Source organism: Lacinutrix sp. WUR7 (assembly GCF_016864015.1).
In the GTDB taxonomy this organism is placed as follows: domain Bacteria; phylum Bacteroidota; class Bacteroidia; order Flavobacteriales; family Flavobacteriaceae; genus Oceanihabitans.
In genome coordinates this window covers 1,073,085-1,303,770 of record NZ_CP045067.1, presented here as the reverse complement: position 1 = coordinate 1,303,770, position 230,686 = coordinate 1,073,085, and the positions used below count along the sequence as shown (strand labels likewise).

Here is a 230,686-nt window from a genome sequence, read left to right as displayed (position 1 = left end):
CTAGATATTCATCTCCAGCATCTAAAATACCATTTTCATTTACATCATTAAATAGATTTACAAGAATACCTGGTAAAGGCATTTCTGTTGCATCATGTATACCATCTCTATTGTTGTCATCCCATACGACACCAGAAATAGTATACATTAAAACTTCTTCTTCGTTGATACCAAAATCAACTCCAGATACATCTTCATTAGAATGAATAGCGACAACCTCATCTGTTGTTAATGTATAAGTATTATCTGCTGTATCTTCCGATATTACTACTTCAACTAATACGCTATAATAGCTTACTTCCGTAAAAGAATAATAACCATTTTCATCTGTAGTTGTTTCTTCTAACAATAAGTCATCTGCATCTAAAGCGCCGTTGTTATTACTATCTGCATATAAAATAACAGGAATGTTGTTTAAATACGCCTCTTCCATCTCATAAAGACCATTTTCATTATCATCATCAAATACAACTCCTTCAATAACATAGTTAATTATGTTATTTTCGTTAATTCCGAAATCCACTCCAGAAACATCTTCCGTTGCCGTAATTACTACAACTTCACTGGTTGTTGCTTGGTATGTATTTTCATCTGTATCCTCTGGAACTGTTACAATTACAAGTATATCTTCTTCTGTAATATTTGTAAAATTATAATAGCCATTGGCATCTGATGAAGTAACTCTTAACTCTAGATCACCTGCATCTAAAGCTCCATTATTATTGCTGTCTGCATATAATGTTACACTAACGCTATCTAAATTAGATTCTTCCGTTTCTTGTGTTCCGTTTTCGTTATCGTCATCAAAAATGGTTCCTTCTAAATTATAAGAAACTTCAACATCTACAACTAGGTTTAAATAATCTGCAGCATCCGTTATTTTACCTTGATCTTCCGCAGATAAACCATGAATTTCAATTAAACCTCCTAATTGAATATCATTATACGTTTGTAATTGAGATGGCTCTGTATAGCTTTGCACATAACTTTTTCTAGTACAGCTAGAATAACAAGACCCGTAATGCGAACACGTTTTCTTATTTTTAAGTAAGTGAAAATTACTGTTCTTATCTTTTGCTATTTGCGCATAAACATCTTCGTTATTTGCCCAATTAAAAGTATTGGTATTAAAATCGAAATGTTGAATTTGATAGGTTGTAACCGCATAAATTTCTCCGTCATCACTTACAGCTATATCACCAAGCTCTCCTTTATATCTAAAACTAGAATGCCCATCATTATCATATTTAGGACTAGCATTAGAAATACTAGAAGAATCTCCACTAAAGTCTGAAAGATTACTAAAGCAAACCTCTAGCAAATAAATCTTATTATTATAACTACTATAATTGCTATGTCCACGTTGTGAAACACCTCTATTAGATCCTGTTAAAGATCCAGTTGAAGATCCTGCAGAAGAAACCCTATTGTCCAATAAACTAGATTCAGAAACATAATCACGTAAATTATAGTTGTCTTCCGCTTTTATACTTTTAGTTTGATTAGTATTTGCGGTAGGTAAAGTCTCTGTTGCACCTAATCTTCCTGTATTTATTTCCAAAGAAGTGTTTACAAGAGAACCTTTTTTAATCTTAACACCTTCTAATTCTCTTTGTAATTCGTCCTTTACATTTACAATACCACTTGAAGTTCTATAGTTATAACAACTTGAAGGGTACTCCATAGCAAAGTAAAGTTTACCATTATAAAAAGTAGCACCCCCAGAGCCTAAACCTCTAGAGGAATATGCATGCCCGCTAGAAGTAAAATAAGACCTAATATCACCAAAAGATTTATGCGTATTAGCATATACATTATAACCATACACTGTCCAGTTATATTTAGAAGCCTGGTTACTAACGTAAAAAATCCATCCTGTACTAGCATCTACAGCTAAAGAATTTATCTCGGATACATAAGGAGAGGATGTTAATAAAGTAGCTTGATACGTCTGCATGTTTACGGTGTAAATATGACATCCTGCAGAAACAATTAATGAATTGTCTTCTGTGGTCATCATAACAGTTGCAGCTTCCCCATCAATGCTTAACGGAGCATTAGCTTGAATTGTCTGAAAACCAAAAGAAAAAGCCATAAAGGCTAGAATTGTAGTTTTTAATCTCATGTTAGTTAGTTTTATGTTTAAATTATAGCATACTATAACATAAAACAGGCAAGAAATTTCTGGTAGATTATTCTAAAAGGGGAATCAAATATATTACAAAATTGAACTATTTTTAATATTTTCGAATAATTACATTTTTTTTAGACAAAACTCCTAAAAAATCGGTAAAACTCGCAATCTTACTATTTAATTTATTCTTATTTTTATCCCATGAAAATATTTAATCTAGCAGAAGACAATTCCATATTAAATTCTTTTATTTCGGAAATAAGAGATGTGAAAATCCAAAAAGACAGTATGCGTTTTAGACGAAACATAGAACGCATTGGTGAAATTTTGGGTTATGAAATGAGTAAATCACTACAATACAACACAACGACTATTGAAACTCCATTAGGTAATTGTAAAATGAATTTACTTAATAATGACATTGTTTTATGTTCTATTTTAAGAGCTGGAGTACCATTACATAATGGCTTATTAAATTATTTTGATGATGCAGAAAACGCATTTATTTCGGCATATAGACACCATAAAAAAGATCCGGATAGTTTTGAAATTATAGTAGAATATTTAGCTTGTCCAAGCTTAGAGAACAAAACCCTTATTCTAGCAGATCCCATGTTAGCAACAGGACAATCCATGCTTGCTACTTTTGAAGCTTTAAAACCTTTTGGAAAACCAAAAAACGTACATTTAGTTAGTGTAATTGGTGCACAAGAAGGTGTCGATTTTATAAATGAAAATTTTAGCGAAGACACGCATTTATGGATTGGTACCATTGATCCAGAATTAAGTGACAAAGGATATATCGTTCCTGGTTTAGGTGATGCTGGTGATTTAGCTTTCGGAAAAAAAGTGCAACATTAACAACACAAATGGAGCAATTAATAAAACACCAAAAAATAGCTCTCTAAACCATTTTTCTTTAATCGTTTCAATATAATTAGTAACAACTATTGCTAAAGGTGCAAATAAAAATAAAAGTTCACTTCCGTTCTTATTTGGCGCAATAACAAATAGTATAAAAGCAATTATTAACATTGCCAAAATTGTTTTAAAAGCGGGTCTAATAGTTCTTATTTTCTTTCTAAAGTTTTTTAAATAGTAAAAAACAGACCAAAATCCAAAGGAAAATAGTAACGTTAAAGCAACTAAAAACTGTAAAGTGTTATAGCTGTTAAAGTTCAAACTTGTTTTGTAGTTACTATTAAAAAAGTCTAAATAGGTATTATTAATTAATATCGATGCACTTACGCACAATATAAAAACGGTAGCCATACCAATAACTGGTGTTAACCAATGCCTTATATTATCACTAGAATGAAACAATAATACCAATGGGATTAAAAAAAGAAATAAAATAGCCCAAAAATAGAACAAGGAAGCAACAGCGATACAAAAAGTGGCATCAAACAGTTTGCTTTTTATGTTTTTTTTAGTCCGTAAACTTATTAGTCTTCTTAAGGCAAAAAGAATAAAAAAGTTAGCCCAAATTACTCTAGAACTAATTAATGATTCTGGTATTAGTAATAAGAAAAGGCTAAATAAGATTATTTCTATATTACTTTTTAGTGTTAATTCATTTTTAGTTACAATAAAATTCAATAGTAAAATGGAAAAATAAGAAACCATAAAAGTTACTAGTTGTTGCATAACAAACACGCTAGTAACAGGCCCTTGTGTATACTTTAATTTAACGCTTAAAAACGCCAAAGCAGTAATTACAAAAACGATTAAAAAATTTATTGGCTTAGATTTACTAAAAATACTTGTAATCATTAACTCTTTTTGTACTTTTGTATTGTAAATATACTATTATTACTATTATGAAAGATTTCTTTTACGCAATACAAGACCTATTTGTAAATGTTTTATTTGCACCTTTAGATGCAATTAAAAACTTAGAACTTGAAAACTGGTTTGCAGCAAATACTATTTCTTGGATTTTTATTCTTATTGGATTTGTAGCAATGGTTTACTGGATGCTTCAATTAAGATCATTTGATAAAAACAACGAAGAAAACAAAACTGTTTCTGCACATTCTTTTTTATAGGAATTACAGATCAAAGCCAATGTCTTTACGATAATTCATCTTATCAAAATGTAGTTTTTCTATACTTTGGTAAGATTTTTTTATGGCTTCTTGGTAGGTATTTCCATAACTTGTTATTGCCATAACTCGTCCACCAGAAGTTACAATTTTATCTCCATCTAATTTTGCTCCTGCGTGAAAAACTAAAGATTCTGTTATGTTTTTCACACCAGTGATCTCTTTTCCTTTTTCATACGCTTCTGGGTAACCACCAGAAACCAACATCACAGTTGTTGCTGCACGCTCATCTATTTCAATTTCTATTTGATCTAAAGTCTGATTCGCTATGGCTTGAAAAATTTCTACTAAATCATTTTTAAGTCTTGGTAAAACCACTTCGGTTTCCGGATCTCCCATTCTTACATTATACTCTATAACTTTTGGGTCGTCACCAACTTTAATGATACCAATAAAAACAAAACCTTTATAAGGCAAGTTATCTTTTTGTAAACCAGAAATTGTAGGTTTTACAATGCGTTCTTCAATTTTATTTAAAAATTCTTTGGTAGCAAAAGGTACTGGAGAGATTGCTCCCATTCCACCTGTATTTAATCCTGTATCGCCTTCGCCAATTCTTTTATAATCTTTTGCTGTAGGTAAAATTTTATAGTTTTTTCCATCACTTAAAACAAAACAGCTTAATTCTATTCCGTCTAAAAACTCTTCAATAACTACTTTGTTACTTGCTGCACCAAATTTAGCATCTACTAACATGCTTTTTAATTCGGCTTTCGCTTCGTCTAAATCATTTAAGATTAAAACCCCTTTTCCAGCTGCTAATCCGTCTGCTTTTAGAACATAAGGAGGGTTTAAAGTTTCTAAAAAAGCATACCCTTCTTCTACATTACTTGCATTAAAACTCTGGTAAGCTGCGGTTGGTATATTATGTCTGTATAAAAACTCTTTAGCAAATTCTTTACTTCCTTCTAACTCTGCTGCTGCTTTTTCTGGTCCAATAACTGCGACATGCTTTAAGGCTTCGTCTTGTAAAAAGAAATCATGAATACCCTGTACTAGAGGATCTTCTGGTCCTACAACAACCATATTTACATCTTTTTCTAAAACTAGTGTTTTTATCGATTGAAAATCGGTTACCCCAATATCTATATTGGTAGCAATTTCTGCCGTTCCGGAGTTTCCTGGAGCAACATAAAGGTTTTTACATAAAGGGCTTTGTGATATTTTCCAAGCAAAAGTATGTTCTCTTCCGCCAGAACCAAGAATTAAAATAGTCATGTTGTATTTTGTTTGCTCAAAAATAAAACTAATGCATCGAATACACGAATATTTTTTATTTACTTTACAAAAATATCTTTTCGTTTGCATTTATTCAATCTTTCTTTAAAACTAAACGGCTTTCCTATAAAGAAGGCTTCTCGTGTTTTAGAAAATATTCAGGCTAAAAACGAAGCCGATTTTGAAACTTATCTACTTCAGAAGAAAAAGGATATTTTTAATTATCACATGCAAAACAATTCGTTTTATCAAGAAATTGCTAAAAACGCTACAGTTACAGACTGGAAAAATATCCCTGTAATGACAAAAAGCGATTTACAGCAACCTTTAAACGCTAGACTTTCTAAAGGGTTTACGACTAAAAACGTATATGTGAATAAAACTTCGGGCTCCTCTGGAGATCCTTTTGTTTTTGCTAAAGATAAATTTTGCCATGCATTAACTTGGTCGGTAATAAAAAACAGGTTTGGTTGGTTTGGTATCGATTTTAATACTTCTAAACAAGCTCGATTTTATGGTATTCCGTTAGATAAAAAAGGGTATTATAAAGAACGCTTTAAAGATTTTTTAGGGAAACGTTTTCGGTTTTCGGTTTTCGATTTAAGCGATGCAGCTTTTGAAAAATGTGTAACAACCTTTCAAACAACCCGTTTTGATTACATTAATGGTTACACCAGTGCTATTGTGCAATTTGCTAAATATCTTCAGAAAAAAAATATTGTTCTAAAAACGGTTTGCCCTACATTAAATGCTTGTGTAGTAACTTCTGAAATGCTTTTTGAAGACGACAAAAAACTTCTAGAAAAGCAATTTAATATTCCTATAATTAATGAATATGGAGCCTCTGAATTAGACCTAATTGCATTTCAAAATCCGCAAAATATTTGGCAAGTAAATAGCGAAACCATTTTTGTAGAAATCTTAGACAAGCAAGACAACATTTTACCTTTTGGTGAAGAAGGCAGAATTGTAATTACCTCAATGTATAACAAAGCGCATCCTTTTATACGTTATGATATTGGCGATATTGGCATACTTAGTAAAAGTAGCACATTACAAAAACCTATTCTGGAAAAATTAATAGGAAGAACCAATGATATTGCTATTTTACCTAGCGGAAAAAAGGCAGCTGGCTTAACTTTTTACTACATTACCAAAAGTATTATGGAAGACGATAGTACCATAAAAGAGTTTATTATTGAACAACAGAAAATAGATACTTTTAAAATTATTTATGCTAGTGCGGAAGATATTTCGGAAGCAAAAATAAAAAGCATTAAAACCGAAATGGATAACTACCTTGAAAAAGGTTTAAATATTATCTTTGAAAGACAAGACAAAATAGAACGATCTAAAAGTGGTAAATTAAAACAGTTTAGATCTTTACTTAATTAATATACATGAACATTACCATTATTGCAGGTGCACGACCAAATTTTATGAAAATAGCACCAATTATTGCAGCTATTCAAGAAAAGAAAGCACAAGGTTTTAATATGAATTATAGGTTAGTTCATACCGGACAACACTACGATAAAAACTTAAGCGATACTTTTTTTACCGAGCTAAACATCCCTTTTCCAGATATTAACCTAGAAGTAAAAAGTGGTACGCAAGCAGAACAAACGGCTGCAATTATGATTGGTTTTGAAAAAGAATTACAACAAAACCCTTGTGATTTAGTAATGGTTGTTGGTGACGTAACCTCCACAATGGCTTGTACTATTGTTGCTAAAAAAGCAGGAATAGATGTTGCGCATGTAGAAGCAGGTATTCGATCTGGCGACATGAATATGCCTGAAGAAATTAATAGAATTGTAACCGATAGTTTAACCGATTACTATTTCACCACTTCTAGCTATGCAAATGAAAACTTAGAAAATCTTGGTATTTCTAAAAGCAAAGTTTTCTTTGTTGGAAACGTGATGATTGATACCTTATTGAAAAATTTACCTAGACTTGAAAAACCGCAAATTTGGAACGATTTAAAGTTGGAAGAGAAAAAATATATGGTCATGACTTTACATAGACCAAGTAATGTAGACGAAGAAAAACAGCTTAAAAACCTTATTCAGCAAATTGTAGATCTTGGTAAAGATTATCCTATAATATTTCCGGTACACCCAAGAACTAAAAAGCTTTTAGAAGGTTTAGATTTAAATTTTAAAAACCTGCACTATGTAGAACCTTTAGGGTATTTACACTTTAATTATTTGGTAAAAAATGCTTTTGCAATGCTTACCGATTCTGGTGGAATTACAGAAGAAACCACCGTGATGAATGTGCCATGTATTACGCTTAGAGACTCGACGGAAAGACCAGAAACTTGTGCTATTGGAACTAATGTTTTAGTAGGAAACGATACTGCTAAAATTAAAGCTGCTTTTACAAATTTACTTTCCGGTAATTGGAAACAAGGACAAACTCCAGAGCTTTGGGATGGTAAAGCGGCAAATCGTATTACAGATTGTTTAGTTAAAATTTATTCGCTGTAAATGAAAGAGGTACTAATAATAACGAGTTACTTTCCTCCAGAAATTGGCGCAGCTTCTAATCGCATTTTTCACCTAGCGGAAGGTTTACAAGAAAGAAACTTTAAGGTACAAGTAATCACCCCTTTACCAAACTATCCTACTGGTAAAATATTTGATGATTACAGCGGGAAATTTAAACAAACAACGGTTGAAAAAGGCATCACGATTCACCGATTATGGATCTATGCTACCGTTTCTAAAAACAAGTTTTTGCGTTTAATTGCAATGCTTTCCTATAGTTTCAGCTTGCTTTATTTTTTTGCATTTAATAAACTACCAAAAACAGTAATTGTACAATCTCCACCATTATTGGTTGCTTTTACTGCCATGCTTTTTTTACGTTCTAAAAACAGAAATCTTATTTTAAATGTTAGCGATTTATGGCCAATTGCGGGATTAGAACTTGGTGCTTTTAAAAAGAATTTCAGCTATAAAATGCTAGAGAAAATTGAACGTTTCAATTACAACAAAGCGGATTTGGTTTTGGGACAAAGCGAAGAAATACTAACACATGTTACCTCGTTATTCCCTGAAAAGGAAACCCTTTTATATAGAAACTATCCGGATTTTGATGCTCCTGAAATGGAATCTAGAAATCTTTCCGAAGAAAAAATAAAACTAGTTTATGCTGGTCTTTTAGGAATTGCACAAGGCGTTTACAAGCTTTGTACCGAATTAAATTTCAATAACAACATAGAACTTCATATTTATGGTTCTGGAGCAGAACAGAAGCTAATTGAAACGTTTATAGAGAAGCATCCAGATCTTCCTATATACTTTCATGGCAGAGTTACAAGAGAAGAATTACACAAGGTGTTATTGCAATACGATATTGCTATAATCCCTTTATTGAATCGGATTTATGGTTCTGTACCTTCCAAAATATTTGAATATGCCAAATTAGGCTTACCTATTCTATATTTTGGAGGTGGTGAAGGGGAGGATATTGTAAAAAACAACACACTAGGTTGGATTGCTAATGCAGCAGATTATGAGGATTTAAATCGTGTAATTGCTTCTATTACTATTTCAGAAATAACACTCGATTTTAAACAACAAATAAAAGAAACAGCAACAACAACTTTTAATCTAGAAGGGCAATTAAAAAAGCTTACTAGCTTACTTTAATAGGCTTTATCTTCGCCATTAACGACATTCATAAAGGTTTGCGTAACGATCTTAACATCTAGTAGTAAAGACCAGTTTTCGATGTAAAAAATATCTAATTTTACACGATTAATAATGTCTTTATCTGTTTCAATTTCTCCTCTAAAACCACTTACTTGAGCCAATCCTGTAATTCCTGGTTTAACAAAATGTCTTACCATAAACTTATCAATTCGCTTTGCGTACATATTGGTATGACTTACCATGTGTGGTCTAGGACCTACTACTGACATATCACCAAACAATACATTAAAAAATTGTGGTAACTCATCAATACTCGTTTTACGTATAAACTTACCGATTTTAGTTACACGTTGGTCTCCTCTTGTAGCCTGATTTAAATTAGCATCCTTATTTGGAGTCATAGAACGAAACTTATAGCAATCAAATTCTTTATAATTAAATCCATTTCTAGACTGTTTAAAGAATATTGGACCTCTAGATTCTATGATAATAAGAATGGCAATAATTGGCGTTAACCAAGAAAGAAGTAAAATAATTACAGCAGATGAAAACACAATATCAAATACTCTCTTAAAAAACTGATTTACAGAATCTTCTAAAGGTATATTACGAAAGGATAAAATTGGTGTGTAATTGTAGTATTCGTATTTTAATTTTTTGGAATATATATCTTTATTGTCTGGTAAAAACTTTAAGATTTTAAGATTATTATCTGCAAAATCGATAACCTTACTCAGCTGACTATTAGAAAGCTGTGATAAAGAACAGTAAATCTCGTCTACATTTTCTTCTTGTAAGAACTTAAAACAATCTTGCAGCCCTTCGTCTGTAAGGTTTTTAAAATTAAAAGTTTTGGTGTGTGAATACCCATATTCTGGTTTGTCATTAAAAAACTTTTCTAATGCATGCGTTTGCTTGTTTTTACCTAAAATAGCAGTAACTCTATAATTACCACCAAAAGAAACTCTATATCTCTGTAATAAGTAATACAAGGTGAATTTAAATACAGTTACCAGGACAAATACGCTACCAATATATTTAAAAATAGTTTTTGGCAGTATGTCTAAATCATAATGAAATCCGGAATAAGCAAACACAACTAAGGTGAAAAGTGCCATTTGCCTAAAAATAAGTGTCATGATAACGACTTCTCTTGTATACCTAAAAACACCATAAAATTTAGATAGTGTAGAGATAATAATCCAGGATATTGAAATTATAACAACAAAAGAAACAGGTTCAACACTTTTAAAAAAATAAAGTATTGCTAAACTATTTATAATAATTAAATCAATTATATACGATATAGGTCTTAAATAGACAGAATATCTCCCTTGGTTAAATGTGTTCAATTTATTTTTTTATATGTTTAGAAAAATCTTTATGCTCGCTTTTATATAAGTCTTCATCTGACAAAGACTTAAAGTAATTAAAAGTTTTAAGCATACCTTCTTCGCGTTCCACTTTAGGCTCCCAACCGAGTAACTTTCTTGCTAATGTAATATCTGGTTGTCTCTGCAACGGATCATCTACAGGTAATTCTTTATAAATTACTTTTTGATTGGTATTTGTAAGTTTAATAATCTCTTCGGCAAAATCTCCAATGGTAATTTCGTTTGGATTACCAATATTAACGGGGTTTGCATAGTCACTAAACATTAATTTAAAAATACCATCTACTTGATCATCTACATAGCAAAAAGATCTGGTTTGTTTACCATCACCAAATACCGTTAAATCTTCTCCTCGAAGTGCTTGTCCCATAAATGCAGGAATAACTCTTCCGTCATTTAGTCTCATTCTTGGACCATAGGTGTTAAATATACGAACTATACGTGTTTCTAGACCATGAAACCTATGGTAAGCCATGGTTATAGATTCTTGAAAACGTTTCGCTTCATCATAAACTCCTCTAGGACCAATGGTATTAACATTACCATAGTAATCTTCGGTTTGTGGATGCACTAGTGGATCTCCATAAACTTCAGATGTAGATGCTATTAATAATCTAGCATTTTTAGCCTTAGCCAACCCTAACAAGTTATGTGTACCTAAAGAACCTACTTTTAAGGTTTGAATTGGAATTTTTAAATAGTCTATTGGGCTTGCTGGTGAGGCAAAATGTAAAATATAATGTAAGTCTCCTTCAATTTTAATAAACTCGGTTACATCGTGTTCTATAAACTCAAAATTAGGATTATTAGCTAGGTGACTAATGTTTTTTTTGTCGCCAGTAATAAAGTTATCCATACCAATAACATAAAAACCTTCATGGATAAATTTATCGCATAAATGTGACCCTAAAAATCCTGCTGCTCCTGTTATAAGTACTTTTTTCATTATTTATTATTCTTTATTGACCGGTTCCTATTTTGTAGTAAACAAATCCGATATCTTCTAAAACTTCTTTATCTAAAATACCTCTTCCATCAAAAACGAAAGCTGGTTTCTGCATATTGTTAAAAATTTGCTTCCAATCATAGGTTTTAAATTCATCCCATTCGGTTAAAACGGCAATAGCATGAGCGCTTTTACACGTTTCGTAAGGGTTATTTTCAACTTTAAGAAGACTTCTATTTTCTTCGCTTGATCTTGTATTTAAATAGTCTAAATCGGCATAAATACGTTCTTCCACCACTTTAGGATCAAAAACTGTTATTTCTGCTTGCTCATTTAGTAAATTATCAGCGACTTTGATGGCTGCTGATTCTCTAGTATCATTGGTATCTTTTTTAAATGCCCATCCTAAAAACGCAATCTTTTTACCAGATACTGTGTTGTAAAGTGTACTCACAATATTATCTGAAAAACGTTGTTTTTGGTGTTCATTCATTAGAATTACTTGTTCCCAGTAATCAGCTACTTCATTTAATCCGTAACTTTTAGCAATATAAACAAGATTTAAAATGTCTTTTTGAAAACAAGAACCTCCAAAACCTACAGACGATTTTAAAAACTTAGCGCCTATTCTACTATCCATCCCGATAGCTTTAGAAACTTCATTTACATCTGCTCCAGTTTTCTCACAAATTTCTGACATTGCATTGATTGATGAAACACGTTGTGCTAAAAAGGCATTTGCTGTAAGTTTAGATAACTCTGAAGACCACACATTAGTTCTTAAAATTCTTTCTTGCGGTACCCAATGCGCATATACTGCAGCCAAAGCTTCAATAGCTTTCGTTCCTTCTGGAGTTGTATCACCACCAATAAGTACTCTATCTGGGCTTAAAAGATCCTCAACAGCTGTACCTTCGGCTAAAAATTCTGGATTTGATAATATTTGAAAAGCAACATCATTACCTGTATTGTCTAAAATATCTTTTATGGCAGAAGCAGTTCGAACAGGAAGTGTAGATTTTTCAACAATAATCTTATCTTGTTTAGAAACTCTAGCAATTTGGCGAGCACATAACTCGATATATTTTAAATCTGCAGCCATCCCTTTCCCTTTTCCGTAAGTTTTGGTTGGTGTATTTACAGATATAAATATCATTTCAGCCTCGTCAATAGCTTTATCTACTTCAGTTGAAAAGAATAAGTTTCTTCCTCTTGCTTCTTTAACAATAGCGTCTAAACCTGGTTCAAAAACAGGAAGATTATCTAAATTATTATCATTCCATGCTGCAATTCTAGCTTCATTAATATCTACAACAGTTACTTTTATGTTAGGGCATTGTTTTGCTATTACGGCCATGGTTGGTCCACCAACATAACCAGCTCCAATACAACAGATGTTTTTTATTTTCATTTATTTAAACTTCTTTTATTATTATTACTATTATAAAAATAATACTAATTTAAATTCTAGCAATTTTGTTTTTACACGTAAATTATTTCAAAATAAAGAAATAATTACGTTTTTCAACAATAAAGCTTTATTATTTATTAGTGAAAGTATTATCCTTTATTCTTATTTCTTTTCTTTTAACGCTTTTAGCAAGAGTTTCAGGTATTCATTATTAATTTTATTCCAATTAAAGGTGTCTTCTATTTTCTTAAAATTATTAGTGATTTTATCTTGATACGCTTCTTTATTTATGGTGTCGATATATTTAGCGACTTCATTTTTGTCTGTAAAATAGAAAGCATCTTCATTTAAAATTGCTTTATTAAATACATTATCATTTGCAATAATTAATGTGGTAGATGCCATGGCTTCTAGTAAAGAAGGATTTGTTCCTCCTACCGAGTGCCCGTGAAAATATAAATTAGAAAAATGTCTAAGGTTATTTAAATGCTCTAAATTATAAACTCCTCCAATGAAGCGAATATTTTTATGATCGATATACTTTTTCTTTAAGTACTCACCAAATTCATTGGCATCATGTTTACCTACTACTAAAAAGGTTTCCTTTTTATCTGCAAGGCTTGCGCCATCTAAAATCGTTTCTAGATTATTTTCTGGTTCAAATCTAGCAATTAACATGTTGTATTTATACGGAGTTACATTGTAGGATTCTAAAACCGCGCTATCTTCATTTATAAAGTTATCTGCTCCATACGCAATGTATGTAGAATCTTTATTATAGGTGTTTTGAATATACTCTTGTATACCAATAGAATCTGAGATTAAATAATCACTACTATTTATAGCAAGTTTTTCGGCATATTTTAGAAAGGTTTGTACGGGTTTAGAGTATTTACTTCTTTTCCATTCTAAACCATCCATGTTGGTGATTATTATGGCTTTTTTAGGCAAAAACCGATGCCAAACAGAATTACTTGTATACCCTAGTTGTAGTATGATGTCAAAATCTCTTTTTCTGGCATCTCTTATACAGTTTAAGTCGTATAAAAACTGTCCGGGAGTACCTATTACATTTTCTGGATCTTTACAATGAATAATTTTTACTCCTTTAAACGTACTTTCTTGGTAAGGGTGCGTATGCGAATTATATACATATACGTCGTGCTTATTATCGGCTAAAAAAACCGAAAAGAATTCCGCAAATTGCTCAAATCCTCCGTGATGATTTGGAACCCCTCTAGTTCCTATTATTGCTATCTTCAAAATTTAAATAGTTTTGTAAAAAAAGTGTGTTAAAAAAATAAAAAAATACAATCCCCTTGCTTCTAACGAGCGTGACTTCAAAAAGAAATCCAAAACATACAAGTATAAGGAAAAAAACATGCATTACGTTTTTGTGTTTGATTGCTTTATAAAAACTAAAAAACAAATAACTTAAAAAAAAGATCAATACAAAAACACCATACGTTACTAGCATGTGGGTGTATTGATTGTGTAAATTAAAATCTTCGAACCAATTGGGTCCTAAGTTATAGGAAAAAAAATAATAGTTCAAATAATCTTTAGTGTCCCCTTGTTTGAAACCAAAAAGTAATTTGCCATCTTTTACTAAATGATAAACACCAATACTACTTAAGACATATCTTAACTCTAAATCACTTATTTCTGTCTTTTCTTGATAGGTGAATATTTTTTTTTGGCTAAAATCGTTAGTTGGTTTAAAGTTTAATATTTCTGGACTAAAACGTAATCCGTCAGTAAACCTATCCTTTATAAAATGAATATTAAATACCGATATAGATACTATTCCTAATATTGTAAAATATACTATTTTTTTCTTCAATTGCTTTATTTTCAACGAAAAATAAAAAAGGTAAATAACTCCATTTATAAATAATATAGCTTTTGAAACACAAAGGATTAACCCTAAAAGAAGAAGTATTATAAACCCCGTTTTTACGACTTTGCTCTTTTTGAAAAACCACTTCGTTTTTGTGTGAATAATAAAAAATAAAGCAATGGAAATATTTAAAGAATAATAAATGGGATGATAATCATATAACAATGTGAAATTATGAAATATTAAATCTCCTAGTTCTTTATGTTGAGCAACTTTTATTACATTATGAATCAATAATATGGTAACACTTAATACAGTACCATAAGTAAACCATATTAGTATCTTGGTGATTTTGGCTTTGGTTATTTTGTTGTTTATTAAAATAAAAACGAGTAAAACCAATAAAATTTCTAAGTTTAGGCGCTTTAAGCCTTCCATGTATTTATTACTTAAAAGGCTACTTATTATTACGATTAGAAAGAATGCTATTGGAAAAATAGCACTAAAAGATTTGAGTTTTTTAAGATTTTCTTTTCGAAAAAAAAAGACCGTATATACCGAAGCAATAATAATGGCAAGATTACCAATATTAATCTTAAATGGTATTGTAGCAGCAATTAAACATAGCAAAATTGTTGCTACGTCGTACTTTGAAATGATGTTTTTTATAAACCCCACTAATTAAGTAGTTTGATTAAGTCTGCTACTTTTGTACTCCAAGAATGTGTATTTAAATCTATTAAATTCTTAGAATTTTGGTGGTTTGTAATTTCTGCAGAAAACTCTTCGGCATTATGAATTATATACAAATGTTCTTTTAATTCTTCTAAGCCATTAGAGTCTGTACCAATAACTTTTTTTGTAGTTGCTAAATACTCATAAACTTTAATAGAGTTTGCACCAGATTTCTTGTCTTCATCTACTACATAAGGCACGGTACAAATATCAAAATTTTTCACATAGTTTGGATAGATCTCGTAGTGCTTATCGCCTAAATAATAAAAATTATCTAATTTTAAAATACTATTAAACACTTGTTTATCTAAAATCTGACCTACAAAAACAAAGGAAGCATTTTTAGTTTGCTTCATGGTTTCATTTAACAAATCAACATCCAAAAGGTGTGTTATTTTTCCTCCAAAACCAACAATTGGCCTCGGGATATTTTTCATATCCTCAGGAATTTCTGCTTGTGTATCATTAGCAAATCTAGAAACGTCTACACCGTTTTTAATTAATACAAGTTCTTTAGGTTGGTATGCTTTTGAAAAATCTCTAATATTATCATTGGAGTTTGTAATCCAAAAATCACAAATCTTAGCATATTCTTTATAAGCAGAAAAAATTTCTTCTTTAATTTTTGAATACACATTAAATTTCGCAAAGTTATCCCAAGCATCAAAAACGGATTTTTTAGGCTTTAAGGATTTTGATAATTTACTTGCAAAGATGTTTTGATTAAGTAAAAAGTAATCTTCATGAATACCAAGTTTACTTAAAGACTCGTTAATGAAGTTAATATATTTTGGGTTTTCATATTGTGAAATAAACCACTTATAACCGTTTAATACTTGACCAAAAATATCATTGGAAACAAAATCTATGACATAAAAATTCTTACTTACCTCATAAAGTTTAAAGTTTGATTTGGAATGAATGACTTTCCCTTTTATTAAGTTAGGCTTTCTTTTAAGTAAGATTTCTACTAATGTTGTAGGCCTATTAATAACCACTTTTACATCGGCACTATTTTCATTTAAATGTTCAATAAAATGCGCATCTCTAGTTCTAAAACCTTCTAGGATAATTTTTCTCCAATCGTGAAAAGGTGCTATAAGTATATTCATTCTTGTCTAATCTTTTTATTGTTTTGTAATAAACTAGTTAGGGTTATCATTATTGCTAAATCTGAAAAAATCGTTGTCATAAAAGCATAAATAAGTACAACACCAAATAGAATTATTTTAACACCTTTGTCTAGGTTAAAACTATTTACAAGCAAATATAAAAGTAATATTAATAGAATAAGCCCTATAATACCCAAATCTGCATAAACCCATATTAATTGCGAAAAGTGTTTTGTTGCTGCAAACTTCCCTTTTAATACATCAAAATAAGAATATGGTCCTTCCCCTACTATTCTTAGCGGTAATACTGTTGCATAGGTTATAACAACTTGGGGCCGCTTAGCAATACCCCTTTTATAGTTTGAAAAGGATTTTTTAGAATTATATTCTTGATGAAAAAAGTAAATTTCCCTTTCAAAAGCTTTTATTTTTTTTGCCTGTGAAAATGCTAAAGGCATTAATAATAGAACAACTAAAATGCCAAATACTTTTATTTTTTTTGGAAATGATTTATATATTAAATATCCAAAAAATAAAATCAGCAACAGTTTCGTAATATTAGATTCTGCTATTAATATGGTTAAAGACAAGTAGAAAACAATTAGTTTGGGTCTTTTGGTAATGCTATTGTTAATGTTGTTTTCAAAAATGTTAAAAATATTTAACAACAAAAAGAACCCTAAAGCATGATCGGCTTTTAAAAAAAAGGTACCAAACATAAAATCGAAAGAAGCAATAGCTTGGCTACTATTATTAAACCGTATAAGAAAATCATATCCAAAATTCTGGATTAAAATAGCTGGTAATTGCAAACAAGCAATAAATAAATAGATTTTACTAATTGTTCTAGAGGAAATATATCTTTCTTTTTGATTTATTTTAAAGAACAAATAACTACCTAAAGGAATAAGAATAAAAATAAAGTAAATAATTGTTTTTAATATATTGGTTTGGTTTACTATAGAGCTGAGAATAATGAGCAGAAATAAAACAAAGAAAAGCAAGACTATTTTGTCAAAAATCACTCTTTGTTTTACTATTACATAAACGAAATAAAATAAAAAAAACAAACCCATTACACCGTAAGAAAAAACAGTATTAGGAATACCAATAAAAAACTGAGTAAAACCTCCTATTAGAAAACAAAAAGCTACAATTAATAAAAAAACACCTAAGTATAACTTATTTAATTTTATCATTTGTTTTAAAATGTTTTCTAGAAGATAGTATCGCTCTTAAAATTATAGGAAACTTCCAGAAGTGAGTTGGATTAAAAATCATTGCCAAAAATAAGATAAAAATATAACTTAAGGTATTTATAGAATACACCAACTTACTATTCACAAAGTTTTTCTCAAAAAACACATTGTTACGCACAGAGTAATAAATTGCGTTTTTTGAATCGGTTGAAAAATATCTTGTATGCAGAATTTTTTTAGGTTTTTTTAAATGAAAGGAGGTTTCTAAATCTTCTAATTCGCTATCTAAAACTAAAATTATTTTACCATCATTTTTTGTTATTCTATAAGAGAACTCATGGTCATCTGCATATAGAAAAAAGTGTTCATTAGGAAGTCCTATTTGACTAATAGTATCTTTATGAAAAAACATACCGCCATAAGGAGCAACAGCTACCACACCAGAATCTACTTCTTCTGGTTTTTCAGCTTTAGGCTTCTTTAGTTTATCTAAAATATTAAATCCTAAAAAAGAATTTTCAGTACCTAACATTAAATATGGGTTATGCTGTGAAATAGCATCCTTGTATATCTTTCTTTGTGGTCTGTAGGATAATAATGAAAGTGGTTTAGTAGTATTGTCTTTAAAACTATCCCAAGACTTTAATAACACTTCTAAAGCATTATCTTTAGGTAGGTTATCATCATCTAAAAGCCAAATAAAATCTACCTTTTCTTTTAAAACCTCAACGATTCCATCTTTAAACCCTTTTGCTGAACCGGAGTTATAACCTTCAGAATAAACCTTTAATTTCTTACATTCCTTTTGTAGGATTAAAAGTTCTGTGGTGCTCTCTCCTACTATGCCATTATCTACAAGAACAATTGTTTTTACTGCACTAAAAGTATTTAGCTTCCGTATTACTTGTCCAAAGTATTTAGCTCTATCACTATATGTAACAATTACAACACCAACATCCATATCTTAAAGTATATTATTATATCCCAAAGATTTTAATAAAGGTCTGTTTTTAACTTCTTCGTAAAAACGTATATGTTCATCATTCTTTTTAAAGGCAAATCCTCTATTTGCATCTACTTTTTTTACAACACTCTCTATCAAACTCTCTTTTGGATCAATTTCTAAAAAACTAGAAAGCTCATTTAAAATGGGTTTTGGATTATGTAAGAAATCTTCGTACTTAATATGTATTGTGTCATTAAAGATTTTATCTGAATCTAATGCTTTTTTAGTATAAAACTCCCAAAGTTCAACACCTCGAAGTAAATCTTCAACAACAAAAGAATGATTTAAAATTCTTTCTTTTATAAGTAATTTTACTTTGATTTTTTCTTTTGAAGACAATGTGTTTTTTTCTTTTTTAAGAAACTCTCTAGTTTGTAAACTTACGGCTACATCTATTGGGTTTCTATAAATATGAACAATTTTAGCTTCTGGAAATAGTTCTTTATAGATTGGAAGAAGTAACGTATTTCTAGGGTCTTTCCAGCCCCAAATGGTACTTCTTGTTGAAATCTTTCTGTTTTTTACGAAATTTTTCCAACCTAAATAACTTACATTATTAATAGAATCCATCCTTTCTAAAATAATTTTGGATGAAATATTTCTAAATCTTGCATCTATTAAATCTACGGTTTGAGGTACATCCCAAGATGCGCCAGCTTGAAATAAGATATATCTATTTAAATTTTGAAAAAACTTAGATTCATCATTTTCGCTTTTATCGTTTCCCATAAAAACACCTAAATCACTAATAAATCTAGTGAGCATAGAGGTTCCGGACCTATGCATGCCGACTATAATAATTGGTTGATTCTTCATTTTTAGCTAATAAATGGTAAATATAATGTGTTAATATTTAATTTTTTCTTTGCAATAATAACTAATATAATGTTTTGTAAGCTAAGACAAACTGTTGTTGCAATCGCAGCACCTATAAGCCCATAAATTTGTATTAAAACGATATTTAAAACAATAGCTGTTAAACCTATTATTATTGTTACATGCATTAATGATTTTTGGTTTCCTGTCATATTTAACAAAACACCTACAGAGCCACAGGTGGCATTAATAAATTGTCCTAAAGCTAATACTATCAAAACATATTTTCCTTCTGTAAACTCCTCGCCAAAGAAAGCTAAAAGCTGGTTAGAAAAAAGTACAATCACAAGAAATACAGGGAAAGATAACCAAAAAATAAATTTGGAGTTTGTCAAAATAATATTGGATAACTCTTGTTTCTTATTAGCCCAAAAAAGCTCTGATAATTTTGGTGCTAATACCGTATTAACTCCTATTAGAATAAAACTTATAAAAAAAGAAAGCTTAAGACATAACGAAAAAATACCCACATAAAAAGTGGAGAGTACAATTTGAATAATGTATATACTTAAATTTCCGGTAAAATAAGAACTAATAGTAATAACCATCATAGGTATTGAGGTTTTTACCAATTTAGAAAATTTCAATTCTTTTTGTACCGTTTTTTTTATATGACTCGTTTTGGTTAAAATTATTGTAATAGAAATAAATGCTATTGAAATAATAGTAAAACCAAGGGCGTAAATAGGAATTTTTATATCTGTTGTTTTTGGAAAAACTAACAATATTAAAACACATATTAATGGAATCAATATTGTTCTAAATATTTCAGACAATTTAATTTTTTGTAAACCTCTTAAATATTCAACATTAATTAAATTAATAGTGAAAAAGGGAGCAATAAAGGATACCGATTTAAGGATTTCCTTATATGAAGCATCTTTAAATATATTTAGTGCGATCTCTTCAGCAAAAAAGTAGAGTAAAAAAGAAAGCACAAAACTGGCTGTTAAAATTAATTTTAAGGCATGAAAATACAGGCGCTTTCTTTCATATTCCTTTTCTTTTTTGGCATATTGTCCCATGAACCTAAGGATAGATGTACTTAATCCAAAAGAAGCAAAATGACCAAAAACGATTATTGAGCTATAGGTTATATTATAAATACCATAACCAGTAGCCCCAAATCTTTTTGTTAAAAGTAATGTAAATGTGTAACCTAGAAGAATGCCTATTGCTTTAAGAAACATAACAATAAAGCTCTTTTTAATTATCTCATTTTTGTTAGCTTTAAAAACTATGTTATGAATTTTCTTAAACATTTTATCTATTTCTATATTTTAACTATTATTAAAAAAGGGTACTTGCACAATAGGTTTAAAATATATTTTTTAATACTCTAAAAGCAATATTTATCTTGCTTCTAATTCAAGTCTTTTCTTGAAAATTGGTTTTGAATTAAAATAAGGGTCATACTTTCCATCTACCATTTTACGTTCAATAACACCAGTTTCTTTTGTGTATTTAATGTAATTATTAGGTATGAAAAATGAGTAAAATTCTTGAGGGTTTAATTTTAGTTCGAAATCTTCATAAGTCATTGTAACACCATTAAAAATCACATTTTCTAGGCTATTATTTTTACCAAAATCGAATCTAAGACTAGTAGGGAAAATTTCTTTTGGAAGCAATATCTCTATATCTTGAGATTTAAGATCTCCTTTTACTGTTTTAATAACCCTGGCTTTATTACTATACTTTTGTTTATTATAGTCTAAATAATAAATTTCAATATCATCATCATTAGGAATAACTATATTTAAATTAATTTTAAAAACAGATTCCTGTTTAGGTTCTTCAATAGTTTGGTTTGTATCAGTATTTGCTTTCTTTTCCTTGTCACCACAACTAGTTATGCTAATACTTAAACAAATAACTAATAATAAAACACTTTTTTTCATAATTTTTATTTCTATTTCGTTAAACAATCCTTTTTGTAGCAACAGTTTTGTTAGTTGTATATTCTACAAGAATAATACCTCTAGTAGTTCTGTTTTTTCTATACGTGTATACTTTTTAATGGCTAATAGTACGTATTTAACTTTACAAACATCATTCATACTTGTTTGTCTTGTTCTAAAAATAATACTGCTTGACGTATAGTTTCTGCTTTACCTCCCTTTGATATATGGTTTAAAAACAAAAAACTAGTATTATTCTTATCGCAAAAGGTCTCCAGTATTTTTCTTTACTATCTATACTACCATTATTTACAAAAAATATTTCAACATCCTTATAAGTAATCATATAATGAAATATGACCTACTTTTAAGATTTAGTTTTTTTACTGTTTAATATTAATAATATTTCTTCCACATATTTTTTCTTAATAACTAATCTAGGATCTATTTTATCTTTTATCTTTTTAGGTTTGTAAACCGCATGTTCTTCATCTACGATTTCAACCCATGGACTACTCTCAAAAATCTTTGTTATATCTGTTTGATTTATGTCATAAGATCTATCCTTATACTTTAACGTTATTTTTTTTATGGTTATTTCTTGATTTTCTTTAGAGCCAAAATCAAATCTTAAATATGGATTTAATCCTGGAACAACAAATTTAAGAAATTGAAAATCATTACTAGGTTTAACTTCACTTATAAAAGAACGCTTATTATCGAATTTTTGATCCAAGCTTTCACTATAATAAATTTGAAACTGATCTTTCTCCTTTATTTTAATTTCAAAAATTATCCTTAAATCAAAAATATCACTTGCTTCTTTATTTAATGGATCATTCTTACAGGAAACAAATAAAACTAACGCTATTACAATAAATATTCTATTTTTCATATTTTACTAAAACTAAATTAATTCATAATAGAAAACACATTTTCTTTTCTAAATTTTTCAATTTTTGGCAAAGTCATATCACTTTCAACATCAATAACTAAAGGCTTTCTATTACTATCGTTAATAAATAAGTTTATTCTTGAGGTTTGATGAGGTAAATCTATTCCTATAAGATTTTTGTCCTTATAAAAATCATAATCATCCAATTGTTTCTCTAGATAAGATCCATAAATTGTTTTTTTATTCTGTTCTTTAAGTAGGGTATTATAATAGGCTTCTATTCTGAAATCAAATTGAAAATTATCATCTAGGTTCTTTATAATAAGAACGTTAAATTCCTTAATAAAATAGATGATTAGGTTTTCATTTTTTAGAGAAGGTTTAACCATATCATTTTCAACCAAATATACTCCGTAATTACTGTTTGGAGATAATAATGTTGTGTGTGAAATTACAGGATTATTATTATTAAATGCTTTTTTAAATGAAGGACACATTCTTACATTATTATAAGCTCGATAAGTTGGAAGTGTTTTATATTTTGGAGAATAAACAGGTAAATTAACTGTTTTATTTTCTTCTTTTTTAGCAATTAAATAATATCTTCTTGCTTTTTCTTGAGTATAGAGTTCTTGCAGGTTATTGTTATTTATTGAAGAGATAAAGTCACCTATATTACTTTTGCTATAAAAGGAATATGCATATATTATTAAAGCAATTGAATAAACAAGAGTCGTTATTATAAATAAGTTCTTTATTTTCAATTTTATATTACTTACTAAAACAAGAACTATAACTACGCTTCCTATAACAAAATGTCTTGTTAGCATATTATACGCTTTAGCCATACCTTCTGTACCATTAGAGGCTAGAAAACCAATAATCATAGGTGTAATAATATAAACTAAAGTTACAAGTACAATGTATATCTTTTTGTGGATAGTTAATTCATACTTCTTTTTTGAAGTACTAATAAATATAATAACAACTAATACCAAAGCAGTAATACTATATATATTTATATCACCAGAAATAAAATTCAATGTTTTATCAAAAAATTTATTATAATCTAAATTTAAAATACTGAATCCTTCTCTTTCGGAAACTTCATTTCTTCTATTAATGCTTCCTGGAGATAAGAGTACTATTAAAAACCCTATAAGACTTGTTAAAAACAATATTAAAACCCTGAGGTTTAATTTTTTTTCAAAAATTAATAAATAAAGTAATAAAGCTCCTAGAATAAAAAACATAGGTAAAGAAACAAGTTCTACTAAACCACTTGTTATTATAATTATAAAAAGAGCCAGTAAAAAATAAATATTTTTATTTTCTATTTCCTTGCTTAACATTTTAAATAATAAATAATAACAAATTAATGATAATGAGAAACCGACCGTATAAGAATTAGCTGTTGGTAAATATAATGCGTGATAATAAAATTTATATACTAGTTGAGCTATAGTAATAGTAATTACAATTGATAAAATAATTGCATTTTTATTATTGAAGAAAATTTTCAGAAAAAAATATGTTGCAAACGCAAGTAAAACATTAATAAAAACAATGGTTATTTGTTTGAATTCGTAAAACCTATAATCATTTGATATTCCTTGTCCCCATCTACCATTAAGATGAATAAAATTAATTTCCAATGATTTTAACCAAGTTCTCCCAAGGCCATTATTAAACATATCTGCATGACTTGCAAATGTATATTTCGCTCCAACAAACAAGTAAAAAACAAAAAGCAAAAATAATAATACGTAAAATATTAGATTCACATTTTCTTTAAAAAATTTAATTATATATAATTTCATATACTACAATTTTTACTTTTTTTGATGAAGTATATTATTACAACTAATTTCTTATGCATTACCTAATTTTTTCTTTAATAATAAGAAATAATTATTAGAGATGTAAAAAAATGTATTATCATTAATAAAAAAAACTTCTCTATTTAATTTAGAATACGTTTTAAACAATCATTCCTGCTGCAACAGTTTCGTTGGTAGCATCATCTACAAGGATAATACTTCCGGTAGTTCTGTTTTCTCTATACGTATCCACCATTAGCGGTTTTGTAGTACGTATTTTAACTTTACAAATATCATTCATATTCACTTCTTTATCGTCATTAATACGATCTAGGGTATTGATATTGTATTTGTAAATCACCTCTTTAATCATTGCTTTTTGATCGTTTGAAGTATGTTTTATCGTGTATTTAGTTCTTGGTTTTGCAGCAGAGTTATTTAACCAACATAACATCACTTCAATATCTTGTAAAGCTTCTGGTTTGTTGTTAGAACGTACAATCATATCACCACGGCTAATATCAATATCATCTTCTAGTGTTATAGATACAGACATTGGTGCGTAAGCTTCATCCAACTCTTTATCTAAAGTATCAATGGTTTTAATTTTAGAAGTAAACCCGGAAGGCATCACTGTTATTTCATCTCCTTTTCTAAAAACACCACTTGCTACACGTCCTGCATACCCTCTATAATCAATAAAACCTTCACTTTGTGGTCTTAGTACTGTTTGCACTGGAAAACGAGCGTCTACTTTATTAATATCACTACTAATATGCATAGTCTCTAAAGTATGTAACATTGGAGCTCCTTGGTACCAAGGCATGTTCTCTGATTTGTTTACTACATTATCACCATCTAAGGCGCTCATAGGAATAAAACGCACATCTGTTACTAACATTTTTGAAGAAATATCTTCGAATTGCGTAACAATATCATTATAAACTTTTTCAGAATAGTCCACCAAATCCATTTTGTTTACACAAACAATAATGTGAGGTATTTGTAATAAAGAAGCTATAAATGCGTGTCTTTTTGTTTGCTCAATAACTCCGTGTCTTGCATCTATTAAAATAGTTGCTACGTTTGCTGTTGAAGCTCCCGTAACCATGTTACGCGTATATTGTATATGTCCAGGAGTATCTGCAATAATAAACTTACGTTTAGGTGTTGTAAAATATCTGTAGGCAACATCTATGGTTATACCTTGTTCACGTTCGTCTTTTAAACCATCTGTGAATAAAGCTAAATCTACACCTTTATGACCTTTCTTTTTACTTGTATTTGTGATTGCTTCCAGCTGATCTTCGAATATAGATTTAGAATCATATAATAAACGACCGATCAAAGTACTCTTTCCGTCATCTACACTTCCTGCTGTTGTAAAACGTAATAATTGATTGTTATCTAACATTTTTATTTTTTATAATTTAAAAAGACCTTTCGACTGCGCTTAAGGTGACATTTTCAATATTAATAAATTAATTCTTAAAAGTATCCTTGGCGTTTTCTGTCTTCCATTGCAGATTCAGAACGTTTATCGTCACTTCTGTTTCCTCTTTCTGTATTACGCATTCCTGCAACTTCTGTAGCAATTTTCTCTAATGTATCTGCTTCCGATTCATCTCCTCCGGTAATTGTGATATCCCCTAAAGTTCTAAAACGTATTCTTTTAGTTACTACTTCTTCGTGATCTTCTAATACTAAAAACTCAGAATTTGGAATCCATGTATCTTGTCTCCAAACGACTTCACGTTCATGTGCAAAATATAAAGATGGAATAGCAATATTTTCTCTTTTTATGTAGTTCCAAACATCCATTTCTGTCCAATTACTAATAGGGAAAGCTCTAAAATGTTCGCCTTCAAAATGTTTCCCATTAAATAAGTTCCATAATTCTGGTCTTTGGTTTTTAGGGTCCCATTGTCCAAAATCATCTCTATGTGAAAAGAAACGTTCTTTTGCTCTTGCTTTTTCTTCATCACGTCTTCCGCCACCAATTGCACAATCAATTTTATTTGCCTCTATAGCATCTAAAAGTGTTGTTATTTGAAGTGCATTACGCGTTGCATTTTTACCTTTTTCTTCAGCTACACGACCGTCATCAATAGATTCTTGTACAGAACCAACAATTAGTTTTACACCTAAATCTGCGATAACAGAATCTCTAAAATCAATAGTTTCAGGGAAGTTATGCCCCGTGTCTACGTGCATTAATGGAAATGGTATTTTAGCTGGATAAAAAGCTTTCTTAGCTAAATGTGTTACTAAAATAGAATCTTTTCCTCCAGAAAACATGATTACTGGATTCTCAAATTGTGCCCAAACTTCTCTTAAAATAAAGATTGCTTCACTTTCTAATTCATCTAAATAATTTAAGTAGTATTTACTCATTGCTCCAATTTTAATTTAGGTTTTATATAGTTCTTGATAAACGGAACTGCCTCTTCTACTGTTAATATTGCCATACTTAGGATTTTCTATTTTAAAAAACAGAAATTCTATCTTCGTTTTATAGCACCTTTTTTTCCCTTTTTGTAAAGGTAATTTATACCCCTACGTTCACATTATGATACACTTGTGTCTATAAAAACTTCGACAAAGTTAACATCTTTAGCGATATTTTAAGTGCTTTAACCGTTTTTTTTATTACTTGAAATTAAGAATAAACAAAACGAGAGCATTAATTGCTAATTGTTATAAATATTAGTGATTCCATTATCAGATTCGTTATAAAAACAGAAGATTGTGTACTTATTTTTTTTAAACCATAGTCTTCCTATTTACTATTCCAATTGCTTGGATTAAAACATCAAAATAAATATGTTACATAAACAACTGTTAGATGTATTTAAACAAATTTATTTTACAAGATCTACACAAAAAAGAAGGGATTTAATATTTTTTCCAGATTTTAAGTAATTCTATTGGTGCTTGTAAAAAATCTGTTGGTTTTAATTTACTACCAGCAATCTCATCCCACTGCTGCAGTGGTACTTCTAGGATAACTTGTTTCGCTTGTTTGTAACCTATTAGTTTTTCTAGCCTTGCAAGTAATTCTACATCAAACAACCATTTTGTTATTAAAGGGTCTTTAAACAAACTAAAAACAATATTTTTATGAATTAATTTAGCTCCACATTGCGTATCGTATACAGGTATTTTAAGTATCCAACTTACTAATGTTGCAAAAATTCTACCTATGTAGTGTCTGGATGCTTTTCTGTTAATTTGCGCTCCCATTCTTGCAAAACGAGTTCCCATAATAAACAACATGTCTTTTCGTTTTTCTATCTGTTCTAAAAAGTTGTTTATTTCAAAAAGTGGTGTTGCTAAATCTGCATCAAAATACCCTATAAAATCGTAAGTATTATTCTCTTGCAAAGACAGAACTCCTTCTCTAATTGCACCAGCTTTACCTTGATTTTGATTTAAATCTAAAAAAGAAAAGTTATTATTAGTTGCAGATAATTCTTTTAAAATGTTTGCTGTGTTATCAGAACTACCATCATTTACAAATAAAAAATCTATAAATTGATTGTCATTAGAATATGCTTTAAAAGCATCTTGATTTAATCTTTGCTCCTCATTATAACAAGGTATGATAATAGAAATTTTCATGTGCTATTTATTTAAAATGGTACCCTTAGTTGTTGACTTTAACCGTTTCTTTTAATTGTTTTTTATTAAAAATTGGTAAAAATATAAAGGAGATTATACCAAATACAATAATCATTAAGGTTTGAGAGGTCCATACAATCCATCCAAATGCATAACTAGGTTCTTCTGCTAAACCAAATAAGGTAAGCGCAGATAATACTGCTGCTGGATAAAAGAACACGCCTCCGTTGGTTGCTGCAATTGTAAAACTCGCTGCTATAAAAGCTACTATCATAGATGAAAAAGGTGCACCGTGTAATTCTTGAACAGAGAATGACGTTATATAAAACATTAAAACATACATTACCCAGATAAAAATGGTGTGAAAAATAAACATTCCTTTGTTTTCCATTTTATAAACACTTGTAATACCTTCTAACAAACCATTAACAAAACCTTTTATTTTATTGGCCAATTTGCCTTTAGATTTTTTGATAAATAGAACCATTAAAACAAATACCACGCTTAAGCCTAATAGTAATGTTATTATTTTAGTAGGGTTTAATTTTTCTATTAGAATATTATAAATAAAATCGAATTGAAAAAACAAGGTTATCAAACAGATAAGCAGTATCATTATTAAATCGAAAATACGCTCTGTTACTATGGTTCCAAAACTTTTTTCAAAAGGAATATCTTCATAATTTGTTGCAACTGCTGCGCGTAATACCTCCCCAGATCTAGGGATTCCAAAATTAGCTAAGTATGCAATAAAAATAGACATTACACTATTTTGAATTTTAATAGAGTACCCCATTGGTTTTAACATATAATTCCATCTATATGCCCTTGACAAATGACTAAACATCCCGAAAACAACGCCTAAGGCAATCCACCAATAGTTTGCTGTTTTAAAATAAGGTATAATTTCTGAAATTGGTAATCTAGAAAAAGTTAACCAACCAAAAAATACTGCTAACAGTATTGGAAGTATTAGCTTTAATTTTTTTAAAAATGATTTCTTATTATCACTCATAATAGATAAATATCGTTTAAAATTAATTTATACTTTATTGCCTATTTATTTCTAATTTAGGCTTTATATACGCCATGATATCTTTCACCGCTTCCTCCACCGTTTTTTCTTCGGTTTTAATTTCAATATCCGGATTTTCTGGAGCTTCATAAGGAGCAGAGATTCCTGTCATGTTTTTAATCTCGCCAGCTCTCGCTTTTTTATAAAGTCCTTTTACATCTCTTCGCTCACATTCTTCTACGCTAGTATTAATATAAACTTCAATAAAATTGACATCCTTTACAATACTTTTAATGTTCTCTCTGTCTTTTCTATATGGCGAAACAAAAGCCGCTAAGGTAACTAAACCAGCGTCTACCATTAGATTTGCAATTTCAGCAATTCTTCTTATATTTTCTGTTCTATCTTCTGGAGCAAAGGTTAAATCACTGTTGATACCTTTTCTTATATTATCACCATCCAGCGTATAGGTTTTTACTCCTAATTTATATAATTCTTGCTCTACAACATTAGCTATTGTAGATTTTCCAGAACCTGAAAGCCCTGTAAACCAAATTAAAAAAGAACTATGCTTGTTATTTTCTTGTCTATCTGCTTTGGAAACTTGATAGCTATGTGGAATAATATTTTCTTTCATCTGTATGATTTAATTATTACTATTTGCAGATGCAATTTGTAAATAACTAGGTTTATTTGGTTAAATAATGTTTGTTGCTGTGTATACTAATTATTTTGTACGTTCAACAAGTCCGAAATTTATTTTGTACCAAGCACGTTCATGTAAATAATACAATAACATTTTTGTTACCACTTCTGCAAAGCCTATTTTTAATGCGGCCAATGGGTCTCCCGAAATTAACCAAGCTAATGTCATGGTATCAATAGTTCCTATAAAACGCCAGGTTATTGTTTTTGCTACGTGGCGTTTTCTGCTTTCTAAAATTTCTCCTTCTTTAGATAGGTTTATTTTAAACCAAACACGTTCATGAAGGTAATATAAAGTCATTTTAGTTATCACCTCAGCAAATCCTATTTTAAGACCTGTAAAAGGGTCTCCGGAGATAATCCAAGAGAGAATAATAGTATCTATAGTGCCTATAATCCTCCAAGTAATCGTTTTGGCTATATGTCTTTTGTAAGATATATCGGCCATTACTTACTAACTAAAAACCAAGGATTTAATAGATTTTCTTTGTTATATAAAAGGGATTGGTTTGTTTCTTGTGAAATAACAGCAATTCCAACAGCATTACAAATGGCTTGTCCTGCCGCAGTATCCCACTCCATAGTAGGTGCAAATCTAGGATATACATCTGCGTTTCCTTCTGCTACCAAACAGAATTTTAAAGAACTTCCTTTGGAAACTACTTCCACTTCTTTTCCTTCTTTTTTAATAGACTCTACAAAATCTAATGTTTCTTGACTCATGTGTGAACGACTACCAACAACTTGCACAGGGTTTGATCCTGGTGCTTTTGGTTGTAGTTTTACTGCAGCTTGCATTACTTCTTCTAACGTAGCATCATGAGAGTCTAAGTCTGCTTTAAAAGCATCGTTTTTAGTTACATCTGCAACATAGATAGTTTTTGTTGCTGGTACATAAATAACGCCTAATTCTGGTTTACCGTTTGTTACTAATGCAATGTTAACGGTAAATTCTCCGTTACGTTTTATAAATTCTTTTGTGCCGTCGACAGGATCTACTACCCAGCAAGTAGTCCAATTTTTTCTTGTAGCATAATCTGTTTGTTTATTCTCTTCGCTAATAATTGGAAACTCGGTATTAACTAGATAAGAGTTTATAATATCATTCGCTTTTTTATCTGCTTCAGTTAAAGGAGATTTATCGTCTTTTATTTCTACATCAAAAGGAGTATCATATACTTCCATGATTACTTTTCCTGCCTCTAAACTAGCTTTTATAGCTATTTCTAAATCTTTATTCATAACTATTTGCTAATGCTTTTTTTAAACTGTCTCTCCAATATGGAATTTCAATTTGAAGATTCGTTTTTATTTTCGTTTTATCTAACACGCTAAAATGTGGTCTTTTTGCTGGTGTAGGAAATGCTTTAGAAGGTATTGGTAATACTTTGATTTTAATATTGCTTTCTTCAAAAATAGCTTTCGCAAAATCATACCAACTTGCAACTCCTTCATTACTATAATGGTAAGTACCGTATTGCGTGTTGTTTGTTGTTATAATTTTTATAATGGTTTCTGCTAAATCTGTTGCGTACGTTGGGGTACCTATTTGGTCTGCCACGATAGTTAACAGATCTCTTCCTTCAGACAGTTTTATCATGGTTTTCATGAAGTTATTCCCGTTTTCGGAATACAACCAAGATGTTCTTATAATAAAATGTTGTTCTAGGTTTTTAGCTACTTCTAGTTCGCCTTCTAGTTTTGTTGCTCCATAAACTCCTGTTGGGTTTGTGGTATCTGTTTCTGTATATGCTACAGATTTTTCGCCATTAAATACAAAATCCGTAGACACTTGAATCAAGGTTGCGTTTTTTTCCGCGCAAGCGATAGCAAGATTTTTTGCACCAATAACATTAACTTCCGTTGCTTTTTCTTGGTCACTTTCTGCTTTATCTACAGCAGTATAAGCAGCGCAATTAATGCAATATTGAAAGTTTGTAGTATTAAAAAATTGTTGTACAGCATCAAAATCAGCAATATTTAACTGTGCTGAATTTGCGTATATAAAGTTTAAATTGGAATACGTAGATTCCAAATCTTTTATACAGCTTGCTAATTGTCCGTTTCCTCCTGTCACCAAGATGTTTATCATAGTCTAGCGTTCTCTAAATTTGGTAAAATTACATCTTTTTCTGAAACAAGTAATTCGTCTTCAGGTAATTGCCAGTCTATATTTAGTTTTGGATCGTTGTATATAATTCCTCCTTCGGACTCCTTATTGTACAGGTTATCACATTTATAAGAAAAAATAGCGGTTTCGCTTAACACTATAAAACCATGTGCAAATCCTCTAGGTACAAATAGTTGTTTCTTATTATCTTCAGATAATTCCACAGCTACATGTTGTCCAAAAGTTTTTGAATTAGCTCTAACATCTACTGCTACGTCTAAAACTTTTCCTTTAATTACACGAACTAACTTTGCTTGTGCATGTGCACCTACTTGATAATGCAATCCTCTTAATACTCCTTTAGAAGAAAAGGACTCGTTATCTTGAACGAAATCTACTTTTTTATTAATTAGCGTATTAAATTTTTCTTGGTTAAAACTTTCAAAAAAGTAACCTCTTTTATCTTCAAAAATTGTTGGTTCTAAAACAAAACAGCCTTCTAGCTTGGTTTCTGTTGCCTTCATATTATTTTTCTAAAATGCTTAACAAATGTTTACCGTAACCACTTTTAATTAAGGGTTGTATTAAGGTATTAAATTCTGTTTTATTAATGTAACCCATTCTATACGCTACCTCTTCGATTGCGCCAATTTTTAAACCTTGTCTTTCTTCAATTACTTGAACAAATTGAGATGCTTGCATTAGCGATTTAAAAGTACCTGTATCTAACCAAGCGGTTCCTTTATCTAAGACACTAACTTTTAGTTTACCTTGTTTTAAGTACTCTTTATTAACGTCTGTAATTTCTAATTCCCCTCTATGACTAGGCTTTATGTTTTTTGCGATTTCTACAACAGAGTTATCATAAAAATAAATTCCAGGAACGGCATAGTTTGACTTTGGTTTTTCTGGTTTTTCTTCAATAGAAATAACCTTACCGTCTGCATCAAATTCTGCCACACCATAACGTTCTGGATCATGCACATGATATGCATAAATAATACCTCCATCTGGATCATTATTAGCTTGTAATAACTGTTCTAATCCTGTTCCGTAAAATATATTATCTCCTAAAATAAGTGCTACTTTATCATCACCAATAAAATCTGCTCCAATAACAAAAGCTTCCGCTAATCCGTTTGGTTCTGCTTGTACTGCGTACTCAAAATTACAACCAAACTTTTTTCCGTCTCCTAAAAGTTGTTCGAATAATGGTAAATCATGCGGTGTAGATATAATAAGAATATCTTTAATTCCAGACCACATTAAAGTTGATAATGGATAGTATATCATTGGCTTGTCGTAAATAGGCATTAATTGCTTACTTACTGCAAGTGTTAATGGATGAAGTCTTGTACCAGAACCTCCTGCTAGTATTATTCCTTTCATGTGTCGAGCTTATTTGTTTTTTATTTGTCACTTGTAGCTTCCATAATAGTCATTCTCTTTAGTATCGAACTCTTGTTATGGAAGTTTCATGTTTCTGTTTTTATTATTAGCTGTATTGTTTTTGGTAATATGTTTGGTAAGAACCGCTTGTTACACTGTTTAACCAATCTTCGTTATTTAAATACCAGTCTATCGTTATTTTTAAACCTTGTTCAAAGGTTACCGATGGTTTCCAGCCTAATTCTTTATTTATTTTAGATGCATCAATAGCATAACGTAAATCATGTCCCGGACGATCTTTAACGTATGTTATTAATTCTTCTGAAGAACCTTTATCTCTTCCTAGTGCAGCATCCATTTGCTGACAAAGAAGTTTCACTAAATCAATATTTTTCCATTCGTTAAAGCCACCAATATTATAAGTATCTCCTTGTTTTCCTTCATGAAAAACTAAATCGATAGCAATTGCGTGATCTACAACATACAACCAATCTCTTGTATAGTTACCATCTCCATAAACAGGTAATGGTTTGTGGTTTATAATATTATTTATAAATAATGGAATTAATTTTTCTGGGAATTGATTTTGACCATAATTATTAGAACAGTTTGTTATCACATAAGGCATTCCGTAAGTTTCACCATACGCTCTTACAAAGTGATCTGAACTTGCTTTTGAAGCCGAATATGGTGAGTTTGGATCATAGGATGTTGTTTCTTCAAACAATCCTGTTTCTCCTAATGAACCATAAACCTCATCTGTACTTACATGATAAAATAATTTATCTGCAAAATCATCTTTCCAAAGTGCTTTAAAAGCATTTAGCAATATCATAGTCCCAATCACATTGGTTCTTACAAATGCTAATGGATCTTTTATCGATCTATCTACATGAGACTCTGCTGCTAAATGAATAACACTATCAAACTTATACTCATCAAAAAGGGCGTTTATAAACCCTTCATCTGTAATATCTCCTTTTACAAAAGTATAGTTTGCTGCGTCTTCTATATCTGTTAAATTCTCAAGATTGCCTGCATATGTTAAAGCGTCTAAATTAATTATTTTATAATCTGGATATTTTTCAACAAACAACCTTACAACATGAGATCCTATAAAGCCTGCGCCTCCTGTAATTAATATCGTTTTACTATGCATTCATTCTTTTTTTTAAATTCATTAAATTTTTAAGTAAACTATTCCTCAAACTTATTTGTTTTAAACGTATTAGCCGACAAATGTAGGCCTTTTTGGTTTGTATTACAATTATTAGCTATTAGGTGCCTTAAATAGCCTTTTCTTAATTGTTTGTGCTAAACTTTGCTTTCAAGGACTTTGTTTAGAAAATAGTTATAGCGCTTTTAGTTATCTAAGACACTACAAATAACACCGGCAACGGCCATAATTAAAACATTATTCTTTTCCATAGGAATTTACAAAATGGACTACAGTTACAGATATATAAAAAAGTATCAGTAAAATAATAGCTAATATTGGAAATATTATGCTGTACCTTTCTGAAAGCTTATTCGATTTTGTACCAATTTTTTGGAAACTAGAAATAGTATCAAAGAAAACATCTTCTTCAATTTTCTTTTCTTCAAGTACTCTTAATTCGGTTCTTAATTTTAATTGTTGATTTAACAATTCGTATTCTTTGGTGTTTGATTTTTCCTGTTTCATTGGATATCCACCATCAAAATTTATGTTGCCATTGCCAGATTTAGCCTCTTCATTAAGCACATTAACATATATTTGCTGTAAAGAATCTAAGTCTTGAATGGACGCTAAAATATTCTCTTTTTGAATGATAATTAAAGAATCTCTTTTCTTCATCTTCTTTAAAGAATACTCATTCGTAAAGGATGAGTTTAATCCTTTTTCTAAAGAACTAAAAATATCTTTTTTATAAGACTCCACATTAATTTCATAAAAATCACCAGAAAAGATACTTCTGTTTTCAACAAAATCTTCAAATTCAATTTCAGAAGCTCTTAAGCTATCTATTGATTTAACAAACTTATCATATTGTATAATTCTATCATTCTCGGTTTCTGGACCAGGAGCAATTTCAAACTTTTTAATCTGTTTTACAGACTCTTCATCTAAATGGAAAATAGTGGATAAAGTACCATAATCATTATTCCCTATTAAAGCGTTAAAATAATCTATATTAGTAACTAACTGGAATTTGGAATCAAAATAAGGTTTAACCAACATACTTGAACCGTAAGTTGCTGGTTTAAATTTTTCAACAACATATCCTAATACACCGGAAATAACTACAGCTATTATAATAATTTTAAAATTCTTAATTACTACTCTAAGAATAGAAACGATAAAATCTAATATTCCTCTAAAAATAGATTTTATAAAATTATAAAACCCTTCAAAAAGTTTACCTATTGCATTAATAAGTTGCCCTAAATCAATTTCATCTGAAGCACTTGTTTCTAGTTTTTTATCACTCATAATGGTTAGTTAAATATTTGTTGTAAAATTTTTCTTGTTATTAAATATGTTGGTTTAACGCCAGAAGTTCCTAAACCTCCAGAAGCTAAAGTCCCTCCTGTTTCTAAAGGATTATCACTTGCGTAATAAGCATAACGTACCTTAACATCTTCATTTATACTCCCTCTTACTTTGGATGCTGCTTGAATTGCTTTTTGATAATGCGCTCCTTCCATTTCTAGACCAATTACATTCCATGTAGAACTATGAAAGAATTTTAAAATGTCTTTGTTTTGCAAGGATGTACCTAAAACAGTTATCATAGCACCTTCAAAGATTTTTAATCCTTGACCTTCTAAATCTGCGGTACACAATTCGTTTTTAAAAGGATAATTATCTGCAGTACCTTCAAAAATATGTGCAGAAGGTATCATGATATCTCCTTTTCCTCCTTCTAAAATCCCTGCTTTACCCATAATAGAAATAGAGTCTACATATAAATGTGTTTTCTTTCCGTTAGGTTTATAAGGTTTTAAAAGCTCATCTATAGTTTCGTAAGCTTGTTCACCAAAAGCATAATCCATTACAATAATAATTGGCTTTTCTGCTTTTAATTTTTCTTGATCAACGTCTATATCTACTTTAGAAAAATCAATTTTTTCAGTATCAAATACCTGCACATTAATATTAGTTCCTGAAGTATCTTCAATATAAAGCATTCCTTTTTGCAACGCTTCTTTTGTTACTTTATCACGTAAATCTTTATTGTCTTTATGACTTATTGCTTCATAAACTTCAAAAATATCGTTTTTAGAAGCTAAAGATTTTAATGCATTTGGCGCAAATAGAGTATTCATTACACTATGCATATTTGCACTAATTACATGAATTGGTCTTTCAAGCAATTCGTTTTTATACAAAACATCTTTAATGTTATTAGCCCAAATTTCTCCATGAATATGATGTCCTAAACGTTCTCTTAAAACAGGACTAAAAGTAACGGTTCTTTTATTGTTATTTACAACCTCTTCTAAGGCTAATTTACCTAACCAATAGACAATATGTAATAAACGCTCTGGTTGTGTTGGTATAGCAAAATCATCATAAACTTCTAATAACTCATTAAAAGTTCTGCCTAAAATATTAGCAGTATGTGTTAATGCTATTTCTCTTTCTTTTTGTGTAAGTTTCTTTTTGGTAGTAACTGCTTTTTCAAGCTTAATCCAATCTCTTGTTGTAGCTCCGTTTTCATCAATTAAAACACGTTTGCTAATTTTATGCGACTCCACAAAAAGAAAAGTAAGGTGTGTAAGAATGTCATAAATTTCTGAGCGACCGCGAGTAATCTCGATGTTCATTTGCTCATCATCTATTCTATAACAATTACGTCTTCTTTTGGGTGGAATAATAACTTTGAAATGCGAATTGGCATACCCTTCATCACTCGTCAAGTTTATAAAGGTGCATTCTTCTATTCCTTCTGGCAACCTATCTACTACATAAAGTAGTCCTTCTAGCTCTGCTTTTTCTTCTCCAATAGAACCATAAATTTCTGGTCTTAATAATAATAACGCTTCTCGTAATGTTTCTCCAGAAACTCCCATTGGTTTATAAAAACCGCGATTAAACAGGTGTCTCATGGTAATATACATACGCTCAATAGCATTTGAGCTCTCTTGAGCTCTCGTTCTTGCATGATGTTTCTTGTTACTCATATACTGTATTTAACCTGCAAATATAGTATTATTTCGTGAGATTTAATGTTTCTAAATCATCAACTAATTTTCTGTCGTTAGATAAACGAGGTAATTTGTTTTGTCCTCCAAGTTTACCTATAGATTTCATATAGTCTTGAAAACCACCTTTTTTAACCAATGTAATTTTTAATGGTTGCAATACTTTACCTTCAATTAAATCGAAATAATAACTATTTTGTTTTTGTAACGATGCGTCTATTTTTTGCGCTAAAGCGGAAAGATTTTCTGGTTCTTTTTCAAATTCTATAAACCATTCATGATATGGTAAGCCTTGCTTTGGGGCAATTTGAGGTGCTACCGAAAACTCGGAAACTTCCGAATTTTCATGGACTAAAGCATCTTGAATAGCTTGTTCTACTTCTTTACCAATTACGTGTTCTCCAAAAGCAGAAATAAAATGTTTTATTCTACCAGAAACAATAACTCTATATGGTTTTGTAGAAGTAAACTGTACAGTATCCCCAATATTATACGCCCAAAGTCCGGCGTTTGTAGAAATAAGCATCACGTAGTTTACATCAACTTCTACATCTTTAATGGTAATTCGTTTTGGATTTTCGTTAAAAAAATCGTCCGCCTTAATAAACTCGTAAAAAATTCCAGAATTTAATTGAAGAAGCATTCCTTTTTCGTTTTGCTTGTCTTGGTACGCAAAGAAACCTTCACTTGCTGGATACAATTCTATACTATCTACTTTTCTTCCTATTAAGCTTTCAAATTTTGCTCTGTAAGGCTCGTAATTTACACCTCCAAAAATAAATAAGTTGAAGTTTTTAAAAATATCACCAACCTTTTTTCCGGTTTTTTCCTGAAGCTTTTCAAAATACATTTGTACCCAAGAAGGAATACCCGAAATGATAGTCATATTTTCAGGAAGCGTTTCTTCTACAATAGCATTTACTTTGGTTTCCCAATCTTCAATGCAATTCGTCTCTAGAGAAGGCATTCTATTTTTTTGAAGGTATTTTGGTACATAATGCGCTACAATTCCTGAAAGTCTTCCTAATTGTATGCCATTTTGCGTTTCTAGAATTGGAGAACCTTGAAGAAAAATCATTTTACCATCTACAAACTTAGCATTTCCAGTTTCATGAATATACATTAAGATGGCGTTTCTAGCAGCTTCTACATGTGTTGGCATGCTTTCTTTGGTTATAGGAATGTATTTCGCTCCTGAGGTTGTACCTGATGTTTTTGCAAAATAAAGAGGTTTCCCTTTCCAAAGTATATCTTCTTCTCCTGCAACCACTCGATCTACATAAGGTTTTAAAGCTTCGTAATCTCTAACAGGAACTCGTTTAATAAAGTCTTCATGATTATTAATACTAACAAAATCATGGTCTTTACCAAATTGTGTTGCTGTAGCATCACTAATTAGTTTTTGAAACACTTTACTTTGTGTTTCTACAGGATTATTCGCCCATTTTTGAATAGACTTATATACTCGTTTTGCAAATGGTTTTGCTATGACTGCTTTTAATGATAACATTTATTCAAAATCTATAAAGTTGGTTGGATTAATTGGATAGCCATCGCTCCAAAGTTCAAAATGCAAATGTGGTCCAGTGGTTAATTCTCCAGTATTTCCAGACATTGCAATCACTTCTCCTGCTTTAACTAAATCCCCTTGTTCTTTGTTTAAAGATGCATTGTGTTTGTAAACAGAGATTAGTCCATGACTATGCTCTACAATGATTACAAACCCTGTTTTTGTTGTCCATTCTGCAAAAATAACAATACCATCTGCTGTTGCTTTTATTGGTGTGTTTTTAGCAACCACAATATCGACAGCGAAATGTTTTTCTTTTGCGTTATAATTTTCTGTAATAGTTCCGTTTACCGGAGGAAACAAAACAAAGCTAGCATTAGATGTTGCAGACTCAAAAAGATTGTATTTATCTTCTTTATCTACTTTTTGGCGTAGTAAAGAATCTGCTTTAATTGGAGTAAGATCTATTTCGCTTACATCTAATTTAGCAGCTTCAATAATGGAGTCTCTATTAAAATCTACACTGCTTAATTCGCCATGTAAGACTTTTTTTATAGAAGTAAAATAACGTTCGTTTACAGCAATTACTTTTTCTAATGAATCTGTTTTATGATTTAAAATAGTCGCTTTCTTTTTTAAAGCTGTGGAAGAATAACCAGGAATATATTCCTTTAATGGCGTAAAAGCTATTAAAAAAGTGGTTGCAGTAATTAGTAATATAGTAGAAATTGCAAGCAATACAAAAACGTTAAGCCTTGTAAGTTTAAACGATAAACGCTCTTCAAAAGTATCTTCATTAAGTATAACAAGCCTATACTTATGGAGTAATTTTTTTGCTATTTTCTTTTCTTTTTTCTTTTTTGATTTCATGTTAAAACAAAAGTATATAAAAATTACAAAGCCTTAGTTTAATAATATACTAAAGTTAGCCTTAAAACGATAATATTAAACTTTAATTATTAACTTTGCTTTAAATTTAAAGATTATGATTCTAAATATGATACCTCTTTTTATAGGTTGGCCTCAAGTAGTGTTAATTGCTGTTGTTATTTTACTAATTTTTGGTGGTAAAAAAATACCAGAACTTATGCGTGGTCTTGGTAGTGGAATTAAAGAATTTAAAGACGCTACTAAAGAAGAGGAAGAGGAAAACAAAAAAGAATAGTCACCTTCTTTTTTATACAAAACAAAAAAACCAACGCAATGCGTTGGTTTTTTTGTTTTTATATTTAATTACATCTACTCCATTTTAATAGACTTAACAATAGCTTCTAACTCAAACATGTAATCCCGTTTTGCAACAGAAGGAGCAAAAGCAAAGCCTTCTAAAACCACATAGCGTTGGTTTACTTTATCGTCTATCATATAATTTACAAATGGTCCAGACATAAATGCATTTTCCATATCCCAAATCCCTTTTGTTTCTATAGTTGGTTTGTTATCTATTATTGTTTCTGAAAGAAATGGCGCATACGCATCTTCGGTTACCATATAGGCATCATCTGTTGGTCCAGGAATGTAAATTTTATTAATAGAATCTCTGATTTTAATAATCTGATTTATCAAACTATCATTTTTCTTAATAGCACTATATGGCAATGTGTATAACATTAAATTAGTTGTTCCTGTATTAATATCTTTTCTAATCCAAAACACATTATTTTCTTCTTTTGCTATTCTATATGCGGTAGGAAAATTTATAGAGAACCCTAATTTTTCTTTAATACTATTGTTTTTATTTAAAGATAAATTTATTCTTCGTTGCTTTTCTTTTAATTCTTCTCCTTTAAAAGCAGCAACTATTTTAGCAGCATTATCTTTAATTTGTTTTATAATATCTGCGTTTGTTTTTCCGGTAATTAAAACTACTTTTTGAGGTTTAGCAAACACGTCACTCGCAATTTTAACAGCAGCTTCTTCGGACCCTTTTTCAATTTTTAAAACCGTTCTGTTTTTGGTTACAAAGCCAGAAAATACTTGTGGTGGTATTTGTGCCATTGTAAAAATGGGCTCGTCTTGTGGTAAACCATAAATTGGAGCTGCAAGCACATCTCTAATAGATTCTCCTACTTTACCTTCCCAAAGTTCGTTATCTACAACAACAGAAATATTATTAAGTGTTCCCGAAGATGCTGAAACAATTCTTTTGTTTGATTTTTCGTCATCATTACAAGATGTAAACAATAGCATTACCATTGCAATACAAAGAAAATTACGCATAATTGTTAGTTTTTATAGAAGTATTAGCCTTTAGATACTATAAGCTTCATTCCTGGTTTTAAATTGTTACCACTAATATCGTTCCAATCTCTAATATTTTGAACGGTAATTTCTGGAAATTTTTGAGAAATACTCCAAAGAGAGTCTCCACTTTTAACGGTATATGTTTTAGCGTTAGGAGAAACAACAGTTTTAGACTTCTTTTTAGAAGTGCTTTGTGTTGTTGCTGCCGTATTTCTTGGGTAAATAGTTAAGCGTTGCCCTATTTTAAGATTATTGCTTCGTAAGCCGTTCCATTGTTTTAACTGACTAACACGAACACCAAATTTTCTTGCAATTTTTCCTAGGTAATCCCCACTTCTTACGCTGTACCTTATTTTACTTTCCGAATTAAATAATTGAGGTAATGGTTTTTCTCGTTTATCCATTTCAGCTTTAGCCGAAGCATAGAAAGCTTCTTCATTATTCACAAAGGCACCAACCACATCTCTTGGTAATCTTAACGTATAATTTTTTCCTTTTACAACCGGAATAATATCTAGTTTATACGAAGGATTTAAAAACTGTAATTTCTCAATTTGCACTCCTGTTGCCTCACCAACTTGGTCTAGCGTAATCATGTGTTTCACATGCACCGTATCTGTTTCTATATATTGAAACTCTGGTTTTACAGGTTTAAAACCATGTTCTTCAGCAAATTCAAAAATATACATGGTTGCTAAAAATGCAGGAACATAACCCGCTGTTTCACGTGGAAGATTATGACGAATATTCCAATAATTTTCATAACCACCAGAGCGTCTTATTGCTTTACTTACGTTTCCTGGACCAGAATTATATGCTGCAAGCGCAAGATCCCAATCTCCAAAAATCTCATAAAGTTTAGCTAGATATTTAGAAGCTGCTTCAGTCGATTTTATTGGATCGCTACGTTCATCTACATAAGAACTTACATCTAATCCATATTGTTTTCCTGTTGCAAACATAAATTGCCACAAACCTGTTGCACCAACTCTAGATCGTGCTCTTGGTTTTAATGCCGATTCTACAATGGCTAGATATTTCATTTCTAACGGAATATTGTAATTATCTAATTCGCGCTCAAACATTGGAAAATAATAGTGACCAAGTCCCATTAGTTTTTCAAATGATTTTCTTCTATGCTTTAAAAAAGATTTTATTACACTTTCCAACGAAGTGTTATATTCTACATTAAAAGGTGTTCTTGCGTTTAACTCTGCAAGTCTAGATTTTAATAGTTCTGTAGACAGTTCCGGATAATCAACATCTTTATAATCTAAGGTTTCAACGGTTTTATAAATAGTATCAAACAGCGAATTGCTGTATAATTCTTGAAGCCATTTTTCATCAATTTCGGCAGCGTGAGCATTGTCTAACAACTCTTTTTCAAGATCTAGTTGCTCTACTACTTTAATTTCTTTTTTATATAAAGCTTGCCCATCAATTATAGTGTCTATAATATAATTTTTTCCTGCCTCTAGTTGTTGTTCTGTAAGTGGTGGATTCTCTACGGCAACTTGTAAACTGTCCTGAGCCTGTATGGCAGCAAAACTTAAAAAAGAAATAAAGAAAAATAGTTTTTGTAATTGCATAATAATGTGATTAGCGTCTTCTTTAAACGTATAAGATACTAATTTCGTGTTTTTATTAAAAAAGTTAGGTTGTTATTTGCTTAAACTATTCTAAAATAGCCGCAATTCCTGGAAGTGTTTTACCTTCTAAGCTTTCTAACATTGCTCCTCCACCAGTACTTACGTAGCTCACTTTCTTTTCAAAACCAAACTGTTTTACTGCTGCTACAGAATCTCCACCACCAACTAATGAAAATGCACCATTTTTAGTTGCTTCTGCAATAGAATTTCCTAAAGCAATGGTTCCGCTAGCAAAATTTTCCATTTCAAAAACACCTAAGGGGCCATTCCAAAGTATGGTTTTACATTGTAAAACGACATCATTAAAAATTTCTCTCGATTTTGGTCCGCAATCTAAACCTTGCCAACCATCAGGTATTTTATTGATATCGCAAACTTGCGTATCTGCATCGTTGCTAAAAGCGTTAGCTGCCACCACGTCTACAGGAATATGAATTTGAACCCCTTTTTCTTTTGCTAGTTTTAAAATTTCTAAAGCTAGTGGCATTTTATCGTCTTCACAAATAGAATCTCCTACTTGTCCGCCTTGCGCTTTAACAAAAGTGAAGCTCATTCCTCCACCAATTATTAAATGATCTACTTTATCTAAAATATTTTCTATAATGGTAATTTTTGAAGACACTTTTGCTCCACCTAAAATAGCAAGAACAGGTTTTTCTCCTGTTTCCATCACTTTTTTAATGCTTTCTATTTCTTTTGCTAATAAAAACCCAAAACATTTTCTTCCTGGAAAAAATTGAGCAATAACGGTTGTTGAAGCATGCGCACGATGGGCTGTACCAAAAGCATCATTCACATAAATGTCTCCTAGTCTAGAAAGTTTTTCTGCAAAGTCTTTATCTCCTGCAGTTTCTTCTTCATGAAAACGTAAATTTTCTAATAACAGAATTTCACCTGGTTTTAAGTTTTTTGCTGCCTCTTCTGCCTCTTTACCAACACAATCGGAAACAAATATAGTTTCAACTCCTATTATTTCTTCAATTTTATTTGCAATATGACGTAAAGAAAATTCGTCTTGAACACCTTTTGGCCTTCCCAAATGCGTCATTAAAATACAGCTTCCACCATCTTCTAAAACTTTGATAATTGTTGGTTTTGCAGAACGTATTCTGGTAGCATCTGTTACTTGAAATTTTTCGTTTAATGGTACATTAAAATCTACTCTAATTAATGCTTTTTTGTCTTTAAAATTGAAGTCGTTAAGTGTTTTCATTTCTGTTATATATAAAAATTACGCATATTATTTTAAACGCTAAAGGTCTTCAAAATAAATAATATGCGCAATTTTATTATTGCTATTAGTGTTTTAAGTGGTTTACTCTTCATCTTCCATATTACCAACAACAGGTTTTGCTTCTTTTAAAACATCTACAGCAGCCAATAAGTCATTGTTTTCTAGATAACATGTTTCACTAATATCTGTCTTAAAGGCAGTAAAAAACATATAAAATCGATCTGCTTTTGTAAAGACTTTAAAATCTAATTCGTTCTGATTGTTAGCTAATAAACTATTGTTTGCATTTGGTATGTTTAATGTAACTAAATCAAATCCTAAGGTATTTTCACTTTTTGGAAGCCTCGCTGTTACATATTCTTCATTACTCGTAATTTTACTATTAAAGAAATTGGTTTCTGGTCGTAACTCAGAACTCATCGTAATAAACCGATCCTCTTTCTTGCTAAAAATAGAACATTTATCTGTTTTTAGTTTTGCATCTCCTTCAATTGCAGCCATGGTAATACTAGCATTAATTTCACCAAATGCTGTGGTATTGAAATTATTAAAATGCATATCTAAGGGTTTCTTATTTAATAACGATAAGCCATGATATGTTCTTATGTATTTAGGAGTAACATCTTCTTGTTCATAGACCACATACAAAACCCAACCAGCAGAACTTCCTCCTGTAATTACTCCCTCTGTTGCTCTTACATTTGCAACCGTATAATTACCATTTGTAGTATTATTTTGCAGTATAGAAGTGACATCTGCGTAACAAACATAAGGCGAATTTGCAGCAAAGAATTTTTTATCATGACCATCAAAAACTACTTCTCCTTTTATGCTTTTGTATTCTTGATTTGGAGTTTTAAATTTTATAACATTAAAAGTGGTATCTCTTTCTCCTTTTCCTTTAATCAACATTTTATTGTTCACCACTTTGTATTGCCCTTTTTGAAAACCATAGGTTGCACTCCAATATAAAGCCGCAAATTTTACCTTTTTAGCATTTTGAGGTAATTGTAATGCAGCAGCACTGGAACTAAATGTAGCATTATCCCCATCAATATCTACATATTTCATCTCTACTCGATCATTAATCAAGCCAATTTCATTATAGTCTTTTTGGGCGTGTTCACTCAAAATATTATTACCAATAACAATAGCATCTCCTTGAATATAAAATTCTTTTTGCGTGCTTAAGGGACTTTCTTGAATAGGTTCTAATGTTTCTAACTTTTGTGCATTTGTAGAAAACACAATAAGTACAGCAAGGCTATATTTAAGTAGGTTTTTCATTTTAGGTAGGCATTTGGGATTACAAACATAAGATTTAAAAAGCACTTAATCTATGTTTTATGCTTTTAGTCGTTGTTTTGATCCATTTTCGGAAACGTATTCCATATATAGTGTCACCATTTTCTTTAAAATTCAAGTTTGGTTTTGCGTTTATTTTTACGGATAAAAACTATATTTGCCTTATGCTTTTTAGTGATATTTTAGGACAAGAACATATAAAAAACCATTTAACACAAAGTGTTGATAACGGTAGAATTGCACATGCCCAATTGTTTGTAGGCCCAGAAGGGTCTGGTACTTTACCAATGGCAATTGCTTATGCACAATACGTTTTATGTGGTAATACCAATAAGGAAAACACAGGTGGAAATGCCGCTTGTAACCTTAAATTTAATAACGTTTCGCATCCGGATCTTCATTTTGCTTTTCCTGTTACCACAAGTGATAAAGTAAAAAGCAAACCGGTTTCTAGTTATTACTTAGAAGAATGGAGACAATTATTAAAAGAGCAACCTTATGGTAATCTGTTTGATTGGTACAAACTACTTGGTGTAGATAATAAACAAGGGCAAATTGGTGTAGAAGAGGCACTACAAGTGGTAAAATCTCTTGCATTAAAATCTTATGAAGGTGGTTATAAAATCATGATCATTTGGATGGCAGAAAAAATGAATACTGCTGCTGCCAACAAGCTTTTAAAACTGATTGAAGAACCACCAAGCAAGACTATTTTTATTCTTATAGCTGAAGATGAAGAGCAAATAATTAACACCATTAAATCACGTTGTCAGATTTTACACTTTCCTCCTTTGGCTGAAAATGATGTAAAAAAAGGACTAATACAACAATATAATTTAGAAGATTCTGTAGCCACAAAAATTGCGCATCAAGCAAACGGGAACTATAACAAAGCTTGCGATTTAGTCTATCAAGATAGTGAAGATATACAATTTGAAACTTGGTTTATTTTCTGGATTAGAAGTGCTTTTAAAGCAAAGGGAAACAAAGCAGCCATTCATGATTTAATTTCTTGGAGTGAAGACATAGCCAAAACAGGAAGAGAAACTCAAAAACAATTTCTTCAGTTTTGTATTGACTTTTTCAGACAAGCATTACTATTAAATTATAACGCCAAAGAACTAGTATATTTTGAGCCTAAAACCGAAAAATTCAAACTAGAAAACTTTGCTCCTTTTATACATGGCAACAATATTTTAGAAATATCTAATGAGCTACAAGATGCCATTTACCATATAGAGCGTAACGGGAATTCTAAAATTATCCTTACCGATTTATCTATAAAACTAACCAGGTTATTGCATAAAAAAAGCCAAGCGTAAGCTTGACTTTTAAAACAATAATTAGTGTTATCTTATTTTGTATACGAAGCATTTAATGCTTCCGTTACTACTTTCGTAATATCGTTAGCTTCACTACCATACATTACACTTCCTGCTTCATTTTTCCCTAGAATATATGTGTAACCATTTTTCTTTCCGTAATCTGTTACAAATTCTTGAACTTTAACAAGAGCAGAATCAATTTCTACTTGAAATTCTTGTTGCATGGTTTGTTGTTGCATTTGCACTTGTCTTTGTAAACCTTGTTGCTTTTGCATTAACTGTTGGTATTTTTCTTGCTGCTTACTTTGAGACATTTTTGCTGCTGCAAGTTCAAAAGCTTTTGCTTCTATTTGAAAACCGCTAGCTAAACTATCTGTATTCTTTTTAAAAGCTTCATCTTTAATTTTATATTTTGCTTCAATGTCTTTTTTACCTTGATATTCATTTATCAATTCTCCATTATCTATAAAAGCAATTTTTTGTTGCTCACAAGAAGTAAAAACTAAAACGGTTACAAGTGCTAAAATTATTTTTTTCATTTTTCGATATTTATTTTAAATCTTCGCAAATGTAAAAAAAGGAAAGGAAATTACTTGTATAAAATATTTTTATACAAATTATCAATATAATAATAAAAACTTATCAAAACCAACCTCAAATAAGACGATTTAAGCGGTTTTTGTAAAAAACAGGTGTTTCTTATCGTTTTCAAATCCAAAAATCGATTAACGCTGTTTAAAATGGAAATTAACTGTTTTTAATCACATAAATTAAGGAAGAATACTCTCCGGAACGCTTTCCTTTTATATTAGAAAGAAATCCGAACCAAAAAGCTTTCACCGGATTCATAAATCCAGATTTGTATTTTTCAGAAAGTAAGCTTACATAATACGCATCAAATTTCATAGGAAGCGTTTTTACCACCTTCATGTTTTCTTTAGCAAAAAGTTTAGAAATAGATTCTTGATTAAAATGCCAAAGATGTCTTGGCACATCTAAAGCAGCCCAAAAGTCTTTATAATGGTTTGCATCATAACTTTTATAATTAGGTACCGCAATAATTAAAGTGCCGTTTTCTTTTAATAAGCTTTTAAAAACCGAAACCTGATCTTCTAAGTTTGGCAAATGTTCTAACACATGCCAAAGCGTAATAACATCAAAACTATGCTTTTTAAATTCTTGTAATTGCGCTGTAGTATAAACCGCATTATTCGTTTTTCTATTTGCAATATCTCTTGCTTCTGGGTTTGGTTCTATTCCAGAAACCTGCCAATTATTTTGTTGTGCTACTTGTAAAAAATCTCCTGTACCACAACCAATATCTAAAAGATTTTTTTCTGTAGCGGAAAATGAATTAATAAGTTTTAATTTTCGTTTTAAAGAAATACTTCTAACCACATGATATACTTTTTCAAGTATGTTTCTTTTAGAATCTGTGTGCGAAATATAATCTTCGGTTTTATAATATTCAGAAAGTTTATCTGCTTTTGGCTGCGGAGTCGTTTCTAAAAAACCATACGTTTTGTTTTCTATTAATTCGAATGCTTCACCAGAAACAGAATGATCTTTTACTTTTAAAGGCATGTTATTTTCTTTCATTTGGAATACATACGGAAACAAGTTCCTTCGGAGAAATAAATATATTTTTGTAGATTATTTTAATTTTCAAAAATATCAATACGTGTTAAAACCCATTCGGATATCGTCTAAATATTTTGCAACAATATATCTGTAAAAGGAATCTGTACTTAATGCATCTTCTCCATTTTCATCATTTACTACCATATAAATAAACTCTTTCTTTTTACCTTTCTTTACTAATTCTGGGTCTTTTTTTTCAAAAATAATATCCGTAAAGTCTAAATATTGATTTGTTTCTTGCTTACTTAAAACACGAATTGTAAATGGCACATCTTCTATTTCTACAATAAAATTGGATGGAGAAAATCCAGGAGTATCTTTAAAACGTTCTTCCAAATATCTATCAAAAACACGTTTGTTTTTATAAATTTGAAAACTAAAAACATTTTGTTTTTTAAAATTTTTACCTGCCTTTTTATTTCCTTCTATGATATGATAACCGTTTATATCTTGAACCGATTTAATAGGAATACAAGACACAAACAAAACAATAAATAGAACTACTAATACCTGTAATTTCATCGCTTATTTTTAAAATAATTTACTTCAGAATTTAATCTAAAAACAAAACTGTTCCACGTGGAACAGTTTAAATTTATCTTCCCATATACACTAACAAAACAGAAATATCACTTGGAGATACACCACTTATTCTGGATGCTTGAGATATGGTTACGGGTTGTATTTTCTTTAATTTTTCACGAGCTTCTAAACTCATAGATTGCAATTTAGAATAATCAAAACCACTAGGTATTTTTATATTCTCTAACCTATTTAACTTATCGGCATTCTGTTTTTCCTTCGCTATATAACCAGCATATTTGACTTGAATTTCTGCTTGCTGAATAACCTCTTCATCTAAATTATGCTCTTGAATATATCCTTCTACAGATTCCATTTTACGCATATCATCGATAGTAATATTTGGTCTAGCAAATAACTTATGCATCTTTCCTTGTTGCTTAATTGGAGCAGAATCTTTAGCTTCTAAAACCGGATTTGCCTCACTAGTAGTTACACTGGTATCTTTAAAAAATTGAACAAATTTATCGGAAGCACTAAACTTCTCCTCCATTCTAATCAATCGTTTTTCACTCGCTAAACCTAATGCATGTCCTTTAGGTGTTAAACGAATATCTGCATTATCTTGTCTTAATAGCGTTCTATATTCTGCACGAGAAGTAAACATTCTATATGGTTCTTCTGTACCTTTTGTAATCAAATCATCTATTAAAACGCCGATATACGCTTCATCTCTTTGTAAGGTAAAAGGATCTTTTTCACTCACTTTTAAACTTGCATTTATTCCTGCCATTAAACCTTGAGAAGCCGCTTCTTCATATCCTGTGGTTCCATTAATTTGGCCAGCAAAATACAAACCAGAAACTAACTTAGTTTCTAAAGTATGCTTTAATTGTGTTGGCGGAAAATAATCATATTCGATAGCATAACCTGGTCTAAAAAACTTCACGTTTTCAAAACCAACTACAGAACGTAATGCTTTAAATTGAACATCTTCTGGCAACGAAGTAGAGAATCCATTTATATAATATTCAACCGTATTCCATCCTTCTGGTTCTACAAAAAGTTGGTGTCTATCTTTATCTGCAAAACGATTTATCTTATCTTCAATCGACGGACAATATCTTGGTCCGAGACTTTGAATTCTACCATTAAACATTGGTGAACGATCAAAGCCTTCACGAAGTAAATCATGCACCTTTTCACTTGTGTAAGACATGTGACAAGAACGCTGTTTTGTCAACGGTTTTGTACTATCTAAATACGAGAACTTTTCCGGATTTACATCTCCAGGCTGTTCTACCATTTTAGAAAAATCTAAAGATCGACCATCCACTCTTGGAGGTGTTCCTGTTTTCATTCTTCCCGATTCAAAACCTAAAGTAATAAGCTGTTCTGTAATTCCAGTCGCTGCTCTTTCTCCTGCTCTTCCTCCTCCAAAATTCTTATCTCCAATATGGATTAATCCATTTAAAAAAGTTCCGTTAGTTAAGACCACAGACTTTCCTCTTACTTCTACACCAAGCGAAGTTTTTACACCTACTACTTTATGGTTTTCTACAATTAAACTAGAAACCATTTCTTGATAGAAATCTAAGTTCTTGGTTCCTTCTAACATTAATCGCCAGTCTTCTGCAAAACGCATTCTATCGCTTTGCACTCTAGGACTCCACATTGCAGGTCCTTTAGATTTGTTCAGCATTTTAAACTGGATGGCAGACGTATCACTTACAATACCACTATATCCACCAAGCGCATCTATTTCTCGAACAATTTGTCCTTTAGCAATTCCTCCCATAGCAGGATTACAAGACATCTGCGCAATGTTCTGTAGGTTCATGGTAATAAGCAATGTTTTGCTTCCCATGTTTGCTGCTGCTGCTGCTGCTTCACTTCCTGCGTGACCAGCTCCAACAACGATAACATCATATACTTCGTTAAACATCTAATTATAACTTTAAATATGTTTTTGTTTTGTTTTCTTGATAAGGAAAACAGATTGTTCCACGTGGAACACTTTTAATTTTTAATTCAAAAAACTTGCAAAGATACATCGAAAACCCTAATCTTCTACTAATTGTTTTATGTAGAAATTTTCCTTTTCACGCATTAACTTCGCTTCCGATTCACTCTTATCTTTATAACCACAATAATGTAAAATTCCATGTACCAGTACCCGCTGTAATTCTTCCGTAAAGGTTACCTCAAAATCTTTCGCATTATCTATTACTCTTTCCACAGAAATAAAAATATCACCTTGTAGCGTTTTTCCCATAGAGTAATCGAAACTTAAAATATCGGTTAATGTATCATGATTTAGAAATTCTACATTTAATTTATGTAGATATGCATCATCACAAAACACATAATTTATTTCGTCTTCTGTACAACCTTCAGAAACAATTACACCAGATATCCATTTAGTTAATTGTTCTTCGTTGTCTAATTTAAAATCGTTCTCGTAATTAAAACTAATCATTGCTTTGCTTAAAGTATTCTTGTACTTTCTTTTTATAAATTGGTTGCAAAGGTAAGCTTTGTCTATTTAATATTTCTGTAGTGTTAAAATATTGTTTTACTGTAGGTATTTGGTTGTTCGTTTTATTCTCAAATTGTCTTTGATTGGATTCCGATTCTCTCTTTTCTTCCTCACCTTGTTGAAAAGTAGCTTCTTCCAATTTAAGTAATTGATGTTTTAAATTCATCATTTTCTCCATGGTCTGATTAGTAAAACCTTTATTCAAAAGATCCATTTCAATCTCTTCCATTTGTTTCACCAAATTACTACCAATAGCACTTTTTCCATCCTTAGCTAACCTATCTTGTAATGCTTGTCTTATTTGTTGTTGCTGTTGGTAGATTTTATATAACTCGCCATTTAATTCTTCGCTGTCACCTTCTCCTTCTCCATCACCTTCTCCTTCTCCGGATTTCCCTTCACCTTCTCCGTTTTCACCAGATTTACCTTCACCGTTTTCTTTACCTTTATCTCCCTCTTTACCCTTTCCTTCTTCCCCTTCTTTACCTTTCTCACCTTTACCCATCTTGCCTTCCATTTCTTTAGCAAGTTGTTCTTGACTTTTAATAATATCTGGTAGTCCGCCTTCTCCACCTTCTCCAGCTCCTGGTTTTGGTTTTCCCTTACCACCTTGACCTTGACCACTCATCTGCATCTGCATATTATCTAAAGAATTACTTAGAAAATCGGCTAAATTATTGGCAGAAGTTATGGTGTATTGCTGACTAGAAACCCCTTTATCTATTTGATTTTCAGATAATACCGTTAAAGACTTATCCATATTATAGAAAACATCGACGATTTCTTTATTTACTTTTTCTGAAATTTTTGGTTGACGAAGCGATAACGCAAACAAACTATCATCAATATGCGAAAAATGCTCTCTTAAGTCATGTTGTTTACGCAAATACGAAGCATATTTATTATGATTAATCTCTATGCTTTCAAACTGATTCATTAGCTTTTCTTGGTCGAAAGAAAAAAGCAATAAGTTATCCAAAATCTGACGAAGCATTTCTGCATCTTCTGCCATTTGTTCTCCTCCTGAAGCAGACATTGCAGCTTGCATTTGTTCACTCATTTGTTTCATTTTCTGAGCTGCTTGCTTTTGTTTTTGCTGTGCCTTTTTCTGACTATCTTGTTTTTGACCCTCTTCCTGACTTTGTTCTTTTTCTTCTAATTTATCGGAAGCTTCTTGCTGATCTTCTTTTACATTCTCTTCTTCATTTTTATTTCTATCTATTTCTTCCGGACGTTTTAATTCTTGATTTTCTTTTTCTAAGGCGTCCATTTCTTCTTGAAACTTTTCAAACTCCTTGTTAATTTCGTCTTGTTTTTCTTTGGTATTATTTTCTGGAGTTTCTTCCGATAGCTTTTCTTGCTTCTCTGCAAGTTTTGCTAATTCCTGTTGCAACTCTTCTAACTTTTTACCTATGTAATATTTTTTGGTAAGTTCTAATAATTGTTCTAAACTTCGTTCTTGCTTTTTATTTTGCTTTGCAAGCTTTTCTAATTTATCACTTAACTCCTCTTTATCTAATTTGTCAATTTTTTCTTTCAATTTCTCTAACTCGTCCAGCAGTTTCTCATCTTTTTTAAGCTGCTCTTCATTTTCTTCTAAACGCTTCTTTAAATCGTCTTTAAATGGGTCATCACTCTTTTCTTTCTGAAATTCCTCTAAATTCTCCTTCAGCTTTTTATTAAAGCTTTTCATCATATCTTCTTGTTCCTTTTGGCGCTTTAGGAAATTATTTAATTTTCGTTTATCATTAAAATTTAATTCTCTTTTTTCTTTTTGCGTTTTAGAAAGTTCTTGTAACTCTTTTTCGCGTTCTTCAAATTTTTCTAAAGATTTGTTTAAATCTTGAATCGTTTCCTTTTGATCTTGCAATTGCTTTTCCTCTTCTTCGTCTTTGGTTAATTTTCTATAAAAGAAGATTTCACTTTTGGTACGTTTATATTTATGAATGGCATCATTATCAAAAACCTGAAAATATAACTCATAACTTATACCTTCCGTAATCTCTAAATCATTTGGAAAAGCACTAAAAAAGTCTGCTACATTCGATTTATTAATAGGAATATTAACCACGGTTTGTTCCGTATCTTTTTCCGAAGGATAATACACCAACTGCAATTTATTTAATCCGTAATCATCACTAACTTGTCCGTAGAAATAAAGACTCTGATTATCTAAGCTATCCACTTGCATTTTAATGTTTAACTCTGGATATTCGTCTTTAATTACATCTATGTTAAATTCTAAATTTTCGTAATCCTTAAGCTTCGCATTACTTGTAGTTAGATTGTATTTTAAATCATTATAAACACGTTTAGACGCCTCAAAAATACCAGGTTTACTAGTGTTAAACTCCAAAGTATCTTTCGCATACAAACGTACTTGCTCTGTAGCTTTCGTATTTAATTTCCAGGTAATATTCGTTCCTTGTGGTACTACAGCATTTCCAGTACTTTTAAGGATTTCATCTCGTTTTTTGGTATGACTAGGATAATCTAAAATCATATCAAAACTCAATAAAGTTGGAGCAGCAATAACCTGAAGTGTATACGGTTTTGACGTTACGGAATTTGCCGAAAGTTGAAAAGTAATATTCTCCTTTGGCTTTGGTAAAACGTATTCAAAACTACCAACTGCTTTTTGCTGTAAAAAATAGGTTTCATTATTATAGGTGATTTGTACATTTTCTGGCTGTACCTCTCCTGCTGTTTTTACAAACAGTTTAAAGTCCTTATTTTCTGTGGCTTGTAAATTGTCATTTACAACAAAAAACTGAAAAGGTGCTGGTGGTTCATAGGCAGTTTTGTAATTCACTACACGTTCATAACTATCACTAAACCAGTTTAAATGTCCGGAAACCGAAGCTAAGAGTAAAATTAAAACAGGAATTGCAGCGTATTTTAAATACTTGGTGTTCTTTTTAAAATTTACAGCAAGTTTAAACGGAATGGGTTGCAACGTTTCCGATTTCTGTTCGATGCTTGCAAGAAGTAATTCCGATTGATCTGTAGTTTGTTTTAACTGAAGCACATTAAGTAACTTGTCATTTACTTCCGGAAAATGGGTACCAATAATTTTCGATGCATCTTGATAATCAATCCCTTTTTGAAGCTTTAATAGCTTGGCTAATGGAAGCGCAATAAATTTAGCAAACAAAACACCTTCCACCACAACAAAAAGCCAAAACAAAACCGTTCTACCTATAGAACTTAGCCATAAAAAATGTTCAATAAGTAAGGTTAGTAAGAAATAAAGTAAGCCAATACTAAAAAATAGTATGGTTCCTTTTATAAGTTCATTAGTGTAGTATTTTCTAATAAACGCTTCAAGTTTTGCTTGTATGTTTTTAAAGTTGCTCAATATAATACTATAGATTTCAGCCTTTTTTAGAAGGCTTTTTTACGAATTTATCTTCGTGAAAGCAAAGATAGTCTAGCTTAAAGTACTAAACTACAATTTTATTTTAAAGAGTATTTATAATTATGTGTTAATTGTATCTTTGCACTCGAGTTCCCGAAACTAGTTTGGGATTACCGTTTTAATTGATTTTTATATTCACAATGACCAAAAACGTTAGAGTGCGTTTTGCACCAAGTCCGACAGGACCTTTACATATAGGAGGAGTTCGTACTGCTTTATTCAACTATTTATTTGCTAAAAAACACAACGGAACTTTTGTGTTACGTATTGAAGATACCGACCAAAACCGTTATGTAGAAGGTGCTGAAAAATATATAGTAGACGCCTTAAACTGGTGTAATATTCCTTTTGATGAAGGACCAGGAAAGAATGAAAAATTTGGACCATACAGACAAAGTGAACGTAAGCATTTATACAAACAATATGCAGAACAGTTAATTGCTTCTGGCAATGCCTATTATGCTTTTGATACTGCGGAAGCTTTAGATGCGGCTAGAAAAGAACACGAAGCAAATAAGGAAACCTTTATCTATAATTGGCACAACCGTTTGCAACTAAATAATTCTTTATCGCTTAGCGCGGAAGAAACACAAACCAAGTTAGATGCTGGTGATGCTTATGTAATTCGTTTTAAATCCCCACAAAACGAAACATTACATCTTACCGATATTATTAGAGGAAATGTAACCATTGACACGAACGTATTAGACGATAAGGTTTTGTTTAAAAGTGATGGTATGCCAACCTATCATTTAGCGAATATTGTAGACGACCATTTAATGGAAATCACACATGTTATTCGTGGAGAAGAATGGTTACCAAGTTTAGCATTACACTACCAATTATACAAAGCTTTTGGATGGGAATCTCCAGAATTTGCCCATTTACCGCTTATTTTAAAACCAACAGGAAAAGGAAAATTAAGCAAGCGTGATGGTGATAAATTAGGATTTCCAGTGTTTCCATTAGAATGGAAATCTCCAGAAGGAGAAATTTCTAGAGGATATAAAGAAGATGGTTATTTTGCAAATGCCATGGTTAACTTTCTTGCCTTTTTAGGATGGAATCCAGGAACAGAACAAGAGATTTTTAAGCTAGATGAATTGGTTGCTGCTTTCGATTTAGATCGCGTAAATAAATCTGGAGCACGTTTTGATCCAGACAAAATAAAATGGTTTAATCACCATTATATGCAAGAGCAAGATAACGATGACTTAGCTTTAGCTTTTCAACAAAAACACAAAGAATTAAAAGATATCGATGTTAATTATATTGCTATGGTTGTTGGTTTAATAAAAGAACGAGCAACTTTTGTAAATGACTTTTGGGATTTAAGTGCTTTCTTTTTTGTTAGTCCGAAAACCTACGATGAAAAAGCCTACAAAAAAGCAATGAAAGAAGACACTCGTGAATTAATGAGCGAACTTTCTATGTTAATAAATACGGTGGAAGACTTTGAAGTTGAAAACCTAACCACTACTATTAAAACATGGATTACCAATAAAGAAATTGGTTTTGGTAAAGTAATGATGCCTTTGCGTTTAGCATTGGTTGGTGCATTACAAGGACCTGATGTTTTTGATATTATGTATATGATTGGTAAAAACCAAACGGTAGAAAGAATAGAAAATTTAGCGACTACTATTTAACTATTGACTTACATATAAAATAAAAAAAGCGAGCTTAACGGCTCGCTTTTTTATTTTAAGATTCTGAAACAAATTCAGAATAACAATAAGGTAATTTTATAAGGTAATCATAAGTGTAAAGGCAAGCATAGATTGATTTCCTTTAAACTTACTTTCACTATTTCCTAGCGTATCTAAATCGTTCTTATTTAGTTTTCCTAACATATTAGTAAAGCCATAAATGTATTGTACTTTAATTCTAAAATGGCTAATTCCGGCAGATAAACCAATAGCGCCATCCACGTTAAATTTAGAAATATCACTAATATCTTTTGCTTGTAGATTGGTATAATTACTTATAAAATAATTTTCGTATTTATCATCTTTCAGCTCCAATTCACTATTGTATTGTAACATTGGTCCAACGTCTAGCGTTAAAAAGCTTTCCACAATTTTAATATGTGCTTGTAAAGAAATCTGTGCGGTAAAAAGTTTATAATCGATATATTCTTCCGAAGTAATTAAAGGGATTGGACGTGCAGCAATACCAACAGTGTTTTCAGAAAGTTGAATACTATAACTCATATTATAAAACTTATGTGGTAAATCTACTGTTGCAGATCCTCCTGCAATCCATCCATTACCAGCTTTAGTATCAAAATTATCAGTCATAATATCAAACTGCGTCAGTCCTCCTAGAATTCCTACTCCGTTTTTTATTGGCACTGTTCTATGTTGCGCATAATTAATTGTAACAAAACCTATAGAAAGTGCTACTAATAAGATGTATTGTTTAAATTTCATAATTCTTTGGTGTAGTTTGAACAAATATAGTTTAATTTTAAAGTCATATTATTTTAACCATCAAAAAAACAAATTATGGGAAACTTTCTTTTTATACCAATTCTTTTTTTCGGACTAATCATTTTGATTTCCGCCTTCTTTGTAGTAAAACAACAAACATCCGCAATTATTGAACGCTTTGGTAAATTTCATAAAATAAGTCCGTCTGGATTACACATGAAAATTCCATTAGTAGATAAAATTGCAGGTCGTTTAAGTTTAAAAATTCAACAATTAGATGTTATTGTAGAAACTAAAACGAAAGATGATGTATTTGTTCGTCTAAAAGTATCTGTACAATATCGTGTAATTACTCAAAAAGTATATGATGCTTTTTACAAACTAGATTATCCGCATGATCAAATTACGTCTTATGTATTTGATGTCGTTCGTGCAGAAGTACCAAAAATGATTTTAGATGATGTGTTTTTACGTAAAGATGATGTTGCTATTGCGGTAAAGACAGAACTTAACGATGCGATGCTAGACTATGGTTTTGATATTATTAAAACCTTAGTAACGGATATTGATCCAGATGCGCAAGTAAAAGAAGCAATGAACCGTATTAATGCTGCAGATAGAGAAAAAACTGCTGCACAATATGAAGGAGATGCACAACGTATTTTAATTGTTGAAAAAGCAAAAGCCGAAGCAGAAAGTAAGCGTTTACAAGGACAAGGTATTGCAGACCAACGTCGTGAAATTGCTAGAGGTTTAGAAGAATCTGTAGAAGTGCTTAATAAAGTAGGTATTAACAGTCAAGAAGCATCTGCTTTAATTGTAGTAACACAACATTATGATACGTTACAAGCTATTGGTAGCGAAACAAATAGTAATTTAATTTTATTACCAAATTCGCCACAAGCAGGAAGTAATATGCTAAACGATATGGTTGCTAGTTTTGCAGCAAGTAACGAAATAGGTGAAGCGATGAAAGAAGCGAAACTTAATAAGAAAAACAAGTAAATTAAAATCTTTTACTTTTAATAAAAAACCTCAAGTTAGCTTGAGGTTTTTTTTATGATTTTTATTATATCTTTTTAGAATCTCCTTAAGGCTAATTAAATAATCTTCGAGTGAATTAGCATCCACTTTAGGCTGTTCTAAAGTAGGTATTGTAATAGGGTTTTCATCTAAAAGTACATACAATTCATTATGATTTGCTTTTATATCTAGTAAAATATTTGAAATTTTGACTAATATTTTTTGTGTTTTTTTCATGGCACTTAAATTCTTACAAAAGTTAATGATATATAACTAATAATCAAAGTGTTAATCGTTAAATATTGGTTAAGTTTTTTACTTAAAAGGATGTCGTTCTTGCCATTCTCTAATGGGATTCATATACTTCACAATTAGCTTTAAAACCGTGTTAGCAATAATATTATTGGTATGTTTTAAATACAAATACATCTTGTGTGGTTTTGCACCAATAGAACTTTTAATTTCCATTGCTGTTCTTGCAAACACAATGGTTTCAAAATTGTTTTCAATACCAAAATTAGCCATGTTATATAACATGTTTAAATACATTTGATGTTCGTGTTGCAGCTCTGGCTTATAACCTAAAAAGTAGGTTTCCAACTTCTTGTTATTTAAAATTAAAGAATAAAAACCAACGAGTTCGTTATTTAAAAAATAGCCGAAGATTTTAAAGTCTTCTTTTAAATGTTCCTTTAAACTATAAAAATGATTATTAGCTAGTTTAAAAGAGTTTACTCCTGCATTATCTGATACACACCCATACAGCTCAAAAAGTCTGTTAGCGTGTTTATTTATGTCTTCTAAATCTAATTCTCTTAGTTCTAGAGAAGCACCTTTTTTTCTTGCCCTCTTAAAACGATCTCTATATTTTTTAGTAAATGCAGCAATGTAATCTTCTTTGGTATGCCATTCTTTCGGAATAGCAAATAACATATTGGGTTGTACTTGTACTTTATATAGATTTTCTTTTTTAAAAAAAGCATGGTTTTCATGAATGCTATCGGTTTCAAAATAATCTTTAAAAGCGATGATTCGTATCTTTTTTCGGAATTTCTTTTTTATGATTTTCTGTAATTCTTTAATAGCTTCACTTATCTGATTCAGGTAATCTTCTTCCGAAATTTCTTCCTTTAAAAAAAACAAACCATGTTGTCCGGTATGCATTACGTTTCCAACAATGATTCCATTTCCTCTTACAATTTTTGCAATTGCCTTTTTTGCACAAACTTTAAAAATATTGGTAGATGTTTTCCTAAAGATATCTTCTGCATACATTTCTATACGCTGCAAAATGGCTATTCCAATTAGTTTTTCGGCTTTAAAAATTGCTAAATAATACGAGGTAATGTTACTTGGTGAAGATTGTTCTAATGCTTTTAGAAAAGACGTTTTTAGGAAAATATCTTGTGTTGGTAGGCGGTTCCAGGATTCTGGAAGGTCTTCAATAGTATTAAAAAGTTTAAAGTGTATCAAATAAATAAAATAAAAAAGACTGAAAGTTCTTATTTTCAGTCTTTAAATCTGTTAAATCATTACAAAATTATAATCCACAAATTAATGCTCCCATTACTCCTAGCGTAACAATCCAATACCCTGCGTTTATAAAAATATACTTAGCACTTTTACGCTCAAATAAAGCGATAGTTCCAATTATTGGTAATGCACCAAGAATACCAAACATGGTTCCGTGTAATGCGCCATGTTTAAAGGTTCTAAAAGCGTTTCCGTAGTCGGCCATAAAAGCTTCAAAGGATGGTAAAGCTGTTTCTGGTCTTCCTCCTATCATTCCTATTGCTCCCCATTGATGGTTTGTATAATTCATTAATAATCCAGCCAACATTGCTGCAAAAACTAAAGACAAACCAAATATTTTTAGCATGTTAGCACCTTTCATTTTCTCTTCTGTCATACCAGATTCTCGCATCCAGACGTTACCAAAGACTTTTGGGTTATACCAAATTGCACCAATTACTAAAGCAGCAACAGCGGCTACTGGTATTGACCAAGGGTTAATAAGTTGTTCCATTTTTAATAGTATTAGTTAGTTGTTTTCAATGTACAAAAAAACCTTGGTTATATAACCAAGGTCATTTTATATGTACTTGTTTATTAAAGCTTTGCTGCTTCTGCAACTAACAATTCATTTTTATCTTCTAAAGCTTTTTCAATAAAGTCGTTTATCGCTTCATTTTTCTTTAAACCTTTTTCTAATAAAACACCTAAAGTTAGCATCGCTCCTATTCTAGTACCTGCTTTTTTAACTGCGGTTCCAAAAAGAGGTTCTAATTCTTCATAAGAAACTTCTTTAGCGAGTTCTAGTATTTCTGCTCTAACTTTCGCTTGTTTTTCTTCCGGAAGATTAGTGTATTTTTTTCCAAATTGTTGGATCACACTAATTGCTTTTCGTTGGTTTTGTTGTTGTGGTTTTTGTTGGTTTGGATTGGTGTTTTCTTTTGGCTTTGCTTTTGCCCAAGAATCCCGTAAACCAACCGTTTTATTAAATACTAATTTGCCTTCTGAAGCATCCTCATCTACATTAAAATATCCCAAACGTTGAAACTGAAACTGCTCTCCTACTTTCGCTTCGGCCAAACTTGGTTCTACGAAAGCTTCAATTATTTTTAAAGAATTCGGATTAATAAATTCCATAAAATCTTTACTTTCGTGGCTATCTGGAGCTTCGTCAATAAACAATCTATCGTATTCTCTAACTTCAGCTTGCACCGCATGTTTTACAGAAACCCAATGTAAGGTTCCTTTTACTTTTTTGGTGGTATCTTCCGTATAGGTAGCGTGTATTTCTGTAATGTTTCCATTTCCATCTTTTACAACTTCTTCCGCTTTAATAATGTATGCGTTTTTCAGTCTAACCTCACCTCCTAGTTTTAATCGAAAAAACTTAGTACTAGCTTCTTCTTTAAAGTCTTCTTTTTCAATATAGATTTCATTAGAAAAAGGCACTTTTCGACTTCCTGCAGCAGCATCTTCCGGATTATTTTCTGCTTCCAACCACTCTTCTTTATCTGTTGGATAATTTGTGATTACCACTTTTATAGGATCTAAAACAGCCATAACTCTTGGTGCTGTTTTATTTAAATCTTCACGAATGCAAAATTCTAAAAGCGAAACATCAATAACGTTTTCACGTTTTGCAACGCCTACTTTTTCTATAAACTTACGAATAGAATTTGGTGTATACCCTCTTCTTCGTAAACCAGAAATAGTTGGCATTCTTGGGTCGTTCCAACCAGAAACAACACCTTCTTCTACCAATTTAAGCAGCTTACGCTTACTCATAATGGTATAACTTAAATTTAGGCGTGCAAATTCTCTTTGTTTCGGAATTAAAGGATATTGCTCAGCGCTTAAAGGATATACTTGTTCTTTAAACCAATCGTATAATTTACGGTGTGGTTTAAATTCTAAAGAACATAAGGAATGCGAAACCTGTTCTATATAATCACTTTCCCCATGCGTCCAATCGTACATTGGATAAATACACCAATTGTTTCCTGTTCTGTGGTGATGTGCATGCATAACGCGATACATGATAGGATCACGCATCAACATATTTGGATCTTCCATGTCTATTTTAGCACGAAGAATGTGAGCTCCATTTGGAAATTCACCATCTTTCATACGTTGAAATAAATCTAGATTTTCTGCTACACTTCTATTTCTATACGGACTATTCGTTCCTACTTCTGTTGGTGTTCCTTTTTGAATACGCATTTCTTCAGAAGACTGCGAATCGACATAGGCTTTTCCGTTTTTAATTAACTGCACTGCCCAATCATATAGTTGTTGAAAGTAATCTGACGAATACAATTCATTAGCCCAAGTATAGCCTAACCAAGTAATATCGCGCTTAATAGCATCCACATATTCTTGTTCTTCTTTTGCAGGATTGGTATCATCAAACCTTAGGTTTACAGGTGCATTGTATCTTTCTCCCAAACCAAAACTAATACCAATTGCTTTGGTATGCCCAATGTGCAAATAGCCATTTGGTTCTGGTGGAAAACGAAACCGTAAATCCTCTTTAGACATTCCGTTTTGTAAATCTTCCTCTACAATATGCTCAATAAAATGGAGCGCTTTAGTTTCTTCAGACATAATTATATTACTTTCTAAACTGAAATACAAAACTAGACAAATTTATAGTAACTACATATTTGCACAAGCGTATAAATTTTGTAACTTTTTTAAAGATTATTAGACACATAAATTAAACAATACAAATTATGAAAAACATTAACTATCATTGTCCGAAATGTAATAACGATTCCTATACCGTAGGACAAATGCAAGCTACAGGTGGCACTTTTTCTAAAATTTTTGATGTACAATCGCAAAAATTCACCTCTCTAACTTGTAATAAATGTACGTATACAGAGTTTTACAAAGCAAAAACCAGTGCATTGAGCAATATTTTTGATTTATTTACAAACTAGTTTTTTATATAAAATTCTTTACTAATTTTAGTAGAACTGACTTTGGTTACACTACTTTTGCGCCATGGGAATAATTAAAGTAGAAAACATTCGTGTATTTGCAAATCATGGTTGCTTAACCGAAGAGACAAAAATTGGAAGTGATTATCGCGTAGATATCAAAGTGAAAGCCGATTTACAAAAAAGTGCAAGTACAGATGATTTAAAAGACACTGTAGATTATGTGTTTTTAAATAAAGTAGTTCGTGAAGAAATGGCGATACCTTCGCATTTATTAGAAAGCGTTGCAAAACGTATTTTAAGACGTGTGTTAAAGGAATCTAGATTAGTTAGCATAGCTACAGTTACGGTAAGTAAAATAAACCCTCCAATTGGTGGAGATGTGGAAATGGTAACCATTGAAATTACTGAAAAAAGAAAAAAGTAAAACTAACTAGCGTTAAAAGGGAAATATTTTTATATTTGCCTTCTCGTTAGAAATAATGAGATTCTTATTTAAATAAGAATTTAGGGTGTCGTGGCCGAGCGGCTAGGCAGTGGTCTGCAACACCATCTACAGCGGTTCGAATCCGCTCGACACCTCAAAAGAGTTACTAATTTTAGTAGCTCTTTTTTTGTTTTAAATTTTAGGTAAATTTATAGAAAGATGGTACAGCGGTTCGAATCTTTGATTATAACACCTCAAGAAACCTGGAACATAAATTAGAGTTTTTTTTATTCTTAATTTTTAGGAAAAATTATTTAAAACAGAAACACCATCTACAGCGGTTCGATAGTAGGAATCGGCACCTAAACAAACCTCGAACGTAATTTGTAGGTTTATTTTATTCTAAATTTTTAAGAAAAATTATTTAAAGCAGGAACACCATCTAAAGCTTGTATGATTTTTATCAACACTCCAATAGAATTACTGATTTTAGTAGCTTTTTTATGTTTTAAATTTTACAGAAATTTATAGTAAAATGGTATAGCGGTTCGAAAAAAAGCTGTTTGCATACTACCTTAAAAGAATTATATTTACGGGATAAGAGTAATAATATCAAACGTTAACCACAATTTAAATAAATGAAGATTCGATTTTTAATTGCAATATTTATTTTAGCATTAACATACTCAACGAATGCTCAATCTGATTCTTTAAATAAAAAAGAAACCATAGGCAATTTCACATATTATGAACCAATATTTATACATCATAAGCCAAATAAACCGAATATTATATATCAACGGTTTGAAGAAATTTCTGTAATTGCTCTAGATTCAGTTTTTAAAGGAAAAAAATATAAAATAAATGAAAAATACAATTTGAGTTTAACTAATGAGGTCAAAAATGAACTAATACCATTTTTTAATACAGGTAAAAAAAATAAGGAAATTATTGAATTTACTCCTAATATAAAATTAGTTAGTGAAACTACTAATGACCATTATGGTCTTTTTTTGCTAATTAAAACAAAAAGTAGTCTATCTATAGGAACAGCACCTATTAGTAAAATACAATTAGAAATTATTGTTATGGATTTCTCCCTAAATAAAGTCATATTTCACGAAAAATCTAAAAATTTATCTCCAAGTAACAATGGAGGTTATGCTTTCACTTTAATAAAAAATTTAGATTATATATATAAAGAAATGAGGAAACAGTAATTAACAACGTGTAAAAAACATTGCTTATTTTAATCAAATCAAAGAATTTGAAGGGATTTGGATTTCGGATGAAAATGAAATGATTTTATTTTTATCCGAAATAGATAAAAAAGCCGAATTAATTGAAACTGAAGAAAAATAACTACAGATAGCACAGTGTATTATTAATGGCTATTTCTCGCCTACTGACAAAAATCCTCAACAAAAAAAACCATTACTAATACTAATTTTAAAAAAGAATACTAGTTATCTTTACTACTGAATAATATCAAAATGATTATAGACCAAGAGCAAAAATTTAAAGAAGTACTTTCTAAAATAGAAGGCAAAATTAATGAACAAAGTTTTTTTAGCAAGTTCTTAGAATTGTATCCAGAAGTATGGAAAAAACACAAGAGTACGTTTTCAAAATTTAATAGAAGTAAACAATTCGGACAAACAATTCCGTTACCAAAACCAGAAGTTTCTTTGCGAAAAGAAATTAGAATATGGTTACGTAAACAATAAAAAAATGATTTGAATACATAAATTAAATATTAATTCTGTGTAAAAAATATAACTATTATTTAATTATGAAAATAACATAAATACTATATGAAAAGTAATAAATAGCATTTAAGATTTCTTTCTATTTATTTAGTAATTACGCAACAAAAGAATCTTATAATGGGTTAATTTGTTCTAATTTATCTTTAATCAATTCTTTTTCTTTTGGAAAAAATGCTTGTACTAAAAGTAAAACACCAAAGCCTAAAATAACAAGAGCTACAATCTTTTTAGTTTTAAAAATGCGTCTTGGAGTCAACTTATTTTTAAGTGTTTTTGCTGCTACAATTTTTAATAGATCTACTAAAAAGTAAACCAATAAAATGGTTCCTAAAAAGATATGAAGTTCTTTTGTGCTTTCTGTTAAAGAGCTACCTATTACAATAAAACCAAGCCAACCAAGTAGCACACCAATATTAATAAAGTTTAATAAAAAGCCTTTAATAAATAGTTTACCATAGTTCTTTTTAAATTCTACTTTATGGTATTCTCTAACAATTTCACGAAAGGATTTTGAAGTTTTTATAAAAGAAATTAATCCATAAGCGGTTAATAAAACGCCTCCAAAAATGAGAAAACTAGGATCGTCTTTCATTTTTTCTAAAAGCATACTGGTGCTATAAAAAGCAACAATAATAAATAAGATATCTGCTAGAATTACTCCGAAATCAAAAATTAGTGCACTCTTAAAACCTTTTGTTGCACTAGTTTCTAATAGCACAAAAAAAACAGGTCCAATTGTGAACGATAATATAATACCAAAAGGGATTGCTTTTAAAATAGCATCTAGCATGAGAGATTCTTTCTTACAAATTTAAGAAAAATGCTAGTATTATTCTTTAATAATAATTTTTCCTCCTAAAATAGTATTTTCATCTACTATTTCTGGGTTTCCATAAATATAAATACTTCCTCCTGCTCTCACTTTAGCAATCACTTTTTTGGTAGTATTTGTGAATGCTGTCCCTGCTGCTTTTATAGTAACGGTTGTGTTTTCTGCAACTAAATCTTTTCCTTTATAAGATCCTCCGGTGTTAATATCTATAGTTTGATTTACAGCTGTTCCAGTTATTTTAATACTTGCTCCAGTAATAGCTTTAATATCTAAATAATTAAGTCCTTTTACGTTTAAGCTAACGTTTCCTCCTTCTTGTGCCTTAACCTTTAGGTCAAACTGTTCTATTTCATCATTAGAACCTATAAAAGTGCCTTCATTTGCATCTATAACATCTAATGTGGTATAATAAACTTGTACTGTGGTATCCTCGCCATTAAATGCTTTTTGTAGTGTCATTCTAATTTTAAGAATGTCGCCTTTATGAACAATAACAACATCTTTAGTGTTTTTACCAGAAACTACTACTTTATTTTCATCTGCTTTAATAAGTGCTACTTCTATTCGATCATAGACTTTTATTTCACTGAAAGCACCAATAACATTTTCTTGAGATTCTTGTGCAAAGCTTGTTATAGTAATACATGCAAATAGTACGTATAGTAAATTTTTCATAATATGTTTTATAAAATTATAGAACAAATTTATAAAATTAAGAATGTAATAAATTGATTTTTAGGCAACTTTAACAGCTGTTCCTGTTATAGAAACCATAAGAATTCCTGAAGTTGCAAACGTTTCTACGTCTACGGTGATACCTACAACAGCATTTGCTTTTACTGCAATAGCATTTTGTCTTAGTTTTTGAAATGCTTCTTCTTTTACATCATTAATATTTAGTTCTAAAGAATCATAATACTTTTTCATACTAAAAGACATTCCGGTTTGTTTTCTATTGATAGCTACTCCTGTGATAACGCCTAAATAATCGTGAATTTTATGTCCTTCAATAGTGTTTGTTGTGGTTAAAATCATGGTTTTTGTTTTTAGTATGGTTAATAATTTGTGCTGAATAGCATTCTCTTCCTTCGAAAGTTTCGAAGGAAGAATACTTTTTATTAGTTGTTGATTTTGGTAAAATGTTACTTGTTAAAAATAAAAAATGCTATTCTCGTAAAAAAACAAGAATAGCATTAGTTAAACTATTTTGGTATTCATTTTATCCTTCAGATTTTCCAATTAATTCGAAATCTAAATGACGTTTAATTAAATCTGCTTGTTTTACTTTCACAATAATCTCATCACCAAGTTGGTACATGGTTTTTGTATCGCGACCAACTAGTGCAAATTGTTCTTGATCAAATTCATAGTAATCGCCTTTAATATCGCGAGTTCTAATCATTCCTTCACATTTATTATCGATAATTTCTACATAAATTCCCCAATCGGTAACACCAGAAATAACCCCTTTAAATGGTTCGTCTAAATGATCTTGCATAAAACGAATTTGCATGTATTTAATAGAATCTCTTTCGGCTTTTGTAGCTAAGTATTCCATATTACTACAATGTTTACAGCGTTCTTCGTAAACCTCTGCATTTGCAGATTTTCCACCATCTAAATAGCGTTGTAATAAACGATGTGCCATAACATCTGGATACCTACGAATTGGTGACGTAAAGTGACTGTAATAATCGAATGCTAAACCATAATGTCCAATATTTTTAGTCGTATATTCTGCTTTAGACATGGTTCTAATAGCTAGAGTATCTACCAGGTTTTGTTCTTTTTTACCTTGTACATCGCTTAATAACTTATTTAAAGAAGATGCTATACCTTCTTTACTATTGAAGTTAAGCTTATGTCCGAATTTAGATACAATGCCTTGTAAAGCCATTAATTTCTCTTCATTTGGCTCATCATGCACTCTGTACACAAATGTTTTTTCTGGTTTTTGTTTTCCTACAAACTCTGAAACCTTTCGGTTTGCTAATAACATAAATTCTTCAATTAGTTTATTAGCATCTTTACTAGTTTTAAAGAAAACGCCAACAGGATTTGAATCCTTATCTAATTCGAATTTTACTTCTACTTTATCAAAACTAATTGCTCCAGATCGCATACGTTGTCCGCGCATAATTTTTGCAAGTTCGTCCATTTTTAAAACAGCGTCTGCAATTGCTTGGTCTGTTTTATATTCTTTTCCTGTTAATGAAACTTCCGCTGGAATTACATTTGTTTTACTTTCAATAATAGCTTGTGCTTCTTCATAAGCAAAACGCGCATCAGAATAGGTAACCGTTCTTCCAAACCATTCGTTTTTAATTTCGGCTTTATTATTTAATTCAAATACTGCTGAAAAGGTATATTTTTCTTCATGTGGTCTAAGAGAACATGCGCCATTACTCAATACTTCTGGAAGCATTGGTACTACTCTATCTACTAAATACACAGAGGTTGCACGTTCATAAGCTTCATCGTCTAAAACAGTTCCTTCTTGCAAATAATGCGAAACATCTGCAATATGAATTCCTATTTCGTAATTACCATTTTCTAAAACAGTAAACGATAAGGCATCATCAAAATCTTTTGCATCTTTTGGATCAATGGTAAAGGTTAAATCTTTACGCATGTCACGACGTTTGGCAATTTCTTCTGGCTTAATTTGTAAATCAATATTATTTGCAAAGTCTTCTACTTCATTTGGAAACTCATATGGCAAACCATAATCTGCAAGAATTGCGTGGATTTCGGTATTATGTTCACCAGCTTTACCAAGAACTTTAATGACGCGTCCGTTAGGAGAATCTGCTCTATCTGGCCAATCTTCCATAGTGACTAATACTTTGTCACCATCTTGGGCATTCATTGTTTTATTGATTGGTACAAAAATGTCTGTTTTCATTTTGTTACCATCGACTACTACAAAAGCAAAATTCTTTTTAGCGTGAATTTGAATAATACCAACATAATCCGTTTTTGCACGTTTAATAATATTGGTGATTTCACCTTCAAGTTTACCACGTTTTCTACGTTTGTACACATAAAGTTCTACTTGATCTCCGTTTAATGCTTTATTAACATTATTGGAAGCTATGTAAATATCGTCTTCAAAGTCATCGCAAATAACGTAACCGTTACCACGTTGTGCAGCATCAAAAACACCTGTATGGTATTCTGTATTTACTATGGCTTTAAATTTACCACGATCTACTTCTTCGATGTCGCCATCTGCTTTAAGTTTCGCTAATTTTTTTATAATCTGATTTCTACTACTAGCATCATTAACACCAATTTTTGATGCAATTTGTTTGTAGTTAAAAGCTTGGTTTCTATCTTTTTTTAAAATACTAAGAATGGTATTTGTAAGGTTGGAAATCTTGTTATTTGAAGGTTTCCTGTGTTTCTTTTTTGTCATTTGTTGACTTCTATTTTTTTAATTGTAATCTATTGAATTTCTAAGTTATGCGAAATTCTGTTATTATCTAGCGTTTTAAGTGGAGAAATTTCGCTAATTATTTTGACAAAGTTACAATTTTAATATTAAATCGATATTAAGAGAATATTAATTCGTAAAAAAGGAAAGTAAATTATTTAAAAGAGAAAAAGGATAAATGGATTTTCAAGTTGAAAAAAGTAGTTATAAACATATATATACATATTCATCTTTTTCTTTTAAAAATTTAAAAAAATAATAATGGTTATTATAGCTTGTTAATAACGGTATAACTTTTTTAAGTTTTAGTTTGATTGCTTTAGTAACTGACTCTATTAACAAGTTGTTAGTTTATTAAAGGCTTCATTTTAAAAGGATTTAGTTTCGCTATTAACAGTTGTTAATAACTCTAATTGACATTCATTTTTTAATAAGTATTATAATTTTTAGTGTTGGTATGTTCACTTTTTAGTCTGAAAACTTCTCTGTAAAAAAATGCTAACTTTTTTGGTAGTCTCCTTTCGGTTTTTGATTGGAAAATTAACCGGATATTCCTAATTAAAGTTTTAAAAAACAATAAGAAGATATTAACAAGTTATCCTTATTATTTTGAAAGTTATTAAGACTCTATTTTTAAACTCTGTTTTATTAACAAGTAAAACTTAACTATCAATATATCAGTAGTTTAAAATATTTTTTATATATTTACTATTCTCTCCCAATTTTTATAATATCTGTTAATAGTTTCAGTTTCAAAAGCTGAAAATAAATTACGTCTAATTTAAACTATTAACTCATGAAAAAAATTTACACACTTTTATTAAGTATTATATGTATGTATCAAGTACATGCGCAATATACAGCAATTCCAGATCCTGCTTTTGAACAAATTTTAATTAATAATTCGACGGATTCCGAAGGTACCTTAGATGGACAGGTATTAACAAGTGATCTTACAATGGTTAATAGCTTGAATATTTCTAATAGTAACATCTCTGATTTAACAGGTATTCAAGATTTTATTGCATTAACTTCTTTAGAAGCAAGAAATGCAAGTATAATAAACCTAGATGTAAGTGGTTTAGTAAATTTAAGAGAACTAATTCTTGCTTTTACTTATACTTTAGAAACCTTAAATGTAAATGGTTGTACGGGATTAGTAAATCTAGATATAAAAATAACAGGACTTAATATATTGGATTTAAGCACGTGTACTTCGCTGGAAACTATTGATATGTACAAATCTACTTTACGCCATTTAGATGTTCATGGAGTTACCTCTCTAACATACATTAGAGCTAATGAATCTTATTTAAGTACTTTAAACGTTACTGGTTGTACTTCTTTAAGTAGTATTAATATTAGCGAAACAGGCATGCGTAGTTTAGATTTAAGTAACAATCCGTCTATTGTAAATTTTGGTTGTTTTGATTGTTTTTTGGAAGATTTAAATTTATCAAACTGTATTAATTTTGAAACTTTAGATTTTTGGAGGGTTCGTGATATAACAAATATTAACTTAACTAATTGTAATAATTTTACAGGTATAACTACTTACGAAAGTTCCTTACACTTACAAAGTTTAGATTTGACGGGTGTTGTAGATTTAGAAACTTTCCATTTAGATGAGGTTACTATTTCAGAATTAGACCTATCTAATAATCTAAATTTACACGAAGTTACATTAGGTTTTTGTACCATAGGTAGTTTAAATTTAAAAAACGGTAATAATACCAATTTTACTAATTTCGGTGTTCATAACTCCAATTTAAGCTGTATTACTGTAGATAACGCAGATTATTCTACATTAAATTGGACAAGCATTTCGAACTCTTCTGTGCTTTTTAGTAATGATTGCCAAACTTTAAGCAATAACGAAAACCAAATAAATAACATTAGTATATACCCAAATCCAGTTGTTAATAACCTTAATATTGGTTTGCAAAGTCATCAAATACTAGAAAATGTTATTATAGTAGACCTACAAGGAAAGCAGATGTTAACAACTACCGAAACCGCTATAGATTTATCTCATTTAAGCTCCGGATATTATTTTGCTTTAATAAACACCAATCAAGGAAGAAGCATAAAAAAGATCCTAAAAAAGTAAACCAATCCACTACATTTAAAATTGAAAAAGTCTTATTATAAAAAGTATACAAGGCTTTTTTATTTTAGTACCTTTATAGTGTTAAAAACAACCATCTTTAATACTAAAAAAAATGAAAATTTCTATAGGAAACGATCACGCAGGAACAGATTATAAATTTGCTATAATGAAGCATTTAGAAGCCAAAGGAATTACAGTAAAAAACTATGGAACAGATAGTAATGAAAGTGTAGATTACCCAGATTTTGTGCACCCTGTAGCTAATGATGTAGAAAACAAAAAAGCAGATTTTGGGATTATTATTTGCGGAAGCGGTAATGGTGCAAACATGACAGCAAATAAACATCAAGGTATTCGTTCTGCATTGTGCTGGACCAAAGAAATTACTACACTTGCAAGACAGCATAATGATGCAAATATATTAAGTATCCCTGCACGATACACTGCTTTACCACAAGCAATAGCAATGGTAGATACTTTTTTAGAAACTAAATTTGAAGGAGGACGTCATCAAAAAAGAGTAGATAAAATTCCTGTGAATTGTTAAAATGAGTCATGCACACGCACACAACCACGCTCAGGATGCTAAAGATTTAAAAGGGCAAAAACTGTTAATTACTATATTTTTAAATATAATAATTACAGTAGCACAAGTTATAGGTGGAATAGTTTCTGGAAGTCTATCTTTATTAAGTGATGCATTGCACAATTTTAGTGATGTTATATCTTTAATAGTAAGTTATATAGCAGCTAAATTATCTAAAAGAAAAGCATCTATAAATAGAACCTTTGGTTATAAACGTGCCGAAATTCTGGCGGCTTTTATTAATGCTTCAACCTTAGTTATTGTAGCTGTTTTATTAATTATTGAGGCAGTAAAACGTTTTAATAATCCCCAAGAAATAGAGTCAAACTTAGTAATATGGTTATCTATAATAGCAATTATAGGTAATGGTTTTAGTGTTTTACTACTAAAAAAAGATTCCAAAAATAATATAAATATGCGTTCTGCGTATCTGCATTTACTTACAGATATGTTAGCAAGTGTAGCTGTATTAATAGGAGGATTACTAATGAAGTACTTCCAAATGTTTTGGGTAGATAGCTTATTAACATTATTAATTGCTTTGTATTTAATTTGGGTTGGTTACGATTTATTAAAAACATCCACCAGAATGTTAATGCTCTTTACACCAGACGATATTAATATTAAAGAAGTAGTACGTGCTGTTAATAAACTACCAAAAGTGAATAAAATACACCATGTACATATTTGGAATTTAAGCGACGATGAGCTTCATTTAGAAGCACATTTAGACCTAACAGAAGATATTACAACCACTGCTTTTAATGCTTTGCTTTTAGATATTGAAAACGTGCTACACGATAAATTTAATATTAACCACGTAACTATTCAACCAGAGTTTAATAAAGAAGATCCTAAAGAAGTAATAGTACAAGATTAATCTGTTCCTTTGAAAAAAGGAATCTCATGGAATTAGATCCGGAATGAATTTCATGATAACCACTTATAATTATGCTTAAAATAGTAACCAAAACCTTTAAAGAATTAACCACACAAGAGCTATACGAAATATTACAATTACGATCGGAAGTTTTTGTAGTAGAACAAGATTGCGTATATCAAGACCTTGACGGAAAAGACCAGAAAGCACTACATGTTATAGGTTTTAAAGAAGAAAAAGTAGTAGCATACACACGTATTTTTAAACCAGGTTTTTATTTTGAAGAAGCAAGCATTGGTAGAGTAGTAGTTGCTGGATACCAAAGGCAACATAAATATGGTTATGCTATAATGGAAGCATCTATTAAGGCGGTAAAAGAACAGTATAACAAAAGCATTATTAAGATTTCAGCACAATGTTATTTAAAGAAATTCTATAATAACTTAGGGTTTAATGAAATAGGAGCGGAGTACCTGGAAGATGGTATACCACATATTGCCATGTTAAAAAACTAACGCTTTTTGGCAACATGTGTAATTAAAATTTCAACACGTCTGTCAAATTTAGGATCTCCACCAAGCGGAAATTTTCTACGCATACCAATAAAACGCATGCGTCTTTTACTCACGCCTTTTTTTATTAAATAGTCATAAATAAACTTTGCTCTAGCCAAGGATAAATTACGCTGATTTGTTTTCCTATTAACAGCATCTCTAGAGTTTTCTGTACAGCATACATGGCCTTCAATAGAGAAGTAAATATTATCTTCTTTTAATAAAATATTAGCAATGTCTTCTAGTGTGTTTTTAGAGTCTTTAGCTAGTGTAGCATAACCTGTTTTAAAGTATATGTTCTCTAATCTAATTTTATCTCCTTCTTTTACATTACCATCTGATATGTCTTGCGTAGTCTTTTGGTTTTTAGGTCTTGGTATGGTGTCTTTAGGTTTATTTACTACAATTTCTTCTTTTGGTTTTGGAACTTTTTTAGTAGCAATAATTTCTACTTTTCGGTTTAAACCTCTTATTTTATCTACTTGGTCTTCTTTTATAATTCTTAATAAAACCTCTCCTTTTCCATCTACATTACTAATTAGAGACTCGTCTATTTCATTATTAGAAAACACGGTTTTAATTGCGTTTGCTCTGTTTTGTGATAATGCTAAATTGTAGTGTTCACTTCCTCTATCATCACAAAAACCATAGATGGAAATCTTTTCAATATCAATACCATCTAAACCAGAAATAAATAATAATAATCTATTTTCTTCCGTAGATAAAACGTGGTAATCATCGGTTTCAAAATAAACTTCATGTGTCAATTTTTCTTGTGCCAAAGCACAAAAAGTACTTATTAAAAGGAAGAGATATGGAATTGTTTTTTTTATCATAGTTTAAAGTTTCTGAGCGTTTTCAGAAAAAAATATGCTTAAATATACAGGTTTTTAGTTTTATTTTAAATAACTCGCGTATTTTGAAGGGTTTGCTAAAATTTCAGTAGCTTTTTTAATTTCTATATTATGTGTCTTATAGTACTCATACAAACCTTCTCTGTATGCATGACGTTTTACAATTTCATCGGTTAACAACCCAATAATTTGGTCCTTATTTTGATCTATTGCTTTACTTTTAGAGGTATTTAAATTCGCTAACAATGTATTGTAATCTTTTAGAATAGCATCATCTAATTCTTCTTTTTCCGCTTGAATTAAAACCTTAGATAATGATTTTTCGGTATTGGTTTCAAAATTAAAATTATTAGAACTTAAAAAGTTTTTAAAGCCTTTAAAATCGGAATCTGTCAGCTTAAAATTGTTTATATCTTCTATGTTATTTTTGTAATAGTAATCTGTAGCATAATCAAAAATTAAAAAATCACTATTAATTGCTTTGGTAATTGGTGAATTTTTAGTGATTGCTAAATCTTCATCCGGAAAAACACCACCACCATCAAAAACCTTTCTACCATTTTTAGTTTTAAAGGCATGATAATTTTCTTGTTTAACTCGTACAGCATTTCCTTTATCATCTCTATTCCAATAATCTAATGCTTGTATGCAACGTCCAGATGGCGTATAATATCTAGAAATAGTAACCTTTAATTGGGTGCCATAGGTTAGGCTTTTTGGTCTTTGTACCAAACCTTTACCAAAACTTCTAGAACCTACAATTACAGCTCTATCTAAATCTTGTAAAGAACCAGAAACAATCTCACTTGCAGAAGCACTAAAACCGTTGATTAAAACCACTAGTGGGATTTCTGTATCTAAAGGATTATTTTTAGTGTAATAAGTTTTATTGTATTTTTTTACTTTCGATTTTGTGGTAACTACCAATTGCCCTTTAGGCACAAAAAGGTTCACAATACTTATTGCTTCATGAAGTAATCCTCCTGGATTGTTTCTTAAATCTAAAATAATGCGTTCTGCACCTTGGGTTTTTAAATCTTTTAAAGCGAAAGCGGTTTGTTTAGTTGTTTTGGTATTAAACTTACTTAAAACAATATAGCCTGTTTTAGCATCTATCATAGAAAAGTGAGGTACAGCATTAATTTCTATTTCAGATCGCATAATAGACGCTGTATTTTCTATTCCTTGGCGTACATAGGTAACAGATACTGAAGAATTTGCAGCGCCTTTTAATAAGTTTCCGGCTTCTTCTTTATAGTCTACAATAGATACGTTGTTAATTTTAATTATTTCGTCTCCAGCTTTTAATCCAGCTTTGTCAGCAGGATAATCTTTATACGGTTCTATAAGGATTAACTTATCCTTTAAAGTTCTAACGTTTGCACCAATTCCTGTGTAATCTCCAGTACGTTTAATACGTTCTGCTTCTACATCTTGCTCGTTATAAAAACGGGTGTACGGATCTAAGTTAGTTAGCATGCTTTTAATAGCTGCATCCATTAAATCCGCAGGATTGGTTTCATCCACATAATTCATGTTTAGTTCTTTAAACAAGGTGGTGAAAATTTCAATCTGTTTTGCGATTTCAAAAAAGTCATTCTTAAAGGCAGATCCTGTAAAAAGTATCGTTGCTGCAAATATTGGAATTAGTATTCTCTTTGTAAGTCTTGTTTTCATCTGCATTATTTTTGTTTTTCTTAGTAAGCCATTTTTTATAGAAAAATATAGCAAAACCTAAGATAAGTATAAAAGGCCACATGTGTAATATGCCTAGAAAAATTAAAGATATACCATTAAATCCGGATTTAATAGCGTTGCTTATTTTTGTTACGTAAGAAATTGTTCCACCATTTTCAGCAGTTTGTTTATAAAACGCAATAGAAAAAGGTAATTAAAAATTTCATTTCCTGTGTTATTTAGTTTCAGCGACTTTAATTAAAAATTTGTCAAACATCTTTTTTGTTGCCTTTTCTAATTCCGTATAGGTAGGCTTTTCTTTCCCAACATACAAAATCATAAACGCAAATTGTGTAGATATGTTGTTAAAAACCATGTGTTTATTAAGTCGGTAGGCCTCACGCATCATACGTTTTATTCTAATTCTATCTACGGCTTTTTTAAAATTACGTTTTGGTACCGAAACACCTGTTTTAAGAGGAACAGCTTCAGAAAACATAGTTTCTAAATATACAAGACGTAATGGGTATGCCGAAACCGATTCTCCTTCAGTAAAAAGTTTGGTGATAAGCTTTTCGCTTTTCAGTTTTTCGGATTTGTTATAGGTAAATTTCATATAAGATAGTAAGTATACAAAAATACCAATTACTAACCATAATACGTTATTAATTAAAGTATGATATTCATCATTTTTTTAGGGTAGTATTTTAATTAACTTAATGAATTATAAAGGGTTAACTGAAATATTATGGGAAATTTAAACGTTACTAAATTAACTGAAAAAAAAGATAGGGCTAATTATTTTCATCAACTCATCAAAGATATCGAAGCTTTAGATTTAATGATCTCTAAAGGTATGATTGAAAAAACACCCATTAGAATTGGTGCAGAACAAGAATTCTGTATTGTTGACAATACATATTTACCAAAAGGAAATGCGCTAGATATTTTAGAAACGATTAATGATGCACACTTCACAACAGAAATTGGCAACTTTAATCTAGAAATTAATTTAGATCCTTTTGAGTTAAAAGACGATTGCTTTTCTAAACTGCATAAACAATTAAAAACGCTATTAAAAAAAGCGAAAATTGCTGCAGAAAAGCATAACGCCAAAGTAGTACTTACCGGAATTTTACCAACACTTTCTATAAAACATATTGGTGTTGAAAATATGACTCCTATGCAGCGGTATTTTGTACTAAATGATGCGATTAAAGAATCTAGAAAACAAGATTTTAATATTCATATTAAAGGGGTAGACGAATTAAACCTACTTCATAATTCTGTGATGCTTGAAGGTTGTAACACGAGTTTTCAAGCGCATTTACAAATAAATCCAGATGTATTTATAGATAGTTATAATTGGGCGCAAGCTATTTCTGGACCCATTTTAAGTATATGTACTAATTCACCGCTTTTATTTGGAAAAGAATTATGGAGCGAAACCAGAATAGCCCTATTTACCCAAAGTGTTGATACCAGAGCAAACTCTTTTTTATTGAACGAAAAACAATCTCGAGTAAGTTTTGGTAATAATTGGGAAACAGGAAGTATAACAGATATTTTTAAAGATAATATCTCCCGTTTTCGAAGTTTAGTTACTTCAGAGTTTGTTAAAGATAGTGTTGCAATGTTAGAAGAAGGGGAAATACCAAAGTTAAAAGCGTTAAATCTTCACAACGGAACCGTGTATCGCTGGAATAGGGTTTGTTATGGCGTTGGCGAAGGAAAACCACATCTTAGAATTGAAAATAGATATATTCCTTCCGGACCTTCAACATCTGATGAAATTGCAAATATGATGTTTTGGGTTGGTGTCATGGTTGGTAAACCTAAAAAATATCAGAATATTCATGAAACCATGGATTTTAAAGACGCTAAATCTAATTTTTTTAGTGCTGCTAGATATGGAATGGCAGCGCAATTTAAATGGAATGGTGAAATAATTTCTAGTCAAGATTTTATTTTAAATGAATTATTGCCAATCGCTTATCGCGGATTGCATAGTATGGGAGTTTCGCCTAAAGACACAGAGCATTACCTAACACTTATTGAAAATAGAGTAAAGCATTTAAATGGATCCGATTGGATAACAACAAGTTATAGAAACCTTTTACAGACTAAAAAAAGAAAGGAAGCACTCCAAATACTAACTGAAAATATATACTTAAAACAAGATCTAGAATATCCAATTTCTACATGGAATGTTCTAGGAAAAGGCTTGGAAACTACGTTTTCTATGGAAAGGGAAGTGTATCATATTATGAACACAGATATTTTTTCAGTAGGCGAAAAAGATAGCCTAGAACTCGTGTTACATATGATGCAATGGAAAAATATTCATCACATGCCAGTAATTAATAATCAGAAAGATTTAATAGGGCTGTTGAGTTGGTCGGATGTAAAAACCCACTTAAATGAAATTGAAGAAAGCACCAAATGTGTTAGAAATTTTATGAAAGAAGCAGTTATTACCACTACACAATACACGACAATAAAAGAAGCTAAAAAGTGTATGCAAAAACACCAGATTAGCTGTCTTCCTGTAGTATCAAACAAGAAGTTAATAGGAATTATTACAACAAAAGATTTTTAGCATTTATGAACCAAGTTGCAAATTATTCAAGTACTAAAATAGTAACAACCAATAGAGTTATTGGTGAAATTCAGGGAACTAAACAAGGGCCAACAGTTGTTTTTTTTGCTGGTATTCATGGTAATGAAAAAGCAGGAGTTACTGCGCTTAAAACCATGTTTAAAACATTTACAGAAGAAGATATTACTGGAACCGTATTCGGAATCTTAGGAAATCTAAAAGCACTAAAGAAAAACCAAAGATATCTGGAGGAAGATTTAAATAGACTTTGGACTAGTGAGCGGCTTAAAACCTTGATGCATAAAGAAAATTTGAATTCGGAAGAAAGCGAACAAAAAGAATTGTTACTAGTACTAAATAATCTTATTACTACTAATTCTGGTCCGTTTTACTTTATAGATTTTCATACCACATCTAGTAAAACTTTGCCTTTTATTACTATTAATGACGCGCTAATAAATCGAAAATTCTCCAAGCAATTCCCTGTTCCTATCGTTTTAGGAATTGAAGAATATCTGGATGGACCATTATTAAGTTATATTAATGCATTGGGCTATGTTTCTTTAGGATTTGAATCGGGACAACATGAAGATAAAGAAGCCATAATAAATTGTACGTCTTTTATTTATTTAGCATTAGTCTTTACTAAAGCTATAGAGAATAAAAAAGAAAAGGAATATATTAAACACTATGAGCAACTAAAGTCTACATCTAATAATCTAGAGGAAATATTTGAAATTATTTATTTATATAGAATTCAAAAAGAGGAAGTTTTTACCATGAAACAAGGTTTTAAAAGCTTTGAAGATATTAAGAAAAAAACGGTCTTAGCAACTAGTAATAACAAACCTATTTTGTCAAAGTACAATGCAAAATTATTTATGCCTTTGTATCAAAAAAAAGGAAAGGATGGTTTTTTTATCATAAAACGAATACCTGCTTTTTTTATGCATCTTTCTACTATTTTGAGAAGAATGAAAGTAGATAGCCTTTTAGTGTTACTTCCTGGTGTTTTCTGGGAAAACGATAAAAAAAAGGTACTTGTTGTTAACCTTAAAATTGCACGTTTTTTTGCAAAGTCTATTTTCCATTTATTAGGTTATAGAAATCAGCAAGTAGATGCAACACATATGAAGCTTTATAATAGAGAACGCGCAACTAAAAAAGCAATGTATAAAGATCAAGCGTGGTATTAAAAAAAAACCACCTGATAGTTTTATCAAGTGGTTTTTTTAATAAAATAGCTGGTATTCTTTACTTCTTATTGTTTTCTTTATTAATGTCCGCCATCATTTCTTTTGGATCTATTTGAACGCTACTAATAGCTTTAGAACCTTCAAAAGTATACGTAGGATAAGCCCAAGCCCAATCTGCTTTAATAGTAGCAGTTGTTGGTTTTTCACCACGCATCATTTGTAACGGAATGTAAATTTCTTCTGTAGTACCATCTACATAAGTTACCGTAACATCTAAAGGCATTGGCATTAATCCAATTCTTTCTAAGGTTACTTTATTGCCCGCTATTGTTTTTACAGCGTAGTCTATGGTGTTTGTTGTTTGTGTCCAATCTGTTAAATACCAATCTAATTCTAAACCAGAAACTTTTTCTGCAGAACGAATAATATCTATTGGTCTTGGGTGTTTAAAGGCAAAATCATTAAAGTATTTTTTAATGGTTTTCTTTAGGTTTTCTTCACCAATAACGTATCCTAATTGCGCCATAAAAACCTCCCCTTTACTATAAGCAGAAGCGCCATAAGCACCATTATAATTGTAGCGATCGGCATGTGTGCTTTGTGGTTGTTCTTTACCAGACAATGCTAAACCTATATAACTTCTATATGCTCTAGAAGAAGGGTTTTCTTTATTACTTTTCATAATAGTATTCATAGCCTGATCACTAATATAACTTGTAAAACCTTCGTCCATCCACTCGTGTTTAGACTCGTTAGATGCTAATAGAAACTGAAACCATGTATGTGCCATCTCGTGTGCGGTTACACCAACAAGACTACCAAAGCTACGTTTTCCTGTAATAAGTGTACACATAGCGTACTCCATTCCTCCATCTCCTCCTTGAATAACAGAGTATTGCTCATAAGGATACTTTCCTATGTTTTCTGAAAAATACTGCATCATTTCCACTGTTTTTGGCTGTAAGTCTTTCCAAAACTGAAGGTTTTCTGCTGGTAAATCTTTTTTGTAATAGAAGTTTAGCATTGGTCCATTAGGAACTTGCATGGTATCATGAATATAATCTGGATCTGCAGCCCAAGTAAAATCATGCACATTAGGAGCTTTAAAACGAAGTGTTTTTTTGTTTCCGTTTACTTCAGGGTTTCCTTGTAAATAACCCGTTCCTCCAACTACATAATTTTTATCGATGGTAAGGTTTACATTAAAATCTCCCCAAACACCGTGAAACTCTCTTCCTATGTATGGATCTGCGTGCCAACCTTCAAAATCATATTCTGCAAGTTTAGGGTACCATTGGGTCATAGATAATGCAACACCTTCTTTATTATTTCTTCCAGAACGACGAATTTGAGCAGGAACTTGTGCATTAAAAACCATATCAAAAGTTACTTTTTCTCCTGGTTGAATAGGTTTCGCTAAATCAACTTCTAAAACAGTACCAACGGTTTCATAGTTTAAAGCGGTTCCGTTTTGTTTTAATGAAGAAACCTTGATGTAACCAATTTCGTCTGGACTTAATTTGCTAATTCTGTCACCAACTCTACTATCTGGATCCGGAATAGTACGGGAACGTACATCCATTTCACTTCCTGGTTGAAATGCATTAAAGAATAAATGATAATATACTCTTGTTAATACATCCGGAGAATTATTAGTGTATACTAAATTTTGTTTCCCTTGGTATTGAAAGTTGTTTACATCCATATCAATATCCATTTTATAATCTACATGTTGTTGCCAATAGGTAGATTTTGTAATAGAAGTTGATGGAGTATTAGGTGTTTGTGGTGCGGTAGAAACAGAATTAGTAGAACCACAAGAAACAAGAGTGATACCTAGCGCAACAAGAAAAAACTTTTTCATCTGTAAAAATTATTAAATAAAAAAGGCATCAATTATTTTTGATGCCTTTTTGTTTGTTAGTATTACTTAGATAATTGCTGTGCCATAATTAAGGCGTTATAAGCATTTACCATTTTACCAGATTTTGATAATGTTCCAAAATCTCTTACGTCATTAGCGTCACCACCAACAACTACTTTTTGATGGATTGGTAAACCAGAATCCATAATAACTTGTTTTACTTGTGCAGCAGTTAATTTTGGATATTGAGACCAAACTAAAGCAGCAACACCTGCAACAGCAGGAGAAGCCATAGACGTTCCGCTAATAGCTTTATATTCGTTATTTGGGAATGTAGAATAGATTTGAGATCCAGGAGCAAAAACATCTACGTTTTTCTGTCCGTAGTTAGAAAAACCAGAAACCATAGAAGAACCATATTTAGATGCTAATGAACCAACACGAATATAGCTGTTACTCACTTCTACATAATTTACGTTATCATCTGGAAAATTAGCTTCCGTATCTACATTTTTACCATCGTTTCCTGCTGCATGAACAAAAACAACATTGTTATCACTAGCATATTTAATAGCATCTCTAACCCAGTCACTATGCGGAGAAAAGCTTTTACCAAAACTACCATTAATAACTTTTGCTCCGTTATCTACAGCATATCGGATTGCTTTTGCTACATCTTTATCATACTCATCACCATTAGGTACCGCACGAATACTCATGATTTCAACATTATTCGCAACTCCATTAGCTCCTAAACCATTATTACGAACAGCAGCAATAATTCCGGTAACGTGTGTTCCATGAATTTCATCATCTGCAATAGGTAATACATTTGCATTTCCATATCCAGGCTTATCGTTAAAATCATCTGGATTATCACCAGTTGTTCTACCTTTAAAGTCTACGTTATAGTTGGTGTTTAATCTTCCTATTAAACCGTCTAAAGCTCCTTTTAATTCTTTTTTAGCTTCTTGTATGCTTGGTAAACCAAAACCTACCATTTGCGCTGCAAGACCTTTGTATTGTGTTAACTTTTCGTCTGTAGTTTCTAATTTTGAAACTTGCTCGCTAGTATAATCTGCAGTTTTAAAATGTGAAGTGAACGCTTTATCTGCATCTACTAAAGAAGCATAAATTTGCTCATAACGCGTTTTTGTAGGACCCAATTGTGCAATATTCTCTTCTAAACCAGCTTTAGCTTCCGCAAAACGAGGTGCATTTGTGTTTCCGTTTGCTACAATTCTTGTCATTTCTAATTGCTCATCGTAAGCATCTCCTAGAAAATTCCAACCATGGATATCATCTACATAACCGTTTTTGTCATCATCAATTCCGTTTCCAGCAATCTCTTTTTTATTGGTCCATATTACGCCATTTAAATCTTCATGATTGATATCTATACCAGAATCAATAACGGCTACAATAATTTTTTTTCCTTTTTTTCCTTTAACAATTTCAGCGTAAGCTTTATCTACACTCATTCCAGGAATAGTATCTTTTACAAGATCTAAATGTCCCCAATTGTGTTTTTCGTTTTCGGTTAACTCTGCTTCCTTTAAAGCAACAGTATCAATGTTTTCTAATGGTGTAGATAAAATTTCTGCTCCACCACCACAGCTAGTTAAAACAAGCGCTAAGCTTCCTACTAGTAAAAAGGGTTTAATAAGTTTCATAATTAAGTTTTAGTTTTTAAAATATATCATTACAAGTAAAAAGGTTGTCTAGTCTAACTCCTTTTTCCGTGTGTTTTACTGTAATAATTTCGTTGTTTGCATCGTGTTCCAAAAATAGGTAATAATTATTATCTGCCGCTAAATTGAGGAAATTTTCTTTTTCGTCTAAGGTTAATAATGGTCTTGTGTCATAACCCATTACAAAAGGAATTGGTAAATGACCAACGGTTGGTAGTAAATCTGCCATAAAGCAAATGGTTTTTCCTTTATAATGAATCATAGGAATCATTTGTTTGTCGGTATGCCCATTTGCGAAAAAGATATCAAAACCTAAAGCAGAATTTTTTAGAATATCTTTTTGGGGAAGTGCAGTAAATTTTAATTGACCACTTTCTTCCATAGGAAGAATATTTTCTTTTAAAAACGAAGCTACCTCTCGTTTATTAGGCTTCGTTGCCCATTGCCAATGGTCTTGATTACTCCAATAATGCGCATTTTTAAAAGCGGGTTCGTAACCAGTTTTGTCTTTATTCCATTGTACACTTCCGCCACAATGGTCAAAGTGTAAATGCGTCATAAAAACATCGGTAATGTCATCCCGATGAAAACCATGTGCTTTTAAGGATTTGTCAATAGAGTCGTCTCCCCAAAGATGGTAGTATCCAAAGAATTTTTCGCTTTGCTTGTTCCCCATTCCTGTATCAATGAGGATTAGGCGATTTCCATCTTCAATTAATAAGCAGCGCGCTGCAATATCAATCATATTATTTGCATCTGCAGGATTGGTTCTGGTCCATAAAGATTTTGGAACAACACCAAACATGGCGCCACCATCTAGCTTAAAATTCCCGGCATTTATAGGATATAGTTTCATGTGTTTATGTTTATTGTTTTGTAATGGTCACATGCAGCATCCATTTAAACATTATTCTTGGGTATCCAATTTTAGTTATGGATGTTTCCATAAGTATGCAAATTACTAAATAGGAATCGTAATTTATAAAACGTTAAGAATTTATTAAGAAATAACTTGTTTTAAACGTTTACCAAAATCGTAAAGCGCTTTGATTTCTTTAATACTTGCGTGTCTTTCTTTACTGAAAACTAACAATGCTTTTCCGTTAGATTCTACGTGATAATACGGGTTACTTTCAAAAAAATGAGTTACGTTATCATTAAAAAAGTGTTTTATTGCTTGTTCATCTTCGCCAAGCAAATAAAAGCGTTTTGAAAAGTCTTCGTGATTTTGAATAGGAATATCTTTAAAACCAGCAAAAGCATATACTTTTTCAAGAAAACCTTCTCTGTCTAAAGTAAACTCTGGAATGTTAGTATCTAATTGTATATAAAGCATGGTGGATCGAACCACTTCTTTTGCTATCAATTCTCCTTCAGAAAACTCGATATCAAACATGGTTAGTTCTTTGTTTTCGGAACAAAGCTGGTTATTAATATGATTGACATGCTTAGTTTTAAAAAACAAAAAACGATCTAAAAAGGAAACATTTTTTTCTTTTTTAGATACATAACGAAGCGCATAATTTTGGGCTAATGTTTCAATACTAGTTTGTCTTTTTGTTAAACTATTTTTAATAAGATTTGGCACAGGAAGCAAACGTCGTAATGCAAATGGGTGTTTAGAATCGGTATCGTGAAGATCTAATCCTACAACTTCAAAATGACCACCTCTTTTAGAAAAAAGTTCTTGATAGTTATTCAGGTTTTCCATAACGGTATGATCTACAAAATCACAAAGTGAAAAGTCTACAATGATATCTTGGTTTTCTGGAACAGCGTTTAGTTTTTCTTTTAATCGGTAGTAATTTAAGAAACTACAAAAATGCTTTACACTTACATAGTAATTACCTGCACTATCTTCCTCTTTATACATTAAAACATTCGGTTTTAATACATTTCTAGCGAATAAAGAAAAACTTTTATTTATAAATATATGTATAATGAAGGTGACTAAAACACCAGATAGAATACCAGTTATCAAGCCAACTTTAAGTGTTAAAATAAGCGTTACAAAAAAGATGATTAGTTGCTCTCTACCAATAGAAAATATTTTCTTAATGTTTTCTGGTGAAGCTAATTTATAACCTGTATATACCAAAATAGCCATTAAAGCAGGAAGTGGTATTCTGGTTAATTGGGTACTAAAAAGAAGAATGAATATTACCAAAAAAGTGGCATGAAAAAAGTTGGAAGAACGGTTTGTTCCTCCGTTATTAACGTTTACAGAACTTCTTGCAATTACAGTTACTACGTTTAAACCACCAAGAAAACCAGAACCAATAGTTGCTAAACCTAATGCTTTTAAATCTCTGTTTACATTAGAACGTCTTTTTTCTGGATCTAATTTATCTACCGCTTTAATACTTAAAAGAGATTCGATACTAGAAATAAGTGTTAATGCTATAACGCTAGACCAAAACGGAAAGCTTCCTATTTTACTAAAATTAACAGTTGGTAATTGTGAAATAATCTCCTGAAAATCTGGAATACCAGAAATCATGTATTCTTTGGCTATTGGATTAGCCTCATGTGCTATCAATTCAAAATAGTAACTAAAACCAATAGATAGAATAACAATCCACATTGGCGCAGGAATTAGCTGAAAATACTTATTTCTTATTTTTCCGTAAAATGCCATTATAATAAGACTGAGTACTCCAGCCAAAGCAGCAAAAATAAGCCCTGTTTTATCATAGTGAATAGCATCATTTATGGTAACAGGTATTTCTAATAAGTAATCAATAGTATCTTCTCGTTTAATTTTATGGGCAAGCATGATGTGAAATTGCTTCCCAAGAATAATGAGTCCAATAGCAGCAAGCATCCCTTGAATTGCAGAAGAAGGAAAGAAATCTGCCAATTTACCCAAACGCAAAAAACCTAGAACCAGTAAAAGTACTCCAGAGCAGATAATAGCTGCGTACGCACTTTCTAAACCTAAGGTGGTAATAGCGACTAAAAGCACCCCAACCAAACCGTTTCCAGGACCCGTAATGGTAACATTACTTCCACCAAGTATAGAAACCAATAAACCACCTACAACGGCAGCAATAATACCAGAAATTGGAGGCGCATCACTAGCCATTGCTAAACCTAAACCTAATGGTAAAGCAATAAGACTTACTACAAAACCAGAAAAAATATTTTTTGGTAATGCTTTAAAAAAAGACACTATTTTTTTTTCTTTTTTTATCATTGAATGATGAGTACATCGGTTGGTAACTCGGTTAAAATATGTTCTATATCGTGCGGAAATAAACGATCCCAAAAGGTCATTTTACTGGGTGCATTCATTATTAATAAATCCGCTCTTGCTATTTGTGCATAATGACCTATAGAATATCCTTTGGTACCAAAAATAGGTTGCGATTTTATAACAATGTCTTTGGTGTGGTCTTCCGGAATATTTTTAATTATGTTATTTACTCTTGAGGTTTCACGTAATTTTAAACGTTCTTTTACAATGTTGGCTTTTCTTAAAGATTTATCATCATCTACTTTAATGGTTCTTTTGTCTTGTGTGATTTCTTCTACTATGGTAATTTTTTCAGCACCTAAACAGTTTGCTACATAAAAAGCAGAAGCAATTGTTTTTTCTGTTCTAGGGTCTTTTAAACCATTTACCACCACATGGCTACAAGGCATTCTTTCTATAGAAGGATTGATAAGTAATAAAAGAGAGCACTTTGCTTGACGCGTTATTTTTCGAGCAATAGAACCGACGTAGTATTTATAAAAATTTTCTTGTTTTAAAGCTCCTAAAATTAATAGATCCACTTTTTTTTCAATGGAAACAGATAAAATGACATCTACAGGGGCTCCGGTTTTAAAAACAATATCATATTCTAAAGACTGCGAAATAAAAGGAGCCAATAGGCTTTTAAATTTTTCTGTTTTTTCTGAAGACTCTTCCCCAACATGAATAAGGATTAGTTTACTTTGAAAAAGTAAGGCTAAACGGGATGCTTCAAAAACATTCGCTTTTAAATTTGGAGAAAAGGTGACACCAATTCCTATGGTATGAAAAGGTTTTAATAACAAGGTTAGTTTATCCATTAAGATTTGAAAGATAGTATTTTTTTAAAACTCTGAAGTCATATTACCAATAGATGTCCTTTATAATTATAATTATTTAGTATTTTCACACACAAAAACAACTAGATGTTAGAATTAGCAGGAATCATTATTTTAGGGATATTAGCACAATGGGTTGCTTGGAAATTTAAAATCCCAGCCATTTTACCCTTAATACTTATTGGTTTATTGGTAGGTCCTATTGCTGCAGAATTTTTGTCTGAAGATGGCACCAAATGGATAGAACCAATTTGGAATGGAGAAGAAGGCCTATTTCCTGGTGAAAGCCTATTCTACTTTGTCTCATTAGCGATTAGTATTATTCTTTTTGAAGGAGGTTTAACGCTTAAAACAAGTGAAATAAAAAACGTAGGACCAGTTATTACAAAATTGATAACTATTGGTTCTTTGGTTACTTTCTTTGGTGCAGCAGTTGCAGCGCATTATATTTTTTATCTAAGTTGGGAAATGGCTTTCTTGTTTTCGGGATTAATAATTGTTACCGGACCAACAGTAATTACTCCAATTTTAAGAAACATACCATTAAAAAAAGATGTTTCAGCAGTTTTAAAATGGGAAGGAATTCTTATAGATCCTATAGGAGCCTTAGTTGCGGTATTAGTTTTTGAATTTATTACCGTTGAAGGTGGAGGAGAATTTACCAAAACAGCGTTTATTGAATTTGGAAAGATTGTCCTTTTCGGATTTACCTTCGGATTTACCTTTGCACACGCTTTAAATTTTATCATCAATAAAAAATGGGTACCACATTACCTATTAAATGTTTTTGCATTAGCAGCTGTTTTAGGTGTTTTTGTCTTGGCAGATACTTTTGCGCATGAATCTGGATTACTAGCAGTTGTGGTTATGGGAATGGTTCTAGGAAACTCTAATTCGCCATACTTAAAAGAACTCCTTTATTTTAAAGAGTCTTTAAGCGTTTTGTTAATCTCTATTCTTTTTATATTACTTGCTGCAAATATTAATATGTCCGATTTATATTTAATTTATAATTGGAATACTGCAGTTTTATTTGCTGTCGTTGTATTTGTTATTAGACCTATTGGTGTATTTTTAAGCACTAGAGGTTCTACCTTAAAAATCAATGAAAAACTATTTATTAGTTGGGTTGGACCTCGAGGAATTGTAGCTGCAGGTATTGCGTCTTTATTCGGATTGAAACTAGCAAAAGAAGGGGTTCCTGGAGCAGAGTATATTACGCCTTTGGTTTTTATGATTGTACTTGGAACCGTTTTACTAAATGCAACAACAGCGCGTTTGTTTGCAAAACTAGTTGGTGTGTTTTTAACCAAATCCGATGGAATCTTAATTATTGGTGCTGCTAGAGTTTCTAGATTATTAGGACATTATTTAGAATCTCACGGAAGACATGTAGTATTAATTGATAGTAATCAAAACAATATTAATAAAGCAAAAGAACTAGGTTTAGAAGCGATAAGTACTAATATTTATTCCGATTCTTTAATGGATAATATAGAACTTAATGATGTAGGTTACCTAATGGCATTAACAGGAAATACAGAAATTAACAAATATGCTATTAATAAGTTTAGCAAAGAATTTGGTGAAAATGGATCTTTTAGATTAGTAACACAAGAGGAAATGAATGATGGAACTAACAACCCAAAAGAAGGCCTATTTAGTCATACAGACGATTATAACAATTTAGTTACTGTTGCAAAAAACTTTCCTTCTATTCAAGAAATTGATATTGAAAATAAAGAACACTATAAAAGTTTAATAGAAATTACAAATACCAACAAAAACATTATTCCATTATTCTTTAAAGATGATGATGGCGAATTGCATATTATATCTTCTTATAATACAGAAATAGAAGATATAGGTGAGCATTGCCAATTGGTGTATTTAGGAAAACCTTTTGATGTGGAAAATGTTTCACTAATTCCGGAGAAAGTAGGAGTTTCTTAAATACGAATCTAGCATAAAATGCTTGTTGCAATATTTAACCGTTCCCAACAAGACGAAAAAAAATCCCTTTTTGCAAAGGGATTTTTTAATATATAAAAGTGATGTTCTATTTTAGTCATTCAGCTTTAAAACAGCCATAAATGCTTCTTGTGGTATTTCTACATTACCTACTTGACGCATACGTTTTTTACCTTTTTTCTGCTTTTCTAAAAGTTTACGTTTACGTGAAATATCTCCACCATAACATTTTGCAGTTACATCTTTACGTAATGCTTTTACGGTTTCTCTTGCAATAATTTTTGCTCCAATTGCAGCTTGAATTGGAATATCAAACTGTTGGCGAGGAATTAGTTCTTTCAACTTCTCGCACATTTTTTTACCAATATTATGCGCATTATCTGCATGTATTAAAGCAGAAAGTGCATCTACAGGTTGCCCATTTAATAAGACATCTAAACGTACTAGTTTCGACACCTTCATTCCTATTGGATGGTAATCAAAAGAAGCATATCCTTTAGATACTGTTTTTAAACGATCGTAAAAATCGAAAACAATTTCTGCTAAAGGCATTTCAAAAGTTAATTCCACACGAACAGGTGTTAAATATGTTTGATTAATAATCATTCCACGCTTTTCAATACAAAGCGACATCACGTTACCTACAAAGTCCGATTTTGTAATTATCGTAGCTTTAATAAATGGTTCTTCTACACGATTTACGGTAGAAGGATCTGGTAAATCTGATGGATTATTTACTATAAAAGGTTTGTCCGGGTATTTGTTTGTAAACGCATTGTAAGATACATTGGGAACCGTTGTAATAACCGTCATATCAAACTCGCGCTCTAAACGTTCTTGAATAATTTCCATATGAAGCATTCCTAAGAAACCACAACGGAAACCAAAACCTAAAGCAGCAGAACTTTCTGGAGCAAAAACCAAAGAAGCATCGTTTAACTGCAATTTTTCCATAGAGTTTCTAAGCTCTTCGTAATCCTCTGTGTCTACAGGATAGATACCTGCAAAAACCATTGGTTTTACATCTTCAAAACCTTCTACAATATTGGTTGTTGGGTTTGCAAAATCGGTAATAGTATCTCCTACTTTTACTTCTTTTGCTGTTTTAATTCCTGTAATTAAATAACCAACATCCCCAGTTTTTACGCTTTGTTTTGCTACTTGAGTTAGTTTTAAGGTACCAACTTCATCCGCATTATATTCTTTATTTGTAGCAACAAATTTTATCTTTTGTCCTTTTTTAATTTCGCCATTAAAAACTCTAAAATAGGTTTCAATACCTCTAAATGTATTGTAAACCGAATCGAAAATTAGGGCTTGTAAAGGCGCATCTGGATCTCCTTTAGGAGCAGGAACACGCTCTATAATAGCTTTTAAAATGTTTTCTACACCAAAACCAGTTTTACCACTTGCGTGAATAACTTCAGAAGGATCGCAACCTAAAAGATCTACAATATCATCTGTTACTTCTTCTGGGTTTGCACTTGGTAAATCTACTTTATTAAGAACAGGAATAATTTCTAAATCATTCTCAAGTGCTAAATATAAATTCGAAATAGTTTGTGCTTGTATGCTTTGTGCAGCATCTACAATAAGTAAAGCGCCTTCACAGGCTGCAATAGATCGAGATACTTCATAAGAGAAATCTACGTGACCAGGAGTATCAATAAGGTTTAAAACGTAATCTTCTCCTTCGTAAGTATAATCCATTTGTATGGCGTGCGATTTGATGGTAATCCCACGTTCGCGTTCTAAATCCATACTATCTAAAAGTTGTGCTTGTTGTTCTCGAGCAGTTACCGAACCAGTAACATCCAGTAAACGATCGGCAAGTGTACTTTTTCCGTGATCAATATGCGCAATAATGCAAAAATTTCTAATGTTCTTCATAATCCTTTTCTCTTCTCTTTAGAAGATTTGGCAAATATAACGCATTTATTATGCTTTTTCATACTTTTATTTTGTAGGAAAAAGATGAGCAAATTTATGGGTAAACCGTAAAATAATAAGCAAAAGTATTGGTATATTGCGAGTTAATATTATAATAATTTTGAAAATTAAAAAGAAACTTATTTTATTATTTGCATTTATTCCGTTAGGATTATTTTGTCAAGATTTTTCTATAAACGGAAAAGTTTTAGATGCGAACAATACACCTATTTCTTTTGCTAATATTGTTCTTTTAAGCAAGCAAGACTCTACTATTGTCTCAGGAACCAGTAGTAATAATTCGGGCAGTTTCTTTCTTAATAATGTTGCGCCTAATAATTATATATTAAAAACTTCATTTATTGGGTTTAATACATACATTCAAGATGTTCAAGTAGATAAAAACATTAACCTTGCCACTATTATTTTACAAGAATCTAATCAAAATTTAGAGGAAGTCTCTATTGTTGTAAAAAAACCAACCGTTAAAAAAGAGGTAGATCGTTTGGTTTTTAATGTTGCAAATACAGCATTAAGCGAGGGTAATATGATGGAAGTTTTACGAAGTACACCTGGTGTTTTGGTAATCGACAATACTATTCAAATAAAAAGTAGTACACCAACGGTGTATATAAATGATAAAAAAGTACACCTTTCTGGAGAGGAATTGGCACAACTTCTAGAAGGTTCTCCGGCGAATAATATAAAATCTATTGAGGTTATCACCAATCCTCCAGCAAAATATGATGCTTCTAGTGGTGCTGTTTTAAATATTGTAATGGGGAAAAATTTAATAACAGGATATAGAGGTTCTGTTTTTACAAATTATACACAAGGTGTTTTTCCAAGGAGTAATGTAGGAACAACTAATTTTTATAAAACGGAAAAAATTAATGTATTTGCCAACTATAGTTTTACACAAAGCAAAATAAATAGAGAGAGTGATGAGGTGGTTAATTTTTTAGAAAACGATGCTGTTTCTGAAAAATGGACTACGGATATTGATAGAAACTCATGGTCTAAAACACATAATTTTAATCTAAATTTAGATTATTTTTTTGATGATTATAACACCCTAAGTTTTGCTTCCAATTTATTATTTCTGCCATATTATAAATATAAAATTAAAAGTAATACAGAAATTAGTGAGAACGCTAACAACCCACTTACTAGCTTTAAATCGGATAACTTATCTAGAGATAGAAAACACAATTTAGGATTTGATTTAGATTATGTTCATACCTTTAAAAACGAAGCAAAACTATCTTTAAATACGCATTATACAGTTTATAATTACAATAGGAAACAAGATGTTTTTAGTGATTATTTTTATCAAGACACACCAAATACAACGAACGCATTTAATACAAAGGCAAATCAAGCTACAGATATTTACACTTCGCAATTAGATTATAGTGCAACAATAAATGAAACTTCTTCTTTTTCTGTAGGAATTAAGACCTCCTTTATTACGGCTGATAGTGACATCACACAGTTTGATGTAATAGGAAGTAATCAAACATTGAACACCGATAATTCCGATGCTTTTAATTATAACGAAGATATTCTAGCTGCTTATATTGGGTATAATAAAAAGTGGAAAAAATGGAGCTTATCTACAGGTTTCCGAATAGAAGAAACAACTATTAAAGGAGAATCTCCAATTACAAACGAAGAAAACAAACAAGACTATTTTAAAGGATTTCCTGTTTTTAATTTAAAACATCAAATTACAGATAAAGTAAGTGCTACTATTAATTATAAACGCAGTGTAGACAGACCTAGTTATCAAAATTTAAACCCTTTTGCGTATTATTTAAACGATAATACTATAGTCACTGGAAACCCAAATTTACAACCAGCATTTGTAGATTATATTACGCTTGGTACAACCATAAATGACATGTATACTTTTGAAGCGTATTATAAATATATGGACGCTAGTTTTTTAGAATTGCCTATTCAAGATAATATAGAAAATCAAATCATTTACACCCCAATAAACTTAAGTAATACCGTAGAATATGGTTTTGATTTTACTACTTATTTTAATGTTACCAAAAATTGGTTTCTTTACTTTGTAACCTCTTTTTATAATATTCAAGATTTAGCAACATTAAATGGCGAGCGTTTAAAAACAGACTCTTGGTCTAATTATTCTGTTCTAAGTAATGATTTTTCTTTTTTAAAAGATAAAAGCCTAACTGCTAACTTAACATTTGTATATGTAGGTAAAAACCAACAAGGTTTTCAAACAGTAGATGGTAGACTTGCAACCGACTTAGCAATTAAAAAAACGATTTTAAAGAAAAAAGCTACTATATCTTTATCGGCAGCAGATTTGTTTAACCTCCAGGATTTTACTGTAAACGCTAAATATCTAGATCAAAATAATTCCAGATACTCCAACCAAGACAATAGGTATATAAAACTTGGCTTTAGTTATAAATTTGGAAACACGATTTTAGAAACAAACGAGCGCACCAAATCTCGTAAAGAAAGAGATCGTTTAGAGAAATAACGCATTCCTAAGAAAGTAGGAATTTGTTAGTCTTGCCATTCTGCAATAAATAAATTAGTATCATGTCCGCCACCATTATTTCTATTCGAAGAGAAGACTAAGTACTTACCATCATTAGAAAATACAGGGAAAGCATCAAAGGTTGTACTATGCGTAACGCGTTCTAAGTTTTTACCATCAATATCAATCAAGTATAAATTAAATGGAAATCCACGAGGGGATTCAAAGTTAGAAGAGAATAAAATTTTCTTTCCGCTAGGGTGAAAAAACGGACTCCAATTCGCGTTTCCTAAGTCGGTTAATTGCTTTAACTCACTACCATCAGCATTACAAATATAAAGCTCCATTTCGGTTGGTTGTACTAAACCTTCCGCTAATAAATCTTTATATTCTTTAATCTCTTCTTCGGTTTTTGGTCTAGAAGAACGGAAGATAATTTTTGTGCCATCTGGAGAAAAGAAAGCGCCACCATCATAACCCAATTCGAAAGTAATTTGCTTTACATCACTTCCGTCTAAATTCATAGTATATAAATCGATATCGCCATTTCTAGTCGAAGTAAATACAATTTTATCGCCTTTTGGTGAAACAGTTGGTTCTGCATCATACCCTTTTTCATTGGTTAATTGCTCGGTTATGTTTCCTTCTAAATCGGCTACAAAAATATCATAGGTATCATAAATTGGCCAGATGTATTTTCCGTTTTTACGTAAAGGTGTTTCTGGGCAAGCATCATCTCCTAAATGTGTAGAAGCATAAATAATATGCTCGTTATCTGGTAAAAAATACGCACAAGTAGTTCTTCCTTTTCCGGTGCTAATCATTGGAGGAATTTTATCTTTAAATATTTCGTCAGCATCCATTAAAAACATTTGATCGCATTCTACATTCCAGTCTTTGTTATTCGACTGAAAAACTAATTGCTTGTCATCAAAACTCCAATATGCTTCGGCATTATCTCCTCCAAAAGTAACTTGACGTATATTTTTAAAATGCGTTTCTTCCGGATAAATTAAAGAATCCACCCATTTTGTAGCTCCCGTTGTAGCATCTCCTGTTTTAGAAGTGTTCTTTTTACAGGAAACAAAAGAAAAAGCAAGTAATATGTATAGTACGTAGTTTTTAGTCATGATTTTTTACTTAAATGGCATTTAATACCTAATTTTGTGTAAAATTAATATTTATCATTATGAAATATAGCATTCTTGTCATTTTTTTAATTCTATTGAGTTCTTGTAAAGAAGATATAGCTACACCAGAAGTATCTATTGAAGAAGACGTAGCATTTTTAGCAGATGATGCTTTAGAAGGCCGACAAACAGGAACAGTAGGAGAGCAAAAAGCTGCGGAATATATTGCAAAACGTTTTCAGGACCTAGGTTTACACGCCAAAGGAACCGATGGTTTTTTTCAAACCTTTTCCTTTAAACCAAAAACAGATCCGCATCAAGAAGTGAATTATACCGTAAAAGATGGAGATAGTACCATTACTGGAACTAACGTAATTGCATACATTGATAACCAAGCAGAAAATACGGTGATTATTGGGGCGCATTATGATCATTTAGGTTATGGTGCAGAAGGTTCTTTGTATAGAGGAGAAAGAGCTATTCATAATGGAGCAGATGATAATGCAAGTGGTGTAGCAGTGCTGCTAAACTTAGCAAAACGATTAATGAAAGGGAATATTAACAACAATTACTTATTCATAACTTTTTCTGGTGAAGAAATGGGATTATTAGGTTCTAACTATTTTGTGAAAAATCCAACAATAGATACCAAGAAAGCAAACTATATGATTAATATGGATATGGTTGGTAGACTTAAAAAAGATAGTACACTTGCTGTTTACGGCGTTGGTACTTCGCCAATATTCAAACAAACTTTAAAAGCGAATAACAACCGATTTAAATTAGTGCAAAAAGAATCTGGAGTAGGGCCAAGTGATCATACTTCTTTTTATAATGCAGATATTCCTGTGTTGCATTTTTTTACGGGTCAGCATGAAGATTACCATAAACCATCCGACGACACAGAGCGTTTACATTTTAACGGCATGCAAGTGATTTCAAATTATATCTATGAGATTATTAGCGATTTAGATAACAACGGAAAACTTCCTTTTAGAAAAACCAAAAACGAAAGCGAAGATGTACCACGTTTTAAAGTTGGATTAGGCGTAATACCAGATTATTTATACGACGGAAAAGGGATGCGAATTGATGGAATTAGTGAAGACAAACCAGCACAAAAAGCAGGATTACAAAGAGGAGACGTAGTTGTAAAACTTGGAGATATTGAAGTAATCGATATGACAACATACATGATAGGATTGTCTAAATTTGAAGAAGGAGATACTACCAAAGTAGTTGTAGAAAGAGATGGAAAAACAGTAGAAGCCGAAATTAGCTTTTAAAACCCTATTAAAGTAGCGCAAATTGTAACGCATTTTATAAATCAAAAACAGCAGCAAGAATAATTAAATTTTTGCTGCTGTTTCTCTTTATAGAAGTAATAAAAATAGAATTACACACCTAAAATTTTAGCATCTACTCTAAATTTTGTGTCAATGGTAATGTCGTGTGTTTCATTAATAGTTTCGTCTGTTATGGTTTTAACACGTAAACTAAAAGTATCTTTTTTAATAAACTCTTTTAATTCTTGATCGGTAACTTGTAATTGTAAAGTGCTAGAATTAGTGTTTTCTAAATCAAAAACATTTGCTATTTCTAATTCCTCAACACCTTCGGCATTAATATAAACGTGAATTTCCTTTAAAAAGTTAAAATTTCCATCTTCTGGAGTATCGATAGTAAGCTTAATCGTTTTTAGTTTAATGCTTTCAATTAAATCCTTACGTGTATCGTTGTTTTCAAAAGTAGACTCCGACTCTGTAGCCATGTCTGGAGTTTGGATATCAAAAGGAAGGTCTATTAAAGTACTTGATGGAATAGAGTAACTTGTTTGGTAGTCTAAATCGAATTTGGTTAATTCGTCTATAGCACTGCAATTTAAAAGGAGGATAATAGGGACAAAAAGTAAAAGTAGGTTCCTTTTCATTTTAATGTTTTTGCTGCAAAGGTACATATTTACATATAAGCGGAATTTGTGTTTATTTTTTATAAAAATAAAAGACTTATTTTTGCGCAAAATATTAAGTACTTGGTAAAAATAGGCAACATAGAACTTCCTGACTTTCCTTTATTGTTAGCACCAATGGAAGACGTAAGTGATCCACCTTTTCGTGCATTATGCAAAGAACAAGGTGCAGATGTGGTATACACAGAATTTGTTAGTAGTGAAGGTTTAATTCGTAACGCAGCAAAAAGTGTTATGAAATTAGATATTTATGAAAAAGAGCGTCCTGTTGGGATTCAAATTTTTGGAGCCAATTTAGATAGTATGCTGCAAACTATTGATATTGTTGCAGAATCTAAACCAGACATTATTGATATTAATTTTGGTTGTCCGGTAAAGAAAGTAGTTAGTAAAGGTGCAGGAGCAGGAATCTTAAAAGATGTCTGTTTGATGGAGCAATTAACTGCCGAAATGGTGAAACGTACCAACATTCCAATCACGGTAAAAACACGTTTGGGTTGGGATCATGATTCTATTCGAATTGTTGAGGTTGCCGAAAGATTACAAGATGTTGGCTGTAAAGCGATAGCTATTCACGGACGTACAAGAGCGCAAATGTATAAAGGAGATGCCGATTGGAAACCAATTGCAGAAGTGAAAAATAATGCTCGTATGCATATTCCTGTTTTTGGAAATGGCGATGTTACCTCTCCAGAACGCGCAATGGAAATGCGTGATGTGTACGGATTAGATGGTTGTATGATTGGTCGTGCTTCCATTGGTAATCCTTGGTTTTTTAAACAAGTAAAACACTTTTTTGAAACAGGAGAACATTACCGACCAATTAATATGCAAGAACGTGTGGAAGCGGCTCGTAGACATTTACAAATGTCTATTGATTGGAAAGGGGAAATCCTTGGTGTTTTTGAAACGAGAAGACATTATACCAATTACTTTAAAGGGATTCCACATTTTAAAGAATACCGAATGAAAATGGTTACTAGTGATGCATCTGTAGATGTGTTTGCTGCTTTTGATGAGGTGTTAGAGAAGTTTGGCGACTTTCAGTTTACAGAATAGTTTTTAGAAATTCCAAAAAACTAAATTTCAAATCCCAACACCATTGTTTTATAGTTTCTGGCACCTCTCTTTAGCTAAAGAGAGGTGGTTTTGACTTTAGTCAAAAGCGGAGCGTTTGAAGAAAAAAGCGAGGCTATTTTTTAGGAACAAAACTCCTCTTTCTTCCCGTTTTCTTTTTGGAAAACTGCAATTCATTCTCCTCTTAAACTTAAGAGGAGAGCTTTTACGCGTATATTTTTATTTAGTTAGAAAACAAGGCTGTATATATTCAAAACACCTCTTTCTTACAGCTAAAATTATAATTTGTACTTGCTCCTCTCTTTAGTTAAAGAGAGGTGGTTTTGACTTTAGTCAAAAGCGGAGAGTTTGCAAATTGCGCGAAGCTGCAACAAAATAGATTTTTTTAAGTAATTACTTTCCTTTTAATTAAACCTTAACCATAGCAAGTACACGCAAGAAGGATTGCAGTGGCATCCTTTTTTATGTCAGTTCGAGTGTTTTGCGAAGCATGAGCAAAATGTATCGAGAAAAAAAGATATAACGGAAAGCCTGTTTGCCTTTTTCAGGCAACTTGCCCAAAAACTAATTAGACACTAAATTTTTAGTAATTCTTGCAGAAGCAATTTTGGAAGCAATAACCCCCAAAACGGTAATGGTTAAAAACACAATTCCTACGTTTATTGCTTTTAATGCAACAGGATAAGGTAAAGAAGGTGTTATCATTATGAAAGCGAATGTTTGCTGTAGAAAAATAAGAAGTACTCCAATAATTAAACCAATAATACCGCCTAAAAGAGTCATTAAAACCCCTTGATAAAAGAATATGTTTTGAATATCTTTTTGGGTTGCACCAAGATTAAATAAGGTGTTTATGGTCTTCTTTTTATCTAGAATCATCATAATTATAGAACCAATAACGTTAAATAATGCGATGATTAATACCAAAGTGAATATGAGGTAAACGGCTAAATATTCGGTGTTTAGCATTTTATAAAGCGCATCATTTAATTGTGCTCTATTTTTTAAAATCACTTTATCACCTAAAATATTTTGAATATTTGTTCTTGCTTGTTCTTCGTTAAAACCTTCTTTTAGTTTAAATTCTATAGCAGAGATTTGATTGTCTTTGTAGCCTAACAATTCTTTAGCAAATTTAAAAGGTGCGTAAACGTATTTGTCGTTTAGCTCTTCGTTAATATCAAAAATACCGACATTAATGGCTTGAAAGGTGTTGTATATTTGTTTTTCGGAAGTAATTTGTCCTTTTCCAGGCTTCATTACATATAAACTAACACGTTTACCATAATCTAATACACCAAAAGAGAGGTTGCTCGAAATTCCCCAACCGACTACAATTTGGTTGGTGTTTTGTGTAAGCCAGCTTCCTAAAGGAATTACAGAGTCTATGTTATTTACTTTTTCGTAATTTTCATCTACGCCTTTTATGTATGCGTTTGGGTAGTTTTTTTCATCAAAAGCGATAAAAACACGATCTTCAATAATTTTAGAATACGAAACAATATCTTCTAGATTATCTAGCTTTTCTAATTCGTCATCCGTAATAAAAAAAGATTTTCCTATGGCGGTTTCTGCTTTTAAATCGGGATCGACAATAGAAGTAAATTGTAAGGTGAAGTCTTTTAAACCAGCAAAACCAGATAGTACAATAAATAAAGAAGCGGCACCAAGAACGATTCCGACAGCTGCAATTATGGTAATAAAATTAATAGCATTGTTACTGCTTTTAGAATGCAAATAACGTTTCGCTATGTATAAAGGGAAATGCATGTTTATTTTACAATAACAAAAATGAGTTTTAAGTAATAAATATAATGGAAAGGTTTTTTAAAACCAATTATTGCTTTTTACGTTTCCCTAGAAGTTCCGGATCGTTAATAGGGTCCTCTTTTCCTTTTAAAGACTGTTCAATCTTGTCAATATACTCTAAAGAATCATCTACAAAGAACTCTAAATTTGGCATACGTCTTAATTGATGTCTAGTACGTTGCGCTAATTCATGTCTAATTAATGGCGTATTCGATTTAATACCTTCTAGTAGTTCTTTCCCTTTATTATTAGGAAAAATACTTAAATACACTTTAGCAACAGAAAGATCTATAGTTACTTTTACTTTACTAACAGAAATAAGTATTCCTTTCATACCACCTTGTGATGCTGCTTTTTGTAGCACATCCACTATATCTCGTTGTAATACAGAACCTATTTTTTTTTGTCTTTGCGTTTCTTCCACTTTAAATGTATTTTAGATTCAGAATAATCTGAAATCTTATTTCAATATAAAAGATAAACTTTATCTTCTACAATGCAAAAATAGTTGATATTTAAGGATTATTGTATTTTTAAGGCATTAAAATAAATTTTAGTAAAAAATATAAGTTAACCTAAAAAATGATTTTCGCTTTCGCGGAAAATAAGCATGAATAAAATTGAACACATAGGTATTGCTGTAAAAGACTTAGAAAAAGCAAATAAATTATATGCGCAACTTTTTGGTGAACCGCATTATAAAGTAGAAGAAGTCGCTAGTGAAGGCGTAAAGACCTCGTTTTTTAAAGTCGGCGAAAACAAAATTGAATTATTAGAAGCTACCAACCAAAATAGCGCAATCGCTAAGTTTATAGAAAAGAAAGGAGAAGGAATGCATCATATTGCTTTTGCTGTAGATAATATTGAAAAAGAAATTTTAAGATTAAAACAGGAAGGTTTTAAAATAATTAACGAAATTCCTAAACAAGGAGCAGACAACAAGTTAGTCGCTTTTTTACATCCAAAAAGTACGAATGGCGTCTTAATAGAGCTTTGTCAAGAAATTATTTAAAAAATATTCTTGTAGAGTTTTAAAATATGTAGTAATATTGCACACTCTTTAGCAATAAAGAGTTTGACATTTGTCAATGGTCCCATAGCTCAGTTGGTTAGAGCACCTGACTCATAATCAGGTGGTCCTTGGTTCGAGCCCAAGTGGGACCACTTTTTTTTATATAAGTATAGAAAAAGTGTTAAGATTTAACAGTTTACCGATGTTTTTTTGCAATTAGAAGATTTTTTTCAACTAAAAAGATTTAGAATTTTTTGTTAAGTCGCTTTTTTTTATACATTTACAACTGAATGATACAAAACAAAAAAATAATTGCCTCAATCTTATTTTTATTAATAAGTTTTGTTAGTGTAGCGCAAACTATGAGTGGACCTCCTCCTCCAGCGCCACCACCACCACCAGGTCTTCCTATAGATGCTGGTATTTACTTGTTATTAGGTATTGGTTTGGTATATGGTATTGTGAAAACGATTCGCTCTAAAGCTTAAAGTTTATTTAGGTCTACCAATCTAGCTACATATTTTCCAATTACATCAAATTCTAAATTTACTACTGTACCTATTTTAAAATTCTTGAAATTTGTGTGCTCATAAGTATACGGAATTATAGCTACGCTAAATGCATCCTTTTTAGAGTTTACAACTGTTAAGCTTACACCGTTAATAGTAATGGAGCCTTTTTCAATAGTGATATTATTTAACCCACTATCATATTTAAAAGTAAATAACCAACTTCCCGAAGTATTTTCAACATGCGTACAAGTAGCCGTTTGATCTACATGACCTTGTACAATATGACCATCTAATCGTTCGCCTAGCTTCATCGCTCTTTCTAAATTTACTACATCGCCAGCCTTAATCGTATTTAAATTTGTTTTTTCTAGCGTTTCTTTAATTGCTGTTACTTTATATTCGTTATTGTTAATAGCAACAACCGTTAAACACACGCCGTTATGCGCTACACTCTGATCTATTTGTAGTTCTTGCGTAAAATTACTTTGCACTGTAATGTGCAAATTATCAAGCTCTTGATCTAGTTGTTTTACCTCTCCTAATTCCTCAATGATTCCAGTAAACATTATTGTCGATTATTTAGTTAAATTTGTAACAGTAAAATTACAAACAAAAGTTAGCATTATTAATGAAGAAAGAAGAAAATATAATTGTAGGTATCTCTATTGGAGACTTAAATGGTATAGGAGCAGAGATTGTACTAAAGACTTTTGAAGATCCTAGAACGCTAGAATTTTGTACTCCAGTTATTTTCGCATCCGTAAAAACAATGACTTTTTTAAAAAATCATTTTAAAGTAGATGTGAATTTAAACGGAATAAACAGCTTAGATCAAATACTTCCACAAAAAATTAATGTCTTTAATGTTTGGAATGATCATGTGAAAATTCAATTCGGTAAAGAAGATTTTAAAATAGGGGAGTTTGCTATAAAGTCTTTGGAAGCTGCTACAAGCGCTTTAAAAAACGGAAACATAGACGTATTAGTTACTGCTCCAATAAATAAGCATAACATACAGTCGGATACCTTTAAATTTCCTGGACACACTAATTATTTAGAACAAGAATTAGAAGGAAACAGTTTAATGTTAATGGTTGCCGACAAACTACGTGTTGGTTTATTAACAGATCATGTACCAGTAAAAGATGTCGCAACACAAATTACGCCGAAACGTATCAAAGAGAAAATAGAAACTATTTATACTTCGCTACAAAAAGACTTTAAAATTAGAAAGCCTAAAATAGCGGTATTAGGTATTAATCCGCACAATGGAGATAATGGTGTTATTGGTACGGAAGACGATACTGTTTTAAGGCCAACATTAGAAGAAATTAAAAAAACAGGGAAGTTAATTTACGGTCCTTACGCTGCAGATAGCTTTTTTGGTTCCAATAATTACACAAATTTTGATGCTATAATAGCTTCTTATCACGATCAAGGATTAATTCCTTTTAAAACACTTTCTTTCGGACAAGGTGTAAATTACACTGCAGGATTAAACAAAATAAGAACGTCTCCAGATCATGGAACCGCTTTTGAAATCGCAGGAAAGAACTTAGCAGACAACAGTTCTTTCAAGGAGGCAGTGTTTAAAGCTATTGAAATTTATAAGAATAGATTAGAGTATGATGCATTAACGGAAAACCCTCTAAAATTCAATCAAAAAAAGATATAAACAAAAAAATGTTTATAACTGTGCTTGGTAAATAAAAATTTGTATATTTGCAGGCTCAAAATAGATGTGAAAATGAAGCATTTGAAAGCATTTACAATACCATTTGTAGGTTTAAAAGCAGGGGAACACCTTTTTGAGTATAATATTGAACAATCGTTCTTTGAACATTTTGAGTATGAAGATTTTAATGATTCAAACATTAAAGTAGCTGTTATTTTAAATAAAAAATCAACATTACTAGAATTGAATTTTAAAATTTCGGGAACTATAAACGTTAATTGCGATGTAACCAACGAACCGTATGATCAAGAAATTGAAAGTGATTTTGATTTGGTTGTTAAGTTTGGAGAGGAGTTCAATGACGAAGACATGGACATATTAATCATTTCGCATGGGGAATATGAAATAAATATACAACAGTATATTTATGAGCTTATTGTTTTAGCTGTTCCTAATAAACGAATCCATCCAGGAGTTGAAGATGGTACATTAGATTCAGAAATACTTAAAAAATTAGAAGAACTTAGCCCTAAATCGGCTGAAGAAAAAGAAAACAAAGAGGATATAGATCCTCGTTGGAATACACTTAAGAAACTATTAACGGATAAATAATATAAAAAATGGCACATCCTAAAAGAAAAATCTCAAAAACAAGAAGAGATAAAAGAAGAACACATTATAAAGCAGTTGCGCCACAAGTTGCTACATGCCCAACAACAGGTGAAGCTCACTTATACCATAGAGCACACTGGTTTGAAGGAAAATTATACCACAGAGGACAAGTTTTAATAGACAACTCACAAGTAGAAGAAAATTTAGCATAGTTACTATGCGTGCATACAATAAAACGCTCCACTGTGAGCGTTTTTTTTGTTATATATTTTTCTTTACGTTAAAAACAACTTAATTTGCGTCAAAATAAGCTGAAACACACCAGATTTATTAAATCTGAATTCGTTTTAGCCAATTTTGAACGATTTTAGGTTAAATTAACACCAAAATTATGAGCAAAATCTCAGCAGCAATAACAGCTGTAGGTAAATATGTTCCAGAATATGTATTAACTAACCAAATATTGGAAACTTTAGTCGATACAAATGATGAATGGATAACTTCTAGAACAGGAATTAAGGAACGTAGAATATTAAAAGAAAAAGGCAAAGGCACCTCTTTTTTAGCAACGGAAGCTGCCAAAGATTTGATAAATAAAGCAAATCTAGACCCCAAAGAAATAGAATTAGTAATAGTAGCAACAGCTACAAGAGATATGCAAGCATCTGCAACAGCAGTATTTGTAGCTTCACAAATAGGAGCAACAAATGCTTTTGCTTATGATTTAGATGCTGCCTGCTCTAGTTTTTTATACGCAGCTTCTACAGCATCTAGTTTTATAGAATGTGGAAAGTATAAAAAGGTATTAGTAATAGGAGCAGATATGAACTCCTCTATGATAGATTATACAGATAGAGCGACTTGTATTATTTTTGGTGACGGGGCAGGAGCTGTACTTTTTGAGCCTAACACAGAAGGGTTAGGAGTTCTAGATGAATACTTACGAAGCGATGGCACCGGAAGAGAGTTTCTTCAAGTAGCAGCGGGAGGATCTATAGAGCCAGCAACCTTAGAAACCGTAAAAGCAAAAAAACACTTTGTATACCAAGATGGAAAAACAGTGTTTAAATGGGCTGTTTCTAATATGGCAGACGCTTGTGTGAAAATTTTAGAAAAAAACAATCTTACTAATGATGATGTAGATTGGTTAGCAGCACATCAAGCAAATAAAAGAATTATTGATGCTACTGCAAACAGAATGGATTTAGATGCTAGCAAAGTAATGATGAATATTGAAAAATATGGAAACACTACTTCAGCAACAATACCTTTATTATTAAACGATTACGAATCTCAACTAAAAAAAGGTGACAAAGTAATACTTGCAGCTTTTGGAGGAGGATTTACTTGGGGCTCCATGTATTTAAAATGGGCTTATAATTCTTAAACTAACTAACAATCATAATCTAAAACTTGAATATTATGGATATTAAAGACATTCAAAACCTAATTAAATTTGTAGCCAAATCTGGTGCAAGTGAGGTGAAATTAGAAACTGACGATATTAAAATTACCATAAAAACCGGTGGAGACGATAAAGCAGAAACCCAAACATTTGTACAACAAATACCAATGGGTACTATGGCACAAGCGCCAATTGCTGCTCCACAACCGGTTGCAGATGTAACTCCTGCAATACCAGCTGTTGCAGAAGAAGACAACTCAAAATACATCACAATTAAGTCTCCTATTATTGGAACTTTATATAGAAAGCCTTCTCCAGACAAACCTGTTTTTGTTGAAGTAGGACAAACTATTAATGAAGGGGATGTTTTATGTATCATCGAAGCAATGAAACTTTTTAACGAAATAGAATCAGAAGTATCTGGTAAAATCGTAAAAGTTTTAGTCGATGATTCTTCTCCTGTAGAGTTTGATCAACCATTATTTTTAGTAGATCCATCATAACCCTTTAAAAATTCCAATACACAAATCTTAAAATCCAATATTTGGAATTTGGAGCTTGGAATTTGAAATTTTTAATCCTAAAAGTTATGTTCAAAAAAATATTAATTGCCAATAGAGGTGAAATTGCATTACGTGTAATTAGAACCTGTAAAGAAATGGGCATTAAAACAGTCGCTGTATATTCTACAGCAGATGCAGATAGCCTTCACGTGAAATTTGCAGACGAAGCCGTATGTATTGGTCCAGCAGCAAGTAGCGAGTCTTATTTAAAAATGTCTAATGTCATTGCAGCAGCAGAAATTACCAATGCAGATGCAATACATCCAGGATATGGATTTTTGTCTGAAAACGCTAAATTTTCTAAAATTTGTGAAGAGCATAATATAAAATTTATTGGTGCTTCCGAAGAAATGATTAATAGAATGGGAGACAAGGCGAATGCCAAAGCAACCATGATAGAAGCTGGAGTACCATGTGTCCCAGGAAGTGAAGGTGTAATAGAAGATTTTGAAGATTGCGAAAAAGTAGCCCTAGAAACTGGCTATCCAGTAATGCTTAAAGCATCTGCTGGTGGTGGTGGAAAAGGAATGCGTGCCGTATGGAAAGCCGAAGACCTTAAAGAAGCTTGGGATTCTGCAAGACAAGAATCTAAAGCAGCATTTGGAAATGATGATATGTATATGGAAAAGCTTATTGAAGAGCCTCGCCATATCGAAATTCAAATTGTAGGAGACTCTACTGGTCGTGCTTGTCACTTATCCGAAAGAGATTGCTCTATTCAACGTCGTCATCAAAAATTAACAGAAGAAGTTCCTTCTCCTTTTATGACCAAAGCGCTACGTAAAAAAATGGGTGAAGCTGCTGTTAAAGCATCCGAATACATTAAATACGAAGGTGCAGGAACCGTAGAATTTCTAGTGGATAAACACAGAAATTTCTACTTTATGGAAATGAATACGCGTATACAAGTAGAACATCCAATTACAGAACAAGTAATAGATTTTGATTTGATACGTGAGCAAATTCTTGTAGCTGCAGGAGTGCCAATTTCAGGTAAAAACTATTTACCACAATTACACTCTATAGAATGTCGTATTAATGCCGAAGATCCGTATAATAATTTTAGACCTTCGCCAGGAAAAATAACCACGTTACACGCTCCTGGAGGACACGGAGTACGTTTAGATACACACGTGTACGCAGGGTATAGCATTCCGCCAAACTACGATTCTATGATTGCAAAGTTAATTACAACTGCGCAAACTAGAGAAGAAGCTATTCATAAAATGAAACGTGCTTTAGACGAGTTCGTGATCGAGGGAATAAAAACAACCATTCCTTTTCATAGACAGTTAATGGATCATCCAGATTATTTAGCAGGAAATTATACGACTAAATTTATGGAAGATTTTGTAATGAAACCAAAAGAAGAAGAAGACTAATTAAAAATGTGCTTCTCGATATTGGACTAGAAGTTTCAAAATATAATAGTATTCCTTTAATAATGGAAAAACATTAAACTCCGAAAGCAATTTCGGAGTTTTTTTATGGTGTTTCTTTTGCCTCAAATAGCAAAAGTCAGGCTATTCGCTATATCTTTTTGTAAAAAAAACAAAAAGGATGCCGCTGCTATCCTTAACACAGTTTAGTACTTCCAATTAAAATCCTAAATTAGCAATATGAACTTATCCTATTGGGAAATAAAAACATGGCTCAGTAACATAGACTATACTATTGTTGGTAGTGGTATTGTCGGACTTAATTGCGCCTTGCAACTAAAAGAAAAATTTCCAAAAGCCAATATTCTTATTCTAGAAAAAGGAACCTTACCACAAGGAGCAAGTACCAAAAACGCAGGGTTTTCCTGTTTTGGTAGCCTAAGCGAAATTCTAGACGATTTAAACACGCATACAGAACAAGAAGTTATAGAGCTTGTGAAAAAACGCGTACATGGCTTACAGCTTTTAAGAAACACGTTAGGAGACAAAATAATTGACTACCAACAGTTAGGAGGTTATGAATTGTTTACCAAACAGGATTCCGATTTGTTTCAAGAATGTCTTTCTAAAAAGGAAGATATAAATAATCTGCTAAAACCTGTTTTTAATGCAGCCGTTTTTAGTTTAAAAGAAAACATATTCCGCTTTAAAAATATTGAAGAAAATTATATTTTCAACCAGTTTGAAGGACAAATAGATACTGGTAAAATGATGGATGCATTGCTTCAAAAAGCACTTTCTAAAGGCATTAAAATTTTAAATAATGTGTCGGTTACTAATTTTTCAGAAGATGCAAATGGGGTAAAAATAGAAACCAATTCGTTTTCCTTTTCCTCTTCTAAATTATTAATAGCAACCAATGGCTTTGCTTCGCAATTAAATATTCTAGAAGTAAAACCAGCAAGAGCACAAGTTTTAATTACCAAACCAATAAAAAACCTACACATAAAAGGCACCTTTCATTTAGATAAAGGCTATTATTATTTTAGAAATATTGACGATAGAGTTTTATTTGGCGGCGGAAGAAATCTAGATTTTAAAACCGAAGAAACTACCGAATTACACCAAACAGCAATCATTCAAAACAAACTAGAGGAACTTTTAAAAAGCACTATTTTACCAGAAACTCCTTTTGAAATTGACCATCGATGGAGTGGTATTATGGGCGTTGGTACTCAGAAAAAAGCAATAGTAAAACAACTAAGTACTAATGTGTTTTGCGGTGTAAGACTTGGAGGAATGGGCATTGCAATTGGTAGTTTGGTGGGTAAAGAATTAGCGGATCTAGTATAATGGCTAAACCAAAAAAGAAGCAACCAGAGAATCTGTTGCAAAGACTTTTCCGATTTGTTATAAAATGTATCTTTTGGTTGGTAGTGTTTTCTGTAGTTCTCGTTTTCTTATATAAAAAGGTTCCAGTTCCCGCTACGCCATTAATGCTAATTAGAAGTGTAGAACAATATCAAGAAGGTAAAGATATTGTTTGGAAACACGATTGGGTTGCTATGGATCATATTTCAAAAAATGTACAAATTGCGGTCCTTTGTAGCGAAGATCAAAATTTTTTAAACCATACTGGTTTTGATTATAAAGCTATTGAAAAAGCTTTTCAGCATAATAAAAAAGGAAAACGAATTAAAGGAGGAAGTACGATAAGCCAACAAACTGCAAAAAATGTTTTTCTTTGGCCAGAACGCAGTTGGTTACGCAAAGGTTTAGAAACCTATTTCACCTTTTTAATAGAAAAAATTTGGAGCAAAGAGCGGATTTTAGAAGTGTATTTAAATAGCATAGAAATGGGAAATGGTATTTATGGTGTAGAAGCCGCTTCGCAATATTGGTTTAAAAAATCGGCTTCCAGATTATCACAACAAGAAGCAGCTGCCATTGCTGCTATTTTACCAAATCCGAGAAGGTATAAAGCAAATCCACCAACAAGCTACATAAATTCTAGAAAAAGGTGGATTGTAAAACAAATGGTTTATTTTGGAACCTTAGATTTTAAGAGCAATGAGTAGTACGTTACATTTAAAGAAAAACCTATATGATACTTGTTTTCAGTTTATAGAAAACAGGTTATTAACGGTGCAAAAAACCATCAATGAAATCCAAGAATCCTTAACTAGCGAAACCAAAAGTAGTGCTGGAGATAAGCATGAAACTGGTCGTGCCATGTTACAACTAGAACGTGAAAAAGCAGGAAATCAACTCTCTGAAATTGTAAAGGTTAAAGAAGCACTTTCTAAAATAAGTGTCGAAAAAACGAGTCCAACCATTGGTTTAGGAAGTGTCGTATATACCACAAAAGCGAACTATTATATTGCTATTAGTGCAGGAGAATTGACGGTAGATAAAGAGAATTTTTATGCGATTTCACCAAATACACCTATTGGGAAATTGCTATTTGGAAAAGGTGTTGGGGATGCAGTTTTGTTTAGGGATTTGACGTTTGAGGTAAAAAAAGTGGTGTAAATAAAAATGTAGAGCAACAGAAGTTAGTCTAGGTAAATATTTGAAATTAAAAATGAATTATTTTAATAATTCAAGATACACAACTTCATTGTTTTTAAACTTCATTTTGCTCTCAAATAACACAACCTCACCTTCCAAATCCGCTTCCACCAAATAACAATTCCCTTTAAAATAAGACTGTTTAACGACTACTTCTAAATTTGATTTTTCAACTACCTGTAATTGATGTGCATAAATTATTTTACCATCTATCACATTAAATTCTCCAAAAAACGAAGCAATTAATGGCGTTTTAGGATCTTTATATAAATTTTCAGGAGTATCGTTAATTGCTATTTTATGGTTGTTTAAAACAATCATTTTATCGGCATGACCCAATACATCTTCTTTGTCGTGTGTAGCAACAATACAAGCTATATTATTTTCTTTTAAATATTTAAAAACACTTCTGCGAAGGGATTGTTTTTTAAAATTATCGATGTGGCTAAAAGGTTCATCCAGTAAAATAATTTCTGGTTGTTTTGCTAAAGCTCTTGCAAGTGCCACACGTTGTTTTTGTCCGCCACTTAATAATTTCACTTTGGTTTTTGCAACGTTGGTAAGCTCTACCACTTCTATTAATTCTGCTACTCGTTTCTGTTTTTCTTCTGGATAAAAACGAGATAGGAACTTCGCGATGTTTTCTTCGACAGAAATATAAGGCATCAAATCAAATTCTTGCGCTACGTATTTCATGAAATCATGGCCAATAACTAGATTGTGTTTTGGTCCTAGAATTTCTTCGTCTTGCCAAAAAATGTTTCCTTTTTCTGTATCATATTCACCATAAAGGACTTTTAATAAAGTACTTTTTCCAGAGCCACTTTCACCAATAATAGAAAGGTGTTCTCCGGGTTTTACCGTAAAGGAAATATCCTTTAAAACGGGTGTTTTATTATAAGAAAAGGTGATGTTTTTTACTTGCAGCATTTTATACCAGTTATCATTTAAAATTACCGAAATAAAACACCCTTTATTACTTTTTACTTCATAAGAAAAAGAAACCGTAACAAAAGCTATGCTTTATTTTTATTACTCGTATAAAGCAATAAATCATCATTTTATTTTACAATAGTTTTAAATGATGATTGGTATTACAAAAATAGCATAAAAAAACCGCGCAACTTTTAAGAAGAGCGGTTTTAGTACAATTTTATTAATTAGACATTTCGACACTAGATTCGCTAAAGCTTCGGATGCTAAATGCGCTGCGTGTGACAAATAATTATCCTTTTATTTTTTCTTTCATTTTGCTTGGTAGCACATCAAATCCCATATTATATAACGTAAATCCGAAAATATCTGCGTATTGCTCAATGGTTTTACTAACCGGAGTTCCTGCACCATGTCCTGCATCGGTTTCAATTCTAATTAAAGTAGGATTATTTCCTGTTTGCTTGTCTTGTAATTCTGCAGCAAATTTAAAACTATGTGCTGGTACAACGCGATCATCATGATCTCCTGTGGTTATTAGGGTTGCAGGATATTGTACGCCTTCTTTTACATTGTGTACTGGAGAATAACCTTTCAGGTATTCAAACATTTCTTTGTTGTCTTCTGCGGTTCCGTAATCATAAGCCCAACCTGCTCCAGCTGTAAATGTGTGATAACGTAACATATCTAAAACACCAACAGCAGGTAATGCTACTTTCATTAAATCTGGACGTTGCGTCATGGTTGCACCAACTAGTAAACCACCATTAGAACCACCGCGAATTGCTAAATAATCGCTAGAAGTATAATTGTTTGCTATTAGGTATTCTGCAGCAGCAATAAAGTCATCAAATACATTTTGTTTTTTTAATTGTGTTCCTGCTTTGTGCCATTCTTTTCCGTATTCACCACCACCACGAAGATTAGGAACTGCATAAATTCCGCCTTGTTCCATCCAAACGGCATTAGTAATACTAAAAGACGGATTTAAACTTACATTGAATCCGCCATAACCATAAAGAATGGTCGGGTTTTTTCCGTTAAGTTCTACGCCTTTTTTGTGAGTAATTATCATCGGTACTTTGGTACCATCCTTAGAGTTGTAAAATACTTGTTTGCTGATATAGTCTTCCGTATTGAAATCTATACTCGGTTTCCAGTACAATTCAGATGCACCAGTATCTACATTTAATTTATAAATACTAGATGGTGTATTGTAGTTGGTAAAGGAAAAGTAATCTATTTTCTCTTCTTTTTTTCCGCCAAATCCACCAGCATTTCCTACTCCTGGAAGTTGGATGTCTCTTATGAATTTTCCGTCATAGTCATATTGTTTTACTTTAGAAATAGCATCGACCATATATTCTGTAAAGAAATATCCGCCTCCTGTTGAAGGACTTAAAACATACTCTGTTTCCGGAATAAAATCTTTCCAGTTTTCAGGTGTCGGATTTGCAGCATCTACAGTTACAATTTTTTTATTAGGCGCATTTAGATTGGTTACTAAAAATAGCTTGCTACCAATATTATCGATAACATAAGTATCACTATCTGTATGGTCTAAAATGGTTACTAACGGATTGTTAGGATTCGATAAGTCTTTGATGTAAAGCTTGTTTCCCGAAGTAGAAACTCTTGGTGAAATTAGCAAATACTTATTGTCTTCTGTAACGGTTCCGTAGATATATCTGTGTTTTTCGGAAGGCGTACCACCAAAAATTAGCGCATCTTCTTTTTGAGGCGTTCCAAGTTTGTGATAGTAAACTTTGTGCTGATCGGTTTTAGCTGAAAGCTCGCTTCCTTTAGGTTTGTCGTAACTAGAATAATAGAAACCTTCGTTTTTAAACCAAGACATACCGCTAAATTTAATATCGACTAAAGTATCTTCCATAATCTCTTTTGTTTCGGTATCCAGGATTAAAATCTTCCTCCAATCACTTCCACCTTCCGAAATAGCATAGGCTAATGTTTTTCCGTCTTTTGAAAAACTCGTTCCTCCTAAAGAAACGGTTCCATCCTCCGAAAATGTATTCGGATCTAGAAATACTTCCGCGGTATCTGGACTACTTCCTTTTTTGTGTCTGTAAATTACATATTGGTTTTGTAGGCCATCGTTTTTATAAAAATACGTATAATCTCCTTCGTTAAATGGAGCGCCTACTTTTTCGTAATTCCAAAGTTTTTCAAGACGTTCTTTTAATTCTTTTCTATAGGGAATATTGTTTAAATAACTGTATGTTGCTTGGTTTTGTGCCTTTACCCAATTCTCTGTTTCTACGCTTTTATCGTCTTCAAGCCAGCGATAAGGGTCTTTTACATCAACACCAAAATAATTTGTAACGGTATCTACTTTTTTCGTTTCTGGATAGTTAACTGAAATGTTTCTTTCTACTTGTTTCTTTTCTTCTTTACAAGCCATTATGGTAATTAGTGTAATTAAACAAAGGGTTATTTTATTCATTTTTGGAGAATTTATAATTGGTATAAAAATAGCATAAAAAAAGCTCTAATAAATGAATAGTAGAGCTTTTAAGAAAAATTTATAGAATTATTGTTTTATTATTTTTTGTGTTTTGCTTTTTCCGTCTACAGTGATTTTTAATACATATATTCCTGTGCTTAATTTGGAAACATTAATAGTATTCGCTTTTAAGCTAGCATTTAGAATTTGTTTTCCTGTAATATCATATATAGTATACTTCGCATTGTTTAATGGAATGGAAGAACTAATAGTAACCATATCTTTTGCAGGGTTCGGATAAATAACAAGATCTTCTTCTAGTACATTATTGTTTATACTCAATGGATTATCTCCTTCAATGGCTGTGATGGTTTCATTAATATTTGGATTTAAAATAACATCTACTGTTCCAGAAGGCCATTTAATGGTTAGACTAGTAATTTCGGTGTCTGTACCAATACCAAAGTGGGTGTTTAGACTACTCATAAATTCAAACCCTTCGCCACTTCTTACATCTCTAATTTGTGTTCCAGAAGGCGTAACAATTTCAACTCTAGCGCCAATACCATTGTAATTACTTGAGGTTCCTTGTGTTCTTATTTTAATCCAATTATTTTCGTTAGGATTGTTTATATAAAGGGAACCTACATTACTTGTTCTTCCAAATACATCTAAAAAACCATCGTTGTTAAGATCACCAATGGCACCACTAGGTGGCATTCCTGTATTTACAACAGTAAAAGTATTATTCCCATTATTAAGTAACACTCTACCATTGGATAGAATATCTACATAACCATCATTATTAAAATCTGCAGGAGCATTTTCAATTCCGTAAGGAGCACCACTAGGCGCAGTTGCGTATGTAAAAGTACCATCCCCATTATTTAACATGTATTTATGGCTACCATCAGAACTAGAACTTGCTCCAATATACGCATCCATATCTCCATCATTGTCATAATCTGCCCAAGCAGAAGACCAAGTTTGTACAGGATCTGCAAGGTTTACACCAGGATCTGCTGCAACATTTGTGAAGACACCATTTCCGTCATTACGCCACAGTTCATTTATTTTATGTGTTACGTCACCACCTCTACATTTAGCAATAAACATATCGGAATCCCCATCATTATCATAATCCACCCAAACGGTTCCGTAATTTCCACCATCTGGATGTATACCTATTCCGTTAGGAACACCAGAAGAAGGTCCCTGGAAAAAGGCTAAATTACCAGTTCCATCATTAATAAAATATACGTTTGGCTCTACATCATGACAAACAAAAGCATCTAAATTACCATCATTATTAATATCTACAAAATTGGAACGTTGTGAGAAAACATAATCTGTAGTATTAAAAGACTGTATGTAACTTGTGCCATCTGCATTAGCCATCATAAAAGATACGCCATTTCCTGCACCATATAATAAATCGTTATATCCGTTACCGTCTAAATCTCCAGCTGCAATACTCCATCCCGGACCATAATTTGCAGACGTAATATAAAGGGTTTCATCGAAACAGCCGTTTTCAGTTTGGTAAGTAATTTGAAGGTTAGAAGCACTAGCGGCAATTAAATCGTCTAATCCGTCATTGTTCATATCTACAACCGCATAACTAGATGCACTGATAGGTGATATACTATTGTTTTGAGTAAAAGCAAATGCATTAGGTGCCGGAGCAGTGTTGTTTGTGGAAAAAGACAAAGAAGTCCAAGGACTAAATCCACTTCCATCAGGACATTGGGATCTAACATATATTTCATAGTTAGAATTCACAGATAAACCGGAAATCAAATAGGCTTCATTTGTATTGGTAGATGTACCAGAAGAAGGTGCTCCAGACCCTTGTGTTTGTATTGCAATTTGCCATGTAACTTCATCGTTCCCTGGCGACCAGTAAACCTCAACCGAATTATCTGTTACATTACAAATACTTAAATCGGTGATTTGTGGACAATTTGGAGGGGCTGAAGAAGATAGGTTTGGCGAATTAAAACAAATTCCATATCCAAAAGAATCATTATCATCATAATAAATACGATATCTAAAGTTTTGAAGTTGATTACTTGAAAACGCTGAAAAATCTAATTCAACACTTCGGAAATCGTTAGGTGTACCATTGCAATAATCTTCATTTGGTGCATTCGAAGTGTCCGTATCATATGTTGGTCCCCAGTTTACCCAAGTATTCGTATTTGCGTTCCAATATTGAAGATTTAACGTTTCATCATCGTATACGTTAAGTATATATGAAGAAGAGACCACTAAAATAGTTTCTCCAGCATTAAATGCGTTCGTTAAATTAATGGTAGGAGATTGTACTCCTATATTATTATCTGAACTTCCACCTCCTTCGTCGTCGTCAAAAGAAAAACTTGAAGCTCCTCCAGCTACCGTTGGGTTTCCAGTAAATATTAGAGGTGCTGGATTATAAGTGCCCTCTAAATCCCAATTCGTGTTTGGCCAGTTTGCATTTTGGTTTAGTACTTGTCCGGTAGCGAAATAGCAGCACAGCATTAGGGAAAGTACAAGTGTAATTTTTTTCATTTTTTTCTTGGTTTTTAGTTACATTGTATGGTTAATGAGTTTATCCACGCTTCAACTAATTGAAGCCCTTCAGTATGTCTAAGTGTTCTGCCTAATAGTGGCATTCTAATAGATTCTTCAGTTTCATTTAATCTATAGAACAATACAGATTTTCTTGTGTCTCGTGGTTCTACGATATGTGTTAATCCACCATCAATATTGTCATCTGGTACAACGCAAACCCCAAAATTGGTAGGATTTGAAGTCGCATCAAAATTAAATCGAATAGGTCTATAAGCACAATGAGATTCTTCCGAATGACAATGCGCACAATTAATATCAAGATAAGCTCTTGCTCTTGAATTTAGAGATAATGTTTCGTCCTCCCAATTAGGGAGTGTTTCTATATTTGAAGGATAGTTTTCTGCTAAGTAGCCAAAATCTGCCCATTTTTGTAATTGATTAATATCCCCATTTCCATAATTATAAGCGATATTTAAATTTCTAGGCTTTGGACCAATTGGTATGGAAGTATTTCCTGTTTTGTGGCAAGTATGGCATTGTGATGCACTTGGTATTCTATATTCTACGTGCTTTGTTTCAATTCCTTCGTTCCAGTCTGTGCTTACTACACCTCCAGATAAATTAAAAAGAGCTTCTGTTTGTGCATCATTCCAGATATAATTTAAAAAACTCCAACCATCTGCTTTATTAATCAATAATCTGGTTTCTATTATTTTTGTTTCATTGTTAGGTAAAACATTATTGTAATAGAAATTTTTGATTAAGATAGTACCAATCGGGAAGTTGAGTATTTCGTGATCTCCATTGTAATTTGCTTTAACATTGGAAGGCATCCAGATAAAGCGTTTCTTTTTTGCATAATCTGAAAAAAGAGTAGAACTTAAATCGTAAGGTAATACACCATATACTGGATTTAAGTTTTTAAGATCCCCTTTAAAAAAGTTGTATTCTGAAAGGGTAGCATAAGGCACTTGCGTTATATCAAAAACTACAGGAGACGTTTCTGGTACTTCTATTATTTCTGGTTCTTCGATGGATATATAATTATCATCAGAGTCACAAGAATAAAAAAGTGCGCTAATAAAAAAACAAGAAAAAACAAAAAGTAACTTTTTAACCATAGTTTTAAAAATGGCTATTAAGTTACAATTTTTTATATTAATTTAATGTTAAACAGGTTGAACTACAGCAATATTTATGTTAAAGTAGTTTTAAATGTTTAAACCAAATGGTTTTTTACTAAATATTCAGCAATTTGAACAGCGTTTGTTGCGGCACCTTTTCTTAGGTTATCTGCAACAATCCACATATTTAAAGTGTTTGGTTGTGTTTCGTCTCTTCTAAGTCTACCAACAAAAACATCGTCTTTTCCATGTGCTAAAATAGGCATTGGGTATGTGTTGGTTGCAGGGTTGTCTTGTACAATAATACCTGATGCTTCACTTAGTAATTGTCTAACGTCTTTTAAATCGAAGTCGTTTTCAAATTCTACATTTACCGATTCCGAATGTCCTCCAGCAGTTGGTATTCTAACCGCAGTTGCAGTAACAGAAAAAGTGCGGTCATCAAATATTTTTTGAGGTTCTCTAGCGAGTTTCATTTCCTCTTTGGTGTATCCGTTTTCTTCAAAAACATCACAATGTGGTAGTGCATTTTTGCCAATAGGATATGGGTAAGCCATTTCTCCTTCAATACCATTTATTTCGTTTTCTAATTGTTGTACCGCTTTAACACCTGTACCAGAAACCGATTGATATGTAGAAATAACAACGCGTTTCATTTTGTATTTTTCATGCAATGGTGCTAATGCTAATACTAATTGAATCGTAGAACAATTAGGGTTTGCTATAATTTTATCTTCTTTAGTAAGCGCTTTGGCATTAATTTCTGGAACTACTAATTTTTTTGTTGGATCCATTCTCCAAGCAGAAGAATTATCTATAACTACCGTTCCTACTGCTGCAAATTTTGGAGCCCAATCTAATGATGTACCTCCTCCAGCAGAAAAAATAGCGATATCTGGTTTCATGTCTACAGCTGTTTGTAAACCAACCACTTTGTAGTTTTTATTATTATATGAAATATCTTTTCCAACAGATCTTTCTGAAGCAACAGGAATAAATTCTGTTACAGGAAAATTACGCTCTACAAGAACTTGTCTCATTACTTCACCAACCATTCCAGTGGCACCAACTACAGCTACTTTCATTTTATAAAATTTAGATTACAAAATTATACCATTTATTAATGCAAACCTTTAATATACAACGTTTTTTTTGCTAAAAATAGCGCATAAAAAAAGCCCCATTTTAAATAAAAGGAGGCTTTTTTAGTAATTATATGAATATTATATAATTAATAGAGTTTTTATTAAAACAGATTACTTTTTTAATAAATCTCTAATTTCTGCAAGTAAATCTTCTTGAGATGGTCCAGCAGGTGCAGCAGGTGCTGGAGGAGTTTTTGTTTTATTGTATGCTTTTACAATTAAGAACATTACAAAACCAACAACAAGTAAGCTAATAATAGTGTCAATCCACGCACCATATTCTACAGCGGCAACGCCTGCTTCTTTTGCAGCTGCAACAGTTGCATAGACTTCATCTCCAGGAGTCCAAAAGTTGTCTGAGAAACTTTTTCCTCCAGTTACTAAACCAATAAGAGGCATAGCGATTTTAGATACGAAACCGTTTATAACAGCTCCAAGAGCTCCGGCCATAATTACAGCAACTGCGAAATCAATCACGTTACCAGTCATAATAAAATTCTTAAATTCTTTTAACATGATAAATGTTTTTTTTTAGTTAATTTATTTAAAGCGAAAATAGTTAAAATTTTAACAAAATATAAGAAATTAATTCAGTTGTAGCATTTTTTAACGATGAAATGTTCTTTTTACACGTTGAGATATAGAAGTTAGCAACTCATAAGAAATGGAGTTTGTTTTATTTGCTAATATTTCGGCAGTTGGGTGATTTCCAAAAATGATAATTTCATCTCCTTCATTACAGTCAATACTGGTTACATCTACCATAATCATGTCCATACAAACATTACCAACAATAGGTGCTTTTTGCTCGTTTATAGTAACAAAACCAATACCATTTCCGTATTGTCTACCAATACCATCTGCATGACCAATGGGAATGGTTGCTGTTTTTGTGGTTTTAGTTGCCGTATATGCTCTGTTATAACCTAAAGATTCTCCTTTATGTATGGTGTGAATTTGGGAAATAACAGATTTAAGTATAGAAATAGGCGTGAAATTTTTATTCTCTTTTTCCGAATTACCAAAACCATATAAACCAATTCCACTTCTAACCATATCAAAATGTGCTTCAGGATAATTTAATATTCCTGAAGTATTACACATATGAAGTATTGGTTGGTATGCTATTTTTTTGCTGAATATTTCAGCAATATTTTTAAATTTCGCAATTTGATTCAAAGTAAATTCCTTTTCATTTAAATCTTCGCTAGCTGCCAAATGCGAAAATATAGAGGTTACTTTTATCGAAGCATTATTTTTTAATAGTGGAATGATTGTATCTATTTCTTCGGTATTAAAGCCTAATCTATTCAGTCCGGTGTTAAACTTTATGTGAATAGGATAATTTTGTTGTTTTTCTTTGGCAGCAACAGCTATAAATTCTTTTAAAATTTTAAGACTATAAATACTTGGTTCTAAACAACGTTCTATAAGTGTTTGAAAATTTACAGCTAGAGGATGCAATACTAAAATTGGTTTAGTAATTCCTGCATCACGAAGCGCAACACCTTCATTAATATAAGCAACAGCAAAATAATCGACATCTAAATCTTGAAGATGTTTTGCTATTTCTTCCGCATCGCTACCATAAGCAAAAGCTTTAACAACTGCTAAAAATTTGGTTTTAGGTTGTAGCTTAGATTTAAGGTATTTGTGGTTATGCGAAAGCGCTTTTAAATCTATCTCAAGGGTTGTTTCTTGAACCTTAGACATTGGGTTTGTTTTCTTTGGTAGAAAGTTCTTGGGCGTCTTCTACTTTCATAGACTTTATTTTTTCGCGCATAGTAGCTTTGTAGTATGCAGCACGACTTAAAGGCTCATATTCATCGGTTTCACCAAGTAATACCAGATTGTCATTCAGTGATTTTCTAAAGCTATATTGTGCCAAATTCCCTGTTCTTGTGCAAACCGCATGTACTTTAGTAACGTATTCTGCAGTAGCCATTAAATTTGGCATAGGGCCAAAAGGGTTTCCTTTAAAATCCATATCTAAGCCAGCAACAATAACACGAATGCCTTTGTTTGCTAAGTCATTACAAACACGTACAATTTCGTCATCAAAAAATTGTGCTTCATCAATACCAACTACATCGCAACCGTCTGCTAAAATTGGAATATTAGCAGCAGCAGGTACTGGGGTGGAGCGAATTTCGTTAGCATCATGAGAAACAACCATTTCTTCATCGTAACGCACATCTATGGCAGGTTTAAAGATCTCTACTTTTTGCTTTGCAAATTGCGCACGCTTAAGCCTTCGAATTAATTCTTCGGTTTTCCCAGAGAACATAGATCCGCAGATTACTTCAATCCAACCAAATTGTTCTTTTTGATTTACTGTATTTTCAAGAAACATTTTGTAATTTTAACACTAAAACAAAACCTTTTTTCGTTTTGCATAAAGGTGACGCAAATTTATTAAAAATCAAAAGGCTAAATTGCATTATATTCGAAAAATAAAAATTAATATGTCATGAAGAAGAAGTTGGAATCTGAATTAATGAGCATTGCTCATAGAATTTTAAAGCTAAAAGGGAAAGAAGATGTTAATAAAATGCATGAAGAGGTTGCTGCGCTTTATGAAAAACTTACGGTTTTAAAATTTGCACAAGAAAATTTTGAAGATAGTATACCAACCATAGGCAATGATTCTTCTTTTTTTGGCATGCTAGACGCTGCTTTTAATAATAAAGTGAGTGATAATATAGAGGTGGAAGATAGAACCTATATTAACATGGATGAGAATGAAAATGAAGTAATCATGGAGCATGCTACTGAAAAAATAAAAGATATCGTTGCGCAAATGCCTAGCGAGACGCATCAAATTGATGATTTTTTAGAAACGGTAATTCCAAAAACACAGTTTCACAAAAATGACTTTGAAGAAATTACAGCCGACTTTACAGAAATGCCTGTTTTTGAAAAAGTAAATAAAACCAACGAAAAAAAGTCACTATACGAAAAATTAAAAACAGGAGCTTTACACATTGGATTAAATGATAAAATAGCTTTTATAAAACATCTTTTTGATGGTAAAAACGAAGATTACGAACGTGTGATTTCACAAATAAACACCTCGCAATCTTTTGAAGAAGCGCAAAATTTTATTCAGAATATGGTGAAACCCGATTATAATAATTGGATTGGTAAAGAAGACGTAGAAGTGCGCCTTTTAGAACTTATTGAAAGCAAGTTTGAGTAATGAGTAAATTATATATTGTCCCAACACCAATAGGAAACCTTAAGGATATCACCTTTAGAGCTGTCGAAATTTTAAAGGATGTAGATCTTATTTTAGCCGAAGACACTAGAACTTCAGGAAAACTTTTAAAACACTTTGAAATTGGTACGCATATGCAAAGCCACCACATGCATAATGAGCATAAAACGGTCGAAGCATTAATTCAAAAATTAAAATCAGGAGTCACCATTGCTTTGATTAGTGATGCTGGAACGCCGGCTATTTCAGATCCGGGATTTTTGTTAACCAGAGCCTGTGTAGAAAACGGTATTGCCGTAGACTGCTTGCCAGGAGCAACCGCATTTGTGCCGGCATTAGTGAATAGCGGATTGCCAAACGATAAGTTTATTTTTGAAGGTTTTCTTCCTGTTAAAAAAGGACGTCAGACCAGATTATTACTTCTAGCCGAAGAAACGAGAACCATGATTTTTTACGAAAGTCCGCACAAACTAATAAAAACACTAGCGCATTTTTGTGAGTATTTTGGAGAAGAACGACAGGTTTCGGTTTCTAGAGAACTTACAAAATTATACGAAGAAACCATTCGTGGTACTGCAAAAGAAGTATTAGCACATTATACCAATAAACCACCAAAAGGAGAAATTGTTGTTGTGGTTGCTGGAAATTCTAAGAAATAAGAAAGTAGTTTTATTTTTCAGAATAGCAACAGAAAACATTAAAATGGATATACAAACATTCAAAAATAAATTAAAAACAGCTCCAAAAACTATTGCGTTTTCGGAAACCATGGATGTTATTTCCGCGAATTATGATTTCACACCAAAAGCTTTTAAAAATGGCGTTTTAGAAAACGAAGAAGGACAAAATTCTGGATCCTGTAAACTGTTTGCTTTTGCGCAAGCTGAAGGTTTATCTAAAGAAGAAACTTTAGCTTGTTTTGGCGCATTTTATTTTGAAGAAGTTTTAAATGATCCGGAAGGTGACGGACATCAAAATATTAGAAACTTTATGAAAACCGGCTTTGAAGGGTTGGTTTTTGAAAGTTCTCCTTTGGTGAAAAAGTAAAAAGGTTATTTCTTATAAAATGGAAGATTTACTGTATAAAATAAGACAATGTGCTATTTGCGAAGCGCATTTACCACTTGGTCCACGACCGGTAATAACAGCAAATCCGAAAGCCAAAATAATAATTATCGGACAAGCGCCAGGAACGAGTGTGCATAAAACGGGAATTCCGTGGAATGATCCTAGCGGAAGACAACTACGTAAATGGTTAGGCGTTACCGATGAAGATTTTTATGATGAAACCAAATTTGCTTTAATGCCAATGGGTTTTTGTTATCCCGGAAAAGGAAAAACAGGAGATTTACCACCAAGAAAAGAATGTGCACCACAATGGCATGAAGTCCTTTTAAAGGAAATGCCAAACTTAGAGTTGGTGATATTAATTGGTTTGTATGCGCAGAAGTATTATTTACAAGAAGACGCTAAAAGAACACTAACCGAAACGGTTGCAAATTATAAAGAATACTTACCGAAGTATTTTCCTATTCCGCATCCTTCACCAAATAATAGATTCTGGAAAGGTAAAAATCCTTGGTTTGAAACAGATGTTGTTCCGGAGTTGCAGAAAGAAGTTCAGAAAATTTTATAAAAAAACCTCACTATCTCTAGTAAGGTTTATATCTTATTTTGAAGACTAAGCGTAAGCAAACGGAAAACGGTTACTGCCTGCTGTAAACTATCTAAACGTGTTTTCCAACTTCAAAGCCATGTTTTCCTAAAAACTGGTTTCCACTTTCAATAGCATCACCTTCCAAAGTGGTTCCCATAGAATCATTCCATCGGTTTAAATAACCAAATAAAGAAATAACACCTAGCATTTCTACAATTTCACCTTCGGTCCAATGTTCGTGTAAACGTTTTTGAATGGTTGCATCTACAGCATTTGGTACTTGACTAGCTGCTAGAGAAAAATCTAAGGCAGCACGTTCTGCTTCCGAAAAAGCAGGATGTGTTCTGTATTCCCAAATATTATCTAGTTGTTCTTGTTCTGCACCATAACGTTCTGCGGCACGAATAGCATGTGCTTGACAATATCTACAACCTGTTGCGTTACTAGATACCCAAGCAATCATTCGTTTTAAAGCTGAGGTTACTTTTCCTTCATTAGCCATAACTGCTTTATTTAAGTTAATAAAAGCTTTGCTAATGGCTGGGCGACGTTGCATGGTAAGTACCGAGTTTGGGCAAAAACCCAATGTTTCGTTAAAAAATTCTGCTAAAGCTTTGGTTTCTAAATCATGGTCTGCAGATAATGGTGTAACTAATGGCATAATGTTTTTTTTAGTAGTATTTTTGAGTGAATAATACACATATTCCTTTAAAATCTAATCGTATTTTAAATAATGTATAGATATGTATTGTGTCTTATTTATTAAAATAATCTTACACAAGAAACAAAAAATCTTATAATATGTCTGATAAAATTACAACCATTTGGAATGGAAACATGCTTTTCGAATCTGATAATCCAAGTGGACACACTGTACTAATGGATATTAGTAAAGAAAATGGAGGAAATAGTTCAGGCTTACGTCCAAAAGCAATGATGCTATCTTCTTTAGCAGGATGTTCTGGTTTAGATGTGGTTTCCGTTTTAGATAAAATGAAAGCTTCTGTGGAAGGTTTTTATATGACCGTTGAAGGAGAACTAACAGACGAACATCCAAAATACTACCATACCGTAACCGTAGAATATCATTTTACTGGGAAAGATTTAAACGAATCTAAAATTAAAAAGGCCGTGGATTTATCTGTGGAGAAATACTGTGGTGTTATGGAAATGTTTCGTCAGTTTGCAGATGTAAAAACATCCATTCATTACCATAATAAATAGCGAAAATTTTCTATATTAGTGTATGCGTTGGACACTCAAACCAAAACCGGAAGCAAAAAAACTAGAAGCTCTACAAAAAGCACTGCAAGTAGATGAAGTCGTTGCAGCATTACTTTTGCAAAGAGGAATAGAAACCTACGAAGAAGCGAAAACGTTTTTTAGACCAAGTTTAGACGATTTGCATGATCCATTCTTAATGCAGGATATGAATAAGGCGGTGGCAAGAATTGAAGCTGCTTTTGCCAATGGTGAAAATATATTGGTATTTGGCGATTATGATGTAGATGGTACGTCTTCTGTAGCATTAATGTCTTCCTATTTAAAAACTAGAACCGCAAATGTAGCGACGTATATTCCAGATCGTTATGAAGAAGGTTATGGGGTTTCGTATCAAGGAATTGATTTTGCAAACGACAACGATTTCTCCTTAATTATCGCTTTAGATTGTGGTGTAAAAGCCATAGATAAAGTTGCCTACGCAAAAGAAAAAGGTGTCGATTTTATTATTTGTGATCACCACAGACCAGGAGAAAATTTACCAGAAGCCATTGCTGTTTTAGATCCTAAACGAGAAGATTGCAAATATCCGTATAAAGAACTTTGTGGTTGTGGTGTTGGTTTTAAACTCATTCAAGCGCTAGCTAGCAAAGAAAATAAAACCGTAGAAGATCTCACCGAATATCTAGATTTGGTAGCCACTGCAATTGGTGCAGATATAGTTCCTATTACCGGAGAAAATAGAGTCCTTGCGTATTTTGGAATGCAAGTTATTAATGCCAATCCGAGACCCGGAATTCAAGCCATTATCAACCAGGTTAAAAAAACGAATCTCACGATTACCGATGTCGTTTTTACCGTTGCACCAAGAATTAACGCGGCGGGAAGAATGAAGCATGGTAATTATGCGGTTACTTTATTAACGGAAATGGATTTTGATTTAGCGGAAAAATATGCCGCCGAAATAGAAGAATTTAACACCGATAGAAAAGATGCAGATCGACGAATTACAGAAGAAGCTCTGGAGCAAATTGAAGAACAAAAAGAACAGGAAGGTTTTACTTCTGTTGTTTACCATGAAACTTGGCACAAAGGCGTTATTGGTATTGTGGCTTCTCGACTAATTGAAACCTATTACAGACCAACGTTAGTGTTTACCAAAAGTGGCGATAAATTGGCCGCTTCGGCACGATCGGTGTCTGGTTTTGATGTGTACAATGCCTTGGAAGCTTGCGCGGAACACATTGAACAATTTGGAGGACATAAGTATGCTGCAGGTTTAACACTGAAAGAAGAAAACTACGAAGCCTTTAAACAGGCTTTTGAAGATGTTGTTTCTAAAACCATAGACAAATCTTTATTAACGCCAGAAATTAAAATTGATAGGCAGATCGATTTGCATCAGGTTGATGATAAATTAATGCGCATTATGCGTCAGTTTGGACCTTTCGGACCAGGAAATATGACGCCTATTTTTGTTACTGAAAATTTAAAAGATACCGGTTACGGAAAATGTGTTGGTGAAGACGATAAGCATTTACGAATTACCGTAACACAACCAAAAGCAAATAAAATGGTTTGTATTGGTTTTGGTTTAGGAAATAAGCTGCACTTGATTGAAGATAAAAAACCATTTAAAGCAGTCTATTCTGTGGATGAAAATGAGTGGAAAGGAAATGTGTCACTTCAGTTGAAGTTGAGAGACATTAAGCAATAACATCTTAAAAAACTAAAATAAGAAACTAGGTTATTTTACATTTGTACCGAAAACTAAAATAGACCTTTCTGGTTTTAATGTTAGATTTTTATCCTGCGAGGTTTTAAAACCTTGTAGGTATCAAACTAAAAGATTCCTGCCTTCGCAGGAAATTAATATGGCGAAAAAAGATCCTTACGCAGCATTACGAATTAAAGAGTTTAATGTTTTTCTACTCGTTCGTTTTGCGTTAGTCTTTGCATGGTCTATGCAATTTATAGTGATAGAATGGCAAGTATATGCATTAACAAAAGATCCTTTATCTTTAGGTATGATTGGCTTAATGGAAATTATTCCAGCATTAGCCATGGCATTATTTGCAGGTCATATTGTAGATCAAAAAGAAAAACGAAATCTGCTAGCGATTTGTATTGCTGCTTTTTCGTTAATTAGTTTTTGCCTTTTCTGGTTAACCTCTCCAGAAGTTACCAGCTCTTGGTCTAAAAAGAGTATGCTTTATACGATTTACGGCTTGGTGTTTTTTGGCGGATTTTTACGTTCGTTTTTCGGACCAACCATATTTTCATTAGTTGCTTTAATCGTACCTAAAAAAATATATGCGAATGCCGCAACATGGAATAGCTCTACTTGGCAAATGTCTCGTGTTTTAGGCGTTGCTTTTGCTGGTTTCTCCATTGGCTGGCTTGGTGTACATTATTCTTTATGTATTGTTTTTGCGCTCGTTTTAGTTTCTTTATTATTCTTGTTTCAAATAAAAAGGAAACCCATTCTTAACGATAAAATTGGCGAGCCTATGATGCAAAGTTTAAAAGAAGGTGTGCATTTTGTTTTTAAAACAAAAGCGATTCTAGGTGCTTTAACTTTAGATATGGTTTCGGTGCTCTTTGGTGGTGCAGTTGCTTTGTTAGCTATTTTTGCACAAGATATTTTAAAAGTGGGACCGCAAGGTTTTGGTATTTTGGTTGCAGCGCCATCTGTTGGTGCTTTTATAACCATGTTAATTACCGCGTATATTCCAATTAGTAAAAATGCAGGAATGAAGTTGTTGGTAGCCATTTTTGGTTTCGGAATATGTATTGTTGTTTTTGGACTATCGACTTCGTTTTGGTTGTCGGTTGCAGCTTTGTTTTTTAGCGGTGTCACCGATGGTGTTTCTATGGTGATTCGTCAGACGATTTTACAAATTAAAACGCCAGATAATATGCGAGGTCGCGTGTCTTCCGTCAATTCTATGTTTGTAGGTTCTTCTAATGAACTTGGTGCTTTTGAAAGTGGTGTAACAGCGAAACTTATGGGAACGGCAACGGCAGTTGTTTTTGGAGGAACCATGACCTTAATTACGGTGATTACTACCGCTATTGTTTCGCCTACGTTTAGAAAACTAGATTTAACCAAGGATATTGAGGAACATGAAAATGCAGAATAAATTTAGAGATAGATCTATCGGAACGAAATACCGCAAGGAAAAGGAAGTTATTTTTTTATATAAAGTATATATATTTGCAGCATGATACGTAAAGTAAATAAAGCAATGAAAATTGCTTCGGAAAGAGAAATTGTTATCTCCTCCATCAAAGTAGCTCTAGTTGTTGGTTGCGTTTTGAATTTGATAAATCAAGGCGAAAAGCTAATTGCATTAGATTTTAAGCAATTAAATCTTTTAAAGTTTTTTATTACTTTTTCTGTGCCTTATATGGTTTCTACCTATGCCTCGGTAAAGGTGAAGCTTGAACGTGAGAGAAGTTAGTCTGCGGAAAGCAATACATCTAAATTAGGAATCCAATCTACAGGATTAACTACTTATTTTTTATATTTTTTTGAGTTGGATTGGATCAGTAAATACGGGACTCCTATAGCTATTGAAATATAGAAGAAGATGTTTTGTAGGTTAGCGTCTTCAAAGTATTTGGAAGCGAAATAACCAATGATAATTAAAATAGCCATACCAAACATCACATTTTTAAAAAGTGTTGCAATACCTTCTATATGGTACTTTTCTTTTTCTTCCTTGGTCATGGTGTTATAACCAGCAATAAGGAAATAGAATTTTCCATATTTTATTAATGCACCTAAAAGAATAAATATAATAGCAGTTACTAGCATGGTTTACGGATTATAGGTTTTTAAAATCATGTTTTCTCCATCAAACACACCATAGGTGTAATATTCAATCCAATCCCCAAGATTAATGTATTTCGCGTTGTTTTCTAGGTCTATTTCTAATGGAAGATGTCTATGCCCGAATACAAAAAAATCTCTGTGCTTGTCTTCTAATTTTCGTTTGCAATATTGTACCAACCACTCGTTATCATTTCCTAAAAATTTGGCATCCTCATCCCCAGAAATAAGTTTATTTTTTACAGACATATATTGTCCAATTCGCATGGCAAAATCTGGATGTAAAACACGTTTAAACAACCATTGGCATATTGGGTTGGTAAACACTTTTTTCATGCGTTTGTATCCTTTATCGTGTGGCCCTAAGCCATCACCATGACCTATAAAAAAGGTTTTATTGTTAAAGGTGAATTCTTTTGGTTTGTGGTACACAGGAATGTTAAGTTCTTCTTCAAAATAACCATCCATCCATAAATCATGATTACCAACAAAATAGTAAATAGGTATTCCAGAATCAGAAATTTCGGCAAGTTTTCCTAAGGTTCTAGTGAATCCCTTTGGAACCACGTTTTTATATTCTACCCAGAAATCGAATAAATCGCCTAAAAGAAAAATGGCTGCTGCATCTTTTTTTACGTGATCTAGCCAAGCGACAAACTTTTTTTCGCGCGGAAGGGAAGCTTCTTTTGTAGGAGCTCCTAAATGATTATCACTGGCGAAATATATTTTTTTTCCTTCTGGAATTTGCATGCTGTAAATATAAAAAATGTTTGTTAGTTAGCTGGATGCTACGTTAAGGATTGAGCAATTGTTGGAGCTCCTTGCCAAGAGCGACTTGCGAAAGCCTGACCCTTTGTAGTTTTTACGAAAAAGGGTAACGCCATAATTATTCTTAAAAACTATTTGTTATCACTAGCATACCACTCTGCATAAGAGCTTGTGGTTTCCTGTAATTTTAGGGAATGAAGTTTTATATTGTCTGGTAAACGTTTTGATATTTTGGAAGCAAAGTCAATAACCATCATTTCACTGGTTGGTTGATAATCTACCAAAAGTACATTGTGATCTCTATCCGATAATTCTTTAGCAAGCTCCAGGTGTGGTGTGTTTTTATTAAAAACGGTTGCGTGATCAAAAATTTCAACAATATCTTCTTTTACTATTTTTTTTAGATCGCTAAAATCTATAACCATCCCAAACTTTACGTTGGTTGCATCTGTAATAGGTTTACCGATAACGGTTACAAATAATCTGTAACTGTGACCATGTACGTTTTTACACTTACCGTCATAACCATAAAGTGCGTGACCAGTCTCAAAAGAGAACTGTTTTGTAATTCTAATATTACTCATTGTATTGTTTATTTCACTGCAAAGATATTCATTTTGTAAAAGGAAATGCTTTTTAGATTACATTTGCTCACTTTTGTTAAGACTAAGCTTGATGCAAGTAAAGTTATGAAACAAATTTTTGAAGGACTTGCATTTACAGAAAACCCTTTATACGAGAGAGTTATTGATGATCTGTTAGCAAAAAAATATAGTATTGTTGAAGATTTTTTTTCTGCGGAAGAAGTTCTAGTTTTAAGAAAATCTTTAATTGAAAAGCACGAACTAGATGCTTTTAAAAAGGCAGCTATTGGTAATCGTGTTAACGAAACGATAGAAAAAGCCATTCGAGGAGATATTATTTTGTGGATGGACGAAAGTAAGGTTGATGTCTATGAACAGTTATTTTTCAATAAAATAAATAGCCTCGTTACTTACCTAAACAAAACTTGTTTTCTAGGGATTTTATATAAAGAGTTTCATTACGCATTGTACCCTAAAGACACCTATTATAAACGTCATATAGACACCTTTCAAAATGATGATAGGCGAAAATTATCTTTTGTTTGTTATTTAAATGAAGACGGTTGGTTGCCTGAAAATGGTGGCGAATTGGTATTGTATTTAGACGAGAACGGCGTAGAAACCGAAAAGGTTATTTATCCGTTTCCAGGACGTGTGGTAATCTTTGAAAGTCAGATTATAGAACACGAAGTAAAACCTGTACATACAGAGCGATTGAGTATTACAGGTTGGTTAAAAACGAGATAATTATCTGCGTTTATTTCTATTATAAAAGTATATTATAACTAAGGCTATTCCTAGAACTAAAAATAAACCGTTTCCACTTAAAAAATTTAATATTTCCATTTTACTATTGAGTTATTCTTTTTTGTTTTTATTGTATCTATATATAAAATAAGCAAGCGCTACTAATACTACAAAAGGTAGCATAGAGCCAATAAATATACCAATACCATAGGCCGCATCTGGTGCTTTATCTATTTTTTCCTTGATATCTATTTCTTGAATAAGTGCTAAAAACTTCATTATGTATTTTATTAACTTGGGGTAAAGTTACACCTTTTGTGAAAGTGGTAAAAATTCTTTTCTAAATTTTATGATTAATGGTAATCCTCTAGCGATAATCCAAAGCGTTAACGCAATAAAAATACCGTATAATTTGTAGTCTAAGGAGTCTAACCAAAAGAGTATTGGAACAAAAACTATAAAGGTAGAAAAGAGCAGTACGTTTCTAAGGATTTTCATTTTACCTATACCTTTAAAGATGCCATCAAAAATAAATGCTAAAGCACAAAGCGGTTGCATGAGTAAGACTATCCAAAATACGTTGTAAAATTCTTCTAAAACTTGAGGCTCTTTAGTGAAGATGGTTCCTAAGGGATAATATAAAATTGCGCCTAATATGGCAATGGTAATTCCTAGAACGATGCCGTACTTAATTAGCTTATTACTTAATAGTATTAGGCTTTTATATTCTTTTCCTCCTATTAATTTTCCCGATAAAATATTTCCAGCACTGGCATAACCATCAATAATAAAAGCACCAAGAAACCATAAGTTTATAGCAATAGTATAGGCTGCAATGTAGTTTTTACCATAGCTTGTAGAAAAAGCACTAGCAAAATATAAGGTGACATTTAAGGCTAGTGTACGGACAAACAAATTAAGAATCATTAGTATAAAACGTTTAATTTCCGGATTAAAAGGGAAACTAAATCGCAACGGAATATTTGTTTTTGTTAATAGATAATAAGCTGAAAAAATAGCCATTAAAAACTGCGCAATAACACTTGCATAGGCAGCGCCTTTAATGTGCATGGCAGGAATATATCCTTCTATTCCGTACACCAAAATAAAATCTAAAACAATGTTTGCAGTAGCACCAATGATGGCAATTAGCATTGGGTAATAGGTGTTTTGTAAACCTCTAAAAGTGCCAAAAACAGCGATGGTAAATAATGTAAAAGGAAATCCGAAAACACGAATTTTATAGTAATCTACGCTATAGTCTAGAATGAGACCGGAAGCATTATACAGTTTAAAAATACTTTGCGCAAAAGGATAGGTGCCAATAATTATTAAAATACTTAGCGAAGTAATAATAAAAATCGCTTGTGCTGGCAGATTTTTAACCGTATCTACATTATCTGCACCAACATATTGTGAAACGATCGAAGAAATGGCGCTTCTTGTTTGTCCCAATACCCAAATAAGCATAGAAATAAAAGCACCAACAATACCAACAGCCGCTAAAGACTCGGTTGCGTTTATATTTATATTACCAACAATAGCCGTATCTGTTAACGATAAAATAGGTTCTGAAACACCAGCAATTAATGCTGGAATAGCAAGTTTGTTTATCTGTTTTAGATTTATATTGGTAGGCAATAGTTTAAATTTTATTTAAGAAAAGGTAAAGGTCGCAACTATTATTATAAAATCTGTATTTTTGTAGTCTAAATAATAAGTAATGAAAAATATTCTAGTTCCCATTGGTGCATCTAAAAATGCAAAAAACACACTACAATACGCTATAGATTTTGCGCAAGTTATGCAAGCAGATGTTTATGTTTTCAGATCCTTTAGTTTAGCTCCAAAAGCAGGAGCAATAATAAATGTAGATAGTATTGTTGCTAGAGAACAGGTTGCAAATGTGAAAGAAGTTGTAGACCAAGTAGACACAAAAAATGTATCCGTAAAAATAATATCTGCCAAAGGAGGCGTTGTAGATAGTATAGATGCTATAAACAAAGAATTAGGTATAGATTTAATAATTGTAGGACAGCGACCTAATGATTTACAAGAAAGTTATTTTTTAGGAAGAACTCCGGGAAGCATCGTGAAGAAGACAGATATTCCTGTTTTAGTTATTCCAGAAGGATATGCTTATAAACCTATTACAAAGATTCTTACAGCAATAAAATCTGGAGTGGTTAGCAAAAAGGGTTCCTTAGTGCCATTACAAAAGATAATAAAGACTTTTAATACTGAAATGCATTTACTGCAGGTAAAAACGAAGGCTTTTTCTGCAGAAGATTCTGAAATAAATGTGGAGTTAAAAGCATTAGCTTCTTCGTATAGTAGTTCTGAAAATGCAACCTTATTTCAAGGTGTTTTAGAGCATTTAAATACGCATAATCCAGATGTTATTTGTGTTTTTAGACGTAAAAGAGGATTCTTTAAAAAACTATGGGAGCAAAATACGATTAAGAAAGTAGATTTTGAAAGTCGCGTACCTCTTTTAGTCTTAAAAGGAGCAGAGTAACAAATAACTATATAAAAGAAATACTTTTAGTAACTACCTGTTGTAAAGCTTCAGGTAGTTTTTTGTTTTTATAAGGATGGGAAGCATCAAATACGTGGTTGCTCTTTTCTATAGAAAATAATTCACTTTTATTATTCCAGGCATGTAAATTTTCTGCTTCATTAAATTTTACGGAAGGATCTTCCTTTGCATGAATAATTAAAAAAGGAATGCTTACTTTTTTGGTTGCCAATTCTATATTTAATCGATTTTCATTTGCTTTGTAGTCTAAATAAAACTGATAGTTGTGTGGCATTTGTTGTTGGGTTCTGCCATTTAAAACATACTTAACACCATCTTTTTTCCATTGTTCTAAATCTCCCGTTGTAGATGTTCTTTTACCAAATCCACTGACACTTGCCCAAGTGATTAATTTGGTTATTCTGTTATCTTCAGATGCCTTAATTATGGAAATTCCACCACCTCTGGAATGACCAATTAGCGTGATATTACTAGTGTCTATCTGATTTATATATTCATTTTCTTTAGATAGCAGATGATTTAATATACTGTCAACATCTTCTAACTCTTTGGTGTAATTGTTTTCTGCAAAAGCATCGAGATCCGGAAAATCTATTGGGTTTTCTACTGTGCTGCCATTATGCGAAAAATTAAATTTCACAAAAAACAAGTTTGCTTCACTGTATGCTTGTGCAACTAAATCCCAAGCTCCCCAATCTTTAAAGCCTTTGTAGCCATGACAGAAAACAACTAATGGTTTTTTTGTATTATTCTCTTTATAGAAAGCATCCCAAACGATTGGTTTTTTGGAATCTCTCTGTAAAATGTTATTTTTCTGGACCATTACACTTCTTTTTCAACAAAATTAATTTTTGGATTACAGATTTCTAGAATGATTTTTTTGAGCTCTATTTCAAAATGTTGCATGGTTTCTTCCGTAATAAGTTGGGCTTTATTTCTTCCCTCTTTTACTGCGAATTTTAAAAAACCGTTACTTAAATTTTTAAAGGATATAATACCAGCTTCCAATGGAAATTGTACTTTATTTTGTTGCATCATCATATATGCATACATCAGTACTTGAAAACTCTTGCTGTATTTTTTATAATCTGTTGTTAGGTCTTCCCAATTAGAAATCTCTACTTCATTAGATAATACTTTACCCGTTTTATAATCAATAATTCTAGTGATACCATTGTATGTATCTACACGGTCTACTTTTCCAGTAAGATTAATCGTAAAGTCTAGCTCAGGAATTGTTATAGATGTTCTGTTATTAGCCTCTAGAGAGATGATTTTTATTTCATTTCCTTGTTTTACATCTTCAATTTCTAAGTTTAAAAAATTAAGGACGTAGCGTTTGGCAATTTCAAAAATGATGAGGTTTTTTCCGGTATGAATATCTCCTTCTTTATATTCATTTTCAAAATGATAGGTTACCCTTTCGTTAATTTTAGATTTTTGCTTTTCTAAGTTTTCCACGGTTAAATAGGAACCAATAAAAGTAGTATATAAATCTTCTAAAGTATTGTGTACCACTGTACCAAGTGTATTAAAGGCAACACTTTCTTCTACATCTTCCTGTTCTTTAATTCCTAATATTTTCTGATAATAAAAATCTATAGGATTCCTAATATAATTGGTAATTGAGGAAGGTGAAAAACCTCGTTCTGCAACCGTTTTCAATTTGTTTTGAATGGCTTCTGTTTTTTCAATTTCTAATAATTTGGTAAAACAAGCTTCTACTTTTGGCGTTACAATTCGGTGTTTGATTTCGTGATCTCCTTCTAATTCTAACTGCGTAATGAATCTACTTTTTTCTCCACCAGTTAATACATCAACTTCCGTATTATATAGAATGTATACGTTTTTAGCGCGTTGTAATAACCTATAAAAGTGGTATGTGTACACCGCGTCTTTTTCTTTGTAGGTTGGTAACTGATTTTCTATTTTTACATCGAAAGGAATAAAGGAGTTATTTGTTTTTCCTGACGGAAGCACACCTTCATTTACTGATGCAATAATTACAGTTTCAAAATCTAGAACGCGAGATTCTAACATTCCCATAACTTGTAAACCTTGTAAAGGTTCTCCTTGAAAATCTAGAGTTGCTGCACTTAATAATTCCTTGTAAAGGCCATGAAGTGTGTTTATATCTTTTATATAACTATACCTATCATTTAGGCTAGATAGTTCATTAAATAGCTCATTAAAGCGAAATAAGTACTCTAAAGAGAGTTTGTTGAGTGGTTTATTTACATCTAAGTCTTCCTTTATGCATAAAATTAAATCGGCACAATTTTTAAGAATGTTTTCGACACTGTTTTCTTTTATAACAAATAATAAGTCTATGATTTTTGTTGCAGTGGTACTCAGTTCTTTTAAGCGATCTACTGTTAAGTAAACGAGGTTATTTGTTAATATTGTTTCTGTTATTTTGGATGCGACATCTACATTGTTTGTATTTAGTAAAGACCTTATAAATTGATGGGATATAATAGCAATAACATCTTTGTAGTAAAAGGTATTACTTGCTTTTTTATGTACTTGAAATATTTGTTCAAATAAAGAGGCTAGTGGGATGGATTGTAAAGGAAAACCCATTGTAATATTTAAGGCATCAATAGATTCTGGAAGTGCATTTAAAGTAGGGGTAAGTAGATTCTCATCTGCAAGTACCACAGCTGTTTGTTGTAATGTTTGATCTTTTTCTTTTAAAGATTTTAAAAGGGTACCTATATATTTTGCTTGTCCGATGTTTTTAGGAATACCAACAACTTCTATGTTTTTTGGTTGGGTATAGTAATTGGTCTTCCAGTTAAAAGGATGCGTAGTGAAGTACTTCCAATTTTTGTGATGTTGTCTGGTAAACAATCCGGCATCGTGGTATTTATTGTCAAAAAATTTCTGGTCAATATCCCAAAAAATTTCAGCCATTTCATTTTGCAGCAATTCTTGAATAATATTTTCTTCGGCTTTATTGAGTGCGTTAAAACCTAAAAAAATATGTTGTTTTTCTGAAGCAGTTTGTATGTACGATTCTATATTTTCTACAGCTTCTCTATAAATTAGTCCTTGGTAACCTGTTTTGTTTTGTAGAAGCTCTTCCGCAAACTTGGTATAATACTGGTTTAGTTTGTTCCAAAAGGAAAGATATTTTTTTATAAAATCCGATTTTGGTTCTTCCAAAGACCAATGCTTTAAATCTTGGATAGCGCTTAAATAGTTGAATATTTTTTCTTGGGGAATGAGATACCTGTCTATTTCATTAAAATCCTGAAGTAATATTTGCGCCCATTTAGAAAAAGAATCAAAACTTTCCTGTTCTTCTTTTTTAGTTAATTCTAAATAGACTTTATAAAATACAAATAGAAGTTCTGTATTTGAAGTTTTTTTTAACTGGGATAGATCTTCTACAAACTCCTCTATACTAATGATTTTAGGAGATAATATAGTATGATTAACTATTTGTGCAATTTGGTGTTTTAAAAAGATACCAGCACGTTTACTGGGTAAAATAAAGATTAATGTAGATAAATCTTTATTTCTGTTCTGTAAATCTTTTAGTACATCTAGAATGAATGTTGTCATTCTATAAAAATAAAAAACGCTTCGATATATCGAAGCGTTTTTATTAAATATTTAGATTGTTTTGTGAAACTTATTTTCTAAGTTTTACTTCAACACGTCTGTTATTTCTCTTACCAGCTCTTGTAGCGTTAGAATCGATTGGGTAATCTTCCCCAAATCCAGCAGCAACTAATCTGTCAGCACTTACTCCGTTAGCGATTAAGTAATCTCTTACAGCGTTAGCTCTTCTTTCAGATAATAATTGGTTAGAAGCTTTAGGACCATCACTATCAGTATGTCCTTCTAACGTAAAGTTAGATTCAGGATATTCTTTTAAGATAGCAGTAATTGCTTGTAATACTGGGTATGTTTCTTGTTTGAAAGATGACTTAGCACTTGCAAATAAGATTGTTCTAGCATAGTTGTTTAATGTTGCCATTACTTCAGCAGTTGGAGCAGCAATTACTTCTGGACAACCATTGTTTGCAGCAACACCTACTTCATTAGGACATTTATCATCTTTGTCTAATACACCATCACCATCAGTGTCTGCCCATGGGCAACCATTGTTAGCAGCAGGACCAGCTTCACTAGGACATTTATCATCTCCATCAGCAACTCCGTCACCATCAGCATCAGGACAACCAGCTAAAGCTTTTAATCCAGCAACTGTAGGACATTTGTCTTCATTATCAGCTACACCATCACCATCAGTATCAGGACATCCGTTAAATTCAGCTAAACCAGCTTCATTAGGACAAGTATCTTTAGAATCTTCAATTCCATCACCATCAGCATCAGGACAACCGTTGAATGCTTCTAAACCAGGAACTTCTGGACAAGCATCATCTTTGTCATATACACCGTCACCATCTGTATCTTTTCCACCAAACTTAACAGTTAAACCTGCAGAGTGTTGGAAATGTTTAGATAAGTAATCTTCAAATGAATGTTTGTAAGTAGATTGTAAGTTAAAACCAATGTTTTCTGTTAACCAGAAATTTAAACCGAAAGAACCGTTTAAAGTACCAGCTCCAATTTCATCAATCCAAGTGTAACCACCACCAACACCTAAATAAGGCTCAATAGTATTACAGTTTAATAAATCTGCAAAGCTATATTTAACAGCTCCGTCAAGACCATAATAAGTCATTTCACTAACTTTTAAGCTAGGTACTCCTAATGTCTCTCCGATTTTTTCAATTTTGTTGATTGATCCTGTTACTCCAACAGAAAATCCATTATTAAGGTATTTAGATACATTAATAGTAGATAAAGATGGAAGGATATTCCAGTGATCTGATGCGTTAAAGAACTCATCAAAGTAATCTCCTTGAGGAGCATCTTCTCCAACTGGATAAAGATCGACTGCGTTTACCCCGAAACTAATTGCCCAAGGATTGTTTTCATCTTGTGCATACGTGTTGCTAAAACCTAATACAAGCAACATAGCGAACAATAATCTGCTAAGATTTTTCATATTCAAAAATTTAATTTTTAAGTGTTAATTGATAAGCAAAAGTAAGTTGTTAAATATTATTAACAAAGACAAATATAAAAAAATATTAAAAATAATCTTTAATATCAGCTGTTTGTAGTCAATTTAAATAATATCTAATGTTTTCCCAATTTTAATGAAGCTAGATATAGCCTTATCTAAATGCTCTTTTTCATGTGCTGCAGAAAGCTGTACTCTTATTCTTGCTTTTCCTTTTGGAACTACAGGAAAAAAGAAACCGATAACATAAATGCCTTCATTTAATAACATATTAGCCATAGTTTGAGATAGTTTTGCATCATATAGCATTACAGGAACAATAGCAGAATCACCATCAACAATATCAAATCCAGCATCTTTTATTCCTTTTTTGAAGTACTTAGTATTCCATTCTAGCTTGTCACGTAAAGAGGTATCGTTTTTAAGCATATCAAAAACTTTAATAGATGCACCAACTATAGCAGGAGCTAAAGAGTTTGAAAACAAATAAGGTCTGGAACGCTGACGTAATATTTCAATAATTTCTTTTTTTGCTGTTGTATACCCACCCATTGCACCACCTAAAGCTTTACCTAAAGTTCCGGTAATAATATCTACTCTTCCTAGAACTCCTTTTTCTTCTAGTGTTCCAATTCCTTTTGGTCCAATAAATCCAGTGGCATGACATTCATCTATCATTACCATAGCATCATATTTGTCGGCTAAGTCACATATTTTATCTAAAGGAGCAACTAATCCATCCATAGAAAAAACACCATCTGTAACTATAATTTTATTTCTAGCCCCATTTTTATTGGCATCTATTAGTTGTTGTTCTAAATCGGCCATATCATTATTAGCATAACGATATCGTGCTGCTTTACATAAACGTACACCATCTATTATGGACGCATGATTTAAAGCATCTGAAATAATAGCATCTTCTTTTCCTAATAGAGGTTCAAATACACCTCCATTAGCATCAAAGGCTGCGGCATATAAAATGGTGTCTTCTGTACCATAAAAATCTGCAATCTTTTGTTCTAATTCTTTATGAATGTCTTGGGTACCACAAATAAATCGAACAGAAGACATACCAAAACCGTGCGTATCCATGGTGTCTTTAGCTGCTTGAATAACCTCTGGATGTGATGATAAACCTAAATAGTTATTGGCACAAAAGTTTAAAACCGTTTCGCCAGTGTTTAGTGTTATTTCGGCTCCTTGTGGTGAAGTAATAATACGTTCTTCTTTGTAAAGTCCGTTGTCCTTTATGTCTTGAAGTTCTTGTTGTAGTTGTTGCTTTATATTTCCGTACATGATTTTGTTTTTTTTACAAATTTATAATGTTTTTTGCGTTAGTGGTAGAAACGGCATCCTTTTTTATGTGAAATATATTACCTTTTATTACTAGTTACTGGTAGTGTAAATGCTGTGCATCGCATATAAGGTATATGAAAAAATAAAAAAGATATAGTGGATGACACGACGTGCTGTAGTTTTTTACGAAAGCACGTAACGCCATCATTAAAAGGTTACGACTTGAATATCATCATTTATGTATACCAGTATTTTATGAATCACTTTATAGGACATTTCTTCTATTACACGTTGATAGTTTTCTAATTGTAATTGGTGTTTTTTGTTTATTGCTCCCGTTTTATAATCGATTATGGTTGCTTCATTATTGGCATTAATTACCAATCTGTCTGGTCTTATAATTTCATGATTTGAAATAATATCCCGTTCGTTATAAATCGTGTTTTCGATGGTAAAATAGTCTTTTAGTTCTTTGTGATCTATTATTTGTAATATCGTTTTTTGTAGTTCTATGGCTTGTTCTGGATTTATAATTGCGGTTTCTTTAAAATGGGTAATTGCAAATAAAACATCTTCTTTTGTTTTAATATGTGCCAATATATTGTGAATAAGATTTCCTTTTTCGATGGCTTCTTGTTGCGCTGTATTCCATAAATAACCAGAATTAGTAACAATTTTTATGTTGTGACTTTCTTTGGTTGTGGATATAAATTCTTGTTGTTCTACAATTTCTTTATGCCTAGTTTCTTCTTTAGATGTTTTTTTAGGGTTACCAAAAGAAAAGGTGGTTTCACTTTCATTATACTTGTTTGCTTGTTGCAAGTAATTTATAAATAAGCCAGCGTAGGTTTTTTGTTCCTTTAATTCTTTGGCAGATACATCTCTTTTAGAAATAATATAGAGTTGTTCTTTTGGTCTTGTTAAAGCAACATATAATAAGTTGATGTTATCTAGTTCTAATTCTGCTTGATGCTTGTTATGGATTTGCAGACCAACCTCACCATAATTTTCAAATTCTTTGGTGTAGTTTAGTAGTGTGCTAGAAAATCCATTAAAATTTTCTGCTTGTAAGGGAAACCATTCTTTTGCTTCTATTTCGGTATAAATATTTAAATCGGCATAAGGGAAAATAACTACAGGAAATTCTAACCCTTTAGATTTATGAATAGTCATAATCTGCACCGCGTTTTGTCCTTGCGGTGAAACAATACTTAGATTTCCTTTTTTATTGTTGGCATATTCTAAAAAGCCAGAAAGGCTAGAACCTTGTTTTTGTGAATACTCTAATACAAAATCTAAATAATATTGTACATAAGCATTGGAGGTTTCTACTAGATTAAAGTTTCTAACAATACTTTCTGCCAACTCATACAATGGTAATTGTAGTAATTGGTTTGGGGTTAAAAATATATGGTAATCTTCCAAACTTTTAAAGGTTTGAAAAAGCGACTCATTTATATGTTTACTGAAAAATGCATGCTTGTCTTTAATTTGGAATTTTTCGGAAAGATAATTTAAAGCCTTAACCTTGATTTCATCGTTCTCGGATTGCACCAATAGGGTTAGGATATTATCAATAAACTGCACTTCCGGACTGTTAAAAATTAGCATCGTTTCGGAAGACATAATAGGAATGCCTACTGTATTTAAATATTCGGCAATAGCGATTCCTTCTTTTTTCTTACGGACAAGAATGCAAATATCTTGATAAGTATATCCGTTGGTTTGACACGTTCTAATGGTTTCTAAAACTTTCTGCGGATAGATCTCATCTCTTTCTTCGTCTTTAAGATCTAGAAAGTCGAATTGGATATATCCTTCATTTTTGTTAAAAGTGTTTTGTTTAGAGCCTTCATGATAGAGTTCGCTATAATCCTGGTTGGATAATGAAGTTTCGGCTACATATTTAAAAAAAGCATTATTAAAATGTATAATTTCTTGGTAGCTTCTAAAGTTTGTAGGTAAATTATCTACATGTTGTTCTACTTGAAAAGGATCTGTTTTTTTTGAGTATAAGTCTATAAATTGATCTGCTTCTCCGCCACGCCATCTATAAATTGCTTGTTTGGCATCACCAACTAACATGGCTGTTCCTTGTTCTTGTTTTAAGTTTTGACCAGCAAGCGAGTTATCTATTAACGGAATTAAATTTTGCCATTGCAGTTTAGAGGTGTCTTGAAATTCATCGATAAAGTAATGTCTAAATTTTTCGCCCAATCGTTCGTAAATAAAAGGCGTTGGTTGGTCTTTAATTTCCTTGCTTATTAAGGTGTTGAATTCAGAAATTAATAATTTATTCTGATCTATTTTAATGTTAGTTAACTCTTGGTTTATTGCGCTTAAAACCGATAAAGGTGTTATGTTTTTATAAAATGCTTTTAAGAATTTATATTGAAAAACTAGTTTTTTGGTTTCTTCAAAAGCTTTAATGAATTGTGGTTGCAATCCATCTATTACAGCTCCAAGTTCTGGAGTAAGCCGTTTAGGATACAGTGTGTCGCCGTTAATTAATTCCACTTGCCATTTATTGATGAAGCTAATATCAAATCTTTTATTCTTTAGATTTTCAAAATGTTTTGGTAGAGAGCTTCTATTAAAATCATTAAACTGCAAACCAGCTTCATCAATTAGCTGTAAAACGTTTTGTGTGATTTCTAAAATTTCAGCTTCAAGGCTTTTTGTATCTTTTCTTAATTGTGCTTTAAGGACTTTAAAATCTTCAAGCGATTTGTCTTTTAATTTTTCAATATGTGCTACATCATTTTCTTTAACTAAGAGTTTTGCAATCTTATTAAAGTCGAAAGAAATATCCCAACTCTTATCATCATCTGCTTTTTCAATGGCAAAATCCACTAAAATTTTTGTCAGCTCTTTATTCGTTCCTGCTTTTGCAATCAAACTATCTACTGCTTCTTGTAAAAGGGAATCTTGATCTAATTCGACTTCAAAATTTAAAGGCAGTTTTAAATCATGCGCAAAGGTTCTAATTATTTTATGTGTAAATCCGTCAATAGTAGAAACATCAAAAGCTGCGTAATTATAAATAATACTGTTTAGTATTTTTTTTGACTTACTATGAAGTTTTTCTGGTTCCAGTTGTAATTCTTCAGAAAGAATAGAAAACATGCTGTTTGGGGTTTCCATAATTTCTTCCGAAGAAAACGCGGTAAGCATTTCAATAATACGTTCTTTCATTTCACCAACCGCTTTATTGGTAAAAGTAATAGCCAGAATGTTCTTGTATTGTTGGGTATTACTAGATTGCAATAAAATCTTTAAATACTCTTTAACGAGTGTAAATGTTTTTCCACTTCCAGCAGATGCATTGTAAATAGTGAAAGGATGTTGGTTAGTCATGCGTTAAATTTTACACAAGATAAAGATTATCGATAATTTGATAACTATTTATTATTTTTAATTGAAGGCATTTATGCGTAAATTTGAATAAAATTTAATAATAACAACTAAAAATAAATATTATGGCTTTCGAATTACCGAAATTAAAATATGCTTATGATGCTTTAGAACCAAACATTGATGCGCGCACAATGGAGATTCATTATACAAAACATCATCAAGGTTATACAACAAAATTAAATGCAGCTATTGAAGGAACAGATTTAGACGGGAAATCTATTGAAGATATTCTTGGTAATCTAGATATGAAAAATGCAGCTGTTAGAAATAACGGAGGAGGTTTTTATAACCACTCTTTATTCTGGGAAGTAATGAACCCAGAAGGAAAAGGACGTTTGTCTGGAGATTTAAAAGATGCTATTGAAGCTGCTTATGGTTCTGTAGATGCTTTTAAAGATACTTTTAGTAAAGCAGCAGCAACACAATTTGGTTCAGGTTGGGCTTGGTTATGTGTGCATAAAGGAGGAAAAGTAGAAGTTTGTTCTACTCCAAATCAAGATAACCCATTAATGCCAGGAGTTACTTGTCAAGGAACACCAATTTTAGGATTAGATGTTTGGGAGCATGCTTATTACTTAAAGTACCAAAACAGAAGACCAGATTATATTGAATCTTTCTTTAATGTAATTAACTGGAATGAAGTTGAAAGACGTTATGCAGAAGCGAAGTAAGCTTTAAAAAAAATAACAAGTGCCTATATGTAATAGGTAGATATAAAAAAAGGTGAACTTGCGTTCACCTTTTTTCGTCCCAAATCTACCATGAACTTAACCTACTTATGTTATGGAGATATATGTATAACGTGAAAGTATATTGAATATTATAAAATGTTGAAAAAAATTTCGTTATAGAAAATGAAAAAAGGTGAACGAGAGTTCACCTTTTTTGCCCCAAATCTACCATAAACTTAACCTACTTATGTTATGGTCTAGCAAATATAAGCGTGCTTAGGCCAAATTATAAAACTTATTAGATAAACTACTAATATATTAGCCTAAAGGGTTAAAGAGTCTGTTTTAGAAGGAAATGTTGAAAAAAATTTCGTTATAGAAAATGAAAAAAGGTGAACGAGAGTTCACCTTTTTTGCCCCAAATCTACCATGAACTTAACCTACTTATGTTATGGTGGTACTAATGTAGTTTTATTTCTTGGAATTAGTGAAATCTTTTAGATGAACCGCTTTTTTTTAGGATTAAGCGCTTCAAAACTAAATAGATACGGAAAAACCGTAAGAAAAAAGCTAGTAAGCGCGTTCTTCATTTCCTTCATAAAAATTAATAAACGCTTTATTTACAACTCTATTCCCTCCTGCGGTTGGATAATTCCCTGTAAAATACCAGTCTCCTAGGTTTTTAGGACAGGCTTTATGTAAATTAGATACCGGTTGAAATATTATCTTTACTTCGGCATTTACTGTTTCATCACTTAATAATTCTGAGATTTTATCTGAAAGTTCATCCGCTGTAAAAAGATCATATAATTCTTTTACAAAGTTTTTTACTTCCGCATCTTCTAAATCTACCTGCTTTTTACATTTTTTGTATACTTCTTCAATTAAATGATACTTGTTGTTGTCTTTTAAAAGCGAAAGCATTGCTTTAAAGGCTATTAATCCTTCAATTTTTGCCATGTCAATACCGTAGCAATCCGGGTAACGTATTTGCGGTGCAGAAGAAACCACGACTATTTTTTTAGGATGTAGTCGATCCATCATTTTAATGATACTCTTTTTTAGAGTGGTACCTCTTACAATACTATCATCAATAATAACCAGGTTATCTGTTGGTTTAATTACACCGTAAGTAACATCGTAAACGTGCGCAACTAAATCGTCTCTACTACTATCTTCAGTAATAAAAGTTCTTAGCTTAACATCTTTAATTGCTATTTTTTCAATTCTTGTTCTTTCCGATAAGATTTCAATAACACGTTCTTTTGAAAGCTTTCCATCACCATCTAAAATAGCTTGTGTTTTCTTTTGATTAAGATGTTCTTCAACAGCTTCTATCATTCCGAAAAATGAAGTTTCTGCAGTATTTGGAATGTAGGAGAAAACAGAGTTTTCCGTGTCATTATCAATTGCCTCTAAAACTTTAGGCATTAATAATTTACCAAGTTCTTTACGCTCTTGATAAATTTCAGCATCACTTCCTCTAGAGAAATAGATACGTTCAAAAGAACAAGCTTTTCTTTCTAAAGGTTCTAATATTTGTTGAATAGAAACTTCTCCAGATTTTTTTGTAATGATAGCATGACCAGGCTCTAATTCTTTAACGTCATCAAAGTCTACATTAAATACTGTTTGTATTACTGGTCTTTCTGAAGCTACTACTACAACTTCATCATCTTGGTAATAATAGGTTGGTCTTATTCCTGCAGGATCACGAAGTACAAAAGAGTCTCCATGACCTAAAAGTCCAGCCATTGCATAACCACCATCCCAGTTTTTTGCAGCTTTTCTTAAAATTTTTGCAACGTTTAATCGATCTGCAATTAAAGGGGAGCATTCGTTTTTATTGTATCCTTCTTTTTTAAGCTTTTTGTATATTTTAGAAACAGCATCATCTAAAAAGTGTCCAATTTTTTCCATTATAGTAATGGTGTCTGTGTACTCTTTTGGATGTTGTCCTAAATCTATTAAGTTTTTAAATAGCTCTTTAACATTTGTCATATTAAAGTTTCCAGCTAGAATAAGATTTCTGTGCATCCAGTTATTTTGTCTTAAAAAAGGATGTACACTTTCTACGCTGTTTTTACCAAAAGTACCATAACGAACATGACCTAAAAGCACTTCTCCTATATAAGGGATGTTCTTTTTTTGTAAAGCAACGTTATCTTGGTATTCTGGGTGCTCTGTAAGTTCTTTGTTTATTCTACCGTTTATTTGAGCAAAGATATCTTGAATAGGTTGCTGCGCAATAGAGCGAACCCTGCTTATATAACGTTCTCCTGGTTTAGTGTCTAGTTTAATACTTGCAAAACCAGCACCATCTTGACCACGATTGTGTTGCTTTTCCATTAAAAGATACATTTTGTTTACGCCGTAAAATGCAGTACCATATTTCTCTTTGTAAAACTCTAATGGTTTTAAAAGTCTAATGTGTGCAATTCCACATTCGTGTTTTAAAGCATCGCTCATTTTTAGTTGTGTTTATTGTTTTTATTTGTGTTGTCGCTTTTTACATTGTTTCATAACAAATTAGGAAACTTTGATTTTTGCGGAAATAAAAAAACGCGCTCCATTTTGAGCGCGTTTATATTTAGTTTAATTCAATTTCAAATTGTGTTAAATCCTTGAACTGCTGCAAGCGTTCGAAGATTTCTTTATCTGTTAAGGTTAGCATGCGTTCTGTCCCAAATTTTTCTACGCAAAAGGAAGCTAGTGCAGAACCATATATTACAGCCTTTTTCATGTTTTCAAAAGAAATATTACCTGTTTTAGCAATATACCCTGCAAAACCACCTGCGAAAGTGTCTCCTGCTCCAGTTGGATCAAAAACTTCAGCTAATGGTAAAGCTGGTGCATAGAACATGTTTCCTTCACTAAATAGTAAAGCGCCATGTTCTCCTTTTTTAATAACCACATATTTAGGACCCATTTCATGAATCTTCTTTGCAGCATTTACTAGAGAATATTCTCCAGATAACTGGCGAGCTTCTTCATCATTAATGGTGATCACATCTATATTTTTTATAACTGCTTTTAAATCATCCATAGCAATATCCATCCAGAAATTCATGGTATCTAAAATTGCTAATTTTGGTTTTTTAGACATTTGATCCAGAACACTCTGTTGTGTTAAAGGATGTAGGTTACCAAGCATTACAATATCTGCATCTTTATAACTTTCAGGAACAACTGGCGTAAAATGTTCTAGTACATTTAATTCTGTTGCTAAAGTATCACGAGTGTTCATATCGTTATGATATTTACCACTCCAAAAGAAAGTTTTTCCTTCTTTTACTATTTCAACTCCTTCTATATTTATTTTTCTTTCGGTTAAAAGATCTAGATATTCTTGCGGAAAATCTCCTCCAACAACAGAAACTGCTGCTGCATCCACATGATCAAAATTTGCTGCAGAAAAACCTATATAAGTTGCTGCTCCTCCAAGAATTTTATCGGTTTTACCAAAAGGTGTTTCAATAGCATCAAATGCTACAGTACCTACAATGACTAATTTGCTCATAAAGCGATATTAATTTTTTTTGCAAATATACGTTATTTTAAAACGAGTATAATAAATTATTTCCTTCCAAAATCTGCAGGTATTTCTCCCCAAGCTTTGGTTTCCCATTTTACAATAGTTGTTTTGTACGTGTTATTGTTTAACCAGGCTATTGCGCGGTCTACCAAATCGTAAACAGGTTTGTTTTTGGCGTTGCGTTCTAGCTTAGAATTGCATGTTTTTTTGCGTACCCAACTCATAGCAGTTTTCGAGTCTGTATATATAATAAGGTCACTATTGTGTTTTTTTAAAAAACTTAATCCGTGAACCAATGCTAAAAATTCGCCTATATTATTTGTGCCTTCCGCAAAAGGGCCTTGAATAAACAATTGTTTTTTAGATTTTGTTTCTACACCACGATACTCCATAATACCAGGGTTTCCAGAAGAGGCAGCATCTACGGAAATAGAGTTGTAATTAGGTTGTCCAATTTTTTTAAGTTGCTCTGCGGTAAGTTCGCTTTTAAACTTCTTATTGGTACCTACGTAATCTTTATAGCTTCCGTTTAATGCTTTTTTTGCAGCATCAAAAGTGGCGAAAGATTTGTATTGTGCGCCTTGATAATCTTTAATTTGTGCTTTACAGTCTTTCCAAGTATCAAAAACACCAACGCGGTGCCCCTTCCAAACAGTATAATATTTTTTTTTCTTTTTTGACATCTTTAGCTTCCGCCTTTCTACATCGCTCAAGATAAACTTTAGCGAAAATCGGATTATTTATAGTTTAACTTCTATTCTGAAAATAATACCTGATTTACTACTTCAGGAAAATGCTCCATTTCCAATAAATGAATCTTTTTAGCGACATCTTCAGCAGAATCCGTAGTATTTACCTTACATTTTGCTTGAAAAATGATAGCTCCTTCATCATAATGTTCATTTACGTAATGAATAGTGATCCCGGTTTCTTTTTCTTTATTATTTACAACGGCTTCGTGAACATGCATTCCATACATGCCTTTTCCTCCATATTTTGGTAGCAAAGCAGGGTGCACATTTATCACTTTATTAGGAAAATGTTGGAGTATGTTTTCTGGGAACTTCCATAAAAAACCGGCTAACACAATAAGGTCGGGTTGGCTGTTTTTAAGTAAATCTAGTACATCAGTGGTTTTAGTAAATGCTGTCCTGTTGAATGATAATGCGCTAACATTCAGTTTTTTACATCGGTCTAAAACTTTGGCACGAGGATTGTTAGTTAGAACCTGAATAACAGAAGCATTTTCTCTGTTGTGAAAAAACTTAATTAAATTTTCAGCATTAGTTCCACTTCCGGAAGCAAAAATTACAATACGTTTCATTTACAGATAATAATGTTAAAATTGTTCAAACAAAAAAAAGAATAATTATTAACAATTAGCGGGTAAAAAAGAAATATTCAGCTTTATTTATTAAATTAGGACACATTTTTAAACTAAAGGTGTGTTTTAAAATAAAGTTTTTTATTTTTGCCATCTAATTAAAACTTAAAATTAAAAAGATTATGTCAGACATTGCATCAAGAGTAAAAGCGATTATCGTAGACAAACTGGGAGTTGATGAAAACGAAGTTGTTACTGAAGCTAGCTTTACAAACGACTTAGGAGCAGATTCATTAGATACTGTAGAATTAATAATGGAGTTCGAAAAAGAATTCGATATCCAAATACCAGACGATCAAGCTGAAAATATTGCAACAGTTGGTCAAGCAGTTTCTTATATCGAAGCAGCTAAATAAGAACAAATTTTTATGGAACTAAAGCGAGTTGTAGTTACAGGTCTAGGAGCATTAACACCAATCGGTAATACCAAAGATGAATATTGGGAAGCCTTATTAAGTGGTAAAAGTGGTGCTGCGCCAATAACATATTTTGATACGGAAAAGTTCAAAACCAAGTTCGCTTGTGAAATAAAAAACTTTAACGCGACCGATTTTTTTGATAGAAAAGAAGCGCGTAAAATGGACAGGTTCGCTCAGTACGCTATGGTAGCTTCAGATGAAGCTATCATAGATGCTAAGCTTAACTTGGACACCATCAACAAACTACGTGTTGGTGTTATTTGGGGTGCAGGAATTGGTGGTCTAGAAACCTTTCAAAACGAAGTTTTAAACTTTGCAGAAGGAGATGGTACACCTAGATTCAATCCATTCTTTATTCCAAAAATGATTGCAGATATTGCACCTGGGAACATATCTATTAAACATGGATTTATGGGACCAAATTACACAACAGTTTCGGCTTGTGCCTCTTCTGCTAACGCTATGATAGATGCCTTAAACTATATTCGTTTAGGTCATTGTGATGTTATAGTTACTGGAGGAAGTGAAGCAGCAGTTACTATTGCTGGAATGGGTGGATTTAATGCCATGCATGCTTTATCTACTAGAAACGAAAGCCCAGAAACAGCATCTAGACCTTTTGACGCTACCAGAGATGGTTTTGTTTTAGGAGAAGGCGCAGGAGCTATTGTTTTAGAAGAATATGAGCACGCAAAAGCAAGAGGAGCAAAAATATATGCAGAAGTATTAGGAGGCGGAATGTCTTCAGATGCATATCACATGACAGCGCCACATCCAGAAGGAATTGGTGTTATTGCTGTTATGAAAAATTGTTTAGAAAATGCCGGACTTAAACCAGAAGAAGTAGACCATATTAATACACATGGTACCTCAACACCTCTAGGAGATGTTGCAGAACTTAAAGCTATTTCTCAAGTATTTGGTGCGCATGCGAAAAACATAAACATTAATTCTACAAAATCTATGACTGGCCATTTGTTAGGTGCAGCAGGAGCTATTGAATCTATTGCGTGTATTCTTGCAATGGAACATGGTATCGTGCCTCCAACAATAAATCATACTACAGTGGATGACCGTATAGACCCTGAATTAAATTTAACACTTAATACACCTCAAAAAAGAGATGTTAAAGTAGCCATGAGCAACACCTTTGGATTTGGTGGACATAATGCTTGTGTATTATTTAAGAAGTTAGATTAATTTTTGAATGAGCTACATTCGTAACATATTTAATTCTCGTTCTAAAGATAACGGGGATTTTTTTACGTCTATCGCAAAAATTTTAAGCTTTAAACCTAAGGAAATAAAATTTTACCAAACTGCTTTTACACATCGTTCTATGAACATAAGAAATAGCAAAGGACATGCTATTAATTATGAACGATTAGAATTTTTAGGAGACGCAATGCTTAGTGCTGTAGTGGCACATCATTTATATATAGAAGTTCCAAGTGGAGATGAAGGGTACCTTACCAAAATGCGTTCTAAAATTGTAAGTAGAGAGCATTTAAACGAATTAGGAAGAGATCTTAAACTAATAAAATTAGTAGAAAGTAAAATACCTAAAGGTCAATTTGGTGATAATATTCATGGCAATTTATTCGAAGCTTTAGTAGGTGCTATTTTCCTAGATCGAGGCTATAAGTACTGCGAGAAATTTATTTACAAACGAGTAATTACTCCACATGTAGATATAGAAACGCTAGAAGGCAAAGTAATAAGTTATAAAAGTTTGCTTATTGAATGGTGCCAAAAAGAGAAGAAAAATTTTAATTATGATGTCTATGAAGACACAGGAAATGATGATATAAGACATTTTTCTGTGAAACTTTCTATAGATAAAAAAGTGATTTCTAAAGCACGAGCTACTTCTAAAAAGAAGGCCGAAGAAAAAGCCTCAAAAAGAGCGTTTTTTGCGTTGCAAAAGCAAATCCCAAGAGGAGCTACAGTTTAAAATTATTATCTACCAACTATAACGTTTTCGTTAAAAACAACTGTTAATATTACCTTTAGCTTAACACAATTCTTCGTTTTAAATACTATATTTACAATAATTAAAAGGAATTAACATTTTGCGAAAACTAATTCTTGAAGATTTTATAGAAGACATAGACTATGCTTTAATTGGCATACATTGCTCTATTGAAGACTACAGACTAGCCTATTTATTAAACAAACATCTAGGACTAAACCTTAAAAGAAAATCCGTAGATATAGAATATAAAGATACTTCATGTTATTCTATTTTTGAATGGGAAGACGAAAAACAATTAACCGTTTGGAATCTGATATCTAACATTAGCAAAATAGAAGTTAATGATGCAGTAGATGTTACTTCGTTATTTGTAAACGAAGAGAAATTTACAAAAACAAACTATTTAATTCCCGAATATAAAAAGGTGAATTTTATATTAAAAATAAGTGATGATCCTAATCAGCATTTAGAAAAGCAAGCCTTAAATAAAATTTTAGAAATACCTCAAGTAGTAACTGCTTTTGGTATTGATGCAAACAAATTAAAAACTACAGACCAATTAATATTTAATTAAAAATATTATCTCTCGATATCTATCGGGATTCAAGGAAAACGAATATGATAAAAAGAAAAAAAACCAAAATAGTAGCAACCTTAGGACCAGCAACAAGTACCAAAAAGGTTTTAAAAAGAATGCTAGAAGAAGGAGTAGATGTGTTTAGAATTAATTTTTCGCATGCAGATTATGCAGACGTAAAAGAACGCATTCAAATGATACGTGAACTTAATGATGAATTTGGTTATAATGCGGCTATTTTAGGAGATTTACAAGGACCAAAACTTCGTGTAGGAGTTATGAAAGGAGATGTCATTGTAAAAGAAGGAGACGAAATTATCTTTGCCACCGGAGAACGTTTTGAAGGGACAAAAGAGCGTGTTTACATGACTTATGACCGTTTTCCTCAAGACGCAAAACCAGGAGAACGTATTCTTTTAGATGATGGTAAACTTATTTTTGAAGTCGTTTCTACAGACAAAAAAACCGAAGTTAAAGCAAGAGTAATACAAGGTGGCCCCCTTAAATCTAAAAAAGGAGTAAATCTACCAAACACCAATATCTCACAACCAGCTTTAACAGAAAAAGATATTGAAGATGCTATTTTTGCCATTGAGCAAAAAGTAGACTGGATGGCTTTATCCTTTGTACGTCATGCAGAAGATTTAATGCAATTAGAAGAATTAATTAAAAAGCACAGCGATCATAAAATTCCAATTATAGCTAAAATTGAAAAACCAGAAGCTGTAGAAAACATAGATAAAATTGTTGCTTATTGTGACGGATTGATGGTTGCTCGTGGGGATTTAGGAGTGGAAGTGCCTGCAGAACAAGTACCACTTATTCAAAAACAATTAGTATTACGTGCTAAAAAAGCTAGAATTCCAGTAATCATTGCAACGCAAATGATGGAAACTATGATTTCTAGTCTTACACCAACAAGAGCAGAAGTGAATGATGTTGCAAACTCTGTAATGGATGGCGCAGATGCAGTAATGCTTTCAGGTGAAACTTCTGTCGGGCAATATCCTGTGCAAGTAATCACGCAAATGTCTAACATTATTAAAAGCGTAGAAGATTCCCCGCTTATTCAAGTACCACAAATGCCACCACATATTCGCACAAAAAGATATATCACCAAATCGATCTGTTATCACGCAGCGAATATGGCAAACGAAATTAATGCAAAAGGTATTTCAACACTTACCAATAGTGGGTATACTGCATTTCAAATTTCAGCTTGGCGTCCATCAGCACACATTTTAGTATTTACCTCTAACAAACGTATATTAGCGCAGTTAAATTTACTTTGGGGGGTTAAGACGTTTTATTACGATAAGTTTGTAAGCACAGACGAAACCATAGAAGACGTAAATGCTATTGCTTGTAAAAAAGGGTATTTAGAAGTTGGTGACATGCTAATCAGTTTAGCGGCAATGCCAATACAAGAAAAAGGAATGGTAAACACCTTGCGTGTAACCGAAATTACAAGTTGTAGTTTCTAGATTCTTTTTGTCATTCCGACTGTAAAGGAGGAATCTTTAATAGGATTCGTTACACTCGAAAGGACAATAAGTAATAAAGTTAATTTTTATAGCGTTTACTACTTCGCTAAAAAGCTTCGTAGTACCGCGCTTTCTACTATATCTTTTGCCGAAAAAGCAAAAGGATGCCGTTACAATCGCTAACGCGAGACTAAGAATAGTTTATAAATTAAAACCAGTTACAGTAATGTAGCTGGTTTTTTATTTCTTCATTATCCACAGAGAACAAACAAGGTAATAATTGAATTATAAATGGTACTTTTGTAGACTCAAATTGTTTATCCGTAATCCATAGTTTTATGCCATACCAAGATGTTTTAGTTCTTTTCTGGGAACAAGTAAAAGAAAGTGTTCAAGAAGGTCGCTTTGCTAAATTAACCATGGCTAAAACCATTGGTAAACTCGAATTGAAAAACATTTTTGTAAGACCAATCTATTCCGAAGACGATTTTAAAGTCTTAGTGAAATTACGCTATAGACCTAGAGAAGTAGAAGATGAAGAACAAGAACTTACACTAGAAGAAGCTTTTGTGTTTTTAAAACAATATTTACCAAAGCCTTTTGTCTCTATTATTTTATTTACCACAACCAAGGACGTGATTTTTAAAATTAATAAAAAAGGAGCCGCTAGTATTACCGAGAACCCACCAACATTTCATGATGTTATAGAAGCTAAGGAAGATGTTTAAACGACGAAGTATTTGCATTTTGTTTTAAATTTAATACATGAGTAATCATTAAAACAAAATCAAACACAATATAAATGAAAACCGGTTACAGTAATGTAGCTGGTTTTTTTTATGAGAGTTATTTTTATTTTATTTAAAATTCGTTATGTAATAGTAATATAGCTCACGTTGTAAATACTTGAAAAACAAGTTATTATTGCGTTTTAGCGTTCTCATTAACAAGTAAGTAAACCATAGTCATCCCTAAATATAAAATTGCAAAAAAATACTTAAAACACTGTTTGTTAGATGGTTATCTTTTTTTGGAATGTTTATTTTTTACAATAGTCTAGGGGCTGTATTTTTATTAAGCGCTGTCTTTATCTCTTTTTAAAGTTAAATTACGTAGAATCAATTAACTAAAAGTCATGAAAAAGGGTATCTGCATTATCAATTTGTTACTAATATTAATAGTATTCCTTGGATGTGAAAAGGATGATGGGGAATTTAGTAGTCAAAATCAGTCAGCAACAGCACAATTTAAAAGTAGCGTAACTGTAGAAGATGGTATTACAAGTGATTTTCAATCCTGGTTGCAATCCAATGGCTATGGTAGTTATGACTTTTTAAGAAATGATTTAGAAGGCGGTAGTTTTGGAGGTAAAATTAATATGACAGATCAAATTATTAACCAACCCGTTATATTTATTCATGGAAATTCAGACAAAGCTCTTGGAGATGTTTTTGGTCAATCAGGCTGGACAGATTCTCGAGATTATTTTGTGTCGCAAGGGTATTCTAATGCAGAATTATACGGTTTTACTTGGGGTCCTGCAGATGTGTATCAAGCAGGTTCGCAATACCATTCCTATGCATATCTTTCTCAAATAAGAGCATTTATTCAAGCAGTAAAAGCATATACAGGAGCTTCAAAAGTGGATATTATAGGGCATTCCATGGGGGTCACTTTAGGGCGAAAAGCCGTTAAAGGAGGAGGTGGTTATGATGCTGCAATTGGAAATTACAATTTAGGAAATGCCTTAACTTCTTCGGTTGATACCTTTGTTGGTATTGCAGGAGCCAATCAAGGTTTGGTTTCTTGTTATCAGGTAAATGGTGGAACATTAACTTGTGATAATGAAAATGGATTGTATCCAGGTTATTTATGGTGGGGTTTTGGTCCTTACGGCGTTTCAGACTATTTGGTAGATATAAATAGTACTACAAATTATGAAGGAGATTATATATATTCTATTTGGTCATCTGTAGATGAGATTATTGGTTATGGAAACCTGGTTTACGGACAGTATACTTCTAGAATTCCTGGGCAAGATGGAGAAAAGAAATACAGTTCAATACCTTATGGACACTTTAACGTAAAAGATATGACGGAGGCAGTTCAATACCAAATGGTGAAAAATCATTACATTCCTTAAGACAGTATTTTTTATTTGAATTATATGTCTTTCCTTTTACACTATTTAATTTTTAGTGATACTGTTTTTCCTGTAACATTACTTTTGTTGAATCGTCTGGAGACTTCTTTAACTCTATACTTACCAATTATATAAAATTTTAAAGGTCGTTTTTTTATGTAGCCAGGTGGTATCCGCGTGAACAACAAACGAGTTTATTTCTATTGGATTTTCTAAAGCATCAAATGTATAGGCATAGCTTCTTTTTTCTGGTAAACTAGCAGTTACAGTTAATTGATTAGGAGTTTGGCTTAGTACATAAAGACGCTTCGATTGGTTTTGAATTCCGTTTTCTTCAGTAAACGCTTTTCTTTCTTCTAAAACTTTAACGAGCTGACAGCGTTCATTATAGTCAAAATGGATGGTCTGTGTTTTTACATAGGTGTCTGGTCGTTTATATTTTAGATATTCGACTTTGTTTATTTCTATATTTTCTTCTTCATTTTCAAAAGGGACAAAATATAAAGCATTTGTCATTTGCAAGTGCGTCAATAATTGGTTCGTATTGTAGGTGTATGTTTTTATGGTAACCGCTAAACCATCCGTATTATCAAAATGAGACTGACTTATAATTTGTCCGTTATTATTATATATCGCTTCATCAATTACGCCACTTCCATACTCATTGAAATAGGTCTTTTTTACTAATTGATGCTGCTGGTTGTACGCATATTTCACATCGTTTACATAAACGGATGTGTCTTCGGTTACCGCAATAATTTTATTATTTTTAAGCGTGTATATTACATTTAGATGATAAAGGGAATCTGTACTTTGTAATTGAAACGTATTCTTATCTATTTTAGTGACATTATCTATGTCTAACCGGTCTAAAATAGGCGCTGCGCTTAATTCTTTAAAGTGTTTAAAGCTTTTTGTATCCTTTGTAATTATAGTGTCTGCATAAATTACTTTTCCTGTTTTTGCATACTCTGTATATATTTTTTCTAGATGAATTATATCTCCTTTGTAGTTACTTGGATGAAGTATTTTGTCTTCCGATAAAAAAAAGAGCAGCGCATCTTCTGGCGTTGGAAATTCTGGTTTTTCTAAAACGAGTACATCTTTAGTATTCGTTTTAATAATTTTATTATTTACTACACATGTGGATGTATCTATTTGCGCGGAAAGAATATTACATATTAGAAATAGCACTAAAAAAAGAGATTTTTTAAAGAAACTATTGCTAATCCATTTTGTAATCTTAGAAAACGGATTCTTTTTAGTCGAAACAATAGAGTCATATGCAAAGGTAGATGTCCAATGAATTTTACATGGGTTGAAGCCGTCAAAGCAAGCAACGGGTTTTAATTCATAAGCTGCCAAAGTCATTATAAAACGCTCTAAACCACCAAAGGGATAATTTCCAGTAGAAAACTCAACAATGCCAGAATGCTCGTTTATCTTTTTCAGATGATCCATATCTACCTCGAAACCAAATTCTAAATAATTAAAGATGGAAAGTGCATCTGGTTCGCCAAAATAACCTGATTTTTCATTCTCATTTTTGACATAGTTTTCTAAAAACTCCTTTGCATAAGCAGGAATCAGTTCTTTGTATCTATATTTTTCTGGTTCTACTTGTTCATCTAAAAAAGTGTTTAACTCTTCTAATGCAGCTTCTACTTCCTCTTCGGGCATATTATCCCAATCAAAATTAGGTCCTTCATCATCAAACTTAAAACCAGGTTGGCGTACTTGAACCATATGGTTATATAGATTTTTAAAATCTTCAAACTTTGAAGGGTTTTGTATTTTAAATTGGATGTATAGCATATTTTTAAACGTAACTTACGAATGTATGATGTAAACGAAGTTCGATTATTTTTATTGGAAAGACAAATGCTTAAAACCCAAACTGTAATTGCACACTAACTTCTTTTTCTTTTACCACCATCTTTTTCGATTTCTCGGTATTTAAGTTAGATAGAGAAATACCAAGCAATCGCACCGAATTACTCATTTTTTCTTGATACAATAAATCTTTTGCAGTTTCTAAAATAATGCTGGCATCACTTATAAAATACGGCAGGGTTTTACTTCTAGTTTGTAAAGTAAAATCACTGTATTTAATTTTTAACGTTATTGTTTTTCCTGCAACTTTACTTTTGTTTAAACGTCTGGAGACTTCTTCGGCAATATGTTCTAGTTTTTCTAACATAAAAACTTCGGAAGAAAGGTTTTCGTTAAAAGTACGTTCTGCAGCAAGTGATTTTCTAATTCTATTCGGTTTTACTTCACTATTGTGTATTCCTCTTACGATATAATAATAGTAGCGTCCAGATTTCCCGAAATTTTCATCTAAAAATTCTAGTGTTTTCGATTTTAAATCTTTTCCTGTAAAGATGCCTTTTTGGTACATTTTTTCCGCAGTAACTTTACCAACACCATAAAATTTCCGAATGTCTAAAACCTCTAAAAATTCTAAAACCTCTTCAGGATTCACCGTTTTTTGTCCGTTAGGTTTATTATAATCACTAGCAACTTTAGCAATAAATTTATTAATGCTAATTCCTGCCGAAGCCGTTAAACCAACCTCATTAAAAATACGGTCTCTTATTTCTTTTGCTAGTAAGGATGCACTCGGATTCCCTTTTTTGTTTTCAGTGACATCTAAATAGGCTTCGTCTAAAGAAAGCGGTTCTACCAAATCGGTATAATCGAAAAAAATCTTTTTTACTTGTTTTGATATTTCGGTATATCTATCAAAACGAGGTTTTACAAAAATTAGTTGCGGACAATTTCGTCTTGCTTGTGCGCCACTAATAGCACTTCGTACGCCAAATTTTCGAGCTTCATAACTAGCGGCACTTACCACACCACGCGTTCCACCACCACCAACAGCAACAGGTTTTCCGCGTAATTCCGGATTATCCATCTGCTCTACAGAAGCATAAAATGCATCCATATCAACATGAATAATTTTTCGTATTGGTAAATCGCTTGACATGATGTAAATTTAGAAAATAATAGAATGAAACAATTCATGAATAAAAGTATTCTTATCATTTTAATCGTAATTTCTGTAATCTGCACGATCATTTCGTCTTATATAGATAGTAACACCATGCATTATATTTTTAAACCATTGTCTACCATACTAGTTATCTTATTGCCTGTGTTGTATGCTAAAAATGGTTTAAAGCGATATAAAAATATCATACTTATTGGTTTGGTATTTTGCTTAATTGGAGATATTTTTTTAATGTTTGATGCATATTTTATTTTTGGTTTGGCATCGTTTTTAATTGGTCACGTGTTTTTTATATATGCATTTGCTAGCATTCGCGGATTTTCGTGGAATGTAAAAACCCTAATGCCATTAGTGCTTGTCGCTGGCCTTATATTTTTTAAATTAAAAGACCATTTAGGTGATTTACTAATTCCTGTAATTCTATATGTAACGTGTATTGTACTCATGGCTTGGCAAGCAATAAATGTATATGTCTGGAAAAAAGAATATGGCTTTTTGCTCATCGCCATTGGTGCATCTTTGTTTCTGGTTTCCGACTCTGTTTTATCCTATAGAAAATTTATTGGTGATTTTACTATCGCACAATTTTTGGTTTCTAGTACCTATTGGACAGCAATTACCTTAATTTCGCTTTCTACAATTTATATTAATAAGAAAACAAGTGCAGCAATCTAATTTAGAAATAGAACGTAAATTTTTAGTGAAATCTTCTGCGTTTAAAACGGAAGCTTTTAAAAACACGAAAATTGTTCAAGGGTTTTTAAGTACCAATAAAAAAAGAACCGTTCGCGTAAGACTAAAAGGAGAACAAGGTTTTTTAACCATAAAAGGAGCGTCTTCAAAAAACGGATTATCCCGTTTTGAATGGGAAAAAGAAATATCTAAATTGGAAGCAGAAGATCTTTTGAAACTTTGTAAAAAAGGAATTATTGATAAAATACGATATGAAATTAAAGTAGAAAATCATATTTTTGAAGTAGATGAATTTTTCGGTGAAAACGAAGGTTTAATTGTAGCAGAAGTAGAATTGCAAGCAGAAGACGAAGCTTTCACAAAACCAGATTGGCTTGGTGAAGAAGTTACAGGAAATATAAAATATTACAACTCACAACTAAGTAGCAAACCATTTACTACTTGGAAAAAATAAAACAGCATCCTATGAAACAATTTATAATTTTAATTTTTGCTTTAGTAACTGTTGTTGCTTGTAAGGACGAAAGTAAAACGGTTATTGACGAAATTTCAACGGTTCCAAATACAGAGGTCGTTGAAGAAGTAATAGAAGCCGTTTTAGAAGTAAAACAATCTGTTGCTGCGCTTAAAGCGGAATTAAAAGCGAAAGGATTTGAAACTTTTGATTACATAGATGAAAAAACACAAGATACTGTAATCATGCAAAAGTACTTCATGGCATTTTTAAAGAAAGGACCAATTAGAAGTCAGAACGAAGAAGTAGATAAAGGATTACAAGAAGAGCATTTAGAGCATTTAAGTAGAATGTATGACGAAGGCTTTGCCGATTTAATAGGTCCTTTTGGAGACGATGGCGATATTCGAGGTATTACAGTGTATAATGTACCAACAAAAAAAATGGCCGATAGCTTGGCTAATCTAGATCCTATGGTGCAAGCCGGTCGTTTAAAAATAGAAATGCATCCTTGGTGGTGTGCAAAAGGACAATCTTTGCGCTAGTTATTTAGAAATAGTAATCTTGCGCTTTGTTTCATTACCAAAAGTATCTACTACAGTAATAACATGTTTTCCTACTTTAGGTAAAATAGCCATATCATGAATATCTTTTGTGGTACCAACAAAAACAGCATCTACATACCAAAACAAAGTAGTTTCTGGTTTAGAATGTGCAATTTTTAAAACGAGTTCATTCGTATTCCCATCAAAGTCTTTTGGTAAAAAAACAGTGGTATTTTCTTTCGGATAAATAAACTGCATAGAAATAGTATTCTCCCCCAAACAATCGCTTCTAAATCTTGGTAACCGTTTATAAAAAGGATTTTTGGTTTTGTAATAGAATTCCATTAATGGCGGAAGCACAAACCAGGATTTATTGGTAATATTACTAATAGCCTCACACGAAGAATTTACTTGATATTGTTCGTTGGTATCTAAATGTACTAATTTGTGATACGGACAAGGTTTCGTTTTTAAGCCGCTAAGTTGTATAAATTTGTTTTGGGTTTCCTCACAGTTTTCCGTTGCTCTATAGCCACTTTTTTCACAAATGGAAACCTCTTGCATTTCATCAAAAGGTTTAGCAAACCAATCGCTATTTGGCAATGCATCAAAAACATCAAATAAAATGGGAGCAGCAGTTTGCACACCAACCAAACCTGGTCTTCCTTCGCCATCTGCATTTCCAACCCAAACGCCAACCACGTAATCTTTGGTGGTTCCAATTGCCCAAGCATCTCGAAAACCAAAACTGGTTCCTGTTTTCCATGCAATTTGTTTTGATCCGTCAAAAAACTCCCAACTTTCATCACTTTCTGGTCGGTTTACTTCTTTTAAACTTTCGTATGTTAAGTAAATCGAAGCGGCATCAAATAAGGTTTTATCTGAAGTTTTCTTTCCGAAATCTATCTCTTCCGAAGCTAAAAAAGTAGGTTCACAAAATTCGTTGGTAAAATATTGACTCGAATTTTCGCTGTAATGATTTACGGTAGAGGATAACGATGCGTAGCTTTTACATAAATCCCAAAGATTACTTTCTGCTCCACCAAGAACCAAGGTTAATCCGTAATGATTGGCGTTGTATTTTAAATCTTTCAGTTTTAATTCTTTTAAATAATGATGAAATCTATCTAAACCAAACTCCTGAAGCATCCGAACCGCAGGAACGTTTAAAGAACGCGATAAAGCACGACTCGCAGGAACTGCACCATCGTATTCTTTGTTGAAATTCACAGGTGAATAGCTTCCGTATTTCGTTGGCACATCTGCAATTAATGTGTTTGGTAACAAGTCGCCAGAATCTAACATCGCCGCATATAAAAACGGCTTTAAAATGCTTCCTGTGCTTCTCGGTTTGTCTATAATATCAACATCTTTTTGATGCGCTCTATCCGTTGGCGCGTTACCAACATAAGCTAAAACTTTTCGGGTTTTTACATCTAAAACTAAAACTGACATGTTGTAAATTTCATTTTGCTTCAACAAGTTGTAATGATTTTTTACAATAGTATTTGTTTGTTTTTGTAATCTGGAATTAATAGTAGTTTGTACTCGTTTCCCATAATTTGTTTTCGCTACTTTTTGCAATAAATGTGGAGCCATTTGTGGTAAAGGATATGGTTTTTGTGGTAAACCTTCGGCAATAGATAAACTGTAGGTTAGCGAATCTATAATCTCTTTTTCTAATAGTTTTTGAAGTAAACGGTTTCGTTTTACAAGCAATCGTTCTTGATTTTTTCCAGGATAAATCAAACTTGGTGCATTTGGTAAAACCGCTAAAGTGGCACTTTCTGCCCAAGATAATTGGTTTGCGTTTCTATTAAAATAGCGCCATGAAGCAGCATCTATACCAACTACATTTCCTCCAAAAGGAGCATAACTACTATAAAAGGCTAGTATTTGATCTTTGCTTTCGCGGAATTCTAATCGCGTGGCAAGAATCATTTCTTTTATTTTTTCGAAATACGTTCTGGATTGTCCCTTTCTAGAAAGACGAATAACTTGTTGCGTAATCGTACTTCCTCCTCGTTTTACTTCTCCAGATTGTATATTTTGTTTCAGTGCTTTAAAAATAGAAATAGGATTAAAACCAGGATGCTTGTAAAAATATTCGTCTTCAAACTGAATAATACAGGTTTTAAATTTTTCGGGCACCGAATCATTCTGCGGAAATCGCCATTGTCCATCTTTGGCTATTTGTGCACCAAGTAATTCGTTATTCGCACTAGTTATTACTGTTGCTGTCGGGTCTTTAAAAAGTTGCTTCGGTAAACAGAAATAATAAGCAAGAAAAAGCACAACAAGAATTACTGTTTTTATTTTATGCTTTTTTATGTAGGTTATTATTTTCAATATAAAAGATTACCACGTTGTTTATCGCCTAATAAAAGGATTAACTATTAAATTCATACTCGCGCTCTACTTTGCAAATTCTTACATGATACCAACTATACCAATCTTGTCTACCTTTTAGTTGTGCTTGTACATGCTCACTTTGTTGTTTCCAGTTTTTAATATCTTCTAGAGTTTCCCAATAACTTATGGTAATACCAACATCTTCCCTAGCAGATTCTATACCAATAAAACCCTTTTGTTGTTTGGCTAGGGTTTCCATTTTTTCAGCCATTTCCGCATAGCCTTCTATGTTTTTATTTTGTGTGGAAGTGAAAATTAAGGCGTAATACGGTTTCGATTCATTATTCATAAATGACAATTATTTAATTTTTTGCCTTTGTTGGTGGAAAACACCTACAAAGGCAAAAGTGACAAATTATTTAATTTATTTTGGCGTTACCTAAAGGTCAGGCTTTCACTCCTCGCTCTCTTCGAGGAGCTCAAACAAACCGTTCAATCCTTAACGCGCTAATCTGCTATGTTTTTTTTAAAATTAAAAACCAGTGCTTTTCTGTTATGAGATTCCTGCCTGCGCAGGAATTGGTTACTTCACAACTTCAATCCAACGCCCTTTATTCCTTACTAAAAACTCATTATCATACATTGCTTCTGCTTGTATTCCTGGTAGATAGTAAGTTCCTAAATAAGAAGCATTCAGCATGACATTAAAGGTATTGGTATCGTATTTTCCTTTTTTATTTAAATCGAAATAGAAATTCACACGATCATCACGAATATCTGTAAACCTAGCTTGGCTAGTAGTACTGCTTCCAAAGTCTGTAAAACGTGTGTTTACAATTTCCCAACCGGAAGGAAAAATTTGCGTTAGCGCCACATCATTCACCTTTTCATTTTTAAGATTACTCACTTTAACGGTTGCTACAAAATCCTGACCTTGTTGTAACTTAGAAATGTCTATGGTGTTTCCTTGTAAATCTTTATACACTACTGAAACACTTAATCCACGTTGCTCTGTTTTTTCGTTTCCTAAAGGCAGTTTTCCAGAATTTAACACACGAACATAAACTAGATTGCCTTGGTTGTTTTTAAAGGAAAGCGAATTACTTCCTTCTTTAACAATTAAATCTCGCTGTGCAATAGCGCTTTTCGTGTCTATTTCTTCTGTTTTTCCGTTTACCGTATATTGTAGTTTGATTGCTTTTCCGCCATTAGCTTCTACCATTTTTGCCATTGCAAGTAAACTATATGCTGTGGTTTGTGTACTCATCCATTTATCTTTAGACAAATCTTTAGCAATTGTTTTCGCTAAATCTCTTGCACGTGGATCTTTGGTTATTACCATAGTTTCTAATGCCATAGCTCGATTTCTATTGACAGAACCATAAGTGTAATAATTATATCTAGGAGGCAAGAATTCAATATTGGCTGTTTTAGAAATTTGTGTACTTGCTTCACCTTGTCCAGCTAATGCGTAAGCAGCAGCCAAGCGCCATTTTGCTTCGTTAGAAATTTCGGTAAACTCACGAAGTCTATTCATTGCTGCTAAATCGGCACTTCCAGCTAAGGCCAATGTGTATAATCGGTATGCTTGTGCAAGATCAGAGTTATAGGTTTTATAGCTTGGTCGCCAATCCCGAGCGGCTTGTTTTTGGTAGGCAATCCAATTGCTTTTAAAAGTAAGCGGAAGCACAAATCCTTTCTTTTCGGCTTCTATCATAAAATGACCAGCGTAACTGGTTCCCCAATCATTGGCATTATTTTCTCCCATCCAATAACTCATTCCGCCATTTGGTCTTTGAAAATGTCCTAAACGTTTGATGCCGTTTTCTATATTCGATTGGATTTCTTGTTTTTTCTTAAAGGTTAAATCGAAAATATCTTGCAAGTATAACTGCGGAAAAACGCCAGATGTTGTTTGTTCCACGCAGCCATGTGGATACTGTACTAAGTATTGCAATCTTCTAGAAAAATCCATTGGAGGCATGGTAGAAAACTCTACCGTTGCTCTATTGGTTCCAGTAACACCAAAGGTTGTGAAATCTAGATTTTCGGAAGCATTTGCTTCTAGGTCTTTATCTAAAGCTACAGAAGTTATCGGGTTGGTGTTTACAACATCTAATTCGACTTTATAGGTCGATTTTTCACCATTGCCACTGGCAATTACTTCCACCGTATTTATACCTTTTGCTTTACTAACATCTAGTTCAAAATAAACCATTTGTTCGTCTGGTTTTGCAAAAGTTAATGCTTGTGTTTTGCTACCAACAACTTCGATTCCATCGCTTAATTTTAAGCTAATGTTTACCTTTTTAATATTTGGTTCCATAGCAAAAACAGTAACTGGAAGCGTTACTTTTTCGCCCGGACTTAATTTCCGCGGAAGCGTTGCTAATACCATTAGCGGTTTTTTTACTTGAACCGTTTTATCTGTACTTCCGTAAGCTTCGTTTTTAATATCTCCTGCAACAACCATCGTTCTTACCGAACCAATATAATTCGGCATTTTGATTTTATGTGCTTTATTACCGCCAGCATCTAATTGAAAAGGACCTAAAAAAGTTACGACAGGTTTAAAGCGATTTGCTTTTTTGTTTTTACCATCTGCAGCAGCACCATCTCCACCAATAGCAAATATCTGATCTACGCTTCCGGAATATGCACCAATGACATCGTCAAAAACATCCCAAGTTTTGACACCTAAAGCTTCCCGTTTGTAAAATTCGTTCCACGCATTTGGTGTTTTAAATCGTGTTAAATCTAGCAAGCCTTCTTCTACCATTGCAATAGTGTAGGTCATTGCTTTGTTGTTTTTTTCGGAAACAAACACTTCAAATTCTTGTTCCGGACGTAAAACACTAGCCATTTTTAATTGGGGTTCTAGTTTGGTGTTAGGATCTTCCACCATTATTGGAATTACACCATACAAACGAATTGGTAAATCGTTAGCAGTAATAGCATGTGGTTGTAAAAGCGAAATATTGACAAACACATTAGGCGCCATTTTGGAGGTAATAGGAATAGTTACCGTAGTTTCTCCTTTGGTAGTTTTCACCCATTTATGTTCCAATACTTCTGTGCCATTTTCAATACTTACTAAAGCGCGGCCTTCGCTACCTGAAGGAAAAGTAATAGTTGCGGTTTCTCCTACATTATAATTTTCTTTATCGGAAGCAAAGGCTAACATTTTTGCAGCTTCTTTATCTCCAGAAGGTGTATACCAGTTTTTATAAAAGTACGCGGTTCGCCCTGTTGCATGTCCGCTTTTAGGATCAAATACACGGATAAGGAAACGACCTTTATCGTTTTCCGGAATGTTTAAGGTGAAACTAGTTTTTCCGTTAGCATCAGTATTTAACTTCATGTTTTTGTAGGCCTGATGATAGGTGCTGGAAGTGTATGAAGATAGGTTGTCATAGGAAGAATTCCACCACCAACGCCAGTTTATCTTGTATACTTTTACCTCTAAATCATTTCTTTTTATAGGGTTTCCTTGGGCATCTACAACCACAATATCAAAAGTCTGATTTTCGTTAGTCACAAAAGATCCGTAACCTTTTCCTTTTGGTGATTTTAAACCTACAAAAGACTTATAAGGAGCATATTGTTTGGTAAAAGCATCCATAGAAAAATCCCCTCCATTTTCGAAAGCACGAACTAAAAATTGTGCGTTTAACATTCCTGGTGCATTGCTTCCAACACTTAGTTTGGTAGTGATATCGGCTACACCTTCTTCGTTTACTTTACCATCAAAAATGACGATTTCTTCCGTAGAAAAAGAGCGCGATGGATCTCTAAATGTATAGTCAGAATAGTTTTTAAAGCTGGTATATGCATTGCTGAATTTCGCTTTAATTTCGGTTCTAACATTTTTTGCAGGAGCGCCATGTAGCCATTTTACATCTAATTTTCCGTTTAACGGATTTTCACCAGAAAGTACTTCGTCTTCAAAATCGACTTTAATTTTCAAACGATTTGGTTTTACCGTTTCCACTTTTAAGCCTTTATAAAAAGTAGCACCACCAACCGAAACTTTCGCATTCCAGTTTCCTGTTTTGTCTTCGGTAGCAGTAGGAACTGTAAAGGTGTATAAATTGTTGAGGTTATTTGTGGTAACATTTCTATACGCAAGTTTGCCGTTTGCGTCAGTGATTTCCATTTTTACAGGATGCGCTTTTGGTAGTTTGTTTCCTGCATCGTTTAACATAAAAGACAAATGCAAAGTATCTCCTGGTCGCCAAACACCACGTTCCCCATAAATGTATCCTTTAAGTCCGCGTTGTATATGATTTCCAGAAACATCAAACTTGCTTAAGGATAAAGAATTACCATCGTTTAGTTTGATGTAGCTTGTATTATTTCCTTTGGAAACAATGGCGAAAGCAGCATGGTTTTCGACAAGAATTGTGGCCAATCCTTCTGTATCTGTTTTGGTTTTTGCAATTTCTTGTTGCTGAAAATTATAGATAGCAACCGTTGCTCCAACTTCTGGATTGGTGTCTAAAATATTAGTAACCGCAAAGTAATAGTTGTTGTTTGCGCCTTTTTTTGCAATCACACCAATGTTAGATGCTAATAGATTTTGCGCAACAGTTTTGTTGTTATAAAAAGCTTCTTTACAAGGGTTTTTTCTGTCGTTCCAATTGTAATAATTGTTTTGGTAGCTGTAGGTTAGATTGTCCCAATATTCTTCTTCTCGAAGGTCTTCGTCTTCGGTTGCTGTTTCGTTATAATCTTCGTAATAATAGTCTTCTTCGTAGTATTCCTCTTCATAATAATCGTCGTTATCTTCGGAGTTTGTAATGTTAGAATTGCTATCACAATTGTACAGAGCATATTCCTTTTTCATTTCTAATTCTACACGATAGATTGCTCCAGGATCGGCTTTCATATATTTAGATAAATCGATGCTATAGGTTTTCCACTTTCCTGTGTTTTGTGATTCGTCTTGTAAGGTGATGGTTTGCTTTGCAATTCTTCTTCCTACGCGTCGTACATCATTTCTGTTGGTATTGTTAAGGTTGTTATCTTGTAAAAACTGCAATACATTATCTTCAAAAATTTTGATGATACGAACATCAACCGCTTTTAAATTAACCGCTTCAAAATTGAATTTTAGTTCTTCGGAATTAGGTAGAATTACACCATTACTTATTAATCTAATTTGTGGTTTTTCATCTTCAAAAGCAATCAATTCTGAAAATGGTTTCTTCAGTTTATAACCATCGGTATTTGCTATTCCTTGAAAAACATCTACTTGCACATTACCAACCACTTTTGTATTTGGGTACGCTTTTAATACATTGCCATCTACTATGTATTTTGGGTTTTTCACATTCTGAATAGTCACTAAACCATCAAAATTTTGTTGCTTTTTTAAAGGGTCTGAAAAATTGATAGATACGTATTGTTCTGGAGTTTGTATAACATCGACTTTAGTAATGGTAAAGTTGTTTTTACCAGGAATGTTTACCATATTTTCCCCAGCGTTTTCTGCATGAATACTTTTTCCGTTCCATTTTACAAGTATTTGGCTGTCTTCAACCAAACGATGGATGCTATCTATTTTAAATTCGAAAAGTTTTTCTTTTTTATAGGATTCATTCCAAACGATTGCTAAATTTTTTCCGCTTTGCGAAGCTTGCACTAATTGTTTAGCTTCTTCTAACGTAATAATATCTGCTGCGCGAATTACACCTTCTAAGTATTGCCATTCTTTGCTATACGATTGCAAATTATTGGTAACAATATTGAAGTTTGGTGTAATGGTTTTAAACTGAAAAGTATAGGTTTTAAAATCTGTAGGAATGTTATTAAAAATCTTATCCAGTTTAACGTCTACGGTATATTCTGTGTCTGCATCTAGTATTTCATCTGGAACAAAACGCAAAGAATGTTTGTTGTTTACTAGTAGTTTTCCATCCACATGTGGTTTAATAGAAACGATGTTTTCTGTAATCTCTTGGTTTATTTCCCAACCTTCCACGTCATTTGCTAAATTAATTTCAATAGGATTTGCAACAGAGATGCGACCAGAAGAGGTGTAACTTATATAATCTTTAAATTTGAAGATGTTGTCTGTTTCTTCTACTTGTTTTTTACATGAAAATGCTAAAGCCAGAATAAAGGCAAAAGCAAGAAGTTTCTTGATGCGCATAGTGATGGATTTTTAAAGTGAATAGATGTTAAAGATCTGTAATACAATTCCTATTAATATAGATACTCTTTTCTTAAACACTTTAGATTTTTTGTTGCTGTTAAATTCTTCATAAAGTTAAAAAAAGAAGCAGGTATTACTGTGTATTAAAACGAATATTTTTAAGAAATAAAACAAGGGTTCAACAGGTAAATAATTAGTATCTTTGAGAGAAATTAAATAATTCGTAAAAAATAAACAAATATGAAAGCTATTTCTACAGATTTCGGAATGGATGAGGCATTAAAAGCATTAGGTGTTGCAGCGGTTAACGATGGAACATCAACAGGTTCTAATAATTTTTCGAACGGAGATGTTATTGAGTCTTATTCTCCAGTAGATGGAAAATTAATAGGAAAAGTAAAAACGACAACAAGAGAAGACTATGATAAGGTAATGGATGCTGCAACAAAAGCATTTTTATCTTTTAGAAATATGCCTGCGCCACAACGTGGGGAAATTGTACGTCAGTTTGGAAATAAATTAAGAGAATTAAAAGAACCTCTAGGGAAACTAGTTTCTTACGAAATGGGAAAATCTTTGCAAGAAGGTTATGGTGAGGTTCAAGAAATGATTGACATCTGTGATTTCGCAGTAGGTTTATCTAGACAGTTAAACGGACAAACGATTCCTTCAGAAAGACCAGGACACGTAATGAGAGAACAATGGCACCCAATAGGTGTTGTTGGTATTATCTCTGCATTTAACTTTCCAGTTGCAGTTTGGGCTTGGAATACAGCTTTAGCTTGGATTTGTGGTGATGTTTGTGTTTGGAAAGGTTCTGAAAAAGCACCTTTGTGTACTATTGCTTGTCAGAATATTATAGCAGGAGTTTTAAAAGAAAATAATTTACCAGAAGGTATTTCTTCTATTATAAATGGGGATTACAAAGTAGGTGAAATGATGACTACAGACGCAAGAATTCCACTTGTTTCTGCTACGGGATCTACAAGAATGGGAAGAATAGTTGGAGCAACTGTTGCAGAACGTTTTGGGAAATCATTATTAGAATTAGGAGGAAACAACGCGATTATTATTACACCAACTGCAGATTTAAAAGTAGTAGTTCCTGGTGCTGTATTTGGAGCTGTTGGAACTTGCGGACAACGTTGTACTTCAACAAGAAGATTAATTATTCACGAATCTGTTTACGATAAGGTGAGAGATGCTATTGTTGGCGCTTATGGGCAATTAACAATTGGTAATCCTTTAGATGAAAAGAATCATATTGGACCATTAATCGATCACGATTCTGTAAACACATACTTAGCTGCTATTGAAAAAGCAAAAGCGGAAGGTGGAAATGTATTAGTTGACGGAGGTGTTTTAGAAGGTGAAGGATATGAATCTGGTTGCTACGTAAAACCAGCAATTATTGAAGCTGAAAACCATTTTGAAATTGTACAACACGAAACTTTTGCTCCAATTTTATATTTAATGAAGTATTCTGGAGAAGTGGAAAATGCTATTGCAAAACAGAATGGCGTTGTTCAAGGATTATCTTCAGCAATCATGACCAACGAACTGAAAGAAGCAGAGAAATTTCTATCTTATGCTGGTTCAGATTGTGGTATTGCAAATGTAAACATCGGAACTTCTGGTGCGGAGATTGGTGGAGCTTTTGGAGGTGAAAAAGAAACAGGTGGTGGACGTGAGTCTGGATCGGATGCATGGAAAGTATACATGAGAAGACAAACGAATACCATAAACTATTCAGACGAATTACCTTTAGCACAAGGTATTAAATTTGATCTATAGTCGTATAAATTAAAATACATTTGGAAGAGCCACATCGAAAGATGTGGCTTTTTTTTGTTTAAAAACGAGAGATTTAAGCCATTAGTCGATTTTAAAAACAATCTTAAACATTAAAAAGGAATAATATGTTAAAAATTCAATACCTTAATAGTCAATAACTTATAAGATAAATAACGAATGAGTAAAAAAACATCTTACCTAATCGGTATTTTGCTTACTATTATCATTGGTACTATTTTGTGTTGGTGGCTATGTTGCAATTGTTGCAATGCCGAAAGCTGCGATCATAAAAAAGGAGATGAAAAGACTGTAGTAGAAGCTCCGAATGTGATGGAAGCAACGTTAAATCCTTTTTTTATTATGGATGGTGATTATGCTTTTAAGAGTAATGACAACTTCCATTTTAAAGATTCTAGTTTTAGGGTTTTAGAACCTGTTTCAGAGGAATTAAAAAATGTTGTTTTAGATCTTCAAGCGTATTTTGATGCAAACCCTTCCAAAAGAATAGCTACTATAGGTTATTATACGAGTGGGGAAAAAAATAATTCAGCATATCCTAATTTAGGTCTAGCTAGGGCAAATGCTGTTAAAAACTATTTTGTATCTCAAGGCATTTCTTCAAAAATTATAGATACGAAAGGGGAATTAAAAGATAGTATGATTGCTGATGAAAATAAAGTCTTTTTTGGTCCAGTTCATTATGAATTGTTTGCGGTTTCTGAAGATGATAAAGTAAATGAAGAGGTTTTAAAAGCGGCTTGTGAAGCTTTAAAAGCAAATCCGTTGGTATTGTATTTTAATACGGGACAAGCGCAAATTAACTTAACAAGATCGCAACGTGAAAAAATAGCTAATATTTCTAGATGTGTAGATAAACTAGGTGTAAAAGTACTAGTAGTTGGTCATACAGATAATACCGGAAATGCGGCTAATAATGTAATGCTTGGTCAGCAAAGAGCAGATTTTGCTAAAAGCTATTTAATACAAAACGGTATTTTAGGTACAAACATAGAAACAACATCTAAAGGACCTAATGAACCTATTGCAGATAATGCATCAGAAGAAGGTAAGGCTAAAAATAGAAGAACCGTTGTAACAATTAACGAAACTAAAACTTAAAAATATAGAATATGAATTGGTGTATATTAATTCCATTATTGGTTGGCGCAATTTGTGCCTTATTAGGATATTTACTAGGTAAATTATTATCTGGAGGCAACGGCAACGCTGTTAGTGAAGATGTTTATAAAAATAGAATCGCTAAGCTAGAAGCAGATTTAGAGACTTGTAAATCAGATAAGTTTTCTGATATAAATCTATACAAGAATAAAATAACAAAATTAGAAGCAGATTTACAAGCGTGCAAGTCTAGTAAATCTTCAGGGGCAGGAACAGCTGTTTCCTCTTTTGCAGCAGGAGTAGCTTCTGTAGCAAAAATAACCTTTGATGCAGATGCAGCTAAAGCTGTGTTTGGAAAAAAAATTAAACAAGATGACCTAACAGTTGTAGAAGGTATAGGTCCAAAAATAAAAGAGCTTTTTCATACACATGATGTAAAAACATGGCAAGCATTATCCCAATGTAGTTTAGAAAAATGCCAAGAAGTTTTAAATTCTGGAGGAGATAGATATAAAATACATAAACCTGGAACTTGGCCTAAGCAAGCTTTATTGGCCTTTCAAGGAAAATGGAAAGAGCTGTCTGATTGGCAAGATAAATTGGATGGAGGGAAGTAATCTCTTTGTTTTTCAAGCAAATATAAAACCGTTTTAGTAGTCTAAAACGGTTTTTTTTATAATTAAATTATGAATGTTATTTATGGTTTGGTTAGATTTTTGATAACTTTAATGTTGCACATTGGCGTTAAGTTAGTTTTATAAACATGAACAAAAAGCACATATTACATTTATATTGGAGAGCGGGTTTTGGACTGTTGCCTAAACAGTTAGATCTGCTTGCTGCGAAAAGTAAAGAACAAATAATTAATGATTTGTTTTTAGAATCTAAAAAAACATCTCTATTACGCATAAACACAACGGGTCTAGATACTTTTAAAGAGGAAGCAATAAAAAAATCTCCAGAGGTAAAAAAAGACTACAATCTTTTGAACGCAAATTTGATGAAGAAATATAATCATATTTGGTTTAATAGGTTGGCAACTTCAAAAGAAACTTTGCGAGAGAAAATGACGCTGTTTTGGGCAAATCATTTTGTTGCAAAAGATGCTAGAATTAAAAATGTAGAACAATATAATAACCTACTACGAAAACATGCGTTAGGTGATTTTAGACAATTTGTTAAAGCGGTATCCAGAGAGCCTGTAATGATTCAATTTTTAAATTTAAATCAAAACAATAAATCCAAGCCTAACGAGAATTTTGCTAGAGAATTAATGGAATTATTTACGCTAGGAACAGGTCATTATTCCGAAAAGGATATCAAAGAAAGCGCTAGAGCATTTACTGGTTATCGATATAATTTTAAATCCCAATTTGTATTTAATGATAAGCAGCATGATCCTGAAATAAAAACTTTTTTTGAAGAAAAAGGCAACTTTGAAGGAGATCAAATTATAGATATTATTTTAAAGCAAAAACAATGTGCGCGATTTATTAGTGAGAAGGTTTACAAGTATTTTGTAAATGAAGAGATTAATATTAGTCATGTGAATTTAATGACCGAAGTGTTTTATAAAGATTATAATATAGAAAATTTAATGCGCTATGTTTTTGGGTCTGATTGGTTTTATAACCAGGAAAATATTGGAACTAAAATTAAGTCTCCAATAGAGTTATTGATAGGTATTGGTAAAATAATTCCAATAAAATTTAATAAAACAAAAGAACTATTGAAAATACAAATAATTCTAGATCAAAAACTATTGTACCCAACAAATGTAGCAGGATGGAAAGGGGGAAAAAACTGGATAAATACCAATAGTATTTTAGTTCGAATAAAACTACCTACAATGTTATTGGAGAAAGAGTCTTTTACCATTCAGCCTAAAGGAAATTTTACAGATAAATTTAAGTTAGTGTCTGTTAAAAATAAATACCAAGAAAAGTTAGATGTAAGAGTCGATTGGAAATCGTATCAACAAGCGGTTAAAAAAGTATCATCCAATGATTTGATTTCCTCTCTAATTTTAAGTGAAATAAATCTTGGGACACAAAATTATTTAAAGACACTTGGTAGATTAACAAAAAGGAAAAATTTATCAAAAATAATGAGTCTTCCTGAATATCAAATGTGCTAATTATGGAAAGAAGAAAATTTTTAAAAAATTCAGCATTAGCTAGCAGTTTATTTTTTGTCCCAAACTTTTTAAAAGCACTTGAGGATGTAGATTTAAATGGCTTAGGATATAATAAGTTAGTAGTTATACAATTATCTGGCGGAAATGATGGATTAAATACAATTGTGCCATATAGAAACGATTTATACTATAAAGCAAGACCGGAAATTGCTATAAATAAAAACGAAATTATTAAACTAAATGACGAGTTAGGCTTTCACAAAAAACTGTTACCATTAAAAAAATTATATGATCAAGGAGATTTGAGTATAATAAATAATGTTGGTTACCCAAACCCAAGTAGATCACATTTTAGATCTACAGATATTTGGCAATCTGCTAGTAGTTCTAATGAATATACACAAACGGGTTGGATAGGTCGATATTTAGATGAATATGGTAAAAAAGCGCATCAAGCAATAGAAATTGATGATAGTTTATCCTTAGCGCTAAAAGGTGAAATTAAAAATGGTATTGCAACTAGAAGCTCTTCTTCGCTTTATAAATTATTACATGAATCTAATTTTAATAGAATTTTAGATTATCAGAACAGTAATCATTTAAACGAGCATAATTTAGGGTATTTATATAAAACAATGATTGATGCAAAATCATCTGCGAATTACTTATTCGAAAAAACCAAAGGCTATAATTCTAAAGAGATCTATCCAACAAAAAACCCATTAGCTGGTCAGTTAAAAACGATAGCAAAGTTTATTAATTCGGGACTAGATACTAAAGTGTATTATGCAAGTTTAGGTGGGTTTGATACGCATGCCGGACAAGTAAATAGGCAGGAACACTTATTAGATCTTTATGCTAATGGTGTGTCTGCTTTTGTGAGCGATTTAAAAAGAAATAATTCATTTAAAAATACGTTGATTCTTACTTTTTCGGAGTTTGGTAGACGCGTAAAACAAAATGCTGGATATGGTACAGACCATGGAGCTGCAAATAATGTTTTTGTTATTGGCGAAAATTTAAAGCAACAAGGTTTGTATAATGATTTAGCAAGTCTTAGCGATTTAGATGCTAATGGCGATTTAAAATATGAAATAGATTTTAGAACTATTTATGCAACTATATTGAAAAAATGGCTAAAAGTAAACGATAAAAAAATATTGAATAAATCTTTTAAGGAGTTAGATTTTATATAAAAACCTTGTATCTATCTTTAAACGAATAAAGAAAGAAACAAGGTTTAAAGTACTCTGTTGATTAATAGCAATGTAAATGTATAAAAATCAAAGTGATAAATACATGGTAAATATGTATTTGGTAGTGAGAAGTATATAATTGGTAGTGTTTTTTGTATAGTTGGTGTTTAGCTATACTTCACTTTTCGTAATATGCGTAAAGATTCTTTGTAATAAAGATAAGCGTCGTTACTATAGGTTTTTAAAAATGGTTTTGCTTCGGTAAGTTTGTCTATAGCTTCGTGAAAATTATTTAAATAACAAATTAAATAGGATTCTGGAAGATTCATTAAATCGACCTCTTCGTTTTTACGCAGCTTTTGTCCTTTTTTTAATTTTTCTAATAAAGCATTATTTGCATTGTAAATATGATGCAATACTTTTTTATCCAATTGAGGAGCTTCAAATAGTAAATTAGTTTCAATATTATAGCTTGCGTTGTTTTCAAAATGAATTAAAGTTTCTTCTAAAGGATAGTATTTAGATGTGTTTTGTAGACTAAGGTTTACGTATTCAATAATTTTAAAACTATCTTCATCATAGCTTATTGCTACTTCGTCTAAGGTGGAAAAAAACAAACGCACTTGCTCGTTAACCATTTCAATATCTACTCTAGAATAAAAGGTTTTATTACCTATAATTTTCTTTTGTCCAGACCAGCAAAGCACAAAATATTCTTTAAAGACTTTGTATTTAGGATGGTAATCTTTCCGCTTATTTAAAAAAGTAAAAACGCTATCGAGAGTGTGTTGAATGTTGTTTTGCGAATGGTTTTCAATCGCTTCTACAATTTTAGAATTTACATCAATAATATCACTTTTAAAAACCTTTGGCATACTTATGCTACCATCTCTAAAAAAGACTGTACCTCCATAATATTTCCAGATGTTTTTGCGAAGCGAGGTTAAACTATTAATTGGCCGAATAGTTACTAGACCAACTACTTTGTCATCTGGTAAATGTGGAAAAGGAATATTCTCATACTGCACAATTGGCGGATTGGTTAAGTATGCATTTATTAAATTCTGAATTTTAGAATCATCAAAAAAATCAACGCCAACAATAGTATTGTCTTCATCTTCTACACCAATGACTATGTAGGAGTTGTTTTTCGGATTGCTGTTAGAAAGCGCACAAACATGTTTTAAAAATTTCGCTTTTCCTTCTCTTAGGTCAATATTTATTTTTCGCTTTTTATCATAAAAACTGTTCTCATCGTTGTGAGCTAATAGGTTTTTAATAAGTAAGCGTTTGTTAATCATGTTCCTATTCCTGCGAAAGCAGGAATCTTATTAATTTATAGAAGATCTATTTCGTTTTTTATATTTAATCTTGCTTGTACTTCGTATTTGTTTTTAAAAGTATCTGTAAAATACAATGTTTCTCTTTCTAAAAAATGATTTAAAACTTTCTTTCTTCCTGGTTTATACATGAAATCAGGATAGATTTTATATTCTTTTCTAATATTTTGAATATAGCTTTGGTATTTTTTATGATCTGTTCCTAAGATAGATAGGTCTAAATCTAAAAGATATGCATTGTCATTATTATTGGGTAAAATAATTTCATGTTTTTTTGTTGAAATTATTAATTTTTGAACTATTTCTATGCTTTTATCATCAATATTTAAATGTTTTAAACGTTTTTTAGCAAAAAGAGCACTTTTTTCTTCATTATCTTTTTTTGAAGATTTATAAATAATATCATGATACCAAATAGCAAATTTTAAAGAATCTAAGTGCATTATCTCATCGGTATAATTCTCTAATTGATTTAGCATATTATACAGGTGAGATAAATTATGGTAGTGTCTAGAGTTTAAAGAATACTGTTTATTAATCTCATTCCAATAGTCTTCAATAGTAGACTTGTCTTCCGTATATTTTGAAGCTAATTTTCCCCATTCCTTTTGTAACCATTTAATCATATCTCCTTTTTCACAATAGTACTACTAGCCTGGGCTGTACAGAACACCAATAAGTCTGCAATATTTACATGTGCAGGACGTGTTATGGCAAAATAGATGATGTCTGCAATATCTTCTGGTTGCAACGCTTTGTAGCCTTTGTATACATTATCGGCAATGGCATCTCCTTTAAATCGGACTTGAGAAAATTCGGTTTCTACTAATCCGGGATTAATGGCGCCAACTTTTATTCCGTATGGGTTGAGGTCTATTCGCATACCTTCTGTAATTGCTAGAACAGCATGTTTACTACCGCAATACACGTTTCCTTTTGGGTACACTTCTTTTCCAGCAGAAGAACCAATATTAATAATATGACCAGAATTTCTTTCTGTCATTATAGGAATTACCGCTTTACTCACATACAGTAATCCTTTTACGTTAATATCCAGCATCGCATCCCAATCGTCTAGATTTCCTGTTTCAATAGGGTCTAAACCATGTGCGTTTCCTGCATTATTTATTAAAATATCTATTTGTTTAAAATTTTCAGGAAGTGAATCGATGGCATTAAAAACCGCATCTTTATCGCGAACATCAAAATTTAAAGTATGTACGTTGGTTTCTTTCCTTAGCGCTTGTTGTATGGTGTCTAGGCGTTCTTGTCTTCTTCCACAAAGTATTAAGTTAATACCGTGTTTTGCAAGCTCATGGGCTGTTGCTCTACCAATACCGCTTGTTGCTCCTGTTATTAAGGCTGTTTTTTTCATTGAAAAATTTATTTTTCATTTCCACGAAGGTGGAAATCTTTTTCTTATTTAATTAATATTTTTATTTGATATTCGAGTAAGCAAACTGCAACTGAATACTGCCAACTTATTTAAGGCACTTTATGTCCTTGACAAGCCACTAAAATTTTAAACCAATCTTCTAATTCTAATTTTATAGTAATTGCTTTCACGGCATTTTCTATTCGCTTTGCGTTTGTGGTTCCTATTACAGGATGAATATTAGCAGGATGTTTTAAAATCCAAGCAAGTAACAGTTGGTCTTCGGTGGCATTATACTTTTCTAATAATTCTCCAAGTTGTTTGTGTATGCGCCTGGTTTGTTCGGTATCTTCTTTAAATACACTTCCTAAAGGAGACCAAGCCATTGATGTCAGGTTATTTAGCATCATTTGATCTAAAACACCATCATGCATCGCTTGGTTTTGGGTTAAGGAGAATGCTATTTGATTTACCGAAACTTCTGTGTATTTAGATATTAAATCTACTTGCGATGTGGTAAAGTTGGAAACTCCAAAATCTTTTATTTTTCCTTGTGCTTTTAATATGGAAACTGCTTCCGCAATTTCATCGGGTTGCATTAACGGACTAGGTCTATGCAGTAAAAAGAGATCTAAATACTCCGTTTTTAGCTTTTTTAGCGATTCTTCCGCTGACCAAATGATATAATTTTTGCTAAAATTGTAGTGTTTTACTTCATTTTTACGGTTTTCACTGACATATTGAATACCACATTTGCTAATTAATTGTATTTTTTCTCGTGCGATACCACTTTCCGCGAAAGCGTTACCAAAAGCAGCTTCTGTAGTATAACTCCCATAAATATCTGCATGGTCAAAACTAGTTATACCTTGGTTTACACAATGATGCATGAGTGTAATCATCTCTTTTTTAGATAGTTGCTTTCCCCAGTCTCCCCAAGTCATAGCTCCGGCAATAATTCTAGAAAATTTATTCTTTATCATTTCTTCATCATTTTTTTATTTGGAACATTAAAAATAGAAAAGAAAAAGGCTTAAACATATATTAAACACTACAATTTTTAACCAATTATTAACAGCAACACATCAAAAATTTTAACAAATTTACACCTCGAAATTATGAATGATAAATTCATGCCTTTAAAAATTAAAAAATGATGGAAGATACAAGTACAGTTGATATTAAGTCAATTAACGAGAAAATTGAAAAAGAGAGTGCTTTTGTAGATTTACTAACACTAGAAATGAATAAAGTAATTGTTGGTCAAAAAGACATGATCGAGAGATTACTTATAGGATTATTAGGTCAAGGACATATCTTATTGGAAGGTGTTCCGGGTCTTGCAAAAACATTAGCAATTAATACACTGTCTCAAGCGGTATCTGGAAGTTTTAGTAGAATACAATTTACACCAGATTTATTACCTGCAGATGTTACTGGAACCTTGATTTATAATATGAAGGAAAACGACTTCAAAATTAAAAAAGGTCCAATATTTGCAAATTTTGTGCTAGCAGATGAGATTAATAGAGCGCCTGCAAAAGTGCAATCTGCTTTATTAGAAGCAATGCAGGAAAAGCAAGTAACGATTGGTGACGAAACTTTTAAATTGGATAAACCATTCTTGGTAATGGCAACGATGAATCCTGTAGAGCAAGAAGGAACATATCCTTTACCAGAAGCGCAAGTGGATAGGTTTATGCTAAAAACAGTTATTGATTACCCAAAGCAAGCAGAAGAACAATTAATCATGCGAGCGAATTTAAAAGGATCTTGGGAAAAAGTAAACCCGGTGGTTTCGGTATCGCAAATACTTAGAGCACAAGAAGCGGTTCGTGAAGTATATATGGATGAGAAAATTGAAAAATATATTCTAGATATCATCTTTGCAACACGTTACCCAGAAAAATATAAATTAGAAGATTTAAAACCATTAATCTCTTTTGGAGCTTCCCCTCGTGGAAGTATTAATCTTGCAACCGCTGCAAAATGTTATGCGTTTATTAAGCGAAGAGGTTATGTAATACCAGAAGATGTTCGTGCTGTAGTGTACGATGTATTACGTCATAGAATTGGTATTACGTATGAAGCAGAAGCTGAAAATGTAACTTCAGAAGACATTATTAGCAAGATTGTTAATGAAATTGAAGTACCATAAAAAGGAGTCTTCAGTATTCAGTTGCAGTATTCAGTTATTTGTTTACTAAATGCTGAATACATAGAAACTGAAAACTGAATACTGCGACTGAAAACTGTTTACTAAATAGATGGATACCAAAGAATTACTAAAAAAAGTACGAAAAATTGAGATTAAGACACGCCGTTTGTCTGATCATATTTTTGGAGGAGAATACCATTCTACCTTTAAAGGTCGTGGTATGACTTTTTCTGAAGTAAGACAGTATCAATATGGCGATGATGTTCGTAATATAGATTGGAATGTAACGGCAAGAACCAATCTTCCACATATTAAAGTTTTTGAAGAAGAACGGGAGCTTATTATGATGCTTATGGTGGATATTTCTGGATCGGAATTATTTGGAACCGAAGAGCAATTTAAAAATGAAGTGGTAACAGAAATCGCAGCAACATTAGCATTTTCTGCAACACAGAATAATGATAAAATAGGGCTTATTTTATTTACCGACGACGTAGAACTTTATATTCCGCCTAAAAAAGGAAGATCGCATGTATTGCGTATTATTCGTGAGCTTATAGAATTTAAACCAAAAAGTAAAGGCACTAATGTTGCAGAAGCATTGAAGTTTATGCGTAACGTAATGAAAAAGAAAGCCATTGTTTTTGTGCTTTCCGATTTTATTGCAGACGATTATAAACAAACCTTAAAAATAGCAGCAGGAAAACACGATGTAACCGGAATTAGAGTATTTGATAAACGCGAAGAAGAAATGCCAAACATTGGTATGGTTCAAATGCAAGATGAAGAAACAGGAGAGTTCCTTTTGGTAAATACACAATCTAAAACCGTACGTAAAAACTATTCGAAATTCTATCATGAAAAAGTAGCATATTATAAAGATAGTTTTGCTAAGTCTGGAGCAGGAACCATAGATTGTAGAGTAGATGAAAGTTATGTAAAAAAGCTTTTAGGTTATTTTAAAAGAAGAGGATAATTAATAAGATAATGTCAGGTTACGGGAAATTGAAACCTATTTTTAATATGAAGAGTAAGAATTTTAGATATAATAATACAAATGCTTCCGTTTTCGGTCTTCCGTTTTCGGGTCTTTTTACTTTTGCCTTTTTACTTTTGCCTTTATTTTTAGCAGCGCAAGTAACTGCAACAATAGATTCTACTTCCATAAAAATAGGAGAGCAAATAACCTATAAAGTACAAGTAGAAACAGATACTACAAATGTTGTGGTTTTTCCGGAAGGACAAACATTTCTTCCTTTAGAAATGATACAATCTTATGCTATAGATACCACAAAAGAAGATGCTAAATACAAACTAATTAAAAAGTATGGTTTAACACAATTTGATTCTGGCGCATTTACTATTCCAAGACAGAAAATTGTAATTGGTACTAAAGTATTTCAAACCGATTCTTTACAAATAGAGGTAAAAAATATTGTAGTAGACACTACAAAACAAGGGTTGTACGATATTAAACCAATTATTGAAGTAGAGAAAAGTCCGAGTCAATGGTGGAAATATCTTTTGCTAACGTTACTAGTTTTATCTTTATTAAGTTTCTTATTATATTGGTTTATTTGGAGAACAAAACCACTTACAAAAGAAGAGAAAATTGCATTGCTTCCGCCTTATGATAGAGCGAAATTAGCACTGCAAAATTTAGATGAAACCAACTATTTGCAAAATGCAGAATTAAAAGATTACTATTCCGAGTTAACCTTTATTATTAGAAAATATCTAGACGAAAAAGTATATGATCGCGCATTAGAGAGTACAACCGATGAGTTGATAACACGATTAAACATCCTTAAAGATGGTAACCAAATAGATATTACTAAAGACGATATTAAAAATATTGAAACTATTTTAAAGCGTGCAGATTTAGTAAAGTTTGCCAAGTCTGCTCCAGATGTAGAGCTAGCAAAATTAGATAGAAATACTATTGATTTAGAGATAGATCAAGTAAAAGAAGCGTTGCCAGAACCAACCGAAGAAGAAAAACTACAAGACCAAAAATATCAAGAACTACAAGAGAAAAAACAAAAACGCAATAAGATAATTATTACAGCAGCAATAGTTGTAGGTCTTTGTATTGCCACTTTTGTAGGCTTTGGTTTAAAATACGGTTTTGGTTATGTAAAAGATACTATTATTGGTAATGAAAGTAAAGAGTTGTTAGAAGGTGATTGGGTAACAAGTGATTATGGTTTTCCAGCAATTACTATTAGCACACCAGAAGTTTTAAAAAGAGATAATCCACCAATTCCCGAAGAAATAAAAGCAAAATTACAGATGACTGTTTTTAGTTTTGGTAATGTTTCAGAAGCCTTAAGTGTTAAACTCTCTACGCTAAAAGTTAGTCCACAAGAAGGTCCCGAAAAACAGGGAGGTCAAGAAGAAATAGATTTAAATCAAGTTTCCGAAAAGGCAATTCAGCAATTAGAAAATCAAGGCGTTAGCAATTTACTTGTTAAAAAAGAAAAATTTGTAACTCCTAATAATGCCGAAGGATTAAAAACCTATGGAACAGCGAGTCTTCCTGTAGCAAATACAGATAAATATTATGATGGCGAATATGTACTTTTACATTTTACGGCAGAAAATGTAATACAAGAAATTGCCATTACATATAGAAAGGGAGATGTCTATGCACAAGAAATTGCAGAAAGAATTGTTAATTCTGTAGAACTTGTAAAAGAAGAAGTTGCAAAAAAAGAACAAGAAGAAAATTAAACCATGTTTGAAGGAATAGAATTTTTAAATAAAGAATTTTTCTGGTTGTTTTTATTACTTCCATTAGCATTGCTATGGTATGTTTTTAAGCATAATAAGCAAACAGCAGAATTAAAGATATCCAGTTTAAAAGGGTTTAAAGTAACCAACTCTTGGTTGCCAAAACTAAGGCACTTGTTATTTGCTTTGCGTTTAGCAGCTTTAGCAGCATTAATAACTGCAATGGCAAGACCAAGAACGGTAGATGTTTCAACAAAAACAAAAACCACTCGAGGTATAGATATTGTGATGGCAATAGATGTTTCGGCAAGTATGTTGGCGAAAGATTTAAGACCTAATCGTTTAGAGGCTTTAAAAGAAGTTGCAGCAGAATTTATTGCAGGAAGGCCAAATGATAGAATTGGTTTGGTAGAATATGCTGGTGAAAGTTATACAAAAACACCAATTACTAGTGATAAAGCAATTGTAATACGATCGCTTAACGATATAAAATACAACACGATTATTGAAGGAGGAACTGCAATAGGAATGGGTTTAGCAACCTCTGTAAACCGTTTAAAAGATAGTAAAGCCAAGAGTAAAGTAATTATATTACTTACAGACGGAGTTAACAATTCTGGTTTTATAGATCCTAAAATTGCAAGTGAATTAGCGTTAGAATATGGTATTAAAGTATACACAATAGGGATAGGTACAAACGGAATGGCGCTATCTCCTTACGCAACAAATCCAAACGGGACTTTTCAATACGCAAGAGTACAAGTAGAAATTGATGAAGCCCTACTTCAAGAAATTGCAGATGCAACTGGAGGAAGATATTTTAGAGCAACAAACAATAAGAAGCTTGCCGAAATTTATAATGAAATAAACAAACTAGAAAAAACAGAAATCGAAGAATTTAAATTTTATAATTACGAAGAAAAATATCGTCCGTTAGTATTATTAGCAGGACTTTTATTAGCATTAGAATTATTACTGCGTTTCACTATTTTTAGAAGTTTTGTGTAATTATGACTTTCTTACAAGGTTTTAAATAAATATTAATTAAAAAGATTTCCGCTTTTGCGGAAAGTAAACATGTATCAATTAGAAGAAAAAATATGGTTTTGGGTTTTAGTGATTATTCCAGTGATAATCCTACTATTTTTGGTGCTTCAAATTTGGAAACATAAAGCACAAAAAAACTTTGCCAATAAAGCAAGCCTAAAAAAATTAAGTCCGAATCAATCCCTTTTTAAGAGCGTATTAAAAGTAACCATTTGGTGTCTGGTATTTGCTAGTTTAGCAATTGCTTTAGTAAACCCAAAGGTTGGTACTAAACTAGAAACCGTAAAACGCGAAGGTGTAGATATTGTATTTGCTGTAGATGTTTCTAAAAGTATGTTGGCAGAAGACATTGCACCAAACAGATTAGATAAGTCGAAACAACTAGTAACGCAAATTATAAATAATCTTGCCAGTGACAGAGTTGGTATTATTGCTTATGCAGCAAAAGCATTTCCGCAATTACCAATAACCACAGATTATGCAGCAGCAAAAATGTTTCTGCAGAACATGAATACAGATATGTTGTCTTCGCAAGGAACAGCAATTAATGGCGCTATAGAATTAGCAGAAACCTATTTTGATAATGAAGAGCAGACTAATAGGGTTTTAATCATTATTTCAGATGGGGAAGATCATTTTGGTGAATCGGCTATTCGTGCAGCAGAAGAAGCGAGTAAAGAAGGAATCCGAATTTTCACCATTGGAGTTGGAGATATTAAAGGAGGTCGAATACCAATAAAAAGAAATGGCGTAGTTTTAAATTATAAAAAAGACAGACAAGGCGAAACGGTAATAACACGCTTAAACGAAGAAAATTTAAAAAGCATTGCTGCAGAAGCAAACGGTGTTTATATTAATGGAAGAAATACGAATGAAGTAGTGGACACCATTAGAGACATTTTAAACAAAATGGATAAAACAGAATTTGAAGCCAAAGAGTTTGCAGATTTTAAAGACCAATTTCAATGGTTTATAGGATTAGCAATATTTCTATTGTTTATTGATGTCTTTTTATTAGAACGAAAAACAGCTTGGCTGAAAAAGTTAAACCTATTCAACGAGAACCTATAAATAAGAATGTCACCTGGAGTACAGTCGAAAGGTCTTTCATGAATTAACCAGTTAAATAATTTATAAAATCTTTAACTAGAACCAAGCCTAGAGTTTTATAATTTAGTAAAATCAAAATGAAACACATAGTAATAATCATAGTAGCCCTTTTTAGCATTTCTTCTTTTGCCCAAGACAAAGAAAAAGAAGAACAGCAAATGCTTGCGCAAAAAAAAGCGAACGATTTAGTGTATGATGCCAACATTTTGGCAGCTAATGAAGATTATGTTTCGGCAGAAATGGAATATAGAAAAGCCATGTCTGAGCAACCAAACTATACCGTTGGAGCGTATAACTTAGGGAGCTCGTATTACAAAAAAGGCATTTTTGATGAAGCATTATATCGTTTAAAACAAACTGCAAAATATGCAACTACTAAAGACGAAAAACATAGAGCATTCCATAATATAGGTAATATTCTCATGCAGGATAAGCAATGTAAAGAAGCAGCAGAAGCTTTTAAAAACGCATTACGAAATAATCCTACCGATGACGAAACACGTTATAATTATGCTTTAGCAAAAGAATGTGCAGAGCAGCAACAAGAAGAACAAGATAAGCAGGACGAGAATAAAGATCAAAACGAAGATAACAAGGATCAGGAACAAGATCAAAAAGATCAAGACCAGGATAAGGAAGATAAAAAAGATCAGGAAGACGAAAATAAAGACGAAGAGCCTAAAGACGACGGAGAAAAAGATAAGAAGGAAGGCGAGGATAAAAAAGACGAAGAAGGCAATCCTAAAGATGAAAAAGAAGATGAAGGGAAAGGTGGTGAAGATGAGAAAAAAGAACAACCAAAACCACAACCCGGACAATTATCACCACAGCAAGTGAAAAACTTGCTAGAAGCAATGAATGATCAAGAGCAGAAAGTACAAGATAAAATGAATGCTCAAAAAACAAAAGGAGAAAGAGTACAAACCGAAAAAGATTGGTAAATTTCAGTTTACAATCGCAGTATTCAGTCCTGCGTAGGTATTAAAAAATATAAATCATTAAAATGAAATCTTTTCTTTCCCAAAGGGAAAGATGTCCGAAGGACAGAAAGGGCTTATGAAAACAATAAAACACATAACAATACTATTTATACTACTTGCAACAAGTATCGCTTCTGCACAAGTAAAATTTGAAGCAAAAACAAGCAAGAAGAAACTTGGTGTTAATGAACGTTTACGTATTGATTTTGAGATGAATGAGGATGGCGATAATTTTAACCCGCCAAGCTTTCAAGATTTCACTGTAGTTGCAGGTCCAAACCAGTCTGTTAGTCATTCTTGGATGAATGGAAAAAAATCATTCAATAAAACCTATAGTTACTTTTTAGCACCAAAAAAACAAGGGAAATTTACCATTAATCAAGCTACTATAGAAATTAATGGAGAAACTTATAAAACAACGCCAATAACAGTCGTTGTTTCTAAAGCGGTAAGCAAGCCAAATGACCCTAATAATCCGGATATTTTAATAGAAGATAATATTCATTTAGTTGCAGAAGTATCTAAAACAAACCCTTATTTAAACGAAGGAATAACCGTTGTCTATAAATTGTACGTTTCACCAAATACCGGAGTTAGTAATTGGCGAGAAACAGATAGTCCGAGATACAATGATTTCTGGTCACAAAACATAGATATAAAAGGCTTAAAAATTTTAAAAGGAACCTATAAAGGTGAAGACTATAGATATGTTGTTTTACGTAAAACAGTACTTTATCCTCAAAAAACAGGAAAGCTAGAAATTGAACCATTAAGCTTAGATATTACTGTTGATGTTCCTACAAGCAGACGAAATATTTTTGGAGAACGTTTAATGACGCAAGCGCACAAAACCATTTCTGCTGGAAGTAGAAAAATTAATGTGAAACCGTTACCAGAAAATAATAAACCAGCCAATTTTACAGGAGCGGTTGGTGATTTCGATTTTAAAGTAGCGACTTCTAAAACAGCATTAAATGCATCCGAATCCTTACAAGCAACCGTTGCTGTTTCCGGTAATGGAAACTTAAAACTATTCGAATTACCAAAACTAAGCCTTCCTAGTTCCTTAGAGGTTTATGAACCAGAAAACACAGATAATGTAAGAACAACCATAAACGGAATGCAAGGAACACGTGGCCAGAGCTATACGGTTGTTCCGCAATTTAAAGGAAAATACCCTTTACCAAGTATCTCGTTTTCTTATTTTGATTTAAAAACCGAAAGCTACAAAACACTTTCCTCTGATGAGTTAATAATTGATGTGTTAGAAGGGCCAACCAATAACGAGGGAACAACCAATAATGCTATTACAAACGGAAGCGATAAACAACCCGTTTTAAGTAATGATCAATTTGCATTTATTAAAACCAACGCGAATTTAGTTAGCACTACAAAAAAGGATTTCTTTAAATCTACAGGCTTCTGGACCGCTTTATTAGGTCCGCTTTTAGCAATACCATTAGCTATTGTCTTTAGAAACAAACGTGAAGAACGTATGGCAGATGTTACAGGTAATAAAGTTAGAAAAGCAGATAAGCTAGCGAAAAAATATTTAAGTGCAGCAAAACGTGCCTTAGGACAAAAAGAAGCTTTTTATGTAGCGCTTGAAAAGGCATTACATAATTATTTAAAAGCCAAGTTACAAATAGAAACTAGTGATTTCACTAAAGATACGATTACAGAAATATTAAATGAACGACAAGTAGAAAACACGACCGTTTTAGAGTTTGTAAGTATCTTGAAAAATTGCGAATTGGCACGATATACACCAATTACACAAGTTGAAATGCAACAAGATTATGAAAAAGCATCCAGAACCATTTCTGAAATCGATAAGCAAATAAGATAAACATTTAAACTCCTTTTCTAGAATAATAAAGGAAGGTGAATGTATTCCGAGACATCGAATCTATGTTGGAAGGGGTTTTATAGAAAATACAAATGAAACAAATAATTTACATACTAACTTTTTTACTAACTACGCTTTCTGTAGCACAAAATAACACGCTTTTTGAAGAAGGAAATACGTTATATAACGAGGGGAAATTTACGGAAGCAATTGCTAAATATGAAAGTATTTTAGATGCTAAAAAACATTCTGCTTCTTTGTATTTTAATCTTGGAAATGCACATTATAAACTAAATAATATTGCACCTAGTATTTACTATTATGAAAAGGCATTACAGCTTTCCCCTAACGATAAAGAAATACAAAACAATATCGCTTTTGCAAGAAATATGACTGTAGATGCTATAGATGTTGTGCCAGAAGTAGGTTTTACTAAACTATTTAAAAATCTTACAAATACGCTTAGTTTTAATGGCTGGGCTTATGCTTCGGTTATTGCTGTGGTTTTATTTGTATTATTGTCTTTATTGTATTATTTCAGCTATTCAACAACAAGAAAAAGGTTAGCTTTTATAGGTAGTTCTAGTTTTTTATTTTTAGCATCTATCTCTTTATTTTTTGCGTTTCATAAATTTGATATCGATAAAAAGAATAAACCAGCCATTGTGTTTTCACAAGAAGCTAAGGTTAAAAGCGAACCTAATTTAAGAAGCGAAGAATCGTTTCGATTACATGAAGGAACTAAAGTTTTAATTTTAGACACGGTAAATAATTGGAAAAAAATTAAACTTACAGATGGTAAAGTGGGTTGGATTTCTAATGATGATATTAAAGCATTAAATGAAATTTAATTTTTCCTTAACAATAAAACAATTCTATAGTTATATATTTGCAGCTTGATTTAATTTAAAGGATGCCAAAAAGGAACATTTCTATATTTTTTACTGTATTATTTATGGCAATTATTACTATGCCATCTATAATTATAGCACTAGATGATACGATAGATATTTCTGTTTTTTATAGCCTTTCTGAAGAGGAAGAAAACAATAATTTTGAACTCGTTTTTTCTGAAACGAACAACGAATTTATTCCTTTAAGCGATTTATTTAAAAATAATGAATTAGGTTATTTCTTTAAAGATTACCTAAACCCGCATTTTAACATCATTTCTCCACCACCAGATTTTATTTAATATTTTATTCGTTAGACATTTATTGTCCCAAAAAAATATTAAAAATAGCTATTGATCATAAAAAAAGAATCAACAGCGCAAAATCAGTATGTATATATGTTTAAAACATTAAAAAGCGACTTGCCTGCAAGTGTCGTCGTGTTTTTTGTTGCATTACCTTTATGTTTAGGTATTGCATTAGCCAGTGGAGCCCCACTTTTTTCAGGAGTTATAGCCGGAATTATAGGAGGAATAGTAGTAGGAGCCTTAAGTGGTTCTAAAATTGGTGTAAGTGGCCCTGCTGCCGGACTTGCAGCAATTGTATTAACAGCAATTGGAACTTTAGGAGGTTATGAAAACTTTTTAGTTGCTGTTGTTTTAGGAGGTGTTATTCAATTAATTTTTGGTATTCTAAAAGCTGGTATTATTGGCTATTATTTTCCGTCATCGGTGATTAAAGGAATGCTTACAGGTATTGGTATTATCATTATCTTAAAACAAATCCCTAACTTTTTTGGTTACGATGAAGCGTCAGCTTGGGATTTAGAGTTTTTTGAAATAGATGGAGGAAATACCTTTTCAGAATTGTTTACGATGCTAAATAATATTCATCCAGGAGCTGCTTTAATTGGTCTTATTAGTTTGTTACTTTTAATATTTTGGGATAAAATATTGAGTAAAAAAGGAAAGTTCTTCGAAGTGATTCAAGGCCCTTTTGTAGTGGTAGTATTAGGTATCATATTTTTTATGCTTACCCAAAATCACGAGGTATTATCTATTGGAGCAAACCACATGGTTAGTGTTCCAATTCCAGAAGATTTAGATTCTTTTATCGGACAGTTTAGTTTTCCGAATTTTGCAGCAATTACAAATCCACAAGTATGGGTTGTTGCTTTTACTATTGCTTTAGTAGCAAGTTTAGAAACTTTATTGTGTGTTGAAGCATCGGATAAAATTGATCCAGACAAAAACGTGACACCTACTAATAGAGAATTATTGGCGCAAGGTGCAGGTAATATATTATCTGGATTAGTTGGTGGTCTTCCAATAACGCAAGTAATTGTTAGAAGTTCTGCTAATATTCAATCTGGCGGAAAAACGAAACTATCGACTATCATTCACGGACTTTTATTATTATTATCAGTAGTACTTATTCCTTCTTTACTTAATAAAATTCCTTTATCTGTTTTAGCATCTATTTTATTAATTGTAGGTTTCAAATTAGCAAAACCATCGTTATTTAAGAAGATGTACAGTCTAGGTTGGAAACAATCTGTTCCGTTTTTTGTAACGGTTATAGGAATTGTATTTACAGATTTATTAGTAGGTATTGGTTTAGGATTGGCTGTTGGTATTGTTGTTATTTTATTAAAAAGCTACCAAAACTCGCACTTTCTTCATATTGAAGATAATAGTAATGGAAAACATAGAATTAAAATGGAATTAGCTGAAGAAGTAACCTTCTTTAACAAAGGAGCTATTTTAAAAGAATTAGATAGCTTACCAAGAGATACGTATTTAGAATTTGATGTTAGAAAAACAAGGTTTCTGGATTACGATATTATTGAAATTCTTGAAGATTTTGCTTTTAAAGCAAAGGAAAGAAACATTGATATCAAATTAATTTCAAAACGTGGAGTTGTTGAAAATCCGCCAAGCTTTATCGAGTTCTTTCAATTAAGACCAAAATCTAATATTAGTTTAAGTTAAATCCTATGAAAAATAATAAATACAAAATATTACTGCTTTCAGATTTAAAAAAAACTACAGAGTTAGATTTAAAAAGTACAGTAGGTTTAGCAAAAATGGTTGGTGGTGAAATAACGTTGTTTCATATAAAAAGACCAACAGAAATTGTCGATAGAGATAATCAGTTGTCTACTATGCGTTCTATTAATGAAAAGCATCTCATTACAGATAAACTTATAGAAAGTATTGTAAAACCTGTAAGTCAGGAGTTTGATATGCCTATCGATTATAAATTATCTTTTGGTAATTTAAAGCATGAAATTGAAAGCTATATACAAGAACATAAACCAGATATTATAGTTCTTGGTAAAAGGAAAGCAAAAAAACTTAACTTTATAGGAGACAATATCACAGAATTTGTTTTAAAAACACACAAAGGTCCTGTTATGATTACAACAGGTAAAGATGCGTTGCAACCAAATAAAGAAGTTGCATTAGGAGTTTTAAATACTATAGATAAAACCTTAGACATTAATGGTATCGAAGAATTAATTAGTAAAACAAAATTACCAATTAAGACATTTATTATCGTTAAAGCAGCGAATAGTAATTCAACAGTGGATGTTACTGCTGAAATAAACACCTTTGAATATGTTTTTGAACAAAGTGATAAAGCATTAGAAAGTGTATCTAAGTACGTATCAAAAAATAAAATAAACTTGATGTGTTTAGATAAAAACAACAAAACAAAAAGAGACATTATGAATAAATTGAATGTTTCCTTATTACTAACCGGAGAGAAAAATCCAGATACTACAAAACTAGTATTCTAATAAATAAAAACTTATGAAAGCACATACAAAAGAGACACAAGCAACAATGACACCTGAAAAGTCATTACAATATTTAATAGAAGGAAATCAAAGATTTCAAGATAATTTAAAAGCGAATCGTAACCTTTTAGAGCAAGTAAATGATACTAGTGACGGACAATTTCCATTTGCAACTATTTTAAGTTGTATCGATTCACGTGTGTCTGCAGAATTGGTTTTTGACCAAGGATTAGGAGATATTTTTAGCGTGCGGGTAGCAGGGAATATTGTGAATGAAGACATTTTAGGTAGTATGGAATTTGCATGTAAATTAGCAGGTACAGAACTTATTGTTGTTTTAGGACATACAAGTTGTGGTGCCGTAAAAGGAGCTTGTGACCATGCCGAAATGGGTAACCTAACCAAGTTGATTCAAAAAATTACACCAGCAGTTAATGCCGTTACAGAGCCTAAAGACGAAAGCTTAAGAAGCTCTAAAAATTTAGCGTTTGTAGATGAGGTATCGCACATGAATGTACAATTAATGATCGATAGAATTCATGCCGAAAGTCCGATACTTACCGAAATGGAGAAAAAAGGTGAAATTAAAATCATTGGAGCAATGTATGATGTAAATACAGGTGCTGTAAACTTTTATTAATAAAATAGTATAAAAGCTTTTATGAAAAAGAAGACTTTTATGGCAACACTAATATGTATATTGGTGTTGCCTTTTATTGCTGCAAGTCAAGAGAGTAATTTAGGAAATTGGTTAATTTATATTGGAAACAAAAAGTTAAACAATACCTGGAATATGCATCACGAAGTGCAATACTGAAATTATGATGCTGTCGGCGATTTAGAACAACTATTACTAAGAACCGGTTTAGGTTATACTTTTAATGAAAGTAAGAATAACATCCTTTTAGGATATGGTTATATTTTATCTGAAAATTATATTGGAAACACCGATGAAAAAGCAACGGTAAATGAGCATCGTGTTTTTCAGCAATTTACGTCCAAACAAAATATAGGTAAACTGAAATTGAATCATCGTTATCGTTTTGAACAACGTTTTGTAGAAGACGATTTTAAAATGCGACTACGCTACTTTTTAGGCTTTAATTATCCGCTTCAAAATAAAGAAGACGGCAAAAGCCCTTTATATTTATCTGCATACAATGAAGTGTTTTTAAATACAGAATCCGAAGTTTTCGATAGAAATAGGGTATATGGAGGATTAGGATATACTTTTTCTGAAAACTTAAAATTAGAATTAGGGTATATGAATCAGTTTTTTGAAAATTCAGGAAGAGATCAAATTAATATAATTGCATTTGTAAATTTCTAATCCTATTTACTTTTAAAGTAAGTAGAAAAAAGGTATTTTGTAAAACAAACTAAATTAAAACTATTAAAATATGAAAAATTTATTTTCAAATATAAAAGGAGATGCTTTTGGTGGTATAACAGCCGGAATTGTGGCTCTACCTTTAGCTTTAGCTTTTGGGGTGTCTTCAGGTTTAGGACCAGAAGCAGGACTATATGGGGCCATTTTTATTAGTTTTTTTGCGGCACTTTTTGGAGGAACACCTACACAGATTTCTGGACCAACAGCACCAATGACAGCAGTAAGTATGGTGATTATTGCAGGAATTGTAGCTGCAAATGATGGCAGTGTAGAAAAAGCATTACCAGCAATTTTAACCGTATTCTTATTAGCAGGATTAATACAAGTGGGACTTGGTTTTTTAGGCTTAGGTAAATACATAAGATATATCCCTTATCCAGTAGTTTCTGGGTTTATGACCGCTATTGGGGTAATTATCTTACTAACACAAATTTTGCCTTCTATTGGGTATTACCCAAAAGAAGATACCGCATTTGTAGAACAATTTAAACCACAAGCAGAAGAAGTTATTCTTGAAAATATTTTAAAAGAAGAAGCAGGAGAAGGTATTCTAGTACTTGAAAACTTTAAAGAAACGATAGATCGTGCGCATCAAATTACTCCAGAACAAATTTTAAAAGAGTCCCAAACACTAGCTGCTAAAGAAGCTTCTGGTACAGTAGGAGCAATAAAAGTATTACCAAGAGCATTACAAAATATCAATTGGCTAGAGCTTATTCTAGCTTTAGGAACCATATTTATTATTTATGGTTTTAAACGAATAACCACAGCAGTACCAAGTACATTAGTTGCGCTAGTTGTAATGTCGGGAATCGCTTATGGTTTTAATTTAGGCTATAGACCTATTTCCGAAATACCTGGAGGTATTCCAATTCCAAGACTAGAAATGTTTACTAGTTTCAGTTTGGGTAGTGTAACTCCTTACATCTTTACAGCACTTACTTTATCTCTTTTAGGAGCCATTGATTCTTTGTTAACTAGTGTTGTTGCAGATAATATGACTAAAACCAAACATAAACCGAATAAAGAACTTATCGGACAAGGTATTGGTAATAGTATAGCAGCGCTTTTTGGTGGTATTCCAGGTGCAGGTGCTACTATTAGAACTGTTGTAAATATCAATGCTGGCGGTAAAACAAAATTATCTGGTATGATTGCCGGTGTTATGTTATTACTTATTATGTTAGTATTAGCTCCTGTAGCATCTAAAATTCCTGCAGCTGTTTTAGCTGGTATTTTAATAACAGTTGGTATTGGTGTTATGGATTATAAAGGACTTAAAGCAATACCGAGTTTACCAAGAGATATAAAATTTGGACCTTTAAAATTAAGTTCAGAAGTTTTAATAATGATTATTGTACTATTACTTTCTACTTTTTGGGATTTAATCTACGCAGTTGGTATTGGTCTAGTAATCGCTTCTCTAATGTTTATGAAAAAAATTGGAGATTTAACAGCAGAACGCTCCGATGTGAAGTCTTTAAAGAAAGAGAAAGCTTGGGCAGATGAGGGTACTTTTCCAGAAAACCTTAAAGAAGAAGTATTTATTAAGCATATTAAAGGGCCTTTATTCTTTGGTTCAACTAGTGATTTTCAAGCGCTAACAGAACAAATTCCTAATACAGCAAAAACGGTAGTTTTACGTTTAGGAAGAATGCAATATATGGATCAGTCTGGTTTGTATGCCATGGAAGATATGTTACAAGAACTTACAAAAAATGGCGTAGAAGTGCTGTTTGTTGGTTTATTACAGCAACCTCGTTATATGATGGAACGTATTGATATTATCCCTGATTTTATTCCTAATGAACATATTTTCAAGACCTTTGATAGTTGTGTAAAATGGATAAAGGATAACGTAAAAGACGAAAACTAAATTTAAAAAATGAATCTAGATATCGTATTTGAAAATAATAAAACGTGGATAAAGTCTAAATTAAATGAAGACGACGCGTATTTTGATAAGTTAGGCGAAGGACAAAATCCGGAGTTGTTATTTATTGGGTGTTCCGATAGTAGAGTTACTGCAGAAGAATTAATGGGATTAGGTCCTGGAGATGTTTTTGTACACCGTAACATTGCGAATATGGTTATTGGTACCGATTTAAACGCGATGTCGGTTGTCGAGTATGCTGTAGAGCACTTAAAAGTAAATCATGTAGTTGTTTGCGGACATTATGGTTGTGGTGGTGTAAAAGCTGCGATGCAATCTGCAGATCTAGGTTTGTTAAATCCGTGGTTGCGAAACATTCGCGATGTGTACCGTATTCATAACGAAGAGCTGAATGCGATTGAAGAGGAAGAAAAAAAATATGAACGTTTAATCGAATTAAATGTACAAGAACAATGTGTTAATCTTATTAAAACGGCTGCCATTCAAAAAGCAGTTCGTGGTAGAGGATTAATTGTACACGGTTGGGTCTTTGATATTCATACCGGAAAACTGGTAGATTTAAAAATAGATTTTGAAAGAATCCTTAATGATATTAGAGAAATATATCATTTAGATTAATTGGACCCAAAACAATACGTAAAAACAAAAGCCACTCCTTTAAGAGTGGCTTTTCATTTTTATAATAGACTAATGTTATAAAATATTAAGAATGTTTACTGTAATAATTCATATTGAAACTGCGGATAACCTCTTTCTCCTGTTTGGCTTTCCACTGCTGTGAATCTTAGCTTATAGTAATTGTCGTCCGTATCCTTGATAATGTAGTATCTGTCCTCTCTTACAGATGTTTCACCAGTCATATAATCTACAGTTCTCCAGCCACTGCCTACAATAGTACGATCATTGTAAATAAAACTTGCTTCCGTAATATCATCGTATGTAAAGTTTGTATAATTAGGGGTTGTGTCGTCTTCAACAGTAATCGGATACAAGCCAACACCACCTAGCGTATTGTGTAATGTATAATCTGAATACGTTAAACCTGCGGCTAAAGTACCTTGCTGACCATAATAAGAAAATACACCACCAAAATCAATATCCCAATTAGAAGATATTGGCTCTAAAGTTGCAATTTGCTCATCCATTAAGCTTACAGTAGTAAGGTTGTAGTTGCTATCTTTACTTACCGTTAATTCCGAAAAATTAGTTGTATTACTTAATGCAGCATATTGAATCGTGTAGCTGTTTCCGTCTGTTAATACTCTAACCTTCATAAAACCTCTTGAGTCTCCAGTCGTGTTTATTGTTCCATTATTTGTTGTAGGTATTTCGTTTCCTAAGTTGATAATGTACACATTGTTCTCGCTATCTGTTGTTGATATTTCTTCAAATGCAGTACCTGTTAATTCGCCTTCTTTAGTATCCGTAAAAGAAATGCCAGCATTTAAATCACCATATTGGTAATAGTTTACAGGTAAACCTTGCATTAATTCAGCAACAGTATTTACTGTTACAGTGGTAGGTGTAAAAGTTGGATCTAATGCATTTAAGGTTAACGGAGATGTTAAAGTTGTAGTTTCCGTTACTGTTGTAATATCCGTAATACCTTCTAATTCTGCAGCAGATACTAATAAAGCACTGTTAAGATAGACTCTGTTTTCCGAACCGTTATAAACAGCAATTTCCCAAGCACCACGATTTACAGCTACTTGGCTTCCGGTACTTAAATCTACAAAAACACGATTTGGTTGATTAAATCCACCTACTTCTGGGTCAATAATTCCACCAGAAGATGGCGGTGTGGTTGTTACTGTGTTTCCACCATTATCGTCACTACTACAGCTTGTAACAACTACAGCGGTAAGGATTAATATCAGAGTTAAAAATTTGTTTGTCATAATTATTAGTGTTAAAAATTTAAATTATAGGATAGTTTTAAAAAATAGGATCGGCCATTACCGATTAATCGGGAACTTGATGTCGAAGCAGTATGCGCTTCAGCAGAAGATTTAGTGTTTATGTTTACAACATCTAGTAAGTTTCTTGCTCCTAATGTTGCATTTATTCTAGGTGTAATATCTGTTCTTATAGATGCGTTTAACCAAGTAAAAGCATCGGTTTCTCCAATAAACAATTCGCCATCCGTATCGGTAAATACACCTTGAGTTTTACCAGTATGTTTTAATTGGCTACTAATAGTGGTATCCCATTTATCTATATTATAAGCTAATATGGCTTGTAAGTTTAAGCTCCACATATAATCTGATGGATTATCTAAAGATGCATTAATAGCATTTGTAATGCCCAAATAAGTGGCTCCCAAACCTATATTCCAGTTTTTATAGATAAAACTGTTTTCTAAATTGAAACCTAAGCGTTTACTGTAATCTATATTGTCTTGTGTAAATAGAATGCTGCCATCTTCATCTTCCGAAGTAATACTAGCTATAGCATCTTTTAAGTCAATATAAAAGAATGTGAATTTTTGATTTAAAAAGCCTTCTTTGGCAATCTTATAATTGTTTTTAAGGTTTATAAAAACAGAGATTCCATCTTCTGGTTGTAAATCAGGATTCCCTCTTACATTGTGATTGGAGTCTACAAAGTAGTAGAAGAGCTCTTCAAAGTTTGGTGCTCTATATGCAGATCCTACAACCGCTTTTAGTTTTATTTTCTCTGTAAAATTATAAGTAGATGACAAGGACCATATTAGATGATTATTAAATTGAGAACTATTTGTAAATCGTATACCCGGATTTATAGATAATTTTTTAAAAGGTTGAAATTCGGTAATCCCAAAAAATTCGTAATTAGTTATGGTATTTTCTACTACATTATTAGAATAATTTCCTGTAGCAATAGCATCGAATCCTTTTTGATTAGTGAATTCATAACCTAACTGAAGATTAAAAAAATCAGACTTTGGTACTATGTTATTTACAAATGCTTTAGAGTACCATACTTCACTAGATTGGCTTACAGTATCTGTCTCTACAGATTGCGTTTGTTCTTCTAGAATATTGTAAACATATTCTTTGTAGTTTCGTTTTTGAGTTTGATACGAAAAGGAAAAATTATAGTTTGTAGCTCCATGTAATGGTCCAGAAACATTCAAATTATTTACCCATCGATTTGTTTTGTAGTTTTCATCAATAGCTGTAGGATTAAGAACGCCATTTTCATATCTTCCATTTACAGACCTATTATAAATATCTAGGTTTTCATTAAAGTATTGTAGCTTATAAAATAAGTTGTGTTTCCCTAAGTTTAAATCCACATCTCCAGATACGGTTATTTGTTCTTTGGGATTCCACTCGGTGCCTCGCAAACTATCGTTTACAACTATTCCATCTTGAATGTTGACATAGTTTTTTCCTTTAAATCCATTATAAAAACCAGCAAAATCATTTCTAGAAGCGCCAATAGAATAAGCTAATTTTTCATTTACCTGATTGGTTGCTCTTACATTTTGAATATGTCTTCCCTTATCAAAGAATTCAAATTCATTACCCACAGTTTCTTCTTGAATGGATAACTGAAGTTCCCAACCATTATCTTTTAAGCCTCTTTTTGTGATAATATTAATTACACCTGCAACGGCGTTATCCCCATATAAAACACCCATAGATCCTTCCACAATCTCTATACGTTCCACATCATCTATATTTAATTGGGAAATATCGATGTTGTTACCTAGACCATTATCACTAATAATTGGTATTCCGTCTACTAATATTTTTACATATTGTCCATCTAAACCAAATAAGTTTATGGTGGAGCGACCATTAGAAGCGTCTGGATTGACGGTAATATTTAAACTGTTTTGTAAAACATCTGCTAAGTTATTTCCAGCAACATTTTCTATGTCTTTTCTTTTAATAGTTCCAACCGTAAATAGCTTCTTACTAACAGACATAACATTACTTTCTCCTACTATAACTACTTCGTCTAGTTTTTCAATCTTGATGGTGTCCCTTTTCTTTTCTTGAGCATTAATCGCGTAACTCAAAAAAAGTAAAAAATAAAGTGTAATATTATTTTTATTTAGACTCATTCTATTTTATATTTGCCGCAAATATAGAATCTTATTTTAATTCAATCTAAATAAGAATAAATAAATTTAAATTTTTTTTAAACCCAATAAATAAAACTTTAATAATGAAACATTTACCCTTATTATTCATTTTATCATTCGCATTTACTTTTAATGTAAGCGCACAAAAAAAGAAGGAACAAGATCAAAAAGCCATTAAAGCGATGTGTGGTTGTTATGAAGTAAGCTTTAATTTTGCAGAAACTTTTCAATACTCGGAAGATTCTACATACGTTGCTTCGAAAACAAAACATGATAAAGGATTAGAATGGGTGCAATTAGTTGCAGACGATAAAGACAAAATAGCAATGCAACATTTATTAATTGTTGGTTCTAAAGAGCAACCTTATATTGTGAAGCATTGGAGACAAGATTGGGAATTTGAAAACACAAACTTATATGAATTTAACCACGATAATAAATGGACCTTTGTTAATCTTCCAAAAAAAGAAGTAAAAGGGCAATGGACTCAAAAAGTATTTCAGGTAGATGATAGTCCGCGTTACGAAGGTTCTGCAACTTGGGTACATGTAGATGGAAAAAGCTACTGGGAAAGTACAACAGCTGCACCTTTACCAAGACGTGAGTATACCAAACGTAGCGATTATAATGTGACTCTTAGAACAAACCGTCACGAGATTGTAGAAAGCGGTTGGATTCATGACCAAGATAACGATAAAATTATTCGTCAAGACGCTAAAGATGATGTGTTATTAGCACAAGAAAAAGGATATAATACCTATGTTAAAGTAGAAGATAGTAAATGTATTGCAGCACAAGAGTTTTGGGCTAAAGAACAAGCTAAATGGGCTTTAGTACGCACTAAATGGGACGAAGTATTTGCAAGAAATCAAGATTTAATTTTAGAAGAAAAAGTAGATAATAAAGTATTGTTTAAGTATTTATTTGATAAAGAAAAATACCAAACAGCAGAAGAAATTAATCCATTAATAGAATCATTTGTAAAAAAATAATATGAAGTATTTAAAAAACATAATAGCCGTTGTTACACTATTTTTAAGCACGCTAGGTTTTGCGCAAGAAAATATATTTTTAAACCGTGATTATTGGAAATCGAATCCAACCATTGCAACTGTTGAAGCTAAAATTCAAGAAGGAAATGACATTACAGAAGCTAATGGCAATAATTTTGATGCTGTGGTATATGCTATTTTACAAGATGCACCAGTAGCAACTATTAAACACATTCAGTCTAAAGAAGGAAACGATGCCAATAAGCTAACGCACGATGGTAGAACGTACATTTTTTGGGCAGCATATAAAGGCAATATAGAGGTAATGGAATATCTACTTAGCAAAGGCGCTAAAACAGATATTACAGATGATAAAGGAAATACCATCTTAAATTTTGCTGCAGGTTCCGGACAACAAAACACGAAGGTGTATGACCTTTGTATTGCAAATGGTGCAAATGTAAAAACAGATGTAACACCAAAAGGAGCTAATGCACTTCTATTAGCTGCTCCATACGATAAAGATTTTACGTTAATCAACTATTTTACTTCCAAAGGAGCTAGTATAAATAGTGTAGATGCAGATGGAAATGGCGTTTTTAATTATGTTGCAAAAACAGGAAATATAGATCTATTAAATCAATTACTTGAAAAAGGGGTAAAAGGAAATGATAACGCTTTTGTGTTCGCAGCTGCTGGTACTAGAGGAAATACAAATACCATAGATTTTTTCAAATACTTAGAAAGTGTTGGTTTAAACCCGGAAAAAGCCTCTATTAAAAACGAAACGCCTTTACATATTTTAGCAGCCAGAAGTAAAGATTTAGAAGTGGTTAGTTATTTCTTAGATAAAGGAAATGTAAACGCAATCGATGAAAACGGAAACACCCCATTTATAAACGCAGCAAGCCGAAACAATTTAGAAACTGTTTCCTTATTATTTAAGGAGGTTAAAGATGTAAACCAGGTGAACAAAAAGGGAGAATCTGCGCTAGCTTTGGCTGTCGCAAATAATTCGCTAGAAGTGGTTCGTTTTTTAATAGAAAATAAAGCCGATGTTGCCATTTTAGATGCAAATAAAAATAACTTAACGCCTTATTTAATAGAATCGTTTTCGACTAAAAAATCAGATGTTTTTGAGCAAAAGTTAGGTGTTTTAACTAAAAACGGACTGGATTTTACGAAAACACAAGAAAATGGAAATACGGTATTTCATTTAGTATTAGCTAAAAACGATATCCATCTTTTAAAGTTTATAGCGCCATTTAAAATAGATGTAAATGCGAAGAATAACGAAGGAAATACGGCTTTACATTTAGCAGCTTTACAAGCGAAAGACACAGAGATCTTAAAGTATTTGTTATCTATTGGAGCTAAAAAAGATGTAATAACAGATTTTGATGAAACTCCTTTTGATTTAGCATCCGAAAATGAAATTTTAAAAGCACAGAAAATCGATTTAGATTTTTTAAAATAATAAATAATTTAGAGTTTGTAATCAGGAACTGTCACACGGAGCGCAGTCGAAGTGTCTTTTCATATTTCATAAAATTATAACCTCAAAAAAAATAAAGTTACACATGAAATTTAAATCCATATTAACGATTTGTTTTTTAGCAATAACAATGCTATCCTTTACCACTATAAAAGAATCTACATCGTATAAATGCATGATTCAAATGATTAATTATACAGGTGAAAATGCCTACGTGGTTATTTCACTTATTAATCCGGAAGGAGAATATGAAAAAACCTTATACGTGCAAGGAGATGATGATGAGTGGTATCACGATATTTCAGAATGGTGGAAATTCTACGGAAAGAAGCGCTCTAGTATCGACGCTATTACAGGAGAAACCATTGCTGGAGGCGCAAGAACGATTAGCGTTTTAGAAATTGAAGATTCTAAAATTGATGCGGGTTACAGTATTCGTTTTGAAACGGCTGTAGAAGATCAAGAATATTACACCAAAGATGTGGAGTTTCTATTAACATCAGAAAGTGTGAAAAGTAAAAAAGAAGGTACAGGGTTTATTCGTTATGTGCGTTTAATGCCTAACTAAAACCCAATTGTCACTTTGAGAGCAGTACAAAAGTCTCCTAAATTTAAAAAAGCATGACCATTTCCATTTGGAGATACAGCCACTTAACACTAGCTGTATCTTCTTTTGTTTTTATTTTATTAGCATCCATAACTGGAATTATTTTGGCGTTCCAACCCATTTCAGAAAAGCTAGAACCGTATAAAGTTTCTAATTTTGAAACCATAACGGTTGCCGAAACGATTACCAATTTAAAGGAAAAATATCCTGAAGTTATCGATGTGCAAGTAGATGCAAACCATTTTGTTTTAGCATCTGTTATTGCTAATGATGGTGAAAGTTTAAATGGCTATATAAATCCGAGAACAGCAGCGTTTATTGGAGATAAAATAGAAGTGTCCAAATTTTTTAAATGGGTTACTAATTTTCATAGGTCGTTGTTTTTAAAAGGAATCGGACGCTTTTTTGTAGGGTTATGCTCCTTTTTATTATTATTAATTGCCGTTTCCGGAACGGTTTTAATACTAAAAAGACAAGGCGGTTTAAAGAAGTTTTTCACGAAAGTAGTAAACGAAAACTTCAGTCAGTATTGGCATGTCGTTTTAGGAAGACTATCGTTAATTCCAATAATTATCATCACCATTACCGGTGTTTATTTGTCGGCTGAAAAGTTCGATTTACTTCCTAAGAGTAGCGTTAATCATACCATAGATTTTGAATCTCTTTCGGAAACACCAAAACAAGGTATTCAAGATTTTCCTATTTTTAAAAACACAAAACTTTCCGAGGTAAAAACCATAGAATTCCCTTTTTCGGAAGACGTAGAAGACTATTTCACACTTGCTCTTAAAGACAAAGAAGTTGTTGTAAACCAATTTACAGGAGAAACTTTAAGCGAAATAAAAACACCTTTGGTTATGGTGTTTTCTAATTTAAGTCTGAATTTACACACTGGAAAAGGCAGTATTTTATGGTCTGTAATTTTAGCAATTGCAACCGCAAATATTTTGTTTTTTATCTATTCTGGTTTTGCCATGACGCTAAAACGCAGAAAGGCTAAACTAAAAAACAAGTACAAAAAAGACAATAGCAAATATGTGATTTTAGTAGGATCGGAAAACGGAAACACCTTGCCTTTTGCTAACCAATTACAAGAACAATTAATAAAAGCGGGCGAAAGCGTTTACATCACAGAGCTTAATAATTACGATACCTTTAGTAAAGCAGAACATATTATAGTTCTGACTTCTACCTATGGGGAAGGCGAAGCGCCAACCAATGCCAACGTATTTTTAGAACGATTAAAAACGGTAAAACAAGTACAAGAAATAAGCTATTCTGTAGTTGGTTTTGGATCTTTAGCATATCCCGACTTTTGTAAATTTGCTTTCGATGTAGATGCAGCGATGAAGCTTCCGTTACAACAAGGATTACCCGTTTTTACCATTAATGATAAATCGGTAACCTCTTTTGAAGAATGGGTAACCCTTTGGAACAAAAAGAGAAAGCTTCCTATATCTATTTCCAAAGAAAAACTAGCTGTAAAGCCAAGATTAAACAACACATTTACGGTGGTAGATAAAACCAAAGCAGAAGACCATGCCGACAGCACTTTTTTAATCACATTAAAACCGAATACCAAGAGATTTACCTCTGGAGATTTGTTGGCTATTTATCCTAAAAACGATTACAGAGAGCGTTTATATTCTATAGGAAAAGTCAACGGAAAAGTACAATTAAGTGTAAAGCTTCATGAAAACGGATTAGGCTCCGGGTTCTTAAATAACTTAAATAAAGGAGACGTTTTTAAATCGCGAATAGTAAAAAACACAGCCTTTCATTTTCCTAAAAAAGCTTCCAAAGTTATCTTAATTGCTAACGGAACAGGAATTGCTCCTTTTCTAGGAATGCTAGATCAAAATACCAAAAAGATAGAAACTCATTTGTATTACGGACTAAGGCAAAACGCTTCGTTTAACCTGTATCGCGACGTTATTAAAGAGAATTATAAGAGCAAAAAATTCACCAAATTAAAGTTAGCGTTTTCAAGAGAAGCACCTAAAAATTATGTGCAAGATCTTTTAAAACTGGACGCTTTGTTTGTAGCAGAAACATTAAAAAACAATGGTGTAATTATGCTTTGTGGTTCTCTAGCCATGCAAAACGATGTCTTCGCTGTTTTGGATGTCATTACCACAGAAAATTTAAGCCTACCGTTAAGTGCATTTATAGAAAAAAATCAGATAAAAACAGATTGTTACTAATTTCAAAAAAAGAGAAGTCTATGTGTAGTAATATAAAAACAATATCTAAAGTGACTAGTGGCGAATTATCTATTTGTACAAAGTGTAATGTATATCATTTAGAATTTAATAATATCTATTTTGAATTTTCAGAAGCACAATACAAACAGTTTAAAAAATATTTGTTCGCTATAGAGTCTGAGTACTGGGAAAACAAATATGGAGAAGCAAAAGTAAAACGAAAAATCCCTGTACCCTCTTTGCAATCTAATCTTGTTTTAATGTTTAATAGGCAAGAAATTACAGAATTAAAATCGCTTTTCTCTAATATAAAACAGGTCTATAATAAGTATTTAAACGTAGACGATATCGATTACACACTAATTTTAAATTAGTATTTAAACGGCTTCCGTTTCTGGGGTTTCCTCTTCTTTTTCTTCCGCTTTAATAATACTAGGGAAAATCATTGGAGCAAGCGATTTTACAGGTTCATATAAAATAGAATCCTTTAAATCTTCTTCACCAACAAAAGGTATGGTGTTATTCATTCTGCTAAAAACACCTAGAATAATACTTAAAACCAATCCTATTTTTAAAGCACCAAATACACCACCTAATAATTTATTAATAATTCCTAAAGCAGCAAAATCAGCTAATTTCGTTAATGCTTTTCCTGCTAGTGAAATCACTAAAATAATAACGACAAAAGTGATAGCAAATGCTACAATGTTCGTGTATTTTTCTTCCCAATTTACTTTGCTTGCTAAAAATTCTGCAGCAAAACCACTAAAATGTATGGCGCCATAAACTCCTGCAATCAAGGCTACAAGGGAAGCAACTTCTACAAAAAGGCCTTTCATAAATCCTCTAACCAATCCAAAAAGAAGTAATGCTCCTAAAATAATATCTAAAACGCTCATAAAATTAGAATTTTGTCAAATATAGAAAAAACAAATCTTCTCTCCTTTTTTAATAATAAATCAACGATTCAAAGGGTCAACATTTAATAGATTTATCGACTTAAATGTCTCAAAGTGACAACAAGGTTTAGTAACTTTGCGGCTTATTAAGTTTCATTTAAAAAGATTCCTGCTTTTGTAGGAAGTGAACATGGCAAGAGATACAGAATTAAAAGAACGTTGGGAATTGGTAGTAGAAAAATTATCTATTCAATTTGCAGATGGCGACAAATTAGACTTAGATGCCATCATTTATTTAATAGGTTTACAAGAACTTGGGCAATTAGACAGAAAATTTAAAAAAGACCAAAAACTTGACCTTATGCACATTGCAATCTGTAAAGTCCTTACGCCTTATGGCTATTATGAGTTAGAATTTGTAGACGAAGAAGGTTGGCCGCATTACACCACAATAGCAGAATTACCGCACTTAAAAGCAGGAGAACAAAGCGTTTTAATGAAAGAAGCCATTGTAAACTACTTTGTAGAAACTGGATATATTAAATAATAAGGGCGTTACCACAAGGGTCGCACTTTCCGCAGTCGCTATCCAAGATGAGCTCCAACAATGCTCCAATCGCTAACGCAAATGACTACAAACTTAGGCGATTGTCGAGTAAATTTTTTATTAGCAATAGCAATCACATTCTTTTTTAAAGATTACTTCGTCGATTCCTCCTCGTAATGACGATATTTTATTTAAATTTGCCACCTATTTATACACACCATGATAGACAAGATAAAAGAACTCATAGCAGAAGCCGAAGTATTTAAAGCACAATCTATAGAAGAAGTGGAAACATTTCGTATAAAATACTTAGGTAAAAAAGGATTGTTAAACGATTTTTTTGCTGAGTTTAAAAATGTAGCAAACGACCAGAAAAAAGAATTTGGTCAAACCATTAATAAGCTTAAAAAAACGGCCGAAGAGAAAGTTAACGCTTTAAAAGAAGAGTTAGAAGGTAAAGAAGAAGATAAAGGCGTTTATGCCGATTTATCTCGTCCGGGAGAACCAATAGAAATAGGAGCACGTCATCCAATATCTATTGTTAAAAATGAGATTATCGATATCTTTTCACGTATCGGTTTTAACGTAAGTGAAGGTCCAGAAATAGAAGATGACTGGCATAACTTTACCGCATTGAACTTGCCAGAATACCACCCGGCACGTGATATGCAAGATACCTTCTTCATACAAACAGACCCAGATATTTTATTACGTACACATACAAGTTCTGTACAAGTACGATATATGGAAAACAATAAACCACCAATTAGAACCATCTCTCCAGGAAGAGTATTTAGAAACGAAGCTATTTCAGCGCGTTCCCACTGTTTCTTCCACCAAGTAGAAGGTTTATATATTGATAAAGATGTAAGTTTTGCCGATTTAAAACAAACACTTCAGTATTTCACAACAGAAATGTTTGGGAAATCTAAAATACGTTTACGTCCTTCTTACTTTCCATTTACAGAACCAAGTGCAGAGGTAGATGTGTATTGGGGATTAGAAACCGAAACCGATTATAAAATCACCAAAGGAACAGGATGGTTAGAAATTATGGGTTGTGGTATGGTAGATCCAAACGTTTTAGAGAACTGTGGTATCGATTCTAAAGTATATTCCGGTTTTGCTTTCGGAATGGGAATAGATCGTATTGCTATGTTACTTAATCAAATTAGTGATATTCGTTTATTAAGTGAAAACGATGTACGTTTCTTAGAGCAATTTAAATCTGCTTTATAAACCAAAAAAAAGCATAAAAAATAAACTAAAAGCCGACTGTTAAAAGTCGGCTTTTTTATTTAACAATTATTTAACTTCGTTTAGTTCGGTTTGTTCCGAACCCATACTTATATTTGCGTGAAATTTACTGTACAAGAATAATTCAGGTTCTAAATCAGTAATAATATATTAAAAAATGAAAGATAACATCTGCAAAGAAAAAATGGCTTTAGTTGAAAAACTAGGAGTGCATTTAGAAGCTAGAGAGCAATTAGCACCAGTTGCTGCACGTATTTTGGCTTACGTTATTCTTACGGGAAAAAGAGGTGCAACTTTTGAAGATATGGTAAGTATTCTTTGTGCAAGTAAAAGTACCATCTCTACACATATTAATCATTTACAAGATTTAAATAAAATTGTGTATTTCACAAAAACAGGAGATCGCAAAAAGTATTTTGTAATTAATAAAGATACTATTATTCAACATGTGGATAGAATGATAAGTCATTGGCAAGAAGAACGCGAAATACATTTCGAAATTAAACAGTATAAAGAGCAGCAAAACACTAAGAAAATTGAAAATGATGAAGAAAAATTCGATTTAACCTTTCATAATGTTTACATGAAATTTATAGATGAAGCATCTTCTTCCGTAAAAGAATTAAGAGAAAAATTAATACACAACCAATTCGATATTTAAACCAAGTAAAAAATGAAACATAATAAAATAGTAATGTTCCTAGCACTAAGTATATTCTTAGTCATTGTTAGTTGTGGAAACGCAGAACAAAAACCAGCAGCAGTAACTCCTCCTGCTCCTTTTCCAGTTACACAAGTACAAAGTAAAACGGTAACTGGATTTACAGATTATCCAGCAACTATTGAAGGAATAGTAAACAGTGATGTAAGAGCTAAAACATCTGGATATATTGAAAAGGTTTATGTCGACGAAGGACAAAAAGTACGCAAAGGACAAGTGTTATTTAAATTAGAAACACAGTCTTTAAGTCAAGATGCTGGAGCAGCAAAAGCACGTGTTAATGTAGCACAAGTAGAAGTAGATAAGTTAGTTCCACTTGTGGAAAAAAACATTATTAGTGCAGTACAATTAGAAACAGCAAAAGCGAATCTAGCGCAAGCAAAGGCTAACTTAAGTGGTGTTTCTGCAAATATTGGTTATGCAACGATTAAAAGTCCGATAGATGGATATGTTGGTTCTATTCATTTTAGAGAAGGAGCTTTAATTAGCCCAAGTGATGCTAAACCATTAACAACAGTAAGTCAAATTGATCAAGTATATGCCTTTTTCAGTTTTAACGAAGCACAATATATAGACCACTTACAAAGATCTAAAGGTCAAAACAAAGCAGAGCGTATTAAAAATGCACCAGACTTAACTTTAATATTAGCTAATGGTAAAGAATATTCTGAAAAAGGAAGAATTCAAACCAGTACCGGACAAATAAATCAAAATACAGGTACGATTCAAATTAGAGCAGCTTTTGATAACCCGAATGAAATTTTAACGAATGGAAATAGTGGTAAAATAAGATTCCCTATAGAATATAAAGATGCTATTGTTGTACCGCAAACGGCCACTTTTGAGCAACAAGGAAATATTATGATTTTTAAGTTAGGAGAAGACAACAAAGTAGTTAGCTCTATTATAAAAACAAAAGGAAAAGTTGATAATTTATATGTTGTAGAATCTGGAGTAGATACAAGCGACAAAATTATTATATCTGGTATTGGAAAATTAAGAAACGGCATGGCAATCTCACCACAAGAGACCTCTTTTGAAGAAGCGATTAAACCGGTTGCAACTTTATTCAGAAATTAAATAACCACCAAACATATTTATCATGTTAAAAACATTTATTGAAAGACCAGTGCTTTCAACAGTAATCTCTATTATCATAGTTATGCTAGGTGTTATTAGTATCACTAGCTTACCAATAGAAGAATACCCAGATATTGCACCACCAACCATTAAGGTGACCGCAAATTATACAGGAGCAAACGCCGAAACGGTTTTAGAGAGTGTTATTGTTCCTATTGAAGAACAAATTAATGGTGTAGAAGGGATGACGTACATTACTTCTACAGCTTCTAATACCGGAACCGCAGAAATTACAGTATATTTTGATCAAGAAATTGATGCAGATATTGCTGCTGTAAACGTGCAAAACCGTGTGTCTAGAGCTACCCCTTTATTACCACAAGAGGTAATTCAAACAGGTATTACCACACAAAAACAAGAAACGAGTGCATTGATGTTTATTTCAATGTATTCGGAAAGTGAAAATTACGACGCTACATTTATTCAGAATTACTTAAAAATTAATGTGATTCCAGCGATGCAACGTATTAGTGGTGTTGGTGATGTTAGTGTATTCTCACAACAGGATTATGCCATGCGTATTTGGTTAAATCCAGAAAAATTAGCTTCCTATAATTTAATTCCTTCCGATATTTCAGCGGCTTTAGCAGAACAAAATTTAGAAGCTGCAGCTGGATCTTTAGGTCAGAATAACGGAGAGTCTTTCTCTTATACTTTAACCTATAGCGGTCGTTTTAAAAATGAAAGTCAATACAGTGACATCGTAATTAAAGCCTTAGGTAATGGAGAGTTTTTACGCTTAAAAGATGTTGCTACTATTGAATTAGATGCACAATCGTATGCATCGAATGCGATGAGTATGGGGAATCCTGCAGTTTTTATGGGGATTTTTCAAACGAAAGGTTCTAATGCACAAGAAATTATTGAAAACATAAAAGTAACCTTAGAACAGGTAAAAGCAGACCTTCCGGAAGGCTTAGATGTGTTTGTACCTTATGATACTAGTTTGTTTTTAAATGCGTCTATTGAAAAAGTAATAAGTACTTTATTAGAAGCCTTTTTATTAGTATTCTTAGTAGTGTTTATCTTCTTACAAGATTTCCGTTCTACGTTAATTCCTGCAATTGCAGTTCCAGTTTCTATTATTGGTACTTTCTTTTTCTTGAATGTTTTTGGATACTCTATAAACCTTTTAACGCTATTCGCGCTAGTGCTCGCTATTGGTATTGTGGTAGATGATGCCATTGTAGTTGTAGAGGCGGTGCACGCCAAACTAGATGAAGGCGAAAAGGATCCTAAAAAAGCAACACTAACAGCTATGAATGAAATTTCTGGTGCTATTATCTCTATTACTTTGGTAATGGCAGCAGTATTTATTCCTGTAACCTTTGTAACGGGTCCAACAGGAGTATTTTATGAGCAGTTTGGTGTGACCTTAATTATTGCGATTTTAATATCAGCCGTAAACGCCTTAACCTTGAGTCCAGCATTATGTGCTTTGTTATTAAAAGGACATAAAGAAGACGAAGATTTAAAAGGAAAAGGTCCATTAAAACGTTTTTACACCTTATTCAATCGTGGCTTTAATGCTACTGTTGATAGATATGGAAAATCTCTTCAGTTTTTATATAAAAGAAAATTTATTTCTGTTTTATTATTAATTATTGCTGTTGTTGGAATCTATTGGGCTGCAACAACAACACCAACAGGATTTGTACCTAATGAAGATAGAGGTATTATTTTCGCTAATATCGAATTACCTCCTGGAGCTTCACTAGATAGAACAGATGCAGTAGCAAGAAAACTTTACGATAAAGTAGAAAGTATTGAAGGAATTGTTGCCGTAAACTTTATTAAAGGTAGAAGTTTGATAAGTGGTGCTGGTAGTAACTTTGGTTTTGGTATTATAAAACTAGAAGATTGGGCAGATCGTACAGATCCTTCCCTTTCAGCACAAGCAATTACAGGAAAGTTATTTGGTATAGCAGCTACCATTCCAGATGCTAATATTATTTTCTTTTCACCGCCAAGTATTCGTGGTTTTGGTAACTCGTCTGGTTTTGAAATTAATTTATTAGATAAATTTGGAGGGGAGTTTACCGAATTAGATAAAGCAAATAAGGCTTTCTCTATGGCTTTAATGAGTCATCCAGAAATTAAATATGCAACCTCATCATTCAACACAAATTATCCACAATATGAGATGGAAGTGAATGTGCCTTTAGCAAAAGAAAAAGGGGTATCTGTAACCAGTATCTTCTCCACTTTACAAGGATATATTGGTGGGATTTATGCTTCGGATTTCTCCAAATTTGGAAAACAATTTAGAGTATATATTCAGGCATTACCAGAGGATAGAGCAGACGAAAATGCTTTAAATAGTATGTATGTACGAACAGATTCTGGCGAAATGACACCAATCACGCAGTTTGTAACCTTAAAGCGTGTGTATGGGCCACAATCGGTAACACGTTTCAACTTATTTAATTCCACAACCATAACAGGAGCAACAAATGACGGATTTAGTACAGGAGATGCCATTCGAGTGATTGAAGAAGAAGTAGCAAAACTACCAAGTAACTATTCCGTTGCATATTCAGGATTAACGCGTGAAGAAGTAAATGCAGGAAACCAAACAACGTTCATCTTTATATTAAGTATCCTATTTGTATATTTCTTATTAAGTGCACAGTACGAAAGTTACTTATTACCATTTGCAGTTGTATTTTCATTACCATTTGGTGTATTCGGAGCCTATATAAGTACGAAGTTCCTAGGCTTAGAAAATAATATTTATTTCCAAATTGCCTTGATAATGCTTATCGGATTGTTAGCTAAAAATGCCATACTTATTGTGGAGTTTGCTTTAGCTAGACGGAAAAATGGCGAGACCATTGTAGATGCAGCAATTCACGGTGCAAAATCTCGTTTGCGTCCAATTTTAATGACCTCATTTGCTTTCATTTTAGGATTAATGCCTTTAGCATTAGCAAAAGGTGTTGGGTCTGAAGGAAACAACTCTATTGGTTCTGGTGCCGCAGGAGGAATGCTTATTGGTACTATTTTAGGAGTCTTTGTAATTCCTATCTTATTTATATTATTCCAGTGGTTACAAGAAAAAGTTTCGGGTAAACCAACAGTACAAACTATTGAAGAATAAAAAGATGAAAACCATTATAAAACATAGAAATTTTAGTAAAGGTGCTTTATTACTAATGGTTGCGTTAACATTACAAAGTTGTTTTGTAGCGCAAGATTATGCACGACCAGAATTAAATTCAGAAACGGAAGGACTTTACAGAACCGATAATTTACCAACAGACAGCATTTCTATTGCAGATGTATCTTGGAAAACCTTATTTACAGATACATACTTGCAACAGTATATAGAAGAAGGTCTACAAAATAACATGGATGTGCGTATTGCTCTACAACAAATAGTAGCTGCCGAAGCCTATGCAAAACAAGGAAAAGCAGGGTATTTGCCAACCTTAAATGTAGGTGCTAATTATACCCGTCAAGAATTTTCTGAAAACAGTCAGTTCGGATCCATATTTAGTGGTGGTACAGATACGTATGATATTACAGCAAACCTATCTTGGGAAGCAGATCTTTGGGGAAAAATAAGAAGTGGTAAACGAGCTACACAGGCAGCATATTTGCAAAGTGTTGCAGGACATCAATTGGTGAAAACACAATTGATTTCTAGCATTGCAAATACCTATTACAACTTATTGGCTTTAGATGCACAGTTAGAAGTAACCAAGCAAACCATTGCAACTAGAGAAAGTGGTGTAGAAACCATTAAAGCGCTTAAAGATGCTGGACAAGTAACACAAGTTGCCGTAGACCAAAATATAGCCCAATACAATAGAGCAAAAGCTTTAGAGGTAGATATTGAAACGGCTATTTTTAAAACAGAAAATACACTTAGTATTTTGTTAGGCAAATCTCCACAAGACTTTGAAAGAAGTAGTTTAGATATTCAGAAAATAGAAGAAGATATCACACTTGGTGTGCCAGCAACATTACTTAGTAATAGACCAGATGTTATGGCTGCAGAGTATGGTTTAATCCAATCTTTTGAATTAACTAATGTAGCGAATAGTAATTTATATCCATCACTAACATTAACTGCTTCGGGAGGATTGCAAAGTTTAGAATTAGATAAGTTATTAAACGTGAATTCTTTATTTGCGACAGTAGTTGGAGGTTTAACACAACCGCTTTTAAACCAAAGAAAACTTAAAACGCAAAAGGAAGTTGCCATAGCGCAACAAGAACAAGCGTTACTGCAGTTTAAAAAGACATTATTAGTTGCAGGAAACGAAGTGTCTAATGCATTGTTTTCTTATGAATCGGAAATCAAAAAATTTGAATTTAGAAAAAACGAAGTGGAAGCTCTAAGAACGGCAGAAGCAAACTCAGAAGAGTTACTTAAAAACGGTTACGCTAATTATTTAGATTTATTAACCGCAAGACAAAGTGCTTTAAGTGCAGAGCTTAATATTATAGATAGCCAATTACAACAATTAGTGTCTATTGTAGATTTATACGAAGCTCTTGGTGGCGGATGGAGATAAAATAAAAGAAGATGATTACCAAAGCAGATTTGTTAAAGTGTTCTATTACAAAGTTTACACAATGCGGAAGCAAGCATGTAACATTAGACGAGATAGCAACTACGCTTGGGATTTCTAAAAAAACAATTTATACGTTTTTTAAAAACAAAGCAGATTTAGTTTCTGCTAGTTTAGAGAGTTTATTAAACGAGTATAAAGAAGATATAAATGGGATTGTTAGTAGCAATGGTAACGATCCTATTTTGTGTGTAGTGTTAATTTATAAAAGAGGGTTTGGGTATTTAAAATACTTTAAGCCCTCTTTTCTTTTTGGTATAGAAAAGTACTACCCGAAAGCGAGTAAAATTTTTAATGATTTTATTGAGAATTTAGCCAATAACATTGTTTACAACTTACTGAAACAAGCCCAAAAAACGGGAGATATTAAAGAGGAAGTGAATCTGAAATTAATAGTTAGCATTTATTTTTTACGCATTGATAAACTAGTTTTTAAGAAGAATAATTTATTCGATACATATGCAAAGGAAGAACTATTTAACCATTTAGTAATTTATAACTTAAAAGGAATAATTACGCCTAACTATTCTAATTCTTATTTGGTATAGTTTACTATTTTTGCAGCATGAAAAAAGACATTGACATCCCAAAAGTGGAAGGTGTTTACCTTGCAGTTGTAAATGAATACAACGATATTTATAAAACCCAAGACTGGAACGCATATATCATTAATGATAAAGAAGTAGATCTAGAAATGGTACTTATTGTTACTAGTGGCTATTCGGAAGATAAAATGACTTCTATTTTTAGAAAGAAACTAGACAAGCTACCTAAGAAAAGCTACGCTAAAATAGAATTAATGCAAGAAGATTTATTTGCTATAAATAATCAATTTAAAGTTACTTTTTTTGAAGGGAACAAGATGTTTGATAAAACATATACGTTTAGAAAAAACACCATTAATTTAAAAGCTTTACAAGCGGTTCCTTTAATGGAAGCTAAAGGTGTTTTGGTAAAGTAATCCAATTCCTGCGAAGGCAGGAATCTCTTTGTAAATAAGCAGAAACATTATGTTTATAATATACTAGGCAAATGATTGTGTTAAAACCCTTCCGTCTTTTATTTTTTAGAAAATAAAATCCACCTTCCCTTGAAAAAAGGGAAGGAGTTGGGTACTGCTGTTTTTCGGCATTCCCTTATCTATTCTAATTTTTGAATAATTATACTTTTTAAAAAAAAACTCTCTTCCTTTTTTCAAGAAGACGAGGTGGTTTTATTATGAAACTGCCACAACCGATAGAAGTGAACATCGTAATTACAGCTAAACTTTAGCAAATAAGTGCGTTAGCGATTGCAGTGACATCCTTTTGCTTTTTTGCAAAAGATATAACGGAAAGCGCGACCATTTGAAGCTTTTTCAGCGAAAGATGGTAACGCCCAAAGAATCTAGATAAGATTTATGAGATTCCTTTTTTCAAAGGGACTAGATTAATCCAATTTATCCGTCAGTTTTTGAAACACTTTTTTAGCATCTTTGCCTTCGTATAAAATCTCATAAACAGCATCTATTATTGGTAAACGCGTTTTTTTATTGTTTTTGTTATTAAGTAAGTGTGCAGATTTTGTAGCATAATACCCTTCAGCAATCATGCTCATTTCCATTTGTGCAGATTTCACCGTGTAGCCTTTACCAATCATGTTTCCAAACATGCGGTTTCGGGAAAAAACCGAGTAACCAGTTACTAGCAAATCGCCTAAATATGCCGAGTTATTAATGTTGCGTTTCATCTTATGCATTTTCTTGATAAAGCGTTTCATTTCGCGAATCGCGTTACTCATAAGTACACTTTGGAAATTATCTCCATATCCTAAACCATGAGCGATTCCTGCTGCAATGGCATAAATATTTTTGAGCATTACCGCATATTCTGTTCCAATAACATCGTCGCTAATTTTGGTTTTAATATAATCGTTAGATAACGCATCGGCTATGTTTTGTGCTTTTACAGGGTCTGCACAAGAAATGGTTAAATAGGATAAACGCTCTAAGGCAACTTCTTCTGCATGGCATGGTCCAGCGATAACGCCAATGTTTTCAAAAGGTATTTTATAGACTTCATTAAAATGCTGACCAACCAATTTTCCGGTTTCTGGAATAATCCCTTTTACAGCAGATACTACAATTTTATCTTGAATATTATAGGTGAGTTTTTCTAATTCCGAATACATAAAAGCAGAAGGAATAGCAAAAATCAGCACATCTGCATAAGCAGCCATTTCATTGATATCATTAGAGATTTTTAATTGTTCTATATGAAACTCTACAGAGCTCAAATAACTAGGATTGTGCTGCTCTTTTAATAAATGTTCCTTAATGTAAACGCTTCGCATATACCAACCAACTTCTTGTTGATTTTCGCATAGCATTTTTACAATTGCAGTAGCCCAACTTCCGCTACCAAAAACAGCATATTTTAAAGGTTTGCTCATTAAAAATATTTTCTTTTTTAATTTCCGTGACAACGGAAACCGTAATTATTAGAATTTCAAAAATAAGCAAAATATCAATCACATTAAAGTGTTGCTTGTTAATTAGTTGTGTTTTTTGGCATGCGTTTTGAATACCTAAAAGTATTAACTTTAAAATGAACGATTATGAAAACGACAAAACTACTTTCGGTATTTGCTATTATAGCATTATTATTTACCTCTTGTTATCATGAAGATGTTTATGTAGATGATTACAACAGCAATTATAATAATCCAGCACCAACAATTTCTATAAACGAATTATTAAATTCATATGAATTATGGTATGTAGATATTAATCAAACCATAGGATATGGGGAAACCCGTTTTTTACAAACAGCCTTTACTATATCTTTTAGAAATGGATTGCTTTACGCTAATAATAATTTAGTAGGAATAGGTAGCCAAGGAAATGGTTTTGGAATTCCTGTTGGTTATTATGATGCATATAATATGATTTTAGATGTGGATCATGATATAGATGGTTTTGAAACATTTGATGTGTACAAAATAGATTATAATACTATAGAATTGTATAATCCATATAATGATACCTCGTATTTTTTACATGGTTACCAAAGAGCAAGTTTTGACTATGACTTTGTTTTTTATGATAACATTCATTATTTCATGCAAGAATATGAAGCTTGGGAGAAAACATATACAAGCAACTATGGCGCTTTAAACGAATTTGATAATGAAAACTACATGCAGTTTTTAGCTGGTGGAAATGGATCTACTTTTAGAAGCTCACAAGACGCTACAGGAATGAATATTAATAATTTGTATTGGGATTACTCTGGGATTTATGGCATTGGTGATGTAAACGGAAATCTATACCAAAAAACATTAACATTAGATTATGATTACTTTGACAATGAGTTTTTTGAATTGAGCGTTATAAATGATAGTACCATAGAATTGTTTCACAATGCATCTGGAACCTTATATGAATTTAAAGGAAGAGGCTACATACAGTATTTAAAAACAGGTACAACAACAGATAAAACAAAATCTAGTGCAGAAAAGAAACGTGTACAACGTGCTGCAAAAAAAGATAACATAAGAGAGAATACTCGTATAAAATAGAAGAAGCATATTACAATTTTGGTTGGTTAGTTCATGGAGGAACCGTTTAAAAAGAAATTTTTAGACGGTTTCACTTTTTACAAGATTTTGGCACATTAGTTGTTAACATTAATAGTAGTTAGGAACTATTTTTTTAACTTTACAATTATTAACAAAAAATTAAACACAAAAAACATTATGGGATTATTTTCATTTATTAAAAATGCAGGAGCAAAAGTTTTCGGAATTGGAAAAACAACGGAAGAAGAAGCAGCAGAAAAATTAGCAGCAGCAAATGCAGAAGAGTTAAAAGAAGAAGCATTAGTTGCTAGAAGATTAGAAACAACCATTGGGGATTTAGAACTTCAAGTAGAAGATTTAAGTATATTTATTGATGATGATGCAGCAACCATTTCTGGTATGGCACACGATCAAGCAACAAGAGAAAAAGTAATATTAGTAGTAGGTAACTCTAATGGTATTGCAACTGTTGATGATAAAATGACGGTTGAGGTTGTAGAGCCTGTAGCACAATTTCATGCAGTTGTAAGTGGAGATACTCTAGGTAAAATTGCAAAAACATATTATGGTAATGCAATGAAGTATCCTGTTATTTTTGAAGCTAACAAACCAATGTTAGAGCATCCTGATAAAATTTACGTAGGTCAAGTTTTACGTATTCCTGCTTTAGATTAAGTTCTGTAATAGTATATAAATTAGAAAACGCCAGCTAAATGTTGGCGTTTTTTTTATGTTTATAATTTGGGCAAATTTTTTTAGAAGGAAAAAAACCAGGCTTTCACTACTCAATCTTTTTTTTGGAAATAAAAAAAAGGATTTCAAACATACCGTTCTATCCTTTTTACAAGAGTTTAACTACCTATAAAAATTCATTCCATCCAAATACGCCCAAACATGTTCTGGTAGCATGGGTTTGATCATTCCTGCGAAGGCAGGAATCTATAATAGTTATCCCCTTTTTTTAATCTGAATAAAGAGGAATTAAATAAAATTATTCTTGATAGGTATAAATAACAGATCTAATATCTCCATTTGGTAGAACTTCTTGCGTTGTTATAGGAAACCCATTAGTGTTGTATGTATGTGTTAAAGTAGCATTAAAAGAACCACTTTTGGATATAATATTATTGGTTGTATTTGTAGGAGGAACTAAAGCAAACACATGGAATGTTTTATTAAATTCTTGATTTTGATAAGCTGCATAAAGTGGGTTATTCCTATTGTCATAGGTGTAAGTGGTTAATGAAGTGCCATTTTCAATACTTAAAACATTTCCACTACTATCATTTGTGTAATTTTTTTCTGATAGAAATATACTTCCATTATAGTATTTACTTTGTATTAGTTGTGAATTGCTATCGTTAATAAGTACTATGTTAGTATCCGAATTTGAAAAGGTAATAGATGTTATTAATCCGTTAGTGTATTGGTATTCTCTAAATGATCCATCACTTAAGTTTTCTTTCCATATTTGCCCTTCGTCATTATAAGAATACCTTACGAATGTTGTGGTATTGTCAATTTCAGAATTAATTTCAGAAAGGTTACCGGAATCATTATAGTTATATGAATTATATACTACATCCGTTTCTCCTGAAGCAGTAAAAGTAGTTTCTATTTTTATTAGCTTACCTAAAGGAGTATTATTTTGTGATGTTTCAGAATCGTCAGAATTACAGGAAAATTGAAATGCAATTAATGCAAATAGTATGATTTTTTTCATTTAACAATTAAGGGATTAAGGATTTTAAATATTTAAAAAATCCGTGTAAATAAATTCATCTACCTATAAAAATTCATTTCATCCAAATATTCCCAAACATGTTCTGGTAGCATGGGTTTGATGTTTTTACCTGCTTTAATAGACTTGCGTATAAAGGTTGAAGAAAGCTGTATTATTGGTGCTTCTACACGATGAATACGTTCGTGGTTATCAAACTGTGTTGCTACTTTTCCTTCCGAAATTCTAGGATACACATAAATGGCATTGTTTTCTAGAATTTGCTCGTAGTTTTTCCACTTATGAAAATTCTTCAAGTTGTCTTCTCCCATAATCAAACTAAAGGCATGATCTGGATGTTTTTCTTGAAGATGCGTTAATGTGTTGATGGTGTAATTTGGTTGCGGTAAACCAAACTCAATATCACTAGGTTTAAGTTTTATATAATCTTTGGTTGCTTGATACACCATTTCTAATCGTTGGTAGTTATCTAGCAGCGTACTTTTCTTTTTAAAAGGATTGTGTGGTGTTACTACAAACCATACTTGGTCTAAATCGCTATACTCTGCTAAATGATTAGCAAGTATTAAATGACCAATATGAATAGGATTAAAAGACCCAAAGTATAAACCAACTTTCATTTTAAGCTTCTTTTTTAGGGTTTACAAAATCACCAACTAAATTTTCTGCTTCTAATAATGCTTTTTCTAGATTATCATTTTCAATAATAATATCAAAAAGAGGAGCAGTAGCAAGTTCTGCACTCGCTTTTGCTACACGCATATTAATTTTATCGTCAGTTTCGGTTTTGCGTTTTTTAAGCCTAATTTTTAACTCGTCAATACTTGGTGGTTTTACAAAAACAGATAATGTTTCTTCTGGGAATTTTCGTTTTATACGTAAACCACCAGAAACATCAATATCAAAAATCACATTTTTACCTAATGCCCAAAGACGCTCTACTTCGGTTTTTAAAGTACCATAGAAATTATCTCTATATACTTCTTCCCACTCTAAGAAATCGTCGTCTTTAATATGTTGTTTAAATGCACTTGCCGATAGAAAGTAGTAGTCTTCGGCATGTGCTTCGGTACCTCTTTTTTCTCTTGAAGTTGCAGAAATAGAAAATGCTAGATTTAATGCTTCTTGTTTTAATAAGTGCCTAACAATGGTTGTTTTTCCAGATCCTGAAGGAGCGGAAAACACTATTAGTTTACCTTTTTCTGTATTGTTTTTAGTCAAATCCTATTTTTTTTAATCGCTGAGAAAACCTCAGTGTAATATTTAGTTTGGAATGCGCTTTGTTTTATTAAAGTACATTTAGTAATTGTTCTTTAATTTTTTCTAGCTCATCTTTCATCTGAACCACTAATTTTTGCATTGGCGCATAATTACTTTTAGAACCAATAGTGTTGATTTCTCTACCAATTTCTTGACCAATAAAGCCTAATTTTTTTCCGTTAGAATCGTCAGAGTTTAAAGCAGAAACAAAATATTCTAAGTGGTTTTGTAAACGCACTTTTTCTTCTGTAATATCAAACTTTTCGATGTAATAAACCAGTTCTTGTTCAAAACGATTTTCGTCTACCTTTTCTTTTAAATCGTCTACCCCTTTACGTAAACGTTCACGAACCCCTTCAATACGTTCTGGATCCATTTCTATAACTTGTTCTAATAAGTTTGCAATGGTTGCAATTCTATCGTTAAAATCTGCTTCTAGAACTTTTCCTTCGTCTAATCTGTAGGTATCAATTCTGCTTAAAGCTACTTTTATTTCGGCTAAAATAGTACTCCATTCGTTTTCGTCTATCTCGGCTTTTTCAGTATTTAAAGCATCTGGAAAACGAACAGCCATTTTTAATAACTCGGTTTCGTCTCCATCAACTACTTCTCGTAACTGATTCATGTATTGTTTTACAACAGGTTTATTAAGTTGCGTTGTAGTTTCTTCTCCTGTCATTTCTACATAAATCGAAAAATCTATTTTTCCACGCTCTAGTTGTTTACCAATAAGTTTACGAAGGCTTAACTCCTTTTCTCTATAAATGGAAGGCATTCTAGCATTTAAGTCTAGGTTTTTACTGTTTAGAGATTTAACTTCTAAAGTGATTTTCTTTGTTGGTAATTGCAAAACAGATTTACCATAACCTGTCATAGAATGAATCATAGGATTTTTATTTAAGTTTTACAAAGGTAACGAAAACAATAGGTTTAGAAAACACAATTTATAGTATGCATGCATAATATATTTATGTAGATTTGTTGTTCAAAATTTATACTATGTACACAAAACAATTTGAAATACGTTGGAGTGATGTAGATGCTAATAGACACTTAGCAAACTCGGCATACACTAATTTTATGAGTCATACTAGAATGGCTTTTTTAATGGAACATGGCTTTACTATGAAGGAGTTAGCGATACATAATATTGGTCCAGTGGTTTTTTACGAACACATGCATTATTTTAAAGAAGCATTTATGGGGCAACCTATTACGGTTAGTTTAGAAGTTTCTGGTTTAAGTGAAGACGGAAAGTTTTTTAAATTCGATCATAATTTTTATAATCATAAAGGCGAAAACATCGCGTTTTGCGAAATGATGGGTGCTTGGATTGACCTAAGAGCGCGTAAAATGACAGATTTACCAGATGTATTATTAGATCTGGCTAATGCTTTTCCAAAATCGGAGAACTACAAAGTACTTACCAAAGAAGATACTAGAGCAAATGGTAGAGCTCCAAAAAATCTAGTGCTATAATTTTACTCCTTTAATCGAGGAGTTTTACTTACTAAGTATACGCCAGAAAAAATAAGAAGCATCGCTACTATTTTTACAACGTTTAAAGTGTCTACTCCCATAGAAATAGCAAATATTCCTGCTATTACTGGTTGTAGATAAATAAAGGTTCCAACTGTTGAAGCCTTTAGGTTTTTTAAACCTAAAGGGTTTAACATGTAGGTGAAAAAAGTAGCTCCAATAATTACAAAGCCTAAAGAAAAGTATACATAAGGAGAAAAAGTTTCCCATTTAATCTCTTGCACATCTTGATATCCAAAAGGTAGCACCATAAAAAATCCAATTACAAATAGCCATTTAATAAAAGTAAAAGGATGGTATTTTTCGGTAAGTTTTTTTATGATAATGATGTATATACTATAAGAAACTGCATTGGCAAAAACCATCACATTTCCTAAAAGCACATTATCTCCAAGACGCGTCGATTTACCATAGACCGAAAGTACTATTGCTCCTGCAAAGCCTAAAAGTATACCTGTTATTTTAAGGCCTGTAATTCGTTCTTTTAAAAATAGCGCAGAAAATACCAATATAATTATTGGCGTAGTAATCATAATTACCGAAGCATGAATGGGTGTAGTGAGTTCTAAGCCTCCTAAAAATAGTAACATGTTTGTTGCAATACCAAAAACGGCCGCTAGGAAAAAGATTTTATAGTCTTTTTTATCTATCTTTTCTTTTGGCATAAAAGCATCCAAAATCCAAAATAAAATAGCAGCTCCAATAATGCGTAGCAAAACAAGTCCAAAAGGTTTTATGTAGCCTTCATTCATGATAAACTTTGCAAAAGTGAAGTTTAAACCATAAAGTAGTTGTACCAAAAAAACAGCAATTAAGGCAAAGGTTCTTTTATGCATTTAAAACTTGTTTTACTGCTTCCACATTTGCTTTAGAGTTTCCTATAAAAATAGCATCATCAATAATAAAAACGGGACGACTTAAAAAGGTGTAATGCTCTAAAATGTAGTGTTTGTAATCTTTTTCGGTTAAAGTCTGATTTTTTAAATCCATTTTCTTGTACAAGGTAGCACGTTTACTAAAAAGTGCTTCGTAACTTCCAGCTAAATCTTTCATTTGTTCTAGCTGATCTGCTGTAATTTTCTCTTTTTTAATGTCTTGTAAGATGAAATCAGAAGGAAGGTTTAATTCCTTTAAAATTCGAATACAAGTACTACAGGTTTTTAGATAGTATACTTTTTTCATGCTGTACAGGTTTAAGTAACAAAGAACGTCATTTAAACTAAAAAAATAATTACTTTTAAGCAAAAAATAGAAACATGAATTGGGCCTTTGATATTACTTTGAAAAACAGAAAATTATTAGAATCCATTATGGAAAACCATACTTTGGAGCAGCTAAATAAAGTTCCGGAAGGTTTTAATAATAATATCATTTGGAACATTGCACATACTATTGTTACCCAACAATTATTGGTGTACAAATTATCTGGTTTGCCTTCCGTTTTAAGTGATGAAATGATAGAGGCTTATAGAAAAGGAACCAAAACGGAACGCGATCTAACTCAAGCGGAAGTGGATGAAATTAAAGGTTTATTGTTTTCTACAATTGAAAAAACAAAGGAAGATTATAACAACAAACTTTTTAGAAGTTATAATGAATATACCGTGTCTACAAAAAGCACTTTAACAAACGTGGAAGAAGCTATAGATTTTAATACCTTTCATGAAGGGATTCATTTAGGTTATATTTTAGCGCTTAAAAAGTCGATATAATTATATTTTTAAATACGTGTTTGCTACTTGGTAAGGAATGGTAAATTCTACAATTTCCTTTTCAAAAGCACCAACACTAAAATTGTCATATAGAATAATCACGCCTTCTTCACTAAACCCTAAAGTTTCTGGGAGTTGAAATTGGTTGTCGTTTAAAAGGTTATCGGCATCTGTAAATGTAGAATTTACTTCTTTATTATAATATTTTTCTACCAAAGTGGTAAATTCTTCTACATTATTTATTAAATCCTTAGTAGTTAATAAGTTTCCTGTATTGGTGTCAAAATTAAAAAAACGTAATAGTAAACTACTGTTTGCTGCTCCGGTATTTATACTAGAATTCATAGCTATACAAGCAAAATCTACCTTGTTGTAAATAACTTCACCATCAATCAAAGCTTCCCATTTAGGAAGTTCTTCTTTCAGTTCTTCACTAATAAATGTATTAAAATTAGCGTACGCATTATTGAAATCTTGTATGCTTTCCTCAAGGGTTTCTTTTTTTTCCATAGAAGCATCAATATGCAATGCATTACACACAAAAGTATTAAGTGTGGTGTTTATTTTTTCTGCTGCTTGCCCTTTTCCTATTGCTTTAGGCATATTTATTTCTATAGTAGTTGTAGTTTCTTTTAAAATATTTATTTCAGAAAATGTAAGCGTTGCACTTTCTTTTTTACAAGAAGAAAAAACTAGGAACAGAATAAGTAAATGAATAAATTTCAATATAATAATGTGTTAAAAGTTAAAGATAGATTAAAGGTATTGTTTCGGTTTGAATCCAACGAATTAAAAGGTATTTTTATTGTAAATAAATGTACAAATGAAGTTTAATACAAAAACAATTCATGGCGGACAAAAGCCAGATCCGGCTTATGGTGCAGTAATGCCTCCAATATACCAAACCACAACCTATGTGCAAACTGCTCCGGGAGAACATAAAGGCTATGCATATTCCAGAAGTCATAATCCTACTCGAAATGCTTTAGAAAATGCGCTTGCTAGTATTGAAAACGGAAACTTCGGATTGGCATTTGGTTCTGGTCTTGCAGCAATAGATGCAGTTTTAAAACTTTTAAAATCTGGTGATGAGGTGATTTCTACTAACGATTTATATGGAGGAACCTACCGTTTATTTACTAAAATTTTTGAAGGTTTTGGTATTAAGTTCCACTTTGTAGGGATGGAGGACGTTAGTAATATTGAAAATTATGTAAATGCTAATACAAAACTTATTTGGGTAGAAACACCAACAAATCCAATGTTGAATATTATAGATATTAAAGCCGCTGCAGGAATTGCTAAAAAGCATGATATTTTATTAGCTGTAGATAATACCTTTGCCACACCCTATTTACAACAGCCATTAGATTTGGGAGCAGATATTGCAATGCATTCTGCAACTAAATATCTTGGTGGACATAGTGATGTGGTAATGGGCGCTTTAGTAGTAAAAGATAAAGATATAGCAGATAAATTATACTTTATTCAAAATGCAAGTGGCGCAATTTGTGGTCCTCAAGATAGCTTTTTGGTTTTAAGAGGAATAAAAACACTGCATGTAAGAATGCAACGCCATTGTGAAAATGGTAAAGCTATTGCAACATATTTAGCAAAACATTCCAAGGTAGAAAATGTGTATTGGCCAGGGTTTAAAAATCACTCGAATCATGAAATTGCAAAAACACAGATGCGTGATTTTGGAGGTATGGTATCCTTTACAACAAAAGGAAATAATTATGATGAAGCGATTAAATTAGTCGGAAAATTAAAAGTATTTACCCTAGCGGAATCGCTTGGTGGCGTAGAATCTCTTGCTGGTCATCCTGCAAGTATGACGCATGCAAGTATACCAAAAGAAGATCGTGAAAAAACAGGAGTAGTAGATTCTCTTATCCGTTTGAGTGTTGGTATAGAAGATGCTATAGATTTGATTGCAGACTTAGAGCAAGCTTTAGGGTAAAACTATATTACAAACAAAAAAAACTCTAGGATTAGCTAGAGTTTTTTTGTTTTATGATTTTAAATTTTTTAGTCTAAATAATAAATGTAACCAAAGTTTAGCCATAATAACCAATCATTAGCCTTATTAGAATCTAAGGTATGGTTTAATCCATCTACCCAGTTACTATAAAAATATTGTGTTCTTAAATCGATCATTAAATCGGAAAGCACATTAAGTTTATAACGTACTCCAACACTCGCAACCGTAGACCAAGTACTTCCAGAGGCATCGCTAATCACATCGGAAACCGAAGTTTGGCCATTTACCCAAGGACCGAAAAAATTATTTGGGTCTAGAATATTTCCACCAGGTTCATCGGTATATACTTTAGGGTTATAGGAAGTGTAATGCACTCCAAAACTAGCAAAAGGAGCAAATCTATATGCGAAACCTTGAAAAGATCTAATACTTAAAGGAAAGTATTCTAATTGCATACCAATATCAAAATTGTTTGCTTCTCCGTGATGTGTTCTAAGTTGATCGTAACCTGCTCCAGGATTATCTACCCATTGTCCAAAATGATCTAATTTTGTTTTATTCCAAGAAAGTTCACTTCGTAATTTAAAGTGATCGTTAAAATAAGTGTCTGTAGAATAACAGTTACAATCTGCTCTATAAGCAAAGTTTATATAGTGTACTAGACCAATACCTATACCTGTATTTCCAGCATCTGTTTCAAAATTATTTCTAACTCCAAAATCTGATTGCATAGCTACAGGGCCAGCAATGATACCTATTTCATGCGAAAACCCTAATTGGGATACGGCAGCGTGTGTTCCTATAATAAAGAACAAAATAAGGGTTAATTGTTTCAAATTAAACATGGTATGATTTCAAGATTAGAGCAAAATACGTACAGCAAATATATAAATTAACGCCAAATCAGCAAATTTATCAGATAAAACGATGATTTATTGTTGTTATATCTTGAGGTAACAACCAAATCTAATAAATTATTATTCAATACGCATTGCTAAAAAGAAAAAAATAGCATATAATTTTTAAAGATAATGTATATTTGTGCACGTATAATTAGATATATAATATTTCTCAAAATTTCATAAAATGAAAAATAAAATTGAAGCTTTTTTAAATATAGTAAAAGAAAAGAATAGTCATGAGCCAGAGTTTATGCAGGCTGTTCATGAGGTAGCAGAAACGGTTATTCCGTTTATTGAGAAGAATCCTCAATACCAAAATAAGATGTTATTAGAGCGTATGGTAGAACCAGAACGCACAATAATATTTAGAGTTCCTTGGATAGATGATCAAGGAAATACCCAAGTTAACAGGGCTTTTAGAGTAGAATTCAATTCTGCAATAGGACCTTATAAAGGAGGGTTGCGTTTTCATCCATCTGTAAACTTAAGTATCTTAAAGTTTTTAGGATTTGAACAAGTTTTTAAAAACTCATTAACCACTTTGCCAATGGGTGGAGGAAAAGGAGGAAGTGATTTTAACCCAAAAGGAAAAAGCGATAACGAAGTAATGCGTTTTTGTCAATCTTTTATGAGTGAATTGTTTCGTCATATAGGAGCAAATACAGATGTTCCTGCAGGAGATATTGGAGTTGGTGGTCGTGAAATTGGCTATATGTTTGGTCAATATAAAAGATTACGTAATGAATTTACCGGTGTTTTAACAGGAAAAGGAATTTCTTATGGAGGTTCTTTAATACGTCCAGAAGCTACAGGTTATGGAACCGTGTATTTTGCTAAGAATATGTTAGCAACGAAAGGGGATTCGTTTGATGGAAAAACAGTGGTTATTTCTGGATCTGGTAATGTAGCGCAATATGCTTGTGAAAAAGCAACAGAATTTGGTGGTAAAGTTGTTACTATGTCTGATTCTTCAGGATATATTCATGATGCAGATGGTATTAATGCCGAAAAATTAGCTTTTATAATGGAAGTTAAAAATGTGAAACGTGGAAGAATAAGTGAGTATACAGAAAAATATACTACCGCAACTTTTCATAAAGGCGAAAGACCTTGGAGTGTAAATTGTGATATCGCATTACCATGTGCAACGCAAAATGAATTAAATTTAGATGAAGCAAAAGCTTTAATAAACAACAACGTTATTGCAGTTGCAGAAGGAGCAAACATGCCAACAACACCAGAAGCAATTGAAGCTTTACAAGAAGCAAAAGTGTTGTTTTCACCAGGAAAAGCGTCTAATGCAGGAGGTGTTGCTACCTCTGGTTTAGAAATGAGTCAAAACTCTTTACGTTTCAATTGGACACGTGAAGAAGTAGATGCTAAATTAAACCAAATCATGAATGATATACATGAATCATGTGTTACTTATGGTACACAAGAAGATGGTTATGTAGATTATGTACAAGGAGCAAATATTGCTGGATTTGTAAAAGTAGCAGATGCTATGTTAGCACAAGGTGTAGTATAACATTTTATTTATTATAAAAAAAAAGCTTCCTAACCAGGAAGCTTTTTGTTTTTAATATATTATTTTAACACAAAACTCGTTAGATATAAATATATTTGAAGTTGAAGATTTAAGTTATGATTAAAAAAATTGCACTATTTCTAATTTTTATATCCCCAATATTTTCATTTGCACAAGACTATTCTGCGGAATGGCAAGGGTATTTTTCTTATTATGACATTAAAGATGTTTCTCAGGGTAATAATAAAATATATGCAGCTGCAGAAAATGCAATTTTTAGTTATGATATTGAAACCAATGAAATTGAAACAATAACTACGGTTAATGGTTTGTCTGGTGAAACAATTTCTAAAATTCATTACAGTGAAGCGTATGAACTGTTAATTGTAGGGTATGAAAATGGTTTAATAGAGATTGTTTTTGATGATATGGATGTCGATGTGTTAACTATTGTAGATATACTTGAAAAACCAACCATACCTCCTACAGATAAATTTATTAATCATTTTAATGAACATGACGGTTTAGTTTATATTGCAACAGAATACGGTATTTCTGTTTATGATTTAGATCGTTTAGAGTTTGGAGACACATATTATATTGGTAGTCAAGGGTCTCAAATAAGAGTAAAGCAAACTGTAGTTTATAATGACTTTATTTATGCTGCATGTTTAGATGGCAATGGTGTTAAAAGAGCGCCATTAAGTAGTAATAATTTAGTGGATTATGAAGAATGGGAGCGCATAGCTACAGGGAATTTTTTGGTAATAGAAAAAAACAATGATATTTTATATGCAGGTAAATTTGATAGGTCCTTTTTGCAGTTTGAAGCTGATGATTCACTAACCGGACTCGTAGTATATGATGATCAACAAGTAGACCTTAGAAGCGTTAATAATTATTTAATTGTAACCACTGAAAATGATGTCTTTGTTTATGATGGTAATTTCACACAAATAGCACAAGTATCTACCAGTGCTGATTTAGATACAGAATTTACATCTGCTACAATAGATGACGAGTATTTGTATATTGGAACTGCAGACTTGGGTTTAATAAAAACATTAATTTTAAACCCTGTTACTTTTGAAGTAATATTACCTAATGGTCCGCTTTCTAATTCTGCTTTTTCTATAAAAGCTTCTGCTAATAATCTTTGGGTTACCTATGGTGATTATACTTTGGCTTATAATCCTTTTCCTCTGAGATCAAGAGGTTTTAGTCATTTAAAAAAGGAAGAATGGAAAAATGTTCCTTTTGATAGTGTGCTTGGAGCTAGAAATTTAAACATCATTTCTGTTAACCCTTTTGTAGAAAATCATGTATTTATAAGTTCTTTTCAAGACGGATTGTTAGAAGTAGAGAATGACGTGCCAATAATTTTATTGGATGAAACGAATAGTGGTATAGAATCTTTTGTAAACCCTAATAACCCTAACTCACGAAGTATACGTCAAAGTGCATCTAATTTTGATAGAAATGGCGTGTTGTGGACTATGACAGGAAGAGCAGATAGGCCATTAAAATCGTATGACCCCTCTACTAACCAATGGCAAGGTTATGCTTTTTCAGAAATTTTAGGAGATCCATTTAATGATGAATGGGGCTATAGTGAGTTGGTTATAGATAATAATGGAACTAAATGGATAGGAGGTTATTTTAAAGGAATTATTGGTTATAATGAAAATAATGCAGACGTTAAAACTGCGGCAATATTTTCTGAAGAACAAAACAACATGCCTTCAAGCATCGTTACAGCGCTGGCAGTGGATAATAGTAATCAAATATGGATTGGTACAGACAAAGGATTAAGAGTTTTATATAATACGTCTTCCTTTTTTACAGACCCAAATTCTCAGGTAAGTTCTGTTATTATTTTAGAAGAAGGTGTGGCAGAAGAACTATTGTTCCAACAATTTATTACAGATATTGAAGTAGATGGTGCTAATAATAAATGGATTAGTGTATTAGATTCTGGTTTGTTTTATTTTTCATCAGACGGACAAGAAACCATTTACCATTTTACCAAAGATAATTCACCTTTGCCAACAAATAACGTAATAGATTTGTCTATAGATTCATCTAATGGAACCGTTTATGTAGCAACAGATAAAGGATTAGTATCTTTTAAAGCTGGCGGATCTTCTGCTTTAGAAAATTTAAGCGATGCTTTTGTTTACCCCAATCCTGTTAGACCTACATTTAATATGGATCAGGACAAAGTGAAAATTAAGGATATTTCAGAAAACGTAAACATTAAAATTACTGACATTGAGGGTAATTTAGTTGCAGAAGCAGAAACCAGAACCAATTCAAGATATAAAGGGTATAATTTAGAAATAGATGGAGGGACTGCTTTTTGGAATGGTAGAAACTTATCTAATAATACGGTAGCTTCTGGTGTGTATTTAGTAATGCTTTCCGACTTAGATACTTTCGAAACTAAAGTTTTAAAAATAATGGTCATTAGATAATGATTGCTAAAACCAACGCCATTGTTTTATCTAAAATAAAGTATGGCGATAACGATTTAATTATAAAATGCTATACCAGAGAATTTGGCGTCGTGAGTTTTTTGCAAAAAGGCATTTTAAAATCTAAAAAAGGCAAGGTAAAAAAAGCATATTTTCAATTACTAACACAGCTTCAATTAGAAATAACATACCAAGACAATAGATCCCTTCAATATATTAAGGAAGTAAAACCGCATGTTATTTATGCTACCCTTCACAATGATATTTTAAAAAGTACCATTGTTATGTTCTTATCGGAAGTATTATCTACATCCCTTCAAGAAGAAGAAAAAAACGAATCGCTTTACGAGTATTTAGAAACCACTTTGCAATGGCTGGATATGCAGCGTAGCTGTTCTAATTTTCATTTATTGTTTTTATTGAAGCTCACCAAGCACCTTGGGTTTTATCCAGAACAAAACCTAAATAACGCTGCTTTTTTTAATTTAAAAGATGGCCGATTTCAAGAAAAACCAACAGATTTTTATAGTACTTCCGGAGAAAATTTAACGCTTCTAAAACAGTTGCTAGGCACAATTTTTGATGACTTATCTGAAATTAAAATTAACGCAACACAAAGGCAGGCTTTTTTAACTATGTTACTGTTGTATTTTGATTTACATTTGGGGAGTTTCAAGAAACCGAAATCCCTAGAAATTTTTAATCAAGTTTTTAATACCTAACATGAAGCATTTTTGTATTCTTATTTTTTGCCTTTTTGCCAGCCTTTTTACCCAAGCACAACAAATAACAGTTATAAATAAGGAAACAGGCGAAACCTTGCCAAGTGTTGCTATATATAACCAAAGTAAAACGAAAAGTACCATTACCAATCTAGATGGTAAAGCAAGTTTAGATGCTTTTAAGGCTTCCGATATTTTATACTTTCAACACCTTTCTTATAATGTATTTTCTATTTTAAAGTCTAAAATAACAGCTTCAAAAGTAGCACTTACTGCTAATGCACAAGATTTAGAAGAAGTGGTAGTATCTGCTTCCAAATTTAAACAGAGTAAAAAAGATATTCCGCAAAAAATAACCAATATAAGTGCTAAAGATATTCAGTTTTCCAATCCGCAAACAAGTGCCGATTTATTAGAACAATCTGGTCAAGTATATATTCAAAAAAGTCAATTAGGTGGAGGAAGCCCAATGATTAGAGGTTTTTCTACCAATAGACTACTACTTACTGTAGACGGCGTACGTATGAATAATGCTATTTTTCGTGGTGGTAATCTTCAAAATGTAATATCTGTAGATCCTTTTAGCATTCAAAATACAGAGGTAACGCTTGGTGCTGGTTCTATTATTTATGGTAGTGATGCTATTGGTGGAGTGATGAGCTTTTATACCAAAACACCAAAATTATCGTATACCGACTCTCTTAAATTTAACGCCAACGCTGCGGTTAGATATGCTTCGGCTTCTAATGAAAAAACAGGGCATTTGGATTTTAATATCGGACTCAAAAAATGGGCGTTTTTTACCAATGCGAGTTATACCTATTTTGATGACTTAAGAATGGGGTCTCATGGTCCAGATGATTACTTAAGACCAGAATACGTAGAGACCATTAATGGTGAAGATGTTATGGTAGCAAATAGCAATCCGAAGATTCAAAAATTCACAGGTTATGATCAAATTAATCTGATGCAAAAAGTACGCTATGAAGCATCCAATGATTTAAGTTTCGATCTAGGTTTGTATTATTCTGCAACTTCAGATTACCCAAGATACGATAGATTAATACGTTATAAAGGTGATGATTTACGTTCTGCACAATGGGATTACGGCCCACAAAAATGGTTTATGTCTCATTTCGGATTAACGAAACTAAGTAGTGGTTCCGACTTATACGATAAAATAAAATTTGTAACCGCATATCAAAACTTTCAGGAAAGCAGAATCGATAGAGATTTTCAATCCACAATTCAAGATAATACCGAAGAGCATGTAGATGCCTATTCTGCAAATCTGGATTTCGAAAAACGATTAAGCCCGAAAACAGAACTATTCTATGGTGTAGAATATGTCTATAATCAAGTGTTTTCTAAAGCATACGCAAAAAATATAGAAACCAACGAAACCGAAGCGATTGTAACCAGGTATCCAGATAATTCTAGTTGGCAATCGGCAGCAGCGTATGCGAGTTTAAAGTATAAACCAAATACCAAGTTTGTTTTACAATCGGGTATTCGTTATAACCACGTTTCCTATAAAGCAGATTTCACAGAAAACAATGTATTTTTAGATTTGCCATTCGATACTACTAAAAGTGACTTTGGCGCATTTACAGGAACCGCAGGAATAAGTTGGTTGCCTAATAAAACTATACAATGGAAATTGAACGCATCTACCGCATTTAGAGCACCAAATATTGACGATGTTGGTAAAGTT

203 protein-coding genes, 2 tRNA genes and 1 pseudogene (2 of these 206 only partly in view) are annotated in these 230,686 nt (G+C 32.0%); 99 read left to right on the top strand and 107 right to left on the bottom strand.

Annotated elements, in window-relative coordinates; all coding sequences use genetic code 11:
• Nucleotides 1-2,125, bottom strand: partial view of an SdrD B-like domain-containing protein gene (locus FG167_RS05700; protein WP_203460453.1) — the 5' portion only. 602 nt of this gene lie to the left of the window's left edge; the window shows 2,125 of its 2,727 coding nt (coding positions 1-2,125); its start codon is at nt 2,123-2,125; its stop codon lies beyond the left edge, outside the window.
• A 210-nt stretch (nt 2,126-2,335) separates the two neighbouring features.
• Here FG167_RS05700 and upp point away from each other — a divergent pair, with 210 nt between their 5' ends.
• Nucleotides 2,336-2,995, top strand: coding sequence for a uracil phosphoribosyltransferase (gene upp / locus FG167_RS05695; protein ID WP_203460452.1), 660 nt, complete (start codon nt 2,336-2,338; stop codon nt 2,993-2,995).
• Here upp and FG167_RS05690 read toward each other — a convergent pair.
• Nucleotides 2,966-3,907, bottom strand: a complete 942-nt coding sequence (locus FG167_RS05690) for a DUF6427 family protein (RefSeq protein ID WP_203460451.1) — start codon at nt 3,905-3,907, stop codon at nt 2,966-2,968. The genes upp and FG167_RS05690 overlap by 30 nt on opposite strands.
• 47 nt (nt 3,908-3,954) lie before the next feature.
• Between FG167_RS05690 and FG167_RS05685 the strand changes: the two genes are divergently transcribed.
• Nucleotides 3,955-4,182, top strand: coding sequence for a uracil phosphoribosyltransferase (locus FG167_RS05685; RefSeq protein WP_203460450.1), 228 nt, complete (start codon nt 3,955-3,957; stop codon nt 4,180-4,182).
• Between the two features lie 3 nt (nt 4,183-4,185).
• On the opposite strand, the gene purD is transcribed toward FG167_RS05685, so the two are convergent.
• Nucleotides 4,186-5,457, bottom strand: coding sequence for a phosphoribosylamine--glycine ligase (gene purD, locus FG167_RS05680; RefSeq protein WP_203460449.1), 1,272 nt, complete (start codon nt 5,455-5,457; stop codon nt 4,186-4,188).
• An 84-nt stretch (nt 5,458-5,541) separates the two neighbouring features.
• Here purD and FG167_RS05675 point away from each other — a divergent pair, with 84 nt between their 5' ends.
• The 3 genes from FG167_RS05675 to FG167_RS05665 are packed head-to-tail and all read left to right on the top strand — an operon-like array spanning nt 5,542 to nt 9,119.
• Nucleotides 5,542-6,852, top strand: a complete 1,311-nt coding sequence (locus FG167_RS05675) for a phenylacetate--CoA ligase family protein (protein ID WP_203460448.1) — start codon at nt 5,542-5,544, stop codon at nt 6,850-6,852.
• A gap of 5 nt (nt 6,853-6,857) precedes the next feature.
• Complete coding sequence (gene wecB, locus FG167_RS05670; RefSeq protein ID WP_203460447.1) at nt 6,858-7,952, top strand: non-hydrolyzing UDP-N-acetylglucosamine 2-epimerase; 1,095 nt, start codon at nt 6,858-6,860, stop codon at nt 7,950-7,952.
• A complete protein-coding gene (locus tag FG167_RS05665) occupies nt 7,953-9,119 on the top strand; it encodes a glycosyltransferase family 4 protein (RefSeq protein WP_203460446.1) in 1,167 nt (388 codons plus the stop codon).
• On the opposite strand, the gene FG167_RS05660 is transcribed toward FG167_RS05665, so the two are convergent.
• From FG167_RS05660 to FG167_RS05530, 27 genes are all read right to left on the bottom strand, one after another.
• Nucleotides 9,116-10,474: an exopolysaccharide biosynthesis polyprenyl glycosylphosphotransferase gene (locus tag FG167_RS05660; protein ID WP_203460445.1), complete on the bottom strand. Its 1,359-nt coding sequence runs from the start codon at nt 10,472-10,474 to the stop codon at nt 9,116-9,118. The two genes, FG167_RS05665 and FG167_RS05660, sit on opposite strands and share 4 nt — an antisense overlap.
• Nucleotide 10,475: 1 nt before the next feature.
• Nucleotides 10,476-11,462 carry a UDP-glucuronic acid decarboxylase family protein gene (locus FG167_RS05655; RefSeq protein WP_203460444.1) on the bottom strand — a complete coding sequence of 329 codons (987 nt, stop codon included), beginning with the start codon at nt 11,460-11,462 and terminating at the stop codon, nt 10,476-10,478.
• 13 nt (nt 11,463-11,475) lie between these two features.
• The gene (locus FG167_RS05650) at nt 11,476-12,873 is read right to left on the bottom strand and encodes a UDP-glucose 6-dehydrogenase (RefSeq protein ID WP_203460443.1); all 1,398 of its coding nucleotides are present in this window, start codon (nt 12,871-12,873) and stop codon (nt 11,476-11,478) included.
• 162 nt (nt 12,874-13,035) lie between these two features.
• Nucleotides 13,036-14,136, bottom strand: a complete 1,101-nt coding sequence (locus FG167_RS05645) for a DUF1972 domain-containing protein (protein WP_203460442.1) — start codon at nt 14,134-14,136, stop codon at nt 13,036-13,038.
• A gap of 1,254 nt (nt 14,137-15,390) precedes the next feature.
• Nucleotides 15,391-16,560, bottom strand: coding sequence for a glycosyltransferase (locus tag FG167_RS05640; protein ID WP_203460441.1), 1,170 nt, complete (start codon nt 16,558-16,560; stop codon nt 15,391-15,393).
• Nucleotides 16,557-17,759: a hypothetical protein gene (locus FG167_RS05635; RefSeq protein WP_203460440.1), complete on the bottom strand. Its 1,203-nt coding sequence runs from the start codon at nt 17,757-17,759 to the stop codon at nt 16,557-16,559. The genes FG167_RS05640 and FG167_RS05635 overlap by 4 nt, the downstream gene beginning before the upstream one ends.
• On the bottom strand, nt 17,743-18,720 hold the full coding sequence (locus tag FG167_RS05630; RefSeq protein ID WP_203460439.1) for a glycosyltransferase: 978 nt from the start codon (nt 18,718-18,720) through the stop codon (nt 17,743-17,745). Before FG167_RS05630 ends, FG167_RS05635 begins: the two co-directional genes overlap by 17 nt.
• Nucleotides 18,721-18,723: 3 nt before the next feature.
• Nucleotides 18,724-19,581, bottom strand: a complete 858-nt coding sequence (locus FG167_RS05625) for a sulfotransferase (protein WP_203460438.1) — start codon at nt 19,579-19,581, stop codon at nt 18,724-18,726.
• 2 nt (nt 19,582-19,583) lie between these two features.
• A complete protein-coding gene (locus FG167_RS05620) occupies nt 19,584-20,903 on the bottom strand; it encodes a flippase (RefSeq protein ID WP_203460437.1) in 1,320 nt (439 codons plus the stop codon).
• A gap of 90 nt (nt 20,904-20,993) precedes the next feature.
• Nucleotides 20,994-21,542: a hypothetical protein gene (locus FG167_RS05615; RefSeq protein ID WP_203460436.1), complete on the bottom strand. Its 549-nt coding sequence runs from the start codon at nt 21,540-21,542 to the stop codon at nt 20,994-20,996.
• Nucleotides 21,543-21,909: 367 nt separating this feature from the next.
• On the bottom strand, nt 21,910-22,437 hold the full coding sequence (locus FG167_RS05610) for a hypothetical protein (protein ID WP_203460435.1): 528 nt from the start codon (nt 22,435-22,437) through the stop codon (nt 21,910-21,912).
• 17 nt (nt 22,438-22,454) lie between these two features.
• Nucleotides 22,455-24,257 carry a DUF6056 family protein gene (locus FG167_RS05605; protein WP_203460434.1) on the bottom strand — a complete coding sequence of 601 codons (1,803 nt, stop codon included), beginning with the start codon at nt 24,255-24,257 and terminating at the stop codon, nt 22,455-22,457.
• A 160-nt stretch (nt 24,258-24,417) separates the two neighbouring features.
• Nucleotides 24,418-25,671: a sulfate adenylyltransferase subunit 1 gene (locus FG167_RS05600; RefSeq protein WP_203460433.1), complete on the bottom strand. Its 1,254-nt coding sequence runs from the start codon at nt 25,669-25,671 to the stop codon at nt 24,418-24,420.
• Between the two features lie 74 nt (nt 25,672-25,745).
• A complete protein-coding gene (gene cysD / locus FG167_RS05595; protein ID WP_203460432.1) occupies nt 25,746-26,651 on the bottom strand; it encodes a sulfate adenylyltransferase subunit CysD in 906 nt (301 codons plus the stop codon).
• A gap of 501 nt (nt 26,652-27,152) precedes the next feature.
• Complete coding sequence (locus tag FG167_RS05590; protein ID WP_203460431.1) at nt 27,153-27,878, bottom strand: glycosyltransferase; 726 nt, start codon at nt 27,876-27,878, stop codon at nt 27,153-27,155.
• A 25-nt stretch (nt 27,879-27,903) separates the two neighbouring features.
• Entirely contained in the window at nt 27,904-28,893 is a 990-nt protein-coding gene (locus FG167_RS05585; protein WP_203460430.1) for a lysylphosphatidylglycerol synthase transmembrane domain-containing protein, read from the bottom strand.
• Between the two features lie 34 nt (nt 28,894-28,927).
• Complete coding sequence (cysC, locus tag FG167_RS05580) at nt 28,928-29,530, bottom strand: adenylyl-sulfate kinase (RefSeq protein ID WP_203460429.1); 603 nt, start codon at nt 29,528-29,530, stop codon at nt 28,928-28,930.
• Between the two features lie 90 nt (nt 29,531-29,620).
• Complete coding sequence (locus FG167_RS05575) at nt 29,621-30,046, bottom strand: DUF2061 domain-containing protein (RefSeq protein ID WP_203460428.1); 426 nt, start codon at nt 30,044-30,046, stop codon at nt 29,621-29,623.
• The gene (gene cysQ, locus FG167_RS05570; protein ID WP_203460427.1) at nt 30,046-30,840 is read right to left on the bottom strand and encodes a 3'(2'),5'-bisphosphate nucleotidase CysQ; all 795 of its coding nucleotides are present in this window, start codon (nt 30,838-30,840) and stop codon (nt 30,046-30,048) included. Before cysQ ends, FG167_RS05575 begins: the two co-directional genes overlap by 1 nt.
• Nucleotides 30,833-31,690, bottom strand: a complete 858-nt coding sequence (gene rfbD, locus FG167_RS05565; RefSeq protein WP_203460426.1) for a dTDP-4-dehydrorhamnose reductase — start codon at nt 31,688-31,690, stop codon at nt 30,833-30,835. Before rfbD ends, cysQ begins: the two co-directional genes overlap by 8 nt.
• The gene (gene rfbC / locus FG167_RS05560; RefSeq protein WP_203460425.1) at nt 31,687-32,232 is read right to left on the bottom strand and encodes a dTDP-4-dehydrorhamnose 3,5-epimerase; all 546 of its coding nucleotides are present in this window, start codon (nt 32,230-32,232) and stop codon (nt 31,687-31,689) included. Before rfbC ends, rfbD begins: the two co-directional genes overlap by 4 nt.
• Before the next feature lies 1 nt (nt 32,233).
• Nucleotides 32,234-33,097, bottom strand: a complete 864-nt coding sequence (gene rfbA / locus FG167_RS05555) for a glucose-1-phosphate thymidylyltransferase RfbA (protein ID WP_203460424.1) — start codon at nt 33,095-33,097, stop codon at nt 32,234-32,236.
• A gap of 106 nt (nt 33,098-33,203) precedes the next feature.
• Nucleotides 33,204-34,256 (bottom strand): dTDP-glucose 4,6-dehydratase, encoded by a 1,053-nt coding sequence (gene rfbB / locus FG167_RS05550; RefSeq protein WP_203460423.1) that lies wholly within the window; start codon nt 34,254-34,256, stop codon nt 33,204-33,206.
• Between the two features lie 255 nt (nt 34,257-34,511).
• A complete protein-coding gene (locus tag FG167_RS05545) occupies nt 34,512-35,570 on the bottom strand; it encodes a hypothetical protein (protein ID WP_203460422.1) in 1,059 nt (352 codons plus the stop codon).
• Nucleotides 35,571-35,575: 5 nt separating this feature from the next.
• Nucleotides 35,576-37,264: a hypothetical protein gene (locus FG167_RS05540; RefSeq protein ID WP_203460421.1), complete on the bottom strand. Its 1,689-nt coding sequence runs from the start codon at nt 37,262-37,264 to the stop codon at nt 35,576-35,578.
• A 28-nt stretch (nt 37,265-37,292) separates the two neighbouring features.
• Entirely contained in the window at nt 37,293-38,795 is a 1,503-nt protein-coding gene (locus tag FG167_RS05535; protein WP_203460420.1) for a GH3 auxin-responsive promoter family protein, read from the bottom strand.
• Nucleotides 38,796-39,665 carry a M23 family metallopeptidase gene (locus FG167_RS05530; RefSeq protein ID WP_203460419.1) on the bottom strand — a complete coding sequence of 290 codons (870 nt, stop codon included), beginning with the start codon at nt 39,663-39,665 and terminating at the stop codon, nt 38,796-38,798. It lies immediately after the preceding gene.
• 115 nt (nt 39,666-39,780) lie between these two features.
• Between FG167_RS05530 and FG167_RS05525 the strand changes: the two genes are divergently transcribed.
• On the top strand, nt 39,781-39,960 hold the full coding sequence (locus tag FG167_RS05525) for a twin-arginine translocase TatA/TatE family subunit (RefSeq protein ID WP_203460418.1): 180 nt from the start codon (nt 39,781-39,783) through the stop codon (nt 39,958-39,960).
• Between the two features lie 74 nt (nt 39,961-40,034).
• Here the strand turns inward: FG167_RS05525 and FG167_RS05520 are convergent, their stop codons facing one another.
• The 4 genes from FG167_RS05520 to FG167_RS05505 all read right to left on the bottom strand — a co-directional run bounded on the left by FG167_RS05520 (nt 40,035) and on the right by FG167_RS05505 (nt 45,209).
• Nucleotides 40,035-41,015: a DUF4837 family protein gene (locus tag FG167_RS05520; RefSeq protein WP_203460417.1), complete on the bottom strand. Its 981-nt coding sequence runs from the start codon at nt 41,013-41,015 to the stop codon at nt 40,035-40,037.
• Nucleotides 41,016-41,038: 23 nt separating this feature from the next.
• Entirely contained in the window at nt 41,039-42,628 is a 1,590-nt protein-coding gene (locus tag FG167_RS05515; RefSeq protein ID WP_203460416.1) for a LysM peptidoglycan-binding domain-containing protein, read from the bottom strand.
• A gap of 85 nt (nt 42,629-42,713) precedes the next feature.
• Nucleotides 42,714-43,901, bottom strand: a complete 1,188-nt coding sequence (pgk, locus tag FG167_RS05510) for a phosphoglycerate kinase (protein WP_203460415.1) — start codon at nt 43,899-43,901, stop codon at nt 42,714-42,716.
• 102 nt (nt 43,902-44,003) lie between these two features.
• On the bottom strand, nt 44,004-45,209 hold the full coding sequence (locus FG167_RS05505; protein ID WP_203460414.1) for a DUF3344 domain-containing protein: 1,206 nt from the start codon (nt 45,207-45,209) through the stop codon (nt 44,004-44,006).
• Between the two features lie 182 nt (nt 45,210-45,391).
• Here FG167_RS05505 and FG167_RS05500 point away from each other — a divergent pair, with 182 nt between their 5' ends.
• Nucleotides 45,392-46,549 (top strand): DNA polymerase III subunit delta', encoded by a 1,158-nt coding sequence (locus FG167_RS05500; RefSeq protein WP_203460413.1) that lies wholly within the window; start codon nt 45,392-45,394, stop codon nt 46,547-46,549.
• 32 nt (nt 46,550-46,581) lie between these two features.
• Here the strand turns inward: FG167_RS05500 and FG167_RS05495 are convergent, their stop codons facing one another.
• From FG167_RS05495 to FG167_RS05470, 6 genes are all read right to left on the bottom strand, one after another.
• A complete protein-coding gene (locus FG167_RS05495; protein ID WP_203460412.1) occupies nt 46,582-47,091 on the bottom strand; it encodes an OmpH family outer membrane protein in 510 nt (169 codons plus the stop codon).
• Between the two features lie 208 nt (nt 47,092-47,299).
• A complete protein-coding gene (locus tag FG167_RS05490; RefSeq protein ID WP_203460411.1) occupies nt 47,300-48,151 on the bottom strand; it encodes a bifunctional 2-polyprenyl-6-hydroxyphenol methylase/3-demethylubiquinol 3-O-methyltransferase UbiG in 852 nt (283 codons plus the stop codon).
• Between the two features lie 75 nt (nt 48,152-48,226).
• Nucleotides 48,227-48,715, bottom strand: a complete 489-nt coding sequence (locus FG167_RS05485) for a hypothetical protein (protein WP_203460410.1) — start codon at nt 48,713-48,715, stop codon at nt 48,227-48,229.
• A 73-nt stretch (nt 48,716-48,788) separates the two neighbouring features.
• Complete coding sequence (gene mnmG, locus FG167_RS05480) at nt 48,789-50,660, bottom strand: tRNA uridine-5-carboxymethylaminomethyl(34) synthesis enzyme MnmG (protein WP_203460409.1); 1,872 nt, start codon at nt 50,658-50,660, stop codon at nt 48,789-48,791.
• 117 nt (nt 50,661-50,777) lie between these two features.
• Nucleotides 50,778-51,194, bottom strand: a complete 417-nt coding sequence (gene ybeY, locus FG167_RS05475) for an rRNA maturation RNase YbeY (RefSeq protein WP_203460408.1) — start codon at nt 51,192-51,194, stop codon at nt 50,778-50,780.
• Nucleotides 51,187-54,612 carry a DUF4175 family protein gene (locus tag FG167_RS05470; protein WP_203460407.1) on the bottom strand — a complete coding sequence of 1,142 codons (3,426 nt, stop codon included), beginning with the start codon at nt 54,610-54,612 and terminating at the stop codon, nt 51,187-51,189. Before FG167_RS05470 ends, ybeY begins: the two co-directional genes overlap by 8 nt.
• Before the next feature lie 200 nt (nt 54,613-54,812).
• On the opposite strand from FG167_RS05470, the gene gltX reads away from it, so the two are divergent.
• The gene (gltX, locus tag FG167_RS05465) at nt 54,813-56,321 is read left to right on the top strand and encodes a glutamate--tRNA ligase (protein WP_203460406.1); all 1,509 of its coding nucleotides are present in this window, start codon (nt 54,813-54,815) and stop codon (nt 56,319-56,321) included.
• A gap of 96 nt (nt 56,322-56,417) precedes the next feature.
• On the opposite strand, the gene FG167_RS05460 is transcribed toward gltX, so the two are convergent.
• The gene (locus FG167_RS05460; protein WP_203460405.1) at nt 56,418-57,104 is read right to left on the bottom strand and encodes a hypothetical protein; all 687 of its coding nucleotides are present in this window, start codon (nt 57,102-57,104) and stop codon (nt 56,418-56,420) included.
• Between the two features lie 75 nt (nt 57,105-57,179).
• On the opposite strand from FG167_RS05460, the gene FG167_RS05455 reads away from it, so the two are divergent.
• Complete coding sequence (locus tag FG167_RS05455) at nt 57,180-58,109, top strand: SPFH domain-containing protein (RefSeq protein ID WP_203460404.1); 930 nt, start codon at nt 57,180-57,182, stop codon at nt 58,107-58,109.
• A gap of 30 nt (nt 58,110-58,139) precedes the next feature.
• Here FG167_RS05455 and FG167_RS05450 read toward each other — a convergent pair whose 3' ends face one another.
• From FG167_RS05450 to FG167_RS05435, 4 genes are all read right to left on the bottom strand, one after another.
• The gene (locus tag FG167_RS05450) at nt 58,140-58,364 is read right to left on the bottom strand and encodes a hypothetical protein (protein ID WP_203460403.1); all 225 of its coding nucleotides are present in this window, start codon (nt 58,362-58,364) and stop codon (nt 58,140-58,142) included.
• Between the two features lie 78 nt (nt 58,365-58,442).
• A complete protein-coding gene (locus FG167_RS05445) occupies nt 58,443-59,600 on the bottom strand; it encodes a GNAT family N-acetyltransferase (protein WP_203460402.1) in 1,158 nt (385 codons plus the stop codon).
• Nucleotides 59,601-59,667: 67 nt separating this feature from the next.
• The gene (locus FG167_RS05440; RefSeq protein ID WP_203460401.1) at nt 59,668-60,153 is read right to left on the bottom strand and encodes a DUF1761 domain-containing protein; all 486 of its coding nucleotides are present in this window, start codon (nt 60,151-60,153) and stop codon (nt 59,668-59,670) included.
• A gap of 83 nt (nt 60,154-60,236) precedes the next feature.
• A complete protein-coding gene (locus tag FG167_RS05435; protein WP_203460400.1) occupies nt 60,237-62,243 on the bottom strand; it encodes a glutamine--tRNA ligase/YqeY domain fusion protein in 2,007 nt (668 codons plus the stop codon).
• A gap of 128 nt (nt 62,244-62,371) precedes the next feature.
• Here FG167_RS05435 and FG167_RS05430 point away from each other — a divergent pair, with 128 nt between their 5' ends.
• The 5 genes from FG167_RS05430 (at nt 62,372) to FG167_RS05410 (ending at nt 64,735) form a co-directional block, all read left to right on the top strand.
• On the top strand, nt 62,372-62,581 hold the full coding sequence (locus FG167_RS05430; protein ID WP_203460399.1) for a zinc ribbon domain-containing protein: 210 nt from the start codon (nt 62,372-62,374) through the stop codon (nt 62,579-62,581).
• A 64-nt stretch (nt 62,582-62,645) separates the two neighbouring features.
• On the top strand, nt 62,646-63,008 hold the full coding sequence (folB, locus tag FG167_RS05425) for a dihydroneopterin aldolase (RefSeq protein WP_203460398.1): 363 nt from the start codon (nt 62,646-62,648) through the stop codon (nt 63,006-63,008).
• A gap of 84 nt (nt 63,009-63,092) precedes the next feature.
• Nucleotides 63,093-63,163 (top strand) — tRNA-Cys (locus FG167_RS05420).
• Nucleotides 63,164-63,646: 483 nt separating this feature from the next.
• On the top strand, nt 63,647-64,228 hold the full coding sequence (locus FG167_RS05415; RefSeq protein ID WP_203460397.1) for a hypothetical protein: 582 nt from the start codon (nt 63,647-63,649) through the stop codon (nt 64,226-64,228).
• 273 nt (nt 64,229-64,501) lie between these two features.
• On the top strand, nt 64,502-64,735 hold the full coding sequence (locus tag FG167_RS05410; protein ID WP_203460396.1) for a hypothetical protein: 234 nt from the start codon (nt 64,502-64,504) through the stop codon (nt 64,733-64,735).
• A 154-nt stretch (nt 64,736-64,889) separates the two neighbouring features.
• Here the strand turns inward: FG167_RS05410 and FG167_RS05405 are convergent, their stop codons facing one another.
• The 4 genes from FG167_RS05405 to rnr form a co-directional block, all read right to left on the bottom strand.
• Nucleotides 64,890-65,567, bottom strand: coding sequence for a LysE family translocator (locus FG167_RS05405; RefSeq protein WP_203460395.1), 678 nt, complete (start codon nt 65,565-65,567; stop codon nt 64,890-64,892).
• A 39-nt stretch (nt 65,568-65,606) separates the two neighbouring features.
• Nucleotides 65,607-66,284, bottom strand: coding sequence for a head GIN domain-containing protein (locus FG167_RS05400; protein WP_203460394.1), 678 nt, complete (start codon nt 66,282-66,284; stop codon nt 65,607-65,609).
• A gap of 60 nt (nt 66,285-66,344) precedes the next feature.
• Nucleotides 66,345-66,644, bottom strand: coding sequence for a YbjQ family protein (locus FG167_RS05395; protein WP_055444149.1), 300 nt, complete (start codon nt 66,642-66,644; stop codon nt 66,345-66,347).
• Nucleotides 66,645-66,828: 184 nt separating this feature from the next.
• Nucleotides 66,829-69,027 carry a ribonuclease R gene (gene rnr, locus FG167_RS05390; protein ID WP_203460393.1) on the bottom strand — a complete coding sequence of 733 codons (2,199 nt, stop codon included), beginning with the start codon at nt 69,025-69,027 and terminating at the stop codon, nt 66,829-66,831.
• An 814-nt stretch (nt 69,028-69,841) separates the two neighbouring features.
• On the opposite strand from rnr, the gene FG167_RS05385 reads away from it, so the two are divergent.
• The 4 genes from FG167_RS05385 to FG167_RS05370 all read left to right on the top strand — a co-directional run bounded on the left by FG167_RS05385 (nt 69,842) and on the right by FG167_RS05370 (nt 73,136).
• A complete protein-coding gene (locus FG167_RS05385; RefSeq protein ID WP_203460392.1) occupies nt 69,842-71,155 on the top strand; it encodes a T9SS type A sorting domain-containing protein in 1,314 nt (437 codons plus the stop codon).
• A gap of 112 nt (nt 71,156-71,267) precedes the next feature.
• Nucleotides 71,268-71,702, top strand: a complete 435-nt coding sequence (gene rpiB, locus FG167_RS05380; protein WP_203460391.1) for a ribose 5-phosphate isomerase B — start codon at nt 71,268-71,270, stop codon at nt 71,700-71,702.
• 1 nt (nt 71,703) lies between these two features.
• Nucleotides 71,704-72,621, top strand: a complete 918-nt coding sequence (locus FG167_RS05375; RefSeq protein WP_203460390.1) for a cation diffusion facilitator family transporter — start codon at nt 71,704-71,706, stop codon at nt 72,619-72,621.
• A gap of 71 nt (nt 72,622-72,692) precedes the next feature.
• Nucleotides 72,693-73,136, top strand: coding sequence for a GNAT family N-acetyltransferase (locus FG167_RS05370; RefSeq protein ID WP_203460389.1), 444 nt, complete (start codon nt 72,693-72,695; stop codon nt 73,134-73,136).
• Here FG167_RS05370 and FG167_RS05365 read toward each other — a convergent pair.
• The 3 genes from FG167_RS05365 to rnpA all read right to left on the bottom strand — a co-directional run bounded on the left by FG167_RS05365 (nt 73,133) and on the right by rnpA (nt 76,322).
• The gene (locus FG167_RS05365) at nt 73,133-74,011 is read right to left on the bottom strand and encodes an OmpA family protein (protein WP_203460388.1); all 879 of its coding nucleotides are present in this window, start codon (nt 74,009-74,011) and stop codon (nt 73,133-73,135) included. The genes FG167_RS05370 and FG167_RS05365 overlap by 4 nt on opposite strands.
• Nucleotides 74,012-74,071: 60 nt before the next feature.
• The gene (locus FG167_RS05360; RefSeq protein ID WP_203460387.1) at nt 74,072-75,706 is read right to left on the bottom strand and encodes a S41 family peptidase; all 1,635 of its coding nucleotides are present in this window, start codon (nt 75,704-75,706) and stop codon (nt 74,072-74,074) included.
• A 235-nt stretch (nt 75,707-75,941) separates the two neighbouring features.
• The gene (gene rnpA, locus FG167_RS05355; RefSeq protein WP_203460386.1) at nt 75,942-76,322 is read right to left on the bottom strand and encodes a ribonuclease P protein component; all 381 of its coding nucleotides are present in this window, start codon (nt 76,320-76,322) and stop codon (nt 75,942-75,944) included.
• Between the two features lie 132 nt (nt 76,323-76,454).
• Here rnpA and FG167_RS05350 point away from each other — a divergent pair, with 132 nt between their 5' ends.
• Both FG167_RS05350 and FG167_RS05345 read left to right on the top strand, forming a co-directional pair.
• Complete coding sequence (locus FG167_RS05350) at nt 76,455-78,305, top strand: CBS domain-containing protein (RefSeq protein ID WP_203460385.1); 1,851 nt, start codon at nt 76,455-76,457, stop codon at nt 78,303-78,305.
• A 5-nt stretch (nt 78,306-78,310) separates the two neighbouring features.
• A complete protein-coding gene (locus FG167_RS05345) occupies nt 78,311-79,501 on the top strand; it encodes a succinylglutamate desuccinylase/aspartoacylase family protein (protein ID WP_203460384.1) in 1,191 nt (396 codons plus the stop codon).
• Between the two features lie 58 nt (nt 79,502-79,559).
• On the opposite strand, the gene FG167_RS05340 is transcribed toward FG167_RS05345, so the two are convergent.
• From FG167_RS05340 to FG167_RS05320, 5 genes are all read right to left on the bottom strand, one after another.
• Nucleotides 79,560-81,365 (bottom strand): M1 family metallopeptidase, encoded by a 1,806-nt coding sequence (locus FG167_RS05340; RefSeq protein ID WP_203460383.1) that lies wholly within the window; start codon nt 81,363-81,365, stop codon nt 79,560-79,562.
• A 62-nt stretch (nt 81,366-81,427) separates the two neighbouring features.
• Nucleotides 81,428-83,038: a S8 family peptidase gene (locus tag FG167_RS05335; RefSeq protein ID WP_203460382.1), complete on the bottom strand. Its 1,611-nt coding sequence runs from the start codon at nt 83,036-83,038 to the stop codon at nt 81,428-81,430.
• Between the two features lie 16 nt (nt 83,039-83,054).
• Entirely contained in the window at nt 83,055-83,912 is an 858-nt protein-coding gene (locus FG167_RS05330) for an MBL fold metallo-hydrolase (protein WP_203460381.1), read from the bottom strand.
• A 144-nt stretch (nt 83,913-84,056) separates the two neighbouring features.
• Complete coding sequence (locus FG167_RS05325) at nt 84,057-86,252, bottom strand: SulP family inorganic anion transporter (RefSeq protein WP_203460380.1); 2,196 nt, start codon at nt 86,250-86,252, stop codon at nt 84,057-84,059.
• Entirely contained in the window at nt 86,249-87,112 is an 864-nt protein-coding gene (locus tag FG167_RS05320; RefSeq protein ID WP_239004448.1) for a universal stress protein, read from the bottom strand. Before FG167_RS05320 ends, FG167_RS05325 begins: the two co-directional genes overlap by 4 nt.
• Nucleotides 87,113-87,217: 105 nt before the next feature.
• Between FG167_RS05320 and FG167_RS05315 the strand changes: the two genes are divergently transcribed.
• Nucleotides 87,218-89,083, top strand: a complete 1,866-nt coding sequence (locus FG167_RS05315) for a sodium:proton antiporter (RefSeq protein WP_203460379.1) — start codon at nt 87,218-87,220, stop codon at nt 89,081-89,083.
• Between the two features lie 111 nt (nt 89,084-89,194).
• Here FG167_RS05315 and lepA read toward each other — a convergent pair whose 3' ends face one another.
• Nucleotides 89,195-90,991 carry a translation elongation factor 4 gene (gene lepA / locus FG167_RS05310; protein WP_203460378.1) on the bottom strand — a complete coding sequence of 599 codons (1,797 nt, stop codon included), beginning with the start codon at nt 90,989-90,991 and terminating at the stop codon, nt 89,195-89,197.
• Between the two features lie 160 nt (nt 90,992-91,151).
• Here lepA and FG167_RS05305 point away from each other — a divergent pair, with 160 nt between their 5' ends.
• Nucleotides 91,152-93,551, top strand: a complete 2,400-nt coding sequence (locus FG167_RS05305) for an outer membrane beta-barrel family protein (RefSeq protein ID WP_203460377.1) — start codon at nt 91,152-91,154, stop codon at nt 93,549-93,551.
• A gap of 26 nt (nt 93,552-93,577) precedes the next feature.
• On the opposite strand, the gene FG167_RS05300 is transcribed toward FG167_RS05305, so the two are convergent.
• Entirely contained in the window at nt 93,578-94,681 is a 1,104-nt protein-coding gene (locus FG167_RS05300) for a PD40 domain-containing protein (protein WP_203460376.1), read from the bottom strand.
• Between the two features lie 59 nt (nt 94,682-94,740).
• Between FG167_RS05300 and FG167_RS05295 the strand changes: the two genes are divergently transcribed.
• Nucleotides 94,741-95,967, top strand: coding sequence for a M28 family peptidase (locus FG167_RS05295; RefSeq protein ID WP_203460375.1), 1,227 nt, complete (start codon nt 94,741-94,743; stop codon nt 95,965-95,967).
• A 110-nt stretch (nt 95,968-96,077) separates the two neighbouring features.
• Here FG167_RS05295 and FG167_RS05290 read toward each other — a convergent pair whose 3' ends face one another.
• Complete coding sequence (locus tag FG167_RS05290; protein ID WP_203460374.1) at nt 96,078-96,611, bottom strand: hypothetical protein; 534 nt, start codon at nt 96,609-96,611, stop codon at nt 96,078-96,080.
• A gap of 102 nt (nt 96,612-96,713) precedes the next feature.
• Here FG167_RS05290 and dusB point away from each other — a divergent pair, with 102 nt between their 5' ends.
• A complete protein-coding gene (dusB, locus tag FG167_RS05285; protein WP_203460373.1) occupies nt 96,714-97,709 on the top strand; it encodes a tRNA dihydrouridine synthase DusB in 996 nt (331 codons plus the stop codon).
• A gap of 582 nt (nt 97,710-98,291) precedes the next feature.
• On the opposite strand, the gene FG167_RS05280 is transcribed toward dusB, so the two are convergent.
• A complete protein-coding gene (locus FG167_RS05280; RefSeq protein WP_203460372.1) occupies nt 98,292-99,497 on the bottom strand; it encodes an FtsX-like permease family protein in 1,206 nt (401 codons plus the stop codon).
• Between the two features lie 67 nt (nt 99,498-99,564).
• On the bottom strand, nt 99,565-99,960 hold the full coding sequence (gene rbfA, locus FG167_RS05275; RefSeq protein ID WP_203460371.1) for a 30S ribosome-binding factor RbfA: 396 nt from the start codon (nt 99,958-99,960) through the stop codon (nt 99,565-99,567).
• 186 nt (nt 99,961-100,146) lie between these two features.
• Between rbfA and mce the strand changes: the two genes are divergently transcribed.
• The 3 genes from mce (at nt 100,147) to FG167_RS17470 (ending at nt 101,036) form a co-directional block, all read left to right on the top strand.
• A complete protein-coding gene (gene mce / locus FG167_RS05270) occupies nt 100,147-100,548 on the top strand; it encodes a methylmalonyl-CoA epimerase (protein WP_203460370.1) in 402 nt (133 codons plus the stop codon).
• Between the two features lie 78 nt (nt 100,549-100,626).
• A tRNA-Ile gene (locus FG167_RS05265) sits at nt 100,627-100,700 on the top strand.
• A gap of 210 nt (nt 100,701-100,910) precedes the next feature.
• Nucleotides 100,911-101,036: a hypothetical protein gene (locus FG167_RS17470; RefSeq protein WP_255564196.1), complete on the top strand. Its 126-nt coding sequence runs from the start codon at nt 100,911-100,913 to the stop codon at nt 101,034-101,036.
• On the opposite strand, the gene FG167_RS05255 is transcribed toward FG167_RS17470, so the two are convergent.
• Nucleotides 101,033-101,626 (bottom strand): riboflavin synthase, encoded by a 594-nt coding sequence (locus FG167_RS05255; RefSeq protein ID WP_203460368.1) that lies wholly within the window; start codon nt 101,624-101,626, stop codon nt 101,033-101,035. The genes FG167_RS17470 and FG167_RS05255 overlap by 4 nt on opposite strands.
• Nucleotides 101,627-101,688: 62 nt before the next feature.
• Between FG167_RS05255 and pdxA the strand changes: the two genes are divergently transcribed.
• The 9 genes from pdxA to FG167_RS05210 all read left to right on the top strand — a co-directional run bounded on the left by pdxA (nt 101,689) and on the right by FG167_RS05210 (nt 109,226).
• Nucleotides 101,689-102,735, top strand: a complete 1,047-nt coding sequence (gene pdxA / locus FG167_RS05250) for a 4-hydroxythreonine-4-phosphate dehydrogenase PdxA (RefSeq protein WP_203460367.1) — start codon at nt 101,689-101,691, stop codon at nt 102,733-102,735.
• A 72-nt stretch (nt 102,736-102,807) separates the two neighbouring features.
• Complete coding sequence (locus FG167_RS05245; RefSeq protein WP_203460366.1) at nt 102,808-103,347, top strand: DUF177 domain-containing protein; 540 nt, start codon at nt 102,808-102,810, stop codon at nt 103,345-103,347.
• Nucleotides 103,348-103,355: 8 nt separating this feature from the next.
• Nucleotides 103,356-103,559: a 50S ribosomal protein L32 gene (gene rpmF / locus FG167_RS05240; protein ID WP_055444173.1), complete on the top strand. Its 204-nt coding sequence runs from the start codon at nt 103,356-103,358 to the stop codon at nt 103,557-103,559.
• 179 nt (nt 103,560-103,738) lie between these two features.
• Nucleotides 103,739-104,734 carry a beta-ketoacyl-ACP synthase III gene (locus FG167_RS05235; RefSeq protein WP_203460365.1) on the top strand — a complete coding sequence of 332 codons (996 nt, stop codon included), beginning with the start codon at nt 103,739-103,741 and terminating at the stop codon, nt 104,732-104,734.
• A gap of 35 nt (nt 104,735-104,769) precedes the next feature.
• Nucleotides 104,770-105,255: an acetyl-CoA carboxylase biotin carboxyl carrier protein gene (accB, locus tag FG167_RS05230; protein ID WP_203460364.1), complete on the top strand. Its 486-nt coding sequence runs from the start codon at nt 104,770-104,772 to the stop codon at nt 105,253-105,255.
• Nucleotides 105,256-105,341: 86 nt separating this feature from the next.
• Nucleotides 105,342-106,697, top strand: coding sequence for an acetyl-CoA carboxylase biotin carboxylase subunit (gene accC / locus FG167_RS05225; protein WP_203460363.1), 1,356 nt, complete (start codon nt 105,342-105,344; stop codon nt 106,695-106,697).
• Nucleotides 106,698-106,934: 237 nt separating this feature from the next.
• Nucleotides 106,935-108,047 carry an FAD-binding oxidoreductase gene (locus FG167_RS05220; protein ID WP_203460362.1) on the top strand — a complete coding sequence of 371 codons (1,113 nt, stop codon included), beginning with the start codon at nt 106,935-106,937 and terminating at the stop codon, nt 108,045-108,047.
• On the top strand, nt 108,047-108,772 hold the full coding sequence (mtgA, locus tag FG167_RS05215) for a monofunctional biosynthetic peptidoglycan transglycosylase (protein ID WP_239004447.1): 726 nt from the start codon (nt 108,047-108,049) through the stop codon (nt 108,770-108,772). Before FG167_RS05220 ends, mtgA begins: the two co-directional genes overlap by 1 nt.
• Nucleotides 108,765-109,226, top strand: a complete 462-nt coding sequence (locus FG167_RS05210; protein WP_203460361.1) for a 3-oxoacyl-ACP synthase — start codon at nt 108,765-108,767, stop codon at nt 109,224-109,226. Before mtgA ends, FG167_RS05210 begins: the two co-directional genes overlap by 8 nt.
• Before the next feature lie 57 nt (nt 109,227-109,283).
• Here the strand turns inward: FG167_RS05210 and FG167_RS05205 are convergent, their stop codons facing one another.
• The 8 genes from FG167_RS05205 to FG167_RS05170 form a co-directional block, all read right to left on the bottom strand.
• On the bottom strand, nt 109,284-110,195 hold the full coding sequence (locus FG167_RS05205) for an ABC transporter ATP-binding protein (RefSeq protein ID WP_203460360.1): 912 nt from the start codon (nt 110,193-110,195) through the stop codon (nt 109,284-109,286).
• A 295-nt stretch (nt 110,196-110,490) separates the two neighbouring features.
• Nucleotides 110,491-112,659, bottom strand: coding sequence for a prolyl oligopeptidase family protein (locus FG167_RS05200; protein WP_203460359.1), 2,169 nt, complete (start codon nt 112,657-112,659; stop codon nt 110,491-110,493).
• Nucleotides 112,660-112,746: 87 nt separating this feature from the next.
• The gene (locus FG167_RS05195) at nt 112,747-115,212 is read right to left on the bottom strand and encodes an FG-GAP-like repeat-containing protein (RefSeq protein ID WP_203460358.1); all 2,466 of its coding nucleotides are present in this window, start codon (nt 115,210-115,212) and stop codon (nt 112,747-112,749) included.
• 14 nt (nt 115,213-115,226) lie between these two features.
• Nucleotides 115,227-116,336, bottom strand: coding sequence for a hypothetical protein (locus tag FG167_RS05190; RefSeq protein WP_203460357.1), 1,110 nt, complete (start codon nt 116,334-116,336; stop codon nt 115,227-115,229).
• 98 nt (nt 116,337-116,434) lie between these two features.
• Entirely contained in the window at nt 116,435-117,424 is a 990-nt protein-coding gene (locus FG167_RS05185) for an aspartate-semialdehyde dehydrogenase (RefSeq protein ID WP_203460356.1), read from the bottom strand.
• Nucleotides 117,425-117,595: 171 nt separating this feature from the next.
• Nucleotides 117,596-118,000, bottom strand: a complete 405-nt coding sequence (gene mscL / locus FG167_RS05180; protein WP_203460355.1) for a large conductance mechanosensitive channel protein MscL — start codon at nt 117,998-118,000, stop codon at nt 117,596-117,598.
• A 90-nt stretch (nt 118,001-118,090) separates the two neighbouring features.
• Complete coding sequence (gene alr, locus FG167_RS05175) at nt 118,091-119,197, bottom strand: alanine racemase (protein ID WP_203460354.1); 1,107 nt, start codon at nt 119,195-119,197, stop codon at nt 118,091-118,093.
• On the bottom strand, nt 119,190-119,837 hold the full coding sequence (locus FG167_RS05170; RefSeq protein WP_203460353.1) for a thymidine kinase: 648 nt from the start codon (nt 119,835-119,837) through the stop codon (nt 119,190-119,192). Before FG167_RS05170 ends, alr begins: the two co-directional genes overlap by 8 nt.
• Nucleotides 119,838-119,954: 117 nt before the next feature.
• Here FG167_RS05170 and FG167_RS05165 point away from each other — a divergent pair, with 117 nt between their 5' ends.
• The 4 genes from FG167_RS05165 to FG167_RS05150 are packed head-to-tail and all read left to right on the top strand — an operon-like array spanning nt 119,955 to nt 122,337.
• On the top strand, nt 119,955-120,683 hold the full coding sequence (locus FG167_RS05165; protein ID WP_203460352.1) for a hypothetical protein: 729 nt from the start codon (nt 119,955-119,957) through the stop codon (nt 120,681-120,683).
• Nucleotides 120,683-121,360, top strand: coding sequence for a 16S rRNA (cytidine(1402)-2'-O)-methyltransferase (gene rsmI / locus FG167_RS05160; protein WP_203460351.1), 678 nt, complete (start codon nt 120,683-120,685; stop codon nt 121,358-121,360). Before FG167_RS05165 ends, rsmI begins: the two co-directional genes overlap by 1 nt.
• Nucleotides 121,361-121,403: 43 nt before the next feature.
• Nucleotides 121,404-121,748 carry a HopJ type III effector protein gene (locus FG167_RS05155; protein WP_203460350.1) on the top strand — a complete coding sequence of 115 codons (345 nt, stop codon included), beginning with the start codon at nt 121,404-121,406 and terminating at the stop codon, nt 121,746-121,748.
• 19 nt (nt 121,749-121,767) lie between these two features.
• Nucleotides 121,768-122,337, top strand: coding sequence for a uracil-DNA glycosylase family protein (locus tag FG167_RS05150; RefSeq protein WP_203460349.1), 570 nt, complete (start codon nt 121,768-121,770; stop codon nt 122,335-122,337).
• 91 nt (nt 122,338-122,428) lie between these two features.
• Here FG167_RS05150 and FG167_RS05145 read toward each other — a convergent pair whose 3' ends face one another.
• Nucleotides 122,429-123,019 (bottom strand): carboxymuconolactone decarboxylase family protein, encoded by a 591-nt coding sequence (locus FG167_RS05145; RefSeq protein ID WP_203460348.1) that lies wholly within the window; start codon nt 123,017-123,019, stop codon nt 122,429-122,431.
• Between the two features lie 140 nt (nt 123,020-123,159).
• Here FG167_RS05145 and FG167_RS05140 point away from each other — a divergent pair, with 140 nt between their 5' ends.
• The 4 genes from FG167_RS05140 (at nt 123,160) to nrtS (ending at nt 127,043) form a co-directional block, all read left to right on the top strand.
• A complete protein-coding gene (locus tag FG167_RS05140; protein ID WP_203460347.1) occupies nt 123,160-123,582 on the top strand; it encodes an OsmC family protein in 423 nt (140 codons plus the stop codon).
• A 22-nt stretch (nt 123,583-123,604) separates the two neighbouring features.
• Nucleotides 123,605-125,296, top strand: coding sequence for a single-stranded-DNA-specific exonuclease RecJ (gene recJ, locus FG167_RS05135; RefSeq protein WP_203460346.1), 1,692 nt, complete (start codon nt 123,605-123,607; stop codon nt 125,294-125,296).
• Between the two features lie 157 nt (nt 125,297-125,453).
• Nucleotides 125,454-126,722: an MFS transporter gene (locus FG167_RS05130; RefSeq protein ID WP_203460345.1), complete on the top strand. Its 1,269-nt coding sequence runs from the start codon at nt 125,454-125,456 to the stop codon at nt 126,720-126,722.
• Nucleotides 126,723-126,803: 81 nt separating this feature from the next.
• The gene (nrtS, locus tag FG167_RS05125; protein WP_203460344.1) at nt 126,804-127,043 is read left to right on the top strand and encodes a nitrate/nitrite transporter NrtS; all 240 of its coding nucleotides are present in this window, start codon (nt 126,804-126,806) and stop codon (nt 127,041-127,043) included.
• Between the two features lie 53 nt (nt 127,044-127,096).
• Here the strand turns inward: nrtS and FG167_RS05120 are convergent, their stop codons facing one another.
• The 3 genes from FG167_RS05120 to FG167_RS05110 form a co-directional block, all read right to left on the bottom strand.
• A complete protein-coding gene (locus tag FG167_RS05120; protein ID WP_203460343.1) occupies nt 127,097-127,399 on the bottom strand; it encodes a DUF3784 domain-containing protein in 303 nt (100 codons plus the stop codon).
• A 3-nt stretch (nt 127,400-127,402) separates the two neighbouring features.
• Nucleotides 127,403-128,164 (bottom strand): UDP-2,3-diacylglucosamine diphosphatase, encoded by a 762-nt coding sequence (locus FG167_RS05115; protein ID WP_203460342.1) that lies wholly within the window; start codon nt 128,162-128,164, stop codon nt 127,403-127,405.
• Between the two features lie 149 nt (nt 128,165-128,313).
• Entirely contained in the window at nt 128,314-128,766 is a 453-nt protein-coding gene (locus tag FG167_RS05110; protein WP_055444198.1) for a 6-carboxytetrahydropterin synthase, read from the bottom strand.
• Nucleotides 128,767-128,871: 105 nt separating this feature from the next.
• Between FG167_RS05110 and FG167_RS05105 the strand changes: the two genes are divergently transcribed.
• On the top strand, nt 128,872-129,513 hold the full coding sequence (locus FG167_RS05105) for a 2OG-Fe(II) oxygenase (protein WP_203460341.1): 642 nt from the start codon (nt 128,872-128,874) through the stop codon (nt 129,511-129,513).
• A 111-nt stretch (nt 129,514-129,624) separates the two neighbouring features.
• Here FG167_RS05105 and FG167_RS05100 read toward each other — a convergent pair whose 3' ends face one another.
• Complete coding sequence (locus FG167_RS05100) at nt 129,625-129,792, bottom strand: hypothetical protein (protein ID WP_203460340.1); 168 nt, start codon at nt 129,790-129,792, stop codon at nt 129,625-129,627.
• Between the two features lie 27 nt (nt 129,793-129,819).
• A complete protein-coding gene (locus tag FG167_RS05095; protein ID WP_203460339.1) occupies nt 129,820-131,154 on the bottom strand; it encodes an MATE family efflux transporter in 1,335 nt (444 codons plus the stop codon).
• An 82-nt stretch (nt 131,155-131,236) separates the two neighbouring features.
• Here FG167_RS05095 and FG167_RS05090 point away from each other — a divergent pair, with 82 nt between their 5' ends.
• A complete protein-coding gene (locus tag FG167_RS05090; protein WP_203460338.1) occupies nt 131,237-132,031 on the top strand; it encodes a universal stress protein in 795 nt (264 codons plus the stop codon).
• A 7-nt stretch (nt 132,032-132,038) separates the two neighbouring features.
• On the opposite strand, the gene FG167_RS05085 is transcribed toward FG167_RS05090, so the two are convergent.
• The 5 genes from FG167_RS05085 to FG167_RS05065 all read right to left on the bottom strand — a co-directional run bounded on the left by FG167_RS05085 (nt 132,039) and on the right by FG167_RS05065 (nt 141,755).
• Nucleotides 132,039-132,875, bottom strand: coding sequence for a S9 family peptidase (locus FG167_RS05085; protein ID WP_203460337.1), 837 nt, complete (start codon nt 132,873-132,875; stop codon nt 132,039-132,041).
• Entirely contained in the window at nt 132,875-135,622 is a 2,748-nt protein-coding gene (locus FG167_RS05080; RefSeq protein WP_203460336.1) for a PD-(D/E)XK nuclease family protein, read from the bottom strand. The genes FG167_RS05085 and FG167_RS05080 overlap by 1 nt, the downstream gene beginning before the upstream one ends.
• A gap of 70 nt (nt 135,623-135,692) precedes the next feature.
• Complete coding sequence (locus tag FG167_RS05075) at nt 135,693-137,081, bottom strand: OmpA family protein (protein ID WP_203460335.1); 1,389 nt, start codon at nt 137,079-137,081, stop codon at nt 135,693-135,695.
• Between the two features lie 123 nt (nt 137,082-137,204).
• The gene (kbl, locus tag FG167_RS05070) at nt 137,205-138,398 is read right to left on the bottom strand and encodes a glycine C-acetyltransferase (RefSeq protein ID WP_203460334.1); all 1,194 of its coding nucleotides are present in this window, start codon (nt 138,396-138,398) and stop codon (nt 137,205-137,207) included.
• 207 nt (nt 138,399-138,605) lie between these two features.
• Nucleotides 138,606-141,755 carry an exodeoxyribonuclease V subunit beta gene (locus FG167_RS05065; protein WP_203460333.1) on the bottom strand — a complete coding sequence of 1,050 codons (3,150 nt, stop codon included), beginning with the start codon at nt 141,753-141,755 and terminating at the stop codon, nt 138,606-138,608.
• A 122-nt stretch (nt 141,756-141,877) separates the two neighbouring features.
• On the opposite strand from FG167_RS05065, the gene FG167_RS05060 reads away from it, so the two are divergent.
• A complete protein-coding gene (locus FG167_RS05060) occupies nt 141,878-142,486 on the top strand; it encodes a superoxide dismutase (protein WP_203460332.1) in 609 nt (202 codons plus the stop codon).
• Between the two features lie 570 nt (nt 142,487-143,056).
• Here FG167_RS05060 and FG167_RS05055 read toward each other — a convergent pair.
• The 4 genes from FG167_RS05055 to purN all read right to left on the bottom strand — a co-directional run bounded on the left by FG167_RS05055 (nt 143,057) and on the right by purN (nt 147,345).
• On the bottom strand, nt 143,057-144,955 hold the full coding sequence (locus tag FG167_RS05055) for an amidophosphoribosyltransferase (protein ID WP_203460331.1): 1,899 nt from the start codon (nt 144,953-144,955) through the stop codon (nt 143,057-143,059).
• A gap of 121 nt (nt 144,956-145,076) precedes the next feature.
• Nucleotides 145,077-146,006 (bottom strand): PfkB family carbohydrate kinase, encoded by a 930-nt coding sequence (locus FG167_RS05050; RefSeq protein ID WP_203460330.1) that lies wholly within the window; start codon nt 146,004-146,006, stop codon nt 145,077-145,079.
• 56 nt (nt 146,007-146,062) lie between these two features.
• Nucleotides 146,063-146,704: a viroplasmin family protein gene (locus tag FG167_RS05045; protein ID WP_203460329.1), complete on the bottom strand. Its 642-nt coding sequence runs from the start codon at nt 146,702-146,704 to the stop codon at nt 146,063-146,065.
• Between the two features lie 71 nt (nt 146,705-146,775).
• Nucleotides 146,776-147,345, bottom strand: a complete 570-nt coding sequence (gene purN / locus FG167_RS05040; RefSeq protein WP_203460328.1) for a phosphoribosylglycinamide formyltransferase — start codon at nt 147,343-147,345, stop codon at nt 146,776-146,778.
• Nucleotides 147,346-147,527: 182 nt separating this feature from the next.
• Here purN and FG167_RS05035 point away from each other — a divergent pair, with 182 nt between their 5' ends.
• From FG167_RS05035 to FG167_RS05005, 7 genes are all read left to right on the top strand, one after another.
• Nucleotides 147,528-147,761, top strand: a complete 234-nt coding sequence (locus tag FG167_RS05035; RefSeq protein WP_013869581.1) for an acyl carrier protein — start codon at nt 147,528-147,530, stop codon at nt 147,759-147,761.
• A 12-nt stretch (nt 147,762-147,773) separates the two neighbouring features.
• Nucleotides 147,774-149,024 carry a beta-ketoacyl-ACP synthase II gene (fabF, locus tag FG167_RS05030; protein WP_203460327.1) on the top strand — a complete coding sequence of 417 codons (1,251 nt, stop codon included), beginning with the start codon at nt 147,774-147,776 and terminating at the stop codon, nt 149,022-149,024.
• A gap of 7 nt (nt 149,025-149,031) precedes the next feature.
• Complete coding sequence (rnc, locus tag FG167_RS05025) at nt 149,032-149,778, top strand: ribonuclease III (RefSeq protein ID WP_203460326.1); 747 nt, start codon at nt 149,032-149,034, stop codon at nt 149,776-149,778.
• Nucleotides 149,779-149,896: 118 nt separating this feature from the next.
• Nucleotides 149,897-150,373, top strand: a complete 477-nt coding sequence (locus FG167_RS05020; protein ID WP_239004446.1) for an IPExxxVDY family protein — start codon at nt 149,897-149,899, stop codon at nt 150,371-150,373.
• A 44-nt stretch (nt 150,374-150,417) separates the two neighbouring features.
• Entirely contained in the window at nt 150,418-151,860 is a 1,443-nt protein-coding gene (gene pyk / locus FG167_RS05015) for a pyruvate kinase (protein WP_203460325.1), read from the top strand.
• Nucleotides 151,861-152,198: 338 nt separating this feature from the next.
• Nucleotides 152,199-152,588 (top strand): hypothetical protein, encoded by a 390-nt coding sequence (locus tag FG167_RS05010; RefSeq protein ID WP_203460324.1) that lies wholly within the window; start codon nt 152,199-152,201, stop codon nt 152,586-152,588.
• Nucleotides 152,589-152,995: 407 nt separating this feature from the next.
• Nucleotides 152,996-154,003 (top strand): lipase family protein, encoded by a 1,008-nt coding sequence (locus FG167_RS05005; RefSeq protein ID WP_203460323.1) that lies wholly within the window; start codon nt 152,996-152,998, stop codon nt 154,001-154,003.
• 120 nt (nt 154,004-154,123) lie between these two features.
• Here the strand turns inward: FG167_RS05005 and FG167_RS05000 are convergent, their stop codons facing one another.
• Complete coding sequence (locus tag FG167_RS05000) at nt 154,124-155,818, bottom strand: hypothetical protein (RefSeq protein ID WP_203460322.1); 1,695 nt, start codon at nt 155,816-155,818, stop codon at nt 154,124-154,126.
• 70 nt (nt 155,819-155,888) lie between these two features.
• Nucleotides 155,889-156,992, bottom strand: a complete 1,104-nt coding sequence (dinB, locus tag FG167_RS04995) for a DNA polymerase IV (protein ID WP_203460321.1) — start codon at nt 156,990-156,992, stop codon at nt 155,889-155,891.
• Nucleotides 156,993-157,028: 36 nt separating this feature from the next.
• Here dinB and FG167_RS04990 point away from each other — a divergent pair, with 36 nt between their 5' ends.
• From FG167_RS04990 to FG167_RS04980, 3 genes are read left to right on the top strand one after another with little or no spacing between them, the layout of a single operon-like run.
• Entirely contained in the window at nt 157,029-157,691 is a 663-nt protein-coding gene (locus FG167_RS04990) for a lysoplasmalogenase (protein ID WP_203460320.1), read from the top strand.
• Nucleotides 157,678-158,163, top strand: a complete 486-nt coding sequence (locus FG167_RS04985; RefSeq protein WP_203460319.1) for a CYTH domain-containing protein — start codon at nt 157,678-157,680, stop codon at nt 158,161-158,163. The genes FG167_RS04990 and FG167_RS04985 overlap by 14 nt, the downstream gene beginning before the upstream one ends.
• A gap of 11 nt (nt 158,164-158,174) precedes the next feature.
• The gene (locus FG167_RS04980; protein ID WP_203460318.1) at nt 158,175-158,708 is read left to right on the top strand and encodes a YciI family protein; all 534 of its coding nucleotides are present in this window, start codon (nt 158,175-158,177) and stop codon (nt 158,706-158,708) included.
• Here the strand turns inward: FG167_RS04980 and pbpC are convergent, their stop codons facing one another.
• From pbpC to FG167_RS04965, 3 genes are all read right to left on the bottom strand, one after another.
• Nucleotides 158,709-161,057 (bottom strand): penicillin-binding protein 1C, encoded by a 2,349-nt coding sequence (pbpC, locus tag FG167_RS04975; protein ID WP_370568406.1) that lies wholly within the window; start codon nt 161,055-161,057, stop codon nt 158,709-158,711.
• 40 nt (nt 161,058-161,097) lie between these two features.
• A complete protein-coding gene (locus tag FG167_RS04970; RefSeq protein ID WP_203460317.1) occupies nt 161,098-161,409 on the bottom strand; it encodes an antibiotic biosynthesis monooxygenase in 312 nt (103 codons plus the stop codon).
• 234 nt (nt 161,410-161,643) lie between these two features.
• Nucleotides 161,644-167,214 (bottom strand): alpha-2-macroglobulin, encoded by a 5,571-nt coding sequence (locus FG167_RS04965; protein ID WP_203460316.1) that lies wholly within the window; start codon nt 167,212-167,214, stop codon nt 161,644-161,646.
• Nucleotides 167,215-167,457: 243 nt separating this feature from the next.
• Between FG167_RS04965 and FG167_RS04960 the strand changes: the two genes are divergently transcribed.
• The 5 genes from FG167_RS04960 to FG167_RS04940 all read left to right on the top strand — a co-directional run bounded on the left by FG167_RS04960 (nt 167,458) and on the right by FG167_RS04940 (nt 173,463).
• Nucleotides 167,458-169,011, top strand: coding sequence for an aldehyde dehydrogenase family protein (locus tag FG167_RS04960; RefSeq protein ID WP_203460315.1), 1,554 nt, complete (start codon nt 167,458-167,460; stop codon nt 169,009-169,011).
• A gap of 177 nt (nt 169,012-169,188) precedes the next feature.
• Nucleotides 169,189-170,130, top strand: coding sequence for an OmpA family protein (locus FG167_RS04955; protein WP_203460314.1), 942 nt, complete (start codon nt 169,189-169,191; stop codon nt 170,128-170,130).
• Nucleotides 170,131-170,141: 11 nt separating this feature from the next.
• Nucleotides 170,142-170,747 (top strand): hypothetical protein, encoded by a 606-nt coding sequence (locus tag FG167_RS04950; protein ID WP_203460313.1) that lies wholly within the window; start codon nt 170,142-170,144, stop codon nt 170,745-170,747.
• A gap of 146 nt (nt 170,748-170,893) precedes the next feature.
• Nucleotides 170,894-172,267 carry a DUF1800 family protein gene (locus FG167_RS04945; protein WP_203460312.1) on the top strand — a complete coding sequence of 458 codons (1,374 nt, stop codon included), beginning with the start codon at nt 170,894-170,896 and terminating at the stop codon, nt 172,265-172,267.
• A 2-nt stretch (nt 172,268-172,269) separates the two neighbouring features.
• A complete protein-coding gene (locus FG167_RS04940) occupies nt 172,270-173,463 on the top strand; it encodes a DUF1501 domain-containing protein (protein WP_203460311.1) in 1,194 nt (397 codons plus the stop codon).
• A gap of 167 nt (nt 173,464-173,630) precedes the next feature.
• On the opposite strand, the gene FG167_RS04935 is transcribed toward FG167_RS04940, so the two are convergent.
• The 4 genes from FG167_RS04935 to FG167_RS04920 form a co-directional block, all read right to left on the bottom strand.
• Entirely contained in the window at nt 173,631-174,764 is a 1,134-nt protein-coding gene (locus FG167_RS04935; RefSeq protein WP_203460310.1) for an ATP-binding protein, read from the bottom strand.
• A gap of 35 nt (nt 174,765-174,799) precedes the next feature.
• Complete coding sequence (locus FG167_RS04930; protein WP_203460309.1) at nt 174,800-175,429, bottom strand: hypothetical protein; 630 nt, start codon at nt 175,427-175,429, stop codon at nt 174,800-174,802.
• Nucleotides 175,426-176,178: an SDR family NAD(P)-dependent oxidoreductase gene (locus FG167_RS04925; RefSeq protein WP_203460308.1), complete on the bottom strand. Its 753-nt coding sequence runs from the start codon at nt 176,176-176,178 to the stop codon at nt 175,426-175,428. Before FG167_RS04925 ends, FG167_RS04930 begins: the two co-directional genes overlap by 4 nt.
• A gap of 110 nt (nt 176,179-176,288) precedes the next feature.
• Nucleotides 176,289-177,161 (bottom strand): aldo/keto reductase family oxidoreductase, encoded by an 873-nt coding sequence (locus FG167_RS04920; RefSeq protein WP_203460307.1) that lies wholly within the window; start codon nt 177,159-177,161, stop codon nt 176,289-176,291.
• A 170-nt stretch (nt 177,162-177,331) separates the two neighbouring features.
• Between FG167_RS04920 and FG167_RS04915 the strand changes: the two genes are divergently transcribed.
• From FG167_RS04915 to FG167_RS04845, 15 genes and pseudogenes are all read left to right on the top strand, one after another.
• Nucleotides 177,332-178,336, top strand: a complete 1,005-nt coding sequence (locus FG167_RS04915; protein WP_203460306.1) for a MoxR family ATPase — start codon at nt 177,332-177,334, stop codon at nt 178,334-178,336.
• A gap of 109 nt (nt 178,337-178,445) precedes the next feature.
• Nucleotides 178,446-179,312: a DUF58 domain-containing protein gene (locus FG167_RS04910; RefSeq protein WP_203460305.1), complete on the top strand. Its 867-nt coding sequence runs from the start codon at nt 178,446-178,448 to the stop codon at nt 179,310-179,312.
• 47 nt (nt 179,313-179,359) lie between these two features.
• The gene (locus FG167_RS04905) at nt 179,360-181,069 is read left to right on the top strand and encodes a BatD family protein (RefSeq protein ID WP_203460304.1); all 1,710 of its coding nucleotides are present in this window, start codon (nt 179,360-179,362) and stop codon (nt 181,067-181,069) included.
• A gap of 3 nt (nt 181,070-181,072) precedes the next feature.
• A complete protein-coding gene (locus FG167_RS04900) occupies nt 181,073-182,077 on the top strand; it encodes a VWA domain-containing protein (protein ID WP_203460303.1) in 1,005 nt (334 codons plus the stop codon).
• 69 nt (nt 182,078-182,146) lie between these two features.
• Nucleotides 182,147-183,187 carry a VWA domain-containing protein gene (locus tag FG167_RS04895; RefSeq protein WP_203460302.1) on the top strand — a complete coding sequence of 347 codons (1,041 nt, stop codon included), beginning with the start codon at nt 182,147-182,149 and terminating at the stop codon, nt 183,185-183,187.
• Nucleotides 183,188-183,303: 116 nt separating this feature from the next.
• Nucleotides 183,304-184,167 carry an aerotolerance regulator BatC gene (locus tag FG167_RS04890; protein ID WP_203460301.1) on the top strand — a complete coding sequence of 288 codons (864 nt, stop codon included), beginning with the start codon at nt 183,304-183,306 and terminating at the stop codon, nt 184,165-184,167.
• A 115-nt stretch (nt 184,168-184,282) separates the two neighbouring features.
• Nucleotides 184,283-186,055, top strand: a complete 1,773-nt coding sequence (locus FG167_RS04885) for a BatD family protein (protein ID WP_203460300.1) — start codon at nt 184,283-184,285, stop codon at nt 186,053-186,055.
• Between the two features lie 92 nt (nt 186,056-186,147).
• Nucleotides 186,148-186,906 carry a tetratricopeptide repeat protein gene (locus FG167_RS04880; protein ID WP_203460299.1) on the top strand — a complete coding sequence of 253 codons (759 nt, stop codon included), beginning with the start codon at nt 186,148-186,150 and terminating at the stop codon, nt 186,904-186,906.
• 104 nt (nt 186,907-187,010) lie between these two features.
• A complete protein-coding gene (locus FG167_RS04875; protein ID WP_239004445.1) occupies nt 187,011-187,250 on the top strand; it encodes a hypothetical protein in 240 nt (79 codons plus the stop codon).
• A 96-nt stretch (nt 187,251-187,346) separates the two neighbouring features.
• Nucleotides 187,347-188,939, top strand: coding sequence for a SulP family inorganic anion transporter (locus tag FG167_RS04870; RefSeq protein ID WP_203460297.1), 1,593 nt, complete (start codon nt 187,347-187,349; stop codon nt 188,937-188,939).
• Nucleotides 188,940-188,944: 5 nt separating this feature from the next.
• A complete protein-coding gene (locus tag FG167_RS04865; protein ID WP_203460296.1) occupies nt 188,945-189,751 on the top strand; it encodes a universal stress protein in 807 nt (268 codons plus the stop codon).
• A 13-nt stretch (nt 189,752-189,764) separates the two neighbouring features.
• Nucleotides 189,765-190,391 carry a carbonic anhydrase family protein gene (locus FG167_RS04860; protein WP_055444242.1) on the top strand — a complete coding sequence of 209 codons (627 nt, stop codon included), beginning with the start codon at nt 189,765-189,767 and terminating at the stop codon, nt 190,389-190,391.
• Nucleotides 190,392-190,430: 39 nt separating this feature from the next.
• A pseudogene (locus FG167_RS04855) lies at nt 190,431-191,081 on the top strand (DUF2490 domain-containing protein).
• Nucleotides 191,082-191,151: 70 nt separating this feature from the next.
• Entirely contained in the window at nt 191,152-193,017 is a 1,866-nt protein-coding gene (locus FG167_RS04850; RefSeq protein WP_203460295.1) for a SulP family inorganic anion transporter, read from the top strand.
• 9 nt (nt 193,018-193,026) lie between these two features.
• Nucleotides 193,027-193,653 (top strand): carbonic anhydrase, encoded by a 627-nt coding sequence (locus FG167_RS04845; RefSeq protein WP_203460294.1) that lies wholly within the window; start codon nt 193,027-193,029, stop codon nt 193,651-193,653.
• Between the two features lie 95 nt (nt 193,654-193,748).
• Here FG167_RS04845 and FG167_RS04840 read toward each other — a convergent pair whose 3' ends face one another.
• Nucleotides 193,749-194,933, bottom strand: a complete 1,185-nt coding sequence (locus FG167_RS04840; protein ID WP_203460293.1) for an HmuY family protein — start codon at nt 194,931-194,933, stop codon at nt 193,749-193,751.
• 11 nt (nt 194,934-194,944) lie between these two features.
• Complete coding sequence (locus FG167_RS04835; protein ID WP_203460292.1) at nt 194,945-197,089, bottom strand: TonB-dependent siderophore receptor; 2,145 nt, start codon at nt 197,087-197,089, stop codon at nt 194,945-194,947.
• Nucleotides 197,090-197,193: 104 nt separating this feature from the next.
• Between FG167_RS04835 and FG167_RS04830 the strand changes: the two genes are divergently transcribed.
• The 5 genes from FG167_RS04830 (at nt 197,194) to FG167_RS04810 (ending at nt 202,782) form a co-directional block, all read left to right on the top strand.
• Entirely contained in the window at nt 197,194-198,102 is a 909-nt protein-coding gene (locus FG167_RS04830; RefSeq protein WP_203460291.1) for a DUF6607 family protein, read from the top strand.
• A gap of 1 nt (nt 198,103) precedes the next feature.
• Entirely contained in the window at nt 198,104-199,579 is a 1,476-nt protein-coding gene (locus FG167_RS04825) for an ankyrin repeat domain-containing protein (RefSeq protein ID WP_203460290.1), read from the top strand.
• A 103-nt stretch (nt 199,580-199,682) separates the two neighbouring features.
• Nucleotides 199,683-200,165, top strand: a complete 483-nt coding sequence (locus tag FG167_RS04820; protein WP_203460289.1) for a DUF2271 domain-containing protein — start codon at nt 199,683-199,685, stop codon at nt 200,163-200,165.
• 53 nt (nt 200,166-200,218) lie between these two features.
• Nucleotides 200,219-202,408 (top strand): PepSY domain-containing protein, encoded by a 2,190-nt coding sequence (locus FG167_RS04815; protein WP_203460288.1) that lies wholly within the window; start codon nt 200,219-200,221, stop codon nt 202,406-202,408.
• Nucleotides 202,409-202,428: 20 nt separating this feature from the next.
• The gene (locus FG167_RS04810) at nt 202,429-202,782 is read left to right on the top strand and encodes a DUF6686 family protein (RefSeq protein WP_203460287.1); all 354 of its coding nucleotides are present in this window, start codon (nt 202,429-202,431) and stop codon (nt 202,780-202,782) included.
• Between the two features lie 3 nt (nt 202,783-202,785).
• On the opposite strand, the gene FG167_RS04805 is transcribed toward FG167_RS04810, so the two are convergent.
• The gene (locus FG167_RS04805) at nt 202,786-203,307 is read right to left on the bottom strand and encodes a CvpA family protein (RefSeq protein WP_055444254.1); all 522 of its coding nucleotides are present in this window, start codon (nt 203,305-203,307) and stop codon (nt 202,786-202,788) included.
• A gap of 190 nt (nt 203,308-203,497) precedes the next feature.
• Here FG167_RS04805 and FG167_RS04800 point away from each other — a divergent pair, with 190 nt between their 5' ends.
• The 8 genes from FG167_RS04800 to FG167_RS04765 all read left to right on the top strand — a co-directional run bounded on the left by FG167_RS04800 (nt 203,498) and on the right by FG167_RS04765 (nt 212,513).
• Entirely contained in the window at nt 203,498-203,854 is a 357-nt protein-coding gene (locus FG167_RS04800) for a hypothetical protein (RefSeq protein ID WP_203460286.1), read from the top strand.
• 219 nt (nt 203,855-204,073) lie between these two features.
• Nucleotides 204,074-205,093, top strand: coding sequence for a phenylalanine--tRNA ligase subunit alpha (gene pheS, locus FG167_RS04795; protein WP_203460285.1), 1,020 nt, complete (start codon nt 204,074-204,076; stop codon nt 205,091-205,093).
• Between the two features lie 175 nt (nt 205,094-205,268).
• Entirely contained in the window at nt 205,269-205,772 is a 504-nt protein-coding gene (locus FG167_RS04790) for a GbsR/MarR family transcriptional regulator (protein WP_203460284.1), read from the top strand.
• A 12-nt stretch (nt 205,773-205,784) separates the two neighbouring features.
• Nucleotides 205,785-206,912, top strand: coding sequence for an efflux RND transporter periplasmic adaptor subunit (locus tag FG167_RS04785; protein WP_203460283.1), 1,128 nt, complete (start codon nt 205,785-205,787; stop codon nt 206,910-206,912).
• Nucleotides 206,913-206,934: 22 nt separating this feature from the next.
• Entirely contained in the window at nt 206,935-210,072 is a 3,138-nt protein-coding gene (locus FG167_RS04780) for an efflux RND transporter permease subunit (protein WP_203460282.1), read from the top strand.
• Between the two features lie 4 nt (nt 210,073-210,076).
• Nucleotides 210,077-211,495, top strand: a complete 1,419-nt coding sequence (locus tag FG167_RS04775) for an efflux transporter outer membrane subunit (protein ID WP_203460281.1) — start codon at nt 210,077-210,079, stop codon at nt 211,493-211,495.
• A gap of 11 nt (nt 211,496-211,506) precedes the next feature.
• Nucleotides 211,507-212,100 (top strand): TetR/AcrR family transcriptional regulator, encoded by a 594-nt coding sequence (locus FG167_RS04770; RefSeq protein WP_203460280.1) that lies wholly within the window; start codon nt 211,507-211,509, stop codon nt 212,098-212,100.
• A 17-nt stretch (nt 212,101-212,117) separates the two neighbouring features.
• Nucleotides 212,118-212,513 (top strand): hypothetical protein, encoded by a 396-nt coding sequence (locus FG167_RS04765; protein WP_203460279.1) that lies wholly within the window; start codon nt 212,118-212,120, stop codon nt 212,511-212,513.
• A gap of 467 nt (nt 212,514-212,980) precedes the next feature.
• Here the strand turns inward: FG167_RS04765 and FG167_RS04760 are convergent, their stop codons facing one another.
• The gene (locus FG167_RS04760; RefSeq protein WP_203460278.1) at nt 212,981-213,982 is read right to left on the bottom strand and encodes an NAD(P)H-dependent glycerol-3-phosphate dehydrogenase; all 1,002 of its coding nucleotides are present in this window, start codon (nt 213,980-213,982) and stop codon (nt 212,981-212,983) included.
• A 165-nt stretch (nt 213,983-214,147) separates the two neighbouring features.
• Here FG167_RS04760 and FG167_RS04755 point away from each other — a divergent pair, with 165 nt between their 5' ends.
• Both FG167_RS04755 and lysM read left to right on the top strand, forming a co-directional pair.
• Nucleotides 214,148-215,110 carry a nicotinic acid mononucleotide adenyltransferase gene (locus FG167_RS04755; RefSeq protein WP_203460277.1) on the top strand — a complete coding sequence of 321 codons (963 nt, stop codon included), beginning with the start codon at nt 214,148-214,150 and terminating at the stop codon, nt 215,108-215,110.
• A gap of 177 nt (nt 215,111-215,287) precedes the next feature.
• Entirely contained in the window at nt 215,288-215,785 is a 498-nt protein-coding gene (lysM, locus tag FG167_RS04750; protein ID WP_203460276.1) for a peptidoglycan-binding protein LysM, read from the top strand.
• 316 nt (nt 215,786-216,101) lie between these two features.
• Here the strand turns inward: lysM and FG167_RS04745 are convergent, their stop codons facing one another.
• The 4 genes from FG167_RS04745 to FG167_RS04730 form a co-directional block, all read right to left on the bottom strand.
• Nucleotides 216,102-216,833, bottom strand: coding sequence for a hypothetical protein (locus FG167_RS04745; RefSeq protein WP_203460275.1), 732 nt, complete (start codon nt 216,831-216,833; stop codon nt 216,102-216,104).
• A 59-nt stretch (nt 216,834-216,892) separates the two neighbouring features.
• Nucleotides 216,893-217,471, bottom strand: coding sequence for a nicotinate (nicotinamide) nucleotide adenylyltransferase (gene nadD, locus FG167_RS04740; RefSeq protein ID WP_203460274.1), 579 nt, complete (start codon nt 217,469-217,471; stop codon nt 216,893-216,895).
• Nucleotide 217,472: 1 nt separating this feature from the next.
• On the bottom strand, nt 217,473-218,072 hold the full coding sequence (gene gmk, locus FG167_RS04735) for a guanylate kinase (RefSeq protein WP_203460273.1): 600 nt from the start codon (nt 218,070-218,072) through the stop codon (nt 217,473-217,475).
• Between the two features lie 67 nt (nt 218,073-218,139).
• A complete protein-coding gene (locus FG167_RS04730; RefSeq protein ID WP_055444271.1) occupies nt 218,140-218,997 on the bottom strand; it encodes a YicC/YloC family endoribonuclease in 858 nt (285 codons plus the stop codon).
• 113 nt (nt 218,998-219,110) lie between these two features.
• Here FG167_RS04730 and FG167_RS04725 point away from each other — a divergent pair, with 113 nt between their 5' ends.
• Nucleotides 219,111-219,590, top strand: coding sequence for a thioesterase family protein (locus tag FG167_RS04725; RefSeq protein WP_203460272.1), 480 nt, complete (start codon nt 219,111-219,113; stop codon nt 219,588-219,590).
• Nucleotides 219,591-219,592: 2 nt separating this feature from the next.
• On the opposite strand, the gene FG167_RS04720 is transcribed toward FG167_RS04725, so the two are convergent.
• Nucleotides 219,593-220,486 carry a DMT family transporter gene (locus tag FG167_RS04720; RefSeq protein ID WP_203460271.1) on the bottom strand — a complete coding sequence of 298 codons (894 nt, stop codon included), beginning with the start codon at nt 220,484-220,486 and terminating at the stop codon, nt 219,593-219,595.
• On the bottom strand, nt 220,479-220,832 hold the full coding sequence (locus FG167_RS04715) for an arsenate reductase family protein (RefSeq protein WP_203460270.1): 354 nt from the start codon (nt 220,830-220,832) through the stop codon (nt 220,479-220,481). Before FG167_RS04715 ends, FG167_RS04720 begins: the two co-directional genes overlap by 8 nt.
• Before the next feature lie 74 nt (nt 220,833-220,906).
• Between FG167_RS04715 and FG167_RS04710 the strand changes: the two genes are divergently transcribed.
• On the top strand, nt 220,907-221,362 hold the full coding sequence (locus tag FG167_RS04710) for a DinB family protein (protein ID WP_203460269.1): 456 nt from the start codon (nt 220,907-220,909) through the stop codon (nt 221,360-221,362).
• Here FG167_RS04710 and FG167_RS04705 read toward each other — a convergent pair whose 3' ends face one another.
• Nucleotides 221,363-222,088 carry a PdaC/SigV domain-containing protein gene (locus FG167_RS04705; RefSeq protein ID WP_203460268.1) on the bottom strand — a complete coding sequence of 242 codons (726 nt, stop codon included), beginning with the start codon at nt 222,086-222,088 and terminating at the stop codon, nt 221,363-221,365.
• 97 nt (nt 222,089-222,185) lie between these two features.
• Between FG167_RS04705 and FG167_RS04700 the strand changes: the two genes are divergently transcribed.
• On the top strand, nt 222,186-223,325 hold the full coding sequence (locus FG167_RS04700; RefSeq protein WP_203460267.1) for a cystathionine gamma-synthase: 1,140 nt from the start codon (nt 222,186-222,188) through the stop codon (nt 223,323-223,325).
• Between the two features lie 68 nt (nt 223,326-223,393).
• On the opposite strand, the gene FG167_RS04695 is transcribed toward FG167_RS04700, so the two are convergent.
• A complete protein-coding gene (locus FG167_RS04695) occupies nt 223,394-224,191 on the bottom strand; it encodes a glutamate dehydrogenase (protein ID WP_203460266.1) in 798 nt (265 codons plus the stop codon).
• Nucleotides 224,192-224,432: 241 nt separating this feature from the next.
• On the opposite strand from FG167_RS04695, the gene gdhA reads away from it, so the two are divergent.
• The 4 genes from gdhA to FG167_RS04675 form a co-directional block, all read left to right on the top strand.
• Nucleotides 224,433-225,776: an NADP-specific glutamate dehydrogenase gene (gdhA, locus tag FG167_RS04690; protein WP_203460265.1), complete on the top strand. Its 1,344-nt coding sequence runs from the start codon at nt 224,433-224,435 to the stop codon at nt 225,774-225,776.
• Between the two features lie 116 nt (nt 225,777-225,892).
• Nucleotides 225,893-228,250 carry a two-component regulator propeller domain-containing protein gene (locus FG167_RS04685; RefSeq protein ID WP_203460264.1) on the top strand — a complete coding sequence of 786 codons (2,358 nt, stop codon included), beginning with the start codon at nt 225,893-225,895 and terminating at the stop codon, nt 228,248-228,250.
• Nucleotides 228,250-228,972: a DNA repair protein RecO gene (recO, locus tag FG167_RS04680; RefSeq protein WP_203460263.1), complete on the top strand. Its 723-nt coding sequence runs from the start codon at nt 228,250-228,252 to the stop codon at nt 228,970-228,972. Before FG167_RS04685 ends, recO begins: the two co-directional genes overlap by 1 nt.
• Nucleotide 228,973: 1 nt before the next feature.
• Nucleotides 228,974-230,686, top strand: partial view of a TonB-dependent receptor gene (locus FG167_RS04675; RefSeq protein WP_203460262.1) — the 5' portion only. Its footprint extends 696 nt past the window's final position; the window shows 1,713 of its 2,409 coding nt (coding positions 1-1,713); it begins with the start codon at nt 228,974-228,976; its stop codon lies beyond the right edge, outside the window.

Excerpts from the sequence above, each read along its gene's own strand:
- upp (WP_203460452.1), top strand. The coding sequence starts at position 2,336 with ATGAAAATATTTAATCTAGCAGAAGACAATTCCATATTAAATTCTTTT.
- FG167_RS05690 (WP_203460451.1), bottom strand. The coding sequence starts at position 3,907 with ATGATTACAAGTATTTTTAGTAAATCTAAGCCAATAAATTTTTTAATC.
- FG167_RS05685 (WP_203460450.1), top strand. The coding sequence starts at position 3,955 with ATGAAAGATTTCTTTTACGCAATACAAGACCTATTTGTAAATGTTTTA.
- purD (WP_203460449.1), bottom strand. The coding sequence starts at position 5,457 with ATGACTATTTTAATTCTTGGTTCTGGCGGAAGAGAACATACTTTTGCT.
- wecB (WP_203460447.1), top strand. The coding sequence starts at position 6,858 with ATGAACATTACCATTATTGCAGGTGCACGACCAAATTTTATGAAAATA.
- FG167_RS05665 (WP_203460446.1), top strand. The coding sequence starts at position 7,953 with ATGAAAGAGGTACTAATAATAACGAGTTACTTTCCTCCAGAAATTGGC.
- FG167_RS05655 (WP_203460444.1), bottom strand. The coding sequence starts at position 11,462 with ATGAAAAAAGTACTTATAACAGGAGCAGCAGGATTTTTAGGGTCACAT.
- FG167_RS05650 (WP_203460443.1), bottom strand. The coding sequence starts at position 12,873 with ATGAAAATAAAAAACATCTGTTGTATTGGAGCTGGTTATGTTGGTGGA.
- FG167_RS05640 (WP_203460441.1), bottom strand. The coding sequence starts at position 16,560 with ATGAATATACTTATAGCACCTTTTCACGATTGGAGAAAAATTATCCTA.
- FG167_RS05635 (WP_203460440.1), bottom strand. The coding sequence starts at position 17,759 with ATGATAAAATTAAATAAGTTATACTTAGGTGTTTTTTTATTAATTGTA.
- FG167_RS05630 (WP_203460439.1), bottom strand. The coding sequence starts at position 18,720 with ATGGATGTTGGTGTTGTAATTGTTACATATAGTGATAGAGCTAAATAC.
- FG167_RS05625 (WP_203460438.1), bottom strand. The coding sequence starts at position 19,581 with ATGAAGAATCAACCAATTATTATAGTCGGCATGCATAGGTCCGGAACC.
- FG167_RS05620 (WP_203460437.1), bottom strand. The coding sequence starts at position 20,903 with ATGTTTAAGAAAATTCATAACATAGTTTTTAAAGCTAACAAAAATGAG.
- FG167_RS05615 (WP_203460436.1), bottom strand. The coding sequence starts at position 21,542 with ATGAAAAAAAGTGTTTTATTATTAGTTATTTGTTTAAGTATTAGCATA.
- FG167_RS05610 (WP_203460435.1), bottom strand. The coding sequence starts at position 22,437 with ATGAAAAATAGAATATTTATTGTAATAGCGTTAGTTTTATTTGTTTCC.
- FG167_RS05605 (WP_203460434.1), bottom strand. The coding sequence starts at position 24,257 with ATGAAATTATATATAATTAAATTTTTTAAAGAAAATGTGAATCTAATA.
- FG167_RS05600 (WP_203460433.1), bottom strand. The coding sequence starts at position 25,671 with ATGTTAGATAACAATCAATTATTACGTTTTACAACAGCAGGAAGTGTA.
- cysD (WP_203460432.1), bottom strand. The coding sequence starts at position 26,651 with ATGAGTAAATACTACTTAAATTATTTAGATGAATTAGAAAGTGAAGCA.
- FG167_RS05590 (WP_203460431.1), bottom strand. The coding sequence starts at position 27,878 with ATGAAAATTTCTATTATCATACCTTGTTATAATGAGGAGCAAAGATTA.
- FG167_RS05585 (WP_203460430.1), bottom strand. The coding sequence starts at position 28,893 with ATGAGTGATAATAAGAAATCATTTTTAAAAAAATTAAAGCTAATACTT.
- cysC (WP_203460429.1), bottom strand. The coding sequence starts at position 29,530 with ATGAAAGAAAATATTATTCCACATAGCTATCAAGTTTCCAAAGCAGAT.
- FG167_RS05575 (WP_203460428.1), bottom strand. The coding sequence starts at position 30,046 with ATGGCCGATATATCTTACAAAAGACATATAGCCAAAACGATTACTTGG.
- cysQ (WP_203460427.1), bottom strand. The coding sequence starts at position 30,840 with ATGAATAAAGATTTAGAAATAGCTATAAAAGCTAGTTTAGAGGCAGGA.
- rfbD (WP_203460426.1), bottom strand. The coding sequence starts at position 31,690 with ATGATAAACATCTTGGTGACAGGAGGAAACGGACAATTAGCAAGCTGT.
- rfbC (WP_203460425.1), bottom strand. The coding sequence starts at position 32,232 with ATGAAGGCAACAGAAACCAAGCTAGAAGGCTGTTTTGTTTTAGAACCA.
- rfbA (WP_203460424.1), bottom strand. The coding sequence starts at position 33,097 with ATGAAAGGAATAATACTAGCAGGAGGTTCTGGTACAAGACTTCATCCA.
- rfbB (WP_203460423.1), bottom strand. The coding sequence starts at position 34,256 with ATGCATAGTAAAACGATATTAATTACAGGAGGCGCAGGCTTTATAGGA.
- FG167_RS05545 (WP_203460422.1), bottom strand. The coding sequence starts at position 35,570 with ATGAGTGATAAAAAACTAGAAACAAGTGCTTCAGATGAAATTGATTTA.
- FG167_RS05540 (WP_203460421.1), bottom strand. The coding sequence starts at position 37,264 with ATGAGTAACAAGAAACATCATGCAAGAACGAGAGCTCAAGAGAGCTCA.
- FG167_RS05535 (WP_203460420.1), bottom strand. The coding sequence starts at position 38,795 with ATGTTATCATTAAAAGCAGTCATAGCAAAACCATTTGCAAAACGAGTA.
- FG167_RS05530 (WP_203460419.1), bottom strand. The coding sequence starts at position 39,665 with ATGAAATCAAAAAAGAAAAAAGAAAAGAAAATAGCAAAAAAATTACTC.
- FG167_RS05525 (WP_203460418.1), top strand. The coding sequence starts at position 39,781 with ATGATTCTAAATATGATACCTCTTTTTATAGGTTGGCCTCAAGTAGTG.
- FG167_RS05520 (WP_203460417.1), bottom strand. The coding sequence starts at position 41,015 with ATGCGTAATTTTCTTTGTATTGCAATGGTAATGCTATTGTTTACATCT.
- FG167_RS05515 (WP_203460416.1), bottom strand. The coding sequence starts at position 42,628 with ATGCAATTACAAAAACTATTTTTCTTTATTTCTTTTTTAAGTTTTGCT.
- pgk (WP_203460415.1), bottom strand. The coding sequence starts at position 43,901 with ATGAAAACACTTAACGACTTCAATTTTAAAGACAAAAAAGCATTAATT.
- FG167_RS05505 (WP_203460414.1), bottom strand. The coding sequence starts at position 45,209 with ATGAAAAACCTACTTAAATATAGCCTTGCTGTACTTATTGTGTTTTCT.
- FG167_RS05500 (WP_203460413.1), top strand. The coding sequence starts at position 45,392 with ATGCTTTTTAGTGATATTTTAGGACAAGAACATATAAAAAACCATTTA.
- FG167_RS05495 (WP_203460412.1), bottom strand. The coding sequence starts at position 47,091 with ATGAAAAAAATAATTTTAGCACTTGTAACCGTTTTAGTTTTTACTTCT.
- FG167_RS05490 (WP_203460411.1), bottom strand. The coding sequence starts at position 48,151 with ATGAAAGAAAATAACATGCCTTTAAAAGTAAAAGATCATTCTGTTTCT.
- FG167_RS05485 (WP_203460410.1), bottom strand. The coding sequence starts at position 48,715 with ATGAAATTACAGGTATTAGTAGTTCTATTTATTGTTTTGTTTGTGTCT.
- mnmG (WP_203460409.1), bottom strand. The coding sequence starts at position 50,660 with ATGTTTAACGAAGTATATGATGTTATCGTTGTTGGAGCTGGTCACGCA.
- ybeY (WP_203460408.1), bottom strand. The coding sequence starts at position 51,194 with ATGATTAGTTTTAATTACGAGAACGATTTTAAATTAGACAACGAAGAA.
- gltX (WP_203460406.1), top strand. The coding sequence starts at position 54,813 with ATGACCAAAAACGTTAGAGTGCGTTTTGCACCAAGTCCGACAGGACCT.
- FG167_RS05460 (WP_203460405.1), bottom strand. The coding sequence starts at position 57,104 with ATGAAATTTAAACAATACATCTTATTAGTAGCACTTTCTATAGGTTTT.
- FG167_RS05455 (WP_203460404.1), top strand. The coding sequence starts at position 57,180 with ATGGGAAACTTTCTTTTTATACCAATTCTTTTTTTCGGACTAATCATT.
- FG167_RS05450 (WP_203460403.1), bottom strand. The coding sequence starts at position 58,364 with ATGAAAAAAACACAAAAAATATTAGTCAAAATTTCAAATATTTTACTA.
- FG167_RS05440 (WP_203460401.1), bottom strand. The coding sequence starts at position 60,153 with ATGGAACAACTTATTAACCCTTGGTCAATACCAGTAGCCGCTGTTGCT.
- FG167_RS05435 (WP_203460400.1), bottom strand. The coding sequence starts at position 62,243 with ATGTCTGAAGAAACTAAAGCGCTCCATTTTATTGAGCATATTGTAGAG.
- FG167_RS05430 (WP_203460399.1), top strand. The coding sequence starts at position 62,372 with ATGAAAAACATTAACTATCATTGTCCGAAATGTAATAACGATTCCTAT.
- folB (WP_203460398.1), top strand. The coding sequence starts at position 62,646 with ATGGGAATAATTAAAGTAGAAAACATTCGTGTATTTGCAAATCATGGT.
- FG167_RS05415 (WP_203460397.1), top strand. The coding sequence starts at position 63,647 with ATGAAGATTCGATTTTTAATTGCAATATTTATTTTAGCATTAACATAC.
- FG167_RS05410 (WP_203460396.1), top strand. The coding sequence starts at position 64,502 with ATGATTATAGACCAAGAGCAAAAATTTAAAGAAGTACTTTCTAAAATA.
- FG167_RS05405 (WP_203460395.1), bottom strand. The coding sequence starts at position 65,567 with ATGCTAGATGCTATTTTAAAAGCAATCCCTTTTGGTATTATATTATCG.
- FG167_RS05400 (WP_203460394.1), bottom strand. The coding sequence starts at position 66,284 with ATGAAAAATTTACTATACGTACTATTTGCATGTATTACTATAACAAGC.
- FG167_RS05395 (WP_055444149.1), bottom strand. The coding sequence starts at position 66,644 with ATGATTTTAACCACAACAAACACTATTGAAGGACATAAAATTCACGAT.
- rnr (WP_203460393.1), bottom strand. The coding sequence starts at position 69,027 with ATGACAAAAAAGAAACACAGGAAACCTTCAAATAACAAGATTTCCAAC.
- FG167_RS05385 (WP_203460392.1), top strand. The coding sequence starts at position 69,842 with ATGAAAAAAATTTACACACTTTTATTAAGTATTATATGTATGTATCAA.
- rpiB (WP_203460391.1), top strand. The coding sequence starts at position 71,268 with ATGAAAATTTCTATAGGAAACGATCACGCAGGAACAGATTATAAATTT.
- FG167_RS05375 (WP_203460390.1), top strand. The coding sequence starts at position 71,704 with ATGAGTCATGCACACGCACACAACCACGCTCAGGATGCTAAAGATTTA.
- FG167_RS05370 (WP_203460389.1), top strand. The coding sequence starts at position 72,693 with ATGCTTAAAATAGTAACCAAAACCTTTAAAGAATTAACCACACAAGAG.
- FG167_RS05365 (WP_203460388.1), bottom strand. The coding sequence starts at position 74,011 with ATGATAAAAAAAACAATTCCATATCTCTTCCTTTTAATAAGTACTTTT.
- FG167_RS05360 (WP_203460387.1), bottom strand. The coding sequence starts at position 75,706 with ATGAAAACAAGACTTACAAAGAGAATACTAATTCCAATATTTGCAGCA.
- rnpA (WP_203460386.1), bottom strand. The coding sequence starts at position 76,322 with ATGAAATTTACCTATAACAAATCCGAAAAACTGAAAAGCGAAAAGCTT.
- FG167_RS05350 (WP_203460385.1), top strand. The coding sequence starts at position 76,455 with ATGGGAAATTTAAACGTTACTAAATTAACTGAAAAAAAAGATAGGGCT.
- FG167_RS05345 (WP_203460384.1), top strand. The coding sequence starts at position 78,311 with ATGAACCAAGTTGCAAATTATTCAAGTACTAAAATAGTAACAACCAAT.
- FG167_RS05340 (WP_203460383.1), bottom strand. The coding sequence starts at position 81,365 with ATGAAAAAGTTTTTTCTTGTTGCGCTAGGTATCACTCTTGTTTCTTGT.
- FG167_RS05335 (WP_203460382.1), bottom strand. The coding sequence starts at position 83,038 with ATGAAACTTATTAAACCCTTTTTACTAGTAGGAAGCTTAGCGCTTGTT.
- FG167_RS05330 (WP_203460381.1), bottom strand. The coding sequence starts at position 83,912 with ATGAAACTATATCCTATAAATGCCGGGAATTTTAAGCTAGATGGTGGC.
- FG167_RS05325 (WP_203460380.1), bottom strand. The coding sequence starts at position 86,252 with ATGATAAAAAAAGAAAAAAAAATAGTGTCTTTTTTTAAAGCATTACCA.
- FG167_RS05320 (WP_239004448.1), bottom strand. The coding sequence starts at position 87,112 with ATGGATAAACTAACCTTGTTATTAAAACCTTTTCATACCATAGGAATT.
- FG167_RS05315 (WP_203460379.1), top strand. The coding sequence starts at position 87,218 with ATGTTAGAATTAGCAGGAATCATTATTTTAGGGATATTAGCACAATGG.
- lepA (WP_203460378.1), bottom strand. The coding sequence starts at position 90,991 with ATGAAGAACATTAGAAATTTTTGCATTATTGCGCATATTGATCACGGA.
- FG167_RS05300 (WP_203460376.1), bottom strand. The coding sequence starts at position 94,681 with ATGACTAAAAACTACGTACTATACATATTACTTGCTTTTTCTTTTGTT.
- FG167_RS05295 (WP_203460375.1), top strand. The coding sequence starts at position 94,741 with ATGAAATATAGCATTCTTGTCATTTTTTTAATTCTATTGAGTTCTTGT.
- FG167_RS05290 (WP_203460374.1), bottom strand. The coding sequence starts at position 96,611 with ATGAAAAGGAACCTACTTTTACTTTTTGTCCCTATTATCCTCCTTTTA.
- FG167_RS05280 (WP_203460372.1), bottom strand. The coding sequence starts at position 99,497 with ATGCATTTCCCTTTATACATAGCGAAACGTTATTTGCATTCTAAAAGC.
- mce (WP_203460370.1), top strand. The coding sequence starts at position 100,147 with ATGAATAAAATTGAACACATAGGTATTGCTGTAAAAGACTTAGAAAAA.
- FG167_RS17470 (WP_255564196.1), top strand. The coding sequence starts at position 100,911 with ATGAGTGGACCTCCTCCTCCAGCGCCACCACCACCACCAGGTCTTCCT.
- FG167_RS05255 (WP_203460368.1), bottom strand. The coding sequence starts at position 101,626 with ATGTTTACTGGAATCATTGAGGAATTAGGAGAGGTAAAACAACTAGAT.
- pdxA (WP_203460367.1), top strand. The coding sequence starts at position 101,689 with ATGAAGAAAGAAGAAAATATAATTGTAGGTATCTCTATTGGAGACTTA.
- FG167_RS05245 (WP_203460366.1), top strand. The coding sequence starts at position 102,808 with ATGAAGCATTTGAAAGCATTTACAATACCATTTGTAGGTTTAAAAGCA.
- rpmF (WP_055444173.1), top strand. The coding sequence starts at position 103,356 with ATGGCACATCCTAAAAGAAAAATCTCAAAAACAAGAAGAGATAAAAGA.
- FG167_RS05235 (WP_203460365.1), top strand. The coding sequence starts at position 103,739 with ATGAGCAAAATCTCAGCAGCAATAACAGCTGTAGGTAAATATGTTCCA.
- accB (WP_203460364.1), top strand. The coding sequence starts at position 104,770 with ATGGATATTAAAGACATTCAAAACCTAATTAAATTTGTAGCCAAATCT.
- accC (WP_203460363.1), top strand. The coding sequence starts at position 105,342 with ATGTTCAAAAAAATATTAATTGCCAATAGAGGTGAAATTGCATTACGT.
- FG167_RS05220 (WP_203460362.1), top strand. The coding sequence starts at position 106,935 with ATGAACTTATCCTATTGGGAAATAAAAACATGGCTCAGTAACATAGAC.
- mtgA (WP_239004447.1), top strand. The coding sequence starts at position 108,047 with ATGGCTAAACCAAAAAAGAAGCAACCAGAGAATCTGTTGCAAAGACTT.
- FG167_RS05210 (WP_203460361.1), top strand. The coding sequence starts at position 108,765 with ATGAGTAGTACGTTACATTTAAAGAAAAACCTATATGATACTTGTTTT.
- FG167_RS05205 (WP_203460360.1), bottom strand. The coding sequence starts at position 110,195 with ATGCTGCAAGTAAAAAACATCACCTTTTCTTATAATAAAACACCCGTT.
- FG167_RS05200 (WP_203460359.1), bottom strand. The coding sequence starts at position 112,659 with ATGAATAAAATAACCCTTTGTTTAATTACACTAATTACCATAATGGCT.
- FG167_RS05195 (WP_203460358.1), bottom strand. The coding sequence starts at position 115,212 with ATGAAAAAAATTACACTTGTACTTTCCCTAATGCTGTGCTGCTATTTC.
- FG167_RS05190 (WP_203460357.1), bottom strand. The coding sequence starts at position 116,336 with ATGGTTAAAAAGTTACTTTTTGTTTTTTCTTGTTTTTTTATTAGCGCA.
- FG167_RS05185 (WP_203460356.1), bottom strand. The coding sequence starts at position 117,424 with ATGAAAGTAGCTGTAGTTGGTGCCACTGGAATGGTTGGTGAAGTAATG.
- mscL (WP_203460355.1), bottom strand. The coding sequence starts at position 118,000 with ATGTTAAAAGAATTTAAGAATTTTATTATGACTGGTAACGTGATTGAT.
- alr (WP_203460354.1), bottom strand. The coding sequence starts at position 119,197 with ATGTCTAAGGTTCAAGAAACAACCCTTGAGATAGATTTAAAAGCGCTT.
- FG167_RS05170 (WP_203460353.1), bottom strand. The coding sequence starts at position 119,837 with ATGTTTCTTGAAAATACAGTAAATCAAAAAGAACAATTTGGTTGGATT.
- FG167_RS05165 (WP_203460352.1), top strand. The coding sequence starts at position 119,955 with ATGAAGAAGAAGTTGGAATCTGAATTAATGAGCATTGCTCATAGAATT.
- rsmI (WP_203460351.1), top strand. The coding sequence starts at position 120,683 with ATGAGTAAATTATATATTGTCCCAACACCAATAGGAAACCTTAAGGAT.
- FG167_RS05155 (WP_203460350.1), top strand. The coding sequence starts at position 121,404 with ATGGATATACAAACATTCAAAAATAAATTAAAAACAGCTCCAAAAACT.
- FG167_RS05150 (WP_203460349.1), top strand. The coding sequence starts at position 121,768 with ATGGAAGATTTACTGTATAAAATAAGACAATGTGCTATTTGCGAAGCG.
- FG167_RS05145 (WP_203460348.1), bottom strand. The coding sequence starts at position 123,019 with ATGCCATTAGTTACACCATTATCTGCAGACCATGATTTAGAAACCAAA.
- FG167_RS05140 (WP_203460347.1), top strand. The coding sequence starts at position 123,160 with ATGTCTGATAAAATTACAACCATTTGGAATGGAAACATGCTTTTCGAA.
- recJ (WP_203460346.1), top strand. The coding sequence starts at position 123,605 with ATGCGTTGGACACTCAAACCAAAACCGGAAGCAAAAAAACTAGAAGCT.
- FG167_RS05130 (WP_203460345.1), top strand. The coding sequence starts at position 125,454 with ATGGCGAAAAAAGATCCTTACGCAGCATTACGAATTAAAGAGTTTAAT.
- nrtS (WP_203460344.1), top strand. The coding sequence starts at position 126,804 with ATGATACGTAAAGTAAATAAAGCAATGAAAATTGCTTCGGAAAGAGAA.
- FG167_RS05120 (WP_203460343.1), bottom strand. The coding sequence starts at position 127,399 with ATGCTAGTAACTGCTATTATATTTATTCTTTTAGGTGCATTAATAAAA.
- FG167_RS05115 (WP_203460342.1), bottom strand. The coding sequence starts at position 128,164 with ATGCAAATTCCAGAAGGAAAAAAAATATATTTCGCCAGTGATAATCAT.
- FG167_RS05110 (WP_055444198.1), bottom strand. The coding sequence starts at position 128,766 with ATGAGTAATATTAGAATTACAAAACAGTTCTCTTTTGAGACTGGTCAC.
- FG167_RS05105 (WP_203460341.1), top strand. The coding sequence starts at position 128,872 with ATGAAACAAATTTTTGAAGGACTTGCATTTACAGAAAACCCTTTATAC.
- FG167_RS05100 (WP_203460340.1), bottom strand. The coding sequence starts at position 129,792 with ATGAAGTTTTTAGCACTTATTCAAGAAATAGATATCAAGGAAAAAATA.
- FG167_RS05090 (WP_203460338.1), top strand. The coding sequence starts at position 131,237 with ATGAAAAATATTCTAGTTCCCATTGGTGCATCTAAAAATGCAAAAAAC.
- FG167_RS05085 (WP_203460337.1), bottom strand. The coding sequence starts at position 132,875 with ATGGTCCAGAAAAATAACATTTTACAGAGAGATTCCAAAAAACCAATC.
- FG167_RS05080 (WP_203460336.1), bottom strand. The coding sequence starts at position 135,622 with ATGACAACATTCATTCTAGATGTACTAAAAGATTTACAGAACAGAAAT.
- FG167_RS05075 (WP_203460335.1), bottom strand. The coding sequence starts at position 137,081 with ATGAAAAATCTTAGCAGATTATTGTTCGCTATGTTGCTTGTATTAGGT.
- kbl (WP_203460334.1), bottom strand. The coding sequence starts at position 138,398 with ATGTACGGAAATATAAAGCAACAACTACAACAAGAACTTCAAGACATA.
- FG167_RS05065 (WP_203460333.1), bottom strand. The coding sequence starts at position 141,755 with ATGACTAACCAACATCCTTTCACTATTTACAATGCATCTGCTGGAAGT.
- FG167_RS05060 (WP_203460332.1), top strand. The coding sequence starts at position 141,878 with ATGGCTTTCGAATTACCGAAATTAAAATATGCTTATGATGCTTTAGAA.
- FG167_RS05055 (WP_203460331.1), bottom strand. The coding sequence starts at position 144,955 with ATGAGCGATGCTTTAAAACACGAATGTGGAATTGCACACATTAGACTT.
- FG167_RS05050 (WP_203460330.1), bottom strand. The coding sequence starts at position 146,006 with ATGAGCAAATTAGTCATTGTAGGTACTGTAGCATTTGATGCTATTGAA.
- FG167_RS05045 (WP_203460329.1), bottom strand. The coding sequence starts at position 146,704 with ATGTCAAAAAAGAAAAAAAAATATTATACTGTTTGGAAGGGGCACCGC.
- purN (WP_203460328.1), bottom strand. The coding sequence starts at position 147,345 with ATGAAACGTATTGTAATTTTTGCTTCCGGAAGTGGAACTAATGCTGAA.
- FG167_RS05035 (WP_013869581.1), top strand. The coding sequence starts at position 147,528 with ATGTCAGACATTGCATCAAGAGTAAAAGCGATTATCGTAGACAAACTG.
- fabF (WP_203460327.1), top strand. The coding sequence starts at position 147,774 with ATGGAACTAAAGCGAGTTGTAGTTACAGGTCTAGGAGCATTAACACCA.
- rnc (WP_203460326.1), top strand. The coding sequence starts at position 149,032 with ATGAGCTACATTCGTAACATATTTAATTCTCGTTCTAAAGATAACGGG.
- pyk (WP_203460325.1), top strand. The coding sequence starts at position 150,418 with ATGATAAAAAGAAAAAAAACCAAAATAGTAGCAACCTTAGGACCAGCA.
- FG167_RS05010 (WP_203460324.1), top strand. The coding sequence starts at position 152,199 with ATGCCATACCAAGATGTTTTAGTTCTTTTCTGGGAACAAGTAAAAGAA.
- FG167_RS05005 (WP_203460323.1), top strand. The coding sequence starts at position 152,996 with ATGAAAAAGGGTATCTGCATTATCAATTTGTTACTAATATTAATAGTA.
- FG167_RS05000 (WP_203460322.1), bottom strand. The coding sequence starts at position 155,818 with ATGCTATACATCCAATTTAAAATACAAAACCCTTCAAAGTTTGAAGAT.
- dinB (WP_203460321.1), bottom strand. The coding sequence starts at position 156,992 with ATGTCAAGCGATTTACCAATACGAAAAATTATTCATGTTGATATGGAT.
- FG167_RS04990 (WP_203460320.1), top strand. The coding sequence starts at position 157,029 with ATGAATAAAAGTATTCTTATCATTTTAATCGTAATTTCTGTAATCTGC.
- FG167_RS04980 (WP_203460318.1), top strand. The coding sequence starts at position 158,175 with ATGAAACAATTTATAATTTTAATTTTTGCTTTAGTAACTGTTGTTGCT.
- FG167_RS04970 (WP_203460317.1), bottom strand. The coding sequence starts at position 161,409 with ATGAATAATGAATCGAAACCGTATTACGCCTTAATTTTCACTTCCACA.
- FG167_RS04965 (WP_203460316.1), bottom strand. The coding sequence starts at position 167,214 with ATGCGCATCAAGAAACTTCTTGCTTTTGCCTTTATTCTGGCTTTAGCA.
- FG167_RS04960 (WP_203460315.1), top strand. The coding sequence starts at position 167,458 with ATGAAAGCTATTTCTACAGATTTCGGAATGGATGAGGCATTAAAAGCA.
- FG167_RS04955 (WP_203460314.1), top strand. The coding sequence starts at position 169,189 with ATGAGTAAAAAAACATCTTACCTAATCGGTATTTTGCTTACTATTATC.
- FG167_RS04950 (WP_203460313.1), top strand. The coding sequence starts at position 170,142 with ATGAATTGGTGTATATTAATTCCATTATTGGTTGGCGCAATTTGTGCC.
- FG167_RS04945 (WP_203460312.1), top strand. The coding sequence starts at position 170,894 with ATGAACAAAAAGCACATATTACATTTATATTGGAGAGCGGGTTTTGGA.
- FG167_RS04940 (WP_203460311.1), top strand. The coding sequence starts at position 172,270 with ATGGAAAGAAGAAAATTTTTAAAAAATTCAGCATTAGCTAGCAGTTTA.
- FG167_RS04935 (WP_203460310.1), bottom strand. The coding sequence starts at position 174,764 with ATGATTAACAAACGCTTACTTATTAAAAACCTATTAGCTCACAACGAT.
- FG167_RS04930 (WP_203460309.1), bottom strand. The coding sequence starts at position 175,429 with ATGATTAAATGGTTACAAAAGGAATGGGGAAAATTAGCTTCAAAATAT.
- FG167_RS04925 (WP_203460308.1), bottom strand. The coding sequence starts at position 176,178 with ATGAAAAAAACAGCCTTAATAACAGGAGCAACAAGCGGTATTGGTAGA.
- FG167_RS04920 (WP_203460307.1), bottom strand. The coding sequence starts at position 177,161 with ATGATAAAGAATAAATTTTCTAGAATTATTGCCGGAGCTATGACTTGG.
- FG167_RS04915 (WP_203460306.1), top strand. The coding sequence starts at position 177,332 with ATGATGGAAGATACAAGTACAGTTGATATTAAGTCAATTAACGAGAAA.
- FG167_RS04910 (WP_203460305.1), top strand. The coding sequence starts at position 178,446 with ATGGATACCAAAGAATTACTAAAAAAAGTACGAAAAATTGAGATTAAG.
- FG167_RS04905 (WP_203460304.1), top strand. The coding sequence starts at position 179,360 with ATGAAGAGTAAGAATTTTAGATATAATAATACAAATGCTTCCGTTTTC.
- FG167_RS04900 (WP_203460303.1), top strand. The coding sequence starts at position 181,073 with ATGTTTGAAGGAATAGAATTTTTAAATAAAGAATTTTTCTGGTTGTTT.
- FG167_RS04895 (WP_203460302.1), top strand. The coding sequence starts at position 182,147 with ATGTATCAATTAGAAGAAAAAATATGGTTTTGGGTTTTAGTGATTATT.
- FG167_RS04890 (WP_203460301.1), top strand. The coding sequence starts at position 183,304 with ATGAAACACATAGTAATAATCATAGTAGCCCTTTTTAGCATTTCTTCT.
- FG167_RS04885 (WP_203460300.1), top strand. The coding sequence starts at position 184,283 with ATGAAAACAATAAAACACATAACAATACTATTTATACTACTTGCAACA.
- FG167_RS04880 (WP_203460299.1), top strand. The coding sequence starts at position 186,148 with ATGAAACAAATAATTTACATACTAACTTTTTTACTAACTACGCTTTCT.
- FG167_RS04875 (WP_239004445.1), top strand. The coding sequence starts at position 187,011 with ATGGCAATTATTACTATGCCATCTATAATTATAGCACTAGATGATACG.
- FG167_RS04870 (WP_203460297.1), top strand. The coding sequence starts at position 187,347 with ATGTTTAAAACATTAAAAAGCGACTTGCCTGCAAGTGTCGTCGTGTTT.
- FG167_RS04865 (WP_203460296.1), top strand. The coding sequence starts at position 188,945 with ATGAAAAATAATAAATACAAAATATTACTGCTTTCAGATTTAAAAAAA.
- FG167_RS04860 (WP_055444242.1), top strand. The coding sequence starts at position 189,765 with ATGAAAGCACATACAAAAGAGACACAAGCAACAATGACACCTGAAAAG.
- FG167_RS04850 (WP_203460295.1), top strand. The coding sequence starts at position 191,152 with ATGAAAAATTTATTTTCAAATATAAAAGGAGATGCTTTTGGTGGTATA.
- FG167_RS04845 (WP_203460294.1), top strand. The coding sequence starts at position 193,027 with ATGAATCTAGATATCGTATTTGAAAATAATAAAACGTGGATAAAGTCT.
- FG167_RS04840 (WP_203460293.1), bottom strand. The coding sequence starts at position 194,933 with ATGACAAACAAATTTTTAACTCTGATATTAATCCTTACCGCTGTAGTT.
- FG167_RS04835 (WP_203460292.1), bottom strand. The coding sequence starts at position 197,089 with ATGAGTCTAAATAAAAATAATATTACACTTTATTTTTTACTTTTTTTG.
- FG167_RS04830 (WP_203460291.1), top strand. The coding sequence starts at position 197,194 with ATGAAACATTTACCCTTATTATTCATTTTATCATTCGCATTTACTTTT.
- FG167_RS04825 (WP_203460290.1), top strand. The coding sequence starts at position 198,104 with ATGAAGTATTTAAAAAACATAATAGCCGTTGTTACACTATTTTTAAGC.
- FG167_RS04820 (WP_203460289.1), top strand. The coding sequence starts at position 199,683 with ATGAAATTTAAATCCATATTAACGATTTGTTTTTTAGCAATAACAATG.
- FG167_RS04815 (WP_203460288.1), top strand. The coding sequence starts at position 200,219 with ATGACCATTTCCATTTGGAGATACAGCCACTTAACACTAGCTGTATCT.
- FG167_RS04810 (WP_203460287.1), top strand. The coding sequence starts at position 202,429 with ATGTGTAGTAATATAAAAACAATATCTAAAGTGACTAGTGGCGAATTA.
- FG167_RS04805 (WP_055444254.1), bottom strand. The coding sequence starts at position 203,307 with ATGAGCGTTTTAGATATTATTTTAGGAGCATTACTTCTTTTTGGATTG.
- FG167_RS04800 (WP_203460286.1), top strand. The coding sequence starts at position 203,498 with ATGGCAAGAGATACAGAATTAAAAGAACGTTGGGAATTGGTAGTAGAA.
- pheS (WP_203460285.1), top strand. The coding sequence starts at position 204,074 with ATGATAGACAAGATAAAAGAACTCATAGCAGAAGCCGAAGTATTTAAA.
- FG167_RS04790 (WP_203460284.1), top strand. The coding sequence starts at position 205,269 with ATGAAAGATAACATCTGCAAAGAAAAAATGGCTTTAGTTGAAAAACTA.
- FG167_RS04785 (WP_203460283.1), top strand. The coding sequence starts at position 205,785 with ATGAAACATAATAAAATAGTAATGTTCCTAGCACTAAGTATATTCTTA.
- FG167_RS04780 (WP_203460282.1), top strand. The coding sequence starts at position 206,935 with ATGTTAAAAACATTTATTGAAAGACCAGTGCTTTCAACAGTAATCTCT.
- FG167_RS04775 (WP_203460281.1), top strand. The coding sequence starts at position 210,077 with ATGAAAACCATTATAAAACATAGAAATTTTAGTAAAGGTGCTTTATTA.
- FG167_RS04770 (WP_203460280.1), top strand. The coding sequence starts at position 211,507 with ATGATTACCAAAGCAGATTTGTTAAAGTGTTCTATTACAAAGTTTACA.
- FG167_RS04765 (WP_203460279.1), top strand. The coding sequence starts at position 212,118 with ATGAAAAAAGACATTGACATCCCAAAAGTGGAAGGTGTTTACCTTGCA.
- FG167_RS04760 (WP_203460278.1), bottom strand. The coding sequence starts at position 213,982 with ATGAGCAAACCTTTAAAATATGCTGTTTTTGGTAGCGGAAGTTGGGCT.
- FG167_RS04755 (WP_203460277.1), top strand. The coding sequence starts at position 214,148 with ATGAAAACGACAAAACTACTTTCGGTATTTGCTATTATAGCATTATTA.
- lysM (WP_203460276.1), top strand. The coding sequence starts at position 215,288 with ATGGGATTATTTTCATTTATTAAAAATGCAGGAGCAAAAGTTTTCGGA.
- FG167_RS04745 (WP_203460275.1), bottom strand. The coding sequence starts at position 216,833 with ATGAAAAAAATCATACTATTTGCATTAATTGCATTTCAATTTTCCTGT.
- nadD (WP_203460274.1), bottom strand. The coding sequence starts at position 217,471 with ATGAAAGTTGGTTTATACTTTGGGTCTTTTAATCCTATTCATATTGGT.
- FG167_RS04730 (WP_055444271.1), bottom strand. The coding sequence starts at position 218,997 with ATGATTCATTCTATGACAGGTTATGGTAAATCTGTTTTGCAATTACCA.
- FG167_RS04725 (WP_203460272.1), top strand. The coding sequence starts at position 219,111 with ATGTACACAAAACAATTTGAAATACGTTGGAGTGATGTAGATGCTAAT.
- FG167_RS04720 (WP_203460271.1), bottom strand. The coding sequence starts at position 220,486 with ATGCATAAAAGAACCTTTGCCTTAATTGCTGTTTTTTTGGTACAACTA.
- FG167_RS04715 (WP_203460270.1), bottom strand. The coding sequence starts at position 220,832 with ATGAAAAAAGTATACTATCTAAAAACCTGTAGTACTTGTATTCGAATT.
- FG167_RS04710 (WP_203460269.1), top strand. The coding sequence starts at position 220,907 with ATGAATTGGGCCTTTGATATTACTTTGAAAAACAGAAAATTATTAGAA.
- FG167_RS04700 (WP_203460267.1), top strand. The coding sequence starts at position 222,186 with ATGAAGTTTAATACAAAAACAATTCATGGCGGACAAAAGCCAGATCCG.
- FG167_RS04695 (WP_203460266.1), bottom strand. The coding sequence starts at position 224,191 with ATGTTTAATTTGAAACAATTAACCCTTATTTTGTTCTTTATTATAGGA.
- gdhA (WP_203460265.1), top strand. The coding sequence starts at position 224,433 with ATGAAAAATAAAATTGAAGCTTTTTTAAATATAGTAAAAGAAAAGAAT.
- FG167_RS04685 (WP_203460264.1), top strand. The coding sequence starts at position 225,893 with ATGATTAAAAAAATTGCACTATTTCTAATTTTTATATCCCCAATATTT.
- recO (WP_203460263.1), top strand. The coding sequence starts at position 228,250 with ATGATTGCTAAAACCAACGCCATTGTTTTATCTAAAATAAAGTATGGC.